204 protein-coding genes (2 of these 204 only partly in view) are annotated in these 230,686 nt (G+C 55.9%); 125 read left to right on the top strand and 79 right to left on the bottom strand.

Annotated elements, in window-relative coordinates:
* Together OZ656_RS14440 and OZ656_RS14435 are read left to right on the top strand one after the other, a co-directional pair.
* Positions 1 to 1,107, top strand: the 3' portion of a protein-coding gene (locus tag OZ656_RS14440) for an FAD-binding oxidoreductase (protein ID WP_014422184.1). Its footprint begins 297 nt before the window's first position; 1,107 of the gene's 1,404 nt are visible here — the last part of the coding sequence; its start codon lies off the left edge, out of view; its stop codon occupies positions 1,105 to 1,107.
* Entirely contained in the window at positions 1,107 to 1,784 is a 678-nt protein-coding gene (locus tag OZ656_RS14435; RefSeq protein ID WP_379944680.1) for an NAD-dependent deacetylase, read from the top strand. Before OZ656_RS14440 ends, OZ656_RS14435 begins: the two co-directional genes overlap by 1 nt.
* A gap of 8 nt (positions 1,785 to 1,792) precedes the next feature.
* Here the strand turns inward: OZ656_RS14435 and OZ656_RS14430 are convergent, their stop codons facing one another.
* The 5 genes from OZ656_RS14430 to OZ656_RS14410 all read right to left on the bottom strand — a co-directional run bounded on the left by OZ656_RS14430 (position 1,793) and on the right by OZ656_RS14410 (position 6,457).
* Entirely contained in the window at positions 1,793 to 3,097 is a 1,305-nt protein-coding gene (locus tag OZ656_RS14430; protein WP_014422182.1) for an AarF/ABC1/UbiB kinase family protein, read from the bottom strand.
* A 60-nt stretch (positions 3,098 to 3,157) separates the two neighbouring features.
* Positions 3,158 to 3,820 (bottom strand): fumarylacetoacetate hydrolase family protein, encoded by a 663-nt coding sequence (locus OZ656_RS14425; RefSeq protein ID WP_022991437.1) that lies wholly within the window; start codon positions 3,818 to 3,820, stop codon positions 3,158 to 3,160.
* A 14-nt stretch (positions 3,821 to 3,834) separates the two neighbouring features.
* Complete coding sequence (locus tag OZ656_RS14420; protein ID WP_011786258.1) at positions 3,835 to 4,377, bottom strand: adenine phosphoribosyltransferase; 543 nt, start codon at positions 4,375 to 4,377, stop codon at positions 3,835 to 3,837.
* A gap of 31 nt (positions 4,378 to 4,408) precedes the next feature.
* Positions 4,409 to 5,707: an NCS2 family permease gene (locus OZ656_RS14415; RefSeq protein WP_011786257.1), complete on the bottom strand. Its 1,299-nt coding sequence runs from the start codon at positions 5,705 to 5,707 to the stop codon at positions 4,409 to 4,411.
* Between the two features lie 132 nt (positions 5,708 to 5,839).
* Complete coding sequence (locus OZ656_RS14410) at positions 5,840 to 6,457, bottom strand: trimeric intracellular cation channel family protein (protein WP_011786256.1); 618 nt, start codon at positions 6,455 to 6,457, stop codon at positions 5,840 to 5,842.
* A 410-nt stretch (positions 6,458 to 6,867) separates the two neighbouring features.
* Here OZ656_RS14410 and OZ656_RS14405 point away from each other — a divergent pair, with 410 nt between their 5' ends.
* Positions 6,868 to 7,845, top strand: a complete 978-nt coding sequence (locus OZ656_RS14405; RefSeq protein WP_379944679.1) for an NADPH:quinone oxidoreductase family protein — start codon at positions 6,868 to 6,870, stop codon at positions 7,843 to 7,845.
* A 397-nt stretch (positions 7,846 to 8,242) separates the two neighbouring features.
* On the opposite strand, the gene OZ656_RS14400 is transcribed toward OZ656_RS14405, so the two are convergent.
* The 8 genes from OZ656_RS14400 to OZ656_RS14365 all read right to left on the bottom strand — a co-directional run bounded on the left by OZ656_RS14400 (position 8,243) and on the right by OZ656_RS14365 (position 19,851).
* Entirely contained in the window at positions 8,243 to 10,072 is a 1,830-nt protein-coding gene (locus OZ656_RS14400; protein WP_153741032.1) for a long-chain-acyl-CoA synthetase, read from the bottom strand.
* A gap of 70 nt (positions 10,073 to 10,142) precedes the next feature.
* Complete coding sequence (locus OZ656_RS14395; protein WP_379944678.1) at positions 10,143 to 10,967, bottom strand: SDR family oxidoreductase; 825 nt, start codon at positions 10,965 to 10,967, stop codon at positions 10,143 to 10,145.
* Complete coding sequence (locus OZ656_RS14390; RefSeq protein WP_379944677.1) at positions 10,964 to 12,922, bottom strand: acetyl/propionyl/methylcrotonyl-CoA carboxylase subunit alpha; 1,959 nt, start codon at positions 12,920 to 12,922, stop codon at positions 10,964 to 10,966. The genes OZ656_RS14395 and OZ656_RS14390 overlap by 4 nt, the downstream gene beginning before the upstream one ends.
* 228 nt (positions 12,923 to 13,150) lie before the next feature.
* On the bottom strand, positions 13,151 to 13,975 hold the full coding sequence (locus tag OZ656_RS14385) for an enoyl-CoA hydratase/isomerase family protein (protein ID WP_379944676.1): 825 nt from the start codon (positions 13,973 to 13,975) through the stop codon (positions 13,151 to 13,153).
* Between the two features lie 181 nt (positions 13,976 to 14,156).
* Complete coding sequence (atuD, locus tag OZ656_RS14380) at positions 14,157 to 15,317, bottom strand: citronellyl-CoA dehydrogenase (protein WP_014422173.1); 1,161 nt, start codon at positions 15,315 to 15,317, stop codon at positions 14,157 to 14,159.
* 30 nt (positions 15,318 to 15,347) lie between these two features.
* Positions 15,348 to 16,964, bottom strand: coding sequence for an acyl-CoA carboxylase subunit beta (locus OZ656_RS14375; protein ID WP_379944675.1), 1,617 nt, complete (start codon positions 16,962 to 16,964; stop codon positions 15,348 to 15,350).
* 9 nt (positions 16,965 to 16,973) lie between these two features.
* Positions 16,974 to 17,840, bottom strand: coding sequence for an SDR family oxidoreductase (locus tag OZ656_RS14370; protein WP_379944674.1), 867 nt, complete (start codon positions 17,838 to 17,840; stop codon positions 16,974 to 16,976).
* Between the two features lie 214 nt (positions 17,841 to 18,054).
* Complete coding sequence (locus tag OZ656_RS14365) at positions 18,055 to 19,851, bottom strand: acyclic terpene utilization AtuA family protein (RefSeq protein WP_379944673.1); 1,797 nt, start codon at positions 19,849 to 19,851, stop codon at positions 18,055 to 18,057.
* 132 nt (positions 19,852 to 19,983) lie between these two features.
* Between OZ656_RS14365 and OZ656_RS14360 the strand changes: the two genes are divergently transcribed.
* The 8 genes from OZ656_RS14360 to OZ656_RS14325 all read left to right on the top strand — a co-directional run bounded on the left by OZ656_RS14360 (position 19,984) and on the right by OZ656_RS14325 (position 32,220).
* A complete protein-coding gene (locus OZ656_RS14360) occupies positions 19,984 to 20,613 on the top strand; it encodes a TetR/AcrR family transcriptional regulator (protein ID WP_183576517.1) in 630 nt (209 codons plus the stop codon).
* Positions 20,614 to 20,907: 294 nt separating this feature from the next.
* Entirely contained in the window at positions 20,908 to 21,972 is a 1,065-nt protein-coding gene (locus OZ656_RS14355; RefSeq protein WP_199452358.1) for a hypothetical protein, read from the top strand.
* Between the two features lie 63 nt (positions 21,973 to 22,035).
* Positions 22,036 to 23,046 (top strand): putative solute-binding protein, encoded by a 1,011-nt coding sequence (locus OZ656_RS14350; protein ID WP_022991428.1) that lies wholly within the window; start codon positions 22,036 to 22,038, stop codon positions 23,044 to 23,046.
* Between the two features lie 15 nt (positions 23,047 to 23,061).
* Entirely contained in the window at positions 23,062 to 25,113 is a 2,052-nt protein-coding gene (locus tag OZ656_RS14345) for a TRAP transporter large permease subunit (protein WP_114434156.1), read from the top strand.
* 150 nt (positions 25,114 to 25,263) lie between these two features.
* The gene (locus OZ656_RS14340; protein WP_272999323.1) at positions 25,264 to 27,873 is read left to right on the top strand and encodes a S8 family serine peptidase; all 2,610 of its coding nucleotides are present in this window, start codon (positions 25,264 to 25,266) and stop codon (positions 27,871 to 27,873) included.
* Positions 27,870 to 28,367, top strand: coding sequence for a protease complex subunit PrcB family protein (locus OZ656_RS14335; protein WP_273030410.1), 498 nt, complete (start codon positions 27,870 to 27,872; stop codon positions 28,365 to 28,367). The genes OZ656_RS14340 and OZ656_RS14335 overlap by 4 nt, the downstream gene beginning before the upstream one ends.
* A 94-nt stretch (positions 28,368 to 28,461) precedes the next feature.
* Entirely contained in the window at positions 28,462 to 30,357 is a 1,896-nt protein-coding gene (gene parE / locus OZ656_RS14330) for a DNA topoisomerase IV subunit B (RefSeq protein ID WP_114434159.1), read from the top strand.
* A 96-nt stretch (positions 30,358 to 30,453) separates the two neighbouring features.
* Positions 30,454 to 32,220 (top strand): SLC13 family permease, encoded by a 1,767-nt coding sequence (locus OZ656_RS14325; RefSeq protein WP_153741045.1) that lies wholly within the window; start codon positions 30,454 to 30,456, stop codon positions 32,218 to 32,220.
* Here OZ656_RS14325 and OZ656_RS14320 read toward each other — a convergent pair.
* Positions 32,208 to 33,491, bottom strand: a complete 1,284-nt coding sequence (locus OZ656_RS14320) for an EAL domain-containing protein (RefSeq protein ID WP_011786237.1) — start codon at positions 33,489 to 33,491, stop codon at positions 32,208 to 32,210. The two genes, OZ656_RS14325 and OZ656_RS14320, sit on opposite strands and share 13 nt — an antisense overlap.
* A 580-nt stretch (positions 33,492 to 34,071) precedes the next feature.
* Here OZ656_RS14320 and OZ656_RS14315 point away from each other — a divergent pair.
* Positions 34,072 to 34,620 (top strand): cytochrome b, encoded by a 549-nt coding sequence (locus OZ656_RS14315; RefSeq protein WP_113879990.1) that lies wholly within the window; start codon positions 34,072 to 34,074, stop codon positions 34,618 to 34,620.
* 60 nt (positions 34,621 to 34,680) lie between these two features.
* Complete coding sequence (locus tag OZ656_RS14310; protein ID WP_011786235.1) at positions 34,681 to 35,262, top strand: YceI family protein; 582 nt, start codon at positions 34,681 to 34,683, stop codon at positions 35,260 to 35,262.
* A 33-nt stretch (positions 35,263 to 35,295) separates the two neighbouring features.
* Here OZ656_RS14310 and OZ656_RS14305 read toward each other — a convergent pair whose 3' ends face one another.
* Positions 35,296 to 36,933 (bottom strand): methyl-accepting chemotaxis protein, encoded by a 1,638-nt coding sequence (locus OZ656_RS14305; RefSeq protein ID WP_379944672.1) that lies wholly within the window; start codon positions 36,931 to 36,933, stop codon positions 35,296 to 35,298.
* 93 nt (positions 36,934 to 37,026) lie between these two features.
* Complete coding sequence (locus OZ656_RS14300) at positions 37,027 to 37,281, bottom strand: hypothetical protein (RefSeq protein ID WP_011786233.1); 255 nt, start codon at positions 37,279 to 37,281, stop codon at positions 37,027 to 37,029.
* 173 nt (positions 37,282 to 37,454) lie between these two features.
* On the opposite strand from OZ656_RS14300, the gene parC reads away from it, so the two are divergent.
* Together parC and serB are read left to right on the top strand one after the other, a co-directional pair.
* Positions 37,455 to 39,761, top strand: coding sequence for a DNA topoisomerase IV subunit A (parC, locus tag OZ656_RS14295; protein ID WP_023011138.1), 2,307 nt, complete (start codon positions 37,455 to 37,457; stop codon positions 39,759 to 39,761).
* The gene (gene serB / locus OZ656_RS14290; protein WP_014422162.1) at positions 39,754 to 40,986 is read left to right on the top strand and encodes a phosphoserine phosphatase SerB; all 1,233 of its coding nucleotides are present in this window, start codon (positions 39,754 to 39,756) and stop codon (positions 40,984 to 40,986) included. Before parC ends, serB begins: the two co-directional genes overlap by 8 nt.
* Before the next feature lie 51 nt (positions 40,987 to 41,037).
* Here the strand turns inward: serB and OZ656_RS14285 are convergent, their stop codons facing one another.
* From OZ656_RS14285 to epmB, 3 genes are all read right to left on the bottom strand, one after another.
* Entirely contained in the window at positions 41,038 to 43,122 is a 2,085-nt protein-coding gene (locus OZ656_RS14285) for an EAL domain-containing protein (protein WP_379944671.1), read from the bottom strand.
* 102 nt (positions 43,123 to 43,224) lie between these two features.
* Positions 43,225 to 45,039 (bottom strand): GTPase, encoded by a 1,815-nt coding sequence (locus OZ656_RS14280; protein WP_379944670.1) that lies wholly within the window; start codon positions 45,037 to 45,039, stop codon positions 43,225 to 43,227.
* A 177-nt stretch (positions 45,040 to 45,216) separates the two neighbouring features.
* Positions 45,217 to 46,284: an EF-P beta-lysylation protein EpmB gene (epmB, locus tag OZ656_RS14275; RefSeq protein WP_183576509.1), complete on the bottom strand. Its 1,068-nt coding sequence runs from the start codon at positions 46,282 to 46,284 to the stop codon at positions 45,217 to 45,219.
* A 45-nt stretch (positions 46,285 to 46,329) separates the two neighbouring features.
* Between epmB and efp the strand changes: the two genes are divergently transcribed.
* The gene (efp, locus tag OZ656_RS14270; RefSeq protein WP_011786227.1) at positions 46,330 to 46,905 is read left to right on the top strand and encodes an elongation factor P; all 576 of its coding nucleotides are present in this window, start codon (positions 46,330 to 46,332) and stop codon (positions 46,903 to 46,905) included.
* A gap of 9 nt (positions 46,906 to 46,914) precedes the next feature.
* Positions 46,915 to 47,883, top strand: a complete 969-nt coding sequence (gene epmA / locus OZ656_RS14265) for an EF-P lysine aminoacylase EpmA (RefSeq protein ID WP_379944669.1) — start codon at positions 46,915 to 46,917, stop codon at positions 47,881 to 47,883.
* 6 nt (positions 47,884 to 47,889) lie between these two features.
* Here epmA and asd read toward each other — a convergent pair whose 3' ends face one another.
* A complete protein-coding gene (asd, locus tag OZ656_RS14260) occupies positions 47,890 to 48,750 on the bottom strand; it encodes an archaetidylserine decarboxylase (protein ID WP_379944668.1) in 861 nt (286 codons plus the stop codon).
* Positions 48,751 to 48,945: 195 nt separating this feature from the next.
* Here asd and motA point away from each other — a divergent pair, with 195 nt between their 5' ends.
* Both motA and motB read left to right on the top strand, forming a co-directional pair.
* Complete coding sequence (gene motA, locus OZ656_RS14255) at positions 48,946 to 49,797, top strand: flagellar motor stator protein MotA (RefSeq protein ID WP_379944667.1); 852 nt, start codon at positions 48,946 to 48,948, stop codon at positions 49,795 to 49,797.
* 31 nt (positions 49,798 to 49,828) lie between these two features.
* Positions 49,829 to 50,788 carry a flagellar motor protein MotB gene (motB, locus tag OZ656_RS14250; RefSeq protein WP_226595639.1) on the top strand — a complete coding sequence of 320 codons (960 nt, stop codon included), beginning with the start codon at positions 49,829 to 49,831 and terminating at the stop codon, positions 50,786 to 50,788.
* Between the two features lie 15 nt (positions 50,789 to 50,803).
* Here motB and rsgA read toward each other — a convergent pair whose 3' ends face one another.
* Positions 50,804 to 51,859 carry a small ribosomal subunit biogenesis GTPase RsgA gene (rsgA, locus tag OZ656_RS14245; RefSeq protein WP_278350268.1) on the bottom strand — a complete coding sequence of 352 codons (1,056 nt, stop codon included), beginning with the start codon at positions 51,857 to 51,859 and terminating at the stop codon, positions 50,804 to 50,806.
* A gap of 105 nt (positions 51,860 to 51,964) precedes the next feature.
* Between rsgA and orn the strand changes: the two genes are divergently transcribed.
* On the top strand, positions 51,965 to 52,507 hold the full coding sequence (orn, locus tag OZ656_RS14240) for an oligoribonuclease (RefSeq protein WP_379944666.1): 543 nt from the start codon (positions 51,965 to 51,967) through the stop codon (positions 52,505 to 52,507).
* Here orn and queG read toward each other — a convergent pair.
* A complete protein-coding gene (gene queG / locus OZ656_RS14235) occupies positions 52,502 to 53,590 on the bottom strand; it encodes a tRNA epoxyqueuosine(34) reductase QueG (RefSeq protein WP_379944665.1) in 1,089 nt (362 codons plus the stop codon). The genes orn and queG overlap by 6 nt on opposite strands.
* Positions 53,591 to 53,726: 136 nt before the next feature.
* Here queG and OZ656_RS14230 point away from each other — a divergent pair, with 136 nt between their 5' ends.
* The 11 genes from OZ656_RS14230 (at position 53,727) to OZ656_RS14180 (ending at position 66,634) form a co-directional block, all read left to right on the top strand.
* On the top strand, positions 53,727 to 55,286 hold the full coding sequence (locus OZ656_RS14230) for an NAD(P)H-hydrate dehydratase (protein WP_379944664.1): 1,560 nt from the start codon (positions 53,727 to 53,729) through the stop codon (positions 55,284 to 55,286).
* Positions 55,286 to 55,783 (top strand): tRNA (adenosine(37)-N6)-threonylcarbamoyltransferase complex ATPase subunit type 1 TsaE, encoded by a 498-nt coding sequence (gene tsaE / locus OZ656_RS14225; protein ID WP_379944662.1) that lies wholly within the window; start codon positions 55,286 to 55,288, stop codon positions 55,781 to 55,783. The genes OZ656_RS14230 and tsaE overlap by 1 nt, the downstream gene beginning before the upstream one ends.
* Entirely contained in the window at positions 55,780 to 57,111 is a 1,332-nt protein-coding gene (locus OZ656_RS14220) for an N-acetylmuramoyl-L-alanine amidase (protein WP_379944661.1), read from the top strand. Before tsaE ends, OZ656_RS14220 begins: the two co-directional genes overlap by 4 nt.
* Before the next feature lie 20 nt (positions 57,112 to 57,131).
* Positions 57,132 to 59,021, top strand: a complete 1,890-nt coding sequence (mutL, locus tag OZ656_RS14215; protein WP_379944660.1) for a DNA mismatch repair endonuclease MutL — start codon at positions 57,132 to 57,134, stop codon at positions 59,019 to 59,021.
* 57 nt (positions 59,022 to 59,078) lie between these two features.
* Entirely contained in the window at positions 59,079 to 60,068 is a 990-nt protein-coding gene (gene miaA / locus OZ656_RS14210) for a tRNA (adenosine(37)-N6)-dimethylallyltransferase MiaA (RefSeq protein WP_213020293.1), read from the top strand.
* Between the two features lie 37 nt (positions 60,069 to 60,105).
* A complete protein-coding gene (gene hfq, locus OZ656_RS14205; protein ID WP_011786214.1) occupies positions 60,106 to 60,357 on the top strand; it encodes an RNA chaperone Hfq in 252 nt (83 codons plus the stop codon).
* 94 nt (positions 60,358 to 60,451) lie between these two features.
* Positions 60,452 to 61,750, top strand: coding sequence for a ribosome rescue GTPase HflX (gene hflX, locus OZ656_RS14200; RefSeq protein ID WP_379944659.1), 1,299 nt, complete (start codon positions 60,452 to 60,454; stop codon positions 61,748 to 61,750).
* A 78-nt stretch (positions 61,751 to 61,828) separates the two neighbouring features.
* Positions 61,829 to 63,013, top strand: a complete 1,185-nt coding sequence (hflK, locus tag OZ656_RS14195) for an FtsH protease activity modulator HflK (RefSeq protein WP_114434173.1) — start codon at positions 61,829 to 61,831, stop codon at positions 63,011 to 63,013.
* Between the two features lie 3 nt (positions 63,014 to 63,016).
* Positions 63,017 to 63,892, top strand: a complete 876-nt coding sequence (gene hflC / locus OZ656_RS14190) for a protease modulator HflC (protein WP_023011131.1) — start codon at positions 63,017 to 63,019, stop codon at positions 63,890 to 63,892.
* A gap of 191 nt (positions 63,893 to 64,083) precedes the next feature.
* Positions 64,084 to 65,265 (top strand): ATP phosphoribosyltransferase regulatory subunit, encoded by a 1,182-nt coding sequence (locus OZ656_RS14185; RefSeq protein ID WP_023011130.1) that lies wholly within the window; start codon positions 64,084 to 64,086, stop codon positions 65,263 to 65,265.
* A 73-nt stretch (positions 65,266 to 65,338) separates the two neighbouring features.
* Positions 65,339 to 66,634: an adenylosuccinate synthase gene (locus OZ656_RS14180; RefSeq protein WP_379944658.1), complete on the top strand. Its 1,296-nt coding sequence runs from the start codon at positions 65,339 to 65,341 to the stop codon at positions 66,632 to 66,634.
* A gap of 76 nt (positions 66,635 to 66,710) precedes the next feature.
* On the opposite strand, the gene cmoB is transcribed toward OZ656_RS14180, so the two are convergent.
* Genes cmoB through OZ656_RS14155 form a run of 5 tightly spaced genes read right to left on the bottom strand, consistent with a single transcriptional unit; the run spans position 66,711 to position 70,319 of the window.
* Entirely contained in the window at positions 66,711 to 67,703 is a 993-nt protein-coding gene (gene cmoB / locus OZ656_RS14175) for a tRNA 5-methoxyuridine(34)/uridine 5-oxyacetic acid(34) synthase CmoB (RefSeq protein WP_114434174.1), read from the bottom strand.
* 22 nt (positions 67,704 to 67,725) lie between these two features.
* Positions 67,726 to 68,478 (bottom strand): carboxy-S-adenosyl-L-methionine synthase CmoA, encoded by a 753-nt coding sequence (cmoA, locus tag OZ656_RS14170; RefSeq protein ID WP_183576489.1) that lies wholly within the window; start codon positions 68,476 to 68,478, stop codon positions 67,726 to 67,728.
* Positions 68,471 to 68,851 carry a kinase gene (locus OZ656_RS14165; protein WP_114434176.1) on the bottom strand — a complete coding sequence of 127 codons (381 nt, stop codon included), beginning with the start codon at positions 68,849 to 68,851 and terminating at the stop codon, positions 68,471 to 68,473. The genes cmoA and OZ656_RS14165 overlap by 8 nt, the downstream gene beginning before the upstream one ends.
* 20 nt (positions 68,852 to 68,871) lie before the next feature.
* The gene (locus OZ656_RS14160) at positions 68,872 to 69,891 is read right to left on the bottom strand and encodes a serine/threonine protein kinase (protein WP_379944657.1); all 1,020 of its coding nucleotides are present in this window, start codon (positions 69,889 to 69,891) and stop codon (positions 68,872 to 68,874) included.
* Between the two features lie 5 nt (positions 69,892 to 69,896).
* A complete protein-coding gene (locus OZ656_RS14155) occupies positions 69,897 to 70,319 on the bottom strand; it encodes a hypothetical protein (RefSeq protein ID WP_114434178.1) in 423 nt (140 codons plus the stop codon).
* A gap of 123 nt (positions 70,320 to 70,442) precedes the next feature.
* Here OZ656_RS14155 and OZ656_RS14150 point away from each other — a divergent pair, with 123 nt between their 5' ends.
* The gene (locus OZ656_RS14150) at positions 70,443 to 71,555 is read left to right on the top strand and encodes an NAD(P)/FAD-dependent oxidoreductase (RefSeq protein WP_379944656.1); all 1,113 of its coding nucleotides are present in this window, start codon (positions 70,443 to 70,445) and stop codon (positions 71,553 to 71,555) included.
* Here OZ656_RS14150 and OZ656_RS14145 read toward each other — a convergent pair whose 3' ends face one another.
* Positions 71,556 to 72,284, bottom strand: a complete 729-nt coding sequence (locus OZ656_RS14145; protein WP_379944655.1) for a ComF family protein — start codon at positions 72,282 to 72,284, stop codon at positions 71,556 to 71,558.
* A 51-nt stretch (positions 72,285 to 72,335) separates the two neighbouring features.
* On the opposite strand from OZ656_RS14145, the gene bioB reads away from it, so the two are divergent.
* The 8 genes from bioB to OZ656_RS14105 all read left to right on the top strand — a co-directional run bounded on the left by bioB (position 72,336) and on the right by OZ656_RS14105 (position 81,375).
* On the top strand, positions 72,336 to 73,394 hold the full coding sequence (gene bioB / locus OZ656_RS14140; RefSeq protein ID WP_011786201.1) for a biotin synthase BioB: 1,059 nt from the start codon (positions 72,336 to 72,338) through the stop codon (positions 73,392 to 73,394).
* A gap of 6 nt (positions 73,395 to 73,400) precedes the next feature.
* A complete protein-coding gene (gene bioF, locus OZ656_RS14135) occupies positions 73,401 to 74,585 on the top strand; it encodes an 8-amino-7-oxononanoate synthase (RefSeq protein WP_278350259.1) in 1,185 nt (394 codons plus the stop codon).
* Complete coding sequence (gene bioC, locus OZ656_RS14130) at positions 74,582 to 75,403, top strand: malonyl-ACP O-methyltransferase BioC (RefSeq protein ID WP_278350258.1); 822 nt, start codon at positions 74,582 to 74,584, stop codon at positions 75,401 to 75,403. Before bioF ends, bioC begins: the two co-directional genes overlap by 4 nt.
* Positions 75,404 to 75,585: 182 nt before the next feature.
* On the top strand, positions 75,586 to 76,290 hold the full coding sequence (gene bioD, locus OZ656_RS14125; RefSeq protein WP_114434184.1) for a dethiobiotin synthase: 705 nt from the start codon (positions 75,586 to 75,588) through the stop codon (positions 76,288 to 76,290).
* Positions 76,291 to 76,341: 51 nt separating this feature from the next.
* Positions 76,342 to 76,587 (top strand): flagellar basal body rod C-terminal domain-containing protein, encoded by a 246-nt coding sequence (locus OZ656_RS14120; RefSeq protein WP_278350257.1) that lies wholly within the window; start codon positions 76,342 to 76,344, stop codon positions 76,585 to 76,587.
* An 11-nt stretch (positions 76,588 to 76,598) separates the two neighbouring features.
* Positions 76,599 to 77,315 carry a putative metalloprotease CJM1_0395 family protein gene (locus OZ656_RS14115; RefSeq protein WP_278350256.1) on the top strand — a complete coding sequence of 239 codons (717 nt, stop codon included), beginning with the start codon at positions 76,599 to 76,601 and terminating at the stop codon, positions 77,313 to 77,315.
* A gap of 249 nt (positions 77,316 to 77,564) precedes the next feature.
* Positions 77,565 to 79,364 (top strand): acyl-CoA dehydrogenase C-terminal domain-containing protein, encoded by a 1,800-nt coding sequence (locus OZ656_RS14110; protein ID WP_014422136.1) that lies wholly within the window; start codon positions 77,565 to 77,567, stop codon positions 79,362 to 79,364.
* A 220-nt stretch (positions 79,365 to 79,584) separates the two neighbouring features.
* Positions 79,585 to 81,375, top strand: coding sequence for an acyl-CoA dehydrogenase C-terminal domain-containing protein (locus tag OZ656_RS14105; RefSeq protein ID WP_278350255.1), 1,791 nt, complete (start codon positions 79,585 to 79,587; stop codon positions 81,373 to 81,375).
* 201 nt (positions 81,376 to 81,576) lie between these two features.
* On the opposite strand, the gene OZ656_RS14100 is transcribed toward OZ656_RS14105, so the two are convergent.
* The 5 genes from OZ656_RS14100 to leuS form a co-directional block, all read right to left on the bottom strand.
* Entirely contained in the window at positions 81,577 to 82,212 is a 636-nt protein-coding gene (locus tag OZ656_RS14100) for an endonuclease (RefSeq protein ID WP_224849993.1), read from the bottom strand.
* Positions 82,213 to 82,401: 189 nt separating this feature from the next.
* Entirely contained in the window at positions 82,402 to 82,665 is a 264-nt protein-coding gene (locus OZ656_RS14095) for a hypothetical protein (RefSeq protein WP_014422133.1), read from the bottom strand.
* Positions 82,666 to 82,768: 103 nt separating this feature from the next.
* Positions 82,769 to 83,782, bottom strand: a complete 1,014-nt coding sequence (gene holA / locus OZ656_RS14090; RefSeq protein WP_278350254.1) for a DNA polymerase III subunit delta — start codon at positions 83,780 to 83,782, stop codon at positions 82,769 to 82,771.
* On the bottom strand, positions 83,779 to 84,354 hold the full coding sequence (gene lptE, locus OZ656_RS14085; protein WP_278350253.1) for an LPS assembly lipoprotein LptE: 576 nt from the start codon (positions 84,352 to 84,354) through the stop codon (positions 83,779 to 83,781). Before lptE ends, holA begins: the two co-directional genes overlap by 4 nt.
* Position 84,355: 1 nt before the next feature.
* A complete protein-coding gene (gene leuS / locus OZ656_RS14080) occupies positions 84,356 to 86,941 on the bottom strand; it encodes a leucine--tRNA ligase (RefSeq protein WP_114434281.1) in 2,586 nt (861 codons plus the stop codon).
* Between the two features lie 151 nt (positions 86,942 to 87,092).
* Between leuS and OZ656_RS14075 the strand changes: the two genes are divergently transcribed.
* A complete protein-coding gene (locus OZ656_RS14075; protein ID WP_022991399.1) occupies positions 87,093 to 87,641 on the top strand; it encodes a zinc ribbon-containing protein in 549 nt (182 codons plus the stop codon).
* A gap of 49 nt (positions 87,642 to 87,690) precedes the next feature.
* Here the strand turns inward: OZ656_RS14075 and lnt are convergent, their stop codons facing one another.
* The 5 genes from lnt to miaB form a co-directional block, all read right to left on the bottom strand.
* A complete protein-coding gene (gene lnt / locus OZ656_RS14070; RefSeq protein ID WP_272999222.1) occupies positions 87,691 to 89,235 on the bottom strand; it encodes an apolipoprotein N-acyltransferase in 1,545 nt (514 codons plus the stop codon).
* Positions 89,225 to 90,070 carry an HlyC/CorC family transporter gene (locus OZ656_RS14065; RefSeq protein ID WP_011786186.1) on the bottom strand — a complete coding sequence of 282 codons (846 nt, stop codon included), beginning with the start codon at positions 90,068 to 90,070 and terminating at the stop codon, positions 89,225 to 89,227. Before OZ656_RS14065 ends, lnt begins: the two co-directional genes overlap by 11 nt.
* The gene (ybeY, locus tag OZ656_RS14060; protein WP_014422126.1) at positions 90,067 to 90,540 is read right to left on the bottom strand and encodes an rRNA maturation RNase YbeY; all 474 of its coding nucleotides are present in this window, start codon (positions 90,538 to 90,540) and stop codon (positions 90,067 to 90,069) included. The genes OZ656_RS14065 and ybeY overlap by 4 nt, the downstream gene beginning before the upstream one ends.
* Complete coding sequence (locus OZ656_RS14055; RefSeq protein ID WP_379944654.1) at positions 90,537 to 91,523, bottom strand: PhoH family protein; 987 nt, start codon at positions 91,521 to 91,523, stop codon at positions 90,537 to 90,539. The genes ybeY and OZ656_RS14055 overlap by 4 nt, the downstream gene beginning before the upstream one ends.
* 529 nt (positions 91,524 to 92,052) lie before the next feature.
* Complete coding sequence (gene miaB / locus OZ656_RS14050) at positions 92,053 to 93,399, bottom strand: tRNA (N6-isopentenyl adenosine(37)-C2)-methylthiotransferase MiaB (protein WP_379944653.1); 1,347 nt, start codon at positions 93,397 to 93,399, stop codon at positions 92,053 to 92,055.
* A 342-nt stretch (positions 93,400 to 93,741) separates the two neighbouring features.
* Here miaB and trmH point away from each other — a divergent pair, with 342 nt between their 5' ends.
* On the top strand, positions 93,742 to 94,476 hold the full coding sequence (gene trmH / locus OZ656_RS14045; protein ID WP_014422124.1) for a tRNA (guanosine(18)-2'-O)-methyltransferase TrmH: 735 nt from the start codon (positions 93,742 to 93,744) through the stop codon (positions 94,474 to 94,476).
* Positions 94,477 to 94,483: 7 nt separating this feature from the next.
* Here trmH and OZ656_RS14040 read toward each other — a convergent pair whose 3' ends face one another.
* The 4 genes from OZ656_RS14040 to OZ656_RS14025 all read right to left on the bottom strand — a co-directional run bounded on the left by OZ656_RS14040 (position 94,484) and on the right by OZ656_RS14025 (position 98,790).
* Complete coding sequence (locus OZ656_RS14040) at positions 94,484 to 95,500, bottom strand: nucleoid-associated protein (RefSeq protein ID WP_011786181.1); 1,017 nt, start codon at positions 95,498 to 95,500, stop codon at positions 94,484 to 94,486.
* Between the two features lie 124 nt (positions 95,501 to 95,624).
* Entirely contained in the window at positions 95,625 to 97,283 is a 1,659-nt protein-coding gene (gene cysN / locus OZ656_RS14035; protein ID WP_011786180.1) for a sulfate adenylyltransferase subunit CysN, read from the bottom strand.
* Between the two features lies 1 nt (position 97,284).
* Positions 97,285 to 98,199, bottom strand: coding sequence for a sulfate adenylyltransferase subunit CysD (cysD, locus tag OZ656_RS14030; RefSeq protein ID WP_011786179.1), 915 nt, complete (start codon positions 98,197 to 98,199; stop codon positions 97,285 to 97,287).
* A gap of 168 nt (positions 98,200 to 98,367) precedes the next feature.
* The gene (locus tag OZ656_RS14025) at positions 98,368 to 98,790 is read right to left on the bottom strand and encodes a PilZ domain-containing protein (protein ID WP_014422121.1); all 423 of its coding nucleotides are present in this window, start codon (positions 98,788 to 98,790) and stop codon (positions 98,368 to 98,370) included.
* Positions 98,791 to 99,099: 309 nt separating this feature from the next.
* Here OZ656_RS14025 and rimO point away from each other — a divergent pair, with 309 nt between their 5' ends.
* The gene (rimO, locus tag OZ656_RS14020; RefSeq protein WP_220269747.1) at positions 99,100 to 100,440 is read left to right on the top strand and encodes a 30S ribosomal protein S12 methylthiotransferase RimO; all 1,341 of its coding nucleotides are present in this window, start codon (positions 99,100 to 99,102) and stop codon (positions 100,438 to 100,440) included.
* A gap of 203 nt (positions 100,441 to 100,643) precedes the next feature.
* On the opposite strand, the gene gatB is transcribed toward rimO, so the two are convergent.
* From gatB to gatC, 3 genes are read right to left on the bottom strand one after another with little or no spacing between them, the layout of a single operon-like run.
* A complete protein-coding gene (gatB, locus tag OZ656_RS14015) occupies positions 100,644 to 102,095 on the bottom strand; it encodes an Asp-tRNA(Asn)/Glu-tRNA(Gln) amidotransferase subunit GatB (RefSeq protein ID WP_011786176.1) in 1,452 nt (483 codons plus the stop codon).
* 22 nt (positions 102,096 to 102,117) lie between these two features.
* Entirely contained in the window at positions 102,118 to 103,575 is a 1,458-nt protein-coding gene (gatA, locus tag OZ656_RS14010) for an Asp-tRNA(Asn)/Glu-tRNA(Gln) amidotransferase subunit GatA (RefSeq protein WP_199452340.1), read from the bottom strand.
* Between the two features lie 33 nt (positions 103,576 to 103,608).
* A complete protein-coding gene (gene gatC / locus OZ656_RS14005; protein ID WP_011786174.1) occupies positions 103,609 to 103,896 on the bottom strand; it encodes an Asp-tRNA(Asn)/Glu-tRNA(Gln) amidotransferase subunit GatC in 288 nt (95 codons plus the stop codon).
* 392 nt (positions 103,897 to 104,288) lie between these two features.
* Between gatC and OZ656_RS14000 the strand changes: the two genes are divergently transcribed.
* The 7 genes from OZ656_RS14000 (at position 104,289) to OZ656_RS13970 (ending at position 113,372) form a co-directional block, all read left to right on the top strand.
* Positions 104,289 to 105,332 (top strand): rod shape-determining protein, encoded by a 1,044-nt coding sequence (locus OZ656_RS14000; RefSeq protein ID WP_011786173.1) that lies wholly within the window; start codon positions 104,289 to 104,291, stop codon positions 105,330 to 105,332.
* A gap of 62 nt (positions 105,333 to 105,394) precedes the next feature.
* Entirely contained in the window at positions 105,395 to 106,228 is an 834-nt protein-coding gene (gene mreC, locus OZ656_RS13995) for a rod shape-determining protein MreC (RefSeq protein WP_206769564.1), read from the top strand.
* Positions 106,228 to 106,704, top strand: coding sequence for a rod shape-determining protein MreD (gene mreD, locus OZ656_RS13990; RefSeq protein ID WP_011786171.1), 477 nt, complete (start codon positions 106,228 to 106,230; stop codon positions 106,702 to 106,704). The genes mreC and mreD overlap by 1 nt, the downstream gene beginning before the upstream one ends.
* A gap of 4 nt (positions 106,705 to 106,708) precedes the next feature.
* Positions 106,709 to 107,311 (top strand): nucleoside triphosphate pyrophosphatase, encoded by a 603-nt coding sequence (locus OZ656_RS13985; protein ID WP_153741148.1) that lies wholly within the window; start codon positions 106,709 to 106,711, stop codon positions 107,309 to 107,311.
* On the top strand, positions 107,308 to 108,789 hold the full coding sequence (gene rng, locus OZ656_RS13980; RefSeq protein ID WP_011786169.1) for a ribonuclease G: 1,482 nt from the start codon (positions 107,308 to 107,310) through the stop codon (positions 108,787 to 108,789). Before OZ656_RS13985 ends, rng begins: the two co-directional genes overlap by 4 nt.
* A gap of 37 nt (positions 108,790 to 108,826) precedes the next feature.
* A complete protein-coding gene (locus OZ656_RS13975; RefSeq protein WP_379944652.1) occupies positions 108,827 to 112,537 on the top strand; it encodes a YhdP family protein in 3,711 nt (1,236 codons plus the stop codon).
* Between the two features lie 10 nt (positions 112,538 to 112,547).
* Positions 112,548 to 113,372 (top strand): carbon-nitrogen hydrolase family protein, encoded by an 825-nt coding sequence (locus OZ656_RS13970; RefSeq protein ID WP_379945216.1) that lies wholly within the window; start codon positions 112,548 to 112,550, stop codon positions 113,370 to 113,372.
* On the opposite strand, the gene yjgA is transcribed toward OZ656_RS13970, so the two are convergent.
* The 12 genes from yjgA to OZ656_RS13910 form a co-directional block, all read right to left on the bottom strand.
* Complete coding sequence (yjgA, locus tag OZ656_RS13965) at positions 113,373 to 113,897, bottom strand: ribosome biogenesis factor YjgA (protein WP_011786166.1); 525 nt, start codon at positions 113,895 to 113,897, stop codon at positions 113,373 to 113,375.
* Between the two features lie 17 nt (positions 113,898 to 113,914).
* The gene (gene mgtE, locus OZ656_RS13960) at positions 113,915 to 115,276 is read right to left on the bottom strand and encodes a magnesium transporter (protein WP_011786165.1); all 1,362 of its coding nucleotides are present in this window, start codon (positions 115,274 to 115,276) and stop codon (positions 113,915 to 113,917) included.
* A gap of 91 nt (positions 115,277 to 115,367) precedes the next feature.
* A complete protein-coding gene (locus OZ656_RS13955) occupies positions 115,368 to 115,637 on the bottom strand; it encodes an HPr family phosphocarrier protein (RefSeq protein ID WP_011786164.1) in 270 nt (89 codons plus the stop codon).
* Between the two features lie 6 nt (positions 115,638 to 115,643).
* On the bottom strand, positions 115,644 to 116,528 hold the full coding sequence (gene rapZ, locus OZ656_RS13950) for an RNase adapter RapZ (protein ID WP_153741146.1): 885 nt from the start codon (positions 116,526 to 116,528) through the stop codon (positions 115,644 to 115,646).
* Between the two features lie 54 nt (positions 116,529 to 116,582).
* A complete protein-coding gene (ptsN, locus tag OZ656_RS13945) occupies positions 116,583 to 117,053 on the bottom strand; it encodes a PTS IIA-like nitrogen regulatory protein PtsN (protein ID WP_153741145.1) in 471 nt (156 codons plus the stop codon).
* 88 nt (positions 117,054 to 117,141) lie between these two features.
* Positions 117,142 to 117,450, bottom strand: a complete 309-nt coding sequence (hpf, locus tag OZ656_RS13940) for a ribosome hibernation promoting factor (RefSeq protein ID WP_011786161.1) — start codon at positions 117,448 to 117,450, stop codon at positions 117,142 to 117,144.
* Positions 117,451 to 117,523: 73 nt separating this feature from the next.
* On the bottom strand, positions 117,524 to 119,053 hold the full coding sequence (locus OZ656_RS13935) for an RNA polymerase factor sigma-54 (protein ID WP_278350326.1): 1,530 nt from the start codon (positions 119,051 to 119,053) through the stop codon (positions 117,524 to 117,526).
* 188 nt (positions 119,054 to 119,241) lie between these two features.
* Positions 119,242 to 119,967, bottom strand: coding sequence for an LPS export ABC transporter ATP-binding protein (gene lptB / locus OZ656_RS13930; protein WP_014422107.1), 726 nt, complete (start codon positions 119,965 to 119,967; stop codon positions 119,242 to 119,244).
* Entirely contained in the window at positions 119,945 to 120,511 is a 567-nt protein-coding gene (gene lptA / locus OZ656_RS13925; protein ID WP_114434201.1) for a lipopolysaccharide transport periplasmic protein LptA, read from the bottom strand. Before lptA ends, lptB begins: the two co-directional genes overlap by 23 nt.
* Positions 120,495 to 121,094, bottom strand: a complete 600-nt coding sequence (gene lptC / locus OZ656_RS13920; RefSeq protein WP_153741144.1) for an LPS export ABC transporter periplasmic protein LptC — start codon at positions 121,092 to 121,094, stop codon at positions 120,495 to 120,497. Before lptC ends, lptA begins: the two co-directional genes overlap by 17 nt.
* Positions 121,091 to 121,660 (bottom strand): HAD family hydrolase, encoded by a 570-nt coding sequence (locus OZ656_RS13915; RefSeq protein WP_278350239.1) that lies wholly within the window; start codon positions 121,658 to 121,660, stop codon positions 121,091 to 121,093. The genes lptC and OZ656_RS13915 overlap by 4 nt, the downstream gene beginning before the upstream one ends.
* Complete coding sequence (locus OZ656_RS13910) at positions 121,660 to 122,649, bottom strand: KpsF/GutQ family sugar-phosphate isomerase (protein ID WP_011786155.1); 990 nt, start codon at positions 122,647 to 122,649, stop codon at positions 121,660 to 121,662. The genes OZ656_RS13915 and OZ656_RS13910 overlap by 1 nt, the downstream gene beginning before the upstream one ends.
* Positions 122,650 to 122,823: 174 nt before the next feature.
* On the opposite strand from OZ656_RS13910, the gene OZ656_RS13905 reads away from it, so the two are divergent.
* From OZ656_RS13905 to OZ656_RS13855, 11 genes are all read left to right on the top strand, one after another.
* The gene (locus tag OZ656_RS13905) at positions 122,824 to 123,636 is read left to right on the top strand and encodes an ABC transporter ATP-binding protein (protein ID WP_379944651.1); all 813 of its coding nucleotides are present in this window, start codon (positions 122,824 to 122,826) and stop codon (positions 123,634 to 123,636) included.
* The gene (gene mlaE / locus OZ656_RS13900) at positions 123,633 to 124,415 is read left to right on the top strand and encodes a lipid asymmetry maintenance ABC transporter permease subunit MlaE (protein WP_011786153.1); all 783 of its coding nucleotides are present in this window, start codon (positions 123,633 to 123,635) and stop codon (positions 124,413 to 124,415) included. The genes OZ656_RS13905 and mlaE overlap by 4 nt, the downstream gene beginning before the upstream one ends.
* Positions 124,416 to 124,435: 20 nt before the next feature.
* A complete protein-coding gene (gene mlaD / locus OZ656_RS13895) occupies positions 124,436 to 124,885 on the top strand; it encodes an outer membrane lipid asymmetry maintenance protein MlaD (RefSeq protein WP_011786152.1) in 450 nt (149 codons plus the stop codon).
* A gap of 26 nt (positions 124,886 to 124,911) precedes the next feature.
* On the top strand, positions 124,912 to 125,565 hold the full coding sequence (locus OZ656_RS13890; protein ID WP_014422102.1) for a phospholipid-binding protein MlaC: 654 nt from the start codon (positions 124,912 to 124,914) through the stop codon (positions 125,563 to 125,565).
* The gene (locus OZ656_RS13885; RefSeq protein WP_011786150.1) at positions 125,562 to 125,879 is read left to right on the top strand and encodes a lipid asymmetry maintenance protein MlaB; all 318 of its coding nucleotides are present in this window, start codon (positions 125,562 to 125,564) and stop codon (positions 125,877 to 125,879) included. The genes OZ656_RS13890 and OZ656_RS13885 overlap by 4 nt, the downstream gene beginning before the upstream one ends.
* 60 nt (positions 125,880 to 125,939) lie before the next feature.
* A complete protein-coding gene (locus tag OZ656_RS13880) occupies positions 125,940 to 126,188 on the top strand; it encodes a BolA family protein (protein ID WP_014422100.1) in 249 nt (82 codons plus the stop codon).
* A gap of 19 nt (positions 126,189 to 126,207) precedes the next feature.
* Positions 126,208 to 127,470 carry a UDP-N-acetylglucosamine 1-carboxyvinyltransferase gene (murA, locus tag OZ656_RS13875; protein ID WP_011786148.1) on the top strand — a complete coding sequence of 421 codons (1,263 nt, stop codon included), beginning with the start codon at positions 126,208 to 126,210 and terminating at the stop codon, positions 127,468 to 127,470.
* A 29-nt stretch (positions 127,471 to 127,499) separates the two neighbouring features.
* On the top strand, positions 127,500 to 128,144 hold the full coding sequence (gene hisG, locus OZ656_RS13870) for an ATP phosphoribosyltransferase (RefSeq protein ID WP_011786147.1): 645 nt from the start codon (positions 127,500 to 127,502) through the stop codon (positions 128,142 to 128,144).
* Between the two features lie 26 nt (positions 128,145 to 128,170).
* Entirely contained in the window at positions 128,171 to 129,475 is a 1,305-nt protein-coding gene (gene hisD, locus OZ656_RS13865) for a histidinol dehydrogenase (RefSeq protein ID WP_286714689.1), read from the top strand.
* Positions 129,468 to 130,529 carry a histidinol-phosphate transaminase gene (hisC, locus tag OZ656_RS13860; RefSeq protein WP_379944650.1) on the top strand — a complete coding sequence of 354 codons (1,062 nt, stop codon included), beginning with the start codon at positions 129,468 to 129,470 and terminating at the stop codon, positions 130,527 to 130,529. Before hisD ends, hisC begins: the two co-directional genes overlap by 8 nt.
* A gap of 238 nt (positions 130,530 to 130,767) precedes the next feature.
* Positions 130,768 to 131,511, top strand: coding sequence for a Nif3-like dinuclear metal center hexameric protein (locus OZ656_RS13855; RefSeq protein ID WP_278350236.1), 744 nt, complete (start codon positions 130,768 to 130,770; stop codon positions 131,509 to 131,511).
* Between the two features lie 43 nt (positions 131,512 to 131,554).
* Here OZ656_RS13855 and OZ656_RS13850 read toward each other — a convergent pair whose 3' ends face one another.
* Entirely contained in the window at positions 131,555 to 131,992 is a 438-nt protein-coding gene (locus tag OZ656_RS13850) for a YhcB family protein (protein WP_011786143.1), read from the bottom strand.
* Positions 131,993 to 132,228: 236 nt separating this feature from the next.
* Between OZ656_RS13850 and zapE the strand changes: the two genes are divergently transcribed.
* The 5 genes from zapE (at position 132,229) to OZ656_RS13825 (ending at position 140,956) form a co-directional block, all read left to right on the top strand.
* Complete coding sequence (gene zapE, locus OZ656_RS13845; RefSeq protein WP_206769562.1) at positions 132,229 to 133,326, top strand: cell division protein ZapE; 1,098 nt, start codon at positions 132,229 to 132,231, stop codon at positions 133,324 to 133,326.
* 35 nt (positions 133,327 to 133,361) lie between these two features.
* Positions 133,362 to 134,546, top strand: coding sequence for a thiolase family protein (locus tag OZ656_RS13840; RefSeq protein WP_224850063.1), 1,185 nt, complete (start codon positions 133,362 to 133,364; stop codon positions 134,544 to 134,546).
* A 218-nt stretch (positions 134,547 to 134,764) separates the two neighbouring features.
* Entirely contained in the window at positions 134,765 to 136,615 is a 1,851-nt protein-coding gene (locus OZ656_RS13835) for a DUF1302 domain-containing protein (RefSeq protein WP_278350235.1), read from the top strand.
* A 33-nt stretch (positions 136,616 to 136,648) separates the two neighbouring features.
* Positions 136,649 to 138,010: a DUF1329 domain-containing protein gene (locus tag OZ656_RS13830; protein ID WP_153741136.1), complete on the top strand. Its 1,362-nt coding sequence runs from the start codon at positions 136,649 to 136,651 to the stop codon at positions 138,008 to 138,010.
* Between the two features lie 270 nt (positions 138,011 to 138,280).
* A complete protein-coding gene (locus tag OZ656_RS13825; RefSeq protein ID WP_379944648.1) occupies positions 138,281 to 140,956 on the top strand; it encodes a LuxR C-terminal-related transcriptional regulator in 2,676 nt (891 codons plus the stop codon).
* Positions 140,957 to 140,982: 26 nt separating this feature from the next.
* Here OZ656_RS13825 and OZ656_RS13820 read toward each other — a convergent pair whose 3' ends face one another.
* The 12 genes from OZ656_RS13820 to pilB form a co-directional block, all read right to left on the bottom strand.
* Positions 140,983 to 141,882: an acyltransferase gene (locus OZ656_RS13820; RefSeq protein WP_199452319.1), complete on the bottom strand. Its 900-nt coding sequence runs from the start codon at positions 141,880 to 141,882 to the stop codon at positions 140,983 to 140,985.
* 31 nt (positions 141,883 to 141,913) lie between these two features.
* Positions 141,914 to 142,846 carry a glucosaminidase domain-containing protein gene (locus OZ656_RS13815; protein ID WP_379944647.1) on the bottom strand — a complete coding sequence of 311 codons (933 nt, stop codon included), beginning with the start codon at positions 142,844 to 142,846 and terminating at the stop codon, positions 141,914 to 141,916.
* Positions 142,847 to 142,915: 69 nt separating this feature from the next.
* Positions 142,916 to 145,147 carry a hypothetical protein gene (locus tag OZ656_RS13810; RefSeq protein WP_379944646.1) on the bottom strand — a complete coding sequence of 744 codons (2,232 nt, stop codon included), beginning with the start codon at positions 145,145 to 145,147 and terminating at the stop codon, positions 142,916 to 142,918.
* A 118-nt stretch (positions 145,148 to 145,265) separates the two neighbouring features.
* Positions 145,266 to 145,826, bottom strand: a complete 561-nt coding sequence (locus OZ656_RS13805) for a YfaZ family outer membrane protein (RefSeq protein WP_023009053.1) — start codon at positions 145,824 to 145,826, stop codon at positions 145,266 to 145,268.
* Positions 145,827 to 145,968: 142 nt separating this feature from the next.
* Positions 145,969 to 146,157: a DNA gyrase inhibitor YacG gene (yacG, locus tag OZ656_RS13800; protein WP_011786133.1), complete on the bottom strand. Its 189-nt coding sequence runs from the start codon at positions 146,155 to 146,157 to the stop codon at positions 145,969 to 145,971.
* 33 nt (positions 146,158 to 146,190) lie between these two features.
* Positions 146,191 to 148,545, bottom strand: coding sequence for a response regulator (locus OZ656_RS13795; protein WP_379944645.1), 2,355 nt, complete (start codon positions 148,543 to 148,545; stop codon positions 146,191 to 146,193).
* Between the two features lie 44 nt (positions 148,546 to 148,589).
* The gene (gene tsaA / locus OZ656_RS13790) at positions 148,590 to 149,339 is read right to left on the bottom strand and encodes a tRNA (N6-threonylcarbamoyladenosine(37)-N6)-methyltransferase TrmO (RefSeq protein WP_114434283.1); all 750 of its coding nucleotides are present in this window, start codon (positions 149,337 to 149,339) and stop codon (positions 148,590 to 148,592) included.
* Positions 149,340 to 149,347: 8 nt separating this feature from the next.
* Positions 149,348 to 150,337, bottom strand: a complete 990-nt coding sequence (locus tag OZ656_RS13785; RefSeq protein WP_379944644.1) for a hypothetical protein — start codon at positions 150,335 to 150,337, stop codon at positions 149,348 to 149,350.
* An 88-nt stretch (positions 150,338 to 150,425) separates the two neighbouring features.
* Positions 150,426 to 151,043 (bottom strand): dephospho-CoA kinase, encoded by a 618-nt coding sequence (gene coaE / locus OZ656_RS13780; protein ID WP_379944643.1) that lies wholly within the window; start codon positions 151,041 to 151,043, stop codon positions 150,426 to 150,428.
* On the bottom strand, positions 151,044 to 151,919 hold the full coding sequence (locus tag OZ656_RS13775) for a prepilin peptidase (RefSeq protein WP_379944642.1): 876 nt from the start codon (positions 151,917 to 151,919) through the stop codon (positions 151,044 to 151,046).
* Between the two features lie 83 nt (positions 151,920 to 152,002).
* The gene (locus tag OZ656_RS13770; RefSeq protein ID WP_379944640.1) at positions 152,003 to 153,220 is read right to left on the bottom strand and encodes a type II secretion system F family protein; all 1,218 of its coding nucleotides are present in this window, start codon (positions 153,218 to 153,220) and stop codon (positions 152,003 to 152,005) included.
* A gap of 2 nt (positions 153,221 to 153,222) precedes the next feature.
* Entirely contained in the window at positions 153,223 to 154,941 is a 1,719-nt protein-coding gene (pilB, locus tag OZ656_RS13765) for a type IV-A pilus assembly ATPase PilB (RefSeq protein ID WP_379944639.1), read from the bottom strand.
* 389 nt (positions 154,942 to 155,330) lie between these two features.
* Here pilB and OZ656_RS13760 point away from each other — a divergent pair, with 389 nt between their 5' ends.
* Entirely contained in the window at positions 155,331 to 155,909 is a 579-nt protein-coding gene (locus OZ656_RS13760) for a prepilin-type N-terminal cleavage/methylation domain-containing protein (RefSeq protein WP_379944638.1), read from the top strand.
* Positions 155,910 to 155,998: 89 nt separating this feature from the next.
* Positions 155,999 to 156,736, top strand: coding sequence for a hypothetical protein (locus tag OZ656_RS13755; protein WP_379944637.1), 738 nt, complete (start codon positions 155,999 to 156,001; stop codon positions 156,734 to 156,736).
* A 358-nt stretch (positions 156,737 to 157,094) separates the two neighbouring features.
* Here the strand turns inward: OZ656_RS13755 and OZ656_RS13750 are convergent, their stop codons facing one another.
* Complete coding sequence (locus OZ656_RS13750) at positions 157,095 to 157,892, bottom strand: transposase (protein WP_379944636.1); 798 nt, start codon at positions 157,890 to 157,892, stop codon at positions 157,095 to 157,097.
* Between the two features lie 2 nt (positions 157,893 to 157,894).
* Between OZ656_RS13750 and OZ656_RS13745 the strand changes: the two genes are divergently transcribed.
* From OZ656_RS13745 to OZ656_RS13725, 5 genes are all read left to right on the top strand, one after another.
* A complete protein-coding gene (locus tag OZ656_RS13745; protein ID WP_379944635.1) occupies positions 157,895 to 158,095 on the top strand; it encodes a BrnT family toxin in 201 nt (66 codons plus the stop codon).
* Positions 158,079 to 158,384, top strand: coding sequence for a BrnA antitoxin family protein (locus tag OZ656_RS13740; RefSeq protein WP_379944634.1), 306 nt, complete (start codon positions 158,079 to 158,081; stop codon positions 158,382 to 158,384). Before OZ656_RS13745 ends, OZ656_RS13740 begins: the two co-directional genes overlap by 17 nt.
* Positions 158,385 to 158,650: 266 nt before the next feature.
* The gene (locus tag OZ656_RS13735; protein ID WP_081698882.1) at positions 158,651 to 158,896 is read left to right on the top strand and encodes a type II toxin-antitoxin system CcdA family antitoxin; all 246 of its coding nucleotides are present in this window, start codon (positions 158,651 to 158,653) and stop codon (positions 158,894 to 158,896) included.
* Positions 158,896 to 159,195, top strand: coding sequence for a CcdB family protein (locus OZ656_RS13730; protein ID WP_023011844.1), 300 nt, complete (start codon positions 158,896 to 158,898; stop codon positions 159,193 to 159,195). The genes OZ656_RS13735 and OZ656_RS13730 overlap by 1 nt, the downstream gene beginning before the upstream one ends.
* Positions 159,196 to 159,301: 106 nt before the next feature.
* Positions 159,302 to 160,003, top strand: coding sequence for a Fic family protein (locus tag OZ656_RS13725; protein ID WP_286714674.1), 702 nt, complete (start codon positions 159,302 to 159,304; stop codon positions 160,001 to 160,003).
* 135 nt (positions 160,004 to 160,138) lie between these two features.
* On the opposite strand, the gene OZ656_RS13720 is transcribed toward OZ656_RS13725, so the two are convergent.
* A complete protein-coding gene (locus tag OZ656_RS13720; RefSeq protein ID WP_379944633.1) occupies positions 160,139 to 160,750 on the bottom strand; it encodes a c-type cytochrome in 612 nt (203 codons plus the stop codon).
* Positions 160,751 to 160,981: 231 nt separating this feature from the next.
* Here OZ656_RS13720 and sodC point away from each other — a divergent pair, with 231 nt between their 5' ends.
* The 36 genes from sodC (at position 160,982) to OZ656_RS13540 (ending at position 198,916) form a co-directional block, all read left to right on the top strand.
* Positions 160,982 to 161,530 carry a superoxide dismutase [Cu-Zn] SodC gene (gene sodC / locus OZ656_RS13715; protein WP_379944632.1) on the top strand — a complete coding sequence of 183 codons (549 nt, stop codon included), beginning with the start codon at positions 160,982 to 160,984 and terminating at the stop codon, positions 161,528 to 161,530.
* Positions 161,531 to 161,654: 124 nt separating this feature from the next.
* Positions 161,655 to 163,016 (top strand): MBL fold metallo-hydrolase, encoded by a 1,362-nt coding sequence (locus OZ656_RS13710; protein WP_379944631.1) that lies wholly within the window; start codon positions 161,655 to 161,657, stop codon positions 163,014 to 163,016.
* Entirely contained in the window at positions 163,016 to 163,783 is a 768-nt protein-coding gene (cysQ, locus tag OZ656_RS13705; RefSeq protein ID WP_023009042.1) for a 3'(2'),5'-bisphosphate nucleotidase CysQ, read from the top strand. Before OZ656_RS13710 ends, cysQ begins: the two co-directional genes overlap by 1 nt.
* A gap of 3 nt (positions 163,784 to 163,786) precedes the next feature.
* The gene (rfaH, locus tag OZ656_RS13700; protein WP_379944630.1) at positions 163,787 to 164,266 is read left to right on the top strand and encodes a transcription/translation regulatory transformer protein RfaH; all 480 of its coding nucleotides are present in this window, start codon (positions 163,787 to 163,789) and stop codon (positions 164,264 to 164,266) included.
* A gap of 393 nt (positions 164,267 to 164,659) precedes the next feature.
* Positions 164,660 to 166,039, top strand: a complete 1,380-nt coding sequence (locus tag OZ656_RS13695) for an undecaprenyl-phosphate glucose phosphotransferase (protein ID WP_379944629.1) — start codon at positions 164,660 to 164,662, stop codon at positions 166,037 to 166,039.
* 16 nt (positions 166,040 to 166,055) lie between these two features.
* Positions 166,056 to 167,537 (top strand): capsule assembly Wzi family protein, encoded by a 1,482-nt coding sequence (locus tag OZ656_RS13690; RefSeq protein ID WP_379944628.1) that lies wholly within the window; start codon positions 166,056 to 166,058, stop codon positions 167,535 to 167,537.
* Positions 167,538 to 167,576: 39 nt separating this feature from the next.
* On the top strand, positions 167,577 to 170,123 hold the full coding sequence (locus tag OZ656_RS13685) for an SLBB domain-containing protein (RefSeq protein ID WP_379944627.1): 2,547 nt from the start codon (positions 167,577 to 167,579) through the stop codon (positions 170,121 to 170,123).
* Entirely contained in the window at positions 170,123 to 171,100 is a 978-nt protein-coding gene (locus OZ656_RS13680; RefSeq protein WP_379944626.1) for a Wzz/FepE/Etk N-terminal domain-containing protein, read from the top strand. The genes OZ656_RS13685 and OZ656_RS13680 overlap by 1 nt, the downstream gene beginning before the upstream one ends.
* The gene (locus OZ656_RS13675; RefSeq protein ID WP_379944625.1) at positions 171,100 to 172,341 is read left to right on the top strand and encodes a lipopolysaccharide biosynthesis protein; all 1,242 of its coding nucleotides are present in this window, start codon (positions 171,100 to 171,102) and stop codon (positions 172,339 to 172,341) included. Before OZ656_RS13680 ends, OZ656_RS13675 begins: the two co-directional genes overlap by 1 nt.
* A 39-nt stretch (positions 172,342 to 172,380) precedes the next feature.
* Positions 172,381 to 173,379 (top strand): UDP-N-acetylglucosamine 4,6-dehydratase (inverting), encoded by a 999-nt coding sequence (gene pseB, locus OZ656_RS13670; protein ID WP_379944624.1) that lies wholly within the window; start codon positions 172,381 to 172,383, stop codon positions 173,377 to 173,379.
* A gap of 2 nt (positions 173,380 to 173,381) precedes the next feature.
* The gene (pseC, locus tag OZ656_RS13665; protein ID WP_379944623.1) at positions 173,382 to 174,545 is read left to right on the top strand and encodes a UDP-4-amino-4,6-dideoxy-N-acetyl-beta-L-altrosamine transaminase; all 1,164 of its coding nucleotides are present in this window, start codon (positions 173,382 to 173,384) and stop codon (positions 174,543 to 174,545) included.
* A 2-nt stretch (positions 174,546 to 174,547) separates the two neighbouring features.
* Positions 174,548 to 175,249: a pseudaminic acid cytidylyltransferase gene (pseF, locus tag OZ656_RS13660; RefSeq protein WP_379944622.1), complete on the top strand. Its 702-nt coding sequence runs from the start codon at positions 174,548 to 174,550 to the stop codon at positions 175,247 to 175,249.
* Positions 175,210 to 176,355 carry a UDP-2,4-diacetamido-2,4,6-trideoxy-beta-L-altropyranose hydrolase gene (gene pseG, locus OZ656_RS13655; protein WP_379944621.1) on the top strand — a complete coding sequence of 382 codons (1,146 nt, stop codon included), beginning with the start codon at positions 175,210 to 175,212 and terminating at the stop codon, positions 176,353 to 176,355. The genes pseF and pseG overlap by 40 nt, the downstream gene beginning before the upstream one ends.
* Positions 176,355 to 176,861 (top strand): UDP-4-amino-4,6-dideoxy-N-acetyl-beta-L-altrosamine N-acetyltransferase, encoded by a 507-nt coding sequence (gene pseH, locus OZ656_RS13650; RefSeq protein ID WP_379944620.1) that lies wholly within the window; start codon positions 176,355 to 176,357, stop codon positions 176,859 to 176,861. Before pseG ends, pseH begins: the two co-directional genes overlap by 1 nt.
* Positions 176,862 to 176,872: 11 nt before the next feature.
* Entirely contained in the window at positions 176,873 to 177,940 is a 1,068-nt protein-coding gene (pseI, locus tag OZ656_RS13645) for a pseudaminic acid synthase (RefSeq protein ID WP_379944619.1), read from the top strand.
* 171 nt (positions 177,941 to 178,111) lie between these two features.
* Positions 178,112 to 179,047 (top strand): polysialyltransferase family glycosyltransferase, encoded by a 936-nt coding sequence (locus tag OZ656_RS13640; RefSeq protein ID WP_379944618.1) that lies wholly within the window; start codon positions 178,112 to 178,114, stop codon positions 179,045 to 179,047.
* Positions 179,048 to 179,294: 247 nt separating this feature from the next.
* The gene (locus OZ656_RS13635; RefSeq protein ID WP_379944617.1) at positions 179,295 to 180,287 is read left to right on the top strand and encodes a DUF6418 domain-containing protein; all 993 of its coding nucleotides are present in this window, start codon (positions 179,295 to 179,297) and stop codon (positions 180,285 to 180,287) included.
* Between the two features lie 47 nt (positions 180,288 to 180,334).
* Positions 180,335 to 181,354, top strand: a complete 1,020-nt coding sequence (locus OZ656_RS13630) for an NAD-dependent epimerase/dehydratase family protein (RefSeq protein ID WP_379944616.1) — start codon at positions 180,335 to 180,337, stop codon at positions 181,352 to 181,354.
* Positions 181,355 to 181,360: 6 nt separating this feature from the next.
* Entirely contained in the window at positions 181,361 to 182,326 is a 966-nt protein-coding gene (locus tag OZ656_RS13625; RefSeq protein ID WP_379944615.1) for a glycosyltransferase, read from the top strand.
* Positions 182,326 to 183,417, top strand: coding sequence for a dTDP-glucose 4,6-dehydratase (gene rfbB, locus OZ656_RS13620; protein ID WP_379944614.1), 1,092 nt, complete (start codon positions 182,326 to 182,328; stop codon positions 183,415 to 183,417). Before OZ656_RS13625 ends, rfbB begins: the two co-directional genes overlap by 1 nt.
* Complete coding sequence (rfbA, locus tag OZ656_RS13615) at positions 183,414 to 184,286, top strand: glucose-1-phosphate thymidylyltransferase RfbA (protein ID WP_379944613.1); 873 nt, start codon at positions 183,414 to 183,416, stop codon at positions 184,284 to 184,286. Before rfbB ends, rfbA begins: the two co-directional genes overlap by 4 nt.
* Positions 184,283 to 184,825 (top strand): dTDP-4-dehydrorhamnose 3,5-epimerase, encoded by a 543-nt coding sequence (gene rfbC, locus OZ656_RS13610; protein WP_379944612.1) that lies wholly within the window; start codon positions 184,283 to 184,285, stop codon positions 184,823 to 184,825. Before rfbA ends, rfbC begins: the two co-directional genes overlap by 4 nt.
* Positions 184,822 to 185,706, top strand: a complete 885-nt coding sequence (gene rfbD / locus OZ656_RS13605) for a dTDP-4-dehydrorhamnose reductase (protein ID WP_379944611.1) — start codon at positions 184,822 to 184,824, stop codon at positions 185,704 to 185,706. The genes rfbC and rfbD overlap by 4 nt, the downstream gene beginning before the upstream one ends.
* A gap of 169 nt (positions 185,707 to 185,875) precedes the next feature.
* Positions 185,876 to 186,994, top strand: coding sequence for a GDP-mannose 4,6-dehydratase (gmd, locus tag OZ656_RS13600; RefSeq protein ID WP_286714653.1), 1,119 nt, complete (start codon positions 185,876 to 185,878; stop codon positions 186,992 to 186,994).
* A 1-nt stretch (position 186,995) separates the two neighbouring features.
* The gene (locus OZ656_RS13595) at positions 186,996 to 187,970 is read left to right on the top strand and encodes a GDP-L-fucose synthase (RefSeq protein ID WP_286714652.1); all 975 of its coding nucleotides are present in this window, start codon (positions 186,996 to 186,998) and stop codon (positions 187,968 to 187,970) included.
* Between the two features lie 47 nt (positions 187,971 to 188,017).
* A complete protein-coding gene (locus tag OZ656_RS13590; protein ID WP_286714651.1) occupies positions 188,018 to 188,773 on the top strand; it encodes a Wzz/FepE/Etk N-terminal domain-containing protein in 756 nt (251 codons plus the stop codon).
* A gap of 114 nt (positions 188,774 to 188,887) precedes the next feature.
* On the top strand, positions 188,888 to 189,634 hold the full coding sequence (locus OZ656_RS13585) for a hypothetical protein (protein ID WP_286714650.1): 747 nt from the start codon (positions 188,888 to 188,890) through the stop codon (positions 189,632 to 189,634).
* A 2-nt stretch (positions 189,635 to 189,636) separates the two neighbouring features.
* Complete coding sequence (locus OZ656_RS13580) at positions 189,637 to 190,227, top strand: CatB-related O-acetyltransferase (RefSeq protein WP_286714649.1); 591 nt, start codon at positions 189,637 to 189,639, stop codon at positions 190,225 to 190,227.
* Positions 190,228 to 190,273: 46 nt separating this feature from the next.
* Positions 190,274 to 191,317, top strand: a complete 1,044-nt coding sequence (locus OZ656_RS13575; protein ID WP_303292769.1) for a hypothetical protein — start codon at positions 190,274 to 190,276, stop codon at positions 191,315 to 191,317.
* Between the two features lie 5 nt (positions 191,318 to 191,322).
* Positions 191,323 to 192,096 carry a glycosyltransferase family 2 protein gene (locus tag OZ656_RS13570; protein ID WP_286714647.1) on the top strand — a complete coding sequence of 258 codons (774 nt, stop codon included), beginning with the start codon at positions 191,323 to 191,325 and terminating at the stop codon, positions 192,094 to 192,096.
* Positions 192,093 to 193,079, top strand: a complete 987-nt coding sequence (locus OZ656_RS13565) for an NAD-dependent epimerase/dehydratase family protein (protein ID WP_286714646.1) — start codon at positions 192,093 to 192,095, stop codon at positions 193,077 to 193,079. Before OZ656_RS13570 ends, OZ656_RS13565 begins: the two co-directional genes overlap by 4 nt.
* The gene (locus OZ656_RS13560) at positions 193,076 to 193,633 is read left to right on the top strand and encodes a sugar transferase (RefSeq protein ID WP_379944610.1); all 558 of its coding nucleotides are present in this window, start codon (positions 193,076 to 193,078) and stop codon (positions 193,631 to 193,633) included. The genes OZ656_RS13565 and OZ656_RS13560 overlap by 4 nt, the downstream gene beginning before the upstream one ends.
* 3 nt (positions 193,634 to 193,636) lie before the next feature.
* The gene (locus tag OZ656_RS13555) at positions 193,637 to 195,586 is read left to right on the top strand and encodes a nucleoside-diphosphate sugar epimerase/dehydratase (protein WP_286714644.1); all 1,950 of its coding nucleotides are present in this window, start codon (positions 193,637 to 193,639) and stop codon (positions 195,584 to 195,586) included.
* Positions 195,587 to 195,630: 44 nt separating this feature from the next.
* The gene (locus tag OZ656_RS13550) at positions 195,631 to 197,052 is read left to right on the top strand and encodes an MBL fold metallo-hydrolase (protein WP_379944609.1); all 1,422 of its coding nucleotides are present in this window, start codon (positions 195,631 to 195,633) and stop codon (positions 197,050 to 197,052) included.
* Between the two features lie 71 nt (positions 197,053 to 197,123).
* The gene (tviB, locus tag OZ656_RS13545; protein WP_379944608.1) at positions 197,124 to 198,386 is read left to right on the top strand and encodes a Vi polysaccharide biosynthesis UDP-N-acetylglucosamine C-6 dehydrogenase TviB; all 1,263 of its coding nucleotides are present in this window, start codon (positions 197,124 to 197,126) and stop codon (positions 198,384 to 198,386) included.
* A 161-nt stretch (positions 198,387 to 198,547) separates the two neighbouring features.
* Positions 198,548 to 198,916: a histone-like nucleoid-structuring protein, MvaT/MvaU family gene (locus OZ656_RS13540; RefSeq protein WP_011786054.1), complete on the top strand. Its 369-nt coding sequence runs from the start codon at positions 198,548 to 198,550 to the stop codon at positions 198,914 to 198,916.
* 39 nt (positions 198,917 to 198,955) lie between these two features.
* On the opposite strand, the gene OZ656_RS13535 is transcribed toward OZ656_RS13540, so the two are convergent.
* Positions 198,956 to 199,906: a GGDEF domain-containing protein gene (locus OZ656_RS13535; RefSeq protein WP_011786053.1), complete on the bottom strand. Its 951-nt coding sequence runs from the start codon at positions 199,904 to 199,906 to the stop codon at positions 198,956 to 198,958.
* A gap of 2 nt (positions 199,907 to 199,908) precedes the next feature.
* Positions 199,909 to 200,937 carry a response regulator gene (locus OZ656_RS13530; RefSeq protein WP_011786052.1) on the bottom strand — a complete coding sequence of 343 codons (1,029 nt, stop codon included), beginning with the start codon at positions 200,935 to 200,937 and terminating at the stop codon, positions 199,909 to 199,911.
* A 352-nt stretch (positions 200,938 to 201,289) separates the two neighbouring features.
* Here OZ656_RS13530 and OZ656_RS13525 point away from each other — a divergent pair, with 352 nt between their 5' ends.
* From OZ656_RS13525 to sbcB, 4 genes are read left to right on the top strand one after another with little or no spacing between them, the layout of a single operon-like run.
* Positions 201,290 to 202,183 carry a DUF6160 family protein gene (locus tag OZ656_RS13525; protein ID WP_041656421.1) on the top strand — a complete coding sequence of 298 codons (894 nt, stop codon included), beginning with the start codon at positions 201,290 to 201,292 and terminating at the stop codon, positions 202,181 to 202,183.
* A 41-nt stretch (positions 202,184 to 202,224) separates the two neighbouring features.
* A complete protein-coding gene (locus OZ656_RS13520; RefSeq protein ID WP_011786050.1) occupies positions 202,225 to 202,455 on the top strand; it encodes a DUF4160 domain-containing protein in 231 nt (76 codons plus the stop codon).
* Positions 202,436 to 202,678 (top strand): DUF2442 domain-containing protein, encoded by a 243-nt coding sequence (locus OZ656_RS13515; RefSeq protein ID WP_011786049.1) that lies wholly within the window; start codon positions 202,436 to 202,438, stop codon positions 202,676 to 202,678. The genes OZ656_RS13520 and OZ656_RS13515 overlap by 20 nt, the downstream gene beginning before the upstream one ends.
* Before the next feature lie 50 nt (positions 202,679 to 202,728).
* Entirely contained in the window at positions 202,729 to 204,177 is a 1,449-nt protein-coding gene (gene sbcB / locus OZ656_RS13510; protein ID WP_379944607.1) for an exodeoxyribonuclease I, read from the top strand.
* Positions 204,178 to 204,234: 57 nt separating this feature from the next.
* Here sbcB and OZ656_RS13505 read toward each other — a convergent pair whose 3' ends face one another.
* From OZ656_RS13505 to OZ656_RS13495, 3 genes are all read right to left on the bottom strand, one after another.
* Positions 204,235 to 207,495 carry an SNF2-related protein gene (locus OZ656_RS13505; RefSeq protein ID WP_379944606.1) on the bottom strand — a complete coding sequence of 1,087 codons (3,261 nt, stop codon included), beginning with the start codon at positions 207,493 to 207,495 and terminating at the stop codon, positions 204,235 to 204,237.
* 133 nt (positions 207,496 to 207,628) lie between these two features.
* Positions 207,629 to 209,632 carry a hypothetical protein gene (locus tag OZ656_RS13500; protein ID WP_379944605.1) on the bottom strand — a complete coding sequence of 668 codons (2,004 nt, stop codon included), beginning with the start codon at positions 209,630 to 209,632 and terminating at the stop codon, positions 207,629 to 207,631.
* Positions 209,633 to 209,803: 171 nt separating this feature from the next.
* Positions 209,804 to 211,309 (bottom strand): flagellin, encoded by a 1,506-nt coding sequence (locus OZ656_RS13495; protein ID WP_379944604.1) that lies wholly within the window; start codon positions 211,307 to 211,309, stop codon positions 209,804 to 209,806.
* A 431-nt stretch (positions 211,310 to 211,740) separates the two neighbouring features.
* On the opposite strand from OZ656_RS13495, the gene OZ656_RS13490 reads away from it, so the two are divergent.
* The 7 genes from OZ656_RS13490 to OZ656_RS13460 all read left to right on the top strand — a co-directional run bounded on the left by OZ656_RS13490 (position 211,741) and on the right by OZ656_RS13460 (position 223,234).
* Positions 211,741 to 216,009: an FkbM family methyltransferase gene (locus OZ656_RS13490; RefSeq protein WP_379944603.1), complete on the top strand. Its 4,269-nt coding sequence runs from the start codon at positions 211,741 to 211,743 to the stop codon at positions 216,007 to 216,009.
* Between the two features lie 151 nt (positions 216,010 to 216,160).
* Positions 216,161 to 217,651 carry a flagellin gene (locus tag OZ656_RS13485; RefSeq protein WP_286714628.1) on the top strand — a complete coding sequence of 497 codons (1,491 nt, stop codon included), beginning with the start codon at positions 216,161 to 216,163 and terminating at the stop codon, positions 217,649 to 217,651.
* A 71-nt stretch (positions 217,652 to 217,722) separates the two neighbouring features.
* Complete coding sequence (locus OZ656_RS13480) at positions 217,723 to 218,157, top strand: flagellar protein FlaG (protein ID WP_014422025.1); 435 nt, start codon at positions 217,723 to 217,725, stop codon at positions 218,155 to 218,157.
* A 216-nt stretch (positions 218,158 to 218,373) separates the two neighbouring features.
* Positions 218,374 to 220,347 (top strand): flagellar filament capping protein FliD, encoded by a 1,974-nt coding sequence (gene fliD, locus OZ656_RS13475; protein WP_121207890.1) that lies wholly within the window; start codon positions 218,374 to 218,376, stop codon positions 220,345 to 220,347.
* 33 nt (positions 220,348 to 220,380) lie between these two features.
* Entirely contained in the window at positions 220,381 to 220,785 is a 405-nt protein-coding gene (gene fliS / locus OZ656_RS13470; RefSeq protein WP_011786035.1) for a flagellar export chaperone FliS, read from the top strand.
* A 133-nt stretch (positions 220,786 to 220,918) separates the two neighbouring features.
* Entirely contained in the window at positions 220,919 to 222,130 is a 1,212-nt protein-coding gene (locus OZ656_RS13465) for an argininosuccinate synthase (RefSeq protein WP_379944602.1), read from the top strand.
* 90 nt (positions 222,131 to 222,220) lie between these two features.
* Entirely contained in the window at positions 222,221 to 223,234 is a 1,014-nt protein-coding gene (locus tag OZ656_RS13460) for an AraC family transcriptional regulator (RefSeq protein ID WP_286896989.1), read from the top strand.
* Between the two features lie 226 nt (positions 223,235 to 223,460).
* Here OZ656_RS13460 and OZ656_RS13455 read toward each other — a convergent pair whose 3' ends face one another.
* Entirely contained in the window at positions 223,461 to 224,432 is a 972-nt protein-coding gene (locus OZ656_RS13455) for a response regulator (protein ID WP_286896986.1), read from the bottom strand.
* Between the two features lie 134 nt (positions 224,433 to 224,566).
* On the opposite strand from OZ656_RS13455, the gene OZ656_RS13450 reads away from it, so the two are divergent.
* Positions 224,567 to 225,049: a YajQ family cyclic di-GMP-binding protein gene (locus OZ656_RS13450; protein ID WP_011786031.1), complete on the top strand. Its 483-nt coding sequence runs from the start codon at positions 224,567 to 224,569 to the stop codon at positions 225,047 to 225,049.
* A 90-nt stretch (positions 225,050 to 225,139) separates the two neighbouring features.
* Complete coding sequence (locus OZ656_RS13445) at positions 225,140 to 226,459, top strand: AmpG family muropeptide MFS transporter (RefSeq protein WP_379944601.1); 1,320 nt, start codon at positions 225,140 to 225,142, stop codon at positions 226,457 to 226,459.
* Positions 226,460 to 226,466: 7 nt separating this feature from the next.
* Here the strand turns inward: OZ656_RS13445 and OZ656_RS13440 are convergent, their stop codons facing one another.
* The gene (locus tag OZ656_RS13440) at positions 226,467 to 227,921 is read right to left on the bottom strand and encodes a YdiU family protein (RefSeq protein WP_199452261.1); all 1,455 of its coding nucleotides are present in this window, start codon (positions 227,919 to 227,921) and stop codon (positions 226,467 to 226,469) included.
* An 80-nt stretch (positions 227,922 to 228,001) separates the two neighbouring features.
* On the opposite strand from OZ656_RS13440, the gene OZ656_RS13435 reads away from it, so the two are divergent.
* The 3 genes in view from OZ656_RS13435 to OZ656_RS13425 are tightly spaced (at most 36 nt apart) and all read left to right on the top strand, a layout consistent with a single transcriptional unit that may run on beyond the window.
* Complete coding sequence (locus tag OZ656_RS13435) at positions 228,002 to 228,802, top strand: mannosyl-3-phosphoglycerate phosphatase (protein WP_303292749.1); 801 nt, start codon at positions 228,002 to 228,004, stop codon at positions 228,800 to 228,802.
* A gap of 36 nt (positions 228,803 to 228,838) precedes the next feature.
* A complete protein-coding gene (locus OZ656_RS13430) occupies positions 228,839 to 230,062 on the top strand; it encodes a glycosyl transferase (protein WP_379944600.1) in 1,224 nt (407 codons plus the stop codon).
* A protein-coding gene (locus OZ656_RS13425; RefSeq protein ID WP_379944599.1) for a sugar phosphorylase crosses the window boundary here: on the top strand, positions 230,059 to 230,686 show its 5' portion. The gene runs 1,109 nt beyond the window's last position; only the first 628 of its 1,737 coding nucleotides appear in the window; its start codon is at positions 230,059 to 230,061; its stop codon lies off the right edge, out of view. The genes OZ656_RS13430 and OZ656_RS13425 overlap by 4 nt, the downstream gene beginning before the upstream one ends.

Below are 230,686 nucleotides of genomic sequence, written 5' to 3'. Positions count from 1 at the left end.
CAGATTCTGGATTTCAACGCCAGTGATCGCACCGTACGTTGCCAGGCCGGGGTGGTGACCGAGCAACTGCAGACCTTTGCCGAAGAAAACGGCCTGTACTATCCGGTGGATTTTGCCTCCGCCGGGTCGAGCCAGCTCGGTGGCAACCTGTCCACCAATGCCGGCGGCATCAAGGTCATTCGCTGGGGCATGAGCCGGGACTGGGTTGCCGGACTGAAAGTGGTGACCGGTAAAGGTGATGTGCTGGATCTGAACAAGGATCTGGCCAAGAACAACACCGGCTACGATCTGCGACATCTGTTCATCGGTGCCGAGGGCACCCTGGGTTTCATTACCGAAGCCACCATGAAGCTTACCCGCAAGCCGGACGACCTGACCGTGCTGGTGCTGGGCCTGAATGACCTCACCAACACCATGGATGTCTTGCAGGCTTTCCAGAAAAAACTGGATCTGACCGCCTACGAGTTTTTCTCTCACCAGGCCATGGGGCATGTACTGGCCCACGGCCAGGTTCAGGCACCGTTCGAGACCGAGGCGCCATATTATGCGTTGCTGGAGTTCGAGGCTGTTTCTGATCAGGTGATGGACGATGCCATGGCACTGTTTGAGCAGTGTGTGGAAGAAGGCTGGGTGCTGGATGGCGTCATCAGCCAGAGTGAAACCCAGGCACAGAACCTTTGGCAACTGCGTGAGCGGATTTCCGAATCCATCGCGCCGCGAATTCCCTACAAGAACGATATTTCGGTGGTGGTTTCCAAGGTGCCGGGCTTCCTCCAGGAAATCGACAACGTGGTTACCGAACACTACCCGGACTTCGAGATCATCTGGTTCGGCCACATTGGTGACGGCAACCTTCACCTGAACATCCTCAAACCGGAGGACATGGCGAAGGAAGATTTCTTCGAAAAATGCCAGCAGGTGAACAAGTGGGTATTTGAAATTGTCGAGCGTTATCAGGGCAGTGTCTCTGCTGAGCACGGTGTGGGCATGACCAAGAAACCCTACCTGCAGTACACCCGCAGCGAGGCGGAAATTGCCTACCTGCGCGGTATCAAGCAGGTGTTCGATCCCAATAACATCATGAACCCGGGCAAGATCTTCGACTGATGCAAGAGCACATTGTTGTACTCACCGGCGCTGGAATCAGCGCCGAAAGCGGCCTCTCCACCTTCCGGGACAACGGTGGGCTGTGGGAGCAGCACAGTGTGTACGACGTGGCCACGCCGGAGGCGTTCGAGCGCAACCGGGATCTGGTGCTGAGGTTCTATAACGAGCGCAGGCGGCAACTTCAAACCGTCCAGCCCAATCCTGCGCACCGCTTGCTGGCGGAGCTGGAAAGCCGTTTTCAGGTGACCGTGGTCACCCAGAATGTGGACGACCTGCATGAGCGCGGCGATTCGAGCAATGTGCTGCACCTGCACGGTGAACTCACCAAGGCCCGCAGTTCCGCCTATCCGGACCTCATTTACGACATCGGCTACAACGACATCAATCCCGGGGATACCTGTGATCGCGGTGCCCAGCTTCGGCCCCATATCGTCTGGTTCGGCGAAGAAGTCCCGATGCTGGATGCGGCGGCAGAGGTGGTGCGCACCGCAGATCAGTTGCTGATTGTGGGTACGTCGCTGCAGGTATATCCGGCGGCAGGGCTGGTCTACGAGGTGGACATTGATGTGCCCATCACGGTGATTGATCCTGGCGAACCTGCGTCCGTCTCCCGGGCACGGGTGATTCGCAAAGGGGCCTCGGAAGGGGTGCGGGAGTGGGTTTCGCGTTATTTGTGAACTTGGCGTTAGCCTCGGAGGTATTTCTCCAGTTCACTTCTGAATGCGGCCTGAACACCTAAGCGTTTTAGCATCCAGTAATGCCCCGCAATCATCCGGTCTATGAAAATACTCTCGACCGGTGGTTTGAAGTAATCCAGGTATTTGAACACCGTGCTGGTTTTTGCGGCCACGTGTTTATGGATATCGGCCTCGGCGAAGTCGTAGGGCTCATCGTTCAGGAACGGGATGATCAGGATATCCCTCCACATGGCGTAATAGGCTTCATCGACCGCCGGTTGGCTGTCCACGCGAGCGCCCAGGTCGATCAGGTACTGGTCCAGGGCCTGGTAGTCCTCATCCAGCGCTGCGATCAAGGCTTTGCGGTAGGCTTCGACAATCTCCGGTTTGAGTTTCTTCACGCAGCCGAAGTCATACATGATAATGGTGCCATCCGGCCGGTAGGCGAAATTGCCCGCGTGAGGGTCGCCGTGAATGCACTGGAACCGGAACAGCTGATCGGCCATGATCGTGAAAATCCGGTGGCCAATCAGGTTGAGGGTTTCCTGGGAGTAGTGTTCCGGTGTGACCTTGCTGACGTGGTCGCCCTCCACCAGCCCCAGGGTCAGGACCCGACGGGTTGAATGGCTGTCGACCACCTCCGGGATGATCACCCACGGCTGATCATTGTGGAATTCGTGGAACAGCTTGAGGTTTCGCGCCTCGTTCTCGTAATCCAGCTCTTCCTTCAGTCGCACCCGGATTTCGCCGAACAGCTGGTCAACCGTCTCCTTGGGCATTTTCAGCAGGCCGCCGAGCTTCAGGGCCAGTCGTAGCTGTTTGAGGTCGGAGTCGCAGGATTCATCCACGCCGGGGTATTGCACTTTCACGATCACATCCGTGCCATCGTGCAGGCGGGCGCGGTGTACCTGGCCGATGGAGGCAGAGGCGTAGGGTGTTTCCTGCAGGTATTCAAACAGCTCGCCAACCGGCTTGCCCAGCTCACTTTCCACCTGTTCCAGAATCACCTCGAATGGCATCGGTGGTGCTTCTTTCTGGAGTTTTTCCAGCGCGTCCGAGAATTCTTTGGGCAGGAAGTCCTGGGTCTGGGAGGCTATCTGCCCCACCTTCATCACCGCCCCCTTGAGCTCGCCCAGGGTATCGGCAATTTGCCCGGCCATCCGGGTGTAGCTTTCGCTCTGGGCGCCTTCGTCATTTTCGGTGCGGAACATGCGCCGCGCTCTCTGGCCGGCGTACTGGCCCGCCACCGTGGCGGTCATGCCTGCGAGTTTGAAGAAGCGTCCTGTGCGTGAAGTAACGGGTTTCCTGGCCATGGTAGTGCCTGTTCTACGGGAAGTTTGCAGCTCGTCTGAATATCCGTATCCGTGTTGCGTTCAGACCACTGTGGTCTCCACAAATAACACATCTTCCAGCTCCAGGGACAGAGTCTGGCCGCTGACAAGCGGGCCAACGCCTTTGGGCGTGCCAGTCAGCACCACATCGCCGGGTAACAGGGTGAACTGGGTGCTCATATGAGCAATCAGGGGCACGATCGGGTTCAGCATGTCGCCGGTATTCCCGGTCTGCTGGCGCTGGCCGTCGATATCCAGTGTGAAGTTCAGGTTGCCCTTGGCAAGTTGGTCGGCGGCAACGAACGGTGAAAGCGGGCAGGCGCCGTCGAAGGCCTTTGCGCGCTCCCAGGGGTGTCCCTTTTCTTTCAGGCTGCTTTGCACGTCCCGCAAGGTGAGGTCCAGGGCCAGGCCATAACCGAGAATGGCACTTTCCACTTCGCTGGCGGAGGCATTGGTCAGGGGGCGGCCGATAAGTACGGCCAGTTCGGTTTCAAAGTGCACCGCACCCTGGCCTCTGGGGTAGACCAGCGGGCGGGTGATATGAACCGCTGCGGTGGAGGGTTTGATAAACAGCAGCGGTTCTTCCGGTACCGGGTTGTTCAGCTCCCGGGCGTGTTCGGCGTAGTTGCGCCCCACACAAACGATTTTGCCAAGGGGAAGATGAACCGGTGTTCCATCTTTCCAGTGATGCTGATAATCGCCCATGGTGGCGCCTCCGCTCAGTCTCCTTCGAATGAGCAGACAGTATAAACCTGCAGACCTTCTTCCTGCAGCTTGCGTGAGCCACCCAGATCCGGCAGATCAATCATGGCTGCGACCTCTACGATTTCAGCACCGATACGGCGGATCAGACGGGTTGCGGCCAGCATGGTGCCGCCAGTGGCAATCAGATCGTCCACCAGGATGACCTTGTCGCCGGGTTTGAAAGCGTCTTCGTGTAGCTCGACGGAAGCCGTGCCGTATTCCAGTTCGTAGTCTTCCACCAGGGTGTCGAAGGGCAGTTTGCCCTTCTTGCGCACGAGTACCAGAGAGGCATTCAGCTCGTAGGCCAGCGCCGAGCCAATAATGAAGCCCCGGGCATCGACGGCGGCAACCGCATCAATGTGCTGGCCATGGTAGCGATGGACAAAGGCATCGATCAGTTTACGAAATGCCGTTTTGTCCTGAAGGACCGTGGTGATGTCCCGGAAGGAGACGCCGGGTTTGGGCCAGTCCGGCACAGTGCGGATGGCTTTCTTGATGCTCTCGGAAAAATAGTCCATGGGCGGATCCGGTGATTACTCTGGGCGCCGCTCAGGCGGCGTCCAGGAACATGAATTTCAGAACAAATACAACGGCAATGGTAACGACACTGGCGTTAAGATCGGACCAGCGGCCAGACAACGCCTTGATCACGGCGTAGGTGATGAAACCCAGGGCAATGCCGTTTGCAATAGAGAAGGTCAGCGGCATGGTCAGTGCTGTGACGATCGCTGGTGCGGCGTCGGTGATGTCATCCCAATCGATCAGTTTGAGGCCGCTTGCCATCAGCACGGCGACGTAGAACAGGGCCGGTGCGGTCGCATAGGCAGGGATGATGCTCGCGATCGGTGACAGCAGCAAACAGGCGAGGAAAAGCAGGGCGACGACAACCGCCGTCAGTCCTGTGCGACCACCGGCGGAAATGCCAGCGGTTGATTCGATATAGCTGGTGGTGGTTGAGGTACCCAGGGCTGCGCCTGACATGGTTGCGACGGAATCCGACATCAGAGCTCGTCCGAGACGGGGCAGCTTGCCATCTTTATCCAGCAATCCACCACGCTGGGCTGCTCCGATCAGGGTGCCGGAGGTATCGAAAAGATCCACGAACAGAAAGGCAAAGATAATGCTGATCATGCCAACATTCAGTGCGCCGGCCAGATCAAGTTGCATAAAGGTGGGGGCAAGGCTGGGTGGGGCAGACACAAAACCTTTGTATTCCACCATGCCAAGCATCATGGCGGCCACGGTAACAGCAAGGATGCCGATCATTACGGCGCCGGTGATTCTGCGGAATGAAAGTGCACAGATCAGTACGAATCCTGCGAAGAACAGCAGGCTCTCAGCCACTTTAATGTCGCCCAGACCCACAAGGGTCGCAGGGTTATCTACCACGATGCCGGCGTTTTTCAGTGCGATCAGAGCAAGAAAGAATCCGATGCCGGCGGAAATGCCAAAGCGTAAGGACATCGGAATGCTGTTGATGATCCATTCCCGGATCTTGACCACACTCAGAATGAAGAAAATAAACCCGGAGAGAAAGACAGCGCCCAGCGCCACTTCCCAGCTGTATCCCATACTGCCGACGACCGTGAACGAGAAAAAGGCGTTCAGGCCCATGCCGGGGGCCAGGGCAATTGGATAGTTTGCCCAGAGGCCCATAATCAGCGTACCGATGGTTGCGGCCAGACAGGTGGCCACGAAAACGGCTCCGAAATCCATGCCGGTGGACGACAGGATGCTGGGGTTGACCACGATGATGTAGGCCATGGTCAGGAAGGTGGTAATGCCAGCTACCACTTCTTTACGGACAGTGGTGCCGTGGGCCTGGAGTTGGAACAGTCGTTCAAGCATGACTTGGGTCTGCCTCTAGAATGCCTGGATTAGGGAGTTTGAAAGTCAGTTTGCGTGCGGAAAACGTGAATTGGGTGAAAAAACGGCAATGTTACCGGCTCAGGCGCCTCACGCCAAGGGATGATTCAGAGTTCAGTTCAGCATCTGGTCTCGTTGCAGGCGGATATCAAAGCGCACCGCGAGCATGCGAACAATCACGATAAACAGCAGGCCAATAGTCAGCGCCATGGATTCGCTCTCCAGCAACCACTGGCACACAAAGTACAGCCAGCAACCGGCGAAGGCGATAGAGGCGTAGATCTGGTCCTTGCGGAAAATAAAGGGAACTTCGTTGCACAGGGTGTCACGCAGGGCGCCGCCGAAGCAGCCTGTCATTACACCCAGCATGGAAGCGATAAACCAGGAGTGGCCCAGATCGAGAGCCAGTTGCGCACCGAGAATGGAAAAAATGCCAAGGCCGATGGCGTCCGGGAAGACGATTCTCGATTCTTTCAGGGAATGGGCCCGGCTCCAGTAGCTGAACACGATTGCCATGGCCAGGATCATGATCGGCTGCTCCTGGTGCTTGATCCAGTACAGCGGGTGATTGTCCATGATCAGATCCCGCAATGTGCCGCCACCCAGAGCGGTAATAAAACCGATGGCAAAAACACCCACCGGATCCATGTTTTTGGACCGGGCGACGATCATGCCGGAAATGGCAAACGCCACAACGCCAATCATTTCAAGAGTATAGATGATGTCAAACATGGGGCGGCTCTGATCTGACGAAATTCGGTCCGGGGCGTGGGTGAAAGGCTGGAAGAATAGCGGAATTCGTCCCGGGATTCATCTTCAGGCGTTGATGGCCGATTCAGCCAATGTGATCTGTTACGCGACAGTTACGCGTATCACTGCCTTGTTTCCCGTTTGATTGATCCGGAGTACTGCAATATGGCCCTGATGCGTCTGGCCGCCGGTGTGATGATCATCGTCGCCGTGGTAGCGGGCGCTGTACTGTTCTGAATCCGTCGGCTTATCAGCCGGGCTTATTGCCATGAATAAGCAGCCTTGATTTGCTTCACGGGCTCTGTGCGTTTAGCTTGATCCTGGTCAATTACAACGTCAAATCAGACCCGCCCTGACGCCATCAGGGTAAGACAGACAGCCCAGGAGCAACCATGAAAGCCATTCTGTGCAAAGACTATGGCCCGGCAGAGAATCTGGTCATCGAAGACATTGCCAGCCCGGACGTAAAAGGCAGCGGCGTAAAAATCCGGGTCAAGGCTGCAGGCCTGAACTTCCCGGACACCCTGATCATTCAGGGCAAATACCAGTTCCAGCCGCCCATGCCGTTTTCCCCCGGTGGCGAACTGTCCGGTGAAGTGCTTGAAGTGGGCGAAAAAGTCAGCCGTTTCAAACCCGGAGACCGGGTAGCCGCTCTGACCGGCTGGGGTGCGTTTGCCGAAGAAGTGGTTGCTCCGGAATCCAACCTGTTGCCAATTCCGGACTCTATGTCCGATGAGAAAGCAGCGGCTTTCATGATGGTGTATGGCACCTCCTATTATGCGCTGAAACAGCGAGGCAACCTGCAGCCCGGCGAAACCCTGCTGGTACTCGGGGCCAGCGGCGGCGTCGGCCTGGCGGCGGTGGAGCTGGGCAAGGCTATGGGCGCGAAAGTGATCGCGGCGGCCAGCTCTGCTGAAAAACTCGCGGTGGTCAGGGAGGCCGGTGCTGATGAACTGGTGAACTACACCGAGGAATCGCTGAAAGATGCGGTGAAGAAACTGACCAAGGGTAAAGGTGTGGATGTGATCTACGACCCGGTCGGCGGAGATTTCACCGAACAGGCCCTGCGCACCATGGGCTGGAACGGCCGCCACCTGGTGATCGGCTTTGCTGCAGGGGATATCCCCAAGATTCCTGCGAACCTGACGCTGCTCAAGGGTTGTTCCGTGGTAGGCGTGTTCTGGGGTAGCTTCACCCAGCGCGAGCCGCAGACCAGCGCCCAGAACATGATGGAGCTGTTGCAGATGTATGCCGACGGCAAGATCGATCCCAAGGTCAGCGAAGTGTTCCCGTTCGAGGAATATGCGGCTGCGCTTGGGGCACTCACGGGGCGTCGGGCCACTGGCAAGATCGTTTTGCGAGTTGGCTAATGGTTCTTCGAACCGGAGGGGTAGTCTCACTCCTGGCCTTCGAACGCGGGTGATGGTGAGATCGGTGTGCCCCTCCCAAAAACCGCTACGAGCACATCGATGTGCGCTTCTCTCCGGCCATCCATGGCCTCCGACATTTTTGGGAGGGGCACCCCGATCTCACCTGCATAGCTTGGTGGGATAGTCTGAAAAGAACTTCCCGTTAAGGGGGTGGAGGACTATTGCTGAGCTTCCGAAAGCCGTGTCGGGGATTGCTTCCAAAAAATTTTGAGGGCCAGGGATGGCCCGAAATAAGCGCACATGGATGTGCTTGTAGCGGTTTTTTGGAAGCAATCCCCGACGCGGCAAACTCCCAGGCTAGCAGGCTAGCGACGGGCAACGAACACAAGTGATCTGCTCAGAACCGAACATCCCCCGAATCAATATCCGAGACTAGCTCCGGAGTCAGCAAAGTATAACCGGACGAACCGGGCAGCCAGGCGTAAACATCGTCTTCTGACCTCTCCAGAGAATAGCCGAGCTTCTGGATGTCCACCTTCCGGTACTTGAACGTTCCCGTCTTCTCGATGGCATTGGTCACCCGCACAAACACCGGCACCGCATAGGCCGGCAGATTCTCCTGCAGATAGTCAAACAGCTTGTTGATATCGAAGGCCGAACCATTGGACTGAGGCACCAGCGTTACCATGCCCGCCTTGCCGTTGGTTTTGGGAATCTCGACACCGTACACAATGGCTTCTTCCACCATGCCGGTGCCATCAATGATGTTTTCCACCTCCGTCGTCGATACGTTTTCTCCCTTCCAGCGGAAGGTGTCGCCCATGCGATCGACAAATTGCAGATGACGGCAGCCGATTTCTTTTAATACATCACCGGTGTTGAACCAGGCATCGCCTTTCTTGAAACCATCGCGCAGGATGGATTTCTCGGTGGCTTCCTTCTGGGTGTAGCCCTCGAACGCCCACTTCTTGTTGATCTCACCTATTAACAGACCAGGCTGGCCTTTTTCTACTTCCTCCAGGCGGCCCTTGTCGTTGCGGATCGGGTCCCGGGTGCCTTCGTGGTACTTGACCAGCTTGTAGGGCGCGGTGGAGAAACCCACGGTGTTGTCCATGTTGAAAAAGTTGCTGAAGCCGATATTGCCTTCTGATGAGGCATACAGCTCAGCCACCTTGTCGATGCCAAAGCGTTCCTTGAATTCTTTCCAGATGGAGGGGCGCAGGCCGTTGCCGATCATTTTGGTCAGGCCGTGGTTGCGGTCCTGGCTGCAGGGAGGTTGATTCAGCAGGTAGCGGCACAGCTCGCCCACGTAGCCGAAAGTGGTGGCGTTGTAGCGGCGGACGTCGTCCCAGAAGGCGCTGGCGGAGAATTTTCGGCGCAGGGCGATGGCAGAGCCACCGGCGAGGACCGAGCCCCAGCACACCAGCAGGGCGGTGCCATGATACAGCGGTAGTGTACAGTACAGAACGTCTTCCGGTTCCATGGCCAGGGAGAGCATGCCAAAGCCGCCGTAGGCTTTGATAAATTTGCGATGTGAACCGGGCGCCGCCTTGGGCAGGCCTGTGGTGCCTGAGGTGTAAAGATACACGGCGGTATCGCCCATGGTTACCGGGTTGCTCAGGACCGGGCGGGTTGAGGGTCGGCGGCTGACTTCCAGGGCCAGATTGACGTAGCCCTCCGGCGCGTCACCAAAGGTGTTCAGAGTGTTGCCGTCGTGCAGGTAGAGCAGGGGATGCGTGTGCCGGAGCTGAACCTCTCCACGAACCGACTCGGCATTGTCGATCAGTTCGCTACCAACCACCAGCAGTCGTGGCTCGATCAGGTTGATACTGTGGGCCAGCACTTTGCCTTTCTGGGAGGTGTTCAGCATGGCGCAGGCCACGCCGACCTTGGCTGCGCCAACCACGGTCGCCAGTAGTTCCGGTCGGTTTTCCAACAGTACCGCAATGGCATCGCCCTTTACCAGCCCCTGATCTTTCAGGTAATGGGCAATTCGATTGCTCCAGGCATCCAGTTCTGCCCAGGTAATGCTGCGATCATCGAAGAGAATGGCAGGGCGCGTGGGGTGTTTGTCAGCGTTGCGCTCTACCAGCTTGCCAAGGGTCAGCTCTTTTTTGTCGTCCTTTACCCGGTAGTAGTAAAGCCCTTTTGCCACGAAGGGAAATTTTTTCAGAACCGTGGGCAGGCTGCGCATGATGTCGCGTGCGGTTACGATGTCTTGGCTCATGGTGCGTCCGTTTCAGTCGTCATTGTCTTTATAGGTTTTGAACCGCGCAGCAACATTCAGAGCCCCGCGGCTAATCCAGGAACAGATCCGGCAGCAGCGGCTTGTCGCCTGCGGCATACCGGTAGTGTTCGAAGTCCTCTACGCCATCCTGACGAAGTACATCCTCATCAATCAGCGCTTGCCCGGTCAGTTCGTCCGCACTGCGGGACAGTATGCTGACCGCGGCATCGGCCATGATTTCCGGCTTTCGTCCCTGCGCCATCAATTGAGGTCCGCCCACTTCGTGTTCTATGGCGGCAGTGGCAATCAGAGTCTTTGGCCACAGGCAGTTCACGGCAATGCCATAGCGTCGGAACTCCTCGGCCATGCCCATGCTGAGCATGGTCATTCCGTATTTTGTAGTGGTATAGGGCCCGTACTGGGCAAACCACCGGGTATTCAGGTTCAGCGGCGGAGACAGGCTGAGAATGTGGCCTCCGGATTCCTTCAGCCAGGGCAGGGCCGCCTGACTGCAGGTGAATACGGCCCGGGCGTTGACCTGATGCATCAGGTCGTATCGGCTCACTTTCAGGTTTTCGACACCGGTCAGGCGTATCGCCCCGGCGTTGTTCACCAGGGCATCGATACCGCCAAAATAACTGGCGGCTTCCTCTATTCGCTGGCGGACCTGTCGTTCATCCCGCACGTCCAGCACCAGCGGCAGCGCCTGGCCTCCGGCGTTACGAATTTCCTCAGCGACCGTGTGGATGGTGCCGGGTAGTTTCGGGTGCGGGGTATCGGTTTTCGCTGCAATGACCACGTTGGCGCCTTCCCGGGCACAGGCCAGGGCAATGGCCCGGCCGATTCCCCGGCTGCCGCCGGTTATAAACACTGTGCGCTGTTGTAGCCGGCTCATGATTCTGCCTCCTCAGTGGACTGCACGTCTGCCAGAAGTTGGCCACGTTTGACCTGGTCTCCTTTGCGGGCGAGCAACTGGCCAACGGTGCCCGTGCGGTCCGCCTTAACCGGATGCTCCATTTTCATGGCTTCCAGAATCACCAGGGTCTGGCCCTGTTCCACCTGATCTCCCTCTGCCACCAGTACATCAATAATGGCACCGTCCATAGTGGCCTGGACCTTGCCGCTGCCGGTGCCCAGGGCACCTTGGGCGGGTTGGTGCGTAATATCCCGAACGCACCAGGAACGGCCGAACGCCTGCAAATATAGGGAATCTCCGCTCCGGTAGTATTGGCACCGCTGACGAACCCCGTTGTCGATAATGCACAGCAGGCCTGGTTCCTGGCTTTGCAGTTGCAATTCATAGTGTTCTTCGCCGTGGGCCACCAGCAGTTTGTGGCCACTGTGCCAAACCAGCAGTTCCACGGTTTCGTCCCGGGCCTCAAGCTTCATCGGCATGACGGTGGCGGGGGCGTTACTCCAGCCTTTCTGGGCGGATTGGCCGAGGCTCAATGCGCAGGCGCTCAGGGCCAGCTCGCGGATGGTGAGCGGCTGGGGCGCCAGTGACGGATCATCCTTGAAGGCCTGCTGCAGGAAGGCCGTGGTGGCTTCACCGGCACCAAAGGTGTCATCGGCGATGATGCGGCTGAGGAAATGGCGGTTGGTGGTCACACCAAAGACTGTGGTGTCTTCCAGCGCCCGGATCAGGCGGCGACGGGCTTCGTCCCGGTTCTGGCCCCAGGCGATGACTTTCGCCAGCATGGGATCGTAGTGGGGGCTGACCACGTCACCGGAGCGCACGCCGGTATCAAACCGCAGTCCTTCGCCTTCGGCCGGAGTGAACAGGTGCAGGGTGCCGGTTTGCGGGGTGAAACCGCTGGCCGGGTCTTCGGCGTAAAGTCGTACTTCGATGGCGTGGCCATTGAGTTGGATGTCATCCTGGGCCAGAGGTAGTGGGCGGCCTTCAGAGACCATCAACTGCCAGGCCACCAGATCCTGGCCGGTAATCAGTTCGGTGACCGGATGCTCTACCTGCAGGCGAGTATTCATTTCCAGGAAGTAGAAACTGCGGTCTTTGTCGACCAGAAATTCCACGGTACCGGCGCCCTCGTAACCGCAGGCCAGGGCTGCTTTGACAGCAGCTTCGCCCATGGCCTTACGCAGTTCCGGGGTAACAAAAGGTGAGGGCGCTTCCTCGACCACTTTCTGGTGCCGGCGCTGGACGGAGCAGTCCCGCTCGCCCAGGTAAACGGCGTTGCCATGGCGGTCTGCAAAAACCTGGATTTCTACGTGCCGGGGTTCGATGACCGCTTTTTCGATGATCAGTTCGTCGTCACCGAAGGCCTGTTTGGCTTCTGAGCGGGCCCTCTTAATGTTGTCGGCCAACTCGCTCTCGCTCTCGACCAGGCGCATGCCCCGGCCGCCGCCACCTGCGGAGGCTTTGAGCATGAGGGGGTAGCCGATGCCCTGGGCTGCGGCGATGAGTTCATCATCACTGGCGTTGTTGCCCTCGTAGCCAGGGACTACGGGCACGCCGGCTTCCTGCATGGCGATTTTCGAGCGGCGTTTGCTGCCCATGAGTTCAATGGCGTTTTCGGGAGGGCCTACAAAGGTGAGGCCGGCCTGTTTGACGGCTTTGGCGAAGCCGGAGTTTTCGGAGAGGAAGCCGTAGCCCGGGTGGATGCAGTCGGCGCCTGTTTTCCTTGCGGCATCGAGGATGGCGTCGGCGTTGAGGTAAGACGCAGCAACCTGTGCCGGGCCGATGCAGACGGCTTCGTCGGCTTGTTCAACGTGCAGGGCGTTGGCGTCGGCTTCGGAGTAGACGGCAACGGTTCGGTAGCCCAGCGCCTTGGCTGTACGGATGACCCTGACGGCGATTTCGCCTCGGTTAGCGATGAGTAGTTTTTTTAGCATTTGTATGTCACCTGCCTTGATGCGCGCCTGCGCATTTGGGTGCTCGTGCGCACCACTGGCGGGGAGGGCCTCCGGAAAAACGCTACGAGCACATCCGTGTGCGCTTCGCTCCGGCCATCCATGGCCTCCGAGATTTTCCGGAGGCCCTCCCCGCCAGCGGCGCTCCCGCTGACTTTGTTCGTGCCTGCAGACATGCTTTTTAAGCGGTCTACTGCTTGTGGTTGTTGATTAGGTGTCGTTGCCTGCCCACTTTGGCTCACGCTTTTGCATGAACGCCATCGTGCCTTCCGTGCCCTCGGGCCCCCGGATGGCGGCCGCGAATTTTTCAGCGGCGTCATCGAGTAAACCGGCCATGGCTTCATGTCCCACCCGATGCAGTAAGGCCTTGGTTTCTGCCGTGGCGTCGGGGGCGCACAGGCGTACCCGTTCCAGAGCCTGGTTCAGCATGTCGCTTAGCTGTTCTTCGGATTCCGCAACCTGGTGAACGATGCCGAGTTTGCAGGCTTCCGTTGCGTCGATTCTCAAACCTAGCAGCGCCAATCGACGGGCCTGGGTCAGGCCGATGCGTTCGACAACGAACGGGGCGATCTGGGCCGGGATGACGCCGAGGGTGGTTTCCGGCATACCGAATTTGGCAGTCGGGCCGGCGATGGCCAGGTCGGAGACGCAGGCCAGGCCGAAGCCGCCGCCCATGACGGCGCCTTCGGTGATGGCGATGACGACTTTGGAGGATTCGTTGACTTGCTGGATCATCTGGCCGAAGGCGCGGTTGAGTTTGTAGAACGGGTCGTCGCGGCCTTCGCCGGCTTTCTGGCTCCGGGCGCCGGCCATGTCTTTGATATCGCCGCCGGCGCAGAAGTGTCCACCTGCGCCGCGGATGACGGCGGCGCGGATGCTGGTGTCGTTTTCGATCTCGCTGAAGATGGTGGACAGTTCAGCGACCATCTGCAGACTCATAGCGTTGCGGACGTCCGGGCGGTTGATGGTGATGAACAGGGTAGGGCCCTGTTTTTCGAGAATCAGGGTTTCGCAATGTGGTAGCTGCTGTTCCATAAAAGGACTCCACGTAAAATGTTTGGGGCTATGAGGCGGGGATCCCTTTTCGGGACCGTTGAGGGCCATGGACGGCCCGAAACGAGCCCACATGGATGTGCTTGTAGGCGTGTCCCGAAAAGGGATCCCCGCCTCATGGCCCTCCACCAAGCCCTGCCTGCCCACAAGGCCTTGCACAGCGTCAGTCGCGTTTCTTTCCAGGCAAGGTGCCCATCAGCTTGCAGATGATGCCCAGCATGATTTCGTCGGCACCGCCGCCGATGGAGACCAACCGCACATCGCGGTAAGCCCGAGACAGGGGGTTGTCCCACATGTAACCGTTGCCACCCCAGAACTGCAGGCAAGCATCGGTCACTTCGCGACCCAGACGCCCGGCCTTCAGTTTCGCCATCGACGCCAGCTTGGTGACATCTTTGCCCTCAACGTGCAGCTCACAGGCCTGATAAGTCAGCGCGCGCAGCGCCTCGATTTCGGTCTGTAACTCCGCCAGGCGGAAATGAATGTACTGGTTGTCGATCAGCGGCTGGCCAAAGGTCTTGCGCTCGCGGCAGTATTCAATGGTCTGCGTGACACAGTTTTCCAGGGCCTTGATTACGTTGGCGGCCCCCCACATGCGCTCCTCCTGGAACTGCAGCATCTGCATCATAAAGCCGGTGCCTTCTGCGCCGATGCGGTTGCGTTGGGGAATTCGCACGTCGTCCAGAAACACCTGGGCGGTTTCTGATGAGCGCATGCCCAGCTTGTTCAGGTGCGGGCTGAAGGTGATGCCCGGTGTGTTCATGGGCACGATCATAAGGGTTTTATTCTTGTGGGGTTTGTCGTCGCTGGTGTTGGCCAGCAGACACATGAAATCCGCTTTCGGGGAGTTGGTGATCCACATCTTGGAGCCGTTGATGACGTAGTCATCGCCGTCTTTCTTAGCCGTGGTTTTCAGGCCGGCCACATCGGAGCCTGCGCCCACTTCACTCACACCGATACAGCCCACCATATCGCCGGCAATAGCCGGGGCCAGGAAATCCCGTTTCAATTCATCGGAACCGAAGCGCGCAATCGCGGGGGTACACATGTCGGTCTGTACGCCCACGGCTAGCGGAACACCGCCGCACTTGGCCATGCCCAGTTCTTCAGCAGCCACGAGGTTGTAGCTGTAATCCAGACCCATGCCGCCGTATTCCTCCGGCTTCTGAATGCCCAGCAGGCCCAGGTTGCCGAGTTTCTTGAACAGATCGTGAATGGGAAACTCGCCGGCTTCCTCCCATTCATCGCAGTGCGGATTGATTTCCTTTTCGACAAAATCGCGGACGGTCTTTCTGAGGGCTTCGTGTTCGGCTGTGAATTTCATTGTTGTTCTCCCGATAAATCAGTGTGGAAATCAGAAACGGGCGACGCCGTAAACGTTGGGTCGCAGTGGTCGTTGTTCGGCTTCACGGCAAACCGACAGCACCATGGCCAAGACACGGCGGGTATCCCGCGGGTCGATCAGGCCGTCGTCCCAGAGTCTGGCAGTGCCGTACAGGGCGGTGGAGCCGTCTTCCAGCTTTTTGGCGGTCGCCTGTTCCAGGAACGACAGAGTCTTTTCGTCCGGCTCGATGCCGCTTTTGCGTTGTTTTTCTTCAGCCACGATGCGCATGACTTTACCGGCCTGGGCAGGGCCCATGACGGCGGTGCGGCTGTTGGGCCAGGCGAAGATGAATCTCGGGTCCAGGCCTCGGCCGCACATGGCGTAGTTGCCGGCGCCGTAGGAACCGCCCACCACCACGGCGAGTTTTGGTACCCGGCAGTTGGCCACGGCCTGAATCATCTTCGACCCGTGTTTGATGATGCCATTCTGTTCGGAGTGGGTGCCGACCATGAATCCGGTGGTGTTATGCAGAAACAGAATAGGCGTGCCTGCCTGATCGCAAAGCTGGATAAACTGCGCAGCTTTGGTGGAGCCGGCAGGGGTGATCGGGCCGTTGTTGCCGATAATGCCTACGCTGTGACCTTGAATACGGATGGTGCCGCACACCGTCTGGCTGTCGTAGTCGTTCTTGAAATCCAGGAACCGGGAGCCATCGGCGATGCGGGCCAGGATCTCTCGCACGTCATAGGGCTTCTTGGCGTCGGAAGGAATCACGCCCAGCAGCTCGTCCGCCGGATACAGCGGCTCATCCCACTGTGGTTCCTGGCGTAGCGGCAGGTTTTCGTTCCAGGGCAGGGCGCCCAGAATCTCCCGGGCCTGCCGGATGCCATCAGCATCGTCTTCCGCCAGGTATTCGGCGGTGCCGGCAACGGTGGCGTGCATTTCTGCTCCACCCAGTTCCTCATCGGTGGCGACCTCACCGGTCGCGGCTTTTAAAAGCGGCGGGCCGGCCAGGAACATCTTCGCCTGCTCGCGTACGGTAATTACGTAATCCGACAGGCCCGGCTGATAGGCCCCGCCGGCAGTGGCGTTGCCATGGACGACGGTTACCTGTGGAATACCGGCTGCAGACATCCGGGCCTGGTTCGCAAAGCCCCGGGCGCCAAGCACGAAGATATCGGTGGCATAGTTAAGGTTGGCGCCGCCGGATTCAGACAAGGACACCACAGGCAGCTTGTTCTCCATGGCGATCTGCTGCAGGCGCAGGGTCTTGTCCAGACCGGCGGGGGTAATGGTTCCGCCCTTGATGGCGCTGTTGCTTGCGACCACCAGGCAGCGTACTCCGGCTACTCTGCCTATGCCGGCAATAATACCGCCGCCAGCCATGGAACCGTCTTTGTCATCGTGCATCTTGTAACCGGCCAGTGAACACAGCTCCAGAAACTCACTGCCACGATCCAGCAGCCGATTGATACGATCCCGCGGTAGCAGCTTGCCCCGCTTGGTAAACTTCTCCCGGGCCGATTCCGCCAGGTCCAGAACCTTCTGCTCCACATCCCGGAAAGTCGAGATATGCGCTTCCATGGCCTCGACATTGGCCCGGAATTCGTCGGACTGGGGGCTTATTGTTGTTTCCAGTACCTGCATGGGAAATCCTTAGTCGTCACTCAACACTTTCGGCGTTACCGCCCGATGGAAACCGTTGTAGGGCTCGTTATTCTCCGCCTTCGGCATCGGCCACACACGCCCACCCTGGGATGCCGCACCGTCAATCCGCAGACAATCGCCACTGATAAACGCCGCCCCCGGGCTAAGCAGGAAACAGATCGCCGAACTCACTTCGGATTCCGTCCCCATCCGCTTGATCGGCACCGCATCCGCCAGGCTACGAATCCACGACTTCATATGGGCCGGGTAGTTATCCATCCCACTGGACGCAATCCACCCCGGCGCCACCGCATTCACCCGAACCCCAGACGGCGCCCATTCGACCGCGGCCGTCTGGGTAAAATTCACCATACCGGCCCGTGCGGCCCCTGAGTGGCCCATGCCAGGCATGCCACCCCACATATCCGCCACAATGTTCACAATCGAACCGCCGGTTTTACTCAGGGCCTGGGTATAGGCCTCCCGGGAAATCAGAAAACCCCCGGTCAGGTTCGTGCGCACCACGGTTTCCCACCCCTTCTGGTTAATGCCTGTTAACGGAGACGCAAACTGCCCGCCGGCATTGTTCACCACCCCGTTCAGACCGCCGTGGGTCTCAATAATGGCCTTCACCGTGGTCTTGACCGACTCCTCCTCGCGAATATCGCAGGCATGGGCGCTGGCAATACCGCCGTCTTCCTCAATTTCGGCCTTAACCGCGTCTACCTTCTCCTGCTTACGACCCACCAGCGCAACCCGGGCACCGAGCGCCGCCAGTTCGTGAGCCGTGCAGCGGCCAATCCCCGAACCGCCACCGGTGACAATAAAAACCTGGCCTTCAAACAAGCCCGGGCGAAGAACAGACTGATAACTCATAAACAATTCCCTATAGAAATGCGTCGAATCCAAGAAATAGCCTGGGGCGCCTCGCTGGGGGGAAGCCTTTCCAGAACTGTGCGCAGCAGGGATGCTGCGCTCAAGCCCCCATGGATGGGTTTACGGCGTGTTCTGGAAAGGCTTCCCCCCAGCGGGGTGCAGGCACCAAGGTTTGATACCGGTGGCGATTGATTCAAAGCTGCCATCACAACACTCATTTCGACACCAGATTCGAAGGCACAGGCACCGGAAACTCCAGCAACTGCTGAGCAAACGCCTTACCCTGCGGATCAATCCGAAGCGACGCCACACCGCCGCCACCTAGACTGTGCTCCAGCAAGAAATTGAACGCATGCAACCCAGGCATAGACCAGCGAGTCACCTTGCCGGACTCAGGATTCAGCGTATGAGCCATCCACTCGGCCACCGCCTGTTCCGTTAACGCAGCCTCAATATAAGGAACATACTCTCGATCCCGCGCGATCACCCCGATATTGCTGTGATCGCCCTTATCCCCGGACCGCGCCCAAGCCAGCTTGAGCAGCGGCACTGTGGTATCCGTTGCCACCTCCATCCGGGACTCCGGCTCAGCCGCGAGATCGCCCGGATTGAAACCACCTTCGGTCGCTACCTCCACCTCAGACTTCTCACTTGCCAGATCCACCGAAACCGCCACCTCCGATTTCGGTACCAGACAGGAATACAAACGAATCTTCGGCCACACGGTTGGCCGACCGCCGACAATACCGGTGATGCCAGGCGCCATACCGGTAGCGGCCTGGGCAATTTCCCTGGAAAACAGTACCAGGGCTTCTTTCTTCGGATGGGCGGTGGCAATCTTCACCACCACTTCCCGGCATTGGTCGCCCTTGCCATGGGGGCCATAGGTAGTCTCGGTGCCCAGCAATTCGATACTGGTTTCGGAATAATCCGGCAGGCCGCGCTCGGCAAACATCGCTGACGTCCTGGCCAGAATAGCTTGCGCCACTCGTTGTGCTTTGGCGCGGGCATCAAGGCCGGCCAGCAGGAACGTCACCGTGCACTTGAATCCATCTGGCCAGGTGCCTGACACCTTGTAGCTGTCCGTCGGCGGCACTCCCCTGGCACCGGAAACCCGGACCTGGTCCTTGCCGATTTCCTCCAGTGTCACCTGAGTGAAATCGCAGGTTACATCTGGCAGCAGGTAAGCCCGTGGGTCGCTAATCTCATACACCAGTTGCTCGCCCACAGTGCCCCGGCTGACCATGCCGCCGGTGCCCTCGGGTTTGGTCATCACAAAATCGCCAGAGGCGCTGACCTCGGCGATGGGAAAACCCATATTGGCGTAGCCATCAGCCACCTGTTCCCAGTCGGTGAAATTACCGCCGGTAGACTGGGCGCCGCATTCCAGCAAGTGCCCGGCCAGGCTGCCCTGAGCCAGTTTGTCGTAGTCGTTCCAGCGCCAGCCGAATTCATGCACCAGCGGCGCCAGCACCAGCGCACTGTCTGCGACACGGCCGGTGATAATGATGTCGGCACCCTGTTCCAGGGCCGCCACCAGGCCGGGCGCACCCAGATAGGCGTTCAGGCTCACCATCATGGCGGGGAAGGGCTGACCGGTGGTCATTTCAGTAATGCCGGCATCGGCCAGCTTTTTCTTTTTCATCAACAGATCATCGCCGAGCACCAGCGCAATCTTCAGATCGACGCCGGCCTTTTCACACAGGGCCTGCAGAGCATCGCGGCAAGCCACCGGGTTTACTCCACCGGCATTGGCCAGAACCCGGATGCCTTTATCCTTTATCTCGCCGAGCAGAGGCGCCATCACCGTCTGCACAAAATCCCGGGCGTAGCCCTGAGTCGGGTCTTTCATCTTCTGGCCGGCCATGATCGACATGGTGATCTCGGCCAGGTAATCGGCGACCAGGTAATCAATATTGCCCTGGCGTACCAGTTGGGCAGCGGCTGTTTCGGTATCGCCCCAGAAAGCGGCGGAGCAACCGATACGGATGGTTTTGTTGGCGTCTGACATGTTCTTGGCCTTGTTCTGATACCCGCACTGGCGAGAGGTTATCCAACGATCGAAACGACAATACCAAGCAAGCGCTTGGTTTGTAAACAGGCAAATCTCGGGTAGAATAAAAAGTCCCAGCAAGACAACCGGATGGCCTTTGTGAACCAGAACCCAATCCTGCAATCCCTCATTGCCGAGCAACTTGTGTCTGATCCCTCCAGCGCCCGCGGGCGCCTGTTAAACGAAGCAGCAAGACTGTTCAGGGATAAAGGCTACGAGCGCACGACGGTGCGGGATCTGGCGGCGGCTGTGGGTATTCAGTCAGGGAGCTTGTTCCACCATTTCCGCACCAAAGAGGAAATTCTCAAGGCGGTGATGGTCGAGACCATTCGGCTGAATACCGCCTTGATGCAGGCCGCTGCCGACCAGGCGGATTCAGCGAGAGAAAAACTGCGGGCGCTGATAAGGGCGGAACTGGAGTCGATTAACGGCCAGACCGGAGAGGCCATGGCGGTGTTGGTGTATGAGTGGCGCAGTCTTTCGGAAAGCTCCCAGGCTGAAGTGCTGGAGTTGCGGGATATCTATGAAGACCTGTGGTTGTCTACGCTCCAACAGCTGTCGAAGGAACACCAGCTTGGAGCGGACCCTTTCATTACCCGAAGAATGTTGACCGGCGCCCTGAGCTGGACGGTCACCTGGTATCGCCCGGAACGGGGTGGTCTGACCCTCGATGGACTGACCGATCAGGTGATGGCGATGCTGGGTCTTGATCAATGTTAATGTGCACAAGTCACAAAGTGGCACGCTTGTTCCGAAATGCGCTACATATTTAACTCATTGTTATAAATCAATAAATAATAAAATAATTCGATTCATCCCGGGCCATTGGCCTGATCGGCATGTCGGTTTCGGCAATAAAGCCATTTCTGTCTGACAATATTCCTCGCATTCTTGCTCTCGTTCGAGCTCTGGCCAGAGGTATCCGGAGCTGGTTCACGGATTGACGAGAATTAAATGTGATAAGAATTTCTCGCACTCCCTTACATACAAAAACAATGTCAGACAGGTCGAATTATGATCTCCTCAATGGTCTCTCAAGCGCGTCGGTTCTCGGCTCGTGTTCGCCAGGCAATGCTGGGAAGTTCGGTACTGCTGCTGGCCGGATGTTCTGCCAACCCTATCTACACCACCACCGGCATCGTGTTGTCGAACTACTCGGAGTCCGAGGCAACCCCCTACGTTATGCAGATGTCCGATCCGGGCATGGCCTGTGCGCTGGGTGAGGGCACGGATCCACTGGTTTACTCGTTTTCGAGAGTCACTGATGCACCGGACTCAACCGGTTCCCTGCTCATGCTGCTGGCGGCGAATTGCATGGAATACCGGGCCTGGGAGGCTGAACTGGCTTATCTGCGGGCGGAATACCGTGGCGATGTTCCCGCCGCCAAAGATGCCCGGGAAGTCTCCAAAAGACTCTACGCGCGCACCGCTGAGCGCCGCTACGAAGCCTTCAAGCGTGCCATGGCCGCCTACGATTTTGACCCGGCAGCCGAACCTCTGGAATGCCCGTTCCTTTTCAGTGATCAGGACGAACTCACGTTCCTGCTCGGGCTGCTAACGGGGATGCAGGGCATTGTGAACGACTCCAACTCCGGCGCCCTGGCGGGTGTGCCTCGCAACATTGCGCCCCAGGCCGAGCGTGCCGCCCAGTGCGTGGATAATGAAAAATGGGGCGGTTTGCCCAACGCCGTTCGCGCCCTCGTCTGGTTACTGTTGCCTGACACCCGACCGGACCTGTCTCCAGACCCCTGGCAGGTGATGGAAAACAGCGCAGAGCTGAGTGTTGAGTCCGGTATCCGTGCCTCTTACGCCGTTCAGGTAGTCGCTGCGGAAACCTTTGGGCGACCGCAGGTGCTGGCACAGGCCATTTCGGAATTCGCAGAGGCTGAAGAGCGCATCGAGGTTTGGGAAGAATATCGGCTTGTGGACGAAGTGGCCCGCAGGATTGTCCAGTTCGCATCGGACAAACACTGGAGCGCCAACTACGGCCACCGCACACCACGGACCTTCTTCGGCAAGATGAGTCCGGAGCGCAATACCGAGAACGTTGAAACCATGGATCTGGAAGGCCTGCTCTGAGGCTGGCCTTTCAGTTATCTATGACTTAAAGATCAAAAACACAAGAATGACCCGGAGGTCGTCATGATTCGCAAATCCCTTGCAGCCTTGTCTCTTGCCATTGTCGCACCACTGGCATCTGCCCAGTCGGTTTCCATGTGTGTGTTTGATGTCATCGGCGCTAACGGCGACGTCTACAACATGGTCAAGGACTACGCTCTGGAAATGAAAGCCCATGGGGTCGATTTCCAACTCAAGCCCTACACTGATGAAGGCGTGGCCATTGGCGACTTCAACGCGGGCCAGTGCGATGCCGTCGCCGCGACCGACATCCGTATTCGCCCATTCAATCGTTTTACCGGAAGCATCAGTGCCGTCGGTGCCCTGCCAAGTTACGACGACCTGAAAACCCTGCTGGCCACCCTGGCACAGCCCAAGGCAGCGTCCCTCATGAAGGACGGTGGCTATGAGGTACTGGGCATTGTACCGGCGGGTGCCGGTTATCTGTTTGTGAATGATCGCAGCATTGATACAGCGGGCGAACTGGCCGGAAAGCGTATTGCCACCCTGGACTACCAGAAAGACGCCATTCACATGGTGAACTATGTAAAAGCGACGGTGGTTCCCTCTGATATCACCAACTTTGCTGGCAAGTTCAACAATGGGTCGGTCGATACTGCCTATGCGCCTGCGTTCGCCTACCAGGCTCTGGAGCTGTACAAAGGGATCGGCGACAAGGGTGGCATTGTCGACTACCCGCTTGCCCAGCTGACCATTCAGATCATTGCCCGTGATGGCGTGATCGAAGACGACACGGCCCAGAAGGCCCGGGAAGTTGCCTGGGGCATGTACCCACAGGCAATGAATCTGATTAAAAGCCAGGAAAACGGGATTCCTGACGAGCAGTGGATACGGATCCCGGAAAAGGACATCGTTGGTTACCAGGAGATGTTCCGCCAGAACCGTCTGGAAATGCGCGATGGGGTTGACGGAGCTCCCAACGTTTATCACCCGAAAATGCTGAGCCTGCTCAGCAAGATCCGATGTGCCAGCAATCCCGGCGCCTCCGAGTGTACAGCGGAAAACCGGGAATAAGCGGAGAGCCTGACCATGAACTGGCGCGCAATGACTGCAACCGGCGTAAGAACGTTGTATCCCATGCACAGACTGCATGGGATGATTCTGCTGCTGTTGCTTCTGGCCACCCTGCTGCTGGGGATGGGCAACTCGCTCCACTCCCGGTTGCTATGGGTCGGCGAGCAGGTATGGCCTAACTATTACCTGCTCAATCCGGATGCAACAGAGCCTACCTGCAACCTTTTCATGGACATTGATAAAGAGGTAGAGCGACGGGTCCAGGCCTATAAGCCAGACCCGGACGACCTGTTCAGTTCGCCGCCGGATCCCCAGGCTATCCGGCAGTCCCTGCAGAGTAACCTGGCGCTGTGTGAGCAGCGCCACCTGCAGTTTGCCGAAAACCAGAAACACGCCACCTGGGCGCTCGGTGTCTACAAGGCTGTAGAGCAGGGTTTGGCCGACTTCCTGCTCGATAACATAGACCTGACTAAGTTCCTGTTTATCGGCATGTTTGCTCTGGCTGCCGCCATTGCCGCAATGGATGCCGACCACATTGCTTTGCGTCTGCCCCGCAATCGGGCGGAGTGGCGTTTAAGCCAGGGCGTGCAGTTCGTCATCAACGGCCTGATGGTGCTGTCATTGAACGCTTACATGGGCCGGCTGGCTCAGTCTCCGGGGTCTGAGGCGAACATTGTCCTGCAGTACGCCTGGGCAGGCGTGTTCGGGCTGTTCATGATCATCAATGCTTTTCGCTTCGTCTATGTGCCGGAGCGAATGAGGGCGGGCAGTCTGGCGCTGGCTTCCGGCCTTGTGGTGCCGCTGTATTGCACCATGGGCTTCATTGCCATGAGCTATTTTTTCTTTGTGGATGGCTACTCCTCCGGGCTGGCAATCTACTTCGGCATGATGTCGAACCTGTCCTCCATGTTCATCAACATCGGACTGTACGTGCTGGTGGGCATGATGCTCAAACAGACCCGGGTTCCAGAGCTGTTGCTGAACTTGGTGAAGCCCTTCAATCTGCCTGCACCCTTGCTGGCTTCGGTAATCATCTTTGCCACTGCCTTCCCGACAGCATTTACCGGAGCCTCCGGCATTTTCATTCTGGCCGTGGGCGGGGTTGTCTACGACGAGCTTCGGCGGGCCGGGGCAGGGCGTCAATTGTCACTGGCCACGACCGCCATGTCGGGCAGCCTTGGGGTGGTGCTCAATCCCTGCCTGCTGATTGTGGTGGTTGCCGCACTGAACAAGGAAGTGACCACCACCGAAATGTATGGATGGGGGTTCTGGGTGTTCATCATGTCGGCCACCCTGTTCTCCTTTGTGGTGTGTAAGACCGAAGGCAACTGGAGACCAAGGCCGGCCCCGGGTGCATTCCGCGCGGCCGTCATGGAGCTGCGACCGTTGTTGCCTTATGCACTGACGGCAACGGCAGTGATCCTGGCCATCTGGGCGATCCTGGGGCTTCAATTCAACGAGTACAGTGCGCCTTTGATTTTGCCGCTGGTAATGCTGGCGCTGGTTGCCCTGGACGCCGGCCGGAATAGCCGTGACGAAGGCCAGAGCCGTACCAGTGCGTTTTTCTCCCGAAGCACAGCGGCTGCCAGCGATTCGGCTGTGCACATTGGCGCACTACTGGCGCTGATTGGTTTCTCGATTTGCCTGGGCGGTATTCTTGAGCGTTCTGATATTGTTCATGCCCTGTTCCCGGAGGATCTGACCAGCCCCTGGATTGCCATGCTGGTAATCGTGGTCATGCTGACGGTGATCGGGATGGTGATGGATCCGTTCGGTGCCGTCATACTGGTTTCCGCCACTATTGCCCAACCGGCCCTACAGATTGGCATTGATCCACTGCATTTCTGGATCGTCTGCCTGGTGGCATTTGAACTTGGCTATCTCAGCCCGCCGGTTGCCCTGAATCACCTGCTGACCCGGCAGGTGGTGGGTGAAACCGAAGTGCTGGCAGCGGAACGTACCGGCACCTTCTGGCACCGCTATGAGAGATTGTTGCTGCCGCTGGTTGTGATGATTCCCACGCTTCTGCTGGTGGCCTTTGTGCCCATGCTTTTCTACGCTTTGTAAGGCCAGGAGAAGCGAAGTACTATGAAAGAACCCGCGATGCCAAGGCCCGCGGGTTTTTTCATGGGGCCCGTGAAGGTCTGACACAGGTCGATCAGGGATGTCTGGCCGTATACTCTGTGAACAGTTTCAACAAAGAATAAGAGAGACGCCGTGAGATTGTCGATTCTTGCTTTTGTTGTGGTGCCAGGGATGGCATTGCTCACCGGTTGTGGCGGTGGTTCGGGCGGTTCCGATGCCGTTGCACCGATAGCGCCGCCCAGTCCGCTTTCCGGGGTTATCAGTATTGAAGCCAACAGCCGGGTTGATCAGGACACGATGGACCAGTTGGGGCTGGATGGGGCGAGACCTGCGACCGTTTCACTGGGACTGCCGGACAACTTTGTGCTGGCCGGTTACCTGGCAGGCAGTGGTGGGAGCTATCCGACGCTCACGGATCAAGGCGTTATTTTTAGCTACGAGAGCGATGCTGAGGACCTCTACAACGTGCCTATGGCAAAAGGCCAGGCGATTGTACTCGAGGCTTTTGGTAGTCGGGCAGGTAATCCGGCACTAAGGATTGAACTGACGGATAACGGAAGAATAGTCGATAGCGCGGAGACTGGAAGTGCCGGGTCTCGTGTTGTTGTCGAGTTGGGGGATGAAGCGGAAGGGGAATACAGCCTGACAGTGCGTACTCTCGGTAGTGGGCCTGCCCGTTACGTTATATCCAAGAACTCCGTCGGAACCGCAACACAACTGAATTTTGATTGGCCTGACTATGACTTTGTTCAGGGCGAGGCGTTGGTCTCCATGGCGGAGGGAAAGACCAGTAGTTTCGCCGTAAATGCTGGAGTCTCAGGGCGGCATTTGGGCGGTGCGGACTGGCTGGTATCAATGCCTGTAGTGGCGACTTCATCAGCGGCAAATAGTGGGATTGCTGGCCAACAGATCACGCTTGAATGGATCAGAGAGCTGAGAAAGCGGCCGGAATACAAGTCGGTGGTTCCTAATTATTTCTTTCGCACCCAGGCTACGCCGATTGATGAACCAGATTATTCCCTGAACTGGCACTACGACCTCGTTAATGCGCCGATCGCCTGGCAGATCGGTAACGCTGGCTTGACGCCCGTTCACGTTGCTGTGTTGGATAGCGGCCTTCTGCAAGACAGTGAAGGTCATTGGCATCCGGATCTTCAGCAGAATGTCGCCCCGGAAGGTCGAGATTTTATCGATGGTGGTGAGCCGGTTGATCCCGGAAGTAGCGTTGGCGGAGATGTTTATCATGGCACCCACGTAGCAGGCACTATCGGGGCCGCCCTCAACAATGAGGGGATTGGCGGAATTGCTTTTGAAAGCAAGATTGTTCCGGTGCGTGTGCTTGGTGAGGGTGGCGTTGGTACGTCGGATCAGCTCATAGCCGGGATTCGCTGGGTAACAGGTGAAACCAGCGGTGGATCGCCAAAAGCTCAGGTCGTTAATATGAGTCTGGGTGGGCTGCCCCAGATCGAAGCGCTGGAAAGCGCGCTGCGATATGGAGTGAGTGAAGGTCTGCTATTTGTGGCAGCCGCCGGAAATTCGGCTACGTCAGTACCGTCGTATCCGGCGGCATCCAGTCATGTGCTTTCAGTCAGTGCCGTTGACGCTGGAGGCCGCCCCGCCTCTTATTCCAATTTCGGTAGCTGGATTGACCTTGCGGCTCCTGGGGGCGATGCGAGCCGGGATGGCAATCTTGATGGCCTGGCCGACGTGGTCTGGTCGACCAGCGGAGAGCGTCGTGGAAGTGTTTCTGTGCCGGGTTATCGTGGGCTGCAGGGCACCTCCATGGCATCGCCGCATGTAGCTGGTGTTTTGGCCTTGATGAAGTCGGAAATGCCGAACCTGAACACAGTAACCGTTAGGGGGTGGTTAGAATCGGGACTGCTAACACAGCCTCAGGATGGCAGAACTGATCGCCTGGGGTGGGGGATTATCGATGCAGGCAAAGCTGTGGCCAAGGCTATCGACGGTGAACCTGTCACTGTCCTTTCTGCTTCACCCGCCGTGGTTAGCCTTAGCAATGAAGGTATATCAACACAGTTGGTTGAGATTCAGAAATTCGGAGACGCCTCGGTTTCCGCCGAAATGGTCGCGAGTCAGCCGGAATGGCTGGGCGCTGAACTATCCGGGAGTGCAGAAAGTGGTGATCTGGAATTAATGCTGACACTCAAACCAGATCTCCTGGACCCCGATGAGCCAGCCAGAGGGGTCGTTGATATTGCATACGAGGTCGATCTATCCCCGAACACATTGAGCATCCCCGTCATCGGGCAGCTGCTCAGCGATGAGCGTGCTCGAGATGCCGGGCGACATTTCGTCTTGCTTGTAAGCAAAGAGCCGACTGATGGCGGCTTTTATCTTGCGCAGTCTCAGGTCGTTGCAGATGTCGAGAACGGTCAGTATCGCTTCAGGTTTGAGCCGGACGATGGAGAAGAACCGAGACGGCTTTCTGAAGTTACCCCTGGTGAGTACTTTCTGGTTGCTGGAACAGATCTAGATGGAGATGGATTGATTTGTCAGGCGGGTGAAGCCTGTGCGGAGTATCCTGTTTCAGGCTTGCGAGAAGTGATCACCATAGAAGACGGCCAAAGCCTGTCTGATATCCGCATGACCACCAGTTTCTCACGTCCAACCATTTCTACCTCCAACCCTGATATCCTTCCCAGGCCCGGGTTTAAAGGTTACAGATTACTGCAGCCTGACCAGGCGCCTTCGACCAACGACGGAGTAAAAGCAGTTCAATGAAAAGGACTCTGGTTCGACCATTTATCACCTCCGCTGCGATGCTGCTTCTGGCGGCGTGTAGCGCCACGGGCGGACCCAGCGCGGGTGAGGGCGTAATGGTGCGGCAGATTACCCAGTCTGCGTATTGCGGCCTGACCGGGCCGGGGGTGGCGTTTGTGCGTTCGGAGGCAGATCGCGAAGCGCTCCTGGATGTCAGCGGCCAGAATATGGCCACGGATGTGGTGCGCAAGGTTGATCTGAGCCGGGAGGCACTGGTGATGGTCACGCTCGGCCAGAAACCAACCGCCGGTTACAGCGTCGGGCTCCAGTCTGCGCTGGCGCAAGGCGAGAGTCTGGTGCTCGACATGCATGTGAATGAACCGGCGCCGGACATGATGGTGGCCCAGGTGGTCACCTCGCCCTGTGCGGTACTTGCGGTTGAGCCTCGCGGCTGGCAGCAGATTCGTGTGCAGGGCCTGACTGAGCAGCCACTGGTTCGGACGCTTGAAAACTGAAACCACTTGGCGCCGCCACAAAACAACCGTTGATCTTTCAGCCTGAATCCCTAAGCTATGGCGCAACGATCATTTGCGGAGCCGTGCCATTCCTATGAGCGAGCAACAGTACAACGCCGATGCCATTGAAGTCCTGAGCGGTCTTGATCCGGTGCGCAAGCGCCCGGGGATGTATACCGACACGTCGCGGCCCAACCACCTGGCCCAGGAAGTCATTGATAACAGCGTTGACGAGGCCCTCGCCGGCCACGCCCGGCGGATTGATGTGGTGCTGCACAGCGACAATTCCCTGAGTGTGGAGGACGACGGTCGGGGCATGCCGGTCGATCTGCACAAGGAAGAAGGACTGCCCGGGGTGGAGCTTATCCTTTCCCGGTTGCACGCCGGTGGTAAATTCTCCCAGGGCAACTACAACTTCTCCGGTGGTCTGCACGGTGTGGGTGTTTCCGTGGTCAATGCCCTGTCCACGCATCTGGAAGTGACCATCAAGCGGGATGGTCAGGTGCATCGGATGACGTTCGCCAACGGTGACAAAGCCTCCGAGCTGGAAGTGGTTGATACCGTAGGCAAGCGCAACACCGGTACCCGCCTGAAGTTCACGCCGGACCCCAAATATTTTGACAGTCCCAATTTTTCGGTCAGCCGCTTGCGCCACAACCTTCGTGCCAAGGCGGTTCTTTGCCCGGGACTGACGGTGACCTTTCTGCAGGAGAAGACCGGCGAGAAAGACGAGTGGTTCTACGAGGACGGTCTTCGGGATTACCTGAGAACGGCTCTGGCCGATATTGAAGCGGTGCCGCTGGAACCCTTCACCGGCAGTTTCTCCGGCAACAAGGAAGCCGTGGACTGGGCTATCCAGTGGCTGCCGGAGGGCGGTGATGCGGTACTGGAAAGTTATGTCAACCTGATTCCCACTGCTCAGGGCGGTACCCACGTCAATGGTTTGCGCACCGGCCTGCTGGAAGCCATGCGGGAGTTTTGTGAATTCAGAAACCTGCTGCCCCGGGGGGTAAAGTTGTCGCCCGAGGACATCTGGGAACGGGTGGCCTATGTGCTGTCGTTCAAGATGCAGGAGCCCCAGTTCTCCGGCCAGACCAAGGAACGGTTGTCTTCCAGGGAAGCCGCAGCCTTTGTATCCGGCGTGGTGAAAGATGCCTTCAGCCTGTGGCTGAACCAGCACACCGACATTGCCGAAGCCCTGGCGGAACTGTTTATCAGTAATGCCCAGCGCCGGTTGAGGGCGAGCAAAAAAGTGGCCAGAAAGAAGGTGACCTCTGGCCCGGCGTTGCCTGGCAAGCTGGCGGACTGTTCCGGCGGTGATACCGCGAGATCGGAGTTGTTCCTGGTGGAAGGTGATTCCGCCGGAGGTTCCGCCAAGCAGGCCAGGGATCGGGAATTCCAGGCAGTCATGCCGTTGCGGGGTAAAATTCTGAACACCTGGGAAGTGGACTCGGGTGAAATCCTGGCGTCCCAGGAAGTACACGATATTGCCGTTGCTATTGGTGTGGATCCGAGCTCTGACGACCTTGCCGGCCTGCGCTATAACAAGATCTGTATCCTGGCTGATGCGGATTCGGACGGCCTGCACATCGCCACGCTGCTGTGCGCTTTGTTTGTGAAACACTTCCGGCCGCTGGTGGCGGCCGGGCACGTGTTCGTGGCGATGCCCCCTCTGTACCGCGTGGATCTTGGCAAAGAAACCTTCTATGCCCTCGACGAACACGAGAAACAGGGCATCATCGACCGCCTGGCCGCGGAAAATCGCAAAGGCAAGATTCAGGTAACGCGCTTCAAGGGACTGGGCGAGATGAACCCGTTGCAGTTGAGAGAAACCACCATGGCACCGGACACCCGCCGTCTGGTTATGCTCACTCTGGAAGAAGGGGATGACACCGACGAGCGGATGGACATGCTGCTGGGCAAGAAGCGCGCTTCGGATCGCCGGGCCTGGCTGGAAGCTTACGGAAACATGGCCGACGTGGCGGTTTGATATTCCATAATCAGCTATAAAAATCGATAGTTATTCTTTCTCAGAATTGCTTTGCCTCGCTATCCTGCCAGTTTTCAAACCGGAAAAGACCGAGTTATGGACTGGCAAGGATGGTTTTCCCTGGGGTTGGCGCTTACCGCCCTGCTATTGATGAGTTCAGGCCGCTTTGCACCGCATCTGGTGATGATGGCGGTGCTTGTGGTGCTCAGTGCCAGTGGCATCATCTCCGCCGATCAGGCGCTGGCCGGATTCAGTAACAGCGGCTTGATCACCGTGGTGGCCATGTTTGTGGTGGCCGCAGGCATTCATCATTCCGGCGGTGTCGATCTGCTGGTTAACCATCTGCTTCGCAATCCCAAATCGGTCCGTTCCGCGCAGGCTCGCATAGCTCTGCCGGTTTCCCTGCTGAGTGGCTTCCTCAACAATACACCGGTGGTTGCCACCATGATTCCCGCCGTCCATGCCTGGTCCCGGAAGATCGGTATTTCACCCTCCAAGTTGATGATTCCGCTGAGTTACTCAGCGATTCTGGGCGGCACACTGACACTGATTGGCACCAGCACCAATCTGGTTGTGAATGGTCAGTATCAGCAGCTGACCGGTGAGGCCGGGTTCTCGATCTTTTCCATTACGGCGGTTGGTTTACCGGTGGCCATTATCGGTCTGGCGGTCATGCTTCTGGTCATGCCGCGGGTGCTGCCAGACCGTAAGGATCAGCAGAAGTTTGGCTCCATGAGGGAGTTCACGCTGGAAGTGGCGGTGTCCTTTGAAGGTCCGCTGGTGGGCCGGACCGTAGGTGAAGCTGGCTTGCGGGAACTGGAGCGATTGTATCTGGTGGAAATCGAGCGGGATGGCAGTGTGGTCACTGCCGTTCCCTCGGAAGAACGGCTGTGCGGCGGCGATCGGCTGGTGTTTGCGGGCGATACCCAGGCGATCTCTGACCTGTTGCGCATCAATGGCATCGTGCCGTCGGTGCACGACGATGAGCCCAGTCTCAGTCAGGATCGTGCCGAGCGGCGGTTAGTGGAAGCCGCTTTGTCTCCGCAATCGGATGTGCTGGGCCTGACCATCCGGGACGCAAGGTTCCGGGACCGTTACGGCGCCGTGGTGCTGGCGGTGGCCCGGGGCGGCGAGCGTGTGTCAGGCAACCTCGGCAACATTCGCCTGAAACCTGGCGACGTCCTGCTGCTTGAGGCGCGTCCGGCCTTCGTCAGCCGTCAGCGCTACAATAAGGATTTTCTGCTCATCAACGACCTGGAAACGGAAACGCCCCGACATGACCGGGCCTGGCTTTCCTGGGGGATCCTGCTTGTGTTGGTGAGCCTGGCGGCCTGCGGGGTGATGAGTATGCTCAACGCCGCCTTACTGGGAGCCGCTCTGATGATCCTGTCTGGCTGCTGCTCGGTGGGGCAGGCTCAGAAATCGGTGGATGTGCCGGTCATCCTCACCATCGCAGCGTCCTTTGCGCTGGGAGCGGCATTGGAAGAAACCGGAGCAGCGGCGTTCATGGCCGAGGGTATTCTGGCCTTCAGTGCAGGCCAGGTGCTGCTAACGCTGTTTCTCGTATACTGCGCTGTGTCGTTTCTGACCGAGGTCATCACGAACAATGCCGCAGCTGTACTGGTGATTCCCGTTGTGCTGTCGATGACCGGCAGCATGGGGGTGCCTGCAGAACCCTTTGTTATTGCAGTGATGATGGCAGCCTCCGCCAGCTTCGCTACGCCATTGGGGTATCAGACCAACATGATGGTGTTTGGTCCCGGTGGCTACCGGTTTTCAGATTTCGTGAAAGTGGGGTTGCCCATGAATGTGCTGGTGGGGTTGGTAACGGTTGCGGTGATTGCCGTGGTTTACGGGTTGTGATCCGCGTTGGCAAGAATATCGCAGCAGAGTACCCGCAGTTTGCCGTCCTGACGGAAGGCCAGTGACAGGGTCACGCACATGTAGGCGCCAGTGACGCACAGGTAGGGAGTGGTCACATGAATGTTCTCTGGCTGGGCCAGCGCCTGGCGGAGATACTGCTGGCGAAACCAGTCTGCACTGCTGGTGTTTTCCAGTGGTCGGAATCTTGGGTCCTGCTTTTTAACGGCGGACTCCGAAACCAGAGTGTCTTCCAGCTGAACGCCCTGGTCGTCCACCAGGTAGCAGCGGGAAACCGTGTGGTGGCTGAGCAGTTCAAAACAGGCCTGGTCCATGGACAGGCCCTTCTGCAGGCGCTCGATCACCCGCCGGAAAGGCCCACTGAAATGGTTGACGACCAGTTGGGTTGGATCGTGGCTAATCTGCTTGCTGCTTTTGTACTCTTCGAGCAAATCCTCGAAATTCATTGTGCTCTGGGGCAGTTCGTCCAGCTCCAGGCAGGGCCGACGAAAGTAGAAGCCCTGTACAAAATCGACACCGGCATCAATGGCAATCATGGCCTGATCCCGGGTTTCCACTCCTTCCAGCAACACCAGGCAGCCAGATTGATGCAGCAGGGATACCATGCCGTTCAGTATCTGCCTGGCGCGGCGATCTTCGGTTGCCCGGGTCAGCAGGGTACGGTCCAGCTTGACGATGTCCGGTGACAGATTCCAGATGCGCTCGAAATTGGAGTGCCCGGCACCAAAATCGTCAATGGCGGTCAGACACCCCAGTTTGCGGTAGTAGGCAACGGTATCCCGTAGCCGTTCAGCATCGTCGGTTGGCTGTTCAACGATTTCCATTACGATTCGATGTGGCGGCAGCCCGGTTTTCTCAAGCAATTGTCCAAAAAAGGAATCGGATTGAGAGCCGGAGGTGACCACCCTCGGGGAGACGTTCAGGAACAGCCAGTTGACCTGATCCTTGATCTCGCTGTAGTTGCGAATGTGCAAGTACCGGCAGAGTCTGTCCAGCAACAGATTTTCGGCTTCGGATGCGGGCAGCTCGAACAGGTGCAAAGGCAGAACAGCTGAATTGTCGTTATCGAAGGCCCGGATCAGGGCTTCATAACCGACGGTACGTTTGTGGGAAATGCTGTAAATCGGCTGAAGGGCGGTGCGCAGTTTGAGCCCGCGAAAATCCGCTGTCCACACCTGACCCTGCTGATTAAGCATGGGGGAAAGCAGGTCTACTTCCGGCGCGGGTAGCGAATCGGGAAGATTGTGGGACATAGGCAGGTCTGTACCCTTCAACGAATACATTGGCGCAGTACTGAAGTACACGCCAATCTGTTAGCCACTGTGCCTGTGTCCCTGGCACGGACGCCTGAAATTCAGGCGTTACCTCATCAATTCGTCGAAGGTTGCCAAAAAACAAGAACCATTACCACTACTTAATGCATAAAAGACGAAACAGTTTGTATCTTTCAGGCATTAAAACGGTGGTAAAGAAAACCCGGCAGTAGCCGGGTCTGTATCAAATCAGTTGTTGCTGGGTACTACCACAGACTCGTCAAATTCAAGTTCCATGTCGTTTCCTCTCGGTCACTGAGGCCCCGGACGGGGCGGATTAAAAGTATGGTTAAAGTTTATCGCTGTCATAATTTTCAACAATCCGTAAAACCGCATACGACCAAAGTGGTTGCTGTCAAGTGTTTGCGGATCGTGGATGCTATGGTCAGAAAATCTGATGCAGGCCAGCAAAACATTTTGATTTTGGTCAGCTCTCTGTCCTTCTAGACTATGCTGATCTTATCTGGAGGACGTGGAAAAGCCGTTTGGGTCCACATCAGCAACGGAGGCGATTGTTTTTATGCAGGCAAAGAATTCAGAAGACGCATACGGGTGGGTGGCAATCCTGCTGCATTGGCTGGTGGCCGTCACCATTATCGGCCTGTTTGCCCTGGGCTTCTGGATGGTCGATCTCTCTTATTATGATCCCTGGTACCGACAGGGGCCGGACATCCACCGCAGCGTGGGTATTCTCCTGTTCATGGCGATGGTGCTCAGACTGGTCTGGCGGCTGTTAAGCCCGCTGCCCAGGCCTTTGCCCAATCACCAGCGCTGGGAGGTGGTTTCTGCTCACCTGGCGCATGTGGCGCTGTATCTGTTGATCTTTGTCGCCATGATCAGTGGCTATCTGATTTCAACGGCTGACGGCTCTGCGATCCATGTGTTCGGCTGGTTTCAGGTGCCATCGGTGACAGGCCAGGTGAAAGGCCTCGAAGATACGGCGGGAGCCATCCATTACTGGAGCACCTGGGCGATTGTCGTCCTGGCCGGCGTTCATGCGCTGGGGGCGTTGAAGCATCACTTGATCGACCGGGACAGTACGCTTCGCAGAATGCTTGGGTTGGCCTGACAGTTCCGGGACAGCTAACTCTCTTAACGCAACGCAAAACAGACTCAAAAGGAGTGAATAATGAAGAAGATTCTTCTGGCTTCAGCCATTTCAGCCGCGATGGTTGCCTCTGTGCAGGCAAACGAGCACAGCGGTACTTACGCCTTCGATACCCAGGGCACGCACCAGTTCGTAACCTTCAAGATTTCCCATCTGGGCTACAGCTGGCTGTACGGTCGATTCAACGATTTTGATGGTGAGTTCACCTACGATGCGGACAACCCCGAAAACAGCTCTGTATCAGTAACGATCGATACCTCCAGCGTTGACAGCAACCATGCCGAGCGCGACAAGCATTTGCGCAGCGAAGACTTCCTGTATGTGAGTGAGTTCCCGGAAGCCACGTTCAAAAGCAAGCGCGTAGTGGTTGACGAGGCCGGTGAGGCGGACATCATTGGTGATCTGACTCTGCGTGGCGTTACCCGGGAAATCACCCTGGATGCTGAGCTGGTTGGCCACGGTGAAGACCCCTGGGGAGGCTATCGCATGGGTTTTGAGGCTGAAACCGAGTTGCGCCTGAAGGATTTTGGCATTCCCATGGATCTTGGCAAAGCCTCCGAAACCGTGGAAATCGAAATCTCGGTAGAAGGCATTCGCCAGTAATCGGATCCTTCCGGCGATGACGCGGCGGTCCGGTTAAACCCGGAACCGCCCTGTCTGTTGTTCCAGCTCCCTGACATAGCTCTCCAGCGATTTGGCAATGCCATCGATGGCTTTGGACCGATCGGCACTGGCCGCAGCCAGATCATTGATATCAGTAATGCTCCGGTTAATTTCATCTACCACCTGAGTCTGTTCTTCGGTGGCGGACGCCACGCTGGTATTGACGTCGGTGATGCTGGAGATCGCTTCCAGAATGGCCTGGAGCTCCTGTTCCGCTTCCGTTGCCAGCCGTTCGGTTTCGGTGGCTTCCTTGCTGCCAGTCTCCATCACGCTCGCGACGTCCGAAACACCGGTCTGCAGCGCGGTTATCATGGTCTGAATATCTTCTGTCGACTGGCCGGTGCGTTGCGCCAGAGTGCGGACTTCATCCGCCACCACGGCGAAGCCGCGGCCTTGCTCACCGGCCCGGGCAGCCTCAATGGCGGCGTTCAGAGCCAGCAGGTTGGTCTGTTCGGCAATGCCGCGAATGACATCCAGCACCGAAGTAATGTTGTCGGAATCCGCAGAAAGTTTGCGGATAACCTCAACCGCTTTGGAAATCTGGGCGGCCAGGCGGTGCACCTGTTTCGACGAATTGCGGATGATCTGGGCGCTGTTGTTCCCCTTGGTTTCCGCTTCGCGAGTGATCTCTGCGGCGCGGGAGGCGTTCCCGGCCACTTCTTCAATCGCACTCTGCATCTCGTTGATAGCGGTGGCCACCATGGAAATGGAGTCGGTCTGGCGGGTCACACCATCGTTGTTGTCCCGGGCGGCAGTGGCCAGCTCGGTGGCACCCGCACCGAGATCGCGACTCAGATTCTGAATGGACCCGATCATGCCCTGCAGGTTTTCCAGTACCTGGTTGAAACTTCTGGCCAGTTTGCCGAGATCGTCCTCGACCGTTACCGGAACCCGCTGAGTCAGGTCGCCTTCGCCCTGGGCAATGTTGTCGAGCTGATCCCGGAGGGCGCTGATCGAAGAGATGATCAGTTTCATGAATACAAAGAACAACGCAATGGCGATAATGATGGCAATCACGGTGATCGCAAGAACAGTGGCCGAACTGGAGGTGCCTTCGGCAGAGGCTTCGGCGGAACGTTGTTGAGCCTGCTCGTCAGCGTGAGCACCGGCGTTGTCGTAATAATCCCGGAGTTGGTCAAACAATGGGGCTGTTTCTGTGGCAGCGAGACTCCGGGCTTGTTCCGGATTGCCGTTTGAGGCCAGCTCCATCACCCTCCGAGCGGACTGTTCCCAACGATCAAATGCCCCTTCGAATCCGTCGCTGACATCCGAAATGCCCGTTCCTGCAAGGCGTTGAGAGCTTTCCAGGAAGCGCTGCCTGGCTTGCTCGGTGTTTTCATTGAAATCCTCCAGAGCTCCGGAGGTGTTTTCATTATTGAAGGACTGATCCACCACAGACATCTGTGCCACCAGTGCCTGATAGAGATCGCGGTCGCCATTGAGAATCTGGCTGATCGAAGGCAGGTAGGTAGCGGCTATGTCGTCGGTATCGGAAACCAGATTGCGTGCCGTCAGAACGCTGAAGACACCGACGATGACCAGGGCAAGCGCCGTGATGGCAAAAGGAAGTGCGATTTTGGTGCGTAATCCGAGTTTCTTCAGAGCGGTCATCTAGCCCCCCAGGCTTCGACGTTAATGTCTTATCCAAAGCGTAGCAGGGGGGGCAGGTTTGTCACATTTGAGGTGCCAGGCCCTTGATATGGGTCAGGATTTTCCGACGGTTTCGGCGGATGAAGGTTCGTCGGTCTGTTCACAGGCACGGCAAAGATGCCGTTGACGGAGGAACTGGGCGGCGAAAATAACGGCCCATATCAGTACCCCCGCCCAGATATAGGGCTCGGGAACCTGGAAGGTACCACTGATGGCAAACTCCACCAGGAGCATCAGGGCAACGGCCAGAACCGCATTGACCATGGCCGTAACCATGGCTTGCCCGCAGGCTTTGAGATTGGGTTTCATAGGTTTCCGCTTGTTCAGAGAGTAAACGGCGTTCTAATCACTGTGGCGAGAATACGGCTCACCTTACAGAGTCTCCATGCGGGAATTCCGCTATTGGAAATTGGTGTATCGGGGCTGGCGTCCATATAATGTGCGCCACAACATTGATAGGCATCCAAGGCAAAGAGGCGTCCATGCCAGAGTTTCAGACAACGGATGAAGGTTTCGAGCGGGTATCACTCCGGGACTACACCGAGAAGGCGTACCTGGACTATTCCATGTATGTCATTCTGGACCGGGCTCTGCCCAACGTAGGGGACGGGCTCAAGCCCGTACAGCGGCGGATTGTATACGCCATGTCGGAGCTGGGGCTGAAGTCCACCTCCAAGTACAAGAAATCGGCTCGTACCGTGGGTGATGTGCTTGGTAAGTTCCACCCGCACGGCGATAGCGCCTGTTACGAGGCCATGGTGCTCATGGCCCAGCCGTTTTCTTATCGCTACCCGCTGGTAGACGGGCAGGGTAACTGGGGGTCTCCGGATGATCCCAAATCCTTTGCCGCCATGCGATATACCGAATCGCGGCTGGCACCCTTTGCGGAAGTGCTGCTCAGTGAGCTCGGGCAGGGAACCGTGGATTGGGTGCCAAACTTTGATGGCACCATGGAAGAACCCTCGGTGCTTCCGGCCCGGCTTCCGCACGTGCTGCTCAACGGTACCACGGGTATTGCCGTTGGTATGGCGACGGATATTCCGCCCCATAATGTTCGGGAAGTCACAGCCGCCTGTATTCGTTTGCTGGATCAGCCCGATGCGTCCGTAGATGAGCTGTGTGAGCACATCAAGGGGCCGGATTTCCCAACCAGGGCTGAAATCATCACTCCCCGCAAAGACTTGCGCCAGATGTACGAGACCGGGCGAGGTTCGCTGCGGATGCGCGCACGCTGGATGCGCGAGAATGGCGAAGTGGTGATCACTGATTTGCCCCACCAGGTCTCCGGAAACCGGGTGCTGGAGCAGATTGCCCAGCAGATGCAGACCAAGAAGCTGCCCATGGTGGCAGACCTGCGCGATGAATCGGATCATGAAAATCCGACCCGTCTGGTGATTGTGCCCCGCTCCAATCGGGTTGATCTGGACGGGCTGATGGCTCACTTGTTTGCCAGTACCGATCTGGAGAAGACCTATCGGGTCAACATCAACGTGATTGGCAACGATGGCCGGCCAGGCGTAAAAGGCTTGTACACCATTCTGACCGAGTGGCTGGCATTCCGGAAAACAACGGTAACACGCCGTTTGCAGCATCGCCTGGACAAGGTGCTGGCCCGGCTGCATCTTCTGGAAGGCTTGTTGATTGCCTACCTCAATATTGATGAGGTAATCGAGATTATCCGCACCGAAGACAAGCCCAAGGCCGAACTGATGGCGCGCTTTGGTTTGTCGGCGGAGCAGGCCGAGGCCATTCTGGAGCTGAAACTCCGGCATTTGGCCAAGCTCGAAGAAATGAAAATTCGCGGCGAACAGGATGAGCTCTCCGCCGAGCGCGATGAGCTGCAGGCCATTCTGGGCTCAGAAGATCGGCTTCGCGAACTGATCAAGACCGAACTCGAGCAGGATGCTGAGACCTTTGGTGATGACCGCCGTTCGCCGATTGTCGAGCGGGAGGAAGCCCGCGCCTTCAGCGAAACCGATCTGGTATCTAACGATCCGGTGACGGTGGTGCTGTCCGATAAGGGTTGGGTTCGCGCGGCCAAGGGTCACGACATTGACCCAGCTGGTCTCAGCTACAAGTCTGGCGACCGTTTTGCCCTGGCGGCGAAGGGGCGCAACAACCAGCAGGCGATTTTCCTGGATTCCACCGGCCGGGCCTATTCATTAATGGCCCACAGTCTGCCGTCTGCCAGGGGGCAGGGCGAGCCCCTGACCGGGCGGATCAATCCCCCCTCCGGAGCTACTTTCTCCGGTTTGTTGATGGGTAATCCCGAACGTAAGACACTGCTGGTCACCGACGGTGGCTATGGTTTCGTCACTTCGCTGAACGACATGATCAGCAAGAATCGCGCGGGCAAGGCCGTGGTCAGCGTGCCCAAAGGCGCCAGAATCATGCCACCGGTGATGATTCCGGAAACGGCATCGACCCTGTATCTGGCGGCCATATCCAATGAGGGCCGCATGCTGGTGTTCCCGCTCAGCGAGCTGCCGGAGCTGGCCAAGGGTAAAGGTAACAAGATCATCAGTATTCCCTCCGCCCGGGTGCAGAATCGCGAGGAATACGTGGTTGCTGTCGCCGTGTTCGGTGAAGAGGATCAGTTGGAAGTGAAAGCGGGCAAGCGGAAGCTTGGCTTGCGGTTTGGCGATCTTGAGCACTATCTGGGTGAGCGGGGCCGTCGTGGTCACAAGCTGCCACGGGGCCTGCAGCGTGTGGATGGTATTGATGTGATTCCTTCGGCTGCGCGGGCCGAGGAAGAAGCCCAGAGCGGGGAGAATACAGACAGTGAGTGAGCTGGTGCTGGTAAACGTATCGGGCCGGGACAAACCCGGCCTGACCTCGGAAATCACCGGAATCATGGGGCGTTACGATGTCCGCATTCTGGATATAGGCCAGGCGGTCATTCATGACCATCTGACCTGGGGCATTCTGATCGAGATCCCGGATGAGTCAAAATCCTCTCCGGTAATCCGGGATTTGCTGTTCCGGCTGCACGCGCTGGATCTGCAGGTGCATTTTGCGCCGATTACCGAGCAGGAATATCAGGCCTGGGCTGAGGGCCGCAACCGGGCCTGTTACATCGTGACCCTGCTTTCCCGCGACATCAAGGCTGAGCAGATCGCCAGGGTGTCGGCGATTACGGCCCGCCATGGCCTGAATATCGACAATATTACCCGGCTGTCAGCACGGCCATCACTGAATACCTCGGAAAACCGCATTGCCTGCGTCGAATTCTCGGTACGGGGAACACCCTCGGATCTTGAACAGCTTCGTGCCGATTTTCTGCACATTGCCGGCGAGATGAATGTGGATATCGCCTTCCAGGAAGATTCAATCTTCCGGCGCAACCGCCGGCTGGTGGTGTTCGACATGGACTCCACGCTGATTGAAGCGGAAGTGATCGACGAGCTGGCCCATGAAGCCGGGGTCGGCGAGCAGGTGGCTGAGATCACCGAACGCGCCATGCAGGGTGAACTGGATTTCAGCCAGAGCTTTGCCGAGCGCCTGGCCCTGTTGAAGGGGCTGGACGAGTCGGTGCTTGAAGGGATCGCCAACCGACTGCGCATGACCGAAGGGGCCGAGCACCTGATTCGCAGTCTGAAGGCGCTGGGCTATCGGACCGCCATCCTGTCTGGCGGCTTCACCTACTTTGCTCGTCATCTTCAGAGTAAGCTGGGCATTGACTATATCTACGCCAACGAGCTGGAAATTATCGACGGCAAAGTAACCGGTGAGGTGAAAGGTCAGATTGTAGATGGTAAGCGCAAGGCGGAGTTGTTGCTGGAAATAGCTGAGAAAGAGCACATTTCCCGGGAACAGGTGATTGCCGTTGGGGACGGCGCCAATGATCTGCCAATGCTCAGTCAGGCGGGCCTGGGAGTTGCTTTCCGGGCCAAGCCGCTGGTCAAGGAGTCGGCACGCCACTCCATCTCCACCCTGGGGCTGGATGCCATCCTGTACCTGATCGGGTTCCGGGAAAGCGAGACCAATCAAACGCTTCAGAATACCCACCTCTGAAACCAAAAAGGGCGAGAATGATCTCGCCCTTTTTGGTTAAGCCGCTATTGATCAGTTGTCGCCGAAGTCGTAGTTCATCTCCGGTACCGGCGCCTGCAGGTAGTAGCCCTGAATGTAATTCACGCCAGCCTGCCAGAGCGTCGCCAGAACACCAGCGTTCTCCACCAGCGGAATGATGGTCAGCTTGCCGGCGTTCTGCAGGCTCTTGACCATTTCCTTGACCTGCTCTTTGGCTTCGTCACTCTTCTGGATCTCTTCGGTGAAGGAACCGTCGATCTTCACATAGTCCGCTTCAATGTGCTTGAGGGTGTTGAACGGATTGAGTGCGCAGCCGAACTGGGAGATGGATACCTTGCTGTGCAGTTCGTGCACCGCCCTGGTGAATTCCTTGGCCTGCTTCATGTAGTTATTGGCATCGCCCTCGCGGATCTGGAAGATCAGCGAATCTCCCGGCAAACGGGCGGCCTTGAGGGCAACGCTGAGCCAGGGCGTGAAGGTCTTGTCCTGCAGCGTCTCGGCTGTGATGTTCAGGAACAGGCGAGTGTCGTGGCCCCTTGAGCGGTGGCTCGATAGCTGCTTGATGGTTTGCAGGATAACCCAGCGGTCGATCTTGATGGCGGTATCGCTGGGTCCCATCGGCGGCAGGAAGTCATAGGGCGAGACTTCTTCGTTGTCTTTGTTGAGCATCCGGACAAAGGCCTCGTAATGCTCCTCACCCTCACCGCGCAGGTTGATGATGGGCTGGAACAGCAGCCGGAAACGGTTATCGTCCAGAGCCTTGAGAATGGCCTCTACCGAATTGGTTTCATCGAGGCTCTCGTATTCAGCCGGGTTATAGACCAGGATGCCGTTGCCACGCTCGTGGCCTTCCTGTTTTTTCACATCGGCCGAGGCAGTATGGGCCCGGCCCATGAGTTCTTCGGCCTTTGGTGAGTTTTCCGTGATCGCGGCGATACCGATGGACACGGTCAGCGGAACTGTCCGGCCGTTGATGTCGAACAAGTGGTCCTCGACCGCTTTGCGGATGCGCTCGCACAGACTTTCCATGCTGGCTTCATCACAGGGCAGACACATGACGCAGAAGGCATCGTCGCTCAGGCGGGCCAGGGTGACCTCGTCGCCGGCCTGTTCCCGAAGCAGGGTGGCGAGATCGCCCAACAACAGATCCGCGCCGGAGATGCCGACCTGGCTCTTCATGCTCAGGAAATTATCCAGGGCAATGTAGGCAAGGGCGCCGGTCTTGTTGTCCTTGCCAGCCGTGGCGATAGCCTGGGCCAGGGCATCCATCAGGTACTGACGGTTGTACAGGCCGGTCAGCAAATCCTGGCTGCTGATCTGTTTCAGCTTTTCCTCCAGCTCGGCATCGCTGTGTTCCGGTTGCAGAACGATCTGGGTGCAGGCCTCTCCGTCGTATGTGGCTGCGGACACCGACATGGTGACATTCAATTCGTGGTCGTCACTGCGGCGCGCGGTGCAGTTCAGAGTCATGCCATCTTTGCGCTCTTCGGCGAACGCTTTCATGAACTCCTTGTATTTCTCCTGGCTTTCCGGCGTAAGGGTATCGAGCACCGGAATACAAATCAGCTCGTCGATGTCGTCGTAGCCCAGGAATTCCATGTAGGACTGGTTGGCATAGATGTGCATGCCATCGTTGATGTAGGCAATGGCATCCTTGGAACTTTCCAGCAGCAACTGGCATCGCTGCTCGGCCTCACGCAGATGAGATTCCAGTACCCGGCGTTTGCGACGTTCCTCAAGAGCTGCCAGCTCCCGCTTGACCACCAGAACGAGCTGGTCGGTGTACTGAAAGGGCACGGCATCCTGGGCACCGGCACGGATAATATTGACGGTACGCTCGCGGCTGTATTCCTCAGTCAGCAGAACGAAGGGGATGTCCTTGTCCATGCGCTTGACCATGGCCAGGGCATCGTCCGCCCCGAACTCCTGTTCCAGGTCACGTGCCAGCAGCAAGTCCCAGTTGGAGGTCTTGAGCGCTTCTTCCAGATCTTCTTCCGAGGTAATCCGGTGGGCGCGTGTGGCCTTGCCGGAGTTGCGGAGCAAGCTGACCATCGATTCCGCATCGTTTTGCGATGGGTCAAGAATCAGCAGGTGTACGGTCGCGTTTTTCTTCTGCATTCGTCAGACGTCTCGTGGTGCCGGATATTCACGGATGAATGATGCAGGGGTTGGCCATCAATAACAACCCTGGCCGTGCCGGCAGTTGACGGGCCGCACTATTTAAAGCGACGGCCACAGTGAGTCAAATTCGTCTTCCGTGGTGCCCGGCGTTGACGGGGGAGCTCCACGGCCGGCCGGTTGGCTGATGGGATTCTGGAGTTTCAGCTCGAACTGGCTGATGCTGCCAGTGGCCGAGACCTTTTTCAGCAGCTGGCCCTGGTCTTCCCGGCCATCGTGCAGCAGCGAAATCCGGCTGCCGGTCTGGAACGGCATGCGAGGGGTGATCAGTGTCGCGGCTTGATTGACCACGCTGATCTCGGGTAGCAACAGGCCCCGGAGGTACTCACTGCTGTTGCCGACCTTCTGGATCAGTCGCACGGCACAGGGCGCGGCGCTCGGTGCCAGCAGTTCAATACCTACCTGGGTACCCTGATTACGGATCTGGCGCAGCCAGCGCACAACGGCAATGCTCCAGGGGTGGGAGCTTTGTTCCCGCACGCCCAGAATTTCACCGGCCTGCAACGACGCCGGTACATTGCTCTCCCAGGCCACACAGTAGCCACCGGGGCTGGTGTTGATCAGTAGGGCGTGGTGGGATCTTGGTCGGTTTTTATCCTGAACAGCTGATGGTTGTTGACTGCCGCCACTGGTACGGAAGTTGATCGGGGCATCGGCAGAATGCAGGCGGTCTTCATTGGGGCCGGCATCGTGTGCGCCGGACCAGGCGTCTGCCTTGCGATTGGCATTGCGGATAAACAGGTTGTCGGATTCGTGATGACTGCTTTCGTTGCCATCAAGAAATTCTGAGAAGACTTTCTGGCCGGCCACGAAGTAATGCGCAGCGGTGAGGCCCACGCACACTTCCAGCGTGCCCTGGCTGGCAATGCGGTTGAAATTGCGCTTGGCCAGAATACCGAGTGCCTGGCTCAGGTGCGTGAGCAAGGTGTCGCTCACCTTGGAGGAAATTTTCAGTGCCTCGCCTCCGTGGCTGTCATGGCGCCGGGCGTGCAGGGTCTCTGCCAGCAGGGTGGAGAGGTCGCGGGTGTCGAAACTGAAGCTTTCATTGCCTGGTGTATTTTCGAGCAGGCTGCGGTAGACCGGCGGATTGTCTTTTTCCATGTTGATGACAAACAGGCTGTCGGGGCCAAGATCCGGAGCACACTGACAATGCTCGGTCCAGGACTCAAACAATTCATATACCTGTGTCAGTTCCGCCTGACGCAGTTGGTTCGGCCGCGCACAGCCAAGCAGAAGAATGCGTTTGTAACTGTCGCCAACGGTACTGGCCCGCCGGTGGGTGAGGGTGTCGTCATCCACCTCCATGTTGGCCAGTTTGTTCCGATGCGCAAAGCGGAACATCCGATGGCATTCCAGCCAGCTGTTGGCCGGGCTCGGACAATACAGTTGATGGGAGCGGAGTATGGTGGCGGCGAGCTCCGACATTGCCCGATGAATGGCCGTGGCAATCTGGCGCCGGTGTTTGTCCACACCGCCATTGTCTATGTATTCCAGCAGGCAAAGCTTGTATCCGGCCGCCAGGTGCAGCTGCAGTGCCTGGGTCAGATTGGCAATCTTTCGTTGTTTTTCAGGCAGCGCGATGGCCAGCCCGAGAAAATGCCTTGACAGTTCATTGCAGACAAAATGAATCTTGTCCCGCACGATCTCCAGAAACTGCATGCGTTGGAGCGGAGACAGGAACAGATGGTTCAGCTCAATGATCGCGTGATACAGCTGACGCGAAGCCTCACCGGTATTGGCCATCGGCAACTGATCCGCCCACACGCGAAAGGCCTTGGGGGTGGTGTCGCAAAACGACAGGCTCGCTGTTTTCTGTTCAGGAACCTTAAGCTCGGGTTTCAGGATCTTACCATCCATGTTCTCACGCCAATGTCGGGACTGCGTTAGTTGTAACTCAGCGAAAACGCCGAAAATACAGGTCGTTATTGTTTATGGATATTGAACTTTAAGATAGCAAAGCAACGACAAAAAGCGAGAAAATCATGAGTTGACAATGTTTGACAAGTGAAAGTGGGCCAGCTTTTACGACAGGTCTCATGAGCCCAGGTCCAGCGGGGTCTTGCTGGCGCGGCCGGGAAGCTCCCGAACCAGCTTTGGAACCAGGAAGCCGGGCAGATTTTCCAGCATTTCGTTAACTATCCGGATGGCGTCGGTGTCACTCACGGAGAAGTGCCGGGCACCGGAGACGGGATCAAAGGCGTGCAGGTAATAGGGCATAACCCCCGCTTCGAACAGCGTCTCGCTCAAGGCTGAGAGTGTGGCGCTGCTATTGTTGACACCTCTGAGGATTACGCTCTGGTTCAGCAGGGTAACCCCGGCCTCGCTCAGACGTCGGAATGCCTGGCGGGTGGCCTGGTCTATTTCTGCCGGGTGATTCACGTGCACCACCAGGACCTTTTGCAGTCGGGTTCGGGACAGCCAGTCAATCAGGCTGTCGCATACCCGCTGTGGTATCACCACGGGCAGGCGGGAATGAATGCGTAACCGGCGAAGATGGGGGATGTCACCAAGCAGTTCGGCCCATTGCGAGAGCAGGCGGTCGTTCACTGCCAGTGGGTCACCACCACTGAAAATCACTTCGTTGATTTCCGGGCTGGCGGACAGGCTGTCGATGACCTGGCGTCGGTCTTCCGGCCCAAGACGGTGATCGCCGTAGGGAAAATGCCGACGAAAACAGTAGCGGCAATTGATAGCGCATTGTCCCGTGATCATGAGCAAGGCACGGCTGGTGTATTTGCGAATAAGGCCGGTGGTCTGGATGGCCGACGCCTCTTCCAGCGGGTCCGATACGAAATCGGGATGGACCTCCGCCTCCTGGGCGACAGGAAGTACTTGCCGCAGCAAGGGGTCATCCGGGTTGCCTGGCTCAATCCGTGCCAGGTAGGGCTCGGGCACCCGGATCGGAAACAGTCTGTGGCCGCAGGCGGCGCCTCTGTACCAGTCCTCCGGAGCGAGCCCCAGACGTTCCAGCAGTTGTTCCGGCGTCGTGACCGATTGGCTCAGTATCTGTTGCCAGTCCGGTGTGTTGCCTGGTTCAACCCGGACATCGGGTGGATGGCTGGCATCGCGGGCTTCTATACGGGCGGGGGTTCGCTGTATCATAGCGACCTTTGAAATTTTAACGACAGTCTGTCAGGTGGACATTTCATGGCTTCATATTCTACCAACGAATTTCGCAGCGGTCTCAAGGTTTTGCTGGATGGCGACCCTTGTATCATGCTCGAGAATGAATTCGTCAAGCCGGGCAAGGGCCAGGCATTCAACCGGGTCAAGCTGCGCAACCTCATGACCAACCGGGTGTGGGAACGTACCTTCAAATCCGGAGAGTCTCTGGAAGCGGCCGACGTTGTCGAGCAGGATATGGAATACCTGTATACCGATGGCGAGTTCTGGCACTTCATGCTGACTGATGGCTCATTCGAGCAGTACGCGGCTGATGCCAAGGCGGTTGGCGATACCGTCAAGTGGCTGAAAGAGCAGGACGTTTACACCGTGACTCTGTACAACGGCGCGCCGCTGACCGTGACCCCGCCGAACTTTGTCGAGCTGGAAGTGGTTGATACCGATCCGGGCATGAAAGGCGATACGGCTCAGGGCGGCTCCAAGCCCGCGACCCTGTCTACCGGTGCCGTTGTGAACGTGCCCCTGTTCATCACTATTGGTGAAGTGCTGAAGGTTGATACCCGCTCCGGTGAATACGTCAACCGTGTCAAAAGCAGCTGATCACCGATCATGACTGATGGCCCTGTCTGGCAGCCTGCTGCTACCCGGGCCGCTCTGGAAAGCCGCGCACAGCTTCTGGCCCACGTGCGCGGCTTTTTTTCTGAGCGGCAGGTGCTGGAAGTAGAAACACCGGTGCTGGGACGCCACGGTGTGACTGACGTCAATCTCGACGGCATTCCCGCTGCGGTTGACGCCGGCGGCGTTCAGGGGGGGTGGTTGCAGACCTCCCCTGAGTATCACATGAAGCGGCTTCTGGCCGCAGGTTCAGGATCAATATTCCAGGTTGCCCGGGTGTTTCGTAACGGTGAACGAGGAAAACGGCATAATCCGGAATTCTCCATGCTGGAGTGGTACCGCGTTGGCTTTGACGATCAACAGCTGATGCGGGAAGTAGCGGATCTGGTCTGTGGCTGGCTGGAGTGCTCGCCTCCGGTAACCCTCAGCTACCGTGAGGCGATGCAGTCCATTGCGGGCATCGACCCGATGACCATCACCGACCGGGACCTTGAACGCTACTGTGAACAGTGGCTGGAGCCGGAACAGCTGGCCGGCCTCGGCCGGGATGGCTGCCTGGATCTGGTGATGAGTTTCGTGGTGGAACCGGAATTGGGCCGAGAGCAACCGGTTTTCATTAACCGCTATCCCGCCTCTCAGGCTGCTCTGGCGCGCATTTCTGAGCATCAGGGCTATGAAGTGGCGCACCGGTTTGAGCTCTACATTAATGGTCTCGAGCTGTGTAACGGTTACTGGGAGTTGACGGATCCGGCCGATCAGCGAGCCCGTTTTGCCGCGGATAACCGGCTCCGGCGTGCCAGTGGCAAGCCGGAGATGGCAATAGACGATGCTTTTCTGGCGGCGCTGGATAACGGCTTGCCGGACTGCGCGGGTGTGGCTCTCGGCCTGGACCGGCTGCTGATGCTCAAGCTTGGCAGTACCGATATCCGGGACGTTCTCGCGTTTCCGATTGAGCGGGCCTGAGCCTTGCTATTCGACGTGTAGTTTTCCGAAGGCTTCGCCCAGCTGAACGGTCTTTTCGGCCACCTGATTCGGCTGCCATTTAACCGCACCCTTGGGCATCACCAGTACCACGGTTGAGCCCAGGCGGAAACGGCCCATTTCCTGACCTTTTTCAAACTTAACGGCATCGTCTCCGTGGTACTGCCATTGCATAACTTTGCCGGAATTGGGCGCTACCACGCCGGCCCAGGTGGTTTCCACGCTGCCCACAATCATCGCGCCGACCAGTACCATGGCCATGGGGCCCGCCTCGGTGTCGAACAGGCAAGCCACCCGTTCGTTTCGGGCGAACAGGTTCGGCACATTTTCGGCGGTTACCGGATTGACTGAGAACAGCTTCCCGGGTACGTAGACCATTTCTTTCAGGGTGCCAGCCATGGGCATGTGAATACGGTGGTAATCCTTGGGCGACAGGTAAATAGTGGCGAACTCGCCTTCCCGGAAGGGCTCGGCCCGTTCGTCATCGCCGCCGAGCAGTTCAGTGAGACTGAATGACTGTCCCTTGGCCTGGAATACGCGGTCTGTGCTGATCTGGCCAATCTGGCTGATGGCGCCGTCCACCGGGCTGGTGAGGGTTTCCGGTGCGGGGGCTATGGTGCGAGCGCCCGGCTTGAGTGCACGGGTAAAAAACGCGTTGAACGTGGGGTAGGCGGTAAAGTCTGGCTCAGCGGCCTCGCTCATGTTCACGCCATAGCGGCCGATAAACCATTTGATCACACGGTTTTTCAGGGCTGGAGTGCTCTCGCTGTCGGCCAGACGGCCTGCCAGGCGGGAAACCGCCAGCTGGGGTGTGACGTATTGGCTAAGAACAAACAGTTTATCAAGCATTCCGGGAGACTCTTGCGATCATAAAGCGCGGTAGTTTACCAAACCCGGCGCAGTGTATAGAAATTGTTTCACATCTTCGCTGTTACGGTTGATGCTTGCTATTATCAGATCACATTTTGGGTGTTCCCGGCTGAGCCAGCTTCGGGTAGTAACCGGCCCCGGCCGTTAACCAGACAAAAGGCGTGCATAGTCACCATGTTATTGATTATTGGAGCTGTGGTCGTTGTTGCGAGCGTTCTGGGAGGATACGTTCTGCACGGCGGCAATCTGGCAGTCTTGTGGCAGCCGACCGAGATTCTGATCATTGGTGGAGCGGCTGTCGGCTCGTTTGTAATTGCCAATCCGATGCATACGGTCAAAGAGGTGTTTCAGGGCTGTCTTCGTTTGCTCACCGGTTCCCCTTACAATAAATCCTATTACATGGACCTGCTCAGCCTGCTCTACGAGATCTTCGACAAATCCCGCAAGCAAGGTGTTATGGCTATCGAAGAGGATATCGATAATCCGGAGTCGAGCCAGATTTTCAGCCGTTACCCCGCGATCATGAAGTCCAAACACCTGTTGGATTTCATCACCGATTACCTGCGCATTATCAGTTCCGGCAACATGGCCCCTCATGAGCTCGAAGGCATGATGGAGAACGAGATTGACAGTCGCCAGCATGAGCTGGAAGAACCCGCCCACGCGGTAAACAAGATCGCCGATGCCTTGCCGGGCCTCGGCATCGTGGCGGCAGTACTGGGTATCGTGATCACCATGAACTTCCTGTCCGAGGGGCCGGAAAAGATAGGTTTGAGCGTGGCGGCGGCTCTGGTGGGTACTTTTCTGGGTATCTGGATGGGTTACGGCTTTGTGGGCCCAACGTCGATTGCGCTGGAGCATTCGGCCAAGTACGAACTGAAGGCCTACGAGTGTGTAAAGTCTGCCATCGTCGCCACCGTCTCTGGCCAGGCGCCGCAGATGGCGATCGAGTTCGGGCGCAAGGCGCTGCCGACAGACAAGCGGCCAGGCTTCCAGGAACTGAACGATCACGTCCGTTCGAAATAACGGTTCCCCCTGTTAACGCCCGGAGTTCGTTGTGGAAGAACAGCCGATCATCATCAAACGCAAGAAGAAGGTTGTCGGTGGACATCACGGCGGCTCCTGGAAAGTAGCGTTTGCCGATTTTGCGACCGCCATGATGGCGTTTTTTCTGGTGCTCTGGCTGACGGCGACGGCAACTCCAGAGCAGAAGCTGGCGGTGGAGGGCTACTTCAAGGATCCTGTGGGCTTTACTGAGGGTGGTTCACCGAATCCGGTTGATCTTGAGGGCAGTGCTTCGGTCATCGAGGAAGCTACCCAGGATCAGGAAGCCAGTACCATCCAGATTGAAGACGAGGTGGTGGATGAGCTCGCAGACACCCTGGAACAGCGTAGGATGCAGGAGCTGTTTCAGGAATTGCAGGAGCGGATTGAGCAGAACCAGACCCTGCAGGAGTTCAAGGATCAGTTGCTGATTGATATCACCGATGAGGGCCTGAGGATTCAGATTGTAGACCGGTCCGGTCGGCCCATGTTCGACAGTGGTCGTGCGGAGCTGAAGTACTACTCTCAGGACATTCTGTTTGAACTGGCCAAGACCCTGGGATCCGTCAACAACAAGCTCAGCATTACTGGCCATACCGATGCCACGCCGTTCAGTGGCCGGCCGGGTTACACCAACTGGGAGTTGTCGGCTGACCGTGCCAATACCGCGCGGCGGGCACTGGTTGCCGGTGGCGTCCGGCTGGAGCAGATCGCCCGGGTGGTGGGGTTAAGTGATTCTGTGCTGTTCGACAAGGACAACCCCACGGCGCCGGTGAATCGCCGCATTTCCATTATTGTCCTGAATAAAAAGACCGCCGACAGCATTGAGACCGGGGCCGGGCGTTCCGATCAGCCGCTGATTGATCTCACTCGGCCGACGGAGGAGCAGGAACAGCAGGCTCGGGAGCAGTTGGAAGACGGCGAGTGGTTCCAACCGAAAGAAGAGCCCGCTCCCGGCGAGCTCAATTGGTAGCTTTGATCCGGGGGCTCAGGTCAGTTTGAGCCCTCGTGCCTGCTGATCAGTCATATCCTGAAGGATTCGATGAAAGCTTTTCAGGCGTTCCGGTGAAATCTCGCCGGCCTCAGCGGCAGCATCCAGGGCACAGCCAGGATCTCCCATATGCCGGCAGTTGCGGAATTTACAGAGCCCGATCAGCGGCCGGATTTCCCGGAAGCCGTATTCCACTTCCTGCGGCGTCATGTGCCAGAGGCCGAACTCCCGGATACCCGGAGAATCGATCAAATCCCCCCCACCAGGCAGGTGGAACAGCTTGGCCGTGGTGGTGGTATGCACGCCTTTGCCGGTACTCTCCGAGACCGCGCCCACCCGGAGCAGTTCATCCGGTAACAGCGTCTGAATGATGGAAGACTTGCCAACGCCGGACTGGCCCACAAAGACACTGGTCTGGTTCCGAACCAAAGCCTCCACTTCCGGGGCGGGGGCGCCTGCGGTTTCTGCAGCTGAAGTGCGCGCCACCTCATAGCCCAGCGCCTGATATCTGGCCAGCAGGGCTTCGATCTGATCCCGGTTGTCGTCGTTAATCAGATCTGTCTTGTTCAGGAGGATTACCGCCGGAATGTCAGAGCTTTCAGACGCCACCAGATAACGATCGATCAGGTTGTCGTGGGGCTCGGGCTCGGGGGCAATTACCAGAATGATATGGTCGATATTGGCGGCCACCGGTTTTAGTGCGCCAAAGTTGTCCGGGCGCTGCAGCAGGTTTTCCCGTTCACAGCGGGCAACAATCACGCCGGTTTTGCTTTTGCCCGGTCGCCAGACCACCCGGTCTCCGGTCACCAGGCTGTCAATGTTGGCTCTGACGAAACAGCGGAACACCTGCCCGGATTCCGGGCCTTCAAGCGCCTCGATATCCAGTTGCTGGCCGTAGTGTGCAATCACCAGTCCATTCTGCTCAGGGCCAAGCTCACCGGCGGCGGCTTGTTCTTCCACCGCTTTTTCCTTGCGTGCAGCTCTCACCGTCCGTTCTTTCTGGATCTTTTCGATGCGCCATTGCTGGCGTTTGTTCAATCGTCGTTTTGCCATCTGCGTTCAATCGGTTAACCGGCGTTTGGGTATCACATCATACGTGAATCGTGGACAATACACAGAACTTCATCCACCCGACAAAACGGCATAGGTAACAGCGAGATGAGTAACGGCGACCGCCTGATCTGGATTGACCTGGAAATGACCGGTCTGGATCCCGAGCAAGAACGCATTATCGAGATGGCCAGCATCATCACCGACTCCCAGCTGAATATCGTGGCAGAGGGGCCGGTGATTGCCATTCACCAACCCGACAGCCTGCTGGAGCAGATGGATGAATGGTGCACCCGCACCCATGGTGCCAGTGGTCTGACCCAACGGGTCAAAGAGAGTACCATCAGCGAGGCAGAGGCCGAGCAGAAAACCCTGGATTTTCTGGGCAAACATCTGGAACCCGGAACATCCCCGCTCTGCGGTAACAGTATCGGTCAGGACCGGCGGTTTCTGGTGAAGTACATGCCCAAACTGGAAGCCTTCTTCCACTACCGCAATCTGGATGTTTCAACGGTGAAGGAGCTGGCCCGTCGCTGGCGACCGGACGTGCTGGAAGGAGTGAAGAAGCAGGGCAGACATCTGGCCCTGGATGATATTCGCGATTCCATCAATGAACTGCGCCACTACCGGGATCATTTCTTCAAGCTATAATCCGTGCTGTTTCAGGGCCCAGGCCACATGCTCCCGTACCAGTTCCGACGGGTGCTCGGCCCGGGCCTTGAGGGCCTCCACCACCGAAATGGTGCTGGGGGCGTTGCCCAGTCCCACCGCCAGATTCCTGAGCCAGTTTTCATAGCCGGTGCGCCGTATTGCTGACCCTTCCGTGCGCTTCAGAAACTCCTGCTCGGTCCACAGGAACAGCTCCGCCAGGGATGAATTGTCCAGACCATGCCTCGGTTTGAAGTCTTCCTCGTCGGTGGGCTTTTTGAACTTGTTCCAGGGGCAGACCAGCTGACAATCGTCGCAGCCGAATACCCGGTTGCCCATTTGTGAACGCAGCTCCTCCGGGATCGGTCCTTTCAGTTCAATAGTGAGATAGCTGATGCAGCGCCGGGCATCCAGTAAGTGAGGGCCTACAAAGGCGTCGGTCGGGCATACGTCCAGGCAGGCAGCGCAAGAGCCGCAGTGTTGGCTGTCGAACGGTGCATCCAGGGGCAGAGGGGCATTGGTGAAGATTTCACCCAGAAAAAAGAACGAACCGGCTTTGGGGTGAATCAGCATGTTGTTTTTGCCAATCCAACCCAGTCCGGCCCGTTGCGCCAGCCCGCGTTCAAGTACCGGCGCGCTGTCGACAAATGCCCGGTAGTCATAGCCGCTGACAGCCTCGTCAATCCATTTTGCCAGCGTGGCCAGGCGTTTGCGCATCAGTTTGTGGTAGTCGCGCCCCAGGGCGTAGCGAGTAACGTAGGCCCGTTCCCGGTCAGTAAGCACTTGTTTCGGGTTGTCAGGTGCTGGCAGGTAATCCAGTCGGACGGAAATGACCCGGGTGGTCCCGGGTACCAGCGAGTCGGGTGTATAGCGTTTGTCGCCATGGTCGGCCATGTAGGCCATCTGGCCGTGGTAACCTGCTGCCAGCCAGCGCTGCAGGCGTTCAGCGTGAGGCCCCGTCTCCGCCTGGGTAATTCCGGCATCGGAAAAGCCCAGCTTCCGTGCCCATTGACGGATCTGTTCGGGTAGTTCCGACAGTTCGGTTCGCGGCGTTTTGGCGGCTGAGTGTTCTGAAGTAAAGGCCATAGTGGACTGCTGGCAGGTGTGGCCCTGCGAAGATTTAATTTGATTAAGTTATGACCTTTTTTCCTGTTTTGCTATGCTTTACAGGTATCTGGCCAATTTTCTTAAACCGGTTTCTTTATCTGGGAGTTCCCGGCAAATGCCCTCTGTTTCCGAGCACAGTCTACCAGAAGCGCTCTATTCCGCCGACTCGGTGCGGGCGATGGATCGTTATCTGATTGATCAGCAGGGCGTTAACGGCTTCGAGTTAATGCAAACGGCAGCGAGATCGGCGTTTCGTCATCTGGTGGCATTCTGGCCGGGAGCGCAGCCTGTGCTGGTTTTATGTGGCGCTGGTAACAACGGCGGCGATGGCTACCTGGTGGCGGCCAACGCTCAGCGTCATGGTATTGAGGCGGTGTGTGTTGCCGTGGCACCTGTTGAAAAGCTCCAGGGCGACGCCCGGTCTGCGTACCAGAAAGCCCGGAATGATGGTGTCGAGATACTGGAAGGGAGCTCCCTGTCCGATGCCGATCTGCAAGCACGGATAGATAGTGCTGCGGTGGTGGTGGATGCGATGCTCGGTACCGGCGTAGCCGGCGCGCCCAGGGAGCCCTTTGCCGGTATTATTCGCCAACTGAATCAATCCGGAAAGCCGGTGTTGGCAGTGGATTTGCCGTCCGGTCTCAACGCGACAACCGGTGCCGCCGAAGGGGATGTCGTCCAGGCCGATATTACGGTGACCTTCATCGGTGCCAAGACTGGCCTTTTCACCGGCGCAGGTGTGGGTGTCTGTGGTCAGGTAATGTTTGAAGCACTGGGGGCCATGCATGCCGGTCAGCAGAGCGGCGAAACGCCCTTGGCCGAGCTTTATCCCTGGGCGCGATGCAAGGCCTGGTTGCCTGAGCGTCCCGCCAACGCCCACAAGGGGCTGTTTGGCCACGTCCTGGTGGTGGCAGGCGATCACGGTTTTGGCGGCGCGGGCATCATGGCCGCAGAGGCGGCCTCCAGGGCCGGAGCCGGCTTGGTGTCATTGGCTACCCGGCCGGAATACGTCACCGCTGCACTGGCTCGTTGCCCGTCGTTGATGGTCAGGGGGGTAACCCACGGGTCTGATTTGCCGGGTCTGCTGGAGAAAGCCGATGTGGTGGTTTGTGGGCCGGGTATTGGCCAGTCCGCCTGGGGTCAGCAAATGCTGCAACAGGTTGTTGCCAGCGGCAAGCCAAGAGTGTTGGACGCAGATGCCCTCAACATCATGGCTGGCCGCGCACCGGCGCCGGCAGACAACCATGTGTTGACGCCTCATCCGGGAGAGGCTGCGAGGTTGCTGGGCTGTAGTGTCCAGGAAGTCGAGGCCGACCGTGTGGGAGCCGCAACACGCATACAGAAGCAGTGGCAGGGCATTGCACTGCTCAAAGGTGCTGGTACGGTTGTCGCCACTGGTAACGGAGTGCCCGGCATAATCCCGGGTGGTAATCCCGGGATGGCGACCGGCGGCATGGGCGATGTCCTGTCCGGCATCCTGGGGGCGTTTCTCGGGCAGATTCCGTCCGCCCGCCAGGCAGTGATGGCGTCGGCGGCATTGCATCTGGCAGCCGCTGACAAGGCCGGGCAGAATAAGGGCTATATGGGGCTGCTCCCGGCCGATGTGATCGAGGCCATGCCACAGGTGCTGGTAAGGTCGGAGCGGCCTGAATGTTTTAATGACCGGGGGAATTGATGAGTATTTTTGGTAATGAACGCCGGTTGTTTCTGCAAGACGAGGCCGAGACTGAAAAACTTGGTGGTGAGTTGGCCCGATTGGCCAGTCATGCCCGTGAAGGCCTCACCGTTTTTCTCGACGGCGAATTGGGGATGGGCAAAACGACCCTGAGCCGCGGTGTGATGAGAGGGCTTGGCCACGAGTGTGCCGTAAAAAGCCCGACCTACACACTGGTAGAACCCTACGAACACCTGGAACCACCGGTGTACCATTTTGATCTGTACCGCCTGGGTGACCCCGAGGAACTGGAATACATGGGAATCCGGGATTATTTTGCCAGCCAGAGTATCCGGATTATTGAGTGGCCGGAGCGTGGTCAGGGAGTCTTGCCTGATCCGGATCTGGAAATCCATCTTGAACGGGAAGGTCAGGGGCGCTCTGTGGTATTGCGCGCCCGTTCGGAGCTTGGGGCTTCCTTGCTTAATGAAATAGAACTGATAGGGCCGGATTCATGAAAATCTTGGTGATTATGGCGCTGTTGCTTTCAGCCAGTACAGTTTTGGCCGGTACCCGGGTCGAGGGGGTGCGTTTATGGCCGGCTCCGGATCATACCCGCCTGGTGCTGGACACTGCCGGTCTGGTTGAGCACAACGTATTCTCTCTGAGTGGACCGTCCCGGCTGGTTATTGATCTGAAGGATGCTGCCCTGAGCACGGATTTCAGCAAGGTCGACCTCTCCGGCAGCCCCATTCAGCGTATTCGCAGCGCGCCAAGGAATGGTAACGATTTGCGGGTGGTACTGGACCTGAAAAGTGATATCAAGCCTCGCAGCTTTGTGCTGGAGCCGAATCAGCAGTATGGCCATCGTCTGGTGGTCGATCTTATTGATGAACAGGGCAGCCGTCTCGATCGGGCGACGAGCCCGACGGTGACCCAGGATTCTGCCGGTAAGCGTGACATTATCGTGGTTATCGACGCCGGTCATGGCGGCGAAGATTCGGGCGCAATAGGGCCCCGGGGGACCCGGGAAAAAGATGTCGCACTGAGAATGGCAAAGCGTCTGGCCGACCTGATCAACCAGCAGAAAGGATTCACGGCCAAGCTTACTCGGACAGGTGATTATTACGTGGGCCTGCGGAACCGAACCTTGCTGGCCCGCAAGTACAATGCCGATCTGTTCGTGTCGGTGCACGCTGATGCCTTCAGAACGCCGCAGCCACGGGGAGCATCCGTCTTCGCGCTGTCTCAGCGCGGTGCTACCAGTGAAACGGCGCGATGGCTCGCCCAGAGTGAGAACCGTTCGGATTTGATCGGTGGTGCCGGTGGGGTTTCCCTTGATGGCCGTGATGACATGCTGGCCGGGGTATTGCTGGATCTCTCCATGACCGCAAGTATCAACGCCAGTCTGGGGGTTGGAGATTCCGTGCTGGGCCGGTTGGGCCGTGTGGCCAAGCTTCACAAACAGGGGGTGGAGCAGGCGGCATTTGTGGTTTTGAAGTCGCCGGACATCCCCTCGATTCTGGTGGAGGCCGGTTTCATCTCGAATCCGACCGAAGAGAAGAATCTTGCGTCCGAGTGGTACCGCAACAAGCTGGCCAACGCCATTTTCGATGGCATCGAGCAGTATTTTCGCCGGACACCACCGCCCGGCACGTTGCTGGCCTGGGAAAAACAGCAGAATCGGGGCGGCACCGACGTCAGCCAGTACCGGATACAGCGGGGGGATACCCTCTCGGCGGTGGCCCGGGAAAACCAGACCACCGTCAGTGAGCTGATGCGCTTTAACGGGATGAACGATGATCGTGTTATGGTAGGGCAAACCATTCGCATCCCCTCATCCTGATCAAGAGGTAGTCCCCGGATATGCCCCACATCCAGTTACTGTCACCCCGGCTTGCCAACCAGATTGCTGCCGGGGAGGTGGTAGAGCGTCCTGCATCGGTTGTCAAAGAGCTGGTTGAAAATGCCCTGGATGCCGGGGCCGCACGTGTCGATGTGGAAATCGAGCAGGGCGGGGCAAAACTGATCCGGGTACGTGATGACGGCTCTGGTATCGAAGAAGCCGACCTGCCCCTGGCCCTGAGCCGGCATGCCACCAGCAAGATCCTGACCCTTGACGATCTTGAGGCGGTGGCGTCTCTGGGGTTCCGGGGCGAGGCACTGGCCAGTATCAGCTCTGTCTCCCGTCTGACCCTCACCTCCCGGACCGAGCTGCAGGAAGCGGCGGCCCGTGTGGAAGTGGAAGGCCGCGATATGGATGCGCGCATCTCGCCGGCTGCCCACCCTGTGGGCACCACCGTTGAAGTGAGGGATCTGTTCTTCAATACCCCCGCCCGCCGCAAGTTCCTGCGTACGGAAAAAACCGAATTCAATCACGTTGAAGAGTGTGTCCGCCGTCAGGCCCTGAGCCGGTTTGATACCGGATTTACCCTGCGCCATAACCAGCGAGTGGTGCAGAGCCTGCGCCCGGCCGAGACGGATCTGGACAAGGAGCGCCGGATTGGTTCGCTATGTGGCCAGCAGTTTATCGACAATGCGGTGGTGATCGATGCCGAGGCCACCGGGTTGCGCCTTTGGGGTTGGGTGGCGCTGCCAACCTTTTCCCGCAGTCAGGCAGATCTGCAGTACTTTTTTGTGAATGGCCGGGTGATCCGGGACAAACTGGTCGCCCATGCAGTTCGCCAGGCCTACCGGGACGTTCTGTACAACAACCGTCACCCGGCGTTTGTGCTGTACCTGGAAGTAGACCCGGCCACGGTGGATGTAAACGTTCACCCAACCAAGCATGAGGTTCGGTTCCGCGACGGCCGGCTGGTTCACGATTTTATTTTCCGGACTCTGCATCGAGCCCTGGCGGATGTACGCCCGGACGATCATCTCCGTGGGGCGGCGGCCCAATCCTTTGGTCGTGAGTCTGCGGTTGTTGAACCCGAGCATTCGGCTGGCGGTTTCAGTGCCCCGGGTACATCGGGACCCTGGCCCACACAGTCACGCACTGAGGCTTATCCGTCGTCGCCCGGGCAGTCACCCCAGCAGGAGTGGCGGGCCAGTGATCAGATGGCGTTTTACCAGTCGTTGAATGAGGGTGGCGGTGTTTCAACACCCGTTGCCCGGGCAGAAATGCCAGCGGCGTCAGCTTCGGTTACGCCGCCCAGGGATGATGCGGAAGAGCCGCCACTGGGTTATGCGATTGCCCAGCTGCACGGAATCTACATTCTGGCCCAGAGCCGTGCCGGCCTGATCGTGGTGGATATGCATGCCGCCCATGAGCGTATTACTTATGAGCGCATGAAGCGGGCCCTGGTCGAACAGGATCTTAAGAGCCAGCCTTTGCTGGTGCCCCTGTCACTGGCAGTGAGCCAGAAAGAGGCGGCGCTTGCGGAGAGCCATGGTGAAGAGCTGCAGCACCTTGGTCTGCAGATTGAGCGTATCGGGCCAGAGACGTTGGCAGTGCGGCAGATCCCGGCATTGCTCCGAGGGGCAGACACTGAGCAGCTGGTGCGCGATGTGCTGGCAGATCTGATTGAGCACGGCCAGAGTGATCGCGTTGAAGCGGTCACCCATGAATTGCTCGGCACCATGGCCTGCCATGGGGCGGTGCGGGCAAACCGGCAGCTCACGATTCCAGAAATGAATTCGTTGCTTCGCGATATGGAAGCAACGGAGCGCAGCGGACAGTGCAACCATGGCCGGCCCACCTGGACCCTGGTCACCCTGTCTGAACTGGACAAGCTGTTTTTACGGGGGCGCTAAGCGGTGATTCCCGATAACCGCTCCCAGCAGGGTTCATTGCCGCCAACGATCTTTCTGATGGGGCCGACTGCGTCTGGCAAGACCGATCTTGCCATTGAGCTCTGCCGTGAGTTGCCCTGTGAGATCATCAGTGTGGATTCCGCGATGGTTTATCGTGGCATGGATATTGGCACCGCTAAACCTTCACCTGAAGAGCTCGCCCTGGCACCACATCGATTGATCGATATCTGTGATCCGGCGGAGACCTATTCCGCGGCGGATTTTCGCCGCGATGGGTTGGCGGCCATGAGCGAGATATCTGGCCGTGGCCGGATCCCGTTGCTGGTGGGCGGCACCATGATGTACTTCAAGGCATTACTGCATGGCATGTCTAATCTGCCGTCGGCAAGTCCGGAGCTGCGGGCAGAGATCGAGCGGGAAGCCGAATGCGATGGCTGGGACACGCTGCATCAGGAATTGGCAGACAAAGATCCGGAGGCCGCTCGCCTGATTCATCCCAATAATCGTCAGCGCCTGATGCGGGCCATTGAAGTGATTCGGCTCACAAATAAGCCGATCTCCTCGTTCTGGAAGTCAGAATCGGGAACTTCCGGGCAACAGCGGCAGTCTGGTATTGAGGATTACACGTATTTTACCAGCTGGCAGGCAGACGAAAGCGCTGGCCTGCCGTATACTGTTTTTCAGTTTGCCCTGGCGCCTGCCGAGCGCTCTGTGCTGCATTCGCGGATACAGAAACGGTTTCTGGCAATGCTGGAAGCAGGCTTCCTTGATGAAGTCCGTGCCTTGATGGCGCGAGGTGATCTCAGCCCCGATCTTCCCTCGATGCGTTGCGTGGGTTATCGACAGGCCTGGGATTACCTGTCAGGCAACGAGGATTACGACAGCTTTGTTGCCAAGGGCGTTGCCGCCACCCGTCAGTTGGCGAAACGGCAGCTTACCTGGTTGCGAAAATGGCGAGATGTGCACTGGCTGGACTCCGCCGACCCGCAAGTGGTGCTGGATACCTTGAAAAAATCCGGGCTTCACACCACATTTAACGTTGAATAATGACGATCTGCATTTACTTATAAACAGGAGAAAACACATGTCAAAAGGGCACTCTTTACAAGACCCTTACCTCAATGCCTTGCGCAAGGAACGCATTCCGGTTTCCATCTTTCTGGTCAATGGTATCAAGCTTCAGGGCCAGATTGAGTCTTTTGACCAGTTCGTGATTCTTCTCAAGAACACGGTGAGCCAGATGGTTTACAAGCACGCTATTTCCACTGTGGTTCCTGCTCGTAACGTCCGGCTACCGCAGCAGAACCCGGCAGGTGAAGGTGAGTCTGAAGACTGATAACGCCTGCTTTTCCCGCTTTCACACCCGCGCTCCAGGACAGCCTATGTGCTTGAATGGTCGCGGGTGTTTGTGTTTATGGAGTTGATGAAACTTGTTTGAGCGTCCAGATGTCGGAGAACGGGCGGTTCTCGTTCACATTGATTTTACCGCCCACGACGATACCGAAGATCCGGAAGAGTTCCGGGAACTGGTGACATCCGCCGGCGTAGAGCCGGTTGCTACTGTAACTGGCACCCGGAAGCAGCCCAGCCCGCGTTTTTTTGTGGGAGAGGGCAAGCTTGAGGAAATCCGGGATGCGGTGGCCGCCTCCGAAGCGGATGTGGTGCTGTTCAATCATGCCCTGAGCCCGAGCCAGGAACGTAATATTGAGCGCGAGCTCAAGTGCCGGGTGCTTGATCGCACCGGCGTGATCCTGGATATCTTTGCGCAGCGGGCCCGCACCCACGAGGGCAAGCTGCAGGTGGAACTGGCGCAGCTGGAGCATATGTCTACCCGGCTGGTACGGGGCTGGACTCACCTCGAACGCCAGAAGGGTGGTATCGGTTTGCGGGGGCCGGGTGAAACCCAGCTCGAAACCGACCGCCGGCTGTTGCGCGAACGCATCAAATCCATTCACCGGCGTCTGGAAAAGGTCCGCAAGCAACGGGATCAGGGCCGTCGCGCCCGCAAGCGTGCCGACATACCTACGTTGTCACTGGTGGGTTATACCAACGCCGGCAAGTCCACGCTGTTCAACCGAATTACCACGTCCAGCGTATATGCAGCAGACCAGTTGTTTGCGACCCTGGATCCGACCCTGCGCCGGCTGGAACTTCCCGACATCGGGCCGGTCGTAGTGGCCGACACAGTGGGCTTCATCCGCCATTTGCCGCACAAGCTGGTGGAGGCATTCCGGGCGACGCTGGAAGAAACCACCCAGGCCACGTTGCTGTTGCACGTGATCGACTGTCACGACAGCCGTCGGGATGAAAACATCGAACAGGTGGAAAACGTTCTGGCAGAAATCGGAGCCGATGAGATTCCGATGCTGCAGGTGTTCAACAAGATCGATCTGCTTGATGGTTTCGAGCCCCGGATTGATCGCAACGAAGAAGGTTTGCCGGTGCGAGCCTGGGTTTCAGCCGTAACGGGAGAGGGGCTGCCGCTGCTGTTCGACGCGATTGTTGAGCGTCTTGCAGAGGATGTGGTGCACCACTTTGTGCGTCTTGGCCCTGCCGATGGCAAGCTTAGAGCGCTTCTGCACGAAGCGGGTTCGGTACTGAGTGAAGAGCATTGCGACAACGGCGATCAGGTGCTGGAAGTCCGGCTGCAGAACCGGGACTGGCTGCAGCTTTTGAGCCGTGCCGGTGTACGTGAGGACGTGATCCGGTTGGAAAGCCGGCCGGTCTGAATGGCCCCTGCTATTGCCGGGGCCTTGATAAATCCCTAGTATTTGCAGCCATTCGATTAAACACGAACGGAGAGAACTATGGCCTGGAATGAACCGGGTGGAAACCGTAACGACAACGATCCCTGGGGAACCGGTGGTGGTCGTCGCGGCAATGATCAGGGGCCACCAGACCTCGATGAAGCGCTGAAGAAAGGGCTCGACAAGCTGAATCGCATGCTTGGCGGCAAAGGCGGCAACTCTGGCGGTGGCAGCAGCTCCGGCGGCAGCGCAGGTGGATTTGGTGCCATTCTGGCCATTGCGGCCATTCTGGTGGTGGGTTATGTCATCTATCAGTCGTTCTATACCGTGGACGAACAGGAGCGGGCGGTGGTGCTGCGCTTCGGTGAGTATAACCGTACCGAAAACCCGGGCCTGCGGTTCAAGGTGCCCTTGATTGATACCGTCAACAAGGTTCGCGTTACCAGCATCCGTACTGCCGAGTCTTCCGGCCAGATGCTGACCCAGGATGAAAACCTGGTGACCGTCGATCTTCAGGTCCAGTATCGCGTGGGTGATGCCCAGGCGTATGTGCTCAATGTCCGTGACTCCAACCAGGCCCTTGCATTTGCCACCGACAGCGCCCTGCGCCATGAAGTCGGTAGCTCGTCCCTGGATGACGTGCTGACCGAAGGTCGTGCGGAACTTGCGGTGCGGGTTGAGCAGCGCCTGCAGAGCTTCCTGAGAGAGTATGGCACCGGCCTTGAAATTGTCCGGGTCAACGTTGAAAGCACTCAGCCGCCGGCTCCGGTGCAGGATGCGTTCCGCGAGGTTCAGCGTGCTCGCGAGGATGAGCAGCGCCTGAAGGAAGAGGCCGAAACCTACCGTAACAAGATTGTTCCCGAGGCCCGAGGTCAGGCACAGCGCATGATCGAGGAAGCCAACGCGTACAAGCAGGAAGTGATCGAGCGGGCGCGCGGTGAAACTGCACGCTTCAATCAGTTGCTGGCCGTGTACGAGCAGGCCCCGGTGGTTACCCGTGAGCGCATGTACATCCAGGCTCTGGAGCAGGTGCTGGGTAACAGCAGCAAAATCTTTGTCGATACCGAGAGCAGCGGCAACATGATGTATCTGCCCCTGGATCGTCTGACACAGGGTTCCCTGTCGTCATCTGGCAGCCGGATGTCCGGTAGCAGTGGCCAGCAGGTGGATATCCAGACCCTGACCGACCAGGTGCTGCAGGAGCTGCGCACCCGCCAGGATACCAATACCCGGAGGAGCAGATAAGTTATGGGACCTAAAGGTGTAGTGGGCCTTGCAGGCGCCCTCATTGTTGTCCTGCTCGTGCTGTCCAGTGTGTACATCATCCCGGAGACCCATCGGGGCGTGAAACTTCGCTTCGGGGAGCTGGTAGAGACCAATATCCAGGCTGGCCTGCATTTCAAGGTGCCGGTCATCGATCAGATCCGGGAATTCGATATCCGGGTGCTGACCATGGATCTGCCATCCCGTCAGTACCTGACGGTTGAGAAGAAGCCGCTGGATGTGGATTCCTATGTGGCCTGGAAAATCCGTGATGTGGACCAGTTCTATCGTTCCACCGGCGGTGACGAATTCCGTGCCCAGACGCTGATCCTGTCCCGCGTGGACAACGGTCTTCGTGATGAGTTCGGTGTACGCACCATGCACGAAGTGGTGTCCGGTCAGCGTGATGAGCTGATGCACACTCTGCGTGATCGTGTGAACGAGACGTCCGTCAAGGAGTTCGGTATCGAGGTGCTTGATATTCGTGTCAAGGCGATCGAGTTGCCGGGTCAGGTGAGCGAGAACGTCTACCGTCGGATGGCGACTGAACGCCAGAAGCTGGCCCAGGAATTCCGTTCCCGCGGTCAGGAGTTGGCCGAGGGTATCCGTGCTGATGCCGATCGTCAGCAAACGGTGATTCTGGCGAACGCCTTTGCCGAAGCCGAGACCACCCGTGGTGAAGGTGATGGTGAAGCCGCCACCATTTACGCCGAGGCTTATGGTGCCAACGAAGAGTTCTACAGCTTCTACCGCAGCCTGCAGGCGTACCAGAACACCTTCTCCAGCAAGGATGACATCATGGTGATTGATTCCGACAGTGACTTCATGAAGTTCCTGAAGAATCCGGCCGGCGCTAACTGAGCCGGCTGACACCAGCTAAACCGGAATCTGCGGGGAAATTTTGCTGAACCCCGGGATTCCGGTTTTTTTGTGTCTGCCAACCGTGTAAAATTCTGGCGGTTTTGTGTCGGGTTTTCCGAGCCCGAGCGCCTAAATCCTGAGTTACCCCCTGGCTCCATGGCCAGCGAGGGAAAAACGGACAACAGAATCTCATGACTGTATCTGATCGCTGGTTACTGCCTGACGGGGTAGAGGACATTCTGCCGCCGCTGGCCGGGCGGATCGAGTCCCTGCGCCGGGATGTTATGGATACCTGCCAGCGCTGGGGCTACCAGCTGGTTATTCCTCCGCTGATTGAATATCTCGAATCCCTCTTTACCGGTACAGGCCACGACCTGGAACTGCAGACGTTCAAACTGACCGATCAGCTGACTGGTCGGATGATGGGCGTTCGCGCCGACATGACGCCCCAGGCTGCCCGCATAGACGCGCATACCCTGGGCCAGGATGGCATTACCCGGTTGTGTTATGCCGGCCATGTGCTGCATACCCGGCCGCGCCATATGCTGACCGGGCGCACACCGATTCAGGCCGGTTGCGAGCTGTTTGGTAGTGGCTCCGAAGCGGCCGATATGGAAGTGATCAGCCTGATGCTGGAAACCTTGCGGGTGGCCGGTTTGCCCAGGCTGCATCTGGACCTGGCTCACGTTTCAATCTATGAAAGCCTGGTCTCCGACGCCGGATTTGATCGTGATACCGAAGCGGCGGTATTTGATGCCATGGCACGCAAGTCCGTACCCGAGCTGGATCGCCTGCTGGGGGATTGTGTGCCGGGCTCTGCTGGTTGCCGGTTGCGCCAGCTGGCCAGGGTCAGCGGTGGGGTGGAATCTCTGGCCGATGCCCGGGAAATCCTCAGTGGCGCTTCTGGCGCCATCGATGCGGCGCTTGATCAGCTTGCCCGCGTCGCGGACATGCTCAACCGGGATTTTCCGGAAGTCAGTCTGGGCTTCGATTTTTGTGAATTGCGCGGATACAACTATCACACCGGTCTGGTGTTTGCGGCCTACGTGCCGGGCCATGGCGATGCCGTGGCGAAAGGTGGCCGATATGATGCTATTGGCAGTGACTTTGGTCGCGCGCGGCCTGCCACCGGGTTCAGCCTGGATATCCGTGCACTGGTGTCGCTGGGCGAACGCCCGTTCCGTAAAGCCGGGGCCATATGGGCGCCAGCGGACAACGACGCCGCGCTGGAAGGCGTGATTTCCGGCCTGAGAATGACTGAAACGGTGATCCGGGCATTGCCGGATGATCGTGAGACGGATCCTTCGGAGCGGGGGTGTGACCGTCAACTGGTGAATCGTGATGGCCAATGGGTGGTAGAAACCATCGCCTGAGCCGTTTTTGTTTAATTTCCGGGGTAAATCTTCAGGGCGTGTGCTTCTGGCCCGTCTGAATTGAGAGAGAATCATGGGTAAAAACGTAGTTGTGCTGGGCACCCAGTGGGGTGATGAAGGCAAGGGCAAGATTGTTGACCTTCTGACAGACAAGGTGGCTGCCGTTGTCCGCTTTCAGGGCGGGCATAATGCCGGTCACACACTGGTGATCGAAGGTAAGAAGACGGCTCTGCACCTGATTCCGTCCGGCATACTGCGGCAGGATGTCCAGTGCTTCATCGGTAACGGTGTGGTGCTGTCGCCGGAAGCCCTGCTGAAAGAAGTGCGGGAGCTGGAGGCTAACGGTGTTGCCGTTCGTGACCGCCTGAAAATCAGCCTGGCTTGCCCGATCATCCTGCGCACCCACGTGCGTATTGATCAGGCCCGCGAACGTGCCCGTGGCAATGACAAGATTGGTACCACCGGCCGGGGAATTGGCCCTGCGTATGAGGATAAGGTTTCCCGCCGGGGTGTTCGGCTGGGTGACCTGTGCAACCCCGCCGATTTCGAGATCAAGCTGCGGGAAATCATGTCGTACCACAACTTCGTTCTCACCGAGTACTTCAAGGAAGAGGCCGAGGATATCGATGCGGCCCTGGAAGAACTCAGACAGATGGGCGAGGAAATCCTGCCCATGGCCGCAGACGTAACCGATATTTTGCACGACTACCGCAAGCGCGGAGAGCACATCCTGTTCGAAGGCGCTCAGGGCTCGTTGCTGGATATCGACCTGGGTACCTATCCGTACGTGACGTCCTCCAATACCACCGCTGGCGGCACCGCTACAGGCTCCGGTTTTGGTCCGCTGTATCTGGACTATGTGCTGGGTATCACCAAGGCCTACACGACCCGGGTAGGTTCCGGCCCGTTCCCGACCGAACTGTTTGACGACATGGGCAAGCACCTCGCCGTCAAGGGCAACGAAGTGGGCACCACCACAGGTCGTTCCCGCCGTTGTGGCTGGTTTGATGCGGTCGCTCTGCGCCATGCTATCCAGATCAACAGTGTGTCCGGTATCTGCCTGACTAAGCTGGACGTTCTGGACGGTCTGGAAACGGTGAAGGTGTGTATTGGCTACAAGACTCCGAACGGCGAAATCACCCGTCCCCCCATCGGCTGCGACAGCTACAGTGATATCGAGCCGGTGTATGAGGAGCTGCCGGGCTGGAGCGAGAGCACGGTTGGCCTGACCAGCGTGGATCAGCTGCCGGAGAATGCCAAGGCCTATATCCGCTTCCTGGAAGAGCAGATCGAGGCGCCGATTGATATTATTTCCACCGGTCCGGATCGTGTGGAAACCATTACTCTGCGGCATCCGTTCGGAGAGTAATTTCAGAAGCTAATAAAAACCGCCTGTGGTGGATGCCCCAGGCGGTTTTTTTGTGCCGGTTTTCCGGTGCAGGGGGTCAGGGCTTTTCCGCGATCAGTGTCGCCCGCTTGGGGCCCGGGTAGCCCTCAATGGTTTTCGAGGGATTGTCTGGGTCCAGAAAGTCCGCCAGCGAATTGAAACGCATCCAGTCGGTCTGGCGCTGCTCATCGGTGGTGGTCTCACTGACGTCTACCACCCGGGCGTTGCGGAACCCGGTTCTGTCCAGCCACCGGAGCAGGGTCGGGCAGCTCGGCAAGAACCAGACGTTGCGCATCTGGCCGTAACGGTCTTCGGGCATCAGGCTGTAGCCCTCCGGGCCGTCTACAACCAGGGTTTCCAGCACCAGTTCGCCGCCGCGACGCAGCGTGCCCTTGAGTTCCAGCAGATGATCCAGCGGTGAACGACGATGATACAGCACGCCCATGGAGAAGGTGGTGTCAAAGCATTCCATGTCGGCCGGGAGGTCTTCCATGCGCACCGGGAGCAGATCGACCGGAGCCTGGCCCAGATACCCTTTGACCGCCAGGAACTGGAACATGAACAACAGCCCCGGGTCGATGCCGATCACCTGCCTGGCCCCCGCTCCAGCCATGCGCCAGCAATGGTAGCCGGAGCCGCAGCCCACATCCAGAATGGTACGCCCCGCCAGATCCGCCAGATGCGGTGCTACCCGGTCCCATTTCCAGTCTGAGCGCCATTCGGTGTCAATGTAGGTGCCGAAGAAATCGAACGGGCCCTTACGCCAGGGCATCAGTCCCCGTAATCCGTTCTCAAGGCGGGTCATGGCGTCTGGATCCAGGCCGCCGGGGCTGGTCAACGTGATTGCAGACTGATTCAGGTCGACCCTGGCATCGGCAACGTCTGGCAAGGACTGCAGTGCGTTGTGCCAGCGTGCCATATCGCCGTGGGGGTTGTCCTCAAACCGTCGAGTGAGTTGTTCTTTCAGGGCTGTGGTCCACCGGGTGTTACCGGTTTCGTTCAGGTAGGAAAGAACGGGATCAAAGTGCTTGTGCCAGTCAAACAGTGCCATGGAGTGTCTTTCGGTGGATAAGTCAGGAATTCTTGATGGCCAGCATCGAGACAAAATTGAAGCACTGGTACCACACCAGTACCTGGTCAAAGCCGGCGCGCTGCAATCGGTCCCGGTGGTTTGCCAGGGTTTCCGGGATCAGCACTTTCTCGATGGCGGCACGCTTCTGGCTGATTTCCAGATCCGAATAGCCGTTGGCCCTCTTGAACTCGTGGTGAAGGCGGGTCTGGATGGCCTGTTCCGCGTCGGATTCAAATCGGATCTTCTCGGACAAAACCAGCACGCCGCCGGGCAGGGTGGCGTCGCCGATACGGGTCAGCAGGGCCAACCGCTGCTCGGGCGGCACGAACTGCAGCGTGAAGTTCAGGGTGGTGACTGAGGCATTGCTCAGTTCGGTGCCCAGGATGTCCTCGCAGCGCAGTGTAACCGGCAGGTCGTGATCATCCAGAGCGACATAATGCTCACATCGCTCAATCATGGCCTCGGAATTGTCCACGCCCACCAGGGTGCAGTCCGGGTAGGGTATGCCGTGGCGCATGGCCAGGGTGGACGCACCGAGCGAGCAGCCCAGGTCGTAACAATGTGAGCCCGGCTGAACGTACTGTTCCGTGATCACCTCAATCATCGGGATGATGGTGGTGTAGCCGGGGACAGAGCGGCGGATCATGTCCGGAAACACCCGGGCGACGGACGCGTCAAAGCGGAAATCGTCCGGATTGCGCTCAGTGGCAAATAACCGGTCGGTCAGTTGCTCCGGGGGCGTACGATTACTCATCGCCCGCTCCGGCCTCGCGCTCATCGGGGCGAGGTGTCGCCAGATCCTTGTCGGTAGGGGACGGCCGTGCGCAGCGAACCCCCCGGTTCTTGTAATCGACCAGGATGCCCCGGAAGGATGGGTCGACGTCAGCGGCAATGGCCAGGTAACCGTTTTCACAAACGGCATGCAGCTCCGAGGATTTTCGGGACATACGGAAGGTTTCGCCGGGTTTGACGTGAATGGCGGTAAATTCACCCACCGGAGCGTGGTCCTTGTTGTCGGAGTGATCAATCCGGCCAGACGCTTCCAGCACCAGTACCGTGCCGACGATGGCAGCAACTCCGGTCACAATCAGGCTCTTGGCTGTGAAACGCTGTTCGTTATCGCTCATGGGTACCTCGTGTCAGAAAATCAGAATTGGCCCGGCAGGCTGATGGCCGGTTCCTGTAACGCGGCCAGCTGTTCCCGTAAAGACAGGATCTGGTCTGACCAGAAACGCGGCTGTGAAAACCAGGGGAAGAATCTCGGAAACGCCGGATCTTCCCAGCGCCTTGCCAGCCAGGCGCAGTGGGTGATCTGCCGGTAGCATCGCAAGGGTTCAATCAGGTGGCGTTCGCGACGATTGAAATCCCGGAACATTTCATAGCCTTCAAGCAATTCGCCAAGCTGGGCGCCCCGTTCACTGGCGTCTCCGTTCAGAAGCAGCCACATGTCCTGAACCGCCGGACCCGTGCGGCAGTCGTCCAGATCCACAAACAGCATGGTTTCATCCCGGCACAGTATGTTGCCGGCGTGACAATCACCGTGAATACGTAAGGTGTCTACCGGGCCGGCTTCGGCTATCCGTTCGCGGCAGTTGGCGATCAGGTCCGGAATCAGGGAGTTCCAGGCCGGTTTGAGATCATCGGGAATCCAGTTACCTTCCACCAGCACCTGGTTGTTCTGTTCCAGCCCCGCCAACAGATCAAACCCGGGCCTGTGCTCAAAGGGTTTAAGGGCACCAATGTTGTGAATCTGCCCCAGCCACTGGCCAAGTCGATACAGGGTGTCGGTCACACTGGTATCCGGGGCCTGGCCGCCGCGCTGCGGAAATACCGCGAATCTGAAATCCCCATACTGGCCGAGGGAATGCCCGCCCGGCAGCACCAAAGGGGCAACCACTGGAACTCCGGCCTCCTGCAGTGACAGGGTGAATTCGTGTTCTTCCAGAATCGCCGCATCCGGCCAGCGGTCTGGACGGTAGAATTTGGCAATTACCGGTGGCTGGTCTTCAATGCCGACCTGATAGACGCGGTTCTCATAGCTGTTCAGGGCAAAGAGCCGGCCGTTGACCTCGAATCCCTCCGCCTCAATGGCATCCAGAATGACTTCCGGGGTGAGGGCATCGTAGGGATGCGAGGACGGGGTGATCGCCGGAGGTTCAGTCTGCATAGGGCTCAGAATGTGGTGTCGTATCGGGTTTTCATGGATTGCAGATGGTACCAGTTTTCGTCCAGCTCCCAGCGAATGCGGTTGACCCGCCCGGTGGCCAGGACAAGATCCCCGGCTCTGGCCTGAACCTGAGCAAGCTCCCGTTCAGCTTTCTGCCATTCACGATGGGTATCCGCCAGATGGCGCATGCCCGGGAACACGGCGGTCAGGGCCTTCTGGGTCGATACCGAGTGGGATCGAAGAGAACTGATTACGGCAGTATCTCCCTCTACCCGCAATACCCGGTGCTGGTACGGGTAACTGGCGACGGTTCTGTCTTCTTTCAGTTGCGCGTTCAGGTGGGTCACTTCAAAGCCGCGCCAGCCAATCCAGCCGACAAAAAGCGCGGCAACCACCATGACGGTAATAAACTGTTTTCGATCAGACATCGCCAGGCTCCCTGCGTTCGTTCTGTCTTGGGGCAAGTATAACGGTTCTTGGCGGGCAGGTAATGCAACCGGCGTTGATCTGCGGTAATTTCCCGACCAGAGAACCGGGTAGAGGAAAGCAGAGTGGCCCAGGAGCAGTTCAGTATACAGACCGTGGTGATCGGTGCCGGCGTGGTCGGGCTTGCCATTGCGCGGGCGCTGGCCCGTTCCGGGCGGGAGGTGCTGGTGCTGGAAGCCGGTGCCGCCATTGGTGAAGGCATATCCTCTCGCAACAGCGAAGTCATTCATGCCGGAATCTATTACCCGGAGCGCTCCCTCAAAGCCCGGCTGTGCGTGGAAGGCCGACAACAGCTCTATGAATACTGCGTGAGCCACAAAGTGGCGCACCGAAAATGCGGCAAGTGGATCATCGCCAGTGATGCCGCGCAGGCCGAACGTCTTGTTGGCATTCAGGCGCAGGCGGGCCGAAACGGTGTGTCCCTGGCGTTATATGAGGGCGCCGCGATGGCGTGCCAATTGCCCTCAATCCGGGCCACTGCCGGGCTCTGGTCTTCGGAAACCGGGATTGTGGACAGCCATGGCCTGATGCTGGCGCTGCAGGGTGAACTGGAAGACGCCGGTGGCCAGATTGCGTTGAACAGTCCGGTGGTGTTTGCCGAATCCGGTCCTGAGGGGCATGTTCTGAAGGTGGGTGAGGCCGGAGATCTGACCCTGAAGGCTCGGGAAGTGATTAACGCCGCTGGACTTGGTGCCCCGGCACTTGCGGGGCTGTGGTCGGGGTTGCCAGAGCGTGCGCGGCCGGAACAATGGTTGGCCCGTGGTGTGTATTTCAGCTTCAGTGGCCGCCATCCATTCAATACTCTGATCTATCCCATACCCGAACCCGGTGGGCTCGGCATTCATCTGACTCTCGATCTGGCTGGCCAGGCCAGGTTTGGGCCGGATGTGGAATGGATTGACGAAGAAAGCTATCGGGTCGATCCGCAGCGTGTTCGTGGATTTGCCGACAGTATCCGGCGCTGGTGGCCGTCCCTGGACGAGGCCCGTCTGCAGCCGGCTTATGCGGGCATTCGCCCTAAACTGGCGGGCCCGGATGGCGGCTTTGCCGATTTCCGCATCGATGGCCCTGAGAAACATGGTATTGACGGCCTGGTCAATCTGTTCGGGATTGAGTCGCCAGGACTCACCTCGTGTCTGGCCATCGCCGGACACGTACTGACAGAACTCGCCAATTGATCAGCCGGGTGTACGCGCCAGTGCCCAGACCTGGATTTCCTTCGCTCCCGCTCTGGTGAGCACCGAGGCCAACTCGCGAACGGTGGCTCCGGTAGTGACCACGTCATCAACAATGGCGACGTTTGCCGGCACCGGTCCGGTAACCTCAAACAGCCCCTGAAGATTGGCCAACCGGCTTGTCCGGTCCAGTTTCCGTTGTGCGTGAACCCGTCGCGTTCGTCGCACCAGACGGGCGTTGACAGGCAGGTCCAGTCGCCTTCCCACCGCCTCGGCAATATCCTGGGCCTGATTGAAGCCCCGCTGCCAGCGCCGGGTCCAGTGCATGGGGGCGGGAATCAAAACATCCGGCCGAGCCTCGGGCGCCAGGTGATGGTCAATGTAGTCGGCAAGACCTGCCAGTAATGGCCGCGCGAATTTGTGCTGGCCGTGGTATTTGTAGCGGCCAATCATGCCATCAACCGGAAACTGATAACGCCAGGGTATCAGCGAACGGCTATAGCACGGTGGTGAGGCCTGACACTCGCCACAGCGTCCATCCGGGGTTGGAAAGGGCAAGGGCAGCGCGCAGGTCTGGCAGCACCAGCGGTTGGCGGGCAGGTCGTTCCGGCAGTCCTGGCAAAGGCCATCCTGGGCAGCGCCTGCGAGGCAGGTGACGCAGCGTCCGGCGCGTCTTGAGCTGTTAACCTTAACCTTTGTCGAGGTTGACAGAGAGATCAGTCCGTTTATCATCGCGGTTTATCCGTAAACCAAAAATCCCGGAAAGGTTAACAGGACTCTCACATGACTGCCACCGCTACCCGCCACGACTGGACGCTTCAGGAAGCTCGCGAGCTTTTCAATCTTCCGTTCAATGATCTTCTGTTTCGCGCCCAGAGCATCCACCGGGAGCACTTTGACCCGAATGAGGTTCAGGTGAGCACGCTGCTCTCGATCAAGACCGGTGCCTGCCCTGAAGACTGCAAGTATTGCCCGCAGAGTGGTCATTACAACACCGGGCTTGAAAAGGAGAAGCTGCTGGAAATTGAGAAGGTGGTGGCTGAGGCCCGCGTTGCCAGAGAAAAAGGGGCATCCCGGTTCTGCATGGGTGCCGCCTGGCGTAGCCCGTCAAAGAAAGACATGCCCTACGTTCTGGATATGGTCCGCCAGGTGAAATCCCTGGGCCTGGAAACCTGTATGACACTGGGCATGCTTAAAGAAGAAGAAGCCAAAGAGCTGGCAGACGCTGGCCTGGATTACTACAACCACAACCTGGATACCTCAGAGAAATACTATAACCACATCATCACGACCCGTACCTACCAGGACCGCCTGGATACGCTCGACAATGTGCGCAAGGCCGGTATGAAGGTTTGTTGTGGCGGCATCATGGGTATGGGTGAAGATGAGGATGACCGTGTCGGTCTGCTGGTTCAGCTGGCCAATTTACCCCAGCACCCGGAGAGCGTGCCGGTGAACATGCTGGTGAAGGTGAAGGGGACGCCGCTGGAAGATGTGGAAGACCTGGACCCATTTGATTTCATTCGCATTATCGCCGTCGCCCGAATCATGATGCCGGCTTCCCATGTACGCTTGTCCGCGGGCCGTGAGCAGATGAATGAGCAGATGCAGGCACTCTGTTTCATGGCGGGTGCCAACTCCATTTTCTACGGTGAGAAACTGCTGACCACCTCGAACCCGGAGGCGGATGCGGACATGCAGTTGTTCCGCAAGCTGGGCATCCGGCCTGAGCAGCGGGAGCAGTGCGCGACCGAGGAGCAGGAGGAAGAGGCCATTGCCGAGGCGGTGGAATACGAGGCCACGCGGCACATGTTTTACGACGCGACCCGCGAGTCTGCGTGATTCCGCATGCGTGACTTCGCCCAGGAGATAGAGCAACGAAAGCAGGCCGGGTTGTACAGAACCCGCCGCCTGATTGCCGGCCCCCAGCAGCCGACGCTGACGGCGGATGGCCGGTCGTTGTTGTCGTTCTGCAGTAACGACTATCTGGGCCTGGCCAGTCATGGCGAAAACATGCGGGCGCTGGAGCAGGCGCTGCCGGAGGTGGGCCTGGGCGGAGCTGCTTCGCATCTGGTTTGCGGCCACCACGAGGCCCATCATCGCCTTGAGCAGAGGTTGGCAGCGTTCACCCGGAGGAGTTCGGCGCTGTTTTTTTCCACCGGGTACATGGCAAACATGGGTGTTATTGCTGCACTGGCGGGCCGTGGCGATACCATTTTCTCGGATCGACTGAATCACGCTTCGATCATTGACGGCTGCATTCTCAGCCGTGCCCGCGTGCGCCGCTATGCCCACGGTGATGTGGCAGCGTTGGAAGCCATGCTCTCAGAAACCTCCGGCCACAAACTGGTGGTTACCGATGGCGTGTTCAGCATGGATGGAGACATTGCGCCACTCACGGAACTGGCTCGCGTCTGTAAGGCTCACGATGCGCTTCTGGTGGTGGACGATGCCCATGGCATTGGTGTTCTCGGGCCACAGGGCCGGGGGAGCGTGCTGGAAGCCGGGTTGTGCCAGGAGGATGTGCCGGTGTTGATCGGTACTCTGGGCAAGGGCGTGGGAACCTCCGGGGCCTTTGTCGCTGGCTCTGACGTGTTGATTGACTACCTGGTACAGAAGGCCCGGACCTATATCTACACCACCGCCATGCCGCCGGCACTGGCCGCGGCAACCTGCGCCAGCCTGGATGCTGTTGAGAGCGGCGATGAGCGACGCGCTCATCTTGACGCGTTGATTCAACGATTCAGGGCAGGTGCTCAGGATCTGGGCTATGAACTGATGCCATCCCGAACACCCATTCAGCCCCTCATGATCGGAGATAACTGGACCGCGTTGGCGCTCAGCCGCGCATTGGAGGATGAGGGGTTGCTGGTAACGGCGATACGGCCGCCCACGGTGCCGGAGGGCGAGGCCCGCTTGCGGGTTACGCTCAGCGCCGCCCACACGGAAGCCGATGTTGACCGTTTGCTGCAGGCCCTTGCGAAAAGCCAATCCATCCTGAGTGAGGCCGTGGCCCGGGAGCCAGCGCTATGACCATCTATACCCGAATAGAGCCAACGGCTCCTGTTGAGGGTGGAACCGGAACCAAGCAGTCCATCGCCCGGGGGTTCGGGGGCGCCAGTGCCACCTACGACGGTGCATCCCGCCTACAGAAAATCATGGGCGACGCCATGCTCGCCGAGCTTGCAGACACGCCAGTGCCCGAATCGGTTCTTGATTTGGGCTGCGGAACCGGCTGGTTTAGCCGGAAGTTAGCGGAGCAATACCCCCATTCCGCGGTTACCGGCGCAGACCTTTCACCAGGCATGCTGGCTGAGGCTGCCAATCAAAGCCCGGGAGCAATCTACTGGCTACACGCTGATGCCGAACAGATTCCGTTGGCGGATAACAGCGTTGACCTGATCTTCAGTAACCTGATGATTCAGTGGAGCGCCCGGCCGGAGCTGATCCTTCGGGAGTGCCGAAGAATTCTCAGGCCTGGCGGACGACTGGCCATATCGACGCTGTTGGACGGCACCTTGTCTGAACTGAAACAGGCCTGGGCCGAGGCCGATCCGGGACAGGCGCACGTAAACCGCTTTGTTCCGGAAACGCAGTGGCAGGCCCTCGTGGAGACGGTTCTGCCAAACGCAAAACAGGTTGCTGAAACCATATCACTGCCGTACCAGTCGCCCATGCACCTCAATCGTGAGTTGAAAGAACTCGGTGCGGTGTTTAGAGGCGAAGAGCGCCGGCGGACGGTGACGGCGCCGGGGCGCTTTCGGGCGATGTGTCGTGCCTATCCAACGCGAGCTGACAACGTCGTTGAGGCTGGGTACTGCGCGGCCTGGATATACTGGGTTAAACGATAGTATTGGATTTAATTGAGTCCGGACTACCCGTGAAAAATATCGGGCGAGGGCAGGGGTACTCTTTCCAGGACTGTTGAGGGCCATGGATGGCCCGAATCAAGCGCACATGGATGTGCTTGTAGCGTGTCCTGGAAAGAGTACCCCTGCCCTCGTCTTACGCTAATCGTAGGAACATTTCAGGCATGGCCAAACACACTTATTTCATTACAGGCACCGACACCGGCGTCGGCAAAACCATCGTCTCCGCAGCCATTCTCGAGGCGGCCAAATCCGCCGGCAAGCGAACCCTGGCCATGAAACCCATCGCTTCCGGCTGCGACCAGACCCCTGAGGGCCTGAGAAACGAAGACGCCCTGATGCTGCAGGCGGCCATCACCGAAAAACTACCCTACGACACCATCAACCCCATCGCCCTCAAGCCCGCCATCGCCCCCCACGTAGCTGCCCAGCAGGCCGGGAAACAGGTCACCGCCCAGCGAATCGTCGGGTTTTGTCGTGGCATGCAGATCCGCCCCGCCGATCTTCTGCTGATCGAAGGCGCCGGTGGCTGGCGAGTACCACTCAATGATCGGGAAACCTACGCAGCGGTGCCGGGAGAGTTGAAACTGCCGGTGATACTGGTTGTGCCGCTGCAACTGGGCTGTATCAATCATGCCATGCTCAGCGCCGAAGCGATTCGCGCCGACGGACTGGTTGTTGCAGGCTGGGTAGGTAACCATCCCGAAGAACAGGTGATGAGTTGCGAACAGGATACCCTGAACTACCTGTCCACCCACCTCGGCGCGCCTTGCCTCGGTGTGCTTCCCTGGTTGGAAAATACCGATACCGCCGAGATGCCGGCGATCCTGTCTCGGTATCTGAATATCACACCGCTGATTGAAAATTGACCAGAAATGTGAGTTAATCAGGTCAAAGGTTCGTCACAGGAACGGCTGCTCATGATCAATAACACACTTGCTATCGGGATTCAGGGTATCCAGGACGGCATGGTGGGCATGGAGAGCGCGGCCCGGAAAATTGCCCGAGGTGGCGTTGACGGTCCTCAGGGCTCAGCGGAGGGCGCTGGCAATCTGGTGGAACCCATGATTGATCTGAAACTATACGAGCGCAGCGTTGAGGCCTCGGCCCAGGTCGTTAAAACCGCTGATGAAACGCTGGGTACCCTGCTGGATATTCGCGCCTGAGCCAGGTTCCTGTGAACGTACTCGCTTCAATCGCTCCCATCTTCTCCGGCTCTCCCACCGGTGCGTCCGCGCCGGTCGCAGGCAGTGGGCGAACGCCAGAGGCTTCCGGTGAAAAGCCTGCCAGTGGCGATACTTCATCAACTTCGAAGCCGGTTGAGCAGTCTTCCGAAGGTCGAAGATCCGACCAATCCTCCGAATCACGCCCGGACGCCCGAGAGAATCCGCAAGGTCTGACCGATGAAGAACTGAAGCAGTTAACCGAGCTCAAGGCCCGGGATCGGGAAGTGCGCGCCCATGAGGCAGCGCATCAGGCTGTTGGGGGGCAGTACGCGGGCGCCATGTCGTTCACCTATCAGCGGGGGCCGGATGGCGCCCAGTATGCGGTGGGCGGCGAAGTTCCCATCGACGTTTCGCCGGTGGCGGGGGATCCCCAGGCCACCATTGAAAAAATGCGCGTGGTGCGGGCTGCTGCCATGGCGCCTGCCCAGCCCTCCGGCCAGGATCGTGCCGTTGCCGCCCAGGCCATGCAGACCATGTTGCAGGCACAGTCGGAGCTGGCGGCAGGTGAGGGCGAATCCGGGACAGCCGAAGCCTCGGCCCGTGTTGAGGGAAGCCAGGGTGATGCTCGCAGTGCCCGTTCCCGCGAGGCGGAGGAGAGCTACCGCAATGTTTCTGCCATGGCTGGCGACTCCCGCTACTCCGAGTCTGTGACCTCCCTGTTCGCCTGATTTCTCCGTCTGGTCTTTCTTTTCGTCTTCCGATCCTGTCCCGGCACTTCTGCCGTGAAAATTTACTGATCGAACACAAAACCAACACAAATTTCAGTCAAGGCTATTGACAATTCTGTGCCCCAAAACGTATGTTTCAAACAAGTGTTTAATTAAGGCCGTGATGCGCTGCATCATGGTGTCTGAGCAAACCCGAGGCCAGAAGCTGTAAACCCGTTTCAGCTGAGACCCAGAACCGAGGTGGATTCCATGCCTGAATACAAAGCGCCCCTGCGTGACATTAAATTCGTAATGAACGAGCTGCTGAACAGCGAGCAGCACTACGCCAATCTGGAAGGTGCCGAAGATGCAACTCCGGATATGGTCGATGCCATTATCCAGGAAGGTGCGAAATTCTGTGAGCAGGTACTGTCTCCGCTGAACCAGGTGGGTGACCAGGAAGGCTGTACCTGGAGCGAAGACGGCGTGAAAACCCCGACCGGCTTCAAAGAAGCGTACCAGCAGTATGTTGAAGGTGGCTGGCCGTCCATGACTGCCGATCCCAACTACGGTGGCCAGGGCCTGCCGCATTCCATCGGCCTGGTTATCAGCGAAATGGTTGGTACCTCCAACTGGTCCTGGGGTATGTACCCGGGCCTGAGCCACGGCGCCACCAACACGATCGAAGCCCACGGCACTGAAGAGCAGAAGCAGACCTACCTGACCAAGCTGATCAGCGGCGAGTGGACCGGTACCATGTGTCTGACCGAGCCGCACTGTGGTTCTGACCTGGGTACCCTGCGTACCAAGGCCGAGCCGAACGCTGACGGCAGCTACAGCATCACCGGTACCAAAATCTTTATCTCTGCCGGTGAGCACGACATGGCCGAGAACATCGTCCACATCGTACTGGCTCGTCTGCCGGGCGCACCGGAAGGCACCAAGGGGATCTCCCTGTTTATCGTGCCCAAGCAGTTGCCGAACGAAGACGGCTCTGCCGGTGAGCGCAACGCCGTTTCCTGTGGCTCCCTGGAGCACAAGATGGGTATCCACGGTAACGCGACCTGTGTGATGAACTTCGACGGCGCCAAGGGCTGGCTGATCGGGCCGGAGAACAAAGGCCTGAACTGCATGTTCACGTTCATGAACACTGCCCGTATCGGTACTGCCATCCAGGGCCTGGGTTCTGCCGAGCTGGGCTTCCAGGGTTCCCTGGCCTACGCCAAGGAGCGTCTGGCTATGCGTTCCCTGAGCGGTCCGAAGAATCCGGACGGCATCGCTGACCCGATCATCGTGCACCCGGACGTACGCCGCATGCTGCTGACCCAGAAGGTTGTGGCTGAAGGCGCCCGCGCCCTGATCTACCTGGCTGGCCAGCAAGTGGACGTGGTTCACTCCGGCAAGACCGAGGAAGAGCGCAAGCACGCAGACGCGCTGCTGGGCTTCCTGACCCCGATCGCCAAGGCATTCCTGACCGAGATCGGTTACGAGTCTGCCAACCTGGGTATGCAGGTCTTCGGTGGCCACGGCTTCATCACCGAGTGGGGCATGGAGCAGAACGTTCGTGATTCCCGCATCGGCATGATCTACGAGGGTACCACTGGTATCCAGGCGCTGGATCTGCTGGGCCGTAAGGTTCTGATGACCCAGGGCGAAGCTCTGAAAGTGTTCACCAAGCAGGTTCACGTCTTCTGCAAAGAGAACGCCGACAACGAGCAGCTGAAAGAGTTTATCGAGCCGCTGGCTGCGATCAACAAGGAGTGGGGCGATCTGACCATGAAGGTTGGTATGACTGCCATGAAGAACCGCGAGGAAGTCGGTGCCGCTGCTGTGGATTACCTGATGTACTCCGGTTACGCGGTCTTCGCTTACCTGTGGGCCCGTATGGCCAAGGTGGCACTGGACAAGATGGCTGAAGGCACCTCCGAGGAGATGTTCTACAACGCCAAGGTTCAGTCTGCGCGCTTCTACTTCAAGCGTCTGCTGCCGCGCACCCGGACTCACGCAGAAACCATGCTGGCCGGTGCAGACAGCCTGCTGGACATGCCGGAAGAAGCCTTCGCTATCTAAGGCGGGGTTGCTATCTGGTTGATGGCACAGAGAAAGCCCGTTCTCCCGCAGGAGGCGGGCTTTTTTCATGAGTTGCCGGCGTGTTTTGAGGTAGAATAGCGCGCCATAGAACAACAACCTTGTTTCGGACACATAGCCGAGCGGGTGGGCTCCGACCTCCAACAGAAGAGGCATCAACACCGCCCCCCAAGTGACTGACTGAATTTCTGGAGAGTTTTACATGGCTGATTATCAGGCACCCCTTCGTGACATGCGTTTCGTTCTGAACGAAGTGTTTGACGCACCCTCCCTGTGGGCGTCACTGCCAAAGATTGCAGAAAACGTAGACCCCGACACCGCTGACGCCATCCTTGAAGAAGCGGGCAAGATCACCAGCGGCGTACTGGCGCCCCTGAACCGCGAAGCCGACGAACAGGGCTGTAAGTGGAACGAAGGCGAAGTTTCCACTCCGGAAGGGTTCAAAGAAGCCTACCAGACCATCGTGGAAGGTGGCTGGAACGGTCTGGGTGGTAACCCGGACTTCGGTGGCATGGGTATGCCCAAGACGCTGGTGGCCCAGTTTGAGGAAATGATGCAGGGCGCCAACATGGCCTTCGGCCTGGCTCCGATGCTGACCGCCGGCGCCTGCCTGGCCCTGGATGCCCACGGCAGCCAGGAGCTGAAAGAAAAGTACCTGCCGAATATGTACTCCGGCGTCTGGTCTGGCGCCATGGATCTGACCGAGCCTCACGCCGGTACTGACCTGGGTATTATCCGGACCAAAGCTGAGCCGAACGACGACGGCTCCTTCAACATCACCGGCACCAAGATCTTCATCACTTGGGGCGAGCACGACATGGCGGAGAACATCATCCATCTGGTGCTGGCCAAGCTGCCGGACGCGCCGAAGGGCCCGAAAGGCATCTCACTGTTCCTGGTGCCCAAGTTCATGGTGAACGACGACGGTTCCCTGGGCGAGCGCAACCAGTTCAGCTGTGGTTCCATCGAGAAAAAGATGGGTATCAAAGGCTCCGCCACCTGCGTGATGAACTTTGACGGTGCCAAAGGCTGGCTGGTTGGTGAAGAAAACAAAGGCTTGGCCGCCATGTTCACCATGATGAACTACGAGCGACTGGGTGTGGGCATCCAGGGCATCGGGGCCGCCGAAGCGTCCCTGCAGAGCGCCCGCGAATACGCCAACGAGCGTATCCAGAGCCGCGCCCCGACCGGTGCCCAGCAGCCTGAGAAGGCCGCAGACCCGATTCTGGTTCACCCGGACGTCCGCCGCATGCTGATGACCATGAAGAGCTACGTAGAGGGTGGTCGTGCCTTCTCTACCTACGTTGCGCAGTGGCTGGATATCTCCAAGTACTCCGACAACGACGAACAGCGCAAGCACGCTGAAGGCATGGTTGCCCTGCTGACTCCGGTCGCCAAAGCCTTCCTGACCGACCGCGGTCTGGACACTACCATCATCGGCCAGCAGGTCTTCGGTGGTCACGGCTTCATCCGTGAGTGGGGCCAGGAGCAACTGGTCCGAGACTGCCGCATCACCCAGATCTATGAGGGTACCAACGGCATCCAGGCCATGGACCTGATGGGTCGTAAAGTGGTTGGCAGCCAGGGCAAGCTGTACGAACTGTTCGCTCAGGACGTTGCCGCCTTCATCGAAGCCAACAGCAGCGACGAAGCCCTGCGCCCCTATCTTGAGCCGCTGGCGGCCTCCCTGGAGCGCCTGTCAGACGTGACCGAGCACGTGGTGAACCAGGCGGCTAACAACCCGGAAGCCATTGGTGCCGCTGCCGTCGATTACCTCGATATGTTCGGCTACACCGCACTGGCGTATATGTGGGCCAAAGTGATCAAAGCTGCCGCTCCGAAAGCTGAGGGCGACACCTCTGGTTTCTATACCGGCAAGGTCAAGACCGCTCGCTTCTACTTCGACCGCCTGTTGCCAAAGACCGTGTCTCTGGCCGAAGGCATTCGCAGTGGCAGCGACGCCATGATGGCGCCGGCTGCTAACGAAATCTGATCAGATTTCTGAAGCAGAAATGAAAAAAGCAGGCCTTGATGGCCTGCTTTTTTATGGATGCTATTAACTCAGGTTTGGGCCAGGAGGTGGGGGAGAGCTTTCCGAAACCTTGTGGAGCCAGGGATGGCGGAACAGAGCGTACATGGAAGTATTCACAGCGTGTTTCGGAAAGCTCTCCCCCACCTCCTGGCTTGCGTCAGTCTATAGACGTTCTATCAGCCCAGGATTCACTACAAACGGGTTCTCATTGCCCTGAATTTCGGCAATCCGCTTATGCCGGCTCAACTCCCGGTCATCCGGGGGATCCAGTTTGCTCCAGCCCTTGAACACCGGTGTGGCCCCCAGCCAGGGCAGGCCATAAGTATCCACCATATAGGCCATGGTGCGGGCAACGTCGCCTTTAACCCGCTCTGGGGGTTCAAAGAACTGGGCGCTTTCACGGATTCCGCAATCATCGGCGCCCGTGGTCTCGCCAAGGTTTTCATACCGGGCGTTACGCCGCCGCATTTCAACCCGGGTTCGCACCGGCACCATATTGTGAAGGTCAGACGTAATCTGCCGATAACGATTGTCCTGGCGACACTGGGAGGTGGTTCCGCAGTCCAGGGCAGTGCGAATGTCGGCGAGTGGATAGACGTAGCCATCGGTCATGACAAACCCTTTGCCGGTGAAGGGCGCATCACAGAAGAACGACGAGCCACCGTCGGCATACAGGTTGCCCCAGAATTCATTATCAATGACCGTTTGAGGGTCGCTGAAACGGGTATTCTGGCCCACGACCATGCCGGCGGTAAGTGAGAAAGTCAGGGTGACGGAGAGTGCGATTATTTTTTTCATATGACCGTTATACCTCACAGCACGTGTCATACGCCGTGGCCAGCCAGACGGCTGGTTGATGGCAAAATGAACAGTTCGACGAAATTATGACGAACTGTTCAGTTTTTACTGTGAAGTATGGCACAGAGGTAGTGAGACCAAAGCCCCTGTACACGGAGAGATGTGTCTATTTGTTAACCAGTTAACGCTTTATTTCAGTTTGTTACGGATGTTCTGATAACCGGTTTTCAGATCCTCACCCAGCTTGCGGGCAGTTTCCCTGGCCTCATTGCTGGCATTTTCGGCATCATGGAAAATCTGATCCAGCTTTGACCGGAATCGATCCCAGTCCTGCTCCAGATCGTCCCATTCGTCTTTTACATCTTCCCTTGCAAGGTGCAACTGCACGCGCGCCTCGTCACGATATTGCTTGATCTTGTCGGACAGCTTGTTGAAATCGTCTTGCAGACTCATGGTATTTCTCCTTCCCTGATGAGTTGGGAGTTCTACAATGCGCCCGAACGTGAAAAAGTGTCAAGTCCCTGATCGGGCCGGTGTTCTTCTGCTTTGATTCAGATCAGCTGGCCCGCTTGCCGGCCAGAATAAGGGAGAGATCACGAAGGTGATGCCAGGGAGAAAGGCTATCGAAACCCTTGGCGGCGCGATCTGTCTGGCTGCAAAGGTTGATTGCATGGTGTAACTGGGCCAGTGAGAGTCGTCGAGCGGCTTGCTGGACGGCGGACGAGCGTTTTGGCTGGAAAACGCCTCGCTTTTTCAGAAAGCCCGCCGGATTCTCGCCCTGGGGTAAGGCGGTTTTCAGCTCAACAATCAGATGAAGGTCACGAACCAGAACGGTTAGCAGTCCAAGAGGGTTCTCGCCCTCCTGCTCCAGCACCCCGATCATGCGGCAGGCATGGACAGCCTTGCCCGATAGCAGTTCCGTGACCAGTTCAAAGCCGTTGAACCTGGCGCTGTCCTGCACGGCCTGCTCTACGGTTTCTTCATCGATAGTTTTGCCGTTGGTGAGCAGCGTCAGGCGGTCCAGCTCCTGGCTGGCGGCCAGCAGGTTGCCCTCCAGGCGCTCTGCGAGAATATCGAGGGCCCCACGGGTCAGGCTGAGGCCCTTTGCGGTCGCCCGTTGCTGCAACCATCCGGGAAACTTGTCGCCCTCGACCGGCCAGATAGGTACGTGCACGCCATGGCCTTGAAGTTCCTTGTACCATTTACGCTTGGTTTCGGCGGCATCCAGTCTGGCACTGATCAGCAACAGAATGACGTCTTCTGGCGGGGATTGGAGTACCTGCTCCAGAACCCGGCGGCCATCGCCAAGTTTGCCGGTGGGCAGATGAATTTCAATGCGACGTTTTTCAGCGAACAGGGACAGGGCGTTGCATTCGTCAGCGACGGTATTCCAGTCGAACTGATTGTCTGCGTGAAAGGTGAGCCGGTCCAGATAGCCAGCCTCACGGGCGGCGGCGCGGATCTGGTCACAGCATTCCTGAACCAGCAGGGGTTCATCACCGGAGATCAGGTAAACCGAAGCCAGGCCTTTCTTCAGAAGTTGCGGGAGTTGGCCGGGCTGGGTTTTCATGGTGATTCAGGCTCCTCACCATCGGCGATGTATTCCTGAACCAGGGCATCAATTCTTTGTCGGGACATAGGCGCCAGCCGGAAGATAACTTGTTGGGCAAGGCGGTCGCCCAATTGTTGCCGCAATTCGTTTTCCTCGCGCTGTTTGGCGAGTACATTGGTCTCGTCGTAGCGGTAGGTTTCACTGGCGTTCAGGTCGGTGGTGGCAATCAGCGGGATCTGGTCCTTGGTCACCAGCTCCATGGCGACCGTGTGGCGCAGAATGTACTCAGCCGCCGCTGCCTGTGCGGTAATGGCTGAAGCCCGGCGGTCCTGGCGGTAGTCCGACAGGCGCAGCAGGTAGTCTGCCTGGCCCGGATTCCGTAGCTCGATGCCACCGAGCTCCAGCTGCTCACGCAGAGACTGGCAGAACTGTCCGGGCAGGGAGGACGGGCAGTCAATAGCCAGGGGTTGCAGGGCAGCCGGAACCGGGGAGCTGCCCCGTAACTGAAAGCCACAGCCGGTCAGGGTGAGCAGCGAGGCAAGCAGTGCCAGAAGGCCCAGCTTTTTCAGTTCAGGGGCAGGGCAGGGCATCTTAGTTAGCCACCACGTTCACGAGTTTGCCAGGCACAACGATCACTTTGCGTACGGTCTTGCCGTCGGTGAAACGCATGACGTTTTCGTTCTCCAGGGCAAGCTTCTCCAGATCTGTCTTGCCAATATCCGCCGGTACGTTCTCCTTGGCCCGGACCTTGCCGTTCACCTGCAGAACCACCTCAATTTCGCTACGAACCATGGCGCTTTCGTCGGCAACCGGCCAGGAGGCGTCAACCACCGTGTCAGAGTGACCGAGGGCCTGCCACAGGTTGTGACAGATGTGCGGCACAATGGGGGAAAGCACCAGCACGGCGGTATCCAGGGCTTCCTGACGCACCGCGCGGGTTTGCGGCTCGTCATCGCTGAGCCTGCCCACTTCGTTGAGCAGTTCCATGACAGCCGCGATGGCGGTGTTGAAGGTCAGGCGGCGGCTGATGTCATCGCTGACTTTGGCGATGGTTTCGTGGGTCTTGCGGCGCAGGTCTTTCTGAGCACCATTGAGGTTGGCAGGATCAACCGCCGGAGCTTCGCCACTGGCGGTATGCTCATTGACCATCCGCCACAGTCGTTTGAGGAAGCGATGGGCGCCTTCAACGCCGCTGTCGGACCACTCCAGCGACTGCTCAGGTGGTGCCGCAAACATCATGAACAACCGCACAGTGTCGGCACCGTGCTGATCGATGATGGCCTGGGGATCGATGCCGTTGTTCTTGGATTTGGACATTTTGGTAACGCCACCGATTTCCACAGGCTCGCCGTCCGATTTCAGCACCGCTCGCACTACCTGGCCCTTGCCATCGCGCTCAACCGTCACATCGGCCGGGTTGAACCAGGTTTTCCCGCCATTTGCTTCATTGCGGTAGTAGGTCTCGGCCAGAACCATGCCCTGGGTCAGCAGGCGCTTGAATGGCTCGGAACTGTTCACCAGACCAACGTCGCGCAGCAGCTTGTGGAAGAACCGGGCATACAGCAGGTGCAGAATCGCGTGCTCGATGCCGCCGATGTACTGGTCGACTGGCAGCCAGTAATTGGCGGCAGCCGGGTCCAGCATGCCCTTGTCGTAGTTCGGGCTGCAGAAACGGGCGTAATACCAGGAGGACTCCATGAAGGTATCGAAGGTATCGGTTTCCAGGGTGGCTGGCTGGCCGTTGTATTCGGTCTTGCACCACTCCGGGTCGGCCTTGATCGGCGACTGGACGCCGTCCATTTCAACGTCTTCGGGCAGACGAACCGGTAGCTGGTCATCCGGCACCGGCATCTCGGTGCCGTCCTCCAGCGTCATCATCGGGATGGGCGCACCCCAGTAGCGCTGCCGGGACACACCCCAGTCACGCAGACGGTAGTTCACGGTACGTTTGCCAATGCCCTGGGCTTCAAGGTAATCCGCGATTTCCTCAAACGCCTCTTCGCTGGTCAGGCCGCTGTATTTGCCGGAGGACACCAGAACGCCTTTCTCGGTGAAGGCCTGCTCCTGGATATCGATATCGCGGCTGTCGTTCGGTGCAATCACCTGTTTGATGGGCAGCTTGTACTTGACGGCAAACTCGTGATCCCGCTCATCATGGCCAGGAACCGCCATCAGGGCTCCGGTGCCGTAGTCCGTGAGTACAAAGTTGGCGACCCAGACCGGGATTTCTTCCTGGGTCAGCGGGTGAATGGCCTTGAAGCCGGTATCTATACCTTTCTTTTCCATGGTCGCCAGCTCGGCTTCGGCCACCTTGCTGTTACGGCACTGGTCGACAAACTCGGCCACATCGCGGTGGCGCTCGGCCGCCGCCTTGGCCAGAGGGTGCTCAGCGGCGACTGCCATGTAGCTGACGCCCATCAGCGTGTCCGGGCGGGTGGTGTAAACCGTCAGACCACCTTCCTGCTCTTTCAGCGGGAAGGTCAGCTCGGTCCCTACCGATTTGCCGATCCAGTTGCGCTGCATGGTCTTGACCTGCTCGGGCCAGCCCTCCATGTCTTCCAGATCGTTCAGCAGTTCTTCCGCGTAGTCGGTAATGCGGATGAACCACTGCGGAATCTTTTTCTGCTCGACCAGGGCACCGGAGCGCCAGCCCCGACCGTCAACCACCTGCTCGTTGGCCAGTACGGTCTGGTCAACCGGGTCCCAGTTCACGGTGGACATCTTCTTGTACACCAGGCCTTTCTCGTAGAGGCGGGCGAAGAACCACTGTTCCCAGCGGTAGTATTCCGGGTCGCAGGTGGCCAGTTCGCGGCTCCAGTCGTAGCCAAACCCCAGCTGCTTGAGCTGGTTCTTCATGTAATCAATGTTGGAGCGAGTCCACTTGGCCGGTGCAGACTTGTTGGCAATCGCGGCATTTTCGGCAGGCAGGCCGAAAGCGTCCCAGCCCATAGGCTGCATTACATTCTTGCCCTGCATACGCTGGTAGCGGGAAATCACGTCGCCGATGGTGTAGTTGCGGACGTGGCCCATATGCAGCTTGCCGCTGGGGTAGGGGAACATGGACAGGCAGTAGTACTTGGGCTTGCCCGGCTCTTCCTTGACCTTGAAGGTCTCGTTGGTTTCCCAGAAAGTGCGGGCGGTCTGTTCTACTTCACGTGGGTTGTATTGTTCGTCCATTCCTGCCATTGCCAAAAGTACCCTGTGTGAAAAGGATGTTCGAGAAAAGGCCGAACATTCTAACGCACACGCGGCTTAACAGGTAGTCTGCCAATTCTGCGGGTTTGTGCCAGACTGAGAGTATGGTGAAAGGTGCAGATAAGGAGCCCAAATGAGCGAGCCAGAACGCAGTCACCTCTCCGGAAAAGCCCTTGAGGTTTACGACCGAATGCTTGAGCGGGTACAGACACGCCTGCATGAGCTACAGGAAACGTCGTTGCAGACGCTGGAGGAAGAAGTTCAGAAAGCGATAGAAGTGGAATACGAGGTCGAGGAAATGACCCGGGAAGAAGCAGATTTGCTCGGGGCGTATCTTCAGCGGGATCTGGAGCACCTGTTGCATTTTGTGGAGGAGACCGGGGAAGGCCTGGGAGAATGGCTGCAACTGGATATCGCGTTACTGGAACACACCCTGGCAGACCGGCTTCTCTCGGTAGCCGATCAGACCCTGGTTGATACTCTGGAACTGAAGCAGAAGCTGGAGAATCAGGACGTCAGTCACTATATCTCCGGTGAAGTGGCCACGGCGGGTATGTTCCGGTGCATGAACTGCAGCCACATGCTTTGTCTGACCAAGACCAGCCACCTGCATCCCTGCGAGGCCTGCGGCTCCCATTACTTTGAGCGGGTAACCAGCCGCTGGCCACCGAAAGAAAGCTGAAGCCATCGCCTTGAGCCTGCAAGCCATTTGAGCAGCAGGCTCAGGGTGCTCAGTTTTTCGGAATCACCCGTTCTCGGATGAACACAATCAGGATGATCGCCAGCGTCAGCACCGGCCAGGATCCTGTTTGCATGTAGGGTGTGCTCCCGGTTGCCGTAAATACCTCACCGGTCAGTACCGCGCGCTCGAACTGTGGGATGCGCTCGGTAATCTCGCCCTTGTGATTGATGATCGCAGTGACGCCGTTGTTGGTGCCCCGCAGCATGTAGCGGCCGGTCTCCAGGGCTCTCATGCGGGCAAGCTGCAGATGTTGCAGCGGCCCGATGGAATCACCGAACCAGCCGTCGTTACTGATCGTCAGCAGCAGATCGGTGTTGCGGGCATTAAACGCCACGAAATCGGGGTAGGCCACTTCATAGCAGATGTAAGGGGTGATTTTCATGCCATTGGCGACCAGCGGCGCTTGCTGCTCTGGCCCAGGCGTGAAGCTACTCATGGGCAGGTCAAAGAAACCGATCAGCCCCCGCAGCAGACCTTGAAGTGGCACATATTCGCCAAAGGGCACCAGCTTCTGTTTGTGGTACATGCCGTCGCCATTGCCGATGGCCATAATGCTGTTGTGGAAGGTGTAGTCTTCAATCTGGCCGCTGTAGCCATACCAGGGGATGCCGGTGATCAGCGTGCTGTTTTCTCCTAACTGTTCCCGGATATGATCAATGACCTTGCCAGCCTGGTCCTGCGGAATGGGGATGGCTGTTTCTGGCCAGAGGATCAGGTCGGTTTGCCAGTGCGCTTCGGTCATGCCCAGATAAGCCACAATCTGATCGCGCAGGAAATCAGGATCCCACTTGATCTGTTGCGGTATGTTGCCCTGCATCGCCGCAAAGCTGACGGGCTCTTCGCTGAGCTCGGTCCAGTCAGCTTTGTTCATGGCCGGGGCGATCAGCCAGGGCAGCAGAGCTGCTACCAGAACGGCGCCAGCAGTGACCTTCCTGTCAAGTTTGAACAGCCACCAGGCGCCGTAAGCAGCCACTGCGGTAACGGTGATCCAGAAGGTAATGCCATGCACGCCAGTCAGTGGCGCCAGCCCGGCCAGGGGGCCGTCGGTATGGGCGGTGCCCAGATACAGCCATGGAAAACCAGTCAGCAGCCAGCCACGCAACCAGTCGCCCAGTAGCCAGATGGCAGGGAACAGCAAGAGTCGGCGTGGTGCGCTGTCTTTGGCGAGTTTGCCCCAGAACCAGAAGGCCAGCCCATGGAACAGGGCCAGCCCGGCAATAAACAGGACCATGAGTACAATGGCCAGAGGTACCGAAGTATTGCCGTGCTCGCTGATGCTGACGTAAATCCAGCTGGCACCGGAGGCGAACAGACCAAGCCCGGCCAGCCAGCCGGAGCGGAACAGCTTGTCCGGCGCCTGGTGTACGGTGACCAGCAGGATCAGAAACACCGACAAGGGCCCCAGCCACCACAGATAGAATGGCGAGAAGGTCAGTGTTTGCAGAGCGCCGGCAATCACAAGGATTGCGGCGCCCAGCCATTTTCGGGTGGTGAACGGGAGTTTCAGTGGCGGGTGCTGTGGATCATGACTCACTGCGGGTTACCTGCAACAGACGGATGACTCGGTTATCGGCGTTGGCAATAGTAAACTGCAAGCCGCCGAATTCAACCGTTTCGCCCCGTCTGGGCAGGTGTCCAAATTCTTTCAGTACCAGGCCGCCAATGGTATCGAACTCTTCTTCATCCATGTCTGTCTCGAAGAATTCGTTGAAATCATCGATGGGCGTCACGGCCTTCACCGCAAAGGTCCCGTCGCCCCGGGCCTTGATATGGGTTTCCTCATCGAAGTCATGCTCGTCTTCGATTTCACCGACGATCTGTTCCAGCACGTCTTCGATGGTGATAAGGCCAGCGGTTCCGCCGTACTCATCCACCACGATGGCCATGTGGTTGCGGTTTTCCTTGAACTCCTTGAGCAGCTGGTTCAAACGCTTGCTTTCGGGAACAAAGGTGGGTGGCCGCAGGATTTCGCGGATACGGTTCCAGTTCAGATCGTTGTTGAGGGCAAGAGGAAGCAGGTCTTTCGCCAGCAGTACCCCGATGACGTCATCCTGGCTCTCGCCGATGACCGGAAAGCGGCTATGGGCGGAAGACATAATCTCGGGCAGGAACTCTTTGGGTTCCTGAGATGCCTTTACGGTGATCATCTGGGATCGGGGGATCATGATCTCGTCCACCCGCATGTCGATCACTTGCATGGCGCCTTCAATGATGCTCATGGAGTCAGCATCAATAATGCTCTGGGATTCAGCATCCCGCAGGATTTCCAGCACGTCCTCGACGGACTCAGGCCCGCTGGAAAAGGCCTGTGATATACGCTCCAGCCAGGACTTGTTGCCCTGACTGCGACTCGACTGATCGTCGCTCATGAGTCTGGTTCCGTTTCCTCTGCTTCGTAAGGGTTAGCAAATCCGAGCTGCGCCAGCAGCCGGATCTCGAGGGCTTCCATGACCTCGGCTTCATTATCTTCAATATGATCGTAGCCCTGGAGATGCAACATACCGTGCACCACCATATGGGCCCAGTGGGCGACAGCGTCTTTGCTCTGCTCCCGCGCTTCCTGTTCAACAACTGGCGCGCAAATCACGAGATCTCCGGCCAATGGCACCGTTATACCCGCTGGTGCTTCAAATGGGAAGGACAAAACATTGGTAGGCTTGTCCTTGCCCCGGTACTGGTGATTCAGCTCACGGCTTTCGTCGTTATCGACAATACGGATGGTAACTTCGGTTGGATTCTCATCCTGCCACGCCGCCTCTGCCCAGGCTTCAAACAACGCCTCGGTAGGTACGCCCGTGCCGTCAAAGGCCATCTGAAGGTCCACAGTTACCTTGCTCATTGGCCTGTGGCACTCCCGTCGTTGAAAGAATCGTAGGCTTCAACAATGCGTTGAACCAGGGGGTGACGCACCACATCTTTGGCGTCGAAACGGGTAAAGCCAATACCCGGGACCTTGCTCAACACGCTGGCGGCATGAATCAGCCCGGAATTCTGTCCGCGGGGCAGGTCCACCTGGGTGGTATCGCCGGTAATGACCGCGGTAGAGCCAAAGCCTATCCGGGTCAGGAACATCTTCATCTGCTCCCGGGTGGTATTCTGGCTTTCGTCCAGAATAATAAACGAGTTGTTCAGGGTACGGCCGCGCATGAATGCCAGGGGGGCAATCTCGATCACACTTTTCTCGATCAGGCGGGTGACCTGATCAAATCCCAGCATTTCGTAGAGAGCGTCGTAGAGCGGGCGCAGGTACGGGTCCACTTTCTGGGCCAGATCGCCAGGCAAAAAGCCCAGCTTCTCGCCGGCCTCCACCGCCGGCCGAACCAGCAGAATACGCTTCACCTGCTCGTCTTTCAGAGCCTCGACAGCACAAGCCACTGCCAACCACGTCTTACCGGTACCCGCGGGCCCGATGCCGAAGTTGATGTCGTGGGTGCGAATGTTATGTACATACTTCTGCTGATTCCGGCCGCGGGGTTTGGCGGTCAGCTTGGGTGTCTTGATAACAGTGACCTGGCCTTCATCGTAAGGCACATCATCCGGCAGCCGTTCCAGGCCGGTTTCGCGGATGAACAGGTGCACGGTATCGGGTGGTATGTCATCACTGGCCTCGGTTTCCCGGTACAGGTGCCGGATGACCTCGGTAGCCGCCGCCACGTTTTCAGTGTGGCCTTCCACCCGGAAATGATGCCCGCGCCGGCCGACTTTCACTTGCAGGCGCTGCTCGATCATTTTCAGGTGTTCATCAAACTGTCCGCACAAGGTTGCCAGGCGGCGCTGGTCCACCGGGTGCAGGTCAAATTGTCTGGTATCGTGAGTGTTCAATCTTGCTCCGTTTCGTTGGACTCCCCTGGTTGGGAGTCAGCATTTCTATGGGTGGAGTATGGCCGATGCGTGGTTATGCTTCCACAGACACGCTACGAGCACATCCCTGTGCGCTTGTTTCGGGCCGTCCCTGGCCCTCAACAGTCTGAGGAAGCATAACCACGCACCGTCCTTTCTGACTATGTGCAGGCTCGAAAGGAAAAAACAAGCGGAGGAACATTTCAGCGGCGTCGGTTTTCTCTGCGCTCTGGAATAATTTGAAAGCCTGTCCAGGTATTACTGGCATGCTACTGCATGATACGCGGAGGTGGGCTGGATCAGCCTCCCAAAAATGTCGGAGGCCATGGATGGCCGGAGAGAAGCGCACATGGGTGAGGCAAGCGTTTATGAAGCGAAGCTTCATGCGCCGCCGAACGACAGCAATCTATGATTGCTGGCCGGACCCGCTTGCGGGTGCTCGTAGCGGTTTTTGGGAGGCTGATCCAGACCGCCTCCCAACTCCAAACAAAGAGCACATGGGGGCCGAAGCCTAATACAACTCAGAACTAACTGGCACACCACGAAGAGAATTCGGGTAGGCCTCGACGATTTCTACGTCGATGAAATGACCAACCACCTCAGGATTCTCGTGGCGGAAGTTCACAATACGGTTGTTCTCCGTACGCCCCGCATACTCGCCTGGATCCTTCTTGGACAAACCAGTCACCAGAATACGCTGAGTAGAACCCACCATCTTCCGGCTGATATCCATCACATTCTGATTCAGGCGATCCTGAAGAATGCTCAACCGCTGCTTCTTCACCTCCATCGGCGTATCGTCCGGCAAGTCAGACGCCGGTGTGCCCGGACGGGCGCTGTAGATGAAGCTGAAGGACATGTCGAAGCCGATGTCGTTGATCAGCTTCATGGTGTCCTCGAAATCCTTGTCGGTTTCACCCGGGAAGCCGATGATGAAATCCGAAGAAAAGCTGATGCCCGGGCGGATCTTGCGCAGACGGCGAAGCTTGGATTTGTACTCCAGCGCCGTGTGGCCACGCTTCATCGCTGCCAGGATGCGATCAGAGCCGCTTTGTACCGGAAGGTGCAGGTGGCTGACCAGTTCGGGAACCCGCTCATAGACTTCAATCAGCGCATCGCTGAATTCCACCGGGTGAGAGGTGGTGTAGCGGATGCGATCAATGCCGTCGATGGTGGCGATGACTTCGATCAGTTCCGCCAGATCCATCTGGTCGCCGTCGTGGGTGTCGCCACGGTAGGCATTGACGTTCTGGCCCAGCAGGTTTACTTCGCGCACGCCCTGGGCGGCCAGATGGGCCACTTCGGCGATGACGTCGTCCACCGGGCGGCTGACTTCTTCGCCACGGGTGTAGGGCACCACGCAGAAGGTACAGTATTTGCTGCAGCCTTCCATAATGGAGACAAACGCAGAGGGGCCGTCGGCGCCGGGCTCAGGCAGGTTGTCGAATTTCTCGATTTCCGGAAAGCTGACGTCGACCACGCCAACGCCGTTACCCTTGGTGCGTACTTCGGTGATCATGTCGGGCAGGCGATGCAGGGTTTGCGGGCCGAATACCATATCCACGTAGGGCGCCCGGTCGATGATGGCCTGGCCTTCCTGGCTGGCGACGCAGCCGCCGACGCCGATGATCAGGTCGGGTTTTTTGGTTTTGAGACTTTTCCAGCGGCCAAGCTGGTGAAACACTTTCTCCTGGGCTTTTTCGCGGATGGAGCAGGTGTTCAGCAGCAGGATGTCGGCGTCATCGGCGTTGTCGGTGACTTCGACCGCTTCGCCGGTTTTGAGCAGGTCTGCCATGCGGGCAGAGTCGTACTCGTTCATTTGGCAGCCGTGGGTTTTGATGTACAGCTTCTTGGCCATGGGTCTCACGTAGTTTGGTGTGTTGGCGCCGGGGTGGAGTGGGGCGCTGGCAAAAATGGACTGCGTATTATACCGGGGTGCTTAATCTTCAACCACCGTTGTCTCGGTATTCCTCATTTGGCTCTGTGCTATTATTCGCCGCTTATGTGCATGAAGGCTTTTGGGGTGGGCTTTCCAAAAACCGCTACGAGCACATCCATGTGCGCTTCTCTCAGGCCATCCATGGCCTTCGAAATTTTTGGAAAGCCCACCCCAAAACCCTTCCCAGACACCTGTACTGGATTCTACAAGCTTGATTGTTGGTTTGTGGGAGCCGGAAAATCATCGCTAGCCAATTTACTTATGACTCCCGAACGCCTCGCCCGAATCAAGCAAGTCCTCAACACCCGTCAACCCGACCTGCGGGTGCTGACGGATCAGGTGCACAAACCCAGAAACCTGTCGGCCATTATTCGGTCCTGCGATGCCTTCGGCCTGGCCAATATGCACGTGGTCTGGCCCAAGGAGGGTTTTCGGGCATTTCGTAAGACAGCCGGTGGCAGCTTTCATTGGGTAACAACGCATACCCATCCGACCATGGATAACGCGGTAACGGAGCTGAAGGCCCAGGGGCACAAGCTGTATGCGGCGCAATTGTCAGACCGGGCGGTGGATTTTCGGGAGGTGGATTACACCGTGCCGTGCACGATTATCATGGGTAACGAAGTGGACGGTGTGAACCCGGTGACCGCCGAGCAGGCGGATGAGCATATTGTGATTCCGATGATGGGAATGGTGGAATCGCTGAATGTGTCTTCAGCCTGCTCGATTATCCTTTCCGAAGCCCAGCGTCAGCGGAAGCTGGCGGGGATGTTTGATCAGCGGCGGATGCCGGATGAGGAGTACAACCGTCTGCTGTTCTGTTGGTGTCAGCCAACGGTGAAGCGGTATTGCGACGATCGTAACCTGCCGTATCCGCCCATTGATCACGAAACCGGGGAGTTGATCGATGGGGTGGGCTGGATGCAGGAGGTCAGGAAGCTCAGGGCCAATCGCCCCCGGTGGGACGATCAGCCGGAAAATGTAGCAGAGGACTGAGCTTGGATCAGTCCTCGCGGGCTTCCAGGTACCGTTGCAGTTGTTCTCGCAGTGCCTTGGGCAGGCGGGTGATGGTGAGGGCGTCTTTGTCACGGTCGTAGTACACCGCCTGGTTCACCAGGTCCGACGAAAAAGACACGCTCATACCTCCGCCGGAGCCAGCGATGCGCACGAGTTTTTTGACCTTGCGGTGGTCCGGGTGCAGTACGCCGGTTTCCGGTAGTTCCGCGTTCTGGCTGGCGAATTCCTTGAAGCGCTGGGGCTGGCTTTCGTCCAGGTAATTCGACAGAGCTTCGATTTCCACGGGCTCGCCCAGGGCGTGCTGGTCTTTGCAGAATTCGTAGGCCTTGGCGCGCACTTCGCCGGCTTTTTCCGGTTCGCTGGTTTTGGCGAATGCTTCCACTGCGTCCAGAAAGGTCATGGTTTCCTTTTCCACGTCCACGCTGTTGGTGAAGGCGCACAGGCGGATGAACAGTTCGCCGGGGTCGCCGGTGCCGCGGCCGTGGATCAGGGTCATGTAGTTTTCGCTGCCGTTGGCGTTGCGCCAGTCGTCCAGTTCAATTCGCACGGCCAGGTTCAGGCGCGACAGGCTGAGTACGTCGGTGGCGTCCAGTTTCTGGCTGCCGTCGAAGCGCATGGCGCTGTCGGTTTCCAGGATAAACAGGTACACCACTTCGGCATCGGCCAGGGCGTCGTGTACGATCATCAGGTGGCCGTCAAATTCTTCCTGGCTACCGGTCAGCAGTTCCTGCCACTGGCCGAAAAGACGGTCGGTCATGGCCGCGAAGGTCTGTTTGTCTTCCAGGTAGTCTTTGAGCCAGGCGCTGAAGGGGCATTCGCCGATGTCGTCTGAGAAGCGGCCATATTTCTTGCCGGGTTTGCTGTTGAACAGGCGCTTCATCTGCTTGTGCAGGGCTTCGTAGTCGCCGCCCGGTTCCTGCAGGGCCTCGCCCGCTACGAGGCGGGCAGGTTGGCCCGGCTGGTATTGGCTTGCGAAGGCGGTGCGCAGGTGTTTGATGGCCATGGGTCAGCTCCTGTCAGATTCAGTCGGCTTGGCGGAGCGTGATTGTGCCACGGTTGGCAGAGAAAGAAACCCCGGTCCCGACGTCTTCGTTCGGGCCGGGGTTCTCAATGGGCGGGTATGGAAATCAGATTCGCTTGCTGCGAATCAGTTCCTGGACCAGTGTCGAGACGGCGCCGGGAATGTCAGCTTCGTTCTCTGCGTTGGCACTGGCGTTGGCAATGTCCGAACCCAGGTTCACGGCAATGGCTACCAGCCCGTGAGCGGTCAGCAACTGCGCTACCCGACGGCGTTCGTCTGCGTCGCCCGCATTTTCTTCGGATACCACGACGGCGGTCTTGCCCTGATCGAACAGAGCTCGCTCAACGGCCAGCGCCAGTTCCGGGCCATGTTTGCCGTTACAGGCGATGATGGCCGGCTTCTGGGCCAGGCGTCGTTCGCGTTCCTCGGCGGTGACCGGGTCCAGGGATTCCAGGCCATCGGCCAGGCCTGCGATCATGCCCGCCCCGATGGTTACGTTGGTCAGGCGGTCAATGACGATGAAGCTGCCGGTGGCATGGTTACGCTGATAGGCGTCGAACGCGACCGGTTGGTTCAGAGTCAGTTCGCACAGGCCGATTTCATTCAGGGCCAGTTGGCTGGGATTGGCTTGCTGATCCAGCGTGTTTACATCGGTCTGATGGTGGATTTTCTTCACGGTACCGGAAGTAAAGGTGGGGCCCAGCTTGATGTCATACAGCCGGCCGGTTTCCAGCGGTGCGTCGGTCATCCAGACAATGTTGGCATTGAAGCGGTTGTGGACTTCCGGTTCGTCCTCCACCTTCACCAGCATGTCGCCACGGCTAATGTCGATCTCGTCTTCGAGGGTCAGGGTGACCGCCTGGTCGATGTAGGCTTCGTCCAGGTTGCCGTCGAAGGTCACGACTTCCTTTACTTTGCTGGTACGGCGTGAGGGCAGGGCCATCACTGCATCGCCAGGGCGAACCACCCCAGAGGCGATGGTGCCGCAGAAGCCGCGGAAGTTCAGGTTCGGACGGGTCACGTACTGCACCGGGAAGCGGAAATGCTCCAGGTTCTTGTCACGGGACACTTCCACCGTTTCCAGAATTTCCATCAGCGGCTGGCCGGTAAACCAGGGGGTGTTCTCGCTCTTGTTGACGACGTTGTCTCCATCCAGCGCCGAGATGGGAACAAAACGGATGTCCTTGAGGCCCAGTCGTGAGGCAAAGGCCAGGTAGTCGTCGCGGATTTCATTGAAGCGCTCTTCGCTGAAGTCCACCAGATCCATTTTGTTCACGGCGACCACGATGTGCCGGATGCCCAGTAGCGAGGCAATATAGGAATGCCGGCGGGTCTGGGTGAGTACGCCGTGGCGGGCATCAATCATCAGGATGGCCAGTTGCGCAGTGGATGCGCCGGTGGCCATGTTGCGGGTGTACTGCTCATGGCCCGGGGTGTCCGCAATGATGAACTTGCGTTTGTCGGTGCTGAAATAACGGTAAGCGACATCAATAGTAATGCCCTGTTCCCGCTCGGCCTGAAGGCCGTCCACCAGCAGTGCCAGGTCCAGTTTTTCGCCGGTGGTGCCCATTTTTGCGCTGTCAGTTTTCAGGCTGGCCATGTGATCTTCATAGATCATCTTGGTGTCATGCAACAGCCGGCCAATCAGCGTGCTCTTGCCGTCATCCACGCTGCCGCAGGTGAGCAGGCGCAGGAGTTCCTTGTTCTCGTGTTGCTTCAGGTAAGCCTGAATATCTTCTGCAATCAGATCAGACTGGTGTGACATGTTAGAAATACCCTTCCCGCTTTTTCTGTTCCATGGAGCCCGCTGAGTCGTGGTCGATCACCCGGCCTTGCCGCTCTGAGCTGGTGGCCAGCAGCATTTCCTGAATGATGTCGGGCAGGGTGTTGGCCTCGGATTCAATGGCGCCGGTCAGCGGATAGCAGCCCAGGGTGCGGAAGCGTACCGATTTCATCATCGGCTTTTCACCTTCTTTCAGGGGCATGCGGTCGTCGTCTACCATGATCAGGGTGCCATCGCGCTCTACCACGGGCCGCACGGCTGCGTAATAGAGGGGAACGATGTCAATGTTCTCAAGGTAGATGTATTGCCAGATGTCCAGCTCCGTCCAGTTGGACAGCGGGAAGACACGGATGCTTTCGCCCTTGTTGACTTTGCCGTTGTAAATATTCCAGAGCTCCGGGCGCTGGTTCTTCGGGTCCCAGCGGTGGTGTTCGTCACGGAAGGAATATACCCGCTCCTTGGCACGTGATTTTTCTTCGTCCCGGCGGGCGCCCCCGAAGGCGGCGTCGAACTTGTACTTGTTCAGGGCCTGCTTCAGGGATTGGGTTTTCATGATGTCGGTGTGCTTGGCGCTGCCATGAGTAAAGGGGCCGACGCCTTGCTTCACGCCTTCTTCATTGATGTGCACGATCAGGTCGAGCCCGAACTTCTCCGCTACATGGTCCCGGAACGAGATCATGTCCCGGAATTTCCAGGTGGTATCCACGTGAAGCAACGGGAACGGTGGCTTGCCCGGGTAGAAGGCTTTCAGGGCAAGATGCAGCATCACGGCAGAATCCTTGCCGATGGAGTAAAGCATGACCGGGTTGTCGAACTCGGCGGCCACTTCCCGAATGATGTGGATGCTTTCGGCTTCCAGCTGTTTGAGATGGGTGAGGTTATATGTGGTCATGTTCATCCGTTGCCATGGAGGGCGAAGTAATGGCTGTAATTTAGATGAACAACTATATCAGAGCAGCTTAGGGTATAAGAAGGAATGCTGTAAGAATTTCAGGTTCTAATAATATAGCCTTCGCCGGTGTCTGGAGGCGGGGGTAAACGCCAGCGACGTCGCCACTGGCTTCCGTCAGTGAGCTTCGCTGGAGGGATTACGTGCGTCCGAAAGCAGTTTGGCAACATAACGATCGACATAGTCAAAGCCGTTGCCTTCGAATTCACAGAACTGGATACCAATCTGGAACTCGTCTCGGGCAATGCGACGCATGTGTACGATGTTCCCGTCGGCGAGCACCGTGACCGGCTGGTTTGCAATGACGGGCACCGAAAAACGGGTTTTGACTTCGATCCAGTGGCCGGGGGCCGGTGTTTTCAGGCCCGGAACCAGCTGTTTGACGGTGTCCTGATCACAGGAGAGCATCACGCCTGAGCGGGACAGGTTGGACACCTGGCAGGTAAGGCAGCAGCCATCCGGCTTTTCGATCGTAATGTCGGTTGAAACGTCCACCCGCTGCTGGTTTCGCAGATTGGGTTTGGCGGCAAGAGGTTTCATGTTCACTCTTCTGGCATGTGTGGTTTGAAAAGAAGTTGCCTTTCCCATAAACGCCTTCCAGAAAAACACATAAACGATTGAAAGTTTAGCTGTTTAAAAAGTGAACAGCAAGAATCCTGTCGGTAATTGTGGCACTTTTACTACAAAATTCTGAACACGGTGTCACAGTTTTAGTCGGTAAGTTGATCTGCGTCAGCGGATTTGTGGTGGCGGAGTAGGTGGTGCGACTGCTGCAGTTCTTCCGGTCGTGAGGTAAAATTGCCCGCTACACTCATCGGGAGCATGGCTCCGGACATCCTGCAGGCTTTTATGACCGAGAAAACGCAAAACGCGCCCCAGAGCGGAAAAGTAGGCTTTATCAGCCTTGGTTGCCCGAAGGCGCTGGTAGATTCTGAACGTATCCTGACCCAGTTGCGCCTGGACGGCTACGATGTGGTGCCCACCTACGATGACGCCGATATTGTGGTGGTGAACACCTGTGGTTTTATAGATGCCGCCAAGCAGGAATCCCTGGACGCCATTGGTGAGGCAATCAGTGAGAATGGTAAAGTCATCGTCACCGGTTGCATGGGGGTTGAGGCCGACCGGATCCGTGAAACCCATCCGGGCGTGCTCGCAGTATCCGGCCCCCAGGCCTACGAGGAAGTGGTGGGTGCCGTCCACCAGTATGTGCCCCCGAAGATAGAGCATGACCCGTTTGTGGACCTGGTGCCACCTCAGGGCGTCAAGCTGACGCCGCGCCATTATGCCTACCTGAAGATTTCGGAAGGCTGTAATCACCGCTGTACCTTCTGCATTATTCCCTCGATGCGGGGAGACCTTGTCAGTCGCCCGATTGGCGAGGTCATGGACGAAGCCAAGCGATTGGTGGATGCCGGAGTAAAGGAAATTCTGGTGATCTCTCAGGACACCTCCGCCTACGGCGTAGACATCAAATACCGTACCGGTTTCTGGCAGGGGCGCCCGTTAAAGACAAAAATGCAGGCGTTGTGTGAAGCCCTGGGTGAGATGGGGGTTTGGGTGCGTTTGCACTATGTCTATCCCTATCCCCATGTGGATGACGTCATCCCGCTGATGGCCGAAGGCAAAATCCTGCCGTACCTGGACATCCCGTTCCAGCATGCCAGCCCGAAAGTGCTCAAGGCCATGAAACGCCCGGCCCATGACAGCAAGACTCTGGAGCGCATCAGGAAGTGGCGGGAAATCTGCCCGGAACTGACCATTCGCTCCACCTTCATCGTTGGTTTCCCGGGGGAAACCGAGGAAGACTTCCAGTACCTGCTGGACTGGCTGGACGAGGCTCAGCTGGATCGAGTGGGTGCCTTCACTTACAGCGCGGTGGAAGGGGCGCCGGCGAACGAGCTCGAAGGTGCGGTCCCCGAGGAGGTGAAGGAGAAACGCCTCGCTCGCTTTATGGCCAAGCAAGCAGAAATCTCAGCGGCGCGTCTTCAGGCGAAAATCGGTCGTACCATTGATGTGTTGATTGATGAAGTTGATGAAGAGGGTGCGATCGGTCGCTCGAAGGCCGATGCGCCAGAGATTGATGGCATGGTCTACCTGAACGATGAAACCGAACTCGTTCCCGGTCAGATTGTGCAGGCTGTCGTAGAGCATGCCGATGAGCATGACCTTTGGGCACGTTTGATCTGACTGTCGGCATCGTGTCAGCGAACTATCGCAAAAAGGTCTGGCAGGGTGGGTTTGGAGCCCCTTCCCAAAAATGTCGGAGGCCATGGATGGCCGGAGAGAAGCGCACAGGGATGTGCTTGTAGCGGTTTTTGGGAAGGGGCTCCAAACCCACCCCTCCCCACAATCCGAAGGCTAGGGCCAAAACAAGATGGCCCACGCCAATGCTAGCCGCCAAGCTTGCGAACAAGAATCTCATTGAACAGCTTGGGGTTACCCTGGCCCTTGGAAGCCTTCATCAGCGGCCCCATGAAGCCACCAAGCATCTTCTTGCGCTTCTTCGGATCTTCCTCGTTCTGGTATTGAGCCACCTGATCCGGCATGCCGGCCAGCACCTCATCAACCATGGATTCCAGGGCGCCGGTATCCGACACCTGCTTCAGGCCCTTGGCTTCAATAATGGCATCGACATCGTTGTTTTCGCCCGTCCATAGCGCCTCGAACACCTTCTTGGCACCGGCGGAGGACAGTGTGTTATCGGCGATGCGGGTCACCATGGCGCCCAGTTGTGCGCCGGTAATCGGCGCCTCGGCGACGGACTTCTCCTCCGCATTCAGGCGCGCGGAGAACTCGCCTTGAATCCAGTTGGCGGCCAGCTTGGCATCTTTGCCGTGTTCCACGGTTTCTTCGAAGAATGCAGCCAGTTTGGCGTCGGCAGACAGGATGCCAGCGTCATAGTCGTTCAGGCCGTATTGCTCCTTGAAACGCGCCCTGCGAGCGTCCGGCAGTTCCGGCAGGCGGCTGCGGGCGTCTTCGATGAAGGCATCGTCGATTTCCACCGGCAACAGGTCCGGGCAGGGGAAGTAGCGATAGTCGTTGGCTTCTTCCTTGGTGCGCATCGAGCGGGACTCGTCCCGGTCACCGTTGTACAGGCGGGTTTCCTGCACAATCACGCCACCGTCTTCCAGGATATCCATCTGCCGCTCCACCTCGTGGGCGATGGCCTGTTCCATGAACCGGAACGAGTTCAGGTTCTTGGTCTCGGTGCGGGTGCCCAGGGTGTCGGAGCCTTTTGGCTTCAGAGAGATGTTGACGTCAAAGCGCATGGAACCCTGGGACATATCGCCGTCGCAGATACCCAGCGAGGTAACAATGCTGTGCAGCTTTTTGGCAAAAGCCACGGCTTCCTCGGCGCTGGTCATATCCGGCTCGGTCACCACCTCAATCAGCGGCGTGCCGGCGCGGTTCAGGTCGATGCCGGTCATGCCATGATAATCCTCGTGCAGGGATTTGCCGGCGTCTTCTTCCAGGTGGGCGTGGTGAATGCGCACGCGCTTGGTGCTGCCATCGGCCAGGTCGATGTCGACATAGCCGGGGCCAACGATGGGCTGGGCCAACTGGGTGGTCTGGTAGCCCTTGGGCAGGTCCGGGTAGAAGTAGTTCTTGCGCTCGAAGACCGAGCGCCGGCCGATTTCGGCATTGGTTGCCAGGCCGAACATCACTGCGTAGCGGAACGCCTGCTCGTTGGGTACCGGCAGGGTGCCGGGCATCGCCAGGTCAACCGCGTTGGCCTGGGTGTTGGGCTCGGCACCGTAAGCGGTGCTGGAGCCGGAGAAAATCTTGGTCTGGGTGGCGAGCTGAACGTGAATTTCCAGCCCGATCACGATATCCCACTGCATGTGTTCGTCTCCTAATCCGGGCTTATTGAGGTTCACGCTGGTGCCAGTCGGTCACCTGCTGGAACTGATGGGCGGCGTTCAGCAGGCGGGCCTCGGAGAAGTAATCCCCGATGATTTGCAGCCCCACCGGCAAACCGTCGACAAACCCGGCCGGAACTGACATGGCCGGAATGCCCGCCAGGTTAATGGCGATGGTGAACACGTCTTCCAGGTACATGGATACGGGATCGGTGTTCTTCTCGCCCTGCCTGAATGCAGGTGTCGGCGACACCGGACTCATCAGCACGTCTACTTCCTTGAACGCGTTGATGAAATCCTGTTGGATCAGCCGGCGAACCTTCTGGGCCTTCAGGTAATAGGCATCGAAATAACCGGCGGAGAGGGCGTAGGAGCCCACCAGAATCCGGCGCTTCACCTCGTTACCGAAACCTTCCGCCCGGCTGCGGGTGTACATATCCATCAGATCTTTCGGGTCTTCGCAGCGGTAGCCGTAACGAACACCGTCAAACCTGGACAGGTTGGCGGACGCCTCAGCGGGGGCTATCACGTAATACGCTGCGATGGCCAGCTTGGCGTTGGGCAGCGACACCTCTTTTACCGTCGCGCCCAGCTTTTCATACTCGCGAATCGCGTTACGAACCTGCTCTTCCATAGCCGGAGCCAGCTGGTCACTGAAGTATTCCTTCGGCAGGCCAATCTTCAGGCCCTTCAGCGGCTCGTTCAGGGTGGCCGTGTAATCCGGTACTTCCCGGTCAATGCAGGTGGAGTCCTTCGGATCGTGCCCCGCCATCACATTCAACATCAGCGCGGCATCTTCTGCCGTGCGCGCCATCGGCCCGCCCTGATCCAGGGAAGAGGCAAAGGCAATCATCCCGTACCGGGATACCCGGCCATAAGTCGGCTTCAAACCAGTGATGCCGCACAATGCCGCCGGCTGACGGATTGAGCCACCGGTATCCGTGCCCGTCGCCGCCGGCACCAGTCGTGCCGCTACCGCAGCCGCAGAACCACCGGATGAACCACCCGGTACCCGCTTGTCACCACCGGACAGGCCCCAGGGGTTGGTCACGGCGCCATAAAAACTGGACTCGTTAGACGAGCCCATGGCGAACTCGTCCATGTTGGTCTTGCCCAGGCACACTGCGCCAGCCGCCTTGAAGTTAGCCGTCACGGTCGCGTCGTAGGGAGGTACAAAATTATCCAGCATTTTCGACCCGCAACTGGTGCGAATGCCGCTGGTGCAGAAGATATCCTTGTGAGCAAAGGGCACCCCGGTCCACACCGTGGCCTTACCCGCTGTCCGCATCTCGTCTGCAGCCCTGGCCTCGGCCAATGCCTGCTCTTCGGAGATGGTAATAAAGCTGTTGTACTTGCCGTCTTCTGTCTTCAGACGGTCCAGGAACTGCTGCGTCAGCTCCACACTCGAAATCCTGCCACTCTCCAGCTCTCTGGAAAGTTCTGCTACAGACTTGTTATGCATGATAAATCCCGAAATCTCTGATGGACGACCAAATCACTCAATAACCCTGGGCACCAGATACAACCCATCCTCGGTAGCCGGCGCAATCGCCTGGAACGCCTCCCGCTGATTGGTTTCGGTAACCACATCCGGCCGCAGCTTCTGCACCGCATCCAGCGGATGCGCCATAGGCTCCACCGCATCGGTATCCGCGGCACTCAACTGATCCACCAGATCCAGAATATTGCCCAGATCCTTTTCCAGAGCCGAAACCTGCTCGCCGTCCACTTTGATGCGGGCGAGCACGGCAACTTTCTCGATGTCCTCGCGGGAAATGCTCACGTTGCCTCCAAAAAGCGTGTGTGAAAACAATTTAATGTCAGGTTAGAAGCCAGGAATAGCGTATGGGGATGCTTGTGAGGATGGCTTTCCAAAACTGTGCGAAGCCATGGATGGCGGAGCTCAAGCGACACAGGGATGTGCCGAAGGAGCGTGTTTTGGAAAGCCATCCTCACAAGCAGCCATGCTCCACGGTTAACTGCGCGCGGAATCCTGGCGACAACAAAGCCCGACATATTAGCAGAACCGCGCGCAACATTGGCCCCGTCTAAAGCCATAAAATGTGAGAATGGTAAGCCCCGAAGCCCCGATGGCGCCTTGCCTGAGTAGGTGCTCACTGCTAAAGTTGCCGCATTCTTTTCTGCAACCGCAACTCTCAGGTTGAAACAACACGAATGTTAATCAAAAGACTCCGAGGCTTATTCTCAAGCGACCTGTCCATCGACCTGGGCACCGCCAACACCCTTATCTACGTGCGCGAACGCGGCATTGTACTTAACGAACCCTCTGTCGTGGCCATCCGCACCAATAACTCCCAGAAAATGGTCGCTGCCGTCGGGTCCGAAGCCAAACGCATGTTGGGCCGCACCCCGGGCAATATTACCGCCATCCGTCCCATGAAAGATGGTGTGATCGCCGACTTCGTCGTGACCGAAAAAATGCTCCAGCACTTTATTCACAAAGTGCACGAAAACAGTTTCATTACCCCGAGTCCCCGCGTACTCGTGTGTGTGCCCAGCAAATCTACCCAGGTAGAGCGCAAGGCCATCCGCGAATCGGCCCTGGGTGCAGGCGCCCGCGAGGTGTTCCTGATCGAAGAACCCATGGCGGCTGCCATTGGTGCCGGCCTGCCGGTGGAAGAAGCCAGCGGCTCCATGATTGTCGACATCGGTGGCGGTACCACCGAGATCGCGATTATCTCCCTGAATGGCATCGTCTATGCCGAATCCGTCCGGGTTGGTGGCGACAAGTTCGACGAAGCCATCGTTACTTACGTCCGTCGCAACTACGGCAGCCTGATCGGCGATTCCACAGCCGAGCGTATCAAGCATGAAATCGGCTGTGCCTATGAAGGCCTGGAAGTGCGCGAAATCGACGTTCGTGGTCGCAACCTGGCTGAAGGTGTGCCCCGGGCCTTCACCCTGAACAGCGAAGAAATTCTCGACGCGCTTCAGGAATCCCTGGCCCAGATCGTCCAGACCGTGAAGAGCGCCCTGGAGCAGTCTCCGCCTGAGCTGGCCTCCGACATCGCTGAGCGCGGCATTGTGCTGACCGGTGGCGGTGCGCTGCTGCGGGGCCTGGACAAGCTCATCAGCGAAGAGACCGGCCTGCCGGTCATTATTGCGGAAGATCCGCTGACCTGCGTAGCCCGTGGCGGCGGTAAAGCCCTGGAAGTGATTGATCGCGGTGGCATCGGAATGTTCTCCCAGGAGGGGTAACCCCGTGGGAGGGCTAAGCCATTAAGACCATATTCGTCCAGGGGCCGGTACCCGGTTTCCGGCTGTTTCTCGTCGTTCTGTTATCGGCAGCGTTAATCGCTGCCGATGCCCGTTTTGACAAGCTCACCACCGTCCGCAGCACTCTCGCCACCGGGCTGGCTCCGGTGTACTGGCTTGGCAATGCCCCATATTCCTTTGCCGACTGGTTTTCCGGCCTGTTTGTCAGCCGCGATGATCTGCAGCAGGAGAACGAAGAGCTCAAAACCCGCCTGCTGATTCTGGAACGCCGTGCTCTCAAGTACGCGGCTCTGGCGTCGGAGAATAACGAGCTGCGCCGGCTGCTGAATTCTTCCGAAGTACTGGATGACCGGGTCATTGTGGGCGAAGTGGTGGGGGTCTCCCCGGATCCGTTCTCCCACGAGATCATCATTAACAAGGGCGAGAGTGATGGTGTCACGACCGGTCAGGCGGTACTGGACGCAGAGGGCCTGATGGGCCAGGTGATCCAGACCAGCCAGTTCACCTCCCGTGTCCTCCTGGTGTCCGACAGCAGTCACGCCGTTCCCGTTGAGGTGGTGCGTAATGGTCTGCGTTCGATTTTGCTGGGTAACGGCGAAACCGATGAGCTGGATCTGGTTCACGTACCGGATACTGCTGACATCCGCGAGGGCGACATGCTGGTCAGTTCCGGTCTTGGCGGGCGATTCCCCCGAGGCTACCCGGTGGCAGAGGTCAGTTCCATCGTCAAAGAGCCGGGGGAGCCTTTTGTGACCATTCAGGCCGCGCCGAAAGCCCGCCTCAACCAGAGTCGGCTGGTGCTGATCGTGTTTCAGCCGGAAGAGCGCTCGGTGCCCGAAAATGGGCAGACGGCCCCGGATAACGAGGAGGCAAACTGATGTTGTCTGTCATCAGTTATCCGCTGTTCGCCATCACCGTGGTGTTATCGTTGGTGCTGAGTATCTCCCTGTTTCCGGTGGACTGGTTTCAGTTTCGCCCGGAGTGGCTCGGACTGATTGTCTTCTACTGGACCTTCCGCGCCCCGGCCCAGTTTGGCATTTTGATGGCCTGGTGCCTGGGGTTGTTACTGGATATTCTCGAGTCTACCCCGCTGGGCGTGAATGCCATGGGCATGGCCCTGATCGCCTTTCTGGTGCTGACCATTCACCAGCGGTTGCGGATGTATCCGCTGCCTCAGCAGTGCCTGATGGTGTTTCTGTTATTGGGCATCAACCAGATGCTGGTGCATTTCGTGAAACAGTTACTGGGTGCTGAAAGCGCCGGTTTCAGCTACTTGTGGCCAGCCTTGACGAGCGCTCTGGCCTGGCCTGTGGTCAGTGGCGTACTGGACACAATCAACCGTAAACTGGGATAACTGTATGAGCTGCCTCATTCTGGCCTCGGCATCACCGCGCCGCGCTGAGTTGCTGAGACAGATCGGTGCTGACTTTCAGGTGGCGCCTGCCGAGATAGACGAGACTCCGCAACCGGGTGAAGCGGCTCAGCACTATGTTGAGCGCCTGGCCCGGGAGAAAGCCTCTTGTGTTGCCGGTGAGGCCCCGGGTGCCTGGGTACTGGGGTCTGACACCTCTGTTGTTGTAGACGGAGAGATTCTTGGGAAACCGGAGTCCGATACTCAGGCTTGTGAGATGTTGCGCCGGTTATCTGGAAGAACCCATCAGGTGATGACCGCGATCGCTCTGGCCCAGGATCAGAAGTGTCGGTCATTGGTGGTGGTCACCGATGTCAGCTTTCGGGAGCTCTCAGAAGCCGAAATTGTCGCCTACGTCGCCACCGGTGAACCCATGGACAAGGCAGGAAGCTACGGAATTCAGGGACGTGGTGGTATCTTTGTTCGGGAACTCAAGGGCAGCTACAGCGCTGTGGTGGGTTTGCCCCTGCAGGAAACCGCAGAGTTATTGGCAGATGCCGGCGACCCTGTCTGGCGCCACTGGCCATGCAGTAAGGAGGGCCAAGCATGAGTGAAGAGATCCTGATCAACGTGACTCCGGTGGAAACCCGGGTCGCCCTCGTTGAAAACGGCATGTTGCAGGAAGCCTATATCGAGCGCACCAGTCGCAAGGGGATTGTCGGCAACATCTACAAGGGCAAGGTCGTTCGGGTGCTGCCCGGCATGGAAGCCGCGTTCGTGGACATCGGCCTGGAACGGGCGGCTTTCATTCATGCGTCCGACGTCGTCAGTGGCCAGACATCAGGCGACGAACCGTCAGACGCCCCCCGGACCGTGCCGGATATCCGTACCCTGTTGCGGGAGGGGCAGTCCCTGGTGGTGCAGGTAACCAAGGACCCGATTGGTACCAAGGGTGCGCGACTCACCACCCAGCTTTCCATTCCCTCCCGTTATCTGGTGTTCATGCCAGGCGTTTGCCATGTCGGGATTTCCCAGCGCATTGAAGATGATAATGAGCGCGCGCGGCTGAAATCCCTGATCGAGGAAGGCGCAGCGGAACATGATGATGTGCAGGGTGGCTATATCATCCGCACCGCGGCGGAGGCTGCCTCGGCCGAAGATCTGATTGCTGATATGACCTACCTGCACCGGCTAAGCCAGTCGATCCAGGAGCGCATTGCCAAAGCGCCGGCACCCTCAGTGGTCTATCAGGATTTGCCGTTGTTTATTCGCACCATCCGGGATCTGATCCGACCGCAAACTGAAAAAGTGCGTATTGATAGTCGCGAGAGCTATCAGCGGGTAATGGAGTTTGTCAAAGAGTTCGTCACTGAGTTTGCCGACAAGGTGGAGTACTACCCCGGTGAGCGGCCTATCTTTGACCTGTATTCGGTTGAAGATGAAATCCAGAAAGCCCTGAGCCGCAAGGTGCAGCTCAAATCCGGTGGCTATGTGATCATCGATCAGACCGAAGCGATGACGACCATCGACATCAACACCGGTGCCTTTGTGGGCCACCGCAATCTGGAAGAGACCATCTTCAAAACCAATCTGGAAGCCGCCCGGGCGATCAGTCGTCAGCTTCGGCTGCGGAATCTGGGCGGGATCATCATCATCGACTTTATCGACATGGAAGATCCCGAACACCAGCGCCAGGTGCACCGGATGCTGGAGAAAATGCTGGAACGGGATCACGCCAAAACCAAGATCACCGGCGTTTCCGAGCTGGGACTTGTGGAGATGACCCGAAAACGCACCACCGAAAGCCTGGGTCAGGTTCTGTGCGAGCCGTGTCCGATCTGTGACGGCCGGGGATTCCTGAAAACCGCCGAAACCGTGTGCTACGAAATCTTCCGGGAAATCCTGCGCGTTAACCGTGCCTATGAGGCGGAGAATTACCTGGTGATGGCGTCCCAGAAGGTGGTGGACCGCCTGCTGGATGAAGAGTCAGACAACGTTGCGGACCTTGAAACCTTTATCAGTAAAACCATTCGCTTCCAGGTTGAGCCTTTCTACAGCCAGGAACAGTACGACGTTGTTTTGCTCTGACACCTGAGCAGCAGGGCGTTGCAGGGAGCTGAGTCTTATGTCGATCCGCGAGCCGGACAGTTCGCAACCAGCCGAGGATGAGCGCGGTCTGGTTGCCCGCGGGTTGGCGGTTTTTGCCAGTGTGGTCTGGTGGTCCATCCTGACGCTGCTGGTGTTATTCGCACTCTATGTTGGTGTCGGTCGCCAGCTCACCTCCAATATCAACAGCTTTTCTGATGAACTGGCGGCTTCGCTCTCCGAAGCCACAGGCCTGGATGTGTCTGTTGGCAGTTTATCCTCCCAATGGTATTGGCTGGATCCCTCCATTACCGCCAAAGATATCACCATCAATTCCCCGGATTCAGACCGCATAGCCGCAGAACTTGAGCACCTGGAATTGCGGCTCGATTTTTTTGCCTCCCTGTTCCGCTTACGCCTGGTGTTCCGCAATTTTGACGCTGACGGTCTGGCGTTAACGGTGGTTCGCCCTACCGAGGATCCATTTATCAATCCGGTGGAAGAGATTGTGGAGCTGGCCGAGCCGGGTGCGCCGGAACTTCAGGAGTGGATTCGCCTGGCGGGCCGCTGGTTGTCGGATCCGGAAGTCCGGGTGACACGGGTCAGCCTGGCGCTGGGCCCAAGCCGGCAGAACCTGCGTTTTCTGGATATTCCTCAGCTTGATCTGTCCTACCAGGGCGGCTTGTTCCAGGCCGCAGGCCGGGCCATGCAGAGTGGTACAACCACACAGCTGGCCAGTTTTGCTCTGGTAGGGCAGCGGTTTTTCAGGGGTGAGTTTACCGGTCAACTCTACCTGGATGTGGATTCCGGTCGACTGTTCGACGGCCTGATTGATGATCTGAACTGGCGGGGCATACGCGTTGAAGGCTTCGATCTGGGGGGCAGTGCCTGGTTAAGCTTTGAGGATGGCGAGCTGCAGCAGGTTCAGGGTCAGGTTCGCACTCCCTATCTTCAGTTAGGTGTTAACCGTGAATCGCTGGCGCCTCTTGAAGATATCCAGGCTCACTTCGGTTGGCGGCGGGGGGAGGCCCTACGTTTGCAGAAGCTTCGCTGGGACTGGATTGGCGATCAGGTTCTGCCGTTCAGTGTTCGCATCGAGGACGGTCAGAATGAGCTCAAGCTGGTGGCAGACTCACTGCCGCTCAAGCCTTTGCGGCGATTGGTTCAGGCCCTGGAGCTGCTGCCGGATGCTGCCAGTGAGGCGCTGGAGCATTACCAGCCTGCGGGTTTTCTGGACGATATGTTGTTTACTCTGCCAGAGCAGGGCTCCCATTTCTCGTTAAGTGCCAGATTGCGGGAGTTCGGGGTGCGGGCCTGGTCTGGCGCCCCCCGCGCCGAGGGGCTATATGGCTTTATCCAGATGAATTCAGACAGTGGCAGGGTGACCCTGGATACACCAGAACCCGTCATGCTGGGCTTTCCGCAGTTGTTCAACACTGACTGGACGCTGGACTCCCTATCCGGAACCGTCGCCTGGACCCTGGAAGGAGGGATCACCAGGGTATTCTCCGATGATCTGGAGTTTATCTATCGCTCAGATACCCGGTTAAGCGGCGCGTTTGACCTGCGGCTGGATCGATTCGGGGAGGACAATCTTGGTTTGAGCGTCGGCGTAGAAGGCGGCAATGCCGATATGCTGGCGGATTTCGTGCCGGCGAATGCTGTGGGCGACGGGCTTTATGAATGGCTCACCAACAGTATTCCGGAGGCCGGTATCCGGGGGCAGTACTATGGCCACGGCCGTATTGATTCCTCCGCGCCGTCTGGATCGTTTGTTTCCTCCATGTGGTATGAATTCGATAACGCCACGATTCGATACGACCAGCGCTGGCCCGCTGTGGAGCAGGCCAGCGGGCGGGTCGAGATCCAGAATGCCGACACGCGGGTAATGCTCGCTCGGGGCGAGATCGGTGGGTTGGAGCTGGAAAACGCCAGTGTTCACGTCCTTCCCGGAGATGGGGAAGCTGGCACGCTGGTGCGCGTAGATGCAGTGTCGACGGTTCCGGCAGAGAGAATACCCTGGTGGCTGGCCAATACTCCGTTGGGGGAATTGTTGGGATACGGTAACACCCGTGCCCGTTATGACGGGGAGTTTGAGCTGAGTCTTGGGCTGGAGCTACCGCTATCGCAAGGGCAGGACACCCGGGTTACGGCGCAGGTAAAAACCGACAATGCCGGATTCCAATTACCGGATGCGGGACTTCGCTGGCAGAATATTCGGGCTGACCTGACTTACGACAGTGTTGATGGATTTTCCGGGCCACCGGTCACTGCCCGTTTTTTCGATCAACCGGTCAGTGTCGTTTTTTCCACCGCGGAGGCCGGCGATGCCATGCTGATACGCCAGCAAGGTGGTCTGAAGCTGCCAGGCTCCCTGGCGGCCTTTGGCCTGGCTAACGATGCGGCGCGCGGGCTTTCCGGAGAGCTTGTCTACACCGCAGAGCTGGAATTAGGCGGTGCCAGCGAGCCGGTGATTTCCCTGTTTTCAGACCTTGAAGGTCTGCAGGTGGATTGGCCCAAACCACTGGCAAAGACCGCGCGCGAGCGAACCCCCCTGTCGGTCCGGGTTGATCCGTTCCAGAGCGAAGGCGTGGCGATCGCTGCGCAATGGCAGGATCGTCTGGACGCTGAACTCCGTTTTAAGGAGACGGGCTTCGAGCTGGTCTTCGAACATTTGAATCTGGGCGCTCACCATCTGACCAATATCGCCATTGATGCGCTTGAGCTGGAAGACCGGTGGGTCGTTCACACCGACTCGGATCGGGCCCAGGGCAGGGTGGTGTTACCCAGGGAAGGGGGCACGGTAGAGGCCGACTTTGCAACCCTGCGCCTGGTACGGGAGACCAGTGCCGCAGAGCAGGACAACGAATTTCTGACTCTTGAGGAGCAGTTGCAGGCGTTCAGGGAGCTGGATATGGGAAATTGGCCCGACATTGATGCCAGAATCTCGGATCTCCGGCTGGATGGCGAGTCTGCGGGAAGCTGGCGTTTCAAGCTGCGCCCTGAACCCTATCGGTTGCGTGTGCAGGAGGTGGAAGGCCGGCTTGGATCCCTGGTGTTGTCCGGCGATATGACCTGGAGCATTGTAGACGATCGGGAAACCACCCGGTTTACTGGTAAGCTGGAGGGCGGGGCCCTTAAGGATCTGGAAGCGCTGACTGGCAGCACCATTCCGATGACCAACGAAGAAACGGCGGTTGAACTGGATCTGGATTGGCCTGGAAGCCCGAATAACATTTCTCTCAGCAAGATAAGCGGCACGGTCAGTGCCCGCCTGGACGACGGCATGATCATGGAGCAGAGCAATTCGGCGCAATTGTTCCGGATTTTCAACCTGCTGAACACCGATACGCTCTGGCGCAGGTTGCGGCTGGATTTCTCGGATCTGTACGAACGGGGCGTCGCCTTTGACGCCATTTCCGGTAAAGCCAACATCATAAATGGCCTGGTGACCATGGATCCGGAACTGCAACTGGTGGGTCCGTCCGGCGCGTTCAAACTCAGTGGCAATACCAACATGGCCGAAGAAACGTTGGATATGCGCCTGGTCCTAGTGCTACCCGTGACACAGAATCTGCCCCTGGCTGCCATACTGATGGGGGCGAGCGCCCCCATCGGCGGCGCCTTGTTCGTGCTCGATAAAATTCTGGGCGACCCGTTGAGCAAACTGACCAGTGCGACGTACAGTGTCACAGGAACCTGGAGCAATCCGGAAGTGGATCTGCGGGGCGTGTTCGATACCGGTGAGTAAGGAGGCCATGATGGTTCAGGTCGCGGCAATACAAACGGTCAGTACCCATGACATCGATGCCAACCTTGAAGAGGCCCGCAGACTGCTGGCTGAAGCGGCAGGCGCAGGGGCGAAGGTGGCGGTGTTGCCCGAGAACTTCGCCGTTCTGGCCACCGCGCAGATGCTGGAGTGCGGCCGCCGGGAGGCGGGTAGTGAGCCTGTTATCCGTCGCTTTCTGGCCGAGCAGGCCCGGTCATTGGGGCTCTGGATTGTCGGCGGTTCCCTGCCGTTGGCCAGTCGGCGAGATGGTTCAGTGATAACAGACCGGGTACGCGCCACCTGTCTGGTGTACAACGATCATGGCGAAGAAGTGGCCCGCTACGACAAGATTCACCTGTTTGACGCCATGGTTGAAGACGCCCACGGCCAGTATCGGGAATCGGATACCTTTGAGCCCGGTGATCAGGCGATTACGGTGGATACGCCGGCCGGACGACTGGGGTTGGCGATCTGTTACGACCTTCGCTTTCCAGAACTGTTCCGGGCCTTGAGAGAGCAGGGCGCCGAATGGGTCTGCCTGCCCAGCGCCTTTACCTGGCAGACGGGCAATGCCCATTGGCACGCCCTGATACGCGCCCGCGCCATTGAAAACCAGGTCTGGGTGGTGGCGCCGGGGCAAGGGGGGCAGAACAGTAGCCGGCGAAGAACCTATGGCCACAGCCTGATCTGCGATCCCTGGGGTAAGATCGTCAGTGAGTTCGACGAAGGTCCGGGCATGGCTTGCGCCAATCTGGACCTGGAGCAACTGCATCAGTTGCGAAGCCGTATGCCCGTGTGGGAGCACCGGCGGCTCTGATTACTGCTCGGCGTCGTCGATCCATTCCCGCAGAGCCCGGAACAGCTTTCGGGCCTGGCCGGTATTCTTGCCTTTTTCGACTTCCTTGCGGGCATTGCGCACCAGATTGCGCAGGTGCTGTACATCGGCCGAAGGGCAGTAATCAATAAACTCTCCTACCACCTTGTCACCTTCGGAAATCATCCGGTCGCGCCAGCGCTCGGCCAGATGGTGTCGGCGGGTATGCTCTTCGCTGCCAGCGTGGAAGGCGTCGATGGCACGGCCAATAGCTTCGGGGTCGTCCTCCTGGCGCAACACCTTACCAATGTACTGCAAGTGTCGCCGGCGGGCCTCACGCTGGGGAATCCGGCGTGATTCAATGATCGCCGCTTTCAGGGTCTCGCTGATGCTCAGGGTGGCCAGCTGTTCGTCGTTCAGGTCCAGCATGCGTTTGCCCAGATCCTGAAGCGCGTGCATTTCGCGCTTCAGCTGCGATTTGCTGGGGCCAAGGTCGTCCTGGAATTCGTCGTCAAATTGGTCAGTCATGGTAGGTCACAGGTTGCTCAGGCATAGAAAATGGTGGCCAGTCCCAGGAAGGCCATGAAGCCGACAACGTCGGTTACGGTGGTGAGTATCACACTGCCGGCCAGGGCCGGGTCAATGTTCCGGGATTTCAGGAACAGTGGTAAGACGGTGCCCACCAGCGCCGCCGCCACCAGGTTAATCACCAGTGCCGCTGCGATGATGGCGCCAATCAGCCAGTCCTGGAACCAGACCACCGCGGCGGTGGCAACCACCACCGCCCACAGCAGGCCGTTCAGCACTCCGGACAGAAACTCACGGTTCAGCAGCCAGCCCACGTTGGCGCCGCTGATCTGGCCAACGGCCATGCCCCGGATTACCAGGGTCAGAGTCTGGCTACCGGCAATGCCGCCCATGCTGGCCACAATTGGCATCAGTACGGCCAGTGCAACGACTTTGGCAATAGTGTCTTCAAACAGTCCAATCACGGCCGATGCGGTAAAGGCCGTGATCAGATTAATGCCCAGCCAGACCGCGCGCCGGCGGGTGGTCTTCATCACCGGGGCAAAGGTGTCCTCGTCTTCATCCAGACCAGCCATACTCATCAGGGAATGGTCTGCGTCCTCACGGATAACGTCGACCACGTCATCGATGGTGATCCGGCCCAGCAGCTTGTTGGTCTCATCCACCACAGGGGCAGAAATCAGGTCGTAGCGTTCGAACAGAGTGGCGACCTTGGTATCGGACAGCGACACGGGAATGGGTTCAATGTCTGTGTCCATCACTTCCCGAACGGTAGCCGCGGGATTGGATACCAGCATCCGGGTAATGGGCAGCATGCCGATAAACTCGTCCCGACGGCTGACCACAATCAGGCTGTCGGTCATCGGGGGCAGGCTGCGGTGACGGCGCAGGTAGCGCAACACAACGTCGATGCTGATGTCCGGCCGCACCGTGATGGTGTCGGTGTTCATCAGGCCGCCAGCAGTGTCCTCCGGGTAAGCGAGGACTTCCTCTACCCGCTGACGGTCTTGCTCGTCCATGGTGTCCAGGACTTCCTGGATCACCGTGTCCGGCAATTGCTGAAGCAAGTCGGCCAGGTCATCCGACTCGAAATCTTCCAGAATGTCCGCCAGCTCCTGCGCGTTCAGCTGGCTCAGGAAGTAGCTACGAATATCGTCGCCAAGGTACTGGAGGACTTCCCCTTCCAGCTGCTTGTCGACCAGGTTCCAGAGCAGGGCCCGTTGGCGTGGTGGCGAGGATTCCAGAAGGTGAGCAATATCGCTGGGGCTCAGACCGCCATTCAGAATGCGGGCCACCTGCTTGAGGGCACCACTGTCCAGCGCTTCACTGAGTGAGCGAAGGCGTTGGCGGGCCTGGCTTTTTTCCAGAATGTCGGTCATTGAACCACCTGCGATCAGAAAACCTTTGCATTATAGCGGAGTTAGGTGGCACACGTGAGAAAGGATTGTAGGTGAATGACGAAACCGGAGGTTATTCCCCTTCACCAAAATAATCGTTGATCAGGGCAGCCAGCGCGTCGATGGCATCCTGTTCGTCCGGGCCATCGGCAACCAGTTCCACTTCGGTGCCCTGGCTGGCGGCCAGCATCATCACCTGCATGATGTTCTTGGCGTCTACGTCCCGGCCTTTGCCGCGGATTCGCACCTTGCTGTCAAAGTCTGATGCGGTGGCCACAAGCTTCGCCGTGGCCCGCGCATGCAGGCCGAGTTTGTTGATGATGGTGATGGGGCGGCAAATCATAGGCGCTCAGATTTCTCCCCGGGCTTGAAGGTGTGGCAGTTCGGTGTGGCGCACCTGCACATTGCGGTAATTGTCGCGGAAATAGCGTCCGAGCTGCTCACACACATAAACGGAGCGGTGCTGGCCACCGGTGCAACCGATGGAAATGGTCATGTAGCTACGATTGCTGTCGGCAAACGAGGGCAGCCAGGTATTCAGGAAGCCCGTGACGTCATCCACCATCTGACGTGTCAGCGGTTCCCGTTCAAGAAATTCGATGACCGGCTGATCAACGCCGGTGTGCTTGCGCAGGCTGGTGTCCCAGTATGGATTGGGCAGGCAGCGGACGTCGAAGACGTAGTCTGAATCCACCGGCACGCCATGTTTGAAGCCAAAGGACTGGAACAGCAGTGCCAGTTCCTGATCCTTGCGGCCGGCCACGCGCTGCTTGATCATGTCGCGTAGCTCATACATGGAGAGCCCGGTCGTGTTGACGTAAAGATCGGCCAGCTTTGACAGGGGTTCCAGTAATTGCTTTTCGTTGGTGATTGCCTCCCGCAGAGACGTCTTGTCATCGCTCAGCGGATGCTTGCGGCGGGTTGCGTGAAAGCGCTGCAGCAGTGACTGTTCGTCGGCATCCAGGAATATGATTTCAACCTCGACACCGGTCTGCTTCAGTTGCTGGTAGATGGTTTCAAAATTGGCCAGCTCGGCGGACAGGTTACGGGCATCAATACTCACGGCCATTTTTTTCAGCCGGCCGGGCGCTTCCTGGGTGGCCGCCTCTCGGGTCAGCGGGAACAGCAAGCCAATGGGCAGGTTGTCGATGCAGTAGAATCCCAGGTCTTCCAGCACATGCAGAGCCGTACTCTTGCCGGAACCGGATCGGCCACTGACGATAATCAGCTTCATGGGACTGTTTCTCCTTCAATCTGCCTGGCAGCCTGTCCAGATATCAGGCTGATCTCAGTGATTACTCTCCGCCATACGCTGGTAAAGGTTCGCGGCATCTTCACACTGGCGCAGCCGGGCGCAGAAGGTGCTGTCATTGAAGCGCTCCGCCAGCTGGCTCAGTAACTCCAGGTGTTCACTGGTGGCTTCTTTGGGGACGATCAGTGCAAACACCAGATCTACCGGCTGGTTATCGATAGCATCAAAGTCTACCGGCTCCTCCAGAGTCATCAGCACGCCGATGACCCGGTCCAGGCCTTCCAGTCGGCAGTGGGGGATGGCAATACCCTCGCCGATACCGGTGCTACCCAGCCGTTCGCGGGAGACCAGATTGTTGAAGATCTGGGTGTCGCTGAGGATTTCATCCTGAAAGTGAATCCGTTCAGCGATGAACTCCAGCACACGTTTCTTGCTTGAGGCCGGCACCTTACACAGGGTCAGTTCAGGGGCAAGAATATTGTCGATGGTCAGGGATGGCTCGCTCATGGATCGACTGCATGTCCGTAAAAAAAAGGCTGCGGCCGGTTAGCCCCGCCGCAGCTCGTTTCATGAAACACCCGGTAAGGTTCGCGCTTCAGCGACCGCCGTTACCGTGCATCCGGTCTACGTTCTTTTCCTTGTGCTTGAGGATCTGACGGTCCAGCTTGTCGACCAGAGCGTCGATTGCGGCGTACATGTCCTCATTTTCTGCCTTTGCGTGAATCTCACCACCAATCACGTGCAGCGTGGCTTCCGCCATCTGGCGCACCTTCTCGACCTCCAGTGTGACCTGGCAGTTACTGATGTGGTCGAAGTGACGCTCCAGCTTCTCGAACTTGGTGTTGACGTAATCCTTCAGAGCGGGAGTCAGTTCTACGTGATGGCCTGAAATGTTGAGTTGCATAGGCGTCTCCTGTTGTCATACTGCCGGCGTGCTTGCCGGCTTGCGTGCCAGTGCATCTTGCACCGGCGAAAGTTTAAACCAGGCGTTTTCGTTCGTTCGAGGGAGGAATATGCATGGCCTCCCGGTATTTGGCCACGGTACGCCGCGCCACGTTGATTCCCTGTTCCCCTAGCATGGCTGCAATTTTGCTATCGCTCAATGGCTTTTTCGGGGTTTCCTCGGCAATCAGCTTCTTGATCATCGCCCGGATGGCTGTAGACGAGCATTCGCCGCCCTCGGCGGTGCTGACGTGGCTGGAGAAAAAGTACTTCAGCTCAAAAATACCGCGGGGCGTGTGCATGTACTTCTGGGTGGTAACCCGGGAAATCGTGGACTCGTGCATTTCCACCGCCTGGGCAATGTCAGACAGGATCAGAGGCTTCATGGCTTCTTCGCCCTGATCGAGGAACCCTTGCTGGTGTTCAACGATGCGGGTGGCCACTTTCAGCAGGGTTTCATTCCGGCTTTGCAGGCTCTTGATAAACCATTTCGCTTCTTGCAGCTGGTCGCGCAGGTAGGTGTTATCGGCACTGCTGTCAGCCCGGCGGATCAGTGACGCGTAGCTGGCATTCACCCGGATACGCGGAGCGATTTCCGGGTTGAGTTCAACCCGCCAGCGGCCTTCGTGTTTGCGTACGATGACGTCCGGGATAACGTAATCCGGTTCGGCCCGGTCCACGACATCGCCAGGGCGAGGGTTCAGGCTGGTGATCAGGGCCAGTACCTGTTTCAGCTGGTCTTCCTTGAGCCGGCTGCGGCGCAACAGCTGTGCGTAGTCCCGGTTGCCAAGCAGATGCAGGAACTGGGTAACCACCAGTCTCGCCTGGCGCAGCCAGGGGGTATCCGGTGGCAGCTGGTTGAGCTGAATCAGCAGGCATTCCTGGAGATCCCGAGCGAACACGCCGGGCGGGTCGAAGTGTTGCAGGCGGTGGAGTACCGCTTCCACTTCGTCCAGTTCCAACGGGTCTTCTTCGGTTTCGTCCAGCAGGCCTGCGTGAATGTCCTCAATGTCAGACGTCAGGTAGCCGCGTTCATCCACAGCATCCAGCAGTGCGTGGGCAATGGCCTGATCCCGCTCGCTCAGAGGCGTCAGGTTCAGCTGCCACTCGAGGTGATCCTGCAGGGTTTCGGTAGGCGAGTTCCGGGTTTCGAAATCCGATTCGTGCTCGTCTTCGCCTTTGCTGGCCGGAGCCGGGGCAGACTGGTAGATGTCGTCCCAGGCGGTATCCACTGGCAGATCATCGGGAATGTTGTCCGGAATATCGTTCTCGGACGACCAGTCCGGGCCGTTCTCGGTTTCGTCCCAGTCCGGGCTCGCGTCCTGGTGGCTGTCGTCCTGGGTGGTCTCAGAGCCGGAAGCTTCGCTGTGCTCGTGCTCTTCGCGTTCGTCGCCTTCAGCGTGCTCATCGTCCTCGGAGGTTTCCAGCATGGGGTTTGATTCCAGCGCCTGCTGGATTTCCTGCTGGAGATCGAGGGTAGAAAGCTGCAGCAGGCGTATAGCCTGCTGCAGCTGGGGCGTCATGGTCAGACTCTGGCCCAGCTTAAGCTGTAATGAGGCTTTCATAACCATGGCTCAAGATCCATAACTCGTGGGCATCCCGGTTGTTGCTTTGCCGGCGCACAGGCCGAAAAAAATGTTGTACGCTGGTTACTTGCCATTGTCTGTAGACAGTATAAGCAAGTTTTTTGCCGAGTTTACTTGCTACAGATCATCAAAACAATCAGGCCTCGGATAAACCCTGTTTTATCAGGTCAGAGCCGGAACTCGTCGCCCAGATATACTTCTTTCACCTGCTGGTTTGCCAGAATGGCTTCGGCATTGCCGGAGGCAATGATGTGGCCTCCGGAAACGATGTAGGCATTCTCGCAGATGTCGAGGGTTTCCCGAACGTTGTGGTCGGTGATCAAGACCCCGATGCCCTTGTCCCGAAGGTGCCGGATGATGTGCTTGATGTCACTCACTGAGATGGGGTCTACGCCCGCGAAGGGCTCGTCCAGCAGAATAAAGGCAGGCTCCATGGCCAGCGCCCGGGCGATTTCAACCCTGCGGCGTTCGCCTCCGGATAGCGCCATACCCACGCTGTCTCGGATGTGAGTAATATGAAACTCTTCCAGCAACTCTTCCAGCTTGGCTTCCCGTTCCGCCCGACTCATGCCTTTGCGGGTTTCGAGGATGGCCATGATGTTGTCCCGCACGGTCAGTTTGCGAAACACGGAGGCCTCCTGGGGCAGGTAACCGATGCCCTTGCGGGCGCGCCCATGCATTGGCAGCGGGGTGATGTCCTGGGTGTCGATGGTGATCCGGCCGTGATCCGCAGGCACCAGGCCCACGATCATGTAGAAGCAGGTGGTCTTGCCGGCGCCGTTGGGGCCGAGCAGGCCGACAATCTCGCCGGAGCGAATTTCCAGAGAAACGTCCAGCACCACTTTTTTCTGCTTGTAGCTTTTTGCCAGATTACTGGCCCTGAGAACTGCCATCCGAACCTTTCCCGTCACTGGATTGAGCTGAATTACGAGGCTGAATCACCATTTCCACCCGGCCGGAGCCGCCGTCGGATGGCGTGCCGCCTTCCGCAGTAACAACGCGGCGAACGGTGTCGTAGTGGATGACGTCGCCCCGGAATACGTTGCCGTCTTGTTCAATAACGGCCTGGCGTTCAAAAATAACCAGGTTTTCATCGCCAGACCAGGTGATGTTCAGGGCCTTGGCATCGGTCGTGCCTTCGCCTTCCTGGCCGGGTTGCCGGTAATGGGCGGGGTTGCCGGCGGCTTCAATCCGGCTGACACCCTGTTGGTTGCGGTAAAGTACCACCCGATCCGCGTCCAGCCGGGTTTCGCCCTGAATCAGTTCGACAGCGCCGGTGTAAACGGCCGTTCCGGCGCTTTCATCCAGACGGGCCGAATCTGCACTGACCTTTATGGGGATATCGGAATCCAGGTTGAATGCCGATGCCGGGCCGGCCAGCAATGCCATGGCCAGAATCGCTGGCCGGCAGAAAGATCGTTTACCTGACGGTTTCATATTGTCCCTCTACCCGGGAGTTGAGTTCGAGAATGCGTTCGTTGATCCAGGCTTTCATACCGGTGGAGCGGGTGACGCCAAAAGGCTCGGTGATGGTCACCGGCTGGTCGGTGTAGACGGTGCCGTTGCTGTTGTCCAGGGTCAGTGCCTCGGTCTCCAGAACGGCTTCGCGGCCTTCGGCCTGTCGGGTCAATCGGACGTTCCCCGTAAGTTCCAGCTTTTCATTGTTCTGCTGAAGGCTACCTTCATTGGACTCGACGAGCCAAGGGTCGGGGCTGCCCTCACTGAAAAGCCGGGCTCTCGGCGTATCCAGATGAGCCGTGCCGGTTGCTTCAAACTGCTCAATTCTGGGGCTTTTGAGATCAATCTGGAGGTTCCCTTGCTCATCCCAGGCGCGGTATTGTCCGCCGATCACAAAGCCGTCGGGCTCTGCGGGCCCCCGTAGCTCGCTGGCGGCATTCCGCGAACTGACAGGTTCGTCACTTTGCCACAGCAGAAAAACGGTTGCTGTTACGGTGGCGGCAAGGGCCAGAGCTGTAATCCGCCGTTTGCCACGATCGCCGAAAAGCCGCTCGGTGATCATGCTGGCTCGTCCAGATAGGGGGCAAGAGTGTTGTCCAGGTGCCCTTGCGCCCAGAGCAGGAGATCGCAGGCCTCGCGCACAGCGCCCTGTCCACCGGGGCTGCGGGTACAGTAGTCGGCGTGTTGCTGAACCAGCCAGTAGCCGTTGGGTACCGTGATGCCAAGGCCGGCAAAACGCAGCGCGGGTAGGTCGGGCAGGTCGTCGCCCATGTAGGCAATCTGCTCCGGCGCAAGGTTCATATCCCGGATCAATTCCAGCAATGCGATTTTTTTGTCTTCGCGACCCTGCATCAGGTGCGGGATGCCCAAGTCCGACATTCGTCTTTCCGTAAGAGGAGAGCGTCGTCCGGTAATCACCGCCACGGTGATGCCTGCCTGCATCAGCTGTTTCAGGCCCAGGCCGTCAAGAATGTTGAAGGCCTTGAGTTCGTCGCCGCTGGCACTGAAATAGAGGCGACCATCGCTCATGATGCCGTCCACATCCAGGGCGATCAGGCGAATGCCCGATGCCTTGGCCTTCAGGGCTGCGTCCCAGTGGGTTTGTAACGGATGCGCTGTCTGAGTCATCAAATCACTCCGGCCCGCAGCAGGTCGTGCATATTAATGGCGCCCACCAGGGTGCCGTTTGCGTCGGTAACCGGCAAGGCGTTGATCTTCATTTCTTCCATGATATTCAAGGCTTCTGCCGCCAGGTGGTCTGCCCGGATGGTTTTGCCGTTGCGGGTCATCACGTCCTGGATGGGGGTAGTGTGCACATCCACGGATTTGTCCAGGGTCCGGCGCAGGTCGCCGTCGGTGAAGATGCCCGTCAGGGTGCCGGCGGCATTAACGACCGTGGTCATACCCAGGCCCTTGCGGGTTATTTCCAGCAGTGCCCCGCTCAGGGTTGTGCCCTCGGCAACCTGAGGAATCTGGTCACCGGTGTGCATGATGTCGGATACCCGCAGCAGCAGGCGGCGTCCAAGGCTGCCGCCGGGGTGGGAGAACGCGAAATCCTCGGCGCTGAATCCCCGGGCTTCAAGCAGCGCCACGGCCAGGGCATCCCCCATGACCAGGGTGGCGGTGGTGCTGGAGGTGGGTGCCAGGCCCAGGGGGCAGGCTTCAATGGCCACGCTGACATCCAGGTTGGCAACGGCCTCCTGTGCCAGTACGGAATCGGGTTTGCCTGTCATGCTGATCAATGGCGCGCCCATGCGCTTGATCAGAGGGAGAATGGTGACCACTTCGCTGGTGCTGCCGCTGTTGGATATGGCGATGACCACATCCTGGGGTGTTATCATGCCCAGATCGCCATGGCTGGCTTCGCCGGGATGAACAAAAAAGGCGGGCGTGCCCGTGCTGGCGAGCGTGGCGGCAATCTTGTTGCCGATGTGCCCCGATTTGCCCATACCTGTCACCACAACCCGGCCTTTGCAGGCCATGATGACCTCGCAGGCGCGGCTGAAGTCACCGTTTATACGGCTTTCCAGCGCTTCAATGGCTTCGCGCTCGATGCGGATTGCCCGTAGGGCCGAGTTGCAAAAGTCCTGGGTGTTGAAGGTATTTGATTCGGTCATGTCGGCTGGCTGTCTGCTCGATCTGGGATTTGAGGCCGAAGTATATCACTTCTGGTGCCCCCGGCTCGCCTGCATCAGGGATTCTGATCATTGCCATCAAGACATTTTACGTTGCTTTAATTGAGGTCTGGGAGAGCTTGTCATAATGTAGGCGCTCCTTGAAAGGGATGGATTATGGAGTCATCTGCGTACATAACACTTAGGGATGTGGTGTTTTCCCGTTCCGGGCGCCGGATTTTTGATGGAATCAGTCTGGATATTCCCAAAGGGAAGGTGACTGCCATCATGGGGCCCAGTGGTACCGGTAAAACCACGCTCCTCAGGCTCATTGGAGGTCAGCTTCGCCCGGATTCGGGCCAGGTGAATGTGGCAGGCCACGACGTGCCCGGGCTCAAGCGCAAGGCGCTCTACCAGCTGCGCGAGAAGATGGGCATGCTGTTTCAGAGTGGCGCGCTGTTCACCGATCTCAGTGTTTACGAGAACGTTGCCTTCCCGCTGCGGGTGCACACGTCATTACCCGAGGATATGATCCGGGACATTGTTCTGATGAAACTGGAGGCGGTGGGCTTGCGTGGTGCCAGAGAGCTGATGCCCTCAGAGTTGTCTGGTGGCATGACCCGGCGGGTGGCCCTGGCCCGCAGTATCGCGCTGGACCCGGAGTTGATCATGTACGACGAGCCCTTTGCCGGGCAGGATCCGATTGCCATGGGCGTGCTGGTCAAGCTGATCCGGGATCTCAACAGTTCCATGGGGCTGACCAGCGTTCTGGTGTCGCACGATGTGCCCGAATCCCTGAGTATTTGCCATTACGCCTGCATTATTGCCGACGGCAAGGTGATCGGTGAGGGCACTCCCGAGGAGCTGCGGGCGCATCCGTCTGAGCGGGTTCAGCAGTTTCTTGAAGGGCAGCCTGATGGCCCGGTGCCGTTCCATTACCTGAGTGGCGATGCAGCGGCTGATTTTGGTGTGGGAGGGCGGTCTTCATGATGGATCGTATTGCCGGCCTGGGGCGGCTCGGGATCGCGATCATCGCCTCCTTTGGTCGTTCCGGGCAGTTTCTGTTCGGTGTGCTGGCCGGTGTCCCCAGGCCTGCTACAGGTTTTCCCTTGCTGGTCAAACAGCTCTACGCCGTCGGCGTGTTGTCACTGGCGATTGTGGTGGTCTCAGGATTGTTTATCGGGATGGTGCTAGGGCTTCAGGGTTATACCATTCTCAGTGATTACGGCTCGGAGTCGGCGATTGGCCAGATGATTGCGCTCACGCTGGTACGCGAGTTGGGGCCGGTGGTGACGGCCCTGCTGTTCGCCGGTCGCGCGGGCTCCGCCCTGACGGCAGAGATCGGCCTGATGAAGGCGACGGAACAGCTCTCCAGTATGGAAATGATGGGGGTAGATCCGTTGCGCCGGGTCGTTGCACCGAGACTTTGGGCCGGTTTTCTCGCCATGCCGGTACTTGCCATGATTTTCTCGGTAGTGGGGATCTGGGGCGGCATGCTGGTTGGCGTGGAATGGCTTGGGGTGTTCGAGGGTTCCTTCTGGGGCAACATGCAGTCCTCCGTCGATTTTGTGGATGACGTGCTTAACGGCTTTATCAAGAGTGTGGTGTTCGGGTTCGTATGTGCCTGGATTGCGGTCTACCAGGGCTATGACTGCGTGCCCACCTCTGCTGGTATCAGTTCGGCGACCACCAAAACCGTGGTCTACTCATCGCTGGCAGTGCTCGGTCTCGATTTCGTACTGACTGCCGTCATGTTCGGTGATTTTTAACAGGATTCAGGGAGCCTTTCATGGCACAAAGAAGCACAGAAATCATTGTTGGGCTGTTCATGATTGCCGGTTTGGCCGCGCTCATGTTTCTGGCGCTGCAGGTGAGTGGCCTGTCGCCGAAATCCGCGGAGCAGACCTATACGCTGTATGCCAATTTCAACGATACCGGTGGCTTGACGCCCCGAGGCAAGGTTTCCATGGCTGGTGTCACTGTCGGTACCATCGAATCCATTACCCTGGACAGGGACACTTTCCAGGCGCGCGTAACCATGTCTATCCATGCTGAGGTTGATAACATCCCGGCCGACAGTGCAGCAGTAATACGTACATCCGGACTGCTGGGTGAGCAGTACATTGATATATCGATTGGCGGGGACCTGGAGTCGCTGAACGCGGGGGATACCTTTTATTCCACCCAGTCCGCCATGAATCTGGAACGGCTGATCAGTAACTTTGCCTCCGGCCGCTGAGCCAGAGCCATGCACAGGAGAAACTAATGAGTGTCCTGAAACACCGTTTGACGTTGATGATTGCCATGGTCGCCCTGATGGTGGGCCAGGTCTGGGCCGGCCCGGAGGAGGATCTGAAGCGTTACGTGGACGAGAATACCCAGAAGCTGGTGCAGAAGCTCAATGCCGAGAAAGGGTTGTACGAAAAGGATCCTGAGGCGTTTTATGCCAGCATGGATGAAACCCTTCAGGAGTTTGTCGATTTTCGCCGGATTGCTGCCCGGGTGATGGGTCGATATGCCCGCCAGACCACGCCAGAGCAGCGGGATGCTTTTGTCGAGAAGTTCAAGCGCAGCCTGTTTGACAGTTATGCCCAGGCCCTGGTTTCTGCGGAAGATTTCGAGATCATCGTCAAGGAAGCCACCATCCTTCCTCAGAATGAGGATCGCGCTTCGGTAGAAATGGAGTTGATCAGTGCCTCCGGCAACCGTTATCCGGTCACTTACTCAATGTACCGGACAGGTGACGACCGCTGGATGATGGAAAACGTCATCGTAGAGGGCGTGAACATCGGCCTTGCCTTCCGGGATCGCTTTGCCCAGGAAATGGAAGAGAATCGCGGCCAGGTTCAGGCGGTCATTGACGGCTGGGGTGACGCGGTTGAGGCCCTGAATCTGGACGAGCAGGTGGATCGTTCATGAGTGATCGGTTGCCGGGCATCGTCCGGAACGGCAAAACTCTTTGCGTAACCGGCGATGTCGATGCCGACACGGTCCTGGCGCTGCGCAAGCAGGGCGAACAGGAAATACGGCAGGCCGATGGGACGCTTGAGGTTGATCTGTCCGGGCTTGGCACCGCGCACAGTGTGGTGCTTTCGATGCTTTTGTGTTGGCAGCGTCTGGCGCTCAGCCGACATTGCCATCTCTCCTTCACAGGCGCCAGTGAGCGACTTCGTTCTCTGGCCGCACTCAGTAATCTTCAGGATCAGATTCCCGGATTTGCCGAGCACAGCTGACCGGCGCCCGGGAATTGGTTACAATTCCGCCCCTGATTTCAACTTAGTCGAGGAATCCTTATGGACGCCGCCCAGGTTACCGAACTTGTCAAAGAAGCCCTGCCCGGTTGCGAGGTTCAGGTACAGGTTGATGGCAACCACTATCTTGTTGTGGTGGTGGGTGACGTATTTGAGGGACTGCCCACCATCAAACGGCAGCAAATGATCAACAAGGTGCTATTCCAGCATGTCATGGACGGCACCATTCACGCCCTTCACCCGAAAGCCTTTACCCCGAGCGAGTGGGCCGATCAGCAGGCCGGCGCCTGAACCGAACAGGATAATTACCGTGGACAAACTATTGATCAGGGGTCGAAAGCCCCTGGATGGCGAAATTCGCATTTCCGGTGCCAAGAACGCGGCCCTGCCCATTCTGGCGGCGACACTGCTGGCGGATGAGCCGGTTACCGTCGGCAACCTGCCGCACCTGAACGATATTACCACCATGATCGAGCTGCTCGGTCGCATGGGGGTGGAGCTGCTCATTGACGAAAAGATGAGTGTTGAAGTGCACGCCAATACCATCAAGCACTTCCATGCACCGTACGAGCTGGTAAAGACCATGCGCGCCTCCATACTGGTGCTTGGCCCGCTGGTGGCACATTTTGGCGAAGCCGAAGTCTCCCTGCCGGGTGGCTGTGCCATCGGTACCCGACCGGTTAACCTGCACATCCACGGTCTGGAAATGATGGGTGCCGACATAAAGGTGGAGAATGGTTACATCAAGGCCAAGACCAATGGCCGGCTGAAGGGTGCCCACATCTTCCTGGATACGGTCACCGTAACGGGTACCGAAAACCTGATGATGGCAGCTGCGCTCGCCGAGGGTAAAACCATCCTCGAAAACGCGGCCCGCGAGCCGGAAGTGGTGGATCTGGCCGAGTGCCTGATCGCCATGGGTGCCGATATCAAAGGCCACGGTACCGCGACCATTGAAATCAATGGTGTGGAGCGCCTGCACGGATGCCACTACAACGTGCTGCCGGACCGGATCGAGACCGGAACCTACCTGGTGGCGGCGGCTGCGACCGGTGGTCGGGTGAAAGTAAAAGATACCCGGGAAGATATCCTGGAAGCGGTGCTGCTCAAGCTGGAAGAGGCGGGGGCGCACATCACGACCGGCCCGGACTGGATTGAACTGGACATGAAAGGCAAGCGGCCCAAGGCTGTCAGCCTGCGGACCGCGCCGTATCCGGCGTTCCCAACGGATATGCAGGCTCAGTTTGCGGCCATGAATGCGGTCGCCGAGGGTTCCGGAACCATCGTCGAAACCGTATTTGAAAACCGCTTCATGCACTTGCAGGAACTGATCCGGATGGGTGCAGACATTACCCTTGAAGGTAATGCGGCCATCATCAAGGGCGTTGAACACCTGACCGGTGCTCCGGTGATGGCAACCGATCTGCGGGCCTCAGCCAGCCTCGTGATCGCCGGTCTGATGGCAGACGGCGATACCATTGTCGACCGCATTTACCACATTGACCGCGGTTACGAATGCATTGAAGAGAAATTGCAGCTGTTGGGTGCCAGCATCCGCCGTCTGCCAGCCTGAATTTGACCAACGGGAACCCGGAAGGATACATGACAGATTCCATCACCATCGCCTTGTCGAAGGGTCGCATTCTGGAAGAAACCTTGCCGCTGCTGGCGGAAGCGGGCATTGAGCTTGTCGACGACGTGAAAAAGTCCCGCAAGCTGGTGTTTCCCACCACCGACCCGAACGTGCGGATTCTGATCATCCGGGCGACCGATGTGCCCACCTATGTTCAATACGGTGGCGCCGATCTGGGCGTTACAGGTAAGGATGTTCTGATGGAGCACGGTGGCGACGGCCTCTACGAACCGCTTGATCTGAACATCTCCCGTTGCCGGTTGATGACCGCAGGCAAAAAAGGCGAGCAGCCACCGGCAGGCAGGATTCGTGTTGCCACCAAATTCGTCAACCTGGCCCGGCGCTATTATGCGGCTCAGGGCCGGCAGGCCGATATCATCAAGCTCTACGGAGCCATGGAACTGGCACCGATCCTGAACCTGGCCGATGAGATTGTTGATATCGTGGATACCGGCAATACCCTCAAGGCCAACGGGCTGGAGCCAAGAGAACTGATTGACCACATCAGTAGCCGACTGGTGGTTAACCGGGCCTCCATGAAGATGAAACACGGCCAGATAAACCCCATAATCGAGAAGATGTCCGCGGCCGTTGAACGACGCCGCGATTCGTAGTGTTACTCCAAGACAGGATCTGAAAAATGACCGACAGAATCACCAGACTGAACACCACCCAGAGCGACTTTGACAGTGCGCTGGCCCAGCTGCTGGCCTGGGACGACAGTGTGGATCATCAGGTGAATGAGTCGGTTCGGCATATCCTGCACGAGGTGAAGACCCGGGGCGATGCGGCGGTGCTGGAGTTTACGGCCAAGTTTGATCGCCTGGACGTTGGCTCCATGGCTGAGCTGGAAATGGATAAAAGCCGTTTGCAGGCAGCTTTGGACCGAATTCCCCAGGATCAGCGTGAGGGTCTGGAAAAAGCGGCGGGACGCATCCGTGACTACCACGAACGCCAGAATCAGCAATCCTGGCAATACCAGGACGAAGACGGAACCGTGCTGGGCCAGAAGGTAACGCCGCTGGATCGCGCCGGTCTGTACGTGCCGGGTGGCAAGGCGGCCTATCCTTCGTCGGTACTGATGAATGCGATTCCGGCCAAAGTCGCTGGTGTGGCTGAGGTCATTATGGTGGTGCCAACGCCAGACGGTGTGGTGAACGACATGGTACTGGCTGCGGCCGCCATTGCCGGGGTAGACCGGGTGTTCACTATCGGTGGTGCCCAGGCCGTGGCTGCGCTGGCCTATGGTACGGAAACCGTTCCTTCGGTGGACAAGATTGTGGGTCCGGGGAATATTTTTGTGGCCACCGCGAAGCGCGAAGTATTCGGGGTGGTCGGTATCGACATGATTGCCGGCCCTTCCGAGATCCTGGTGATCTGTGACGGCAAGACCGACCCGGACTGGATTGCCATGGACCTGTTTTCCCAGGCCGAACATGATGAGCAGGCCCAGAGCATTCTGGTCAGCCCGGACGCAGACTTCCTGGATGCGGTGGAAGCCAGTATCAACAAGCTACTGCCGACCATGGAGCGCGAGGAGATTATCCGCACCTCCATGCTGGGAAGGGGGGCACTGATTCAGGTGGCAGATCTGAAAGAAGCCGCCGAAGTGAGCAACCGGATTGCCCCCGAGCACCTGGAGCTCTCAGTAGAAGATCCGCAGGCCATGCTCGACGACATCCGCCATGCCGGTGCGATTTTCATGGGCAGGCACACGGCCGAAGCCCTGGGTGACTATTGCGCGGGCCCGAATCACGTATTGCCAACCAGCGGCACCGCACGATTCAGTTCACCTCTGGGTGTGTACGATTTCCAGAAGCGCTCCTCCCTGATTGGCTTTACCGCTCAGGGTGCCGACCGTATGGGGCGGGTAGCGTCGGTTCTAGCCCGTGGCGAAGGGCTGACAGCACACGCACGTTCAGCGGAGTACCGGATCAATGAGTAAGTACTGGAGCGACCTGGTCAGTGAACTCAAGCCGTACGTGCCGGGTGAACAGCCGAAAATGGCCAATCTGGTGAAGCTGAACACCAATGAAAACCCGTTCGGCCCATCGCCAAAAGTGATTGAAGCCATTCAGAGAGAGTTGAATGACAGCCTGCGCCTGTATCCGGACCCGGAAGGCCAGGCCCTGAAAGATGCCATTGCCGAATATCACGTGGATTTTGGAATCACCCCCAAACAGGTGTTTGTTGGCAACGGTTCCGATGAAGTGCTGGCGCATATTTTTCAGGGGCTTCTGAAACACGACAAGCCGATCCTGTTTCCGGACATCAGCTATAGCTTTTACCCGGTGTATTGCGGCTTGTTCCAGATCGAGAGTGCGGTTATTCCGCTGACCGACAGCTTCGAGATCGATCCGAACGACTACAAGCGTGACAACGGCGGCATTATCTTCCCGAACCCGAATGCGCCGACGGGACGCTACCTCGGACTTGGGCACGTAGAGGATATCCTGCAGGCCAACCCGGATAGCGTGGTAGTGGTTGATGAAGCCTATGTTGATTTCGGTGGCGAGACGGCGATTCGTCTGGTGAACCAGTACCCGAACCTGTTGGTGTGCCAGACCCTCTCCAAGGCCCGTTCACTGGCTGGCCTGAGAGTTGGCTTTGCGGTTGGTAATGAAGATCTGATCGAGGCTCTCAATCGTGTCAAAGACAGCTTCAATTCCTATCCGCTGGACCGTCTGGCTCTGGCTGGTGCCGTGGCTGCGTTTGAGGACAAGCAGTGGTTCGAGGATTCCTGCAGTGGCGTGATCCGCGAGCGCGAGCGGGTGACCAGGGAGTTGGAAACTCTGGGTTTTGAGGTGTTGCCATCCAAGGCAAACTTTGTTTTTGCCCGCCATCCCGGCCATGAAGGCGCTGCGATTGCGGCGAAGCTTCGGGAGCAGGGCATTATTGTCCGGCATTTCAATAAGCCAAGAATCAGCGATTTTCTGCGTATCACGATTGGTACCAGTGACCAGAACAATGCTCTGATCAAGGGGCTTGGCGGACTTTAGTTTAGTATCGTAGCAGAACGAGGAATTGGCGGGCTGAGTTACGCTGGCGTTTCAGCTTCGAGGTGCCGCAAGGGTCAGCAGGGGTCTCCGGAAACCGCTACAAGCACATCCCTGTGCGCTTCTCTCCGGCCATCCATGGCCTCCGACATTTCCGGAAACCCCTGCTGACCCTTGCTTTCAAACGTTGTGCACGCCAGCTGCCATGCGTCCAGAAACCGAAATGTGTTCGAGGTGTTTAATGGCGAGCAGAAACGAGATTTTAGCCAAGATAAATCAATGGCTTCAGCCGGATACCTTCCAGGATTACTGCCCGAATGGCCTCCAGGTTGAAGGTAACGAGCAGGTTACGACCCTTGTTACCGGTGTAACGGCCAGCCAGGCACTGATCGACGCAGCAGTCGCACAAAACGCAGACATGATCCTTGTCCACCACGGCTACTTCTGGAAAGGCGAAGATCAGGCCATCCGTGGCATGAAGAAAAACCGGATCAAGCAGTTGCTGGACAACGACATCAACCTCGTCGCCTACCATCTGCCACTGGACGATCATCCGGAGTATGGCAACAACCGGCAACTGGCCGAAGTGCTCGGGATCCAGAATCCTAGGCCGCTGGGGGGGCTGGTCTGGCAGGGTGAGTTGCCGGAGCCCTTGTCAGTGGAAAAGTTTGAGTTAGAGATGGCTCGGGCTCTGCACAGGCAGCCGTTGCACGTTGGTGGCGGGGCAGACAAAATCAAAACCGTCGCCTGGTGTACGGGCGCCGCTCAGGGCTTTATCAACGTTGCTTTGGAGGCGGGCGTAGACGCCTACATCAGTGGTGAAATCTCGGAGCCGACAACTCATACCGCCCGGGAATGCGGCATTCATTACTTTGCGGCGGGCCATCACGCGACAGAGCGTTATGGAGTGCAGGCGTTAGGGGCGGCGATTGCTGAGGCGTTTGGTGTTACACACCGTTTCATCGATTGTGATAATCCGGTATGAAGATCGTTGTCAGGCTGCGCGTGGCGCAGCCTCTGATTTCGAATCAAGCCGGGCGCTTCTCGCCCTTGTCCAGGCCGTAGTCCTCGGCAAGCGTTCCTTTGGCCTCAGGGTCGGCCTTGGGTGCATAATCCCTGGGAGGTTCTGAAGGCTCGCCATCACTGCCATGCTCCAGTCTGCCCTTGGATTTCTGATCCAGCTCTTCCATCCAGTCTTCGTCATTGCACAGACGGTTGGCGCCACGAGCCATATGCTGGTTCACATCCCGGTAGGCGTCGTTGAACCGGCGCAACAGGTGCGCGGATTCCATAAAGTGCTCGTTCACCTGGGCCTGATAGCGCGTAAACTCGCTGCGCAGCTCTTCAATCTGCTGCTCCGCCCGGCGCTGCCGCAACGTTGCTCCCTGGCCGGAACGGCCAACCAGAATCCCGATGACAATGCCAACTACCAACGCGGCAACTGCCGCCAGAATCAGGTTTGTCATATGAAAATCGTCCTTATATTGCCTGGAAGTGAGCCAATCCCCGTAAACGGAGTATAACGCCCCAAACCGATTGAGCCCATGCTGAAACACTGAGCCAATCGTCGTATTGCCCCGAGAGCCGCCCGGCGTGGCGAAAAAACGCGAAATAGGCGACAATACCGCGCCGATTTTTCACTCGACTCAACTATTCAGGAAGCCTGATGACTGCAGCCACGTCCTCCGATACCGTTGCGAACCTGACCCCTTGGGAGCGTTACCAAAAGGATCTTGAACGCCCGGATTTTCACAAGGACCCCGCCCAGGTAGATGCAGTCCAACGCCTGCAGTCACTGTACGATAAATTGGTGGCTGCTGAAAACGAGCGCAACAAAGGGTTGGCCAAACTGCGCCGCAAACTCAAGAAGGGCCGGGAAGAGCCGGTTAAAGGCCTGTATTTCTGGGGCGGCGTTGGCCGGGGTAAAACCTATCTGATGGACACCTTTTTTGAGTCGCTGCCATTCGAGCGCAAGATGCGGGTGCACTTCCACCGTTTTATGCAGCGCGTTCACAACGAATTGAAGGCTTTGAAAGGGGAGAAAAACCCCCTTGAGATGGTGGCTAAAAAGTTTGCGGACGAGACCCGTGTCATCTGTTTCGACGAGTTCTTTGTTTCCGATATTGGCGATGCCATGATCCTTGCCACGCTGATGGATGGGCTTTTTGGTCGTGGTGTTACCTTGGTGTGTACGTCCAATATCGTCCCCGATGGCCTTTATAAAGATGGTCTCCAGCGCGCGCGGTTCCTGCCTGCCATTGAGCTGGTAAAGAAGTACACCGATGTGGTGAATGTGGATGGCGGCGTGGACTATCGCCTGCGTACCCTGGAGCAGGCAGAGCTTTATCACTGTCCGCTGGATGATGAGGCGGATATCAGCTTGCGGAACAGTTTCGACGCCCTGGCCGTCGAAGCGGCGAAGCACAGTAAAACCATGGAAATCAACGGTCGCAAGATTCCGGCCCAGGCCCACGCAGACGATGTGGTCTGGTTTGACTTCAAAGACGTGTGTGACGGCCCCCGGAGTCAGAACGATTACATCGAAATGGCGCGCCAGTTCCACGCCATTATCGTCAGCAATGTACCGGTGCTTGGTGGCGACAAGGACGACCAGGCGCGCCGTTTTATCAACATGATCGATGAGTTCTACGACCGCAACGTCAAGGTCATTATCTCTGCTGCGGCGCCCATCACCGAGCTCTATTCGGGCGGGCGCCTGAGCTTTGAATTCGAGCGCACGGAATCCCGGTTGCTGGAAATGCAATCCCAGGAGTATCTCGAAGCGCCCCACAAACCATAACCAGAATCATAAAGAACCAACAGAGAGGTCACAGCATGAGTCAGGACAACGTTGTCATCGTGAGCGGTGTTCGCACCCCCATGGGTGGTTTTATGGGTAGTCTTGCCCCGGTTTCCGCGCCGGAACTGGGCGCAATTGCCATCGCTGAGGCGGTGAAGCGCGCCGGCCTGCAGCCTGCCGATATTCAGGAAGTCATTATGGGTAACGTGCTGCCGGCTGGCCTGAAGCAGGGGCCCGCTCGCCAGGCCATGCGCAAGGCGGGACTGCCAGACAGTACTGGCGCCACCACCATTAACAAACTTTGTGGCTCCGGCATGAAAGCGACCATGTTCGCCCATGACCTGATCAAAGCCGGCTCAAACGACATCATGGTAGCCGGTGGCATGGAGAGTATGTCCAACGCGCCTCACATTTTGCTGGGCGCCCGCCAGGGCTACCGCATGGGGCCTGGGCAGGCGCCCCAGGACCATATGTTCCTGGATGGCCTCGAAGACGCCGAGACTGGCCGTTTGATGGGATCTTTCGCCCAGGAAATGGCGGACAAGAAAGGCTATACCCGGGAAGAAATGGACAACTACGCGATTTCCTCCCTGAATCGTGCCAAGAAAGCGATTGAAGAAGGCCTGCTCAAAGAAGAGATCATCCCCGTTACCGTCAAGACCCGTAAGGGAGAGGTGGTAGTAGAGGATGATGAGCAGCCCCACAACGCCAACATTGAGAAGATTCCGACACTGCGCCCGGCGTTTGCCAAAGACGGTACCGTGACTGCGGCAAACGCGTCTTCCATTTCTGACGGCTCCTCAGCACTGGTGCTGATGCGTGAATCCGAAGCCGAAAAACGTGGCCTCAAGCCCCTGGCGCGGATCGTTGCCCATAGCACTCAGTCCCAGCATCCCAGCGAGTTCACCTGTGCGCCAGTGGGCGCGATCCAGACACTTTTCCAGAAAACCGGCTGGACCAAGGACGATGTTGACCTTTACGAGATCAACGAAGCCTTCGCCATGGTGGCCATGATGCCTATCAAAGAGCTGGGCCTGGATCCGGACAAGGTGAATATTCACGGTGGCGCCTGTGCCCAGGGGCATCCGGTTGGGTCTACCGGTTCCCGTCTTCTGGTTACCCTGATGCATGCCCTCAAGCGCTATGGCAAAAAGAAGGGTGTTGCCGCGCTCTGCATCGGTGGTGGTGAAGCCACCGCAATGGCGATCGAAATGCTGTAAGACGACAGGTGGTTGCACTCCTGAATCTTGTCTATAGTGAGGGAGTGCGAGCCCCGGCTGAACAGAGAGTGACAGCAAAATCATACTTTTGACTGATCAAAGCCCCCGAAAGGCTTAGCTATAGTGCAATCATCACGGCACTGTGTGTACAGCCGTCAGGACACCTAACACCAGAACAATCGAGCAGCGACTCAGAACAACAACGGAGTAGCCTTCCAATGACAAGAAAAACTCAACCGTGGCAGCGTTGGACCAAGTTACCACTTGCCGTAGCCATAGCCGCCGGCGTGTCCGGCCAGGCAGCAGCATACTCGTTCTACATGGGTGATGTTGAGGCTCAGTTCAATACCACGTTATCTGCCGGTGCTTCCTGGCGAGTAGAAGAAGCTGACAAGCGTCTTCTGGCTCCGCATGATGGGCGGGGTACTGCTTCCACCAACAACTATGACGACGGTAATCGCAATTTCGACAAAGGCGATACCATCTCCAAGATCGTCAAGGGTAACAGTGAGCTGTTCCTGGATTATGCAGTCGACAGTCAGTATCTGACCCGCGTAGGTGGTTTTGTTCGTGGCCGCTATTGGTATGACTTCGAGCTCAAAGACGAGAATCGCCGTTACGTAGAGCTCAACGAGAAAGCAAAGGATAATGCCTCAGGCGGCGAAATCCTCGATGCCTACGTGTTTTCTGACTGGTACTTCGGCAACATCCCTGTGAGCCTGCGCTATGGTAAGCAGGTAGTGAGCTGGGGTGAGAGTACGTTTATCCAGGGTGGTATCAACACCATCAACCCGGTAGATGTTCGGGCGTTCCGTGCTCCAGGCTCCGAATTGAAGGATGCGTTGCTGCCGGTTGAGATGTTCTACATGTCTGCCGGTGTCACTGAAAACGTCTCCGTTGAAGCCTTCGTTCAGGCCAAATGGGAGCCGGTGCGCCCGGACGATTGCGGAACCTTCTTCTCTACCATTGATTTTGTCGCCGATGGCTGCGGCCCTATCTGGCCGTCAGGTGCAGTGAGCGAAGCACAAAGTCAGCTGCTTGATGCAACAGATGCATTGGGCCTTGGCGGCTACGCCATTAATCGCCTTGCCGATGTAGAGGCAGACTCCAAGGACCAGTTCGGTGTGGCTGTTCGTTGGTATGTGCCTGAACTGAATGATTCTGAGTTGGGCTTCTATTACATCAAGTACAACAGCCGCCTGCCGTACGTAAGCGGTGTGCTGAACGACGGTCCTGGGCCCCAGGCGGGTGGGTTCCCTGAGTACTTTATGGAGTACCCGGAGAACATTGACCTCTACGGTATCAGTATCAACACAACCACGCCCGGCGGCTGGTCACTGGGTGCCGAGTACAGCTTCCGTGAGGATGTGCCCCTTCAGTGGAACGCCTTTGAGCTGATCTATGCTGGTCTGCAGCTGCCGGGGCCCGATGGCCCAGTGAGTCTTCTGCAGCGTCAGCGTCAGGAAGAGCTGGGCACAACCGATATTAATGGTCTGAGGGCGTCCGGTAACGATCGCTTTAACGTATCCCAGTTCCAGTTCACTCTGATCAAGTTCTTCGATCAGGTTATGGGCGCCAGCCGTCTGTCCCTGATCAATGAAGTAGGCATGACTTGGGTCCACGATCTGCCCGGTTATGACGAGGCACGTTATGGCCGCTCCGGCACCTTCGGCGTTGGTCCAGTGCCGACCTCTCAGGGTGATGCCTGTTCTCAGCCAGTTATAGGTGGCGCGCCGCTTAACCTGAATACTGACTACTGTGAAAACGACGGCTTCACCACTGATTTCTCCTGGGGTTACCGTACCCGTCTGGTATGGGACTACCCGAACGTGTTTGCAGGTGTAAACCTGTTGCCGCAGCTGGCCTGGAGCCACGACGTAGAAGGTTATTCCCCGCAGCCGGGTGGTGCCTTCAACGAAGGAAGCAAGGCGCTTGGTCTGTCCGTTCAGGCGGTTTATCAGAACAAGATCACAGGCAACATCGGCTACACAAACTTTTTCGGTGGCAAACCGTATAACGAGTTGACCGACCGTGATTTCGTGAGTGCGAGCGTTTCCTACTCATTCTGAACCGGACCGAATTCGTTCAACGAGGTAATTTAGATGAAATTAAACAAGAAACTACTGGCCACAGGTGTACTGGCTGCAAGTCTCTTTACCGGTCAGGCCTGGGGCGCGGTTTCTGCAGAAGAAGCGGCCAAGCTGGGCGATACTCTGACCCCGATGGGTGCAGAGAAGTCTGGTAATGGCGGTGCCATCCCGGCATGGACCGGCGGGTTAACAACTCCGCCGGCGGGCTACAAGGGCGACGGTATCTATGTAAATCCGTTCCCGAATGAGCAGCCCGAGTTTGTCATTGATCAGAGCAATGTTGATCAATATGCCGACAAGCTGTCTCCGGGCCAGGTGGCGATGATTCGCCAGTACGCCGATTACAAGATTCCGGTCTATCCGACCCATCGTACGGCGGCTTACCCGAAAGAAGTGATGGATGAGACCGTTGAGAACGCCACCAAAGTGGAGTTGATTCAGGACGGTAACGGGCTGGGCAATTACGAGAGTGCAACGCCGTTCCCGATTCCCCAGAACGGCCTCGAAGCTATCTGGAACCACATTACCCGGTATCGCGGTGGTTCGGTGCAGCGGAACGTTGGCCAGGTCACTCCTACAGCTGGTGGCGACTACTCAGTGGTCAAGTTCCAGGACGAACTGACATGGCGTACTTACCTGAACGATTATCAGCCAGGTGAAGACGACAACGTTCTGTTCTACTTCAAGCAGGCTATTACTGCGCCAGCGCGTCTGGCGGGTAACGTACTGCTGGTACATGAAACGATTGATCAGGTGAAAGAACCGCGCCGGGCGTGGATCTACAACGCCGGTCAGCGTCGGGTTCGTCGTGCTCCGCAGGTTGCCTACGATGGTCCGGGTACTGCGTCTGATAGCATGCGTACCTCTGACAACTTCGACATGTACAACGGCGCTCCCGATCGCTACAACTGGGAACTGCTGGGCAAGAAGGAAATGTACATTCCGTACAACTCCTACAAGCTGGTGGATCGCGGCCTGAGCTACGATGAAATCATCAAAGCCGGACACATCAATCAGGATCTGACCCGTTACGAGCTGCACCGTGTGTGGCACGTGCGTGCAACCCTGAAGGACGGTGAGCGGCATGTATACGCCCAGCGTGACTTCTACATTGATGAGGACTCCTGGCAGGCAGCGGTTATCGATCACTACGATGGCCGTGGCGAGCTCTGGCGTGTCGCTGAAGCCCACGGAATGCAGTTCTACGATCAGAACGTGCCCTGGTACGCGATCGAAGTACTGTACGATCTGCTCTCCGGTCGTTACCTGGCTCTTGGCCTGACGAACGAAGAGAACCAGCCGTACACCTTCGGTGTCGAGCGTCAGTCGCGGGATTACACGCCGGCGGCTCTGCGTCGCGCTGGAACCCGTTAATAACAGCGTTTCACCGCTGTCAGGAAAAGCGAGCCTTTACGGCTCGCTTTTTTTTGGCCGTTGGTAAGTGTCTCCGCGTTAAAAAATCGCCTCTAACCTCTTTTTTCCCCGTCAATTTTTTGCAGCAAGCACCTGCTTTGGTTTAACCTCTCCCTCAAGACTCATACTAAAGGCGTACCCCATGCAGGACGCCATGCCGTTTTCGGCCTAAGCAAGACTCTTATTTTCCGGTTTGGGCGTTCGTCCGGCCGGTTTCAAACGGGGCAGTGCGTGAAATCCTTTAAAGAAGGCTGTGCAGCCAACGACGAGTTCCAGACCGCGAACTCCAGTTTACAGAGCGGTGAGCTGGTGCGAGATCTTATGGAGCACCGGCTGAGGGTGCCATCTGTACCAGACGATACCCTGGCGAGGCCGAATCTGGATCGAATGATATGCCAGGCCTTGCAAGCCGGTAGACTGCTACAGCTAGAAGCACCCGGAGGTTACGGCAAGACTCACGCCCTGGTCAGTGCGCTGGCCAGTGCACCGGACGTGAATGTTCGCTGGATCTCCCTGAACGCCGGGGACAACGCTCCCTCCCGTTTTCTTTCCATACTTGCGATGGCATTGGGATTGGCAGAGGTACTGCCGCCGAATGGTGGAACCTTTGAAGACCATTTGACGATGCTTCTGGTCAATCGGGATCGGCAGGCCCGCGAGGTCAGAGAAGTACTGGTTCTGGATAATGTCCATCATCTTACCAACCCGGCGGTCAGCGGCTTATTGCACCAGTTGGTTACCCACCTGCCTTCGGGTCTTTCAGTTGCTATGGCTTCTCGGCTTCCGGTGCCATTTGAGAGCCACACACTGGAATTGAATGGCAACTACACCAGGCTGGGTCCCGATATCCTGGAGTTTTCACGGTCTGAAACCTTTGAGTTTTTTGCGAAAGCGCGCTCCGACAGCCTTATTACCAGCGTCGCGATTGATCATTTATTCGGGCTGACTGAAGGTTGGCCAACGCCACTGGCACTGTATCGGCGGGAGCTGAAACAGGGCGGGGAGCGTCGGGCCCTGCACGAAACCCCTTCGGTAGAGCGTTTCCTGAAAGACTGTATTGCGGCCCAGCTGGGGTCCGCTCAGTTGAAATCACTGCGGGCGATTGCCGAGCTGGACAGCTGTTCGGATGAGTTGTTTTTCGCTATCGAGCCCTCCGTGTCAGAGTCGGGGATGCCACCGTCTGAGGCTGCTGATCGTGGTCTGCCCCTGAAGCCGGTCCCTGGCCGGGGCCGGTGGTATCGCCTGAACCCATTGCTACAGGCCTGGCTGCAAACCCCGGTGATGGGGGGCTACATCACCCGAATGCTGATGGCCAGCCGATGGTTCGAGCAGCGCCAGCAATTCCCGGAAGCATTAAAGTATGCGGTCTTGGCCGGCGATAGCGATGAGGTTGTGCGCATTGCATCCGAGAGTACCGAGGCGCTGTTACTGGGCCAGGATACTGCCTCTTTGTTGAGCTTGAGAAAAAACCTGCCTGCAGAATTGCTGGAGCGAAGCGCCCGGCTGCGTATTGTTTACGGCTGGGTACATGCCATTGGTGGTCAGTTCCAGCAGGCAAAGCAACTTCTTGAGGGCTTCAACGACCGGGATCGGAAAGAGCACGAGGGCCGCATCTACGCTTTGAAGGCGTTTATATTGCGCGGTGAGGGCTTTGTGCAGCCCGCGTTGGCCATGGCTGACAAGGCGCTGGCGATGGGTAGTATGTCGACCCAGGCGCAGCTGGTGACTCAAATTGTTCGTTCGAGCGCGCTTTGTGCGGCCGGGTCTTTTCAGGAGGCTCGGGATGCCAATCGTGTTGCTTCCAAGCTGGCCCGCGAAGCTGGCGATTCGGGGTCCGAGGCCCTGGCGGTGTACGCCCACGCCCGCATTGAACTGGGTAAGGGGGCACTGCGCCACGCGGAGCAACTTTTGCGAACCGGGCTGGATACGGCCATGCAGGAGCTCAGCCGGCCGGCACGAATCGGGGAAACCCGCCTGCAACTGAATCTGGTCCTGGTACTCTGGCATCAGGGCCGTCTGACGGAAGCCGATCGACTGCTGGTCAACTGTGCCCGTCATGCCGAACAGACCCGTGATCTTGGGTTGCTGCTCGCCATGGCGTTGAGGGTGCTGATGTGTCGCGCTCAGGGCCGGATGGATGATGCCTTCGTCTGGGTGGGTCGGGCAGAGCGCACCATGCATACCTGGCAGGTGGATGAGAGCCTGTACGTACCGGTGCTGGAAGCGTTAAAAGCCAGTTGTTGGCTGGCCCAAGGCCAACACGACAGTGCGACGCAGGCGATCGCCAAACTGGAACCTTACCGTAAAGGTGGATGTGTACCAGAGCTTTTCCCGATGATGCCAGGCCTGCTGGATTGCCTGCAGGTGCGGGCTGATATGGCCAATGGCGACCTGGTGAGAGCCCGGGAACATCTGGATGCTGTCTCTGAGAAATACGAGGGCAGCATGCCCTGGGGGCTTCAGCTGCATGCAGGTTTGCTGGATGCTGTTCTGCTGGAAGCCGAGAAAGGCCTTCCTGCCGCTCGGAAGAGGCTGGAGAGTGTTGTCGCCCAGGCGAGCCGGGAGCACTTTATTAGCCCGTTCGCAGAACTGATGAAAGAGCTCGGGCCGCTGATGGACAAATGCTATCGCCATCTGGATAACGGGCCCTTTACCGCAGCGCTTGGGCAGCTGTTTGGTTGTGAGCCAGTGGTAACGGCGACAGATCCCCTGGCCGAACCCATCAGCGATCGGGAGCAGGGCGTTCTGGAATTGATCGCCCAGGGGCTATCAAACCAGGAAATCGCCGACAAATTGCACATTTCGCTGCATACCGTGAAAACCCACGCCAGAAGGATAAACGCCAAGCTGGATGTTAAATCACGGACACAGGCAATTGTCCGGGCCCGGGAGCTGGGGCTGCTGTAATACCGCAGCCCCGCAGGGATTATTCGTTAGCTGTTCTCGGCCAACAGTGTTTCAATTCGCTGGTCTTTCTCCGCCCAGATCTCACTTACCCATCGCTGGAAGTCGACCCTGACCTCCCGGTTGTTTTCGTAATCCATTCCAAGAAAACGCTCCGGCACTTCGCGGGTGCGAATATCGATCACGATCTTGCGCACCCGTCCGCACAGGTAGTCCCAGATGCCGGGTCGACCACCGGGATACACGATAGTGACATCCAGCATGGTATGAATCATCTCGCCCATGGCGCCAAACACAAAGGCCGTGCCGCCCGCTCTGGGTTTCAGCAGGTGCTTGTAGGGTGAGTTCTGGCGCTGATGTTTTTCCGGGGTGAAACGGGTGCCTTCCATAAAATTGAAAATGGTCACGGGTGTGTACCGGAATTTTTCACAGGCGGCCTTTGTCGCTTCAATGTCCTTGCCTTTCAGTTCCGGGCGTTTGGCGATCTGTTCCTTGGTATGTCTGTGCATAAACGGGAAATCCAGAGCCCACCAGGCAACTCCTAACAAAGGCACCCAGATCAGCTGCTTTTTCAGGAAGAACTTCAGCAGTGGGATTTTGCTGTTCAGTACATATTGAATAGCGGGAATGTCAGCCCAGCTCTGATGGTTGCAGGTGACAAAATACCAGTGCTCCTTGCTGAGTTCTTCCGCACCACGGACCTCCCATTCCACCCGGTGGAGCAGATTCATCAGGGTGTTGTTGAAGCCGATCCAGTACCAGGCAATGGCATTCAGCACGATAGTGCACGCCTTACGAAACGGCTGGACTGGAGCAACGAGTTTGGCCAGTGCTACCAGCAACAGTAGCGGAAGAAACAACAGGGTGTTGATCAGTATCAACAGCACCGCAAGGATGCCTTTTAGCGGCGCGGGCAGGAAATCAAGCATCGGAGAATCTCGAATCTGTCAGGTTCAGGGATTAGCCTTCAAACGGGCTCAGTTGGCCACCGGATCCACCGGGCAGGAGCGTCGTGTCCGGAATGGCGGATGCCAGCCGTTCAAACTGCGCAGGGGTCCGGTCACCCAGCAGGGTTCTGAATTCCTCGTCGTAGAACTCCAGATTGTTGTAACGGATCATGGCGCGAATCTCTTTTATGTACTCCTCACCACGCTCGGAATAGCCAAGCAGGCCTTCTGCAAGCTCCCACCCAGACAGGGGTTTCTGGGCATTGCGATCAGCGAGCCGAATATCACGAACTGTTTGATAGGTGGGATGACGGTTCAGATTCTGAATGTAGGAGCGCACGGAGTAATAAGGTGACGGGAATTTTGCCACTTCGTGATTGGCACCTTCGATTCGGCTCTGCGGCACCAGCCCGCAGCCCCGGGAGAAGCACCATTGACCAAAGAGATTGTTGCCTTCGGTCGCAAACCGGGAGGTCCCCCAGGCGGATTCATTCGCTGCCTGAGCCAGGATCAGAGACGGAGGAATGACATCGAGGCGTTTCCGAAGCAGGTCGAACTGCTGGTCAGTTCCGGCCTCGGCCTCAATGCGCAGTCGATCCCCCTGGCTTGTTAGCCATGCGAGTTCATCTTTGGTCAGTGCCGCCTTTTCTTCAAGCGAAGCCAGATATTCACGCTCAAGCAGAATACGGGAATTGGCGAGAACAATTCTGGGGTAGAGGTAAGAGAAGAACGCGACTTTCTTTTCGGTGGTATCCTGGTAAATCGAGAAGTCCGGGAGGCCCTCATTCGCCCATTTTGGAAGTGGAGGCAGGGAAGACAGGGTAACCTCGCCTTCCCCTTCTCCCGGCAGGGTATTCTGACTGGCGGTTGGCGTGTAGATGGCACCCGCAACAGCAAACGCAAACAACGGTACGAACAGCATCAGCGCCCGGTTAACTGCAGTCATAAACCCCTCGTTACTATCGATATGGCTTGAATTATAACAGGTTATACGGGGCTGTCCGCGGTTCAGGTTTTAAGGCGCAGAGGATTCCTCAACAAGGGTTGCGAGCAATAGCCCGGTTTTCATTTCCGGGCCGGTATCGTCGCTGATAACCAGGAAGACCTGGTTGCCGGCCGCGGTATAGAAGCCGCGCATCTCGTATTCTCCGGCGCTGGTAATCGAAATGCCCCCTTCCAATGTTGTTGTGAAGCTGCCATTAAACTGCATCGGCAGTTCTTCAGGGGCCACCACCTCGTTGTCTTCGATAAGGTGGTTCACCATCATGGTTGTGCCCTCGAAGCTGGCAGAACTGTTCGCCAGGGTCAGCTGTGCATTGTTCACGTGGTAGAGCCGGTTTTCCTCCTGCGTCACGCCAACGATGGCGCCCTGTAACCGATAGGTGCCTTCTGTCAGTGCTCCGTCTGTGAGCGTTTTTCCTGCCACCAGGAGGCCACTGCCCAACGTGCCATCATTGAGGTTAAAGGCCATCAGATCCTGATTTGGGGTTGCCGCCCCCAGGCCCATGTCGGGGATGCCAAAGTTGGGGTCGTTGAAGTTGGTTCGTTCGTCGATCTCGTTGCGGAACAACCCCAGCCGCCCCATATAAATATCGCCCGAGCTCAGGCGGGAACGCCGGTTAATCAGATTCCAGGTGTCGTTGCTGGTATCGGGTGTGGCCACGCCACCGGAGGCGTCGCGGGCCAGGGTGAACTGGTCCACATTGGCGGTGCCGTTCAGAGTCTGACCGTTCGCTGAGCCGAATGCCCATTGACCATGTCCGGTTTCGAATGTTGCAGGCGCCCCATCGGCGAAGCGGGTGGCGAGGTAAGCCACATTATAGGCCTGTCCGGCCATATCGTAGATCTGGAATGCCTCCGCACGTTGGAGGTGTAGCTCGAATACGCTCAGGTAGTGGTTTTCGAGAGTGTTCCGGCGTTTGAGCTTGCCGTTATCATCTTCCAGCGCGATCGCTTTGCCGCCGGTGAAATAGTTGGTCAGTACCCGGTCTGGCCCGCTCTGGTCATTCACCGGTTCGGAAGTAAAGGCATCCAGATAGTACGGGTTTCTGGTCCAGCCATTGATCAGGCTGCTGTTTCGTTTGGTGATGGTTTGGTAAAGGGCTCTTCCCGCCAGCAAGCGAGCCGGTGTTTCGGTGGTCAGTGTGGCAGCGCCCGGGGCGCTGGAATGGCTGTTTCGTTCCCAGGTTTCGGTCCCGCGCTCAAAAAAGAGCTGCTCTGGAATACCGGAATTATTCCGCTCGAAAAAACCGTGAATCTGCGTTTGGCGATCGTAAGGTATGTCCGTGGCCAGAGACGTGATATTCAGGTTGAAGGCATCGAACGACGTGAGCGTCAGTGCGGGATACAAAAAGGCGCGGTTGTCCTCGGTCAGCCGCTCTACCTGAGCCATGCGTACGCCCCACTGGCCGGCTCCTGCTACATTGGATTCGCGAAACGTCTGGCCCAATTCCAGGCCGAGAAACACGGAGTTGTAATCCGCCGCACTGGCGGAAATCCGGTCTGAGGATGCCTGGCCGAGCAGTGCGTAGTCGGCCATATCTGCTACATAGCTGGCAAAATCAGCCCGGTCAGCCAGGGTAGAGGTCGCTTGGGTAACGTTAGCGTTCTCCGGAATATCAATCTCAAAATCGTGTACCTGGTCGGCCAGAGTTCCCCATACATACTTGTTCAAGCAAGACGCGTTATCCACACAGTCCAACACGGTCTGAAAATCATAGGTGGAGTACCGGCGCCAGAGCACCTCGGTAACCAGGTAATGGGAAAAAGGGTTCACCTTTACATCCCGGTCGGCGTCTGCTGCCAGAGCGGTCATCGTGGCGGTGCCATAACGGGCCTCAATGATCACATCCGGACCAACGGGAACGCCATTATCAAAGGTCAGAATAAAGTGGCCGTCCGTCCCTTTTTCAGTGGAGTAACGAACATCATCAAAGGTTTGTGCGCTGGTGTTGGTGCGGTAAACCCGAACCTGATCGGGAATCACAATACGAAGGTTACGCCGTGTTTGCTCGCCCTCAGGTGCCAGATTAACGGGTAATTCCATGGTAACCCGTACCTGATTTGGCTTCAGGCCCCGGGCGTTGCTGGAATCCCCGGTACTGCCGGAACTGAAATCATCCAGCGCGTTCTGAGTGTTGCCAAACCGGTTGGGAATGTCTTTGGCGCCGTCAATCGCACTATCTCCGCCCCCACAGGCGGAAAGCAACAGGGAAGTAGCCAGTATGGAAGGGATTGTCAGTCTCATGAAAGCGCAGTCCGGTTTGCAAATGTCCGGACAGACTAGCAGTAATCAGGAGGGCAGGGCGTGAATGGCTGCACGAATCGGTCACCCGGCAAGGCGCCGGGTAACCGAGGCGAAGGGGTCAGAAGAAAATCTTGATACCGGCCAACACGCCCTCATCCAGATTCACATCTGGAGAACCGGCAAAATCCAGTTCTGTATTCAGGTAACGGTAACCGGCAAACACTTCCGCATTACGGATAACACGGTAGCTGCCCCGAAGTTCCACGCTGGTCATGTCGTCGGAATCTCCGAACGACAGAATGCTTGGAGCGTAGTGCAGGCTGCCGCCAAACGACAGACCGGGCACGGTCGGAATGTTCACCGTGGCGAAACCGCCAAGGCCGATGGCACCGCCATCAACATCGTCGTCATCCCAGCCGACGCCACGCATGCCGATGCCGGCAGTTGTTGGCAGATTCCCAAGGGCAGTGCGGCCCTGGGCATGAAAATCGGCGTTGATAATGTGGCGACTACCTTCATGGTAGGTGTATCCAGCACCCATTTGCAGCTCTTCCTGGCTGCCGAAGAAGTTAACCTGACCCTTGACCGAATCGTTGGTCAGACTCAGATCCAGGTCACTGGCCAGAACCGGAGCGGCGGCAAGAGAAAGCGCCAGTGCTGAGATGCGGGTAATCTTCATGTGTACACCTTTATTGCTGTCGTTATGAGAGCGTGGCCGGCGCAACTGCCGGTATATGCGATAGTTTCAACGTCAACGGATGTTAAACATCTGCCGGGTGGTTAACAACTTAAAAGCCCGTAAGTGGCTCGCAACCAACACGTTAGTGACGGGTAACCTCGCCGCCCTGGTCGAGATCATCGGGAGAGGCGTTTTCGGCCGGCACCCGATACTCCTCATTGGCCCAGGCACCCAAATCGATCAGTTTGCAGCGCTCAGAGCAGAAGGGGCGCCAGGGGTTGGTCTCGCTCCATTCCACGGATTTCTTACAGGTGGGACACTCTACATTCATGGCATGATTCCGGGCAGGTGACTTGCGGCTTCATCAGGATGTTGCAGAAGCCTGACAATATTGTTCCAGCACTGCCCGTAGCATTTCAAGGTTGACAGGTTTAGCCACAAAGGAATCCATGCCCGCTTCGCGGCAGCGTTCCTCGTCTTCTTCCATGGCGCTGGCCGTCAGTGCCACAACCGGTACCCGGCTGCGACCATGGTTGGTTTCCCAGGCCCGGAGCTGGCGTGTTGCTTCGTAGCCGTCCATCCGGGGCATAACGCAGTCCATGAAAACCACATCAAACTGGTGCCATTGCCACAGAGAGGATGCGGCCTGCCCGTCGTTTGCCGTCATGACTTCGCAGCCCAGTTTTTCCAGCAATCGCCGGGTAAGGGTGCGGTTTACGGGATTGTCTTCCACCAGCAGCACCCGCATCCGACCGCAAGGGATTTCTCGCTGGCGACTTCCGGCATCCGCCATGGTCTTCAGAGAAAAGCGGGTAAGAAACCGGCGTTCCTGTTGTGTGTCATGGGTAAACAGCTGGTTCAGGATCGGAATCAGGTAGGATTCCCGGAGAGACTTGCTCAAGAAGGCATCAGCACCGGCCTGGCGAAAATGCTCGGCGTCCCCTCGCTGGGGGTTGGAGGACAGGATCAGAAGCCTCATTTCGGTCCATTGCGGGTTGCTCCGTACCTGGCGGCACAGTAAATCCGCATCCATGTCGGGCACGAAGCCGTCCAGAATTGTAGCGTCGTAGGGTATGCCTGCATCAAAGGCTTGTCGCAGGGCGGTCAGTGCTTCCCCGGCTGACCGGACGGCATCAATATGAACATCGTAGCGGGATAGCATCTCCAGGGTAATCTTGCGTGACAGCTCGTAGGAATCAACGACCAGTACCCGTCGGCCCTGCACCTGCCGAGAATCCGGCCGCACCTTGGCAGAGCCATCGGTCGCCTCCTGGAGTGACAGTTCCACCCAGAAGGTAGAGCCCTCGCCGGGCCGGCTCTCCAGATCCATCGAGCCGCCCATCAAATCGACCAGTTGACGGCAGATGGTGAGCCCGAGCCCCGCACCAGGTAACTGACGCTGGAAGCGTTGACCAAGTTGAACATAGGGCTCGTATACCAGAGGTATATCCTCCGGATTTATACCAACCCCAGTGTCCTCAACCGCCAACCGAAGGCGCACTTTGCCTTCTTTTCTGCCCAGAACCTCAATGCTGATCAGCACATGGCCGGAATCTGTGAATTTAATGGCATTGGATAACAGGTTCAGCAACACCTGGCGAATGCGTACCGGGTCTCCCGTCAGCGCCCAGGGCAGGTTTTCATCCACCCGTACTTCCAGGGCCAGACCTTTTTCCCGGGCCCGGGAGCCAAGCATGTGAATCAGATCGTTCAGGGTTTCGCGCAGGTCAAAAGGAATAGCTTCAAGCTCCAGCTTGCCGGCTTCCATGCTGGAGATATCCAGCAGGTCATTGATGATGGAAGACAGGCTTTCCGAGGCATTGAGCAGGGTATTCACATACTCCCGTTGCTCCTGGTCCAGAGGCGTGTCGGTCAGCAAATTGGCGTAACCGAGGACAGACTGAAGCGGAATACGCAGCTCGTGGCTGACATTGGCCAGGAACTGATTCTTGGCGTGATTGGCTCGGATGGCTTCGTCCCGTTCGCCCTGAGTCTGGATGGTGGTCTGCCTTAATGAGCGGGTGTCTTCGAGAATCTGCAACCGCATTTTATTCAGTGCCTGTTCCAGTTCTGAAAGCTCATCGGGCCGGGAAGGGTTGCGCCGGCGCAGCTTGAGAGGTTCAACAAGCGCATCCAGATTCAGCTTGGCCGCATAGTCCGCCATGGTTTCCAGGTGGCGGGACAGTGCTACCCGTACAATCAACAGCAATCCCAATGTGCCCAGCATCACCACAATGGACTGGAACAGGAGATTCAGCAGGGCGCGATCGAGGATATCCTGGTATACCTGTTCAATAGACGAAACAATGGTCAGTTCCCCCACGCGTTGCGGACGGTCAAAACTGGAACGGTTGAATTCGAGGGGGAATGTCTGGGTAATTACCCGGCCTTCAGGGTAGGAGCCGGTACTGAATTCTTCGCCGGTGGTCGTGATTACCCGCGCATAGCCAATAAAAGGCATGGAACGCATGTCGTCCAGGCTATTGGCTACTTCGCTGAAATTCATCACCCACAGGTTGGTGCTCATGCCGCCGGCGATAAGTTCAGCGGCGCGCTCCTGACTGCTCTGCAATTCCGATTTCTGGCGTTCGAATTCGCCAATCATCTGAACACCCGTTACCACCAGTGACAATATCAGGCTGTACAGCAGCACCCACCCAAGCAACCGCAGTGCCAGTGGGCGCAAACCCAAACGCTTGAAGAACTGGTTTGAAGGCAAGGCACAAGTTCCCTGTGTCGACTACAAAATCACCAAGGTGCATCTTAACAGACGGATATCACTTCCACACGCATGATTGAATCTTCGTTCACAAATCGAAACCGAACATTCTTGTCGAACAGGTTGGCTCCGTAGATTCGTTGTTCATCCCGTCCACGGCGGAATGACGGGCGCGGGTCGTAACTGACGACATCCTCAATCAGGGCGCGGAAATCCGGATAGTCGGCCTCCGGAAGCTGGCTTAGCTGGTCAGAGGCATCTGGTGCGAAGGTCACCTCCAATCTGTCGGTCGGCGCACTGTCTGCCCAGCCCAGTGATGCCTCCGGGACGGAGTCCGAAAACGGCAGGTAGGGCTTGATGTCGAGAATTGGTGTGCCCTCAATAAGATCATGATTACTGATCTTCAGGACCAGTTCGCCATTCTTGCGAGCGAGGCCTTCGTTCCTGACGACTGACAGGCCAAGACTGTTCGGGCGAAAAGGCGAACGGCTGGCAAACACACCGATTTTCTTGTTACCCCCAAGCCTCGGGGGCCGAACCACCGGGCGCCATTCGGCGCGAACGGCTTCATGAAACTGGAAGGTAAGCCAGATATGGCTCGCTGACTCAAGCCCCCGGAAAGCGTCTTCACGATCAAAGGGACTTTGTATAACCAGTTCCGCGTGGGCATGGCGGGTAAGGCCGGGTTGCCGGGGAACGCCGAACTTGTCCTGAAAGCAGGAACGAGTGATGGCAATCGGTGTGAGCGTCAGAGCTTCCTCGGCGGGCCGGCTTTTATGCTGTGGTCTGCTCATTTCTGATGTCATTCCCGGTCAATGGTGCCTGCAAAGTACATTTCGATTCGGAATACGATTGACGCCTGGTCGTCAAACCCGTCATCGCGCCGATACTCCAGGGCCGGAATCAGCTCCGCGAACAGCCAATCGTCATACACCCGGTAGCGCCATGTGATATCTGTAAAGTAGCTTGTGGTGCGCCAGGTTGGCTGGCTCTCGCCAAGCACGCCAATACGAGGGGTGATCACCGACCGGGTATTCAGACGTTTCTGCACGCTGTGAACATGGGCCCCGACAAATTCGCGGTCAGAATGAATCCATTCCAGCTCGGATGAGTTGTAGTAATGCCAGCGGTTACCCAGTGAGCGGTTTAAACCAACCCAACTGCGAGCCCCCCAGCCTTCGGTATGATAATAGTAAAAACGTTGCTGGGCATTGAGTGCCCAATCGTTGTCGATTTTCCAGCCCTTGCGCGCTTTCATACGCCAGAAGAGTTCGGGTGGCAGCCTCAGTCGGCCACCAATATCGGTCGAGAGGTTGATGGCATCACCGACATCGGTCAGAAATCTCAGGGCGCCGGTTGTTTCAGTGTCGGTTCGCTCTGGCTCTGTCAGTTGCCTGTCCCGCTCACGCTCCGCCAGCGGGATCAGTTCTTCGCTTTCGCTTTCCACCACCAGCCTCAGCTTCTCCTCAGCGGTGGGAACATCGAGACGAAAGCGAAGCTCCGGCTCAAACTGGGCCGGATCGCTGTATTCAGATTCTGCTGCAAACCCCAGTCTCAGGTAGCTTTCGTTATTTGGCAGCGCCTGGGAAGAGCCGGACAGTGTTCGATCCGCCCATGCACCCAGGGACTGCACGGTTGGGCCATGCTGACGTTCCTGCCGAATAACCCAGTCGCTGACTCCCAGCCACCAGGAATCCCTGGGCTCTGCCCAGAACTCAGCGGGTTCGAAGGTATAGAACGAGATTGGCAGGCGCTCCGGCGCCAGAAGGGCGGGCACCGAGATGTCACGCATGGTGATGACCGGTTCTGCCGCTTTCGTGAAGGAACAAGCGAGGAGACCGGTGACAAGTGCAGTAAGAATAAGTGCGGGGCGGATCAGACTATGCTCCTTGGCTGAAATCCGCCAGAAAACGTTGATGCAGAGCGCGTACTGAAGTTTCCACACGCTCCAGCGGCTGGGCATTGTCGATAATCGCATCGGATTTTTCGCGGCGCGCGGCTCTGGACATTTGGGCAGCGAGTATCCGCTCCACCTGTTCGCGGCTATTCCCGTCTCTCGTCATGGTGCGATTAATCTGAGTTTCTTCCGGTACATCCACCACAACAATCCGCTCCACCAGTTCGTGCTGGTTGGTCTCCAGAAGCAGGGGAGAGACCAGCATCACGTAGGGCAGATTGTAATCCTCGGGTGATAACTGGCGGATCAGTTCCTGGCGGATAATGGGGTGCAACAATCCCTCCAGCCAGCGTCGTTGTTCCGGGTCCTCAAACACTTTTTGGCGCAGGGCAGCACGATCCAGTTCGCCGTTATCCTGAAGAATACTTTCGCCGAAGTGATCAGCGATGGCTATGAGGGCTTGTGTGCCTGGTTCTACGACCTGTCGGGCGACATCGTCAGCGTCCACCCAATGCACGCCAAGAGCGCCAAACATGCGTGCAACGGTGGATTTTCCGGAGCCAATACCTCCGGTGAGGCCGATAACCGAATAGCGGGACATTCAGACTCCTAGGTACCCGAACCATATGGCCTGGATTTCAGTCCCAAACCACAACGAGAGTAAGCCTGCAGCGGCCAGGTAAGGGCCGAAAGGAATCGGCACTTCACGCCCGTGTTTGCGGAATACCATCAGACTGATGCCCACTATCGCGCCCACCAGAGAGGAGAGCAGAATCACCGCAGGCAGCAGTTGCCAGCCCAGCCAGGCCCCCAGCGCCGCTAACAGCTTGAAGTCACCGTGCCCCATGCCTTCCTTGCCGGTGGCCAGTTTGAACAACCAGTACACGCTCCAGAGCGAGAGGTAACCTGCCACAGCGCCCCAGAAAGCGCTGCCAAAATCCGTCAGCACACCAAAGTAGTTAAGCACCAGGCCAAGCCACATCAGGGGCAGGGTGATGCCGTCTGGCAGGAGTTGTGTGTCGAAATCGATCATGGTCAGCGCCACCAGAGCCCAGACCATCAGCAGTGCCCAGAGCGCGGTCTCAGATGGCCCCAGCAGATAAACCGTTACGACGGAAAACACCGCAGTCAGTGCTTCAATGATGGGGTAACGCGGCGAAATACGTGTTTTGCACGAAGAGCATTTGCCACCAAGCATTAGCCAGCTGATGACCGGAATGTTCTCCCAGGCACGAATTTTGTGGCCGCAGGACGGGCAGGTGGAGGCCGGCGTTGAAAGAGTTGTCCGCTCATCTGACTTGCGGTCGCCCTCCGGCACTTCCAGAAACTCCTCGCACTGGCAGCGCCATTCCTGCTTCATCATTTTGGGCAGGCGAAGGATGACAACGTTCAGAAAACTACCGACGCAGAGAGAGACGAAAATGACGACCAGATAGAGAAGCCAGGGAGTGGACAGGATGGTTTCTAGGGGGAGCATTCAGGGACTCGATTAAATCTTTGTTTTGACCCCTCTCCCTATATAGGAGAGGGGCAGATGAAAAAGATGTGGTGAGTTAATCGTTAGACAACCTGACCCATCTGGAAGATGGGGAGGTACATGCCGATAATCAGGCCGCCAACCAGAACGCCGAGTACGGCCATAATCATGGGCTCCATCAGGGCTGTGAGGTTATCAACCATGTCGTCGACGACACCTTCATAATGTTCTGCGACTTTTTTCAGCATGTCATCCAGATTGCCCGACTCCTCGCCGATGGCGGTCAGTTGAACAGCCATTACAGGGAAAACACCCTGTTGCCGCATAGAGGCCTGCAGTTGGGTACCGCTAGAGACATCGTTTTTGATATTCATGACAGCGTCACGGTACACGGCATTGCCCGTCGCGCCAGCAACCGAGTCCAGTGCGTCAACGAGAGGAACGCCCGCCGCGAACGTGGTAGAGAGTACACGGCCGAATTTAGCTACAGCAGATTTGTCCAGGATTTCTCCGACAATCGGCAACTTCAATACATATTTATCGACGAAATCCGAGAATTTCTGGGACCTTCGCTTCGATTCTTTGAAAAGAAAAATCGTGCCGACGATTCCAAGCAAAACAATAAACCACCATGACTGAAGCCATTCGGATATCCGAATAATAAACTGCGTGAATACCGGTAGATCCGCCCCAAAGCCTTGGAACAAACTTTCAAACTGAGGAACCACCTTGATCAATAGAATAGCTGTAACGACAATCGCGACAACGATAACTGCAATTGGATAAGTCATGGCCTTTTTGACTTTTTTCTTCAGGATCTCCGTTTTCTCAAGGTAAGTCGCGATACGATCCAACATTTGTTCCAATGCACCTGCTTTCTCACCTGAGTCCACCAGGTTGCAATAAAGATCATCAAAATATTTTGGATGCTTGCGCAGAGAGGATGCGAACCCGGTACCGGAAGAAATGTCGTTCCGGATAGTCATCACCAGTTCCTGTAAGCCTTTATTTTCGAGGCCATCGGCAACGATATCGAAACTCTGAACCAGAGGGACACCGGCTTTCATCATGGTTGCTAGCTGACGGGTGAGCATTGCGATGTCGAAAGGCGTGATCTTCTTGCTGCCGCCAAACAGTGGCTTTGGCTTTTTCTTAACCTTATCCGGAATAATGCCCTGTTTGCGCAACTGGGCTTTTACCAAGGCGATATTGGAGCCCGCAAGCTCCCCTTTGGCTTTATTACCTTTGCGGTCTTTGCCTTCCCAAACGTATGCTTCGAGCTTCTGCGCTTTTTCTGCCATGCTTAATCCTTCGTGACTCGGTTGGCTTCTTCAAGACTGGTCACTCCCTCTATAACCTTGAGAAGCGCCGATTGCCTGAGGTTGCGGAAGCCTTCCGCCTGAGCCTGCTTTGCAATTTTGATGGAGCTGGCTTCTTCCATAATCATGCTTGCCAGCTCATCGGTAATTTTGACCACCTCGTAAATACCAACGCGGCCTTTATATCCACCATTGCATTTATCACAGCCCTTGGGGCGGTACAACGTGAAGCCTGTATCAATTTGTTCTTGTGTGAACCCTTCCTTTAAAAGAACGTCTTTAGGCACATCGGCGGGTTGTTTGCAGCTGCTGCAGAGTCTTCGGCCCAAGCGCTGGGCAATGATCAGGCTGACTGATGTGGCTATGTTAAAAGCGGGCACCCCCATGTTCATCATGCGGGTGAGAGTCTCGGCTGCGCTGTTCGTGTGTAGGGTGGAAAGAACCAGGTGCCCGGTCTGCGCGGCTTTGATGGCGATGTTGGCAGTTTCCAGATCCCGGATCTCACCCACCATGATGACGTCCGGATCCTGTCGGAGGAATGCGCGTAACGCCTCCGCAAAGCCGAGTCCCACGCGGTTATTCACGTTTACCTGGTTAATGCCTTCCAGGTTGATCTCCGCCGGGTCTTCGGCCGTTGAAATATTAATTCCTGGGGTATTCAAAATATTTAGGCCGGTGTAAAGAGATACCGTTTTACCGGAACCGGTTGGTCCTGTAACCAAAATCATGCCTTGAGGCTGTGCCAGGGCATCCATATATAGCTTTTTCTGGTCTTCCTCGTACCCCAGCACGTCGATGCCAAGCTTGGCCTGGCTTGGATCCAGAATCCGCAAAACAATCTTTTCGCCCCAAAGCGTTGGCAGGGTATTTACCCGGAAATCAATGGCTTTGGTTTTGGACAGTTTCATTTTGATCCGGCCGTCCTGTGGTACCCTGCGCTCAGAAATATCGAGCTGCGCCATGATCTTTACACGCGCAGAGATTTTCGGAGCCAGCTTAATGGACGGCCGTGAAACCTCCTTCAATATGCCGTCGGTACGGTAGCGGACACGATAGACTTTCTCATAGGGCTCGAAGTGAATATCTGAAGCCCCGCCCCGAATTGCATCCAACAGCATCTTGTTCACATACTTAACGACGGGTGCATCATCGATATCCGTCGCGGATACGGAGCCATCATCCTCCTCACCTTCACCGCCCTCAGTTTCGACGCCCTCCAAATCGGCATCGTCCAAGTCTCCCATGGTGGTGTCTTGAGATTCTAGATACTTGTCAATAGTCGTACGGAGCTTGGAGTCATCAACCAGAATGGCATCTGTGCTCAGGCCGGTATTGAATTTGATCTCATCTAGCGCCTGAATGTTAGTGGGATCAGAAACCGCAATGAACAGCCGGTTGCCTCGTTTGTACAGTGGTAGCGCGTTATGCTTGCGGACCAGCTTTTCGTCAACGACCTTCTCCGGCATCATTTCCGGAAGAAACGAGTCCAGGTCCAGCACCGAAACACCGAATTCCATCGCTGCAGAAAATGCGAGTTTGGAACTGTCAGCAAGTTGGTTTTGAGTCAGGTAGGTAATCAGTGGAATTCGGTTCTGGGATGCCTGGATGAACGCGTCTTTTGCAGTTTCCTCATCTAAAAGGCCGTCATCCACAAAACGACGGGCCAAGCCTGTCAAGGTCACGTTTCGGTTGCTGCTCGCCATAAATACTCTGAGAAGAATCGTCTAAGTTTCTGAATACGGTGTTTATGACCATAGAGTTTAGATGTGTACTTACATTTTTGAAAGCGCGGCTCGTCTCAGCCTTCATAATCCATGCTGGTATGTAGCGTTTTAGGTCCTGTCAAAAGTTGGTGTGTTTATGGTGACCAAAAATGTCACTCTAAGACGTCCTGTGGCGTGAGATTGTTCTTGATGCGAAGCTTGAAGCTTTTCGTATAGTTCGTAATTGATTGACTTAAAGTGACTTTTGACATTATCTTGCAATTGGCATGAACGATGCTTAACGTGTCTCAGGCTCATCGCGGTGAGGGGCTAAGCTCCACCGCCCCAGAGCTGTAGTACGTCAATTGAAAATTCCAGAGGTCGACAATATGAAAAGTATTCGAATGAACAGAGGTCAGCAGGGCTTTACTCTGATCGAGCTGATGATCGTTGTTGCAATCATTGGTATTTTGGCTGCAGTGGCTATTCCTGCTTATCAGGACTACACCGCTCGTTCCCGCGTCTCTGAAGGTCTTAACTTGGCTGGTGAAGCTAAACTGATCGTAGCAGACAATGCCTCCAACGTTACCCCGGCGGCTGCCGGTGGTCTGGGCGCTGGCTATGCAACAAGCGCTGCAGCGGGCGTTGCCACTACTCCGTGTAATGCTGCTGGTACCTGTGTCCAGACAGTTGGCGATAACGGTACGACAGCCAACACGTCTCAGAATGTCTTGACTATTACCATTACTACTGCAACTGGCCAAATTGACGTAGCTTACTCTGCACGAGTCGCGCCCGCGGGCTCTAATGTTGTAAGCTTGGTGCCGACAGTGAATGGTGGTGCCCTTGCCGCAGGAACACGTCCGACAGGTGCTATTATCTGGACCTGCTACGCTGCAGGTAAAAACGGTGCTCCAGCTGCTGCAACTCTTCCTGGAAACCTTGCTCCTGCGGAGTGTCGTGCCTAATAGTTTGACGTCGTAAATTAGTCAAGCGAAGAGGTTGAATTGAAAGGGGCTCATTCTGAGCCCCTTTTGTTTTTTGGAATGCGTATTTTATGATTATCCATAAGTTGAGAGCCGCGGCTATACATGGTGTTTTTACTCTTCTTGTTAGCTTGGTTGCTGGCTTTTTGGTGTTTTTTGTCTGGTTTCCTTATCCGTTTGGCGAGATGCTCGGCGGCACGGAAATATATATTCTTATAGTTGTTGCCGAGATTTTGTTGGGGCCAGTGGTTTCCTTTGTTATATACAATCCGGGTAAAAAAAGATCTGAGTTGTTTCGCGATTATGCATGTGTTGTGATTTTTCAGGTCGGCCTTCTAATTTATGGGATGTATGCGGTTTTTGTTTCCCGGCCGGTCTACCAGGTTTTTGTTAAAGATCGGATCGAGGTTGTTTCCGCAACTGAGTTAGAGCTATCAGATGTTAATGAAGCCGAAGCCAGTTTTCGTGAACTGCCACTTTGGGGGCCGGAAACTATCTGTGTCAACTTCCCGAAGGATCCTAAAGAGCGCTCGGATTTGCTTGAATCCGCTATGGCTGGGAAAGATATCCAATTGATCCCCAAGTACTACAGAAGGTGCCAAAGTGGAGAGATATTATCAGGAGCTTATAGTGGTGATGAATTTTCAGCTTTAACAGGATTGTCTCTTGATATATTGCCAAAGGAACTGAAGGATTCGGCGTACTATTGGTTGCCCGTGGTTACAAGGTTTGGATCGTGGATCGTGTTTTATAGGGTTGGAGAGCCAGATAATCCAATTTATCTAAACAAAAACCCATTTAAAGATTAACGTTTGGTTGGCTGGATGGTAAGAATGTGGATCAGGGACAGGCACTAGCCTGACCCGACACCCAAAGGCCCGGCGGTTTCGACCCCGGGCCTTTGTTGTTTCCGTCCGTTTGTTTACTGCGTCTAATTCGCGAATGATCATGGACAGGCACTAGCCTGACCAGATTCCCAAAGGCCCGGCGGTTTCGACCCCCGGGCCTTTGTCGTTTCCGGCAGTTTGTTTACTGCGTCTATTTCGGGGTTATCGCAAAACGGCGGCGGCATTCCACCGTGAATTGTGGAAATCTGCCGATTTCAGGCGAGCGACGTCCTCGGCGGGCGCGCCGATAGTCTGATTTGAAAAAGAAGGGGGAGGGAGCCTAAGCCGCTCGTCGGCGCCGTCCAGGATTTCGGTAATCCTGATAGCTGTCCTCAAACGCAGTGGCACGGTGGCACCACCGTTCCGGGTCCAGATTCAACCGTTCCAGAATCGGCAGCGCGTTTTCGTCAATACAGCCGCGTTTGTCGCTCCGGCTGATCCGCCCGGTGCAATCCACCAGTTCCAGGTAATCTTCAAAGCTGAACAGGATGCCTCGCTGGAAGCCGTTTCGAATTACGCCTTCAAAACCCAGTAGCGGTTTTAACGGCACCGAAAACTCATTCAGCGCCTGCTGTTCTGTTTGCCGGGCAATGGCTTCTGCCAGATCAAAGGTGGGATGAATTCGCTCCTTGATGCTGGTGTGTTCGGAGGTTTCTGGCGTCTCTGCCATGGCAGCGCGGATTGGATTCAGGTCGACATAGGCCATGCAGGAAAGGAGGGCTTCTTCGGTATCCAACGCTTGAGACTTGAACCTGCTCTCCCAGAAGTGCCCGGTGCACTCATCTTCCCGGTTGGCCTGCCTCGCAATCGGCTCGTTCAGGCATTTCATAAACCAGCTCAAGTCCGCCAATCGCTGCCGGAAGGTTTCCGCGTATTCCTCCACTCGCCGAAGCTCTGCAGCGCACAGCTCATCGCCCCGGTGATACCTCTGCACCAGTGGTGGCCCTTTATAAAGGCTGCACCAGCGCGCCAGCACCTCATCCATGCTCCACGGCTCTATGTCATCCGGGCTGAGTTTCACCACCAGGTGATAATGGTTCGACATCACCGCATACGCGGCCACATCTACCGCAAACACTGATGCCAGAAGCCGGATTCGCTCTTCAATCCATCCTCGCCGGTGTTCATAATGATTATGGTGAGCGCCGAATGATTGGGTATGGCCCCATAGGCGATCGTGTCTACTGTGTTGTTTATACAGAGCGAAAAGGCATCCGCCGCATAATCAGTCTTCGAAAGGCAAATCGTCGGGAGGTGAGGCTTTATGCAGACAATATCTAAATCAGGTCGGAAGTTTACACTGCCTTCGAGCGATGAAGAGTCAGGCATTAACGAGGGGATTACACAAGACGCAGATACACGCGAGCTCACGGAAGAAGAGTTCCGCCGGTTGCGTCCGGTTGGTCGGCCCAAAGCGGAGACCACTAAAGAACGGATAACTATCAGACTTTCACCGGAGGTCGTTGAGCAGTTTCGCGCCACAGGCAGCGGCTGGCAAACCCGAATGGACAAGGCACTTCAGGAGTATCTGAGAACCCATAGTCAGTCCGATATTGAGAGGTTGGGATAATGCACAACATTCGAGGGAATCTACTGCGCAAGGCTGATCTTGGACAGGCACTAGCCTGCCGCTAGCCTGACCCGTAGACAGTGCCTGCCGCAGACAGGCACTAGCTTGCCCCCTGGACAGGCACTAGCTTACTAGGCACTAGCTTGCCCTGCCCCCTGGACAGGCACTAGCTTACTAGCTCTAGCTTACTAGCTTGTCTCCACAAAATTGATGCCCAAGAACCATGCGCATATACTGAGTAGAACATTTCTCGAGAGGGCAACACCATGCAAACTGCCGAAACTACAAAGTCCATACGTAAACCAACGAATCTATCGCTGGATAGCACTCTTCTCAAAGAGGCAAAATCCCTTGGAATCAATGTCTCTCGGTCTGCAGAAGCAGGAATTGCGGAAGCGGTTAAACTCCATAAGCGGAGCAAATGGCTTAACGAGAATGCTGAAGCGCTTGAAAGCTCGAACGCTTATGTTGAAGCCAACGGCTTGCCTCTTGCACGGCATCGCCAGTTCTGATGTCTCGTTTCGATATCTTTGAAAATAAAAACGGGGCGGGATATCTGCTGGACGTTCAGTCAGACCTTCTCAGTGGCTTGAACACACGAGTAGTTGTGCCGTTACTGCCCAAATCGTCGGCGCCATTCCCTGCTCAGAGGCTGAATCCTGTGTTTAGCATCAACGGCCTGGAAGTCGTCATGGCGACTCAATATATGGCGGCTGTGCCGGAAAGCGAATTGCGTTTTTGCTCCGGTAGCCTTGCTGAGCAGCAAGATGACATTGCCGCAGCACTGGATATGCTGCTTTTGGGCTTTTAGGGGTGATCATGGACACTAGCTATCGCAAACTCAGCTTTTAACGCCCGCTATGGTAAATTGGCAGTCTTGAAAACAACTGAAAGTTGCAACGCCAACCGGAGCCGAAATGCCCACCGCCACAGACAGCCACTGGTCAATGTCACCCAACCCCGAAAAAGCACTTATGCTTGCACAACGTGCGGTGTCGGTATTTGTTTACGATGCAGTGCGCCTGGAGGGCATCAACTTTACGTTACCGGAGGTACAAACCCTGCTGCAGGGTGTCACAGTGGGTGGGCATCGGCTGAGCGATCAGCAAATCGCCGTTAATCAGGGCGAGGCCTGGAAGCTGCTCTTTCAAATGATCCGGGAAGGGAGCTTCAGTTTATCGGCCGATTGCGCCATGGCTCTGCATGCGGTTGCTGCAAGGGAAGAAACATTGGAGTGGGGCTGCTTTCGCAGTGGCTCCGTACTCATTGCCGGCACTGATTACGAGCCACCGGCGGCTAGTGAGTTACCGGAACGTTTTGACCGCATGATCGATGAACTACAACACATGGATGATGTTTACGATCAGGCTGTCCACCTGTTCCTAACCATGGCCCGTTGCCAGTTTTTCTACGATGTGAACAAGCGCATGGGGCGTTTTATGATGAACGGCCACCTGCTGAGCAACGGCTATCCGGCCGTCAATATCCCGGCTTCAAGCCAGCTCGAGTTCAATGAACTTATGCTCCGATTCTACGAGTCTGGCGACCAGCGTGAAATGAATGCATTTGTGCGTAGCTGCATGGACGAACGGGTCGTTCGTATTATGAAAGAAGAGTAAACGGGTCAGACCAGCAGTACATTTCGGCGGTTATTCATGGACAGGCACAGGTTATTCATGGACAGGCACAAGCCTGGGCAATTCATGGACAGGCACAAGCCTGATCGGAGCTTCTCTCATTTGCTGCAGGTCTGATCATCGTCCAGCCAAATACTCCGCCAAAGCTTCAATCTCCCCCTCCGACAAAACTCCAGCCACCCCAATCATCGGCGTACTGTGTTTGGTCGGGTCCATCTCCTTGAACCGTCTAAGGGCAATCCCAAGATATTCAGCCGGTTGGCCGGCCAGACGGGGCATATTCCTGAAACCTTGTGCCTTGTCACCGTGGCAACCGGCGCAGCGCACAGCAAACAATTTTTCGCCAGCGTCAGCCTTGGTCGGGTCGCTGCCGGTGCGGGGCTTCGCCGTTTGCTGGCTGTAATAAACCGCAATATTAATTCGCTCCTCCAATGACAGTGTTTTCGCCAGTTTGGACATCACGTAGTCCTCACGGGTACCGTCGCGGAATTTCTCGAACTGGTTGAACAGGTAGAGCGGGTGTTGGGCGGCCAGGTTGGGTATGTATTCGCGCTTGCTGTTGCCGTCCTCACCGTGACAATAGCCACAGAAGCGGATGCGCTCGTGACCGGCCTCGTAGCTAGCCTGGCGCTTGGCGTCATCGGCCATGATGGCGTTCAGTTGTGACATTGCATCGTCGGCAGGGCTGGCTGAAACCATTTGAGAGGCCGCAAGGCCGACGACGATCATCAGTTTCCTCAAGTGCGAACTACCCAGCATAAGCCACCTACTTCTTCGGAAAGGCCAAAGAATAGTCGGCTGCCCCGGTTGTGGTCTTGCCAAAGATCAAAAATTCGGAATTCAGGGCGTTCGCATCGTCAAATGTTTAAAACAAGCGAGATCAAGACTACGCTTGTTGGCAGGCGCTCACCATGCGGGGCATCGGTATCTTCTTTAACAGTAATGGATAAGGAGAACAGTATGCATAGCAAGAAACAGGGATTATCCCTTGTCACAACGTCCGCGGCTTTGATTCTGGCGGCTTCCCAGGCACTCGCAGAGCCAAAGCTTGAGGTAGAAATGTTTGAAGCCGGCGTGGAAGGCCGCGGGGATTCCATAGGCACGGTTACACTCACCGCTTACGATCAGGGCGTACTCATTGAGTCTGATCTCACTGGTCTCTCGCCCGGAATTCACGGTTTTCACCTTCATGAAAACCCGGACTGCAGCCCGGTAGAAAAAGACGGAAAAACAACACCTGCCGGTGCCGCAGGCGGGCATTACGACCCAGAAAATACCGGGAAGCACAAAGGCCCGTTCGATAAATCCGGACATCTTGGCGACCTGCCGAGGCTGCACGTTGGCCAGGAGGGAGAAAACGCCCAGACCAATATTGCGCCGCGGCTGCAGCTGAGCGATTTTAAAGGCCGGGCCCTGGTGATTCACGGTGGGGGAGACAATTACTCGGATTCACCCCAGCCTCTTGGGGGTGGCGGGGCCCGGGTGGCCTGCGGTGTTGTTGCGGGTTAAAACCTTCATCAGGCCCCGGTGATCACCACTGACCGGGGTCAATTCCTCCCTCCACAGCACTCCCATCATCGGAAAATTACGTTAAGCTTTGTCTATCGCCAACCAGACAAGGACTTACGCGCCTATGAAACTCCGCTTCCTCGGTGGTACAGGCACCGTCACCGGCTCCCGTTATCTGCTTTCCGACGACAATCACCGCATGCTGGTGGATTGTGGCATGTACCAGGGCGTGAAAACCCTGCGCCGCCGAAACTGGGCCAAGTTTCCGGTAGATCCTTCAACTATTGATGCGGTGGTGCTTACCCACGCGCACATTGACCATTCCGGTTACCTTCCTGCATTGGTCAAGAACGGGTTTAAAGGCAAGATCTACTGCACCAAAGCCACTCATGAGCTCTGCAAAGTACTGCTGCCCGATGCCGGGTTCCTGCAGGAAGAGGATGCCAAGTACGCCTTCCGGAAAAAGTTCTCAAAGCACGAAAACCCGGAACCTCTGTTTACCGAGAAAGATGCCTGGGAAGCCCTGAAACACTTTGAATCGTTGCACTTCCACGAAAAATTCGAGCCGGTGAAGGGCTTTGAGGTTCATTTCACTCCGGCCGGGCATATCCTGGGTTCCTCCTGCGTGCACGTTACGCACAAGAGTTCATCCCGCAACGTGGTGTTCAGTGGCGATGTCGGGCGCCAGGACGACATCATTATGCGCCCACCAGAGCCCATCAGTCATGCCGATGTTTTGGTGTGTGAATCCACTTACGGCGACCGCACCCATGGTGAAACCGATCCAGAAAAGGATCTGGAGGAGATTATCACTAAAACCGCGGGCCGCGGCGGGATCGTATTGATGCCCGCTTTCGCCGTTGGCCGGGCCCAGATGTTGTTGTACGTTGTGCACAAACTGATGGGGCAGGGGCGTATTCCGAAGCTACCGGTGTATCTCAACAGCCCCATGGCCATCAAAGCCACGGAAATTTTTTGCAAACATCACAAAGAGCACAAGCTGAACGGCGCCCAGTGCGAGCTGATCGACGACAAAACAGAGTTCGTTCGCACCGTCGAGGAATCCATTGAGCTGGATGCCGTGAGATATCCCTGCGTGATCATCTCAGCCAGTGGAATGGCCTCGGGCGGCCGGGTGTTGCACCACCTTAAAACCCTGCTGCCAAATCCCAGAAATAGCGTTGTCTTTGCGGGCTTCCAGGCACCTGGCACACGCGGCGATGTCTTGGTGCATGGCGCCGAATCGGTCAAGATTCACGGTGAGTACTGGCCGGTGAAAGCAGAGATCCATAACATGGATTCCATGAGTGCTCATGGCGACTATCGGGAAATCCTGCACTGGCTGGAGCAAGGTACTCTGAAGCCCGAAAAGGTGTACGTGACTCACGGCGAAGCGGTGGCCAGTGATACCATGCGCAAGCGCATCTCGGAAAAGTTCGGATGGGATGCCGAGGTACCGGATTTGTTCGAAGAGGTAGAGATCTGATGCACTACAGCTCCATACTGCCAGATGTGATCAAAATCGCTGATGAAGCCAGCGAAAAAGTGCTGCATATCTACCAGTCTGATTTCAAGGTGAATTATAAGGAAGATCACTCACCCATCACCGCTGCGGACATCGCCAGCCACGACATCATTGTCAAGGGCCTGCGCCAGATCAGCCGGGACATTCCCGTACTCTCGGAAGAGGGCGCGGAGATTCCCTGGGAAGAGCGGAAAAAATGGCGCCGGTTCTGGCTGATTGACCCCATCGACGGCACCAAGGATTTTACCCAGCGCACGGGCGAATTCACCGTTAACATCGCCATGATTGAAGACGGCGAGCCCGTAATGGGCGTGGTCACCGCTCCAGCCCTGAAAGAAGCTTTCTGGGGTATCAAGGGTGAAGGTGCTCACATGCGGGACCGCACCGGCCGGGTGCACCGCATACGGGTGGCAGAACCCAAAGACACGTTGCGGGTGGTCGCCAGCAAAAATCACCTCAACGAGGAAACCCGCGCCTTTATCGACACCCTCGGCGCACACGAAACCGTCCAGGCTGGCAGCTCCCTGAAATTCTGCAGAATTGCCGAAGGGCATGCTGATATTTATCCACGAATGGGCCCGACCAGCGAGTGGGATACTGCGGCCGCCCACGCGGTGCTCGTCGCCGCAGGGGGGAAGGTGCAAACGCCGGAGGGCCAGCCCTTGGTTTACGGAAAAGAAAACATCCTGAACCCCAATTTCATTGCCGCGGGAAACTGGTATTTCTAACCCATGACCTGGTACGCACTACAACACAAGCCGGCTCAGGGCGACCGGGCAGTCCAGCACCTGCAGAATCAGGACATCGCCTGCTTCTACCCGAAAATCGAGGTGGAGAAGATCAAGGCAGGTAAACGCACCAAAAAGCTGGAGCCACTGTTTCCGGGGTACGTATTTGTGAACCTGGAGCAAAGCGACCCGAAGTGGGCTAAGCTCCGGTCCACTCGCGGTGTGCTGCGCATTGTCAGCTTTGCCAACCGGCCAGCACCGATTGACGACGAAGTGATTGCTCACATTAAAAGCAGTATGGATAAGGTGGCAGAGCAGGGCGGCATCAAGCCGGGTCAGCCCATAGAGCTGGATGATGGCCCGTTTAAAGGCATTAGCGCGATTTTTCAGGCCTATGATGGCGAAGAACGCGCAATTGTGCTGATTTCCTTTATGCAGAAGCAGCAGCAGGTAAAGGTGCCTGTTTCCGTTATCAGAACTTGACGGCAGTCTGACGACGATGTGTTGAAAATGTGATCGAATTGGTTGCGCTTTCTAATGTTTAACAAATGTTTACTGCCAGGGCACCCGAATTACCCAAGTGTCAGACTTTTTGTCACTTGCTTGTCATAGCGCTTGCCGTAGAATCGTCATGCTTTTGAAATACTTCATTCATTCCCTGACAAGGAAGCTGTTGGGAACTTCTCTCCCGTTGTAGCCGTTTTATCCTTGTCCGCAGAAAATAACTCTTATGACCTTAAAACACTGGGCCCTGGTCGGTGGGGCGGTAGCGTGCCAGAAAGCTTCATGAACGACTTTTCAAGAACCAAATTTCACCCGCATCAGCTTGCGAGTGTCCGGTTATCCAGACCTCAACATGAGTACCCACTGGCCCCGATGACCAGGGCCCCCATCAAGTTTATTTTCTGGGGGCAATGGGCTGTAGCAACCTTTATCCAGGTGAGCCTGCTGTTAGTTTTAACCCTGGATAAATCCGGTGACGTTCCTTCCACCTACCGCGTCCTGGCAGTACTCTCCTCCCTGCTTGCGATTCCTTTATACGCTGTCTATCGGGCATTCAGCACCCGCAATGGCTATCTCGCTGGCATTGCAAGACTGGCAGCGGCCTGGGCTACCCTTGCGGCCATTTTGGTGTTTATTGGCTTTATTACAAAAACCAGCGAAACCTACTCACGGGAAGTCGTGCTCCAATGGATCGTTGGTGGCTTTTTGCTACAAGCTATTGCCTTTATGCCTCTCCACAAGGTTGCCCGGCGAGTAGAAACCAAGCTGGGATCGGCCAGTACCTGCGTGGTGATTGGTTCAGGCCAGTTGGCCTATAACCTGGCCAGTAAACTCCGATACGAGCGCAGCGAAGACATGGTTGGCCTGGTGGTGCTTGACGATGCTCAGGACGACGAGCTTGAAGAAACAAGCTACTTTCCAACCCTCGGTTACGTAAGCCAGTTGCGCGATATTATCCGCACGAATCAGGTGGCCCGTGTCTATATTGCGTTACCGGCAAGGGAGACGGATCAGATAGAGGGCCTCTACGTCGACTTGTTGGATGCCAGTGTAGACGTCGTCTGGGTGCCGGATTTCGCCAACCTGAAACTGCTGAATCACAGTATTCACAATCTGGGCGGAATGCCGGCCATACACTTGAACGAAAGCCCGCTCACCGCGTACCCAGGCAGTGCGCTCATGAAGTCTTTTATGGACAAGTCATTGGCACTGTTGGGTATTATCTTGCTCAGCCCGGTGCTACTGGCTTGCGCCATTGCCGTTAAGCATTCCTCCCCGGGCCCGATACTTTTCCGCCAGGAGCGTCATGGCTGGAACGGCAACATCATTGAAGTATTGAAGTTCCGTTCCATGAAGGTCCATAACGATGCGCAGGTAAAGCAGGCGCAGAAGCAAGACCCACGTGTTACCCCCATCGGCCGTTTCCTGCGCCGATCCTCCCTCGATGAACTCCCACAGTTGTTCAATGTGCTGAAGGGCGATATGTCCTTGGTAGGCCCCAGGCCACATGCTGTTGCCCACAACGATTACTACTCCGACAAGATTCTTGCCTATATGGCCCGCCACAGAATCAAGCCTGGTATCACGGGTCTGGCTCAGATCAGCGGCTACCGCGGCGAAACCGAAACATTGGACAAGATGCAAAAGCGCGTTGAGCTGGATCTGGAATATATCAACCACTGGAGCTTGTGGTTGGATATCAAGATTCTGATTAAAACCCCTCTGACTCTTCTTTCCAAAAACATCTACTGAAACGATAGGGCCCGGAATGCCTGTATCCCGACGCAGACAATTGATCACCGCCGGAGTAATGCTTGCGGCTTCAACGGCACTAAACGCGGCCCCCTGGCTTGAGCCAGGGGACGCCCGAGCACGGCACTCGCTGCAAAAACTGGCCGACCGAGGGCATTACGACAAAGGCGTAACGACATGGCCTGTGATGTGGGCAGATATCGATAGCGGCGTAAGCAATTCGATTGCCGCAGACGCTGGCGCCGTTAGCTCCCAGGCAGCGTATCTGAATTTCGAGCGGGAACAGTTGGGCAGCCCGGGAGTGAGATTTGAAATTCAGGGTTCTGGAAGTACACAAGCCAGATCAATTCGTGGATTTGCCAGTCACCCACGGGAGAAAGGTGAGCTCTCGGTTAATCTGCAGTGGCAGGGCGAATATGTCGCGCTGGGAGTCAAGCCCAGTGTGGTGGCCAATGCCTCCGACGATGAAACCCTCAGATTAGACGGCTCATATCTCGCGGCAACCCCAGGCAACTGGGTGGTGGGTGCCGGCGCTATCGAGCGATGGTGGGGGCCTGGATGGCAATCCGCCATGGTACTCTCCACCAATGCCCGGCCCATGCCAGCGGTTTGGCTGAACCGAAAAGACACCTCGGCGCCGGAATCCGATTGGCTGGAATGGTTGGGGCCCTGGAATCTCACAGTCTTCGCCGGCGAGATGGAAGAGGAAAGAATCGTTTCCGATATTCGGCTGGTAGGTATGCGCCTCAACCTGCGCCCGATTCAGGGCCTGGATCTTGGTTTTACGCGAGCAATCATGTTCGGTGGGGAAGGCTACCCCGGAGGCTTCTCCACCTTCTGGGATGCGTTCATCGGCAAAGATAACTCCTACGACGGCTCAGATCCCGGCAACCAGATCGGCGCAATCGACATCCGCTACGGTTTCCCGGTGGGGGAACAATCCATGAGTGTTTACATGGAGATGATGGGCGAAGACGAGGCCGGATACATCCCGTCACGGAAATCCTGGTTGTTTGGAGTCGACTGGACCAGTCAGCTCCTGGGCGCAGACCAGCAATGGTTCTTCGAATTCACCAGTACGCTTGCAGACGACATAGTGGGCGACGCCATTCCAAACTACGCCTACAGCCATTTTCGCTATAAAACCGGTTACCAATACTACGGACGTAATATGGGATCCACCTTCGATGGAGATGCTGAGGCGCTGACGGCTGGCCTGTTTCATTTCCTGCCCGATGGTAGTAACGTCTCGCTGGCGCTGACCTACGCAGACCTCAATAACGATGGAGGTAACCGCGTTTCTCAGCCAGATAATGATATCTTTTACTTCGTCCCGGACGGCGCCCAGAAAGTGGCCATTGTCAAAGCCGGGTACGGAACCGAAGTGTTAAAAGGTTGGTTGGACCTTAACCTGCAAGCTACCGATAAAAAAATCGAGCTTTTAGGTGGTGAACAAGACCAGTGGACCGCCAGTGCAAGCTGGACCTACAGATTCTAAAAATCCGCGATACAAACTCAGAACCGGAATAACGTAACCGTGAACCTGACAAAACGCCTGCTTACCTTCGTACTGCTTCTGCCCTTGGTGGCGGCTGCCCAGTCGATTACGCCCGCCCAGATTGAACAGTTTAAAAGCTTGCCCAAAGCCCAACAGGAGGCACTTGCAAGGCAATACGGCGTAGACCTGAACGCACTGACTGGCGGGAACGCGGCATCCAGCCGTCCTCAACCGGTGCAAGTAGTAGAACCGGTGAATCAGATTACCGATCAGGAGCGCGACAAGGCGCTCGCAGAACAGGCAGAAGAGCAAAAAACGGCGGACAAGAACAATGGCCTTAAGCCCTTCGGCTATGACCTGTTCGCTGGAGACCCCAGCACCTTTGCTCCGGTAACGGAGATTCCGGTACCTGCAGACTATACGATGGGTCCTGGAGATGTGCTGCGCATTCAACTCTGGGGCAAAGAAAACCAGAACCTTGAGCTTCCCGTAAGCCGGGATGGCACCATCAGCTTTCCGGATTCCGGTCCCCTGAGTGTGGCCGGGCTGAGTTTTGATGAGGCTCGGGAGCAAATCAGAACGCGGGTTTCAGAACAGTACATTGGGGTACAGGCCAGTGTTTCACTGGGCGAACTGCGCAGCATGAGAGTGTTTGTCCTCGGAGAGGCAAGAAACCCGGGTTCATACACGGTTAGCTCGCTCTCTACCATCACCAATGCGCTGTATGTCTCTGGCGGTATCAAACAAACCGGCTCCCTCAGAAACGTGCAGCACAAGCGCGATGGTAAGTTATTAGGCACTCTGGATTTGTACGAGCTGCTGCTCAACGGTGATAGCCGCAACGACAACCGCCTGCAGGCAGGGGATGTTATTTTCATCCCGCCAGTGGGAAAACGCGTCGGCATTGAGGGCGAAGTCTACCGGCCAGCGCTTTATGAGCTGGATGGTGAAAACTCGCTGGCACAATTGATCAGTATGGCCGGCGGCCTCACGCCTCAGGCCTACCCGCAACGCATTAACATAGAGCGCACAAACGAAGACTTTCTACGCATCATCGCGGAGGCCGACTACACCAGCCCAAAAGGCCGCAAAGCCACTATCCAGGCAGGTGACAGAATTACCATTCCTTCCATAGCAGACATTACCGGTCAGTACGTAGAAGTTCAGGGCGCGGCAGTCAGAACTGGCAAGTTCGCTTGGGTTCCCGGTATGCGTGTAAGCTCCCTGATTAAGAATCTGGATGCAGATCTGTCTCCTGTGGCCGACAAACAATACGCTGCGGTTGTTCGCACAGACCCTGAAAATGACACTATTTCTGTACTGAACCTGCAGCTAAGGGAAGCCGTGCGTAACCCCGGTGGTCAGCAGGATCTCCAGCTGCAGGAAAAAGACCGATTGCTGTTTTTCTCAGACGCGGGAAAAGTTGATATCGAAAGCGAAGCCGATCTGGCGCATCAACCAGACGGCAAAGCCAAAGCCGACGAAGTGTCTGCCAGTGATACCTTCACTCGCGAAAAACTATTTGAACCTGTGATCCAGCGCCTGAAGGCCCAGGCCAGCCCGACCCGGCCGCAGCAAACCATTGCGATCAGTGGTCCGGTGCGATACCCCGGTGAGTACCCCCTGCCTGCTACCCAAAGGCTGGAAGATGCCATTTTTGTGGCCGGTGGCCTGAAAGACTCGGCGTCGCTCTACCAAGCCGAAATAGCCCGCTACACCGTAGATGAGAACGGCGTGGGCCAAACGCACATTCTTAACGTGAACCTGACGGATGCCATGGCAGGTAGAAGCAATATCGAATTGCAAAGCCGCGACAGGGTACTGATCAAGTCCATTCCTGAGTTTGCCAAAACGCGCACCATTGAACTCAAAGGAGAAGTCCGTTACCCGGGTATCTACACCTTCCGTGATGGCGAAACACTCAAAGACGTGCTCCAACGCGCCGGTGGTTTGACAGAGAATGCATTCCCTCGCGGAGCCGTATTTACACGAGAAAAACTGCGTCAATTGGAAGCTCAGCGCCTGCGCGAAGCCGAAGAGCGCCTGCAGGGCGATTTACTAAGCGTACAACTAGAGGGTGACAACTTTGGCGGCCAAACCTCGCAGCGTATCCAGCAGGTTGAAGGCCTCTTGGAGGATGTCCAGAACAGCCGCCCGGTTGGGCGAATGGTGATTGATCTTGCGGCTGTTTTAAGCGATGAAGACTATCAGCCGATTCGCCTGCAAGACGGCGATAGCCTGACCATACCCACGATTCCCCAAGCGGTTTCTGTCTTCGGGGAAGTTCAATTCCCCACCAGTCATCTGCACCAACAAGGCCTGACCGTGGATGACTACCTCGAACGTTCCGGTGGTCCCACCCGGCAAGCAGATGAAGACCGAGTTTATGTGGTCAAAGCCGATGGCTCCGTTATGCTCCCGGAGCGCAGCCAATGGTTTGGTGGCCGAAGCCAGCAGTTGCAACCTGGCGACACCATTATCATGCCGATTGATGTAGACCGCCTGAATCAGCTCGAACTCTGGACCAACGTCAGCCAGATCGTTTACCAGATGGCACTGGGCGCCGCAGCTGTGGGGAACCTCTGATGAACGAGACAGCGCCACAACCGACCTATTACCCGGATGATGAAATCGACCTGCGCGAACTGTTCGCCACTCTCTGGCGAGGCAAATGGATAATAATGCTGACGACACTGGTGTTCGCGGCTGCAGGCGTTGGCTATGCGCTATACAAACCCAACATCTACCAGTCCAGCGTGCTAGTGGCGCCGGCCCAGGAAGAGGGCGGTGGCCTCAGTGGCCTGGCCAGCCAGTTTGGAGGTTTGGCCAGCCTCGCGGGCATTAATCTGGGGGGCGGAAGCTCGAATCAGACCGTTATTGCCAAAGAAGTGCTGCAGTCCCGAGCCTTCCTTACTGATTTTTTCCATCGCCATGATATGGAAATTCCGTTAATGGCTGTGGAAGGTTGGAATAAGAAGACCGGAGACTGGGTGTACGACCGAGACAAGTACAATCCCGAAACGGGCGAATGGCTGCCCGACAGCGATGGTGAGAGCCATAAACCTACCGATTGGGACATGGTAGAAACCTTCCGGGAAGACCACTTCAGTGTTGGCGAAGCCAAAGACACCGGCATGATTACGGTGAGCGTGAAGCACTACTCCCCGATTCTGGCAAAGGAGTGGGCGGAAAAGCTGGTGCAAGATATCAACGAGCACATGCGCAAGCAGGATGTGGAAGAAGCCGAAGCCCGGATAGCGTACCTCGAGCAAAAACTGGACGAAACCAACATCGCGGGCATGCAGCAAGTGTTCTACCAGCTCATCGAGAATGAAACCCGCACAGTGATGTTGGCCAATGCCCAGAAAGAGTATGTATTCAAAACGGTAGACCCCGCGGTTGTGGCGGAGGAAAAGGCCGAACCGAAGCGGGCGCTGATCTGCGTAATAGCAACGCTTCTGGGTGGCATGCTCGGGGTATTTATTGTGTTTATCAGAGCCTTTATCAGAGGTTCCGATGGTGAGAGCTCTAGCCAAAGCAATACCGGCGATACAACCGCGTAATGAAGCACCTGGTCATCAGGCTCACCAACCTCGGGCTGCGGGGCACTACCTTAGTCAGCAAATTTCTGCTCATTTTCATGCTGGCGAGGTTTTTGGAGCCTGCGGAATTGGGCCTGTACGGCCTGCTTACGGTAACCATAAGCTATGCCCTCTATTTTCTGGGCTTTGATTTCTACATATTCACTACCCGTGAGATCCTGAAAGCAGAGCCTGAAAACCGGGGCCAACTACTCAAGAGCCAGGTTGCTCTCAGCCTTATTTTGTATGCGGTCTTTCTGCCGCTCACTGTTGGTCTGTTCGCCCTGGAGCTGCTGCCCTGGTGGTTGTTCCCCTGGTTTCTGGTCATCCTGGTATTGGAGCATATAACTCAGGAACTGAATCGCCTGCTAGTAGCGCTGCAGCGCCAGCTCGTTGCCAGTTGGGTGCTCTTCTTCCGCGCCGGCGCCTGGTGTGTGGCAGTGGTCGCAGTTATGTTCCTCAATGAGCCCAGCCAGGAACTGCCAACCGTACTTACAGGTTGGATAGCCGGTAGCAGTATTGGGATGTTGATTGGTGTAGCCGTGTTATGGCGAATACCCATGGGTGGCTGGTTGAAAGGGGTAGATTGGGGGTGGCTGAAGAAAGGCCTGAAGATTGCGATTCCCATGCTGATTGCCACACTGGCTCTGCGTGGCATCTACACCGTGGATCGGTACTGGTTTGAAGCCCTCGCAGGGCTGGATGTGCTCGGGGCGTACGTGCTTTTTATTGGTATGTGCATGGCGTTGCTGGGCTTTATGGATGCGGGCGTGTTTACTTTCCTATACCCGGCTATGATCGCCGCCCATGCCAACAACAATGCCGCAGAGTTCCGAAAAAAATACCACCAGTTGGCATGGCAGACGGTAGCCCTTACTGCGCTGTTCTCTGCGTGCGCCTGGCTGGCGGCCATGCCGTTGCTGCAGTGGCTGGATAAACCGCTTTATCTTGAACGTATTGATCTGTTTGCTTGGTTGCTGCTCTCCACTGGGCTTTTTGTGGTGGGAATGATTCCGCATTACGGTTTGTACGCCAGAGGCCAAGACAAAGCGCTGATTGTGGCTCATATCGCAGGATTCTTGGTTTTCCTGGCCAGTACTGCTGCCCTGGCGCCGATAGCCGGAGAACTAGCGGTACCTTTTGGGCTGATATCCGCCTTCGCATTTATGCTGGCCTGGAAAACCTTCCAGTTCTACCGATTAACACCCGCCGACTGGCGGTGATACCATTCATCTTTACCGTAAAACCCAGAGAAAGTGACTATGCTCGAAAACTCCACCATCCTCGTCACCGGCGGCACCGGCTCCTTCGGCCACAAATTCATTCCAATGACCCTGGAAAAGTACAACCCCAAGAAAATCATCGTGTTTTCCCGGGATGAAATGAAGCAGTGGGAGATGGCGAAGTTGTTCCAGGGCGACGACCGCCTGCGCTTCTTCATTGGTGATGTCCGCGACAGAGACCGCCTTTACCGGGCGTTGGATGGTGTGGACTACGTAGTGCATGCAGCCGCCACCAAAATTGTACCCACTGCCGAGTACAATCCGTTCGAGTGCGTTAAGACCAACATCCACGGCGCCATGAACCTGATCGATGCCGCCATCGATAAAGGCATCAAGGGCGTTGTGGCTCTCTCCACCGATAAAGCCAGTAGCCCAATCAATCTGTACGGTGCCACCAAACTGGCGTCTGACAAGCTGTTTGTTGCAGGTAACTCCTACGCCGGTGGCCACCAAACCAAGTTCTCTGTGGTTCGGTATGGCAACGTAATGGGTTCACGCGGCTCAGTTATCCCGTTCTTTATGTCTATTAAAGACAAAGGCGTGCTGCCCATTACCGACCCGCGTATGACTCGTTTCATGATCAGCCTGGAGCAGGGTGTGGAGCTGGTATGGCATGCCTTTGAAGACATGGTGGGCGGCGAGATCTACGTGAAGAAAATTCCGTCCATGAAGGTGACGGATCTGGCCCGAGTTGTTGCTCCAGAAGCCAAGCAGGAAATCGTAGGTATTCGCCCGGGCGAGAAGCTGCATGAGCAGATGATTGGTGCCGAGGATTCATACTTCACCTACGAGTACCCCGAGCATTTCAAAATTCTGCCCAACATCAATGATTGGGGAACGTGTAAAGAGCGCATCAAAGACGGCAAGCCGGTGTCTGAAGGCTTTGTGTACGCCAGTGATAACAACACCGAATGGATGACAGACGAAGAACTGCAATCCTGGATTGACCGCCACAACAGCGAAATTGGCAAGATCTGACCATGATTCCCTACGGTAAGCAGGACATTAACCAGGCAGATATCGATGCAGTACTGGAGGTGCTGAAGTCAGACTTCCTGACTCAAGGCCCGATGGTGCCTAAATTTGAACAGGCGGTGGCAAACCATGTGGGGGCTAACCATGCCTTGGCAGTCAACAGTGCCACTTCAGCGTTGCACATTGCCTGCCTGGCATTGGGCCTGGGGGAGGGCGACTGGCTATGGACCACGCCTGTTACCTTTGTAGCCTCCGCTAACTGCGGGTTGTATTGCGGTGCCAGGGTCGATTTCGTGGATATCGACCCAAAAACCTACAACCTGTGCCCGGTTGCGCTAAAGAAAAAGCTTGAACAGGCAAAGCAGGAAGACCGTTTGCCGAAAGTGGTGGTGGCGGTTCACTTGTGCGGCCAGCCGTGCAACATGGAAGCGATTGGTAACCTCGGGAAAGAGTACGGTTTCAAGGTAATTGAAGACGCGTCCCACGCGATTGGCGGCAAATACCAGGGCGAGTTTATCGGCAACGGTCGATATAGCGATATCACTGTGTTCAGTTTCCATCCGGTCAAGATTGTGACCACTGCTGAAGGCGGTATGGCGGTAACGAACAGTGCTGGGTTAGCGGAAAAGATGAACCTGCTGCGCAGCCACGGCATTACCCGAGACCCAGCCTTGATGACCCATGAACCTGACGGGCCCTGGTATTACCAGCAAGTGGATCTGGGCTTCAATTACCGGATGACAGAATTGCAGGCGGCTCTGGGAGCAAGCCAGATGCGGCGGCTGGATGCGTTTGTGGCCCGCCGGCATCAGCTGGCAAAAAGATACGACAGACTGTTGAGCGATTTGCCTGTTGTATTGCCCTGGCAGCATCCAGACAGCTATTCTGGACTTCACCTCTACGTTGTCCGCCTAAAGCTGGATGTCATTTCCCGAACTCACCGGGAGGTGTTCGAGTCTTTGCGGGAACAGGGAATTGGGGTCAACCTGCACTACATTCCGGTACATACGCAGCCATTTTATGAGTCCATGGGCTTTGAGGCTGAAGCGTTTCCTCAATCAATGGCTTACTACCGCGAAGCGATCAGCCTCCCTATGTTTCAGGGATTAACCGATGATCAGCAAGACGAAGTAGTTGAGGCACTCCGAGTGGCTCTGGCGGGAGAGTGATCATGACGTCAGTAGCGATCATACCCGCCCGAGGTGGCAGCAAACGTATACCCCGGAAAAACGTCAAAGCTTTCTTCGGTAAGCCAATGATTGCCTGGTCGATTGAGGCTGCGCTGAGGAGTGGGTGTTTCGAACGGATCATCGTTTCAACCGATGACGAAGAAATCGCTGCGGTTGCAAGGGAATACGGTGCAGAAACGCCGTTTATGCGTCCAGCAGATCTTTCCGATGACTATACCGGCACGATCCCGGTGATTCAGCATGCTGTCGAATGGCTGGCGTCCACTGGAGTTCCGGTATCTCGGGTTTGCTGCCTGTACGCTACCGCTCCCTTTGTGAGCTCAGATGATCTCATGCGGGGGCAGGAGTTACTGGTTGGTGAGCGTTGCAGCTATGCGTTCTCGGTAACCAGTTACGCATTTCCTATCCAGCGGGCCATTCGAATCAAGGATGATGGTCGAATAGCGATGTTCAGCCCCGAGCACTTTCAAACTCGTTCTCAGGATTTGGAAGAGGCCTGGCATGATGCGGGCCAGTTCTATTGGGGTACAGCTGAGGCGTGGAGGGAAGGTCGGCCGATTTTTTCAGAAGACGCCGTACCGGTTATCTTACCCAGGCATCGGGTTCAGGATATTGATACGCCGGAAGACTGGGATCGAGCAGAATGGTTGTTCCGCGCTATGCGGGAGCAAGGTGCAAGTTGATGCGTATTGCGTTTCGTGCGGATGCATCAATCGATATTGGTACCGGTCACGTTATGCGTTGTCTGACGCTGGCGGAAGCTCTGCGCAGCAGGGGGCATGAGTGTCTGTTCATCGGTCGCGATCACCCCGGTAACCTTGAAGCATTGATTCGGCAAAAGGGATTTGAAGTTCACTTGTTGGCGCCAGGACGCTCCGATGCGCTAATCCCCGAGCAGGAAAGCGTGCCGGCTCATTCGGATTGGCTGGGCGTTCCCTGGCATTTCGATGCAGACCAAACCCGGAATATTGTGGGCGGAAGGCAGGTTGATTGGGTCGTTGTAGATCACTATGCTCTCGATGCTCGCTGGGAACAGGAAGTATCCCAGGTGGGAGCGAAGGTTATGGTTATTGATGATCTGGCCGACAGAAACCACCACTGCCGTTTATTGCTGGATCAGAATCTTGGTCGGCAACCAGAAGATTATGATGGTCTGACCAAGCCTGACTGTATCCGACTCTGTGGCCCACGCTATGCGCTTCTGCGGCCCGAGTTCGCGGCTATGCGGAAGCTCAGCCTTGAGAGAAGGAGATCGCCAGAAGTAAGGCGAATCCTGATTACTCTTGGGGGGGTAGATCGGGAGAACGTTACTGGTGAAGTACTAAGGGTTCTGTCTCGCAGCCGTTTGCCTCCGGAAACCGAGTTGGACATTGTGATGGGCGCATCCGCTCCCGGTCTGGACTCTGTTCGAGTTCAGGCAAGCAAACTCCCGTTCAGGGCGACGGTGAGCGTGAACGTGAGCGACATGGCCGAACGTATGTGTCTGGCGGACCTTTGTATAGGAGCTGCTGGAGGCACGTCTTGGGAGCGCTGTTGTCTTGGTTTACCGACAGTCCTGCTGGTTTTGGCAGAGAATCAGGAGGGGGGAGCCAAGGCTCTCGGCGATGTGGGTGCGGCAATTGTGGTCCGGCGCGAAGGTGAAAGCATTGACGCGTTGGAGAGCGTCGTTGACCGGCTTCTGGGTTCTCATGAACTTTCTGAGATTGGGCAAATGGCCTCGTCAGTCACAGAAGGCAACGGAGTGGAATCGGTGCTTGAAAAAATGATGCTCTGCTCGGAGGAACACTAGTGGAGAGCGATAGGCTCAGAAAAATGCAGGCTTCAGATCTCGAGTTGGTGCTTGCATGGAGAAATCATCCCAACGTCCGCCGCTACATGTATACGACTCATGAGATTGAGCTCAAGGAGCATTCTGCATGGTATGCCAAAGCGAGAGAAAACCCGGCCGTGCACCTGATGATCTATGAGCATGATGGGCGGGATCTTGGATTCGTAAACATCACTCAAGGTCGGTGTGATTCAGTAGCCGATTGGGGATTTTATATGTCTCCGGACGCTCCAAAAGGTATGGGGAAATTGCTGGGGAGCGCAGCATTATCGTTTGCGTTTGGTGATTTGCGTCTGCATAAGCTCTGCGGTCAGGCGCTTTCGTTTAACGAAAAATCGATTGCCTTCCACCGTCGGCTGGGCTTCAGGCAGGAAGGTGTGCTGAGAGAGCAGCATTACGACGGTGCCGTTTATCATGATGTCGTGTGCTTCGGGTTGCTGGAGCACGAGTGGCAGGCAAACAATTAAGGAATTCAAAGATGAGTAATCCGGTAATCTCGATCGCAGGTCGACAGATTTCACGTAATCATTCGCCCTATATCATTGCGGAACTCTCGGCGAACCATAACGGACGGCTCGAAACGGCTTTGCAGATTATTGAGGAAGCGGCTCGAGCCGGAGCTGATGCGGTGAAGCTGCAAACATACCGTCCAGACACTATTACTCTGGATTCCACTGCTGAAGATTTTCGAATTAAGGGTGGATTGTGGGATGGCCGCACTCTTTATGAGTTATATGAGGAAGCCCACATGCCCTGGGAGTGGCATGAACCTCTGTTCAAGCGCGCCAGAGAACTCGGTATCCCTATTTTCAGTTCTCCTTTTGATACTTCAGCGGTGGATTTGCTGGAAAATCTCAATGCACCGGCCTACAAGATAGCCTCGTTTGAAGCCGTAGATCTTCCACTCATTCGCTATGTTGCATCTACTGGCAAACCCATGATTATCTCAACGGGTATGGCCGATGCGGATGAGATTGCAGAAGCCATAGCGGCAGCACGCGACGGCGGCTGCCGGGAATTGGCGATACTGCATTGTGTAAGTGGGTATCCAGCACCCGCGGAGGACTACAACCTACGCACCATCCCCGATATGATCGAGCGCTTTGGTTTGGTTACCGGGTTATCTGATCACACGATTGACAATACAACGGCTATCGCAAGCGTGGTTCTGGGCGCATCACTGATCGAAAAGCACTTCACTTTGGATCGAAATGGCGGTGGACCGGATGATAGTTTTTCATTGGAGCCGGCAGACCTCTCTGCACTTTGCAGAGATAGCAAAACCGCTTGGAAATCTCTGGGGAGTGTTGATTATGGGCGCAAATCTAGTGAACAGGGGAATGTCCAGTTCAGGCGCTCGTTGTATTTCATCAAGGATATGAAAGCGGGGGAGATAATTACGTCTGATTGTATAAAAAGCGTAAGGCCCGGCTATGGACTAGCTCCAAAGTTCAACGATGTTCTATTAGGGAAGCGCCTTTCTAGAGACGTTTCGGCTAATTCACCAGTAAATTTTTCTGACATTCACGAACAGATCGATTTTTAGGTCCAGTGTCTGGAGGCTGAGCTTTTGTCAAATTTTGATCTGACGTAGTAGCAGTTGATGCCAAAAGATTGCAGCAATGAGAAATGACCCATACGAACGGGTCAAAAATTGGACAGTTTGATCTTTAACTGTCTCTAAAAAGGCAAATTCAAGCCTGCACTGGAATATCGAATGAAAGCTCTAATCCTTTTAGGTAAGGCACAAGAGAGCCTGATTAAAAAAATTATATCAAGTAGCCACGATAAATGTGTCGTATTCAGTGTATATGATACAGATATAAAGGGGGCGATTTTGATTGGCGGGTGGGCCTGGCTTTATAATTATATTGAAATATCCCGAGCACTAAGAGAATGCTACAATAGTAAACATTTGGAATTATATACTCCCCACTTTGTCAATTTCGTAGCTAATATCTTGCTTATTAAGTGCAAAAATATTCGGGTTTTTTTCTTGTACGATGGAATTTTAAACTTCAGGAAAGTTGAGTGGACGAGTCGAAGCCTGAGAAAAACTATATTGTTTAATAAGATAAAGAGTCTATTTTATTTGAGTTTTTTTAGATCTGTGGGCAAGAAAATAAACGACGAATCGGCCCAATGTGTCTGCGGAGCGATCTTCCCTGAGATTTTAAGCGATCATGATTTCGATTTCAGCAAAAAAATATTCTTCATTGATGATGGTTTTTATGCCGACATTGATTTGAACTTAGAGGTGGTAATGGTTTTGGAGCCGGTTCTATACTCTAAGTCGGAATTAATTTTTTTGGCCGAATATATAAAGAAATTCTGTACCGCTAGGTCTATTCGTAAAATAGTATTAAAGACACACCCACGTTGCAACAAAAGTATATTGTTTGACTTTTTTTCCGGCGCATTTGATGTGGTAAGTTTGGTTGGGGATGTGGAGCCAGCGGAAAAATTATTTTTCAAGTATAAACCAGGATATGTTTTGGGTGACTATAGCAGTGCTCTCCTGAATATTAAGGCCGTGAACTCCTCTGTAAACGCATATAGCTACGGGCCTCTGTTGCGAGATGTATCACCTGACTTGGAGTCTGTAGTTGGTGTAATGAAGAGTCAAGGGGTATTTTTCTTTGAGCGAACTTGAAGTGTTTATTTCAATAATTTTCCTTGGGAGTTCAATTTTTATATTTCTAAAATTAATAGCTTCATACTATTTAATCATATCGTACTATCTTTTCTCAATCATTTTAGGTGGAGTCTCCGTTCTCTATATCTCTCTGAATGAAATATATCTTCTTGAGCAGGACTTATACTCTCATTATCATAACGGGCACGTATTTCTTTCAGTAATGATATTTTTATCTTTTTTGGGGGTCTGGGCATCCCAAAAAATGAAAGTTACCTCTTCTTTAATCCCGAAGATAGGTTTTGATGCTGGTCAAGTAAACATTTTTGCGCTCCTGTTTTGCTCTGCCTTCATTTCAATTTTGTATGTGAATATTTTTGTTTCGGGTGTTCCACCACTGTTTTCTGCCGGGTATATTGATCGGTTTGAATTCTTAGAGAATACCAGATTCTGGTTCTTTCTGAAATTCTTTGGGGCAATTTCTATACATGTGCCGATTATTTTAGGGTACTTGCTCGCTTGCTCAAAATGGAAGGTGTTTGTAAGTATCTTGTTTGTTGCTTACGAGGTTTACCTAGTATTTATTGGTCAAAAGTTTGGGGGGCCATTATTAGGCCTCTTATTTTTTGCTTTGCCTTTCCTCTCTCTCAATTTAGAAGGCAAGTCAATTAGTCACTTTTTGAGGTCGTATATTTTTGAAATAGCGATCGTTTTTTTGCTATTAATATCTCTTGTTTTTTATCATTATGCTAGCTACAGTTTGTCAGATGACTTTGGTGGCCCTTTAGGACTCATTCTATATAGGGTTTTCGGAATGCAGGGGCATATGTTTTGGGGAGTTTTTAGTGATTTCTCTTGGCTCCATAATAATGTATTGAATGTTTCCGAGTTTACAAATGCGATGCAAAATTTAATGATCAAGATCTCGCCGGAGATTGCTCCAGAGATGATAAAGAGAGGTGTTAATTTTACTTTTGGATTTTATGCGGCCATTGCTTATTATTTTTCGTTTTTGTCATTTTTTATTGCTTTTTTTTCATTTTTATTTTTGGGTTTGATGTCTCGCGTATGGTTTTCTTTGTTAAAAGAAAAAAAGATTGTAGGGTTCTTTCTTGTCAGTAATCTGCTGGTGATGTATGTGTCCTTTATATCGATGGGGTCACTTTCTGCAATAGTAAACGTGAAATCTATATTTATTATCCTTTTCTTGGTGATGTGGTCTGCTCTCGCTATTCGTTTTAAAAGTGTTTTCAAGTGATTTGTTTGTTATATTTTTGATTTTAAAGATCTTTATCGGGGGTGGTTTTGCAAACTTGTGTTGTGTTTGGCGGCTCAGGATTCGTTGGAGTTTTTTTCTCTAAATATATATTAGAAAATTCAATAGTAGATAAAGTTTATATTGTTGATTGTGAACCTTTGTGCGAGAAGTCCAGCCGTTACCGAAGGAAATTGGTCGAGGAAGATTCACGAATTTCGTATCAATATGTTGATGTTTGTGAGCTGATTAATTGGCATCCTGAAGAGGATGTCGTATTGATTGCGAACTTTGCGGCCGTCCATCGCGAACCCGGTCACGCGGATTTCGAATACTACCAGACCAATTTGCTAGGCGCTGAGAATGTGTGTGCTTTTGCGGAGAAGGTGAACTGTAACCGGTTGGTGTTCACCAGTTCTATCTCTCCTTATGGGCCGAGTGAAGAAATAAGAACAGAGTCATCGTTGCCGGTTCCTGCAACCGCTTACGGCGGCTCGAAGTTGGTTGCTGAAAAAATACATCAAATCTGGCAGGCCAGGGACGAGGTTAATCGTCGTCTGGTGATTGTGCGCCCAGGTGTAGTATTTGGTCCCGGCGAAGGCGGTAACGTATCTAGGCTGATCAAAGCTGTTCTTGGACGTTACTTTTTTTATATGGGTAACCGAAACACAAGGAAAGCCGGTACTTACGTTAAAGAATTGTGTAGGGCTATTTGTTGGGTTCTGGAGAATCAGGACAAGCATAATGAAAAAATTAGCCTGTTTAATATGAGCATGAATCCGGGCCCATCTATCCAAGAGTACGTTGATACTATTTGTGATGTGGCTGGAGTTAAACGCCGGGTCCCTAATATATCGTATAAGGTACTTTTAACTTGTTCGTACTTCATTGAATTCTTCGCCAAGCCTTTGGGTATAAGCCATCCCTTCAGTCCGGTGAGGATTAGAAAATTGGTGCGATCAAACAATATACGCCCCCAGTATCTTTTGGATAAAGGGTATTCCTATCAATATTCCTTGCGTGCGGCTTTTGAAGATTGGAAGAAAGAATGTCCCGAGGAATGGAGTTAAGAACAGATGATTAACGAGAACCTTACCAAGTTACGAATTGCGTGTATCGTGCCTACGTTCAATGGGAGGGATGACCTAGAGCGGTTACTTGATAGCATGGAGAGCCAAACCACACAGTTTGACCTGTTAATCGTTGACTCGAGCTCGTCTGACGGCACTGGAGAGCTGGCGCAACGTCGACAATTATGTGGGGAAGTAAAGGAACTTGTTGTCATCGCCGGGGCAGAATTTAACCATGGCGGCACGCGTCAGAAGATGGTGAATGATTTCCCCGACTATGATGTTTATGTCTTTCTAACTCAGGACGCTTATCTTGAGGATAAAGACGCCATTCGAAATATTCTGACTCCGTTGGCGGACAGCAGCGTTGGCGCAGTTTGTGGTCGTCAGCTACCCCACTACGACGCAAATCCTTTAGCGCAACATGCCAGGTTTTTTAACTATCCACCGGTTTCACGGGTCAAATCTAAGGATGACATACCGGTTTTAGGTATTAAGGCCGCTTTTATATCTAATTCATTCGCTGCATACCGCCGAGAGGCATTGCAAGAGGTTGGAGGATTTCCTGATCACGTTATTTTTGCCGAGGACATGTATGTAGCTGCAAAGATGTTACTCGCGGGCTTTAAGGTTGCGTACGCCGGAGATGCCTGCTGCCGTCATTCTCATAATTATACTGTTTCCGAGGAGTTTCGCCGGTATTTCGATATGGGTGTGTTTCATTCCCGGGAGCCATGGATACGTCAGGAGTTTGGAGGTGCCGGTGGAGAAGGCTTGAAGTATGTGAAGTCGGAGCTTGAGTTTTTAGGGCTCAGGAGATGCTATTTGTGGCCCGGGGCCTTACTACGCAACGCCGTTAAGTTGATAGCCTACAAGTTGGGGCAGCGTGAGCGTAAGTTGTCGGTTCGATTAAAAAGCAAGATCGGAATGTACCGGGGTTATTGGCTTGGGCCGTTTGCGGGGACTAAGTGATGCGGATTCTGGTTACTGGTGGTGCCGGATTCATAGGGTCAGCCGTAATTAGACAGATCGCCCAGATGTCTGGGTGCAGCGTGGCTAACCTGGACAAGCTGACCTATGCGGGCAATTTGGAATCGGTTCAGGGGGTTTCTGGATCTCCTCGTTACCACTTCTTTCAGACAGATATTTCCGATGCTGCGGCATTGGATGGCGTGTTCTCTGAGTTTCAGCCAACCCACATTATGCATTTGGCGGCTGAGAGTCATGTTGATCGTTCGATCGATGGCCCATCCGATTTCATCCAGACCAATATCGTAGGGACTTATACGCTGTTAGAAGCAACTCGTCGGTATTGGCTAAGTCTGGATAAATCAGAACAATCGGCGTTCCGGTTTCACCATATTTCGACAGATGAAGTTTATGGAGATCTGGTGAATACTTCCGACCTGTTCACCGAAACAACGGCCTATGCGCCGAGTTCGCCTTATTCGGCGTCTAAAGCCAGTTCCGATCATCTGGTGAGGGCGTGGCATAGAACATATGGTCTACCGGTTGTGATCACCAACTGCTCCAACAATTATGGGCCTTATCACTTTCCCGAGAAACTTGTACCCCACATGATTTTGAATGCCTTATCGGGCAAACCTTTACCGGTTTATGGTGATGGCTCTCAGATTCGTGATTGGCTGTACGTGGAAGATCATGCGCGTGCGTTGCTGCGCGTGGCTACCGAGGGCCGGGTAGGAGAGACCTACAATATTGGTGGTCACAACGAGAAGACAAATCTCGAAGTGGTTGAAACCATATGTGATCTTTTGCAAGAAATGTCTCCACCGGGTACCTATCCGCACCTGAGATGGCAGCCTGCTTCTCAGGTGGCCCACTACCGAGAGTTAATTACATTTGTAAAGGACAGGCCCGGACACGACGTCCGATATGCGATAGACGCCAGTAAAATTGAACGAGAGTTGGGTTGGATGCCCCAAGAATCTTTCGAGACGGGAATTCGTAAGACGGTCCGATGGTATCTGGATAACCCGGAGTGGTGGCAACGAGTGTTGAGCGGAGAGTACCAACTGGATCGCTTAGGAGAAAACGCATGAAGGGTATCATTCTTGCCGGCGGTTCTGGCACCCGGCTTCATCCTATCACTCGTGGCGTCTCCAAACAGTTGTTACCGGTCTATGATAAGCCGATGATTTACTATCCCCTGTCGGTTCTTATGTTGGCTGGTATTAGAGAGATACTTGTAATTTCCACCCCGGAGGATCTGCCCAGCTTTTCTAAATTACTTGGGGATGGATCTGACTTTGGTATCGAGCTTAGCTACGCACCACAACCCTCTCCAGATGGCCTTGCTCAGGCGTTTATCATTGGCGAAGAGTTTATTGGCGACGATAGTGTATGCTTGATATTAGGGGATAACATTTTCCATGGATATGGTTTCAGTCAGATGCTACGTGAGGCAGTCGGTCGTGAAACCGGGGCCACGGTGTTCGGTTATCATGTGACGGATCCCGAGCGTTTCGGAGTTGTTGAGTTCGATGGGGAGGGCAAGGCGCTGTCGATTGAAGAAAAGCCTGAACGCCCCAAGTCACAATACGCCGTGACAGGTTTGTATTTCTACGACAATGATGTAGTGAATATTGCTAAACAAATCCAGCCTTCAAATCGAGGCGAACTAGAGATCACCGATGTAAATAATGCCTATCTAAGGCGGGGTGATTTGAGTGTGAGTGTTCTTGGGCGAGGGTTCGCCTGGTTGGATACGGGAACTCACGACTCGCTTATCGAAGCTGGGCATTTCGTTCAAACGGTTGAACATCGTCAGGGATTGAAAATTGCCTGTCTTGAGGAAATTGCCTTCAGGAACGGTTGGGTAACCCATGGCTGGCTTGCCGAAAAGGGGCAGCAGCTCGCCAAGACTGGTTACGGACAGTATCTAATGAGATTGGCTGAGGAGCAGGTATGAAGGTTGTTCCTACGACCCTTAAGGATTGTGTGGTGATCGAGCCCCGGGTGTTTGGAGACCACCGGGGCTTTTTTCTTGAGACTTTTCAGGCGGAGCGGTACTCCCAAGAGGCAAGTATCAGTTTGCCATTTGTGCAAGATAATCATTCCCGGTCTGGCAAGGGTGTTTTGCGTGGTTTGCATTTTCAAATCACTAAGCCTCAGGGAAAACTGGTGCGTGTGGTTAATGGTGAGGTGTTTGATGTTGCAGTAGATCTTCGTCGTGATTCGGCCACCTTTGGCCAGTGGGAAGGTGTTTATCTGAATGGTGATAACAAGCGCCAGTTCTGGGTGCCCCCTGGCTTCGCGCATGGCTTTGTTGTTGTCAGTGAGACGGCTGACTTTGAGTACAAATGCACTGATTACTATGACCCGGCAGATGAAGGTGCGATTGCATGGAATGATCCAGATATAGGGATAAAGTGGCCTATTGATATTGAGGTCAAGTTATCTGAGAAAGATGCGAATGCCCCTAGTTTTCGGGAGTTTTGTTGTTCATGAGGGTACTGATAACGGGTGCGTGCGGGCAGCTGGGAAAATGCTTGCAAGACAGTTTTAAAGAATCTAGCCATGAGGTCATTGCAGCAAGCCGAAGTGAGCTCGATATTACAAGTTCCGATTCAGTTGAGAGCTTTGTTCTTGCTCATGAGCCTGACGTAATAATTAACGCTGCGGCTTATACGTCGGTTGATAAAGCGGAAGTAGAATCGGATCTGGCGTTCAAGGTGAACGCAGATGCTGTCGCTAATTTAGCTGCGGCGGTCAATAAGATTGGCGCTTTTCTGATTCATGTGTCGACGGATTATGTATTCGATGGCTCATTAACTCGGCCCTACCGTGAGGGAGATTCCGTAAATCCGATGGGTGTGTATGGAAAGTCCAAGTTGGCCGGTGAGAGAGAAGCGGAGAAGGCGAATCGCTATGTCATTGTCCGCGCGGCTTGGATTTTTAGTGAGTACGGTAGTAATTTTCTGAAGACAATGGTGAGGCTTGGGAGTGAGCGTGACAGTCTGTCGATTGTGAATGACCAGATCGGTGCGCCTACCTATGCCGGAGATCTGGCCGAGGCGTTGCGAGCTTTGGCGGAAAGCCCACCTGTGAGCGGCACTTACCATTTTTCTGGAGGTCAACGCTGCAGTTGGTATGGGTTTGCACAGGAGATTTTCCAAACTTGCGGAGTTCTAAAGGCCGACTTCCAGTTCCCGGTAATTAATCCAATACCCACTTCTGAATTCCCAACGCCTGCGAAACGCCCCGCTTTTTCTGTTCTTGATGGAGGATTGCTTGAAGCGAGAGTGGGAATTCGAGAAGGAAGCTGGGCCGACGCTCTAAGAGATGTTTGTAGTAAGGTGCTTGAGGCGGATTATGCTGCAAAAAAATAGAATTGCCGTGCGTTAAGGGTGAACCTAACCAATGGTTAGGTTACGTGATGGTTACTGAAAAAGTAGTGCTGTTGGCGTAAACTTGCGCCAACTCACTCGCAAACGAGCTTTCGTGCTGAGCGAAGGCCCGTTTTCGTTTTGTTGTTTGCAAAATTTCTAGGGTCGCACAATGAAGAAGGCGTTGATTACCGGTGTTACCGGCCAGGATGGTTCCTACCTTGCAGAGTTTTTGCTGGAAAAGGGCTACGAGGTGCACGGTATCAAGCGCAGAGCCTCGTTGTTCAACACTCAGCGTGTAGACCATATCTATCAGGATCCTCACACCGATAATCAGCGATTTGTGTTGCACTACGGTGACCTTACGGATTCTTCCAACCTCACGCGCATTTTGCAGGAAGTGCAGCCAGACGAAGTGTATAACCTGGGGGCGCAGTCACACGTGGCCGTTAGCTTTGAGTCACCTGAATACACTGCAGATGTAGATGCCATGGGCACCCTGCGCCTCTTAGAGGCCATTCGTTTGCTGGGATTGGAGAAGAAAACCCGCTTTTATCAGGCCTCCACCTCTGAGCTTTATGGCCTGGTACAGGAGATTCCCCAGAAAGAAACCACGCCGTTTTACCCGCGCTCGCCCTATGCCGTTGCCAAGCTTTACGCCTACTGGATTACCGTGAATTATCGGGAAGCTTACGGCATGTATGCCTGTAATGGTGTGTTGTTCAATCATGAGTCGCCCCGGCGCGGTGAAACCTTCGTTACCCGTAAGATCACCCGTGGCCTGGCGAATATCGCTCAGGGGCTTGAGAGCTGTTTGTACATGGGCAATCTGGACGCACTCCGGGATTGGGGGCATGCCAAGGATTATGTGCGCATGCAGTGGATGATGTTGCAGCAGGATCAGCCCGAGGATTTTGTTATTGCGACCGGTGTTCAGTATTCGGTTCGGGAGTTTATTAAGTGGTCTGCGGCGGAGCTGGGTATTGAGCTTCGTTTCGATGGTGAGGGTGTGGATGAGATTGGCGTAGTTGTAGCGGTGTCTGGTGATGCGGCGCCAGCAGTGAAGCCGGGCGACGTGATTGTGAAGGTGGATCCCCGCTATTTCCGACCAGCCGAGGTGGAAACCTTATTGGGGGATCCAACCAAAGCCAAGGAGAAACTGGGGTGGGTGCCGGAGATTACCGTGCAGGAGATGTGCGCCGAGATGGTTCAGGAGGACCTGCAGGCTGCGAAGCGCCATGCCTTACTCAAGGCCCATGGCCATGATGTTCCGGTATCGGTGGAGAACTAAGATGGCAGAACTGCGCAATCAGAAGGTATTTGTGGCCGGCCATCGCGGCATGGTGGGCTCGGCAATTGTTCGGCGCCTGGAGACCTTGGGATACCCCAACATCCTTACGGCCGGCAGAGATGAGCTGAATCTGTTGGACCAGGCTGCGGTACATGCCTGGTTTGCCGAGCATCAGCCGGAGCAGGTGTATATCGCAGCGGCGAAGGTAGGCGGTATTCATGCCAATAACACCTACCCGGCGGAATTCATCTATGAAAACCTGATGATCGAAGCCAACCTGATTCATGCCGCTCACCAGGCCGGTGTGCAGAAGGTGTTGTTTCTCGGGTCGTCTTGCATTTACCCGAAGTTCGCCGAACAGCCCATGCGGGAAGATGCCTTGCTAACGGGTATTCTTGAGCCCACTAATGAGCCCTACGCAATTGCCAAAATTGCCGGTATCAAACTTTGCGAAAGCTATAACCGCCAATATAGACGGGACTACCGCAGCGTGATGCCCACCAACCTGTACGGCCCTAATGACAACTTCCACCCTGAAAACAGCCACGTGATTCCGGCGTTGTTGCGGCGGTTTCATGAAGCGGTTAAGGCCGGCGATGAGGAAGTGGTTATCTGGGGTAGTGGCAAGCCTATGCGTGAGTTTTTGCACGTGGATGACATGGCCGCAGCCAGCGTGCATGTCATGGAGTTGGACCACGAAACCTACGCTCAAAATACCGAGCCAATGCTCTCCCATATTAACGTAGGTACCGGTGTGGATTGCACCATTCGAGAACTGGCAGAGACGGTTGCCAGGGTAACCGGATTTTCGGGAAGGCTGGTATTCGACAGCAGCAAACCGGATGGCACGCCGAGGAAGTTAATGGATGTGAGCCGGTTGAAGGCGTTGGGGTGGCATGCATCGATTGCCCTTGAAGAAGGGTTGCGTGGTAGCTACGAGTGGTTCTTGCAGCATGAATCGGCTGTTCGAGGCTAACGGAGGCACCAAAAGCGTCTGATCAACATACTGGGTATATAGCTACTATGCATTCTCCTGCTCCTACAGCGAACGACAAGATTCAGGAAGTTAGCCTGATCGATTTGGCATCGGTTTTTATCCGATTTAAAAAAGTGTTTTTTTTGGCGTTTTCGATCATTCTGCTACTGGCGTTGATTGTTGCTCTGGTTCTCCCTGAGAAGTATCAATATACGACGCTTGTGCAGTTGGCTGAGAAGTCCTCGGAGGAACCGATAGAGTCTTCAGGTGCTTTGGTCGGCTGGCTTCAATACTCTGTTTTACCAACAACTGAAACGATCTACAGAGATGAAAGATCGCAGAGGATGCCCTTCCAACTCGTTATTGAAATTCCCGCCGATACGATGCTGTTGAAGCTGACATCCAAAGCGGAACCAGCAGAACAGAATGATTTGGAGCAAGTCCATCAAAGCGTGACGAACGAGGTAATACAGAGGCAAAAAAACGCGGCTGAGCGTTACCTGAAGGGATTAAAGGCGCAACTCGCCAGCGTAAATGAGACGATTGAACTGTTGCGGGCGATGGAAGATTCAGGGGCTGCACTACCCGACGCTGTAGAAAGGAAGGCAGAAATTGAGCAGAAAATTTCATTTGTAAAAGAGCCCGAAGCCATTACTGTGGCGCAACCTAGTTTGGAGCCCGTCTCCCGGAGTCCGCTATTTATTGTTGTAATTGGAGGGTTCTTAGCCGGTGTCCTGGCGAGTATCGTTACTTTGGTGTGGGCGCTTTTTAGCCATGCAAGAAAGCGTATGAGTGCGGTTTGAGGTTGCGTGATGTCTAGGTTATTGAGCTACGCTGTTCGTTTTTTCCTGTCATTTCTTCCGGTCCAATCTAGACATGCGTCCATTACTCCGCTGGAGAATCGGAATACCTCGTTGGTGATTCTCGCCAATGGCCCGGGGTTAAACCAATACATTGAAGCCTCGCCCGAACCAGAGTCGGGCACTGACTTCATGTGTGTAAATCTTTTTGCCTTGAACAGTCATTTTGAGTTCTTTAAACCCCGTCATTATGTCATTTTCGATCCTTTGTTTGTTGTTGGGCTGGAAGATCCTGATTCGGTGGCGAGTAGAGTTTTTCGCACTATATGCGAAAAACTAACATGGTCGATGACACTTTATATTCCTTTACGGTTCAAAGGATACGAAGCAAAAATTGAAAATTTGGTGTCCTCGGAAAAGCTTCATATCATCTATTTTAGAGATGCAGGATTTCCTTTAGATGGTGGAGCCATCTCGTTGTGGCTAATGGAACATCAAGTGATTATGCCACGGGCCCAGAATGTTATGGTGGCCGCAATCTATGTTGGAGTTCTGCTTGGGTACTCAAGGATATTTCTTGAGGGAGCTGATCATAGCTGGCATAAGTACCTTCATCTGAACAATGAAAACAAGCTAATGATCAAGGATGTCCACTTTTATGATGGTAATCCTAAAATGACTCCGCTACTGAAAGATTCTGAAAATGGGATTCATTTTTCTGTGGAAGATATTTTTCGAGCGTATTACTTGTTGCATAAAAGCTATAAGGTTCTCGCCAGAATTGCCATCCGAAAAGATGTTCGAGTTATTAACCGAACTCCCGATTCGTTTATCGATGCCTTTGAGAAGGGGGGGAGGAGTTAGTTGTGGCATTTCTATCTTTGATCAGAAATAGTTCTATTTCAGAGTTGGCAAAAATTAATAAATTTTGCCGTGTGAATAATGCCGTCATAGGGGACTGTTCGTACGTCGCAAATGGAGGTCGAATTAGCAATGCCGAAGTTGGTAAGTTTTGTTCAATTGGTCCGGATGTACGAATAGGTCTTGGTAAACACCCCGTTCGTAATTATGTATCTACTCATCCTGCCTTTTATTCAAAATCCAATGCATCAGGCCTGAGCTTTTCTGATAGGGATAAGTTCAACGAGTCGGAACGTGTTGTTATCGGTAATGATGTTTGGATTGGACAGAGTGTGATTGTCTGCGATGGTGTTCGCATCGGTGACGGCGCCTGTATAGCTGCTGGCGCTGTGGTTACTAAAAACGTTGAGCCATATTCATTGGTGGGCGGTGTGCCTGCCAGGTTCATTCGATACCGGTTCGATGCCGATGTAATCAAGAGTCTGTTGGCAATAAAGTGGTGGGATAAAGACTTATCATGGATAAAGGAAAACTGGGAGCTGTTTTCAGATATAGAAGCTTTCCTTAACGAAAGTGAGAAGATCGGTGAGGCTTAGTCTTAGCCTGCCCGTGGCGATAAGGTTGGATCGGGCGCTCCTGACAGTGGCGGCGTTGTTTTTTTTAGGCTTTTGCTTTTCAGCGGTTTTTTTGGGAAGCGGCACCTTTAGGATGCTGAGCGGCTTGACTGGAGCTTTCTTTCTTACCTATTTTCTTTCGGTTTATCGAGTTCGTGTCTGGATACCCCTTGTTGTTGCTTTGATAATGCTTGGGATTACCATAGTAAAGGCGGACTCTAATTTTCTCGCAAGCCTTTTTTTTATCTTGTCACTTTTTTCGTCGCTTTGTTTGGCGATATTGATTAGAGATCATGATCTTGGGTGGGTTTTCATAACAATACCGCTTTCCCTGTTTTCATTTTTCTTGCTTTACCTCTTTGCAGTCCTGGAATTCGGGCCGAGTGAATTCAACAGTGTGTTTAAGGGATACAGCAGGAATGGAGTAGGTGCAGTGTTGCTGGCGCTCTTGTCAGGCTATGTGTGGTACTGCTATGAAAAAAACTCAAAGCCTTCAATACTGTTAGGTGCACTGGCACTTTTATTAATGTTCCCGCTATACGGTAGGGCTAACATTGTGGGCGGTGCGGTGCTATTCGCGCTGGTACTGTATCTGAACTTTGGCCTCGCAGGCTCGTTTTTCCTGGGCCTCCTTTCAGTTCTTTTGCTGACGCTGGGCTTCGATCCACTCCTAAACTATATTTCTGGCAGCACTAACTTTTCTGCTGGCTTTGAGAGCCCCCGGAGCGAGATGCTGAGAGAGTATGCCGATCAAACGAACGTGAGCTCTTTGTTTTTGGGTACGGAGCTTTCGGCGGTGGACTCAATTGTTGATCACGGTGGTAACACTCACAATGCCTTCCTTCGTGCCCATAGTTATTTTGGTTTGGTGAGTATTGGTATTATTCTAGCTCTTTCGGTGGCTGTTCTTCTGATGCTATCTAATGGCCTTTTTGTCCTTTCAGTAATATCAGCGGTTTTCATTGCTCGCGCATCGCTCGATATTATTTATCTCGGAAATATCTTTGATTATTTGTTGCTGGGGCCATTCGTGTATTTTTACCGGCCGGATCGTTCAACTGTCGTTTTGTGAGTTTTATGAATAATAAGCTATCTGTATCGATCATTACTGTATGCTTCAATAGTGAGGCAACGATTCGTGGCACATTGGAGTCTGTGCGGTCGCAGTATTATGAAAAACTTGAGCATGTTGTGGTCGATGGTGCCTCGAGTGATGGCACCGTAAACATTGTGAATCAGTACCGTGATAGCGTCAGTACCGTAGTTTCGGAGCCGGATCGCGGTTTGTACGACGCAATGAATAAGGGGATTCACCATGCTACCGGCGATATTATTGGGATTCTGAATTCGGATGATTTTTTTGAAAATAAAGAGGTGGTTTCTGCGGTTGTGCGTCTATTCGAGGATCATCCAGAGATTGATATCGTATTCGGTGATGTGGTCTTCGTTGAGCCTGACAATCTCGAGCGAGTAACACGTTATTACAAGAGCGGCCATTTTCGGCCCTGGAAACTCCGTTTCGGATGGATGCCGCCGCATCCTGCAACGTTTGTCCGGAAAGGCGCATATGAGCGGGTAGGTAAATACCGTCTGGATATGCGTATTGCGGCAGACTACGACATGTTTGTTCGCTGGTTATTGGTGGCTGGTTTAAAATGGCAGTATCTGGATAGAGTGCTCGTTCGCATGCGTGCCGGTGGAGTCAGTACCAGCGGTATCCGAAGCAGCATCCGGCTGAATCGGGAGATTGTCCGCGCCTGCAGAGATAACGGCGTATACACCAATCTGCTGCTTGTTTTAAGCAAGATTCCGTTCAAATTGCTGGAGCTGATCAGGCGGCCCATGCCATGACCAGGCAAAGGATATTGGTAACCGGGGCTTCGGGTTTTGTTGGCGGTGCCGTTGTAAAGCGCCTTTTAGAGCACCCTGAGCTTTACGACGTTGTGGCAGCAGGTCGCTCGGAGCGGGGCGTTGACAGTTCAGCTTGCCGGGTTGTTTCCGGCCTGGAACTGAGTGAGCCAGCCGGCTGGGCTGAAGCGCTTCAGGGTGTTGATGTCGTAATTCATTGCGCTGCTCGCGCTCATGTGATGAATGACACTTCTTTGGATCCGCTAGCAGAGTTTCGGCGTGTGAACGTTGATGGCGCTCTGAATTTGGCTACTGAGGCCAGCAAAGCCGGGGTTAAGCGCTTGGTGTTTGTGAGTACGGTTAAAGTCAATGGTGAGAGCACCAACCACCGCGCTCCATTCAGGGAGACTGATGAGCCGTCGCCGGAGGACGCATACGCTCGTTCAAAGGCTGAGGCCGAGTGGAAGTTGCGCGATTTCTGTAAGCAAGTGGGCTTGGAGCTGGTGGTGGTGCGTCCTCCGTTGGTTTATGGGCCGGGCGTGAAGGGTAATTTCCTGAGTTTATTGAAACTGTGTAACTTGCCGGTACCGCTGCCATTTGGTTCCATGAAGAACAAGCGAAGCATGGTTTATGTTGGCAACCTCGCAGACTTCCTGGCTCACTGTATTGGTGGACGAGGGGCTGCTGGTGAGACGTTTCTGATTGGTGATGATTTAACGCTTTCTTTGGCTGAGCTTCTGAAGAACCTCCGGCGAGCGCAGGGGAGAGCGGCTTGGCTGGTACCTGTGCCGGTTTTTCTGTTTCGATGGTTGGGAGCTGTGTTGAGCAAGGCAGAGGCTGTGAACCGTTTGACGGGAGAATTGACGATCGATTCGAGCAAGGCTCGGAACGTTTTGGACTGGTCTGCCCCTTATTCAGTTCAGCAAGGACTGAAAGCGACGGTGGACGCTTTCCATCAACGCCCGCAATCCGGAGAGTCCGCGTGATCAGAGTTCTGGATATTCTATTTGCCACTCTGGGGCTTGTGTTTGGCCTTCCGTTTCTGGTGGCTATTTATGTCGTTGGATTGCTTGATACTGGCTCACCTCTGTTTCGCCAAGAGAGGGTTGGCCGTTGTAAAAAGCCGTTCATCCTGGTGAAGTTTCGTACCATGGCGCCGGAAACCAAATCGGTCGCCAGCCATCTGGCTGATTCGTCGTCCATTACGCCAGTTGGCCGATTTCTCCGGCGGACCAAGCTTGATGAGCTGCCGCAACTCTGGAATGTGCTCAAGGGCGAGATGAGCCTGGTGGGCCCTCGGCCGTGTTTATTTAACCAGGTGGAGCTCATTCAGGAGCGGGAGAGCCGCGGGGTGCTCGATGCCCGGCCTGGCATTACCGGGCTGGCGCAAGTGAATGATATTGATATGTCCACCCCTCAACTGCTTGCAGAAACCGATGCAGTAATGCTTCGCTCCTTGGATTTGAAGCATTATTTCCGATATATCCTGCAGACGGTGACAGGCAAAGGGGCGGGGGATCGCGTTAAATCGCGGGAGTAGACGATGGTAGCCAGCGTTATCAATTCTATTCTGGGATGGTCCAGGCCTCTAAAGCGATTCATCTCGGTACTTGCAGACTTTCTGCTGCTCTCCGTCGCGGTTTGGGGGGCGTTTGCGTTAAGGTTCGAAACCGTCAGCTGGATGCCGGACAGCAAGCAATTGATTGTTTGTTTCGCGGCGGTTCTGGTAACGATTGGCGCATTCATCAAGCTGGGTCTGTATCGAGCTGTTATACGTTATCTCAGTGAACATGCGTTTCTGGCCATTATCGTCGGGGTGGCTTTTTCAAGCGTCGCTCTTATCGTTTTCGGTTTTCTGTTTCAGGCCCTGGTACCGCGCTCCGTGCCAGTCATTTACGGCGCCTTTGCGTTTCTTCTCGTTGCCGGAACACGCTTTACGGTTCGCGCTATTGTCCGACGGCCCAGGGAGAAGGCCAAAAATAGTGTGCTTATTGTTGGGGCTGGCCCCAAAGGTCTGCAATTAGCATCTGCCCTGTCACAAGGCGTTGAGTATCGTCCGATAGGTTTTGTCTCGCTGTTAAGCAGCAATCATCGTTCGGTTATTGGTGGCTTGCCGGTCTACTCGATTGAGCATCTCGAAAAAGCGGTGAAAGAGCTGGATGCTTCCCGGGCGTTGCTGGCGTTGGAAGATGCTGTACCGGTGAACAGAAAGCAGTTGCTCTCGTCCCTGGAGAAGCTCTCCATTCCGGTTCAGACTGTGCCGTCGATGTCTGAGCTTGTGGCGGGCCAGGCCCGCATTAATGATATTCGGGATCTGGAGATTGAGGATTTGTTGGGGCGTGATCCCGTTCGGCCGGATACTGCCATTGTCTCGGAAAGCCTCTACGGAAAGTCAGTTATGGTCACGGGGGCCGGCGGTTCCATTGGCTCTGAACTGTGCCGGCAGATCATTCGACACAAGCCCAAGGTGTTGGTGTTATTTGAGCAATCCGAGTTTTCGCTGTACTCCATTGAACGAGAACTTCGGTCCATCAGCCAGATAGAAAGCCTGGATGTAACCGTACACGCAATTCTTGGGAGTGTGACTCACAGAAGGCGGTGTGAGGCCGTTTTGAAGGCGTTCCGTGTTCAAGCGGTATATCATGCGGCCGCCTATAAGCACGTGCCTTTGGTGGAGCACAATGTCATCGAGGGTATCCAGAATAACGTGTTTGGTACCTGGCATACTGCAGAAGCGGCCATCGCGGCGGGTGTCGAGCGATTTGTGTTGATCTCAACAGATAAGGCCGTTCGCCCAACCAATGTGATGGGTGCGACCAAGCGTATGGCAGAGCTTGTGCTGCAGGGCTTGTCGCAACGCCAGAGCCAGACTGTTTTCTCTATGGTGCGCTTCGGAAATGTGCTGGGTTCTTCTGGATCTGTGGTGCCTCTTTTTCGAGATCAGATTCGCGATGGTGGGCCAGTCACGGTTACGCACCCGGATATCATCCGCTATTTCATGACCATTCCGGAAGCCAGCCAGTTGGTGCTGCAGGCTGGCAGCATGGGGCAGGGGGGAGAGGTTTACGTGTTGGATATGGGCGAGCCAGTAAGAATAGCCGACCTTGCCCGTAAGATGATCCACTTGATGGGGCTTGAGGAGAAAACTCAGGATTCTCCCGACGGCGATATTGAGATTGTATATACCGGATTGCGACCGGGCGAAAAGCTTTTCGAGGAACTGCTGATAGGCGATAACCCTCAGGGTACGGCTCACCCTAGAATATTGATGGCGCGCGAAGTGTCATTGACATGGGATGAAGTTGAGGAGTATCTGGGGCGACTAACGCGAGCCAGCCAGAGCTTTGACTGTAAAGCCGCATTGAATATTTTGATAGAAGCCCGAACGGCCTATTCGCCTAACGGGGATGTGGCTGACCTGGTTTGGTGTAAAGCTGGGGCGGAAATTCCGGAACATCACGATAAGGATGGCAAAGTCCTCCGCTTGAGCTAACCGCATCGAACCGTTCCACTTGGGACGTCAACAAGGACTGTTGAATGATTCAGATAAAACACCACGGCGCTGTTAATGGCGTCACAGGCTCCTGCCATGAGCTCCGGGTTCCGGATTTTGGCATTCTGGTTGATTGCGGCCTGTTCCAGGGGCAGGAAAAAGGCCGGGCTTCCTCTGCCATGGAGCTGGCGATTGATTTTCCCATTGATCATATCCGCGCCCTTGTGGTCACTCACGTCCATATTGATCATGTCGGGCGGATTCCCTATCTATTGGCAGCCGGGTTTGATGGGCCGATTGTCTGCTCTGAACCCTCCGCCATCATGCTGCCGGAAATTCTCGAAGACGCTTTGAAGATCGGTTTTACCCGGGATCGGGCTTTGATTATCCGGGTTTTGGAGCGTATACGTAGCCAGTTGGTGCCGCTGCCCTATGGCCAGTGGCATGAGGTGGTTGCCGAGGGCGATGCTGCGCTGAAAGTCAGGTTGCAAAGGGCCGGGCATATTCTCGGTTCTGCCTATGTGGAATGCGAGGTCCACGATGGTCATCGCAAAGAGCGTATCGTTTTCAGCGGGGATCTTGGCGCGAGTCACGCACCGCTCTTGCCAGAGCCTGCGTCACCTGAAAAGGCAGATCGGCTGGTTATCGAAAGTACCTATGGCGATAAGAAGCATGAAGGCCGGGAAAGCCGCCGCTATCGATTGAAATCGGTTCTTGAGCATGCCCTGGAAGACGGCGGTACGGTTCTGATTCCAGCATTCAGTATCGGGCGCACCCAGGATCTGCTCTATGAGATCGAAGGGCTGATTGCCGAGTTTGGGGATTCTGAGATTTCACAGTCGAGCGCAGAAGGCGCCTCTGGATCACTCCGATGGCAGGACTTGGAAATTGTTGTGGATTCGCCTCTGGCCGCCGAATTCACCAGAATCTATCGGGATCTCAAGCCATTTTGGGATGATGAGGCCCGGGAACGGGTCAGTGCCGGCCGGCATCCTCTGTCGTTCGAGCAGCTTACGGTGATCAATTCCCACCAAGACCATTTGAATGCGGTTGAGTATTTGGCTCGGACTCATCGTCCCTGCGTGGTTATTGCGGGGTCTGGGATGTGCGCTGGCGGTAGGGTAGTGAATTACCTGAAGGCGATGCTGGGCGATGCCCGAAACGATGTGGTTTTTGTGGGGTATCAGGCTGCTGGAACGCCCGGGCGGGATATTCTGACTTATGGGCCACGTGGTGGATGGGTGGAGCTGGACGGAGCGCGTTATAGTATTTCCGCTCGCGTTCACACTGTTGGTGGCTATTCGGCCCATGCCGGGCAGGATGATTTGCTTCGGTTTGTTGCAGGCATTCCTGAAACACCCGCCGAAATTCGCATTGTTCATGGCGATTCGGATGCCAAGCACGCTTTTAAACAGGCGCTGGAGGCAATTGCACCGGATTCTGATATTCTGATTCCAGTAGGATAACGGGGTGAGCATGCGCTAGTCATGCGATGGTTTGCCCAGGCGCTGAGACCTTATTTAAGGCAGGAGAGTATATGAAAAGGATTGCAGTAATCGGCCTTGGTTACGTTGGCTTGCCATTGGCGGCTGCATTCGGCGAGAAGCGTGAGGTGGTTGGCTTTGATATCAATCCCAAACGGATTGCCGAGCTGAAGGATGGCATAGATTTCACGCGCGAGGTAAGCAGGGAGGAGTTGGCGTCGTCGTCGAAACTTTCGTTTACTGATTCTCTGGATGGCATTGCTGATTGCCAGGTCTACATCGTGACCGTGCCAACCCCGATTGACGAATACAAATCGCCAGACCTTACCCCGTTGGTAAAAGCCAGTGAGAGTGTGGGTAAAGTCCTCAAGAAGGGCGACATCGTTATTTATGAATCCACGGTGTTCCCCGGTGCCACTGAGGAAGTCTGCGTTCCGGTTCTGGAAAAAATGTCTGGCCTCAAGTTCAATCAGGACTTCTTTGCCGGTTATAGCCCTGAACGTATCAATCCGGGTGATAAAGAACACCGCGTTACCACCATTATGAAGGTAACTTCGGGCTCCACTCCCGAGATTGCAGATGAGGTGAATAATCTCTACGCAGATATCATTACTGCCGGCACTCACAAAGCCAGCTCAATCAAAGTGGCGGAAGCGGCCAAGGTAATTGAAAACACTCAGCGGGATTTGAATATTGCGCTGATGAATGAGCTGTCGATGATTTTTGCCCGCATCGGGATCGATACCCATGAAGTGTTGGCCGCTGCTGGTACTAAATGGAATTTCCTGCCGTTCAAACCCGGATTGGTCGGCGGGCATTGTATTGGCGTAGATCCGTATTACCTCACCCATAAAGCTCAGGCCATTGGTTACCATCCAGAGATTATTCTTGCTGGCCGCCGTGTGAACGACAATATGGGGCCGTACGCTGCCGCTGAACTGGTCAAAGCGATGATCAAGAGGGGGCATACCATTGCCAATTCTCGTGTATTGGTAATGGGGCTAACGTTCAAGGAAAACTGCCCGGATTTGCGTAATACCCGCGTTATTGATGTGGTTAATGAGTTAAAGGATTTCGGTTGTCAGGTGGATGTCACGGACTGCTGGGCCAATAATGAAGAAGCCGAACATGAGTATGGTATTTCTCTGGTCCCGGAACCGAAAGCCGGTGAATATGATGCGGTATTTCTTGCAGTACCGCACCGTGAATATGCAGGTCTTTCCGCTGAGCAACTGCGTGCTTATACCAATAGCAACGGCGTTTTATTTGATTTGAAGGGTGTATTGCCGTTAGGGCAGGCTGATTTGCGCCTTTGATCTTTATGCGAACTACGAAGCCGGCCATTGTGCCGGCTTTTTTATTAAGTGGATTTAAGTAATTTGTTTTGCCTCGTTTCGGTTTCTCTATTACTATTTGTTTCGACTCTCGGTCATATTTACTCAGTATTTAAAGCCCCACGATAAAAGGTTTTATTTCCATGGCAAAGATTAATGATTATTACCAGAAGAAACAGCTGATGGAGAAGCTGGCCGCCGAGCTGGAGAAGCTCGAAAAGGACCAGGCACTGAAAAGCGAATTGGAATTCGAAAACAAAGTTCGCGATTTGATGAAAGAGTATGACAAATCACCGAAGGACGTTCTGCAGATTCTGTCTGCTATTGATCCTTCTATCGCTGGCGCCAAGGCCGAGACTGCAACCGGTACCCGTGCCAAGCGTCCGCTGAAAACCTACAAAAACCCGCACACCGGTGAAATGGTAAAAACCCGCGGTGGCAATCACAAGACTCTGAATGAGTGGCGTGAAAAGTACGGTAAGGAAGCGGTACAGAGCTGGCAGCAGGATTAATTGCCCATTCCCCTCTCTCAATCGTGGGAGAGGGGAGTATCAACTGACAACAACTTTGTTTCGCCCGCTTTCCTTGGCTTTATACAAAGCCTCATCTGCCTTCTGCATCCACTGCATATAGTTCTCAGGCGTTTCGGTTAGTTGCGCGATGCCCATGCTTACCGTGTATTGAATATCCCCGGCACTGGTGCTAACGGTACTTTTTTCTATAGCCTCCCGAATGCGCTCGCAAATGACCCGGGCACTCTCGGCATCGGTTTCTGGCAAAATAATGCCGAACTCTTCACCGCCATAGCGGCCGGCACTGTCAGATTGCCGGATGTTGTTGCGCGTAACATCGGCGGTATGGCGAATGACTTCATCTCCGGCCAGGTGGCCGTAGGTGTCGTTCACCGGTTTGAAGTGGTCGATATCGAACATCACAAGGCTTGTGGCCTGGCCATATCGCCGGAAGCGCTCATATTCGGCATCCACCAGATTTTCCCAGGTGCCGCGGTTCAGCAACCCCGTCAGGCGATCCGTCATGCTGAGTTTGGCGAGCTGTTCGTTCGCACGTTCCAGGGCCCGTTTGCTGCTGGCAAATTCGGTAACGTCATATACCAGCAGGCAAACCTTCTCTACCTCTCCGTTAGGGGCTGTAATCGGGCTGATGGTCAGGTTCTGGAACATATATTCTTCAGTGCCCGTGATCGGGCGTGTATTCCGGAACTTGAACAGGTAAGGGCGCTGCTCCCAGGAGGTAAAGGCCCGGGTGTTCAGCATGGCGACGGCATCTACCTTGCGCGTAAGCCAGGCTTCCGGGATGTCCGGAAAGACTTCAAACAGTACCTTATCCCGAATCTGTCTGGCGGTAATGCCGCTATGGTGTTCCATAAAGCCGTTCCATGCCTGGACGTGGAAATCCAGGTCCAGCACCACCAGTCCCACCTCAACGGATTCGAGCATGTCCATTAACCAATGGAATTCGTTGGCGTCCTGATTAAAGGCCATAGTTAATCCACCAGATACGCGAGGCGTTTTTCAAGGAATGGGATGGAGTCCTCGGTTAGCAGGATCAGCATGTTGCATCGGATATCCCGGTTTTCCAGAGCATAGCTGATCTCAATACACAGCAGCTGTTCTTCCCGCTTGCTGTGATGATCCAACAGTTCGTTAACCGGGCGGTGCTGGCCGAGAACGGTCGGATGACCCAGGCCCAGCTTCAGGTCGAGCTGATCGCCAATACCGTTGATGAACGCGCCAAACAATATGCTCGACATATCCATGAGCACTTCCACGTTCACGGATTCGCCTTCCAGCACGTCATAGTGCAGCAGTTCGGCCATTTCCCGGAAACTGGCGTCTTCAAACAGCAGGAGGGCCTCGCCTGCGATACCGGCGCCGGTAAAGCCCTGGCAAACGGCTGAATAGTTTTCTGCTCGTTGCGCAGCCGATATCGCCATGTGCAGCTCAGAGTTGGCGATAAATGCGACTTTGGGGATAGGTTGTTTGACAAACACCTTTAGCAGCCGGGCCAGCAGATCTGAGGACCGGCCCATGGCCACGTTGGAGATCTCCTGCAGGTAGTCGCTCAGGCTTACTGAGATTTCCGGGGCTGCTGCCTCTCGACTGTGCAGGCTGGCGTCGTTCAGGGCAGTGTCTTCAAGCTCGGATGGGCGATAGAAGCCGTACTCTTTGAGTAGTCGGGAGACAACGCCGGTGTCGGTTGGCTTCTTGATGAAGTCGATGGCGCCCAGTTTGCGTACGCGCTCCCGGGCTTCGGGTTGGATATCACCAGAGACTACGATGGTCAGAACCGGAAGATCTTCGGAACGAATGTGTTCCAGCACCTGGTAGCCGTCGAGTTCCGGCATGTTCAGGTCCAGAAATAACAGCTCGGCTTTCTGATCGCGAAGTATGGTTAGCGCCTCCTTGCCATCTCCGGCGAAGAGGATGTCGTCTGCCAGGCCGGGTGGCAGAGCTTTGGCCATTTGTTTGCGCGCCAGTGCAGAGTCGTCGCAGATCAATATTCTGGTGGTCATGGAGTGCCGTTTGGGGCCTTTAACGAAAGGGTGTAAGTATACCAATCTCAAGCGTTGTGTATATGCGGGCTACATTACAAGTTCGCTAAGCTACATGTTGGTTCCTAAGTTAGTTTAGTCCTGTGACGAACATCAAGCTTGAACAACAAATGACGGCCACGTAATGAATGAATGTGATGTACCTCACTCAATGTACGAGGCTCGGTCGGATATAGTCGTGTTGCGGTCAAAAAGAAACAGTTTGTTACAAAGAATAACGGGCCGCATGCCAGCACCGAAATAATAAAACCAGCGGGCAGGCATGGAGTCGGGTGTCGAAACTGACTCACTAAAACAATCAGAGACACAATCTATGACAACGCAAGCGTACGGATGCGCTGCCCTTACCATGCTTTGCCTGGGTATTTCGCCCGTTTCCCAGGCAGAACTTGAACCCATTTCAGATAATGCAATGGGTAAGGTAACCGGGCAGGCTTTTATGCAGATTGAGAATATTCCAGGCCAGAACCATGAGTTCACGCGCATGACGCTGACCATGGATGTGGAAACCCGCGTGAATATTGATGATATTCAGGCCGGCCAGATCAATGGCGGCACGGATTTCTCTGCCACCCACCTGGCCCTTGGTCACATCGCCCGTAACGATGGCGAGGTTTTCAACGGCAAAACCTACAACGCCGGCGAGGAAATTCCTTTCGAAGCACGCATGCCCTACATCGAACTGGCGGAAGATGCCGCCGGTCTTGCCGGGTTCCGCATGGGGTTTCAGCAAGCTCGGGGTTCGGTGTCGTCTAACACCACCAGTTTCAGCGGTAATATTTCCGGGCTTAAGGTTCGGGAAGATGTGTCGGGCACCATATACGATACCGCGTTGTTTGCCGGGGAAGGAGAGACGGCCACTAATTATCGGGCGTCCCATATTGGTATTGCGCCCAATGGCAGTGAAACGATGACCTGTATTTCGGGTGTAAACTGCGCACCACTGACCAACCTGCGGTCCGTTATCGTAGGCGAGGAAGGCTCCGCCGAAGGCGAGGTTGCCTTTACCGATGGGTTTTTTATCGGTTTACAGCGCGATGATAATGTCGCTTGGCAGACACTGGATGGTGCCAACACCATCAGTGTAGGGAAAGGTGTATTTATTAACCTGCCAACGAATATGACGGTAGATTTGAGTCAATTGACGGGTGGAGGTGTCGACCGCCTGCGCACCCATCAGTCGGATATGGGTACCAAGCTGTTCTAATTGTGGTGGCTAGCAAAGCATAGAAGGGTCGAAAGGCAAGGATGCCGACACTACTGCTGCTCAATGGTTTCAAGTTCTTTTTCTACGCCAATGACCATCCGCCCGCCCATGTTCATGTGCTCCGAGGTGAACGATGGGCTAAGATTGAGTTGTCGACTTTCGCGGTAAAGTACAGCACCCTCAAGAATCAGGAATTGAGGGAGTGCCTGAAGATCGTTGAACGTCATCAATCTGATTTTCTGGAGAGGTGGAATGCCTGGTTTCAAGGGTAAATCCGTTCATATTGACGACCGTCACTTGCACGTGGAGTTGGAAGACGGCCGCGTAATCTCCACGCCTGTGCATTGGTACCCTGAGTTGGAGGCAGCCTCTATTGCGGAGGTGCGTCAGTATCATTTCATCTGCGATGGTACGGGCATTGAGTGGGAGGCGTTGGACTATCACCTGAGCATCGAGGCGATGTTGACAGGTAATGCTCGGCAAAGTGCCGCGTAAGTTTGTTAAACTCCTGCGTCTGACTTTACTTCGGTTGCAGGAGTCTTCCTTTGATCCGCTCTTTCTACTGGCACGATTACGAAACCTTTGGCGTAGACCCGGTTCATGACCGGCCCTCCCAGTTTGCGGGTGTGCGCACCGATGCGGATCTGAATATCATCGAAGACCCGCTGGTGATCTATTGCAAGCCAGCCGACGATTACCTGCCTTCTCCTGAAGCCTGCCTGATTACCGGTATTACTCCTCAGAAAGCGCTGGAGGACGGATTTCCGGAAGCGGAGTTTATCGCCCAGATTAACGCGGCTTTCAGTCAGCCTGGCACCTGCGCCGTAGGCTATAACAGCCTGCGTTTTGATGATGAAGTCACCCGCCATACGCTTTACCGTAATCTCCGGGATCCCTATGCCCGGGAATGGCAGAACGGCAATTCCCGCTGGGACATTATTGATATGGTGCGGCTGACTTATGCTTTGCGGCCCGAAGGTATCAACTGGCCCCGCAAAGAAGATGGCAGCCCGAGTTTCAGGCTGGAAGAGCTGACAGTAGCCAATGGCATTGCTCATGAGGCTGCCCACGATGCCATGTCGGATGTGCTGGCCACCATTGCCGTGGCAAAGCTGATCAAGGAAAAGCAGCCAAAACTGTTTGATTTCGTTCTGAACAACAAAGACAAACATTCCGCGAGGCAAATGCTGGATACCGCCGCTATGAAGCCGGTGTTTCATATTTCCGCCAAGTACCCGGCAGCAAGGGGTTGTTGTGCGCTGGTGGCGCCGTTGGCAGAGAGCCTGAGCAATAAGAACCAGGTGATCGTTTACGATCTTCGGGAAGACCCGGAGGCGCTGATTAACGCCTCGGTAGAAGAGATCCGTGAGCGGGTATTTACGTCTCAGGCGGAACTGGGGGAGGGCGTTAGCCGCTTTCCACTGAAAGGTGTGCAACTGAACAAATGCCCGGTATTGGCGCCGGCGACCATGCTCTCCACGCTGTCACAAGAGCGGTTGGCCGAGCTGGAGCTGGATGGAGACGTACTGCGGGCCAACCTGGCCAAACTGCGCAAAGCTCCGGACCTGCCCGCCCGTGTTGCCCAGGCATTCGAACAGGATTTTCAGGGCAGCGACCTGACCGATCCCGACGAGCAACTTTACGCTGGCGGTTTTATCAGCAAAACCGACCGGGAGAAACTCAACTGGTTGCTGACCCAACCCGTGGATACCCTGGCCGAGCAGGAAATGAGCTTTGAAGACCCCCGCTTGCCGGAGATGCTGTTCCGTTACCGGGCTAGGAATTATCCGGATACCCTGATTGGCGAGGAAATGGAGCGCTGGGAGCAGTTTCGTACCGAACGGTTGATGCAGCCGAAAAAAGGATGGCGCTCACTGGAAGCCTATGGTCAGGAGCTACAGCGATTGGCAGCTGATACGGAGCTGACGCCCAGGAAGCAGCAGATACTGGAGGACTTACATCTCTATGGCGAATCCCTGATTCCCTATATGTAAGTGGGGTCAGACCTAAAGACATTTGGCGTTTGCAAATGTTCGGGGGGCTGACCCCTTTTATTTCTCGAATAGGACAGAAATATCGTCGGCGGTAATGGCCGAGCTGAAGGTATCAGCTTTGCCGTACAGACCGTCTGCAAGCTGGCTCTTCCTTGCCTGTAGTGCCTGAATTCGCTCTTCTACCGTGCCTTCGGTAATCAGGCGATACACGAAGACAGGTTTGTCCTGGCCAATGCGCCAGGCGCGGTCTGTGGCTTGTTGTTCGGCTGCGGGGTTCCACCACGGGTCATAGTGAATAACGCAGTCCGCGGCGGTCAGGTTCAGGCCGGTACCACCGGCTTTCAGGCTGATGAGGAAGACCGGGCTCTCGCCATTCTGAAACCGTTTAACCGGTGTGGCGCGGTCTCTGGTTTGGCCGGTGAGTTTTTCATAGCCTATGCCTGCCGCCTTCAAAGTGGTTTCGATCAGCGCCAGCATGCTGGTGAACTGAGAGAAGATGATGACCTTGCGTCCCTCATCCAGCAGTTGTTCCAACATTTCCATTAAAGAGTCGAGTTTGGCCGAACCGGCTGTTTCTTCCGGGTTAAGCAGAGCGGGATGGCAACAGATTTGCCTGAGTTTCAGGAGCGCATCCAGTATTTCTATCTGGCTTCTTGCTGCGCCCTTTTCGGCAAGCAATTTGCGAATGCGCTTATCCATGGTGGCGCGGATGGTCTCATACAGATCTTTCTGCTGGCGATTCAGCTCAACGTGACGCACGATCTCGGTTTTTTCCGGCAACTCGGGGGTTACCTGATCTTTCGTGCGCCTCAGCATAAATGGTCGCACCCGGCGGCTCAGCTCCGCATAACGGCTCTGATTGCCCTGTTCTTCAATAGGTTTTCGGTAGTGTTCGCGGAAGATTTTCTGGTCTGCCAGGTAGCCCGGCAGAATAAGATCAAACAGGGCCCATAGCTCCCCGAGGTGGTTTTCCATTGGTGTGCCGGTAAGTGCGATGCGGTTTTCGGCTGGCAGACGGCGAGCCGCTTTGGACGTCACGGTTGCCGGGTTTTTCAGGTGTTGGGCTTCGTCGAAAAAAGCCAGGCTGTATGACTGGTTCTGGTGCTGTTCCAGATCCCGGTGCAGGAGTGGGTAGCTGGTGATCACCAGATCAGCCTCCGCCACCATGTCGAAGAATGGTTTACGACGTTGGCCATGGATCACCAGGCGTTTCAGTCCCGGGGTGAATTTCTCGGCTTCTGCCTCCCAGTTGGCAATAAGCGTGGTCGGGCATACCACCAGAGCAGGCGCGGAAAGCCGACCTGCGGCTTTTTCGGCCTGAATACAGGCTAGGGTTTGCAGGGTCTTGCCCAGGCCCATATCGTCGGCAAGAACGCCACCGAGCCCGAATTCTCGCAGGAACATCAGCCAATTCAGGCCATCTTGCTGGTAGTGGCGCAGCTCTGCCCGAACCTCTGAGGGAATTGGAACATGGTTTAGTGCCTGAAAGGACGTGAGTTTTTCACTGAGGTTGCGCAATTCTGCGTTGCATTGCCAATCTGCCGCCAGATCACCCATTACCTGGGCCGCATCCAGTTTTGGCAGCCTTAGTTTGCCGCCACGTTCTTTCCCTAACAGGCTCAACAGGGTTCGGGCCAATGGTCGGATGCGGTCTGAAACAACCCGGATGAGGGCGTCGCCGTTATGGAGCCAGAGGGTTTCAGGCAAGGCATCGTCACTGTCATTGTTGAGGTCGAGATAAACCAGGGCCTGTTGTAGTAGCGGAATCAGGTCAATCTGTGTGCCGTTGTAGTCAATACCCACTTCAACATCAAACCAGCCCGGCGATTCTTCATCCGGCTTCAGACTGCCGTGCAGCTGGTCTATTTCAATAACCGGTACATCAAAACTCTCGTCCATTTCAATTTGCCAGCCGCCTGCATCCAGTCGCGGTAAATCGAAGGCAATGAAATCCAGCCACTGGTTACGGGTTGGCAAGGTGAAATCGAGAAAACTGCCATACGGTAAGGCGTTAACCATGTCTGTTTCGAGATGATCGGTCATTGTTCCCGCCATTTTGAAATCGGGCAAATCACGATGTAGCCATTCGATTTCCGCATCCTCATCCCGAATGACCAGCAACGGTCCATTGTTGCCATCAATCAGAACCCGGGGTTCCTGTTCCGAGAACGCTACCCGGTGGCCTTCATAGCTGAACATTAACCTCGCCATTAGCAGTGGCAGTGCCCCGGGGGCGGGATGCTGAAGGCTGTACAGCTGCAGTATCGGCTGGGGTGCTGCCTGCACCATGGAGGGCTCCTGGAAAGATTCAGGCAGAACGGCGCCGGCTTTTTCCAGTATGGGCGCAAGATCTGGCAAAGCCTGCTGAAGCTGGCTTTCCGCCAAGGGAGGGCACTGTTGCAGAAGCGCGGTTGTGCGGGCATCCAGCGAGTTCTCCACCCGCCCGATCAGGAGCTCCTTTTCGTCCAGATAGTAGGTGGGCGAGGTGTTCAACAGCCGAATGTGTGACGGGAGCGCCTTGCTGACCAGCTGCCAATGTTGTTTATCTGGCAACTGCATCCACTCAAAGCCGGATTCTAGAGTCTCTCCGAGTTGAAGCGGCGGGTTTTGAGTGGATTCCAGAAAGAAGCGGCGGGTTTTCAGCGCCGATTCAATAAAATAGGCGCCCGTGGTGCCCTCCAGAACCGGTGCAACACGAAATGCTGTGGGCAGTGCGTTTAACCATGTGAGCGGTGCTATATCGCTCTCTCGCAGGTATTTCGGGCGATCGTATTCAAGGTTGGTACGGCTCCACACGGTGGTTTTGGAGCCACTGGAATATTCTCCCGATTTACGACGCCGAACCTTGTTCACTGACAGGGTCTGCTGGCTGCGGTGTGGCTCTATGTGGAGCAGATACGCCAGACATTCAGGGTTGGAAGCGTTGTCAATCGAGCTGAAAACTGAGGCCGCCTGTTCCAGCCATGTTTCCGCCGCCGGGTATTTGTAACGAGTATCGGGTTCCGGTTCGTATTTTTCAGCACTCAGGCCTGCTTCGTAATTGGCCTGAAGTATAACGGCCGCCGCATGCTTACACCGGAACCCCACCGGGCAACTGCAGAAGGTGTTTATTTTTCCGGGCAGGTAGCGGTCGAACCGAACCTCGGTGATATAGAGCTGGCGCTGGCTGCCAGAAACCTCCGCTCGCAGCACCTGTATGCTCATGCCTTCGGTTTCACGAACCAGGTTTTGTACCCGGCCCTGGCTGAAATAGCGCTTGCCTCGTTGCAGGCTGTTGGCGTCAAAGTTGAGGTTCAGGTTTGCTTGCGAGACTTGCATGGCTGAGAGCGGGCACCGGTAGATTCAAAAAAGGGAAAGCTACCGGAAACCAGCACCATGCTCAAACGAATTTGGGCCAGGCCCTCCGGACATTTTGCCTGGGCAAATGTCCGGAGGGCCTGGCCCCCATTGTTTAGCGCCGACGCTGGAAATACACGCTCAGGTTCTGCCCCATCAGGCTTTGAACTTCACTACCCAGGGCTTCCGCCTGGATCTGGCGCTGTACCGGGCCGGTGGCCAGGCTGTGGCCATCTTCATCCCGGGCTTTAATCAGCTTCCACTCCACTTCATTGCTCACCAGGGCCAGCAGCTCTTTGAGCTGGTCGGCGTCCTGCGGCCGGAACCATCGATCGCGGCAGCCGCCCAGGCTGTAGAAGTCTTCGTCATTCAGCAGCTCTGTCCAGAGGGTATCTTGCCGGTTGGCCAGTACCATCCTGCGAAGCTGCCGCAAGGCTGTGCGAGTGGGTTGCAGATTGTGCTCGGCGACCAGGCGGCGAATCTGTTTGTCGCCCTGGGTTTGCTCGGCCAGCGCCGTGTGCATGTGCACAATGGCACCGGTGTTCGAGGCGGTATTGATGAGTGCGGCCAGAGAAAGCTCGGTCATGGCTGGTGAGGGCACACGGCCCACTTCCAGCCAATGGACCTTGTGGCCATCGGCCACAAAACGCTGTGCGATGGACCAGGGCCAGAACACGATGTTGTCCATGTTCAGGCTCTGGGCCATGCGGGTGCCCTTGGCGATGTTCGCCAGGGATTCATCAACCGCGATCACTTCCACGTCGTCCAGGTATTGCGCCAGCTCCATCGCTCGCTGGCCGGACTGCGCACCGCACACCATGATGCGCAGAGTGGCCGGAACATTATCGGTGTCCAGCCCCAGTTCGGTGGCCATCAGTGTTTTCAGACTGCTCTCTGTGCGATAGGCCAACCGCGACCAGGACGGCCATGCCTGGGGAACATCGTTCTTCTCCAGGCAGAGTTCCTCGGCTTTTTCGTCAAAATTCTGCTTGATGGCCTCTTCTTCTGCCCGGTTGTAGTAGCTGGCTGCCATAATGGGTTGCATGGCCAGTGGCCAGTCCACCAGGTTCCATTGGCCGAGTTGAACTGCAAAGTTCTGGTGGAAAAGCGCACCATACATGGCGCTGATCATCAGAGAGCCAATCAGGGCCTCTTGAGGTTCCCCTACGGCGAATTGCGCCATGATGCTTTCATTGATGGTGGCCGCCAGGCGTTCCTCATCGTCTTCCGCGGCCAGCGCGAAGCCGGTGCGGTCGGCGTATTCCGCGATCGCCAGGCAGAGGGGCTGCAGTTCGTCCCTCAGGCTGGCCGTTTGAGCGACCTCCGCCATAATGGCGCGGCGCAGTAGCACCACCAGTTCTTCCACAGCGGCATTGGGCATCAGAGTTTTCTGGAGCGCCAGGATCAGCAATTCATCTTCTGCCGCGGCATCCAGGAAGATTTCGGCGTTAGGGTTATCCAGGTCGTATTGCTGCTGGATGATTGCGCCGACAAAGTGGCCGATTTCCTGGTGTGGCAGACCTTCCTGCCGAAGCAGGGCAATGGCGTCCAGCGCCAGATCGCTGTCGGCTTTGTGAACCTGAAGGTGCTGCGCGCAGGAGAGCATGCCGGAATAGACAGAGTCCCATTCCGATCCGCTTTGGAGTAACTTTCGGTAGTGCAGGTAGGCAACATCAAACTGGCCTTGCAGCCGTTTGGCATGAGCAACCCCGCAGAAAGCGGCGGCAGATTGCCGGTCGCATTCCAGTGCCTGCAGGAAATACTCCTCCGCCAGGGCGGGGCGCTCGCTCTTCAGTGCCCAATAGCCGAGGTTGCAGTATTGCTGGGCCTGCGCCGGTTGCCGATTGAGGCTGGCATTGAACAGGGCATGGGCCTTTTCAAGCTGGCCGTCGTCCATCTCCACTCGGCCGAGCAGGCCAAGGGCCGCTGCGTGTTCGGCCTCCAGCGCCAGCGCCTGATTCAGGTATTCCCGGCATTCATTGCGCGCTTTCAGCCGCTGAATGTAGGAGAGCCCGTTGCTGTTGGACTCGCCATACGCCAGGTTTGCCTGGAGCACCAGGCGCGCGACCTGAGCCTGAACGGAGCGGGAAAGATGCGCGTTATGATGTTGTACTTGCATGGAACACCTCGTTACCAGCCAATATCCGATGCGGCAAAGGTCTGCAGTTTTTTGACGGTTTGCCGGGGTTTGAGGGAGGTATTGCGAAAGGTGTGCCAGTTTGGTGGGGACGTAACGAAAAACGGCCAGGTGATTAGCCTGGCCGTTTTTAGATCTCCTATTTTGCTAAGGTTAGCCCTGCAGCAACTGCAGTACCTGCTGTGGTCGGGCGTTGGCCTGAGCCAGAACTGAAAGACCAGCCTGCTGGAGAACCTGGGTTCTGGCAAGGTTCGCAGACTCCGCCGCGAAGTCGGCATCCTGGATCCGGGAGCGAGCTGCAGAGAGATTCTCTGAAGTGGTGCTCAGGTTGGCGATGGTAGATTCCAGTCGGTTTTGTACTGCACCCAAGTCTGCTCGGATACTGTTTATGGTTTCCAGCGCAGAATCCAGTACCCTCATGGCGCTGCTGGCACCTTCAAAGTCGCTGATATCTATGTCTGCGAGTTTCTCGTCGGTTGAGCCGAAAGTGTCCGTCGTGGCGAATATCCCGGTGGTACCTCCCACGGAAGAGGAGACTGCGAAGCTGGTAGCGGAATCAAATGTGATTTCCCCCGCAACGCGAGCACTATCTGTTCCACCACTTTGGAGAGTTTGCTGATCTTCGGATGAACCTGTCAGTGTGATTTCTGGCGGGGTGCCGCCACCGCCGTTACTTGAAAAGCCCTCTATGACAATATCTTTGCCGGTATCCTGAATGAGGGTCAGCTTGCCACCGTCAACTTCTGCTGTAATCCCTGTTTTGCCGCTGCTGGCGTTGATCTCACGAGCCAAGGGCTCAAGATTGTTAACATCGGAAATCTGAGCGGAAACCGTAGCCTCGGTTCCATCACCGGTAGACAGCTTCATTGTCACGGTACCACTCGCGGTTAAGCCATCCATCTCCACCGTAGTTCTTGCCGATGCTGTAACGCCGGTTGTTTCGGCTTTTTTATTGATTTCAGCAGCAATGGTCTCAGCCGTTGCGCCAGCGGAATTGATGTTGACTACCTGCTCATCCAGCGAACTTGAAATGGTAATATTTTGAGCTGCCAAGCCGTTGGTACCCGGTGCCGTCCCGCCTGATGCAGCGCTTATTGCCCCTGTGCCGGTAGATCCGCTGGCAGCCGCAATTGTTTCCAAGGTATTGTTGGCGAGGGTATTGATTCGCGTGCCGGTGATCGAGACTGAAATCGTTTGCCCTTCATTAGCGCCCGCCTGGAATTTCTGCGCCTGAAATGTCCCATCGAGAAGTTTCAGGCCGTTGAATTCGGTAGTTGTCGCGATGCGCTCCAGTTCTTGTTTGAGCTGGTTAACTTCCGCCTGAAGTGCTTTTCTATCAGAAGCTGAGTTGGTGGCGTTCGCCGCCTGTACGGCAAGCTCTCGCATTCGCTGAACAATGTTTCCGGATTCTCCCAGCGCACCCTCAGCAACCTGCGCCAGAGACACGCCATCATTGGAGTTCCGCACCGCTTGGTTCAAGCCTCGAACCTGAGAGGTAAAGCGCTCTGCTATCGCCAGGCCGGCAGCGTCATCTTTTGCCGAATTGATGCGCAAACCAGAGGACAAGCGCTGAAGCGTTGTATTTGCATCCTGCTGAGAGGCATTCAAATTGCGTTGAGCGTTCAGCGATGCGATGTTGGTGTTTATGATCTGAGGCATGTCTTTTCTCCCTGCTCAGAGGTGCCGAATTCCATAGCCTAGTGAGTTTGGCCAGAAACAAATATCGGCAATGTGCGTGTTATGTTTGATGATGCCTAATGTCAAGCCAAATTCGTGCCAGGTCTATTTTGAATGTTTTAAGCTATTGTTTTCTTTAATTTTTCGGATTCTTGCTTTTTAAGCTAAGAGTTGCTTCTGCCACATTTTTGGCGCGAAAAGAGGAAAAGGCTTGCCGCCCTGAGTATCCTGAAGGGTATGCTCGTTGATGTGCTCGGAGTGCAGATTTCTTGATTGTTTCGGATAAAAAGGTGGTAGTTTATTATAGAAATTTATTACCGAGAGAGGTTTGTATATTTTTATTGAAATATTTAATCTCAGTTTTAATTTACTTTTTTACTGCTAGTGTTGGGTTGAAATAAGAGGAAGTATTAATGACTATTTTATCGATAATAATACCAACGTTAAATCGACCTAAGCTGTTGTCTCGTGCTCTCGCATCTATAGTAAGACAAGATTTTAATAATAATGATGTTGTTGAAATTGTTGTCGTTGATGATGATTTTAATAACTCATCGTTTGAAATTGTAAGTTCATTTATTTTGAACAATAAAGAAAAATTTATAATTAATTATTTGCCGAAATCCATTAATGAATTATCGGGCGTTTCTTCTGCTCGAAACAGGGCGTTGAATTACTCTACCGGGGAATGGGTGCTTTTTCTAGACGATGATGATTTGCTTGCTGAATCTTCTATATCGAAGATGCTCAATGCAATATCTGATGATGCTTACGATATTGTCTTCGGGAATTATAAGGTTGTAGAGGAAGACTCAGGAGGTAATTTGAAGAGTGAACGCGAGATTGTTTTAAATTCGTATTCACAAGAGCGTTTGTTGGTGCAAAATTACATTCCAGTTGGTGCTTTCATTATAAAAAAGGAGAGGATAATTTATAAGTTTTATGAGAGGATTGAATCCCATGAAGATTGGTTATTCCTTCTTGATAATCTAGTTGGCTCTAAATATGAATTTAGAGTTGGGTTTATTGATGATGTTGTTGTAGTTATAACCAAAAGTTCAGACCGTTCTAGAGTTCAAAGAAACACCGCCCGTAACCGGTTGGGAATTGTACATGATTATCTGCTAATTTACGGATTATATCCTGTTGAAAGCCTAGTTAGAGCTAGACTTTTTGTTCTTAGCCAATTGGGCTGCCCTAATATAGAGACGCTGATAGGCTCTAGGCATTCCTCTTTCGGATTCACAATGCCAACATCCCAGGGACGATTTTTTATAACAAATACGGCTGAAACCATTCAAAAATCACTTGTGGAACGGGGAGAATTCGAGCCGTTAGCATCCAAGCTGGCGATAGCCTGGTGCCAAGAAAAGTCAGGAGCAATTCTAGACGTTGGCGCAAATCAAGGTGTTTTCTCGATTCCGACAGCTAGCGCCTTGCCAGCTTTGAACGTTATAGCGGTTGAGCCGCAGCCTATGGTTTTTATGCAGTTATGTACGAATGTGCTTATAAACCGATTGAATAATATTTCAGTCAAAAACTGCGCAGTGGGTTTGGCAGGTAATAGTCATAAGTTGCTGGTGCCTAAGTTTGATATTTATGAGGAAAATTATACAGGCTCCGTATCTTTGGATGTTGAGACAATATCTATAAGAAAGGATATATCAGGCATAGAGGAGCCGAGCCTTAGAGCTAATCGGTATGAATGCGTAAGTGTTTTTGAGCTTTCGGATATATGGCCTTCTGATAATGTTGCTTTTATTAAGATTGATGTAGAGGGTATGGAGCAAGAAGTTATCGAAAGTGGAGTAGAAAAGCTTGAGGAAGAAAGGCCAGCTATTTTCTTTGAATCTTGGGGGTTGCATCAATTTTCCGAGAAGAATAGGCGGTTGATTAAAATAGTGGAAGAGCTTGGATATATTGTGGTTGGTTTTGGTGATGATAAGCTTGCTATTCACTCTGCCTCTGTTATTAATGATTCCGTTAAAAGTCTTATAAAAAAATATGGGCAGGATATCCCCGGTGATCTTGATTTGACGCCGTCGTGGTTTTTAAAGTTTAGTCTCCCGTCGTTGTTAAAGAATAAATTGGTTGAAAGCGGAAAATCCGTATCTTTAGCCGTTATCTTAATTGATGATGGTTTAGGTTCATTGGGTAGTTCACTAAGAAATTTTGAGTTTCTTTTCAGTGCGGGTGTTAACTTAAATGTTTTTGTAGTTTTTAAAGGTTCCTTGTATGAGTCGAAAATAAATGAAAAGTGGGAATATGTTGTTGATCTCGAATCTAAAGGCCTAATGGAGGCAGTTCGAGAAGTCATGGTCTCTTATGGTTTTGATTGGTTTGTTTTTTTTAAGGCTGGAGATGTTTTTTTTAAGGATTCACTAATATCATTTGTTAATGAGCTAGCTTCGACGCCCAAATTCTGCAATGTGGTTTATGGGGATTTGATGGTTGATCTTCAGTTTTATGGTCGGCCTGTTTTTAATATTGATGGCTTCCTCAGTAATCCATACATTAATATGAGTTATTACTTTTTTAGAGCGGATGTTTTTTCAGTGCTCGAATCTTTTCCTGCAGTTAGCGGTGATAGTTTGACTATCTGGCTTGCTATCAAGGTTTTGGAAGAATTTGGAGTGAATTCGTTCGGTCACGTAGACTTGCCACTAGTTTCTAGTTCAGTTAACCAATGGAAGACGGATGATGTTGAATATAAGTCAATTTTATTGGAGCATTTGCGCAAAAGAGGTTACGACTCATCATCGGTTGTGTCTGGCTCAGTTCCAGGAACGTTTAGTATAAATTATTGCAGTGATTTAAAACCTTCTGTATCTATAGTTGTGCCGACAAGAGATAAGCTACCTCTGTTACGGGTTTGTATTGAGTCAATTTTGGAAAAAACAGATTATCCTAATTACGAGATAATAATTGTCGATAATGATAGTGAGACTCCGGAGGCGCGTGCCTGGTTAACTGGTCTAGAGGATATGGCTTTGCCAAATGTCCGAATTTTGAGATTTCGTGATAGTTTCAATTTTTCTAAAATTAACAATTATGCAGTAAGCGAAGCGCGCGGAGAGTACGTCCTGCTCTTGAATAATGATACAGCAGTTATTCGTCCAGATTGGCTTAGTGAGTTAATCAATCATGCTGTGCGCCCAGAGGTTGGAGTTGTTGGCAGTAAGCTGATTTTTCCGGATGGAAAAGTCCAACATGCGGGAGTTGTCCTTGGAATGAGGGGGCCTGCAGAGCATGTCGATATAGGATCTGATCTTGCAGATCAAGGATATATGAATAGGTTGGTTACGGATCAGAATTATTCAGCTGTGACGGCCGCCTGCATGATGGTTCGACGCTCAGTATATGAACAGGTTGATGGTTTAAATGAAGATGTATTTAAAGTTTCATATAACGATATAGATTTTTGTCTAAAAGTTGCAAAGGCAGGTTATTTAACGGTGTGGACCCCGCGCTCACTGGTTGTTCACGTGGCGAATGCAAGTCAAACCTCAGTTGATAAAAGCAGTAAAGATGAGAAGGTAGTTAGGTTTAGGCGTGAACAAGAAGCGATGTATGAAAAATGGTTGCCTTACCTAGGCAGTGATCCGGCATTTAATCGAAATCTTTCCCTTCGATCCGTTGGTTTCGAAGTAGAGCCGCGTGTAGAGTTGAACTGGCAGCCCCAGAAGCTATTAGGCTTGCCCACTATTCTAGTGCATCCAGCGGATCAGTGGGGTTGTGGTCACTATCGCATTATGCAACCTCTTGAAAGCATGAAAGCTCAAGCTGTTGCTGGTGGAATGATTGCAAAAGAGTGGTTGACGGTCCCTGAGATGGCGCGTCTTGATCCAGACGCTTTCGTATATCAGCGTCAGATCACACCAGAAGCTGTTGAGAATATGAAATATGCGCGTCGGTTTCTGAAGAAGCCTATTGTGTATGAACTGGATGACTATTTGCCGAATCTGCCGATAAAAAGCGCGTATCGAAAGAACATGCCTAAGGACATATTGAAATCACTTAGAGCATCCTTAAAGCATGTCGATCGATTCGTGGTTTCGACCCATCCGCTTGCAGATGCGTTCAAAGGGGCGCATCCAGATATTCGTGTAGTGGAAAACCGGTTGCCTTTGAATTGGTGGGCGGATCTGAGTGCCGCTAGACGTCAATCTGAAAAGCCAAGAGTTGGGTGGGCTGGTGGAGTTGGGCACACCGGTGATTTGGAATTGGTAGAGGCTGTGGTTCGCGATCTCGCAGATGAGGTTGACTGGGTGTTTTTTGGAATGTGTCCAGAAGGGCTGCGTCCCTATGTAAAGGAAGTGCATGAGGGGGTTAATATAGAGTTGTATCCCGAGAAGTTGGCCTCTATGAACCTGGATCTTGCGATTGCGCCTCTTGAGGACAATCTTTTTAATCGCTGCAAAAGTAACCTGCGATTGCTGGAATATGGAGCCTGTGGATTTCCCGTCGTGTGCAGTGACGTTGAGCCCTACAGAGCGCATGAACTCCCTGTTACGAGAGTCAAGAATCGCTACAAAGATTGGGTAGACGCAATTCGCATGCACCTAAGCGATTTAGATGAGACTGCCAGGAATGGTGATGAACTGCGAGAAGTGGTCCGCCGTGACTGGATGTTGGAGGGTGAGAATCTTCAGCAGTGGTTGCGTGCGTGGACGAAATTTTAAAGCTCTTACATTTTTTTACAAAAGGGTTAGAAATTTTCCTAAAGAGAGTCGGATGGGTGCCGTTAACTGGAGTAACAGGGCGGCGCTCCAAACTTGAATCGGGCGCCAGACCGTTTCAAGAGAAAACGACATCAGTCGAAGGAGAAGCATTATGGCTCTCGGAATTAACACTAACGTTGCATCACTGTCCGCTCAGAATCAGTTGAACCGCTCTCAGGAGCAGTCCAACCAAGCTCTGGAGCGTTTGTCCTCCGGTCTGCGTATCAACTCAGCCAAAGATGATGCGGCTGGTCTGGCAATTTCAAATCGTTTTGAAGCACAGATTCGTGGTCTGAATCAGGCAACTCGAAATGCTAACGACGGTATCTCTCTGGCGCAAACCGCTGAAGGCGCCTTGGGCGAGGCGGGTAACATTCTCCAGCGTGTTCGTGAGCTGGCGGTTCAGTCTGCTAACGCTTCCAACTCCTCCTCTGATCGTCAGGCTTTGCAGGACGAAGTCAATCAGCTGGTATCTGAACTAGATCGTATTGCTACGACGACCAACTTTAACGGTCAAAAGCTGTTTGATGGATCTTTTGGAACTGCGCAGTTTCAGGTTGGGGCCAATGCAAACGAGACAATTAGTGCTTCAACGTCGAATCTGAGAACGACCAGTTACGGCAATAATCAGGTTATTGCTTCTGGTGCCGGCACGCAGGCCTCAGGTGCGACTGCTGACAACGGGATTGCGTCAGGTAACATTGATATTAATGGGTATCTGGGTTCGGAAACAGTAAATATCGCTGCGTCCGGAACGGCCGTGAAAGATATCGCAGAAAGCATTAACGACGTGTCATCTGAAACCGGAGTGACTGCGACCGCGCGTACGGAAGTCGATGTCGCGTTTACTGCTTCTGGAAGCTACTCGTTTACACTCATAGGCGAAAACACAGACGCTCAATCTGTTTCTTTTACAATTGATGCGACTTCAGGTAAGGACGCGTTGTCAAATGCGGTTGCTGCGATAAATGATCAGTCAGCGAAAACTGGTATCACTGCGGAGGTAGCCGATGATGGTCAAAGTGTTGTTCTTACGAACACCGGTGGATCGGATATCGTGTTTGGTAACACGGCAAACACCAGCGGTGGCGACTTAACCATTAATAAGCAATATAGGGACGAGAATGGTGAGGCTAAGGTAGACACGGCCAACGAGACCTTGGCCACTTCTACCGGTTCCACGGATGTGCTGTCTGTAAGTGGCTACTTGCAGCTTGACTCAGATAGGTCGTTTGCAATCGTAGCCAAAGATGGCGCTAACGCAGTTGCTTCGGCCGGATCTGAACTGCGAAAAATCTCCGAGCTCGATATTACTACATTTGAAAGCTCTACTCAGGCGTTAAAAACAGTGGATGCAGCTCTTAACTTGGTAAACTCCCAGCGTGCGAAGTTTGGTGCGATCCAGAGCCGCTTCGAAAGCACCATCTCCAACCTGGAGTCCACCAGTACCAACCTGAGCGCCGCTCAGAGCCGGATTCTGGACGCGGACTTCGCGGCTGAGACAGCCAAGCTGTCCAAGGCCCAGGTGCTGCAGCAGGCCGGTATCTCCGTCCTGGCTCAGGCGAACGCCCGTCCTCAGCAGGTTCTGTCTCTGCTGCAGTAAGGGCTTGGCGGTAACGGCCGGAACCTTCGGGTTCCGGCTTTACGCCGTTAGAGGAATAGCGAGGTAAAGCTATGAATGACGTTAACCTGAATAACCCGGATCTCAAGCTGGTGCGTTCCAACGCCCAGGCTCCGGGGAAGGCACTGTCGTCATCTCAGGCCGAGGGCGGAAAAGCCCCTGACCTTGCTGCTTCAGGTTCGAGTGGCTCAGCCATTCAGAGCCCGCAGGCCGCGACTGAGACATCCAGAGCCGAGAAGCTTCAGGCTCGTTCGGAAGCGCAGCGGGATGAATTGAATGATGCGGTGAGCCAATTGAATGATTTCGTGCAGAATGTGCAGCGGGATCTTCAGTTTGAGGTGGATAACGAGATGGGGCAGACCATTGTTAAAGTGGTTGATCAGAGCACCCAGGAAGTCATTCGTCAGATCCCGGACGAAGTGGCAATGAGGTTGGCAGAAAAATTGCAGCAGGATGAACCGCTGACGTTGTTTAACATCAAAGTGTAAAAGCTTGCCGCTTTTACGCGGATGCCAGACAACGGTATTTCAGCACCGCCGCACCCTGACAGGGTCCGGCGGTGTTCTGCTATATACGGTGCTAGACTGTCCGTTACAGGGTGTTACAAATTGGTGTAGTGGTTAGCCGAAATATAGGCAAAGTTTTGCCGCTGGCAGCCGATAAAGGACTAAGTAAGCGAAGCGCCCCCTTGAGGAGGCATGGTTATGGCAAATATTTCAGCATTAGGTATCGGCTCGGGAGTTCTGAACTCTGATCTGGTTGATCAGCTCGTTGAAGCTGAGCGTGCGCCTAAAGAGAATCGGCTCGACACCCGAACCCAGAAGGCAGAGTTGCTCATTTCTGCCTATGGCACCTTGAAGAGCGCTATCACGGAGCTTCGGCTGCCGATGCGTCAGCTGAGCGCGCCCGACAATCTGAAAGCCTTTTCGGCAACCTCTTCAAATGAGGATGTGTCGGTTACGGTAGACAGCACCAAGGCCAGCCGTGGCACCTACAACGTCAATGTGTTGAGTCTTGCGCAGTCGCAGTCCCTGGCGTCTTCCACGTTTGCTGATCGTGACTCTACGTCGGTCGGTACCGGATCGTTCACCATTTCTTCCGGTGATAAATCGGCGACGCTCACCATCGATGGTTCTAACAACACCTTGCAGGGGCTGGCGGACGAAATCAACGAAGCGGGCATTGGCGTATCGGCTGGCGTTATCGACACGGGTAGCGGCTTCCGGCTGGTGCTGTCGTCCGAAGAAACCGGCGAGGCAAATGCCATTTCCGTTTCGGTTACCGATGATGATGGTAACAATGACGACGCTGCCGGTCTGTCCCAGTTTGTGTTTAACGACACCACCCAGAACATGCAGGAGACCATCGCTGCCAAAGACGCGAGGGTCGAGATCAACGGTATTGAGATTACCCGTTCGACCAACTCCTTCACGGATGTTATTGATGGCCTGAGTTTTGAGGCAAAAGCAGAAGGTGTGACCTCCACCATCAAAGTCGAGCAGGATTTCGGTGCGGTAGCAGATCGTGTCGGAGCGTTTGTTGAAAAGTTCAATGCCCTCCAGACAACCATCAAAGGGTTGTCCGGCTTTAATGCCGAGACGGGGCAAGGCGGTATTCTTTCGGGTGATACCACCATCCGCTCAATCCAGGCGCAGTTGCGCAATGTTCTGGGCCGCGTGGTGCCAGGGCTTGAGAATGCCAGTATTCGGACCCTGGCTGATGTCGGCATTACCACAGACTATGAAACCGGCGGTTTGAGCTTTGATCGTGCCAAGTTTGAAGAGCAGCTGAAAAAGAACCCGGACGACGTGACTGCGCTGTTCGCCGAGCAGGGCCGTACCTCGAGCGCAGACGTTGAGTTCCTTGGCTCTGGCAGCGGGACAACCCGTGGAAACTACGCCATCAATATCACCCAGGCTGCCACTCAGGGTGGCGTGCTGGGTGATTCGGCATTGGCCGACGGCGTGGTGATTGATGGTACCAATGACGAGATCGAGTTCACCGTTGACGGTTCCACCAACTTTACTATTCAGCTCAGCCAGCAAACCTACGCAAGTGCGGCCGACCTGGTGGCCGAAATCCAGAGCCAGATCGACAGCAACTCGGCCTTGAATGCAGCCGGCCAGTCTGTGCGGGTCGGGCTCGACAGCAATGGCGTACTCCAGTTTACCTCTGGAGCATTCGGCAGTAGTTCAAATGTCAGCATCCTGTCCGTGGAAAATGGTGCGGCGCTCGGGCTTTCCGCCAAAACCGGAACCTTAGGCAAAGACGTTGCCGGTACGGTCAATGGCCAGGAGGCGACCGGTGATGGCCGGGTACTGACCGTCACTGGCGCGGGCGGTGCCAAAGGCATGCAGCTTCAGGTTGCCGGCTATAAGGACGGCGATCTCGGGCGGGTAAATTTCATCGAAGGTATTGGTGAACAGGCCGTTAATCTTGTCACCGACATTGTGGGTGCCGACGGCATTCTCGACGCAAAAACGGATAGCCTGAGCCGTGATCTTGAGCGGATTCAGGAGGAACGGATCCGGCTGGAAGACAGGATTGCCTCCTACCGTGAGCGGCTGGTCAGCCAGTTCACGGCGGCGGATTCCCTGATTTCCCAGCTCAACAGTACAGGCGATTACCTGACACAGCAGCTTGCGGCACTGGCTCCGCAGAACAACAGTAATCGATAAGCGGGGCAAGTCCCGGTAACGAAGAGGTTTATTATGAACGGTTTACAGGCATATCAGCGGGTAAACGCTCAAACCAGCATCACTGACGCTGACCCTCACAAGCTGATCCAACTGCTATACAGCGGTGCCCTGGAAAGGATCAATATGGCCAAGGCCCGGATGCAGGCCAATGACATTGAGGGTAAAGGCCGGCTCATCAGCAAGGCCATTGAAATCATCGGCGGCTTGCGCAGCTTCCTTGATTTCGAGAAGGGTGGCGATCTTGCAGAGCGTCTGGAAGGTCTATACGACTATATGGAGCGGACTCTGTTCGAGGCGAATGTGAAAAACGATCCCGCCAAACTGGATGAGGTCGCTGAGCTCTTGCGTTCAATCAAAGAAGGTTGGGATGGCATCCGCGAAGAAGTGGTAACCCAGCACTCCCAGGCCGCTGGCTAAACCAGTACTTTTGCCGTCCATGGCGCCCCTATCCTTTGGCAGGGTAGGGGCTTTATAGCCATTCCCCCCGCCATCCCGTACAATGTTGCCCTTCTTTTCAACACATCCATTCTGTTCAGTCTGGAGCAAGGGCATGTCTGATATTAAAAAGGTGGTGCTGGCCTATTCCGGTGGCCTGGATACTTCCGTCATCGTTCGGTGGTTGCAGGATACCTATAACTGTGAGGTGGTAACCTTTACCGCCGATATTGGCCAGGGCGAGGAAGTGGAGCCAGCGCGCGCGAAAGCCGAAGCGCTGGGCGTTAAGGAAATCTACATTGAGGACCTGCGCGAGGAGTTTGTGCGCGATTACGTGTTCCCGATGTTCCGCGCCAATACCATCTACGAAGGCGAGTACCTGCTGGGCACCTCTATCGCCCGCCCGCTGATTGCCAAGCGCCTGATCGACATTGCCAACGAAACGGGTGCAGACGCCATCTCTCACGGTGCTACCGGTAAAGGTAACGATCAGGTTCGTTTTGAGCTTGGCGCCTATGCCCTGAAGCCGGGCGTGAAGGTGATCGCTCCCTGGCGTGAGTGGGATCTGAACTCCCGCGAAAAGCTGCTCAAGTATTGTGAAGAGCGCAACATCCCCGTGGAAATGAAGAAGGGCAAGAGCCCGTATTCCATGGACGCCAACCTGCTGCACATCTCCTACGAAGGCATCAACCTGGAAGACCCCTGGGCGGAAGCCGAGGAAGACATGTGGCGTTGGAGCGTATCTCCGGAAGCCGCGCCGGACAAGCCCACTTACGTGGAGCTCACCTACAGGAAAGGCGACATCGTTGCCGTTGATGGTCAGGAAATGAAGCCCCACGTGGTGCTGGAAACCCTGAACAAGCTGGCCGGTGAAAATGGTATTGGCCGCCTGGACATCGTCGAGAACCGCTACGTGGGCATGAAGTCCCGCGGCTGTTACGAAACTCCGGGTGGTACCATGATGCTGCGCGCCCACCGCGCCATCGAGTCCATTACTCTGGACCGTGAAGTGGCACACCTGAAGGACAGCCTGATGCCGCGCTATGCTGAGGTGATCTACAACGGTTACTGGTGGTCCCCGGAGCGTGAGGCTCTTCAGGCGCTGATCGACCAGACCCAGAACTACGTGAACGGCACCGTTCGCCTGAAGCTGTACAAGGGCAATGTAGACGTGGTCGGCCGTAAGTCTGACGATTCTCTGTTCGATGAGAAGATCGCCACCTTTGAAGAAGACCAGGGTGCTTACGATCAGAAAGATGCGGAAGGCTTTATCAAGCTGAACGCGCTGCGCCTGCGGATTGCCGCTGGCAAAGGCCGCAAGCTTTGATGGTTTGTTGATGCCCTGAAAACGCCCGGTTCATAGCCGGGCGTTTTTGTTTATACTTTTCAAACAATTCCAACAACGAAAGTCATCACCATGAATGCGTTGGGCACAGCTTCCGTCGCCGCTTTGCGGCAGTATGTTCGCTACGCCGATGCCAAAGGTATCGCGGTTGATCCGCTGTTTGAAAAGGCGGGTTTGAAGCCGGAGATCCTGGATTCCGATGAGGGCCGAATCGACGGCGAACAGCTCCAGGCATTTATTCACTTGCTGGCCGAACATACCGGTAACCCGGTATTGGGATTGGAGACCGGCGACTATGTGCAACCCGGTTCCTACAGTGTACTGGGTTACATCACCATGAGCTGCGCCACGTTGGGGGAAGCGGTTACCCGTATTGCGCCCTATGAGAAGCTGGTGGGGGATATGGGTACCACCCGCCTCAAGATGAAGGGCGATTCCGCGACACTGATCTGGACCTGCAATTTTACCGATTCTGTGGTGTGGCCTCAGGTGGTGGACAATGTCTTTGCCTCCTGGATCAACTATGCGCGATGGCTGGCAGACAGCACGGACGCCACGCCGCTGGAAGTTCGGCTGAGGCGGCCTTCTCCCGGCCCGGAGCATGAGAAGGCCTATGCTTTGCGCTGGCAATGCCCTGTACAGTTTGATGCAGAGGAGGACAGTGTCACCTTTGCTCAGGCACTGCTCGCAACCCGCCTGCGTCAGCCAGACCCGCTATTGCGAAAAACCCTGGAAGCACACGCATTGTCTCAGTTGGCGTTGCTCGACACCGACACGGATCTGACCAGCAGGGTAAAGCAAAGCATTCAGAAACAGCTCGCCGATGGCATTACCCGCCAGGATATGGTCGCCGAGGATCTGGGGATGACCAGCCGTACCTTACAGCGAAAGCTGAGCCAGGAAGGGGTGTCTTACCAGAAGTTGCTGGATGAGGTGCGCCAGCAGATGGCGGAGGACTATTTGCAGAATACCGACATGAGTATTCCGGATATCGCCTTGCGCCTGGGCTATAGCGAAACCACGTCGTTTCATCGCAAGTTCAAGGCAGCGACCGGTAAAACGCCGGGGGATTTTCGCAGGCAATAAAAAAGCCAGCTTACGAGAGCTGGCTTAAGAAATTCGGAAAGAACGAAAGTGCCTGAAAAATTCGTTAATCCTGCGGAATCAGCTTGCGGTACCCATATGGCGGCGGAGGTACTACTCGGCTCCTCCGCCATGGGTGGATACTGCTTGATTCCACAATCTCAGAATAAGCCTGTTCGCCTTTCCTGTCTGTTTGTGAAGTGTGTCCCAGTGTTACTGTTTGTGATCGCTACACACCTTCCCGTATCTCCGGGGCGGTTTCGGTGAACCGGCGGGTTTCATAGGCGTCCACAAGGCCCTGTACAGCCGCGCGTTCCATATCCTGTACCGTGGGGGTGCCGTCCTGGGCGTCGGCTTTGCACAGGGCCATGCCGGCCTCCACAGAGATGAAGCCGGCGGTGGTTTTCAGCGCTTTGTGGTTGATGCCGTCAAAAATGCGCCGGAACGCGGTGGTGGTGCAGTGATCACTGTTGGGAAAGTAGGAGACAATCGCAAACTGGTTATCACCTACCCGACACAGGGCATCAATCGGGCGAATCAATGTGCTCAGGCGCCGGGCGATGCCGATCGACAGTTCGCTCATCACGCTGGGCGGATGCTTGCGCTTCAGCTCTTGCCAGTTACGGATGCCGCACATGACGTAGGCGGTTGACCCGCCGCGGGATTCGGCGTGGCGCAGGGTTTTCTGCAAGCGCTGGCGCGCGTATTTGTTGTTGGTCAGCCCGGTTTCCAGATCAATGATGTTGCTGGATTCCAGTTCCCGGTTGTTCTCCACCAGCAGCGCGTTGGCGCGCAGCAGGGTGTTCTGCCGGTCTGCCATGCGGTCCGCCGCAAAGATGCGAGGGATGAGCTGTTTGGTCATGTCTGATTTGTAGATGAAGTCGTCCACACCCCGGTCGAACGCTTCCGACAAGGCTTCCACGCTCTCGCGGGCGGTGAGCAGAATCACATAGGTGTAGTGGTTGTTCTGCTCGTCTTGCTGGCGAACCTGGTCGGTCAGCTGCAGGCCGTCCATTTCTGGCATCAGCCAGTCTGCAATCAGTACGCTGACCGGGCGTTGTTCCATGAGTTTCAGGGCAGCCGGTGCGTTGTTGGCGATGCGTATGTCGCGGTATCCGGCATTTCGCAGCGTACGGCCCACCACCATACTGCTGAATTTGGCGTCGTCTACTACGAGAATGGGAAGATCGAGGTTTGGCATTATTTATCTACTTCTTACCAGTCCATTGTCAGATGCGGTTCGCCACAGCTCTTGGTATTCTTGGCGGTTTCGAACATCCGTAATCAAATTGTCGCCACAGTATACCCCTCCGTGGCCTTTGGAGAATAACGACTATGCCTTCTTTTGACATTGTTTCAGAAATCGAAATGCACGAAGTTACCAACGCGGTGGATCAGGCCAAGCGTGAACTGGGTAACCGCTGGGATTTCAAGAATGTTGAGGCGGATATCGAGCTGGAGGACAAGCGCCTGACTTTGAGCGCAGAGCAGGAGTTCCAGCTGGAGCAACTGGTGGACATGATGCGAATGGCCTTTGCCAAGCGCAACATTGATACCCGCGCCCTATCCGAAGATGGTGAGAGCAAAGCGGGCAAGCTGGTGAAGCAGCATTTCACCCTGAAGCAGGGTATTGAAACGGACATGGCCAAGAAGATCGTGAAGATGATCAAAGAGCAGAAGATGAAAGTGCAGGCCAGCATTCAGGGCGACAAGGTACGGGTTACCGGCAAGAAACGGGACGACCTGCAGGAAGCCATTGCCATGTTGCGTGAGGCAGAACTGGACATCCCGCTGCAGTTCAACAACTTTCGCGACTGATTCGGAGAGGCTCTTATTTATCTTCCCCCCAATGTTGTAGCCCTGATTCGGGATACCGCCTACACCTACACCCGCTGGCAAGTAATTGCCATGTTGTTTCTCGGGTTCTCGGCGGGGCTGCCCTTTCTGCTGGTGTTTTCCACCCTCAATGCCCGCCTGGCAGACGTTGGGGTGGAGACCGCCACCATCGGTTTTTTCAGCTGGCTTGGCATTACCTATTCCATCAAGGTGTTCTGGGCGCCGGTGGTGGACCGGCTGAAACTGCCGGTGCTGGACCGTTTATTTGGCAAGCGTCGCAGCTGGATTCTGCTTGCCCAGGTGGGCATTGCCACCGGGTTGTACCTGATGTCCCAGACCAACGCCCTGGCGGCTCCGGAGACACTCGCGCTGTTCGGATTGCTAGTGGCTTTTTCCTCGGCCACGCAGGATGTGGCTATTGATGCCTATCGCATTGAGATTGCTCAGGAGCGGCTGCAGGCGGCGTTGGCGGCCACGTATATTTTCGGTTACCGGCTGGCATTGCTGGTGGCGGGCGCCGGGGCACTTTACCTGGCGGAGTTCTGGTCCTGGGAGGTGTCTTACCTGGTGATGGCAGCGTTGGTGGGCGTGGGGGCACTGACGGTTCTGGTCGTGAAGGAGCCGGAAGTAAACCATTTTGCGGCTGCGCAGGACATTGCCCATCGAATTGAGGAAGAGGTGGAGAAACGAAGCCACCTGCCGGAACGCCTGGCCAGGTTAACTGGCTGGTTCTATGCCGCGGTGGCTGGCCCGTTTCTGGACTTCTTCCGTCGGTATCGGGAGCTGGCGGTGGCCATTCTGGTGCTGGTGGCGGTGTATCGCATTTCGGATATTGCCATGGGGGTGATGGCCAATCCGTTCTATCTGGATTTTATGGGTTTCAGTAAAACCCAGGTGGCCGATGTCACCAAGGTGTTCGGGTTTTTTATGACCATTGTTGGCTCCATGGTCGGTGGGGTGCTGGTGGTGCGCTATGGCGTGCGCCGGATACTGCTGGCAGGTGCCGTCATGACGGCGGCAACCAATCTTCTATTCGTGCTGCTAGCCCAGCAACCACCGGATATCGCGGCGCTGGCCTTGGTGGTAAGTGCCGATAACCTCAGTGGCGGTATTGCCAACGTGGCGCTGATTGCCTGGCTGTCCAGCATGACCAGTGCCTCGTTCACCGCCACCCAGTATGCCTTGTTCAGCTCGCTGATGACGCTGCCGGGCAAGTTCCTGGGGGGCTTTTCCGGGATTGTGGTGGCGAACTTTGGCTACGCCGAGTTCTTCCTGATTGCGGGGTTGATGGGCGTGCCTGCGATTCTTCTGGTGCTGTTTATGATGCGACACGGCGCCAGGCTGGATGCGCTGGCGCCAGTCAAACATGAGGAAGATGCCCTGGTGAAATAGCGGCCGTTCAGGAAGAGCAGCTGATGTTCAGATGTTTCCCCCAATCCGGTGGCAGGGCAGCGTATTTCTCATACTCGGGTTGCTCATCAAAGGGCTTTTCCAACACCTTGAGCAGTTCCTTCATTGGCTCATAGTCGCCGTTCTGCGCCTCCAGGATGACTTGCTGGGCCAGGTAGTTGCGCAGAATGTACTTCGGGTTTACCCGGCGCATGGTGTATTCCCGTTCATCGTGGCCACGGCTTTCCTTCTGTAGTCTGGCTTCGTAACGTTCCAGCCACTCGTCAGCCACGCTGCGGTCTGCGAACAGATCACGAACCGGCGCGGTGCCATGGTCGTGCAGGTTGGACAGGCCGCGGAAAAACCGGGTGTAGTCCACGCGGTGTTCGTGGAGCATGCTGAAGGTGTCCATGATCAGGCCCATATCTGACCCATCCGCTTCCTCCAGCCCCAGCTTGGCGAGCATCTGGTGTTTGAAATGCTCGTTGTAGGCGGTTTCATAGCGTCGCAGTCCCCGGCGAACGGTATCTTCGTCCATGATCGGCAACAACGCATTGGCCAGGTACTGACAGTTGATAAAGCCTACCTGGGGCTGGCGGTTGTAGGCATAGCGGCCTTCGTGATCGGAGTGATTGCAAACGAAGCCGGCGTCGAAATCGTCCAGGAAGGCGAAGGGGCCATAGTCAAAAGTGTCTCCGATAATGGACATATTGTCGCTGTTCATCACCCCATGGCAGAAACCAACGGCCTGCCATTTCGCAATTAGTCTGGCGGTGCGTTCCACCACTTCCTCAAACCAGCGGGCGTAGCGTTGGTCCTCCGGCAAGCTGATCAGTTGAGGGAAGTGCAGGGCAATCACATGCTCTAGCAGTGTTTTCAGGGCGTCCGGCCCTTCATGGTGGGCTGCAAACTCGAAGTGGCCAAACCGGATGTGGCTTTTCGCTACCCGCATCAAAGCGGCGGCGGTTTCAATAGATTCCCGGCGCACCGGGTCTTTGGCGCTGATCATGAACAACGCCCGGGTGGTGGGAATTCCCAGGCCATGCATGGCCTCACTGCACAGATACTCACGAATGGTTGACCGGAGTACTGCCCGGCCATCGCCGAAGCGGGAGTAGGGCGTGGTGCCTGCCCCTTTCAGGTGCCAGTCCCAGCGTGTACCGTCCGGTCCCACGGTTTCCCAGAGTAAGAGGCCGCGGCCATCGCCCAGTTCCGGGTTGTACATGCCGAACTGATGCCCGGTGTACTTCATGGCGACCGGGTCCATCCCCTCCAGAAGTTCGGCGCCGGCACCAATGGCCGCCCAGTCATTTTCATCCCGCACCAGAAATCCCATATCGCTGGCCAGGGCCTGGTTAAAGCAGACCATTCGCGGTTCAGACAGGGGGGATGGCTGCACCCGACTGTAGAAGCTGTCCGGTAATTCCAGGTAGCGATGTTCCACCTGAAAGCTGTTGTTGCTCATAAAACGACCTGGCTTTGGTATGAATACTGCGTATGTATAGGGTTGAAGCCTAACAACAGATTGCAGAGCAGGTGAACCAAATGCAACCACACCTGATAGTTTTCACCGACCTGGACGGCACCTTGCTGGACCATCACAGCTACAGCTGGCGGGCCGCATCGCCGGCCATGGCAAAGTTGGCCGCTAACGGTATCCCCTTGATTTTTAACTCCAGTAAAACCGCCGCCGAGATGCGCCATCTGCAAAACGCGATGGGCATACGGGCCCCCTTTATCGTCGAGAACGGTGCGGCGGCGGTTATCCCGGCGGGCTGTCTGGGCCGCACCGAAGAACAGGTGATGAATTTTGGAGCAGATCACCAGCAGGTCCTTCGCACGCTTATGGTGCAGAGAAAGGCAGGTGCACAGTTTCGGGGCTTTTCGGATATGGCGGATGCGGAACTGGCGGAGGTTACGGGCCTGGATGAGGTGGAGGCCTCTCGGGCCCGGCAGCGCCTGGGTACGGAGCCGCTGATCTGGCAAGGCAGTGACCCGGAGCTGGACCAATTCAGTGCGGCACTGGGTCGTGAGGGGCTCCGTCTGGTGCAGGGGGGCCGCTTCTGGCACGCCATGGGGCGCTTCGACAAAGCCGAGGGGGCCCGCTTTTTGCTGGAGCAATACCGGGAGCACTATCGGGGCGAGCCGCTAGTCACCATCGCATTGGGAGACAGCCCGAACGACCAGCGCATGCTGGAGGCCGCGGATATCCCGGTGGTGATTCGCGGGGTGAACAGCGATCAGGTCCAGTTGCCATCGCAGAAGCACCCCATGCGCTCCCTGAAGCCCGGCCCGGAGGGTTGGAACGAATGCGTACTCAATCTTCTTTTCGAGTACGGCTACTAGGCCGCCAGGCGTGGCCAAAAGCATAGGAGAGGCGCCATGGGCGACTTTTACCAGAATGGCATAGTAACGACCCTGCACAATCTTGTGCGACGACCGGTAGAAGACATCGAGGCCGATCTGCTTCAGTTCCGTAAAGCGCGGCCCATGTCACTGGTGTTGCCGTCGCTGTATTCAGAGCTGGAAGGCCCCGCCCTGAAACACATTGTCCAGGAGCTGGCAAAGGTGCCTTACCTGGAAGAAATCGTGATCGGGCTCGATCGTGCCGATGAAGCACAATACCGGCACGCATTGGAGTACTTCTCCGAGCTGCCTCAGCCGTTCAAGGTACTGTGGAACGATGGGCCGCGTTTGCGGGCCATCGACCTCAAGCTTCGCGAGCAGGGCCTGGCCCCAACTGAAATGGGTAAGGGGCGGAATGTCTGGTATTGCTTCGGTTATGTCCTGGCCTCCGGGGTGAGCAAATCGGTGGCGTTGCATGATTGCGATATCCTGACCTACTCGCGGGACCTGTTGGCACGGTTGATTTACCCGGTGGCCAACCCTGGATTCAACTACATGTTCTGTAAGGGCTATTACGCTCGGGTCGCCGACAGCAAGATGAATGGCCGTGTCAGTCGTCTGCTGGTCACCCCGTTGATCCGTGCCCTGAAAAAAGTCTGCGGCCCGAACGATTTTCTCGACTACCTCGACAGCTACCGCTATCCCCTGGCCGGAGAATTCTCGTTCCGCACAGATGTTATCAATGACCTGCGCATTCCCAGTGACTGGGGGCTCGAGATTGGTGTGCTCTCGGAGATGAAACGAAACTACGCCACCAATCGCCTGTGCCAGGTGGATATTGCTGATGTCTACGATCACAAGCATCAGGATCTCGCGCCGGAGGATGCCAGCCGAGGGCTGTCCAAAATGAGCGTGGATATCGCCAAGGCCCTGTTCCGAAAGCTGGCCACCAATGGCGAAGTGTTCTCCAATGAAAAGTTCCGCACCATCAAGGCGACCTATTTCCGTATTGCTCTGGATTTTGTGGAAACCTATCAGAACGACGCCGTAATCAACGGGCTCGGCTTTGATCGGCACAAGGAAGAAAAGGCGGTGGAATTGTTTGCCCAGAATGTGATGCGCGCCGGTGCCTACTTCCTGGATAACCCCATGGACACCCCCTTCATCCCCAGCTGGAACCGGGTGACCAGTGCCATTCCGGACATTCGTGAGCAACTGCTGGAGGCTGTTGAACTGGACAATCAGGAATATCGGCCATGACTCAGCCACTGAAGAGCAAGCTGCAAGGTATTCTCGAGGTCGTCTATCCCTCGGTAGATTGTGACTTTCTGGCGGAGCAGTTACTGGCCACCATGGGGCTGGCGCCCAATGCCGACGCCCCACCGGCCCACCAGAACCATTGGGACGAAACCGATGTGTTGCTGATTACCTACGCGGATACGCTTCAGCAATCGGACGAGAAGCCACTGGTGACGCTCAAGCGCTTCCTGGATGACTGCCTTAAGGACTCCGTTTCCGCGGTCCACATACTGCCCTTTTTTCCCTTCAGCTCTGATGATGGCTTTTCGGTGATGGATTACCTGGCGGTGAATGAGAGTCACGGTGGCTGGCCGGAAATTGAGGCCATTGCCCGGGACTACAAGTTGATGTCCGATCTTGTGATTAACCACATGTCGGCCCGCAGCCGGTGGTTCGAAAACTATAAGAAGCGCATCGACCCGGGTAAGGACTATTTCTTTGAAGGCAACCCGAAAGACGACCTCAGCCAGGTAGTGAGGCCACGTACGTCGCCGCTGCTCAATCCGGTGCAGACCGACGACGGCGAGCGCTATGTGTGGTGCACCTTCAGTGAAGATCAGGTAGACCTGAACTTTGCCAACCCGC

This window comes from Marinobacter sp. LM1, from assembly GCF_042763285.1.
Classification (GTDB): domain Bacteria; phylum Pseudomonadota; class Gammaproteobacteria; order Pseudomonadales; family Oleiphilaceae; genus Marinobacter; species Marinobacter nauticus.
This window is presented reverse-complemented; position numbering and strand designations above follow the sequence as displayed.

Excerpts from the sequence above, each read along its gene's own strand:
- OZ656_RS14435 (WP_379944680.1), top strand. The coding sequence starts at position 1,107 with ATGCAAGAGCACATTGTTGTACTCACCGGCGCTGGAATCAGCGCCGAA.
- OZ656_RS14430 (WP_014422182.1), bottom strand. The coding sequence starts at position 3,097 with ATGGCCAGGAAACCCGTTACTTCACGCACAGGACGCTTCTTCAAACTC.
- OZ656_RS14425 (WP_022991437.1), bottom strand. The coding sequence starts at position 3,820 with ATGGGCGATTATCAGCATCACTGGAAAGATGGAACACCGGTTCATCTT.
- OZ656_RS14420 (WP_011786258.1), bottom strand. The coding sequence starts at position 4,377 with ATGGACTATTTTTCCGAGAGCATCAAGAAAGCCATCCGCACTGTGCCG.
- OZ656_RS14415 (WP_011786257.1), bottom strand. The coding sequence starts at position 5,707 with ATGCTTGAACGACTGTTCCAACTCCAGGCCCACGGCACCACTGTCCGT.
- OZ656_RS14410 (WP_011786256.1), bottom strand. The coding sequence starts at position 6,457 with ATGTTTGACATCATCTATACTCTTGAAATGATTGGCGTTGTGGCGTTT.
- OZ656_RS14405 (WP_379944679.1), top strand. The coding sequence starts at position 6,868 with ATGAAAGCCATTCTGTGCAAAGACTATGGCCCGGCAGAGAATCTGGTC.
- OZ656_RS14400 (WP_153741032.1), bottom strand. The coding sequence starts at position 10,072 with ATGAGCCAAGACATCGTAACCGCACGCGACATCATGCGCAGCCTGCCC.
- OZ656_RS14395 (WP_379944678.1), bottom strand. The coding sequence starts at position 10,967 with ATGAGCCGGCTACAACAGCGCACAGTGTTTATAACCGGCGGCAGCCGG.
- OZ656_RS14390 (WP_379944677.1), bottom strand. The coding sequence starts at position 12,922 with ATGCTAAAAAAACTACTCATCGCTAACCGAGGCGAAATCGCCGTCAGG.
- OZ656_RS14385 (WP_379944676.1), bottom strand. The coding sequence starts at position 13,975 with ATGGAACAGCAGCTACCACATTGCGAAACCCTGATTCTCGAAAAACAG.
- atuD (WP_014422173.1), bottom strand. The coding sequence starts at position 15,317 with ATGAAATTCACAGCCGAACACGAAGCCCTCAGAAAGACCGTCCGCGAT.
- OZ656_RS14375 (WP_379944675.1), bottom strand. The coding sequence starts at position 16,964 with ATGCAGGTACTGGAAACAACAATAAGCCCCCAGTCCGACGAATTCCGG.
- OZ656_RS14370 (WP_379944674.1), bottom strand. The coding sequence starts at position 17,840 with ATGAGTTATCAGTCTGTTCTTCGCCCGGGCTTGTTTGAAGGCCAGGTT.
- OZ656_RS14365 (WP_379944673.1), bottom strand. The coding sequence starts at position 19,851 with ATGTCAGACGCCAACAAAACCATCCGTATCGGTTGCTCCGCCGCTTTC.
- OZ656_RS14360 (WP_183576517.1), top strand. The coding sequence starts at position 19,984 with ATGGCCTTTGTGAACCAGAACCCAATCCTGCAATCCCTCATTGCCGAG.
- OZ656_RS14355 (WP_199452358.1), top strand. The coding sequence starts at position 20,908 with ATGATCTCCTCAATGGTCTCTCAAGCGCGTCGGTTCTCGGCTCGTGTT.
- OZ656_RS14350 (WP_022991428.1), top strand. The coding sequence starts at position 22,036 with ATGATTCGCAAATCCCTTGCAGCCTTGTCTCTTGCCATTGTCGCACCA.
- OZ656_RS14345 (WP_114434156.1), top strand. The coding sequence starts at position 23,062 with ATGAACTGGCGCGCAATGACTGCAACCGGCGTAAGAACGTTGTATCCC.
- OZ656_RS14335 (WP_273030410.1), top strand. The coding sequence starts at position 27,870 with ATGAAAAGGACTCTGGTTCGACCATTTATCACCTCCGCTGCGATGCTG.
- parE (WP_114434159.1), top strand. The coding sequence starts at position 28,462 with ATGAGCGAGCAACAGTACAACGCCGATGCCATTGAAGTCCTGAGCGGT.
- OZ656_RS14325 (WP_153741045.1), top strand. The coding sequence starts at position 30,454 with ATGGACTGGCAAGGATGGTTTTCCCTGGGGTTGGCGCTTACCGCCCTG.
- OZ656_RS14320 (WP_011786237.1), bottom strand. The coding sequence starts at position 33,491 with ATGTCCCACAATCTTCCCGATTCGCTACCCGCGCCGGAAGTAGACCTG.
- OZ656_RS14315 (WP_113879990.1), top strand. The coding sequence starts at position 34,072 with ATGCAGGCAAAGAATTCAGAAGACGCATACGGGTGGGTGGCAATCCTG.
- OZ656_RS14310 (WP_011786235.1), top strand. The coding sequence starts at position 34,681 with ATGAAGAAGATTCTTCTGGCTTCAGCCATTTCAGCCGCGATGGTTGCC.
- OZ656_RS14305 (WP_379944672.1), bottom strand. The coding sequence starts at position 36,933 with ATGACCGCTCTGAAGAAACTCGGATTACGCACCAAAATCGCACTTCCT.
- OZ656_RS14300 (WP_011786233.1), bottom strand. The coding sequence starts at position 37,281 with ATGAAACCCAATCTCAAAGCCTGCGGGCAAGCCATGGTTACGGCCATG.
- parC (WP_023011138.1), top strand. The coding sequence starts at position 37,455 with ATGCCAGAGTTTCAGACAACGGATGAAGGTTTCGAGCGGGTATCACTC.
- OZ656_RS14285 (WP_379944671.1), bottom strand. The coding sequence starts at position 43,122 with ATGCAGAAGAAAAACGCGACCGTACACCTGCTGATTCTTGACCCATCG.
- OZ656_RS14280 (WP_379944670.1), bottom strand. The coding sequence starts at position 45,039 with ATGGATGGTAAGATCCTGAAACCCGAGCTTAAGGTTCCTGAACAGAAA.
- epmB (WP_183576509.1), bottom strand. The coding sequence starts at position 46,284 with ATGATACAGCGAACCCCCGCCCGTATAGAAGCCCGCGATGCCAGCCAT.
- efp (WP_011786227.1), top strand. The coding sequence starts at position 46,330 with ATGGCTTCATATTCTACCAACGAATTTCGCAGCGGTCTCAAGGTTTTG.
- epmA (WP_379944669.1), top strand. The coding sequence starts at position 46,915 with ATGACTGATGGCCCTGTCTGGCAGCCTGCTGCTACCCGGGCCGCTCTG.
- asd (WP_379944668.1), bottom strand. The coding sequence starts at position 48,750 with ATGCTTGATAAACTGTTTGTTCTTAGCCAATACGTCACACCCCAGCTG.
- motA (WP_379944667.1), top strand. The coding sequence starts at position 48,946 with ATGTTATTGATTATTGGAGCTGTGGTCGTTGTTGCGAGCGTTCTGGGA.
- rsgA (WP_278350268.1), bottom strand. The coding sequence starts at position 51,859 with ATGGCAAAACGACGATTGAACAAACGCCAGCAATGGCGCATCGAAAAG.
- orn (WP_379944666.1), top strand. The coding sequence starts at position 51,965 with ATGAGTAACGGCGACCGCCTGATCTGGATTGACCTGGAAATGACCGGT.
- queG (WP_379944665.1), bottom strand. The coding sequence starts at position 53,590 with ATGGCCTTTACTTCAGAACACTCAGCCGCCAAAACGCCGCGAACCGAA.
- OZ656_RS14230 (WP_379944664.1), top strand. The coding sequence starts at position 53,727 with ATGCCCTCTGTTTCCGAGCACAGTCTACCAGAAGCGCTCTATTCCGCC.
- tsaE (WP_379944662.1), top strand. The coding sequence starts at position 55,286 with ATGAGTATTTTTGGTAATGAACGCCGGTTGTTTCTGCAAGACGAGGCC.
- OZ656_RS14220 (WP_379944661.1), top strand. The coding sequence starts at position 55,780 with ATGAAAATCTTGGTGATTATGGCGCTGTTGCTTTCAGCCAGTACAGTT.
- mutL (WP_379944660.1), top strand. The coding sequence starts at position 57,132 with ATGCCCCACATCCAGTTACTGTCACCCCGGCTTGCCAACCAGATTGCT.
- miaA (WP_213020293.1), top strand. The coding sequence starts at position 59,079 with ATGGGGCCGACTGCGTCTGGCAAGACCGATCTTGCCATTGAGCTCTGC.
- hfq (WP_011786214.1), top strand. The coding sequence starts at position 60,106 with ATGTCAAAAGGGCACTCTTTACAAGACCCTTACCTCAATGCCTTGCGC.
- hflK (WP_114434173.1), top strand. The coding sequence starts at position 61,829 with ATGGCCTGGAATGAACCGGGTGGAAACCGTAACGACAACGATCCCTGG.
- hflC (WP_023011131.1), top strand. The coding sequence starts at position 63,017 with ATGGGACCTAAAGGTGTAGTGGGCCTTGCAGGCGCCCTCATTGTTGTC.
- OZ656_RS14185 (WP_023011130.1), top strand. The coding sequence starts at position 64,084 with ATGACTGTATCTGATCGCTGGTTACTGCCTGACGGGGTAGAGGACATT.
- OZ656_RS14180 (WP_379944658.1), top strand. The coding sequence starts at position 65,339 with ATGGGTAAAAACGTAGTTGTGCTGGGCACCCAGTGGGGTGATGAAGGC.
- cmoB (WP_114434174.1), bottom strand. The coding sequence starts at position 67,703 with ATGGCACTGTTTGACTGGCACAAGCACTTTGATCCCGTTCTTTCCTAC.
- cmoA (WP_183576489.1), bottom strand. The coding sequence starts at position 68,478 with ATGAGTAATCGTACGCCCCCGGAGCAACTGACCGACCGGTTATTTGCC.
- OZ656_RS14165 (WP_114434176.1), bottom strand. The coding sequence starts at position 68,851 with ATGAGCGATAACGAACAGCGTTTCACAGCCAAGAGCCTGATTGTGACC.
- OZ656_RS14160 (WP_379944657.1), bottom strand. The coding sequence starts at position 69,891 with ATGCAGACTGAACCTCCGGCGATCACCCCGTCCTCGCATCCCTACGAT.
- OZ656_RS14155 (WP_114434178.1), bottom strand. The coding sequence starts at position 70,319 with ATGTCTGATCGAAAACAGTTTATTACCGTCATGGTGGTTGCCGCGCTT.
- OZ656_RS14145 (WP_379944655.1), bottom strand. The coding sequence starts at position 72,284 with ATGATAAACGGACTGATCTCTCTGTCAACCTCGACAAAGGTTAAGGTT.
- bioB (WP_011786201.1), top strand. The coding sequence starts at position 72,336 with ATGACTGCCACCGCTACCCGCCACGACTGGACGCTTCAGGAAGCTCGC.
- bioF (WP_278350259.1), top strand. The coding sequence starts at position 73,401 with ATGCGTGACTTCGCCCAGGAGATAGAGCAACGAAAGCAGGCCGGGTTG.
- bioC (WP_278350258.1), top strand. The coding sequence starts at position 74,582 with ATGACCATCTATACCCGAATAGAGCCAACGGCTCCTGTTGAGGGTGGA.
- bioD (WP_114434184.1), top strand. The coding sequence starts at position 75,586 with ATGGCCAAACACACTTATTTCATTACAGGCACCGACACCGGCGTCGGC.
- OZ656_RS14120 (WP_278350257.1), top strand. The coding sequence starts at position 76,342 with ATGATCAATAACACACTTGCTATCGGGATTCAGGGTATCCAGGACGGC.
- OZ656_RS14110 (WP_014422136.1), top strand. The coding sequence starts at position 77,565 with ATGCCTGAATACAAAGCGCCCCTGCGTGACATTAAATTCGTAATGAAC.
- OZ656_RS14105 (WP_278350255.1), top strand. The coding sequence starts at position 79,585 with ATGGCTGATTATCAGGCACCCCTTCGTGACATGCGTTTCGTTCTGAAC.
- OZ656_RS14100 (WP_224849993.1), bottom strand. The coding sequence starts at position 82,212 with ATGAAAAAAATAATCGCACTCTCCGTCACCCTGACTTTCTCACTTACC.
- OZ656_RS14095 (WP_014422133.1), bottom strand. The coding sequence starts at position 82,665 with ATGAGTCTGCAAGACGATTTCAACAAGCTGTCCGACAAGATCAAGCAA.
- holA (WP_278350254.1), bottom strand. The coding sequence starts at position 83,782 with ATGAAAACCCAGCCCGGCCAACTCCCGCAACTTCTGAAGAAAGGCCTG.
- lptE (WP_278350253.1), bottom strand. The coding sequence starts at position 84,354 with ATGCCCTGCCCTGCCCCTGAACTGAAAAAGCTGGGCCTTCTGGCACTG.
- leuS (WP_114434281.1), bottom strand. The coding sequence starts at position 86,941 with ATGGACGAACAATACAACCCACGTGAAGTAGAACAGACCGCCCGCACT.
- OZ656_RS14075 (WP_022991399.1), top strand. The coding sequence starts at position 87,093 with ATGAGCGAGCCAGAACGCAGTCACCTCTCCGGAAAAGCCCTTGAGGTT.
- OZ656_RS14065 (WP_011786186.1), bottom strand. The coding sequence starts at position 90,070 with ATGAGCGACGATCAGTCGAGTCGCAGTCAGGGCAACAAGTCCTGGCTG.
- ybeY (WP_014422126.1), bottom strand. The coding sequence starts at position 90,540 with ATGAGCAAGGTAACTGTGGACCTTCAGATGGCCTTTGACGGCACGGGC.
- miaB (WP_379944653.1), bottom strand. The coding sequence starts at position 93,399 with ATGGCCAAGAAGCTGTACATCAAAACCCACGGCTGCCAAATGAACGAG.
- trmH (WP_014422124.1), top strand. The coding sequence starts at position 93,742 with ATGACTCCCGAACGCCTCGCCCGAATCAAGCAAGTCCTCAACACCCGT.
- OZ656_RS14040 (WP_011786181.1), bottom strand. The coding sequence starts at position 95,500 with ATGGCCATCAAACACCTGCGCACCGCCTTCGCAAGCCAATACCAGCCG.
- cysN (WP_011786180.1), bottom strand. The coding sequence starts at position 97,283 with ATGTCACACCAGTCTGATCTGATTGCAGAAGATATTCAGGCTTACCTG.
- cysD (WP_011786179.1), bottom strand. The coding sequence starts at position 98,199 with ATGAACATGACCACATATAACCTCACCCATCTCAAACAGCTGGAAGCC.
- OZ656_RS14025 (WP_014422121.1), bottom strand. The coding sequence starts at position 98,790 with ATGAAACCTCTTGCCGCCAAACCCAATCTGCGAAACCAGCAGCGGGTG.
- rimO (WP_220269747.1), top strand. The coding sequence starts at position 99,100 with ATGACCGAGAAAACGCAAAACGCGCCCCAGAGCGGAAAAGTAGGCTTT.
- gatB (WP_011786176.1), bottom strand. The coding sequence starts at position 102,095 with ATGCAGTGGGATATCGTGATCGGGCTGGAAATTCACGTTCAGCTCGCC.
- gatA (WP_199452340.1), bottom strand. The coding sequence starts at position 103,575 with ATGCATAACAAGTCTGTAGCAGAACTTTCCAGAGAGCTGGAGAGTGGC.
- OZ656_RS14000 (WP_011786173.1), top strand. The coding sequence starts at position 104,289 with ATGTTAATCAAAAGACTCCGAGGCTTATTCTCAAGCGACCTGTCCATC.
- mreD (WP_011786171.1), top strand. The coding sequence starts at position 106,228 with ATGTTGTCTGTCATCAGTTATCCGCTGTTCGCCATCACCGTGGTGTTA.
- OZ656_RS13985 (WP_153741148.1), top strand. The coding sequence starts at position 106,709 with ATGAGCTGCCTCATTCTGGCCTCGGCATCACCGCGCCGCGCTGAGTTG.
- rng (WP_011786169.1), top strand. The coding sequence starts at position 107,308 with ATGAGTGAAGAGATCCTGATCAACGTGACTCCGGTGGAAACCCGGGTC.
- OZ656_RS13975 (WP_379944652.1), top strand. The coding sequence starts at position 108,827 with ATGTCGATCCGCGAGCCGGACAGTTCGCAACCAGCCGAGGATGAGCGC.
- OZ656_RS13970 (WP_379945216.1), top strand. The coding sequence starts at position 112,548 with ATGGTTCAGGTCGCGGCAATACAAACGGTCAGTACCCATGACATCGAT.
- yjgA (WP_011786166.1), bottom strand. The coding sequence starts at position 113,897 with ATGACTGACCAATTTGACGACGAATTCCAGGACGACCTTGGCCCCAGC.
- mgtE (WP_011786165.1), bottom strand. The coding sequence starts at position 115,276 with ATGACCGACATTCTGGAAAAAAGCCAGGCCCGCCAACGCCTTCGCTCA.
- OZ656_RS13955 (WP_011786164.1), bottom strand. The coding sequence starts at position 115,637 with ATGATTTGCCGCCCCATCACCATCATCAACAAACTCGGCCTGCATGCG.
- rapZ (WP_153741146.1), bottom strand. The coding sequence starts at position 116,528 with ATGAAGCTGATTATCGTCAGTGGCCGATCCGGTTCCGGCAAGAGTACG.
- ptsN (WP_153741145.1), bottom strand. The coding sequence starts at position 117,053 with ATGAGCGAGCCATCCCTGACCATCGACAATATTCTTGCCCCTGAACTG.
- hpf (WP_011786161.1), bottom strand. The coding sequence starts at position 117,450 with ATGCAACTCAACATTTCAGGCCATCACGTAGAACTGACTCCCGCTCTG.
- OZ656_RS13935 (WP_278350326.1), bottom strand. The coding sequence starts at position 119,053 with ATGAAAGCCTCATTACAGCTTAAGCTGGGCCAGAGTCTGACCATGACG.
- lptB (WP_014422107.1), bottom strand. The coding sequence starts at position 119,967 with ATGGCAGTTCTCAGGGCCAGTAATCTGGCAAAAAGCTACAAGCAGAAA.
- lptA (WP_114434201.1), bottom strand. The coding sequence starts at position 120,511 with ATGAAACCGTCAGGTAAACGATCTTTCTGCCGGCCAGCGATTCTGGCC.
- lptC (WP_153741144.1), bottom strand. The coding sequence starts at position 121,094 with ATGATCACCGAGCGGCTTTTCGGCGATCGTGGCAAACGGCGGATTACA.
- OZ656_RS13915 (WP_278350239.1), bottom strand. The coding sequence starts at position 121,660 with ATGACTCAGACAGCGCATCCGTTACAAACCCACTGGGACGCAGCCCTG.
- OZ656_RS13910 (WP_011786155.1), bottom strand. The coding sequence starts at position 122,649 with ATGACCGAATCAAATACCTTCAACACCCAGGACTTTTGCAACTCGGCC.
- OZ656_RS13905 (WP_379944651.1), top strand. The coding sequence starts at position 122,824 with ATGGAGTCATCTGCGTACATAACACTTAGGGATGTGGTGTTTTCCCGT.
- mlaE (WP_011786153.1), top strand. The coding sequence starts at position 123,633 with ATGATGGATCGTATTGCCGGCCTGGGGCGGCTCGGGATCGCGATCATC.
- mlaD (WP_011786152.1), top strand. The coding sequence starts at position 124,436 with ATGGCACAAAGAAGCACAGAAATCATTGTTGGGCTGTTCATGATTGCC.
- OZ656_RS13890 (WP_014422102.1), top strand. The coding sequence starts at position 124,912 with ATGAGTGTCCTGAAACACCGTTTGACGTTGATGATTGCCATGGTCGCC.
- OZ656_RS13885 (WP_011786150.1), top strand. The coding sequence starts at position 125,562 with ATGAGTGATCGGTTGCCGGGCATCGTCCGGAACGGCAAAACTCTTTGC.
- OZ656_RS13880 (WP_014422100.1), top strand. The coding sequence starts at position 125,940 with ATGGACGCCGCCCAGGTTACCGAACTTGTCAAAGAAGCCCTGCCCGGT.
- hisG (WP_011786147.1), top strand. The coding sequence starts at position 127,500 with ATGACAGATTCCATCACCATCGCCTTGTCGAAGGGTCGCATTCTGGAA.
- hisD (WP_286714689.1), top strand. The coding sequence starts at position 128,171 with ATGACCGACAGAATCACCAGACTGAACACCACCCAGAGCGACTTTGAC.
- hisC (WP_379944650.1), top strand. The coding sequence starts at position 129,468 with ATGAGTAAGTACTGGAGCGACCTGGTCAGTGAACTCAAGCCGTACGTG.
- OZ656_RS13855 (WP_278350236.1), top strand. The coding sequence starts at position 130,768 with ATGGCGAGCAGAAACGAGATTTTAGCCAAGATAAATCAATGGCTTCAG.
- OZ656_RS13850 (WP_011786143.1), bottom strand. The coding sequence starts at position 131,992 with ATGACAAACCTGATTCTGGCGGCAGTTGCCGCGTTGGTAGTTGGCATT.
- OZ656_RS13840 (WP_224850063.1), top strand. The coding sequence starts at position 133,362 with ATGAGTCAGGACAACGTTGTCATCGTGAGCGGTGTTCGCACCCCCATG.
- OZ656_RS13835 (WP_278350235.1), top strand. The coding sequence starts at position 134,765 with ATGACAAGAAAAACTCAACCGTGGCAGCGTTGGACCAAGTTACCACTT.
- OZ656_RS13830 (WP_153741136.1), top strand. The coding sequence starts at position 136,649 with ATGAAATTAAACAAGAAACTACTGGCCACAGGTGTACTGGCTGCAAGT.
- OZ656_RS13820 (WP_199452319.1), bottom strand. The coding sequence starts at position 141,882 with ATGCTTGATTTCCTGCCCGCGCCGCTAAAAGGCATCCTTGCGGTGCTG.
- OZ656_RS13815 (WP_379944647.1), bottom strand. The coding sequence starts at position 142,846 with ATGACTGCAGTTAACCGGGCGCTGATGCTGTTCGTACCGTTGTTTGCG.
- OZ656_RS13810 (WP_379944646.1), bottom strand. The coding sequence starts at position 145,147 with ATGAGACTGACAATCCCTTCCATACTGGCTACTTCCCTGTTGCTTTCC.
- OZ656_RS13805 (WP_023009053.1), bottom strand. The coding sequence starts at position 145,826 with ATGAAGATTACCCGCATCTCAGCACTGGCGCTTTCTCTTGCCGCCGCT.
- yacG (WP_011786133.1), bottom strand. The coding sequence starts at position 146,157 with ATGAATGTAGAGTGTCCCACCTGTAAGAAATCCGTGGAATGGAGCGAG.
- tsaA (WP_114434283.1), bottom strand. The coding sequence starts at position 149,339 with ATGAGCAGACCACAGCATAAAAGCCGGCCCGCCGAGGAAGCTCTGACG.
- OZ656_RS13785 (WP_379944644.1), bottom strand. The coding sequence starts at position 150,337 with ATGCGTGACATCTCGGTGCCCGCCCTTCTGGCGCCGGAGCGCCTGCCA.
- coaE (WP_379944643.1), bottom strand. The coding sequence starts at position 151,043 with ATGTCCCGCTATTCGGTTATCGGCCTCACCGGAGGTATTGGCTCCGGA.
- OZ656_RS13775 (WP_379944642.1), bottom strand. The coding sequence starts at position 151,919 with ATGCTCCCCCTAGAAACCATCCTGTCCACTCCCTGGCTTCTCTATCTG.
- OZ656_RS13770 (WP_379944640.1), bottom strand. The coding sequence starts at position 153,220 with ATGGCAGAAAAAGCGCAGAAGCTCGAAGCATACGTTTGGGAAGGCAAA.
- pilB (WP_379944639.1), bottom strand. The coding sequence starts at position 154,941 with ATGGCGAGCAGCAACCGAAACGTGACCTTGACAGGCTTGGCCCGTCGT.
- OZ656_RS13760 (WP_379944638.1), top strand. The coding sequence starts at position 155,331 with ATGAAAAGTATTCGAATGAACAGAGGTCAGCAGGGCTTTACTCTGATC.
- OZ656_RS13755 (WP_379944637.1), top strand. The coding sequence starts at position 155,999 with ATGATTATCCATAAGTTGAGAGCCGCGGCTATACATGGTGTTTTTACT.
- OZ656_RS13745 (WP_379944635.1), top strand. The coding sequence starts at position 157,895 with ATGCCAGAAGCCGGATTCGCTCTTCAATCCATCCTCGCCGGTGTTCAT.
- OZ656_RS13740 (WP_379944634.1), top strand. The coding sequence starts at position 158,079 with ATGCAGACAATATCTAAATCAGGTCGGAAGTTTACACTGCCTTCGAGC.
- OZ656_RS13735 (WP_081698882.1), top strand. The coding sequence starts at position 158,651 with ATGCAAACTGCCGAAACTACAAAGTCCATACGTAAACCAACGAATCTA.
- OZ656_RS13730 (WP_023011844.1), top strand. The coding sequence starts at position 158,896 with ATGTCTCGTTTCGATATCTTTGAAAATAAAAACGGGGCGGGATATCTG.
- OZ656_RS13725 (WP_286714674.1), top strand. The coding sequence starts at position 159,302 with ATGCCCACCGCCACAGACAGCCACTGGTCAATGTCACCCAACCCCGAA.
- OZ656_RS13720 (WP_379944633.1), bottom strand. The coding sequence starts at position 160,750 with ATGATCGTCGTCGGCCTTGCGGCCTCTCAAATGGTTTCAGCCAGCCCT.
- sodC (WP_379944632.1), top strand. The coding sequence starts at position 160,982 with ATGCATAGCAAGAAACAGGGATTATCCCTTGTCACAACGTCCGCGGCT.
- OZ656_RS13710 (WP_379944631.1), top strand. The coding sequence starts at position 161,655 with ATGAAACTCCGCTTCCTCGGTGGTACAGGCACCGTCACCGGCTCCCGT.
- cysQ (WP_023009042.1), top strand. The coding sequence starts at position 163,016 with ATGCACTACAGCTCCATACTGCCAGATGTGATCAAAATCGCTGATGAA.
- rfaH (WP_379944630.1), top strand. The coding sequence starts at position 163,787 with ATGACCTGGTACGCACTACAACACAAGCCGGCTCAGGGCGACCGGGCA.
- OZ656_RS13695 (WP_379944629.1), top strand. The coding sequence starts at position 164,660 with ATGACCAGGGCCCCCATCAAGTTTATTTTCTGGGGGCAATGGGCTGTA.
- OZ656_RS13690 (WP_379944628.1), top strand. The coding sequence starts at position 166,056 with ATGCCTGTATCCCGACGCAGACAATTGATCACCGCCGGAGTAATGCTT.
- OZ656_RS13680 (WP_379944626.1), top strand. The coding sequence starts at position 170,123 with ATGAACGAGACAGCGCCACAACCGACCTATTACCCGGATGATGAAATC.
- OZ656_RS13675 (WP_379944625.1), top strand. The coding sequence starts at position 171,100 with ATGAAGCACCTGGTCATCAGGCTCACCAACCTCGGGCTGCGGGGCACT.
- pseB (WP_379944624.1), top strand. The coding sequence starts at position 172,381 with ATGCTCGAAAACTCCACCATCCTCGTCACCGGCGGCACCGGCTCCTTC.
- pseC (WP_379944623.1), top strand. The coding sequence starts at position 173,382 with ATGATTCCCTACGGTAAGCAGGACATTAACCAGGCAGATATCGATGCA.
- pseF (WP_379944622.1), top strand. The coding sequence starts at position 174,548 with ATGACGTCAGTAGCGATCATACCCGCCCGAGGTGGCAGCAAACGTATA.
- pseG (WP_379944621.1), top strand. The coding sequence starts at position 175,210 with ATGGTTGTTCCGCGCTATGCGGGAGCAAGGTGCAAGTTGATGCGTATT.
- pseI (WP_379944619.1), top strand. The coding sequence starts at position 176,873 with ATGAGTAATCCGGTAATCTCGATCGCAGGTCGACAGATTTCACGTAAT.
- OZ656_RS13640 (WP_379944618.1), top strand. The coding sequence starts at position 178,112 with ATGAAAGCTCTAATCCTTTTAGGTAAGGCACAAGAGAGCCTGATTAAA.
- OZ656_RS13635 (WP_379944617.1), top strand. The coding sequence starts at position 179,295 with ATGAAAGTTACCTCTTCTTTAATCCCGAAGATAGGTTTTGATGCTGGT.
- OZ656_RS13625 (WP_379944615.1), top strand. The coding sequence starts at position 181,361 with ATGATTAACGAGAACCTTACCAAGTTACGAATTGCGTGTATCGTGCCT.
- rfbB (WP_379944614.1), top strand. The coding sequence starts at position 182,326 with ATGCGGATTCTGGTTACTGGTGGTGCCGGATTCATAGGGTCAGCCGTA.
- rfbA (WP_379944613.1), top strand. The coding sequence starts at position 183,414 with ATGAAGGGTATCATTCTTGCCGGCGGTTCTGGCACCCGGCTTCATCCT.
- rfbC (WP_379944612.1), top strand. The coding sequence starts at position 184,283 with ATGAAGGTTGTTCCTACGACCCTTAAGGATTGTGTGGTGATCGAGCCC.
- rfbD (WP_379944611.1), top strand. The coding sequence starts at position 184,822 with ATGAGGGTACTGATAACGGGTGCGTGCGGGCAGCTGGGAAAATGCTTG.
- gmd (WP_286714653.1), top strand. The coding sequence starts at position 185,876 with ATGAAGAAGGCGTTGATTACCGGTGTTACCGGCCAGGATGGTTCCTAC.
- OZ656_RS13595 (WP_286714652.1), top strand. The coding sequence starts at position 186,996 with ATGGCAGAACTGCGCAATCAGAAGGTATTTGTGGCCGGCCATCGCGGC.
- OZ656_RS13590 (WP_286714651.1), top strand. The coding sequence starts at position 188,018 with ATGCATTCTCCTGCTCCTACAGCGAACGACAAGATTCAGGAAGTTAGC.
- OZ656_RS13570 (WP_286714647.1), top strand. The coding sequence starts at position 191,323 with ATGAATAATAAGCTATCTGTATCGATCATTACTGTATGCTTCAATAGT.
- OZ656_RS13565 (WP_286714646.1), top strand. The coding sequence starts at position 192,093 with ATGACCAGGCAAAGGATATTGGTAACCGGGGCTTCGGGTTTTGTTGGC.
- OZ656_RS13555 (WP_286714644.1), top strand. The coding sequence starts at position 193,637 with ATGGTAGCCAGCGTTATCAATTCTATTCTGGGATGGTCCAGGCCTCTA.
- OZ656_RS13550 (WP_379944609.1), top strand. The coding sequence starts at position 195,631 with ATGATTCAGATAAAACACCACGGCGCTGTTAATGGCGTCACAGGCTCC.
- tviB (WP_379944608.1), top strand. The coding sequence starts at position 197,124 with ATGAAAAGGATTGCAGTAATCGGCCTTGGTTACGTTGGCTTGCCATTG.
- OZ656_RS13540 (WP_011786054.1), top strand. The coding sequence starts at position 198,548 with ATGGCAAAGATTAATGATTATTACCAGAAGAAACAGCTGATGGAGAAG.
- OZ656_RS13535 (WP_011786053.1), bottom strand. The coding sequence starts at position 199,906 with ATGGCCTTTAATCAGGACGCCAACGAATTCCATTGGTTAATGGACATG.
- OZ656_RS13530 (WP_011786052.1), bottom strand. The coding sequence starts at position 200,937 with ATGACCACCAGAATATTGATCTGCGACGACTCTGCACTGGCGCGCAAA.
- OZ656_RS13525 (WP_041656421.1), top strand. The coding sequence starts at position 201,290 with ATGACAACGCAAGCGTACGGATGCGCTGCCCTTACCATGCTTTGCCTG.
- OZ656_RS13520 (WP_011786050.1), top strand. The coding sequence starts at position 202,225 with ATGCCGACACTACTGCTGCTCAATGGTTTCAAGTTCTTTTTCTACGCC.
- OZ656_RS13515 (WP_011786049.1), top strand. The coding sequence starts at position 202,436 with ATGCCTGGTTTCAAGGGTAAATCCGTTCATATTGACGACCGTCACTTG.
- OZ656_RS13505 (WP_379944606.1), bottom strand. The coding sequence starts at position 207,495 with ATGCAAGTCTCGCAAGCAAACCTGAACCTCAACTTTGACGCCAACAGC.
- OZ656_RS13500 (WP_379944605.1), bottom strand. The coding sequence starts at position 209,632 with ATGCAAGTACAACATCATAACGCGCATCTTTCCCGCTCCGTTCAGGCT.
- OZ656_RS13495 (WP_379944604.1), bottom strand. The coding sequence starts at position 211,309 with ATGCCTCAGATCATAAACACCAACATCGCATCGCTGAACGCTCAACGC.
- OZ656_RS13490 (WP_379944603.1), top strand. The coding sequence starts at position 211,741 with ATGACTATTTTATCGATAATAATACCAACGTTAAATCGACCTAAGCTG.
- OZ656_RS13485 (WP_286714628.1), top strand. The coding sequence starts at position 216,161 with ATGGCTCTCGGAATTAACACTAACGTTGCATCACTGTCCGCTCAGAAT.
- OZ656_RS13480 (WP_014422025.1), top strand. The coding sequence starts at position 217,723 with ATGAATGACGTTAACCTGAATAACCCGGATCTCAAGCTGGTGCGTTCC.
- fliD (WP_121207890.1), top strand. The coding sequence starts at position 218,374 with ATGGCAAATATTTCAGCATTAGGTATCGGCTCGGGAGTTCTGAACTCT.
- fliS (WP_011786035.1), top strand. The coding sequence starts at position 220,381 with ATGAACGGTTTACAGGCATATCAGCGGGTAAACGCTCAAACCAGCATC.
- OZ656_RS13465 (WP_379944602.1), top strand. The coding sequence starts at position 220,919 with ATGTCTGATATTAAAAAGGTGGTGCTGGCCTATTCCGGTGGCCTGGAT.
- OZ656_RS13460 (WP_286896989.1), top strand. The coding sequence starts at position 222,221 with ATGAATGCGTTGGGCACAGCTTCCGTCGCCGCTTTGCGGCAGTATGTT.
- OZ656_RS13455 (WP_286896986.1), bottom strand. The coding sequence starts at position 224,432 with ATGCCAAACCTCGATCTTCCCATTCTCGTAGTAGACGACGCCAAATTC.
- OZ656_RS13450 (WP_011786031.1), top strand. The coding sequence starts at position 224,567 with ATGCCTTCTTTTGACATTGTTTCAGAAATCGAAATGCACGAAGTTACC.
- OZ656_RS13445 (WP_379944601.1), top strand. The coding sequence starts at position 225,140 with ATGTTGTTTCTCGGGTTCTCGGCGGGGCTGCCCTTTCTGCTGGTGTTT.
- OZ656_RS13440 (WP_199452261.1), bottom strand. The coding sequence starts at position 227,921 with ATGAGCAACAACAGCTTTCAGGTGGAACATCGCTACCTGGAATTACCG.
- OZ656_RS13435 (WP_303292749.1), top strand. The coding sequence starts at position 228,002 with ATGCAACCACACCTGATAGTTTTCACCGACCTGGACGGCACCTTGCTG.
- OZ656_RS13430 (WP_379944600.1), top strand. The coding sequence starts at position 228,839 with ATGGGCGACTTTTACCAGAATGGCATAGTAACGACCCTGCACAATCTT.